The sequence below is a fragment of the Tsukamurella sp. TY48 genome (assembly GCF_019656655.1).
Classification (GTDB): Bacteria; Actinomycetota; Actinomycetes; order Mycobacteriales; family Mycobacteriaceae; genus Tsukamurella; species Tsukamurella strandjordii.
In genome coordinates this window covers 169800-400485 of record NZ_BPMV01000001.1, presented here as the reverse complement: position 1 = coordinate 400485, position 230686 = coordinate 169800, and the positions used below count along the sequence as shown (strand labels likewise).

Genomic DNA, 230686 nt, shown 5'->3' with positions numbered 1-230686 from the left:
CGTTGATGCCCTCGTGCAGGATCACGCCCTGCGGGTTCTCCTTGTACGCGAGCATGAGCTGCGCGTCGACCGAGGTGTAGCTCTGGCCGAGCCGGTTGTAGATCTTCAGCGTGGGGAACCAGCTGTCCATGCCGAAGGTGCGAGCCTCGTCGGGGATGATCGGCACGATCCGGTGGCCGATCTCGGGGTCACGCAGGAGCTCCTTGAAGATGCGCACCACGGCCTGCGTGGTGGCCACCTCCTGCTTGCCCGATCCCTTGCGCATCACGTTCAGCGCGGTGACGTCGGGCGTCTTCAGCGCCTGCGCCTGCGTGCGCCGCGAGGGCAGGAAGCCGCCCAGCTGCTTGCGTCGATCCAGCATGTACTGGATCTCCTTCGACTCCGGGCCGGGGTTGTAGTACGGCGGGAGGTACGGGTCCTTCTCGAGTTCCTCGTCGGTGATCGGGATGCGCAGCTCGTCGCGGAACTGCTTGAGATCGTCGAGCGTCAGCTTCTTCATCTGGTGGGTCGCGTTGCGGCCCTCGAAGTTGTGGCCCAGCCCGAAGCCCTTGATGGTGTGCGCCAGGATCACCGTGGGCTGGCCCTTGTGCTCCATCGCCGACTTGTAGGCCGCGTACACCTTGCGGTAATCGTGGCCGCCGCGGCGCAGGCCCCAGATCTGCTCGTCGGTCATGTCCTTGACCAGCTCCTTGGTCCGCGGATCGCGGCCGAAGAAGTGCTCACGGACGAACGCACCGTCGTTCGCCTTGAAGGTCTGGTAGTCGCCGTCCGGCGTGGTGTTCATGATGTTCACCAGCGCGCCGTCGCGGTCCTTGTGCAGGAGCTCGTCCCACTCTCGGCCCCAAATCACCTTGATCACGTTCCAGCCGGCGCCGCGGAAGAAGGACTCCAGCTCCTGGATGATCTTGCCGTTGCCGCGCACCGGGCCGTCGAGACGCTGCAGGTTGCAGTTCACCACGAAGGTCAGGTTGTCGAGGCCCTCGGTGGCCGCGATCTGGATCTGGCCGCGCGATTCGGGCTCGTCCATCTCGCCGTCGCCGAGGAACGCCCACACGTGCTGCTCGGAGGTGTCCTTGATGCCGCGGTCGTGCAGGTAGTGGTTGAACCGGGCCTGCTGGATGGCGTTCATCGGGCCCAGGCCCATCGAGACCGTGGGGAACTCCCAGAAGTTGGTCAGCAGCCGGGGATGCGGGTACGAGGGCAGGCCCTTGCCCTTGTCCTCGTGCGACTTCTCCTGGCGGAAGCCGTCCATCCGCTCCGCGGGGATGCGGCCCTCGAGGAAGGCGCGGGCGTAGATGCCGGGGGAGGCGTGGCCCTGGATGAACACCTGGTCGCCGCCGCCGGGATGCTCCTTGCCGCGGAAGAAGTGGTTGAAGCCCACCTCGTACAGCGCCGCCGACGAGGCGTAGGTCGAGATGTGGCCGCCCACGCCCACTCCGGGGCGCTGGGCGCGGTGCACCATGATCGCGGCGTTCCAGCGGATCCACGCGCGGTAGCGGCGTTCGATCTCCTCATCGCCGGGGAACCACGGCTCGAGATCGGTGGGGATGGTGTTGACGTAGTCCGTCGACGTGAGCGAGGGGATCGATACGCGGTTCTCGCTGGCGCGCTCCAACAGTCGGAGCATCAGGTACCGGGCGCGGGCGGGACCGTGGGTGGCGATCAGATCATCGAACGACTCGAGCCATTCGCCCGTCTCCTCCGGGTCGATGTCCGGCAGGTACGAGGCCACTCCCTCCCGGATCACGCGGACCCGGTCCGGGCGACCGTCGTTCGACGGTGCGGGTCCCTGTCCCTGTCCCGATGATGCGGGTGCCGGGGTGGAGGCGGTCGGGTCGGTCACGTGTGTGCTCCTCACGGGTCGCGAGCGCGTTCTTAGGGGGTGCGGTGTGTCGCACGTCCCATCCTGCCGCAATCGGAAGTTACTCAACAGTTGAAAACCGGTAACCGATTTCGCCGTACCACTTGCGCAAGATCGGCGGAGCGGGTCTGCTGTAGGGCAGCGATACCGTAAGTTCGGTATCGACGTAGTCGAGTACGCGCGGCATCCTGCCGCCGTCATCTGCCTGAAGGAGGCCCCCACCGGTGTCCACGAATGGGTCATATGCCCAGAAGATGGGCCTGCAGCCCGGCAACATCGTGCAGGAGATCGGTTGGGACGAAGACACCGACGACGATCTGCGTTTGTCCATCGAGGAGCTCACCGGCGCGGAGATGCTCGATGAGGACACCGACGACGTGGTCGACGTGGTGGTCCTGTGGTGGCGTGACGACGACGGTGACCTCGTCGACACGCTGATGGACGTGATCACTCCGCTGTCCGACGACGGCTACGTATGGGTCCTCAGCCCCAAGACCGGTCAGCCCGGACACGTGCAGCCCAGCGAGATCGCCGAGGCCGCGCCCACCGCGGGTCTCACGCAGACCTCGTCGACCAACCTCGGAACGTGGATCGGATCGAGGCTGGTGCAGCCCAAGTCCGGTCGCGCGGCGAAGCGTTGACGGACCTGCCCGACGGTCCGCTGCCGGTCGGCAGCATCGCGCCCGATTTCACGCTGCGCGACCAGAACAACCGCCCGGTCTCCCTCGCCTCCTACAAGGGTGAGAAGAACGTGCTCCTCGTCTTCTTCCCGCTGGCCTTCACCGGCACCTGCGAGAGCGAGCTGGGTGGGATCCGCGATTCGCTGCCCCTGTTCGAGAACGACGATGCCGCCGTGATCGCGATCTCGGTGGGGCCGCCGCCCACCCACAAGGTGTGGTCGGGTTCCCAGGGCTACCTGTTCCCGATCGTCTCCGATTTCTGGCCGCACGGCGCGGTGTCGCGCGAGTACGGCGTGCTCAACGAGAAGAACGGCTACCCCAACCGGGGCACCTTCGTGATCGATCGCGAGGGCGTGATCCGGTTCGCCGAGATGAACGAGCCCGGTGTCCCGCGCGATCAGTCGCTTTGGGAACAAGCACTGGCTGCGCTAGCCTCTACCGGTCGGCGCGTGTAGCTCAGTTGGTTAGAGTCCCGGTCTTACACACCGGTTGTCGGGGGTTCGAGTCCCTCCGCGCGCACTCCGGATCCTCGGATCGATGCAGGTGGGTGATGCGAGCATGACCGCGCAGGGCTACGACGCGATGGCCGACCTGTACGCCGAGATGTTCACCGATGCCTACCAGTACCCCATCGAGCGGCAGGCAGCCGCGGCGTTCGCGGAGCGGGTGACCGCCGGCGGCGCGAGTGGAGTGGTCCTCGATGTGGGTTGCGGCATCGGCCACGTGGCCGCCGATCTGACCCGGCGCGGACTCGACGTGATCGGTCTCGAACCCAGCGCGCCGATGCTCGCGCACGCCCGCCGCGCGCATCCGGATCTCACCTTCATCGACGGCGACGCGCTGCTCGCCGCGGTGCCCGTGGAGCACGAGATCGCGGCGATCCTCGCGCGCTTCAGCCTGATTCACGTGAGCCCGCCGGACGTCGCCGAGGCGCTGCGGGTGTGGGCACAGCGGCTACCGGCGGGTGCCCCCGTCCTCATCGCGGTCCAGGCGAGCGACGAACCCGGACCGCCGATCCCGTTCGACCACGCGGTCGCGCCCGCTTGGCGTTGGCACCCGGACGAGCTGGCGCGCGTGCTGGATGTGCACGGCTTCGCCGAGGAATGGCGGATCGTCTACCGCGATCCCGGATACCGGTTCCCGATGGTGCAGCTCCTCGCGCACTTGAGTTGAACCCGAGCATCCGCCGAGACTTGAACCGGAGCCACACACGCCTCAGCGTCTCCCTGAACCCTACCGTCGAGCTATATACAATGCGGGCCCTCTTAGATGTTGAGGTAGGCAGTATCCCACGCGCCAGCAATGTTACGGAGCAGTGTCAGGTGGGCATGGATCTCAAACTTCATCACATTCGCAACCTTCGCCACACCGCCTAGGGTGAGCGCAGGAACAAATCCGTAGACTTCGTTGAAATCCAACGCCCCATATTGCATAAGCGCCGGATCGAACAGGCCTGGATCGTCACGCTTCCCAGAAGTGTCGTTCGTCATCTATGCCAGGTCTTTCCGCTCATGCTTGCGGCCAGCCAATCCCAGCAAGGAGTGTCGTCTCCGGGTCGCTAGACGAAGGCAGTGGGCCAGTCCCCGACGGCGGCCTTCATGTTAGCGAGCCAAGTATGGATATCGGCAATTGTCGCGGTATCGATGTCGACGACGTCGGTGCTCCTAAACGTTGACGGCGTGAAATGGTAGACCTGATTGAACTCCAAGGGGCCGCACTGATCCAGCGTCGCCGCGAAGAGACCACCGGGGTAATTCACTGAGGTCGCGTCGTACGTCTGCTGATTGCTGGTGGCGAAGAAAGCCTGGAGGCTGAGGTCATCTTCGCCGCGGTGGACGCTGGTGATGGCAGTGGCGGACGTGGGGTGTAGAACGAGGGATTTGCCGAAGCCGGGGGTCCAGAACCAGGTGTCTCCGAAGGCGTTGCGGACGATGGGGATGTAGGTGACGTCGGCGCCTAAGGCGGCGTGTTCGATGCCTGCTGTGATCACGGTTGTGGTGTCGCGCCATTCGAGCGGGTCGACGAGCCAGACGATGCCGTCGCCGAATCCGGAGAATCCGTATTCCTGCCAGTAGGACAGCAGTGGATCGGGCAGCACTCCACGGTAGGTGTCGAGGTGCTCCTGCGTGCAGGCCGGGCCCGGGGTGGTCAGCGGGAGATCTTTGAGAAACAGGCGGAAGTATTCGTCAGTCATCGGTTTCGTCATCTGCCGGTGGGTCGAGGAGGGGGTATCCGGGGAAGTCTACGCGGACGATAGCATTGGGGTTCTTGGCCTTCTGGGCGTCGAGCCACTGTCGGTACGCCGCTGCTGCAGCCCTGTGTGTGGGACCGAGCGAGCTGTTGGTGCGCTTGTCGCCGAAGGTGATGAGCAGGTCCGCCGGCCCACCCGCCACCATATCCGGATTGTGGGTGATCACCAACCGCTTCATCAACCGCTCAACAATCGACGCCGACAACTTCTCAGCCTGCTCCGGCGTGTACCCCATCTCCACCAGCGATTTGAATGATCGGACCGTCCAGTCGTTCTGGAAGTCTTGTCGCGCTTTGGTGACGTCGCTGCTCGAGCGCTTCGGGTTGTCCATCTTGTCGGTGGTCTCTTCGAAGGTTTGACTGTTCATCCACTTCAGATGCTGCCTGAGCTCCCGCAGCCGTTCAAGTGGTGAGTGCTCTGCGTTGGTGGGGATCGCCGATATCGGGTACTGGTACACCTCGTCGCTGACTGCCAGCTGCTCGACTGGGACCCCGAGACGCTGAGCGATCTGCTCAAGATTCTTGTCGGCCATGTCCCAGGACTGCTGATCGCGTTCGGCGAGCAACGGCCCCAGCGCGGTGACTGTCGCGATAGTCGCGGGTCCCTCGTGGCCCTGCTTGATCAACCGGGTCTGCTGAAGGTTTCGTTGTCACTTCAGCTCAGTGATTGTTAGGCCGCGTTGGCGGCTGTGTAGATCATCTCAAATTCGATGGGTGTGAGCTTGCCGAGTGTGCGTTGTCGCCGGCGGCGGTGGTAGGTCCGTTCGATCCAGACGACGATTGCCGTCCGCAGTTCCTGGCGGGTGGTCCACTGCTGGCGGTCGAGGACGTTCTTCTGCAGCAGCGAGAAGAACGATTCCATCGCTGCGTTGTCCCCGGCGGAGCCGACCCCTGCCCATCGAACCGCTGAGCTGAAACCTGTTGAGCTGCTCGGTGAACCGGCGTGATCGGAACTGGCTACCTCGATCCGAGTGCACTACGCATCCGGCAACCGCGGCAGGGCCACCGCGCCGGGTCACGGCGCTGTTGATGGCGTTGACCGCGATGCGGGTCTTCATCCGTTCGTCGATCGAGTATCCGACGATCCGATTCGCATAGACGTCTTTGACCGCGCACAGATACAACTTGCCCTCGCGGGTGTGGTGCTCTGTGATATCAGTGAGCCACAAACGGTTCGGGGCCTCAGCGGAGAACTCGCGTTCTACCAGGTCGTCATGGACCGGCGGTCCGGGACGTTTGCCGCTGCCGCGCCGGCGGCTGTGCGCGGAGAACAGACCAGCTTGTGAGCACAGCCGCCACACTCGCCGCTCCGACACACTGTGACCGGCAGCGACGAGTTCGTCGGCGATGAACCGATACCCGAACTCCGGATCATCACGATGGACATCGACCGCAGCATTAGTCACCACCGCATCATCGACATCACGGTCACAGACTGGAACAGCGCTCCAGGCATAGAAGGCTTGGCGGGAGAACTTCAGAACCCGGCAGGTCACCGCGACGGCAATCCCGTCAGCGGCCAGCTCGCGGACCAGCGGGAACATCATTTTGGGGACGAACCGAGCTTCAGATTCGCCTGCGACAAATCACGCCGCCGCCCGCCGAAGGACTTCATTCTCCTGCTCCAACAGCCGGATCCGCCGCCGCGCTTCCCGCAGCTCCTTCGCCTCGTCCCGGCTCACACCGGGACGAACACCGTCATCGACATCGTCTTGCCGCAGCCACCGCCGCAAACACGACTCCGCGATCCCGAAATCCTCCGCTACCTGTTTGAGCGAGACCTGCCCCGACCTGGCCACGCGGACCACATCAGCACGGAACTCCTCTGGATACGCCTTCGGCATGGTCGATCATCCTTCCAGCAACAGTCCGCAGACCGCTACAGATCAGGTGACAACTAGACCTTCAGCAGACCCACCGTTGCTGGGCAGCTTCGAGCTCGGCCTTAGTCTGGGCCGCGGCTTCTTTCTGCAGAGCCCCAGCGGCAGTGGCGATCTCGTCGGAGTACACCTCAAGTGCCGCCGCCGTAGCGAGTTCCTTCTCAGAGAAGCTGGTGGCAGAGCCGCTGGGATCTCCGGATGTGCTCCCCGCCCTGTTGCCGCCCTTATCGGGGGTCTCTTTTCCTGGCGTTGTTGTTTCGGCGCCGCTACTGCCGTTGGTGCCGGTCGCGCTGTCGCTCTTAGTGCCGTCGGGCTTACCGCCTCCGCCTCCCGTTTCGGCGGTGTTGGTTCCGGTGCCGGGTGTGGTGCTGCCTGGCTGGGTGGGCGTCTGTGGTGTGCCGGTGGGTTCGGGTGTCTTCGGTTTGGGGAAGAAGAATCCGAGGATGTTTTCGGCTAGGCCCAGGAGGGGGTTTTTCGGGGTGGTGGGGGCGGGTGTGGTTTCGACCGGTTTGCTTTGGTCGGGGGTTTTGTTGGGGTCCGGTTTGCGGGGGTCGTCGGTGCTGGTGCCGGGGGCGGTCCCGGGCGGTGGGGTCGGGTCGAAGGTCGGCGGCTTGCCTGCCCCGGGTGTGGTGTTGGGAGTGGTTGGCAGGCCGGGGGTTTCGATGACCGCACCGCCGAGGCCGGCGCCGATGATCCCGCCTGCGGGGTAGGTCTGGCGGTCCTTGTCTTTGTCGGGATCGTCGTCGTCGTTGTTGGGGGCGTTGCCGCCGGGGACCGATGTGGTTGCCGGGTTGGCAGGGACCGCCGGAGCCTGGGTGCCGGCGCCGGGACGGGTGGGGGTGCCGATCACCGAACCTCCACCACCGGGGGTGGTGAACGGTGCCGTTGTTCCCGGATCGGACGGGAGCACCGTGGTGGGAGGTGTCCCCGCCGCTGGCGGCGTGAATGGCTGCACCGGTGTGGTCGGTGTGGCAGGAACCGCGGGATTGCCGGGAGTCGTCTTCGGCTTGGTGTTCGGGGTCGCGGGGCCGAGGATGCGGTCGCGGGCATTGTTGTACCAGCGGTTGAGCTCAATCGACAGTTCCCGAATCGCTGCCTGCTGCTGCGGCTTGGGCATCGCCAACCAGGCCGCGAGGCCGATCAAAGCGATTACCGCAGCGGCACCAGCAATTACCGGCGCGATGGGTTCCCCTGTGCCCGGAACCGTCGGGTTCCCAGCAGAGGGAGCCGTGGGGGTAGTCGGGGTCGGTTTCGGTTTGAGGATGTCGCCGATCCCGTCAACCGCTTTACCGACGCCCTTGGCGATGTCGCCGAGCCCTTTGGCGAGACCGCCGATGGTGTCCCAGGCGTTGAACTTGATCCCCATCAACGTGGTGTTGCCGGTGAACGGGTTGAACCCGAACAACGGTGCCCCGCCCGTCGTCGCAGGAGGTGTGGAGAAGTCCAGCTTCGGCACATCCCAATTCCCGGCACTGGGGGTCGACCGGGAGCCGGAGCCGTCGTCGATTTTCGCGCCACCGAAACCAGGGGTGCTGCCGCCGCCGGGCAGGCGGTTGAGGTCGTAGTCCCGTGAAAAGCCAGGGTCGGTGGAGGTTCCATCCCCCGGCGGTCCGCTACCACCGCCGCTACCACCGGTACCGGAGCCGCTACCGGACCCCGACGATGACCCACGACTGCCCGAACCACTGCCCGACCCGGATCCCGACAATGAACCGCTCCCAGCGCCCGAACCGGTGCTGGGCTGCGGACGATACGGCTGGTAGGGGGTGGGGTCGGGAGCGGGCGCAGGCGCGGTTCCTCCGGGGAGAATGGCTGTCGGGTCGGCGAGGATCGGATACGCAGCATCAGCGTCCGGGCGGATGTGCTGAGTCACATTCGTTGATGTCGGCCCTGCCTGCTCGATGCTGTACCAGGTGGCGTGCTTGCGGCCCTGGGCATCAATAGCCCACGGCACACCAATCGTCCCTACGACTGCACCGGTCAGGTCGACAACATCAACCGAGCCGTCCGAGCGGGAAACAAGCTTCTGCCCGATCTCATGGGTGATCGGGAACTGGTAGTCCGTCGGCGACGCAGCCGACGGCAAGAACATGAACGTATTCGAACCCACACCGGAACCGACACCAAGCCCCGCAGCCGCAGACGAACTACCCGTAGCAGCAGCAACCGTCGACCCCGGCAACCGGAACACGAAATAGCCGTCCACGCCCGGCTTGTATTCGAACTGCTCCTCCGGCGCGACCACTACCACCGGCCGCCGAACATCCTCAGCGCCGACAGCACCGGACGCCCCCGGGGCCGAACCCGACGCAGCGCCGGCCGCCGCGGCGGACGCACCCCCCACTGCAGTCGACGTTCGACCGCCCGGCGAAGCTGACCCCGACAAACTGCCTATCCCCGTGACCGGGTCCACCGCGACCACGCCGGTCAGCGGGGCCCCCGAAAGCGCGCCATCCCCGGCATTCGAAAGGACCGTAGAGCTGCCTGCCGCCCGCGACGACGACGGAACCTGTACAGCACCAGAAGCTTTCTCAGATATCCCGGTACCCGAACCTGCAGTGGAGGTGCTAGCGGATTGCGCGGAACTCGCGCCCGACGCAGCCGATCCCCAGGGTCCGCGTCCTGGCCCTCCCCGGACGGTCTCCGAACCGGACGGGGCCGCCGCACCGGCAGCCGACCCGGCGGGGGCCGAACCCCCCGGCGTCGATGCAGAAGTATGCGCCGTGCCGCCGGTCTCTGTCGTGCTGTCGCTCCTGCTGCTTTCGTCGGACGTCGCAGACGACCCCGCACTACCTGAACTGGTCGGCCCTGAGGGCTCTGGCGATCCCGAAGCCCCTTGCGATCCGGAGGAAGGCTCCGCGCCGCCAGGAGTCGACGCTTCACCAGGCGATGATGAGGAGGACGATGAGGTGTTGCCGGGGTCTGCGGTCGCTGTTGGGGCGTTGAACACGCCGAACATCGCAGCGCCGAACAAAGCCATACCCAACGCGGCGTGCCACCACACCACACCCGGCAACCCGACATGCCGCACAACGCCGGCAGCGGAGCCGCGCCGACCGGCGAACACCCGGCCTGCCGCAATACAGCACACCACGGCCAACACAACCGAATACAGCGCAGGATTGATCACCAGCGACAACCTTCACCAGAGCCCGACCAGGACAAGAGATCCTACGTAAGGGTCTGCTGAAGGTCTAGTTGTCACCTGATCTGTAGCGGTCTGCGGACTGTTGCTGGAAGGATGATCGACCATGCCGAAGGCGTATCCAGAGGAGTTCCGTGCTGATGTGGTCCGCGTGGCCAGGTCGGGGCAGGTCTCGCTCAAACAGGTAGCGGAGGATTTCGGGATCGCGGAGTCGTGTTTGCGGCGGTGGCTGCGGCAAGACGATGTCGATGACGGTGTTCGTCCCGGTGTGAGCCGGGACGAGGCGAAGGAGCTGCGGGAAGCGCGGCGGCGGATCCGGCTGTTGGAGCAGGAGAATGAAGTCCTTCGGCGGGCGGCGGCGTATTTGTCGCAGGCGAATCTGAAGCTCGGTTCGTCCCCAAAATGATGTTCCCGCTGGTCCGCGAGCTGGCCGCTGACGGGATTGCCGTCGCGGTGACCTGCCGGGTTCTGAAGTTCTCCCGCCAAGCCTTCTATGCCTGGAGCGCTGTTCCAGTCTGTGACCGTGATGTCGATGATGCGGTGGTGACTAATGCTGCGGTCGATGTCCATCGTGATGATCCGGAGTTCGGGTATCGGTTCATCGCCGACGAACTCGTCGCTGCCGGTCACAGTGTGTCGGAGCGGCGAGTGTGGCGGCTGTGCTCACAAGCTGGTCTGTTCTCCGCGCACAGCCGCCGGCGCGGCAGCGGCAAACGTCCCGGACCGCCGGTCCATGACGACCTGGTAGAACGCGAGTTCTCCGCTGAGGCCCCGAACCGTTTGTGGCTCACTGATATCACAGAGCACCACACCCGCGAGGGCAAGTTGTATCTGTGCGCGGTCAAAGACGTCTATGCGAATCGGATCGTCGGATACTCGATCGACGAACGGATGAAGACCCGCATCGCGGTCAACGCCATCAACAGCGCCGTGACCCGGCGCGGTGGCCCTGCCGCGGTTGCCGGATGCGTAGTGCACTCGGATCGAGGTAGCCAGTTCCGATCACGCCGGTTCACCGAGCAGCTCAACAGGTTTCAGCTCAGCGGTTCGATGGGCAGGGTCGGCTCCGCCGGGGACAACGCAGCGATGGAATCGTTCTTCTCGCTGCTGCAGAAGAACGTCCTCGACCGCCAGCAGTGGACCACCCGCCAGGAACTGCGGACGGCAATCGTCGTCTGGATCGAACGGACCTACCACCGCCGCCGGCGACAACGCACACTCGGCAAGCTCACACCCATCGAATTTGAGATGATCTACACAGCCGCCAACGCGGCCTAACAATCACTGAGCTGAAGTGACAACGAAACCTTCAGCAGACCCTAACGTAAAGGAGCAATCGTGACGGCGTCTATCCCTAGGGCCGGCAATTAATCCAGAGTTTGCATTCGCTAACCAGAATGCGTGGGGCGCGCTGGCGGATTTCAGTTTGCGTGCCATGCGAGACGCCTCGCGGGGCAGCTCGGGCAGTCATGGTGCTGCGCCGCCAGCAGTGGTGCCACCCGATGAGTTCGAAGATTCCGGTTGTCGCGGATGAGCGCGTTCGAGGGCATTGAGGCCAGCCGATGGGCAGGTCGGATGGCGACGGGTACGTGCGATTCCCTCGTTTGCGGTGGTAGCAGTCGCGTGATTGTGCGTTGCAGCGGATTGCCAGCATCTCTGACACATGTACCACTTGCAGAGCCGTCTGCTGCATCGGCGAAATCGTTGCTGCTACCTGGCTGCCGCGACAACGACAGTCGCCTCAGGGAGTTCCGGATGCTCGATGGCGCGGGCCATCCGACTCGCAGCTGAATGGCCCCGGCGACCGTGGGTTCGTCGGAGGCCCGGATAAATAGGTCAATAGGAGGGCCGGATCAACGGATCATGAGGTGGCTCGCGGTCACTCGTTCACGGCAACCGCAACAATTGGGCCGGTGCATGGGGTAACCCGGATTCAGGGCCATCGGGACTACCGGTCGCGGTAGGTCTCCAGCAGCCGGAGCCACACCTCGCTGATCGTCGGGTACGCCGGGACGGCGTGCCACAGACGGTCGAGCGGCACCTCCCCGACCACGGCGATCGTCGCGGCCTGCAACAGCTCCGCGACGGCGGAACCCACTAGGGTGGCGCCCACCAGCACGCCGCGATCGGTGTCGACGATCATCCGGGCGCGGCCGGTGTAGCCGTCCGCGTACAGGCTCGCACCTGCCACCCAGCCGAGGTCGTAATCGGCCACGGCCACAGCGTGACCCGCGGCGCGCGCTGCCGCCTCCGTGAGGCCCACGGAGGCCACCTCGGGATCGGTGAAGACCACCTGCGGCACGGCGGCATGGTCGGCGGTGGCGACGTGCGCTCCCCAGGGCTCGTCGGACACCGGTGCGCCCGTGGCGCGGGCGGCGATCACATCACCGGCGGCGCGGGCCTGGTACTTGCCCTGGTGGGTGAGCAGTGCCCGGTGGTTCACATCGCCCACGGCGTACAACCAGTCGAAGCCGGCCACGAGCATGGTGTCGTCCACGTCCAGCCACGAACCCGGTTCCAGGCCCACGGATTCCAGGCCGATGTCGCCGGTCCGCGGGCTGCGTCCGGTGGCCGCGAGAACCTCATCGGCCACGATCGTCCGGCCGTCGGTGGTCTCGACCGTCACCTCGTCGCCCGCCCGGGAAACTCGGCGGGGAGAGCTGCCGAGCAGCAACTCCACGCCCTGCTCCTGTAGCGCGGCACCCACCAGCTCGCCCACGAAGGGCTCCATGTTCCCGAGCAGGGTGCTCCGCACCAGCATGGTGACCGTCGACCCCAATGAGGCATAGGCCGTGGCCATTTCGGCGGCGACCACGCCGCCGCCGATCACCACGAGCCGCCCGGGGACCTGCTTCGCACTGGTGGCCTCCCGGCTCGTCCACGGGCGGGACTCGCGGAGCCCGTCGACGGGTGGGACCACGGCGTCTGTGCCGGTCGCCACGACCACCGCCTGCCGGGCGGTGAGTGTCGAGGCGGCGCCGTCGGCGGTGGTCACGGTCACCGTCTTCGGGCCGGACAGGCGCCCGTGTCCGCGGACCACGGTGATGCCCGCGCCCTCGGCCCAGCGCACCTGGCCGTCGTCGGACCAGTCGTGCACCACCGCGTTCCGGCGCGCGAGCACGGCGATCGGGTCGACGGTGCCGATCACGGCCTCCGCCGCGCCCCGCACGCGCCGCGCCTCAGCGACGGCCTGGCCGGGGCGCAGCAGCGCCTTCGACGGCATGCACGCCCAGTAGGAGCATTCGCCGCCCACCAGTTCGCTCTCGATCAGGACGGCGCTGAGGCCGCCCCGGACCGCGCGGTCGGCCACGTTCTCGCCGACCGGGCCGGCTCCGATCACGATGACGTCGTAGACGGATTCACTCATCAGGCACCTCCGTCGGTCACGCTACTCGCGCCGGCGGCCGTCCAGGTCAGACGGTGCGGGCAGGTGCGCCCGGCCGGACCGGCGGCACGTCCGGGCCCTCGGCGCCCACCACGAAGAACCGGTTGTTGCCATCGACGGTGATCCGGTAGATCAGGGGCGGCCGCTCGTCGTTGAACAGCACGGTGGAGTCGCCCGGTGGCGTGACCCAGACCTTGCACTCCACCAGGTAGATCCCGTCCCGCTCGCTGATGAGCCTCTCGCTCCGGCCGTTGCCGCTGGCGCCGGCCGCATGCTGGGCGACCGATGCCGCGTAGGCGCAGGCGATGGACTTCGCCAATGCGGCGTCGTCCTTCGGTGCGGCGCTGGCGATTCCGGGCAGCGCGAGGGTGGATGCCATGGCGGCCACGCCGAGAGAGCCGAGGACGCGGCGACTCGTTTTCGTGAAAGCAATCATGAGGGACGCTAACATGAAGTTGGTGATCGTGAACAGGTGTTAGGCTGATCCGGCGGCAATTCGGCCGCATCGCACCGGTCGCGCCACGTCACGGCGCCGCATATGAATCTCAACGAAAGGGCTTCGGCCCATCGCGGATGAACCCGCACCGCCCGCGCAAGCCGCGGCCGGAAGTCCCCGCCATCGCCCTCCTCGCCGAGTGGCGCGAGCACGTCGAACGTTCCGAACGCCGCGTCCTGCGCGGTGAGTTCTACGGCCTCGACCCTGCCTGCGACTGCTGCAACGGCGCGGTACTCACTGATGCCCGCGAGAGACTCGAGGGCATGATGCGCAACGGCGGTCGCCGAGCACGCAGGTTGCGGCTTGCGGTGGCCGAGCTCGACGAGCGCTATCGCGAGATCACGGTCGACTATTCGCTCGCGTGGCGGTCCGAACCGTGGTGGCGCCGCCGGGTTCCCCGGGTGTGACGCCGGGAACGGTCAGGAATCGAGAAGCGGCCGGTGGGCGGCCGTCGTAGCGTCATCGCCATGACAAGCTCACCGACCCCGATCCGATCCGTCACGCTGGAGGTGGCGGACACCGCCGCCGCGCAGGACTTCTACGCCACCGCCATCGGCCCCGACGAGCGCATCCGCTTCTCCGAGGCCACCCCGGACACCGCCGGGTTCCGCGGCTTCGTGCTCTCGCTCGTGGTCGCGGAACCCGCGGTCGTGGACTCCTTCTACGACGCCGCGATCGCCGCCGGTGCCCAGTCCACGAAGTCTGCGCAGAAGTCGCTGTGGGGCTACGGCGGGGCCTTCCGCGCGCCCGACGGGACCGTGTGGACCATTGCGAGTTCGTCGAAGAAGAACACCGGTGCCCCGCTGCGGGTGATCGACGATCTGGTGCTGCAACTCGGTGTGGACGATGTGGCGGCCACCAAGACGTTCTACACCCAGCACGGGCTCGCAGTGGCGAAGTCCTTCGGCCGCAAGTACGTCGAGTTCGAGTCCTCGCCCGGCTCGGTGAACCTCGCGCTCTCGGGCCGGAAGCTGGCGGCGAAGAACGCGGGCGTCGCCCAGGAGGGGAGCGGGGCCCACCGGCTGCGGATCGACGGTGCCCTCGGCCCGGTCACCGACCCCGACGGCTTCGTCTGGGCGTAGTACCGTCGACTCCCGTGAACCGGACCGCGGAACTCGCTCTCGGCGTGCTGGCCGACGAGGTCTTCGGCGATCCGCGCCGGTACCACCCCGTCGCCGGGTTCGGCTCGGTGGCAGCGGCGGTGGAGCGCGGGATCTACGCGCCCTCGAAGACCCGCGGAGCGGTCTACACGGCGATCCTCGTGGGCGGGGCCGCGGCGCTCGGCTACGCGCTTCGGAACGTTCCCGGTGCCACCGCGGTGGGCACCTGGGTGGTGGTCGGTGGGGCAGGCCTCCGCGGAGTCGGATCGGAGCTGGGCCGGAACCTGGAAGCCGGGAACGAGGACGGTGCCCGCGCGCTCCTGCCGTCGCTCTGCGGGCGCGACCCGTCGGTACTCGACGCCTTCGGAATGGCCCGGGCCGCCACCGAATCCGTCGCCGAGAACACCTCGGACGCCGCGGTGGCTCCGCTGTTCTGGGGCGCGCTGTTCGGGCTCCCCGGGCTCCTGGGGTACCGGGCGGCGAACACGCTGGACGCGATGGTCGGCTACCGCAACGACCGCTATGCGGACTTCGGCTGGGCCTCGGCCCGGCTCGACGACGTGCTCAACTACCTGCCCGCGCGGCTCACCGGCGCGGTCACGGTCGCCGTGGCGCCCGCGGTGGGTGGCGCACCGTCGGACGCGCTGCGGGCCTGGCGCGCCGATGCGGCGAAACACCCGAGCCCGAACGCGGGCGTGGCGGAGGCGAGTGCCGCAGGCGCGCTCGGCCTGCAACTGGGCGGACGCACGCAGTACGCGCACGGGGTGGAGATGCGGCCCACGCTCGGGCACGGCCGGGAGCCGCAGCCGCGCGATCTGGCGCGGGCGGCGCGCCTCTCGCGCGCCGTCGAATTCGGGGCGCTGGCCGCGACTATCCTCGCCGCCCGTACCGGTCGGCGATTCGGGCGGCGCGCGCGGCCTCGGGACTGACCTCCTCGCGCGGCGCCTGCGTCTCGGTGTCCGGGCCGCCCGGTTCCGTGGGCGCCGGGGCGGTGCCCGCGGCGATCACCTCGCGGTCCTCACGCCGGCGTCGCAGTTCGGCGTACACGAAGTAGCCCAGGGCGAGCGGTGCCATGATCCCGAACGCCAGCCACTGCAGGCCGTACGAGAGGTACGGACCGGCGTCGAGCATCGGCAGCGGGATCGGGCCGAGCCCGCCGGGCTGGCCCTCGGCGAGGTTGAGGTAGCCGGGCGCGAAGACGATGCCCTGGGCGGGGCCGATGGCGCGCGGATCGATCGCGTACACCTGCAGGTATCCACCCTCGGTGCGGGGACCGCGATCGGCGGAGGTGGTCTCCGGCGCGCGAATCCGCGCGATCAGGGTGACGGTGTCCGACGGCGCCGGGGCGATCTCGGGGATCACGCCGCCGGTGGGGGTGCGGACGAAGCCGCGATCCACCAGGTAGGTGGCGCCGTCGTCGGCCGCGAACGGGACGAGTACCTCGTACGCCGGGTTGCCGTCCTGATTGCGTAGGCGGGCGAGCGACTGCTTGTCGGACAGGTAGCGGCCGGTGATGGTCACCTTGCGCCATTCGGCGTCCTTGGGCACCTCGGTGCGCCCGCCCAGCAGTTGCGCCGCCGGCACCGGATCGGCGTTCACCGAGTCGCTGATCTGCTGGTTGCGGTGGCTGGTGGAGCTGTTCTTGTTCAGCTGCCACGGCGCCAGCACCGACCAGCACAGCGCGGTGAAGGCGAGCACGGCCACGGCCAGGGCGATCCACCGCGGCTGGAAGACGACGCGCACCCAGTTAGGCATTCTTCTCGGTCCATTCGATGAGCCCCGGCATCGCGGCCTCGACCTGGGCGAGCGTCGCGCGGAAGTCGTCGAGGTCGCCGTAGTACGGGTCGGGCACGCTCTCGCTGGACGCCTCGGGATCGAAGCTGCGGAGCAGTTCCAGCCGCTCGTCGGGCACGCCCAGTGACTGCAGCGGCTCGACGTGCGAGCGGTGGAGCGCGACCACGAGATCCGCGCCGAGGTGATCGGCCGTGACCTCCGCGGCGGCGTGCTCGGTGGGGTACCCGGCCTCGGCGAGCACGGCGCGGGCGCGGTGATCGGCGGGATCACCCTCGTGCCAGCCGCCGGTGCCGGCGCTGGTGACCCGCACCCTCCCGGCCAGCCCCGCATCCGCGACCGCCCGTTCGTAGACGATGCGGACGATCGGCGATCGGCAGATGTTGCCGGTGCACACGAAGGTGACATGCAGCGGGGTACTCACGCCTCCATCTTGCCCGAAGCTCCCGCGGGCACCGCGCCGCCTACGCTGAGACCATGCTGCTCGCAGACGTGATCCGGATCCTGGACGAGGCCTATCCGCCGCGACTCGCGGAGGGCTGGGACAGCGTGGGGCTGGTGTGCGGCGATCCCGCCGCAGAGGTCACCCGGGTGCTGGCGTGCGTGGACGTGACCGCCGACGTGGTCGATGCCGCCCTGGATCAGGGCGTGCAGCTCATCGTCGCGCATCACCCGCTGCTGCTCCGTGGCGTCGACACCGTGGCCGCGAGCACCCCGAAGGGCGCGCTCGTCCACCGGCTGATCACGGGCGGCTGCGCCCTGTTCACCGCGCACACCAATGCCGATCGCGCGCACGGCGGCGTCAACGACGCCCTCGCCGCCGCGCTCGGCCTCACCGTGACCGGGCCCGTCGAGTACCTGGACCAGGCCCGGCCGCTGGATCGGTGGGGTGTCATGGTGCCGTCCGAGCAGGCCGACGAGGTGCTGGCGGCGATGTTCGCGGCCGGCGCGGGCCGGGTGGGCGAGTACTCCGAGTGCGCCTGGCGCGTCGACGGCACCGGACAGTTCCTCCCCGGCACCGCCGCGAACCCCGCGGTCGGCGCGGTGGGCGAGCCCACGACGGTCCGCGAGACCCGGGTGGAGCTGGTGGCCGATCGCTCCGCCCGGGCGGAGATCGAGCGGGCGCTGCGGCGGGCGCACCCGTACGAGGAGCCCGCCTTCGACGTGCTGGAACTGGTCGGTGGCGAGCGGGAGTGGGGCCTCGGCCGCGTCGGCAGCCTCCCGGAGGCCGTGCCACTGCGGGAGTTCACCGAGCGCGCGGCGCGGGCTCTGGGCGTGGCGGTGCGCGCCGCGGGCGATCCCGACGCACCGGTCCGCACCGTCGCCGTGTGCGGCGGCGCCGGAGACTCACTGCTGGGCACCGTCTCCCGGCTCGGCGTGGACGCCTATGTGACGGGCGACCTGCGGCACCACCCGGTGGACGAGCATCTGCGTGCGGGCGGACCCGCCGTCCTCGACGCCGGCCACTGGGGCACCGAGTTCCCCTGGTGCGCAGCGGTCGCCGAGCTGCTCGGCTCCGTCCTCGACGCCCGCGTGTACGACCGGCCCACCGATCCGTTCACGGTTCGCGCCTGACCCGCGCCCGGGTGCGTAGAGTGGCGCAGATGAACGCTGATCCGGGCGCCCAACGCTCCCTGCTGGACCTCGCCGAGGTGGATGCGGAGATCTCGCGGCTCACGCACCGCGTCACGCATCTGCCGGAGGACGCCGAGATCGCCGAGCTCGAGAAGCAGGCGACCACCGAACGCGATGAGTCCGTGCGGGTGTCGATCCTGGTGGAAGACCTCGACCGCGATATCGCCAAGCTGGAGACCGAGGTCAACCAGACCCGGCTGCGCGAGGAGAAGGATCGCGAGCTGATGGCCTCCGGCACGATCGGCGCGAAGCAGCTCACCGAGCTCGAGCACGAGCTCAAGGGGCTCGAGCGCCGGCAGTCGGTGCTGGAGGACGAGCAGCTCGAACTCATGGAGCGCCGCGAGGCCGTCGAACTCGACCAGCAGCGCGCCGAGGCCACCGTGAACGCCACCACCGAGAAGATCGCCGGTGTGAACCGTCGCCGGGAGGAGTCGCTCAAGGACATCGAGGTGGCCCGCGCGCGCACCGCCGCCTCCCGCGAGGAACTCGTGGCCACGTTGCCCGAGGACCTGTACGCCGAGTACGAGCGGTGCCGGGCGGCGTCTGGCGTGGGCGCGGGGCTGCTGCAGGCCCGACGGTGCGGCGCGTGCCGCATCGAGCTCGACCGCGGCTTCATCGATACGGTCGCGCGGACCACCGCCGACGTGGTGGTGCACTGCGACGAGTGCGGCGCGATCCTGGTGCGGACGAACGAGTCCGGACTGTCGTGACGGCGCCTCAGCGCGGCGGGTGGACCACTTCGGTGGCCGAACCGACTCGGTTGATCCTGTTGCGGCACGGGCAGACCCGGGCCTCGGTGGGTCGCCTGTACTCGGGCCGAGGGAATCCGCGGCTCACCGAGGTGGGCCGTGCGCAAGCAGCGGGCGCGGCGGGCCTGCTGGCGTCGAGCGAGATCGATGCCATCGTGTGTTCGCCGCTGGACCGGGCGCGCGAGACCGCCGCCGAGGTGAACATCGGCCGCGATGTCCGGATCCGGATCGAAGACCGGTTCATCGAGACCGACTTCGGCGAGTGGGAGGGCCTGACCTTCGCGCAGGCGCGTGAGCGCGATCCCGGCCTGCACGGCCGCTGGCTGGGGGACACCTCGGTGGCCGCTCCCGGCGGCGAGAGCTTCGACCAGGTGCACAGCCGCGTGGAGTCCGCATTGCGCGACATCCTGGCCGAGCATCCCGGCGGCACCGTCCTGGTGGTCTCGCACGTGACGCCGATCAAGACCCTGCTGCGGATCGCGCTGGACGCGGGCCCGCAGCTCCTCTACCGGCTGCACCTGGACCTGGCGTCGATCTCGATCGCCGACTTCTATCCCGACGGCGGCGCTTCGGTGCGGCTGGTCAACCGCACCCCCCAGGTCTAGCGCGGGGTACCCTGTACGACGCGGACGAGCTGACCGGGCGGCCGCGGCGTCGGGGACGGCTGGAACCACCAGCAGGCCCGAGTCGAGGAAAGTCCGGACTCCACAGGGCAGGGTGGTTGCTAACGGCAACCCGGGGTGACCCGCGGGACAGTGCCACAGAGAAGAGACCGCCCGGGCTTCGGCCCGGGTAAGGGTGAAACGGTGCGGTAAGAGCGCACCAGCGCGGCGGGTGACCGTCGCGGCTCGGTAAACCCCACCCGGAGCAAGGTCGAAGGCGGAACCCCTAGGGTTCCGCTGCGCGCGTGTTCGAGGGCTGCTCGCCCGAGCGTGCGGGTAGACCGCTTGAGGCACCCGGCGACGGTGTGTCCAGATGGATGGCCGCCCCCGGCCCACGGCGACGTGGACCGGGACAGGATCCGGCTTACACGTCAGCTCGTCCGCCCCACGCGGATCCGCCGGATCGGCGCTAGCCTGGCCGGATGGATCTCTCCGTGCTGTGGTGCGGCGTGCGCGGTCACGTCACCTACGCGCCCGACGAGGCCGATCTCAGCGCGCGCATCCACGCGGAGACGGCGGAGGGTTCGGCGTGGCGGTGCCTGCGCTGCGACGACTACGTGGTGGGCGAGCCGCAGGGATCGGGACCCGCCGCCCACGCGCCGACGGTGCCGCGCGGGCGCGCCCTGCGGGACGAGTTGATCATGCGCTTCCTCGCGATCGAGCGACTGCTGCGCGGACTGGTGTTCGTGGCCGCAGGCGTCGCCGTGTGGCAGGTGCGCGGCTCGCGCACGCACCTGCGCCAGATCTTCGACTCCGAACTGCCGGTGCTCCGGACGCTGGGCGAACAGCTGGGTTGGAACCCCGACGACTCGCGCATCATCCGCGCGCTCGACGAGGCGCTCGACCTGTCCGGCACTACGCTGGCGTGGATCGCGGTGGCGCTCTTCGCCTACGCCCTCGTCGAGATGATCGAGGCGGTCGGGCTGTGGCGCGGCGCGCGCTGGGGCGAGTACTTCGCGGTGATCGCCACCTCGGCCTTCCTCCCGCTGGAGATCTACGAGATCAGCGAGAAGGTCACGGTGCTCCGGGCGGGCGCACTACTGGTCAACATCGCCGCCGTCGCCTGGCTACTGTGGAGCAAGCGGCTGTTCGGGCTCAACGGCGGTGCCGAGGCCTACTACGCCGAACGGGAATCGGAGAGCGTGCTCGCGGTGCGGCGCGCCGGACAGTAGGAGAGCCATGACCGACCGGAACCGCGTCCGCGAGGACGTGATCGCCGTCCTGGCGGCGCTGCCGGACACCACCGCGGACACCATCGCCCCAGGCGCGCTGGCCGCCGACGGGGTGACCCCGGTACCCGAGGTGGCCTGGGGCGACACCTTCGCCTATTTCACCCCGGGGGAGCGGCCCGCCGTGATGCCCTTCGCGACCATCGTCACCAAGGACTACCCCGGCGATGAGTCCTCCGACCTCGGCCGGCCGGGCGCTTTCCGGGTGAACGCCAACGTGGGGCGCGAGGCCTTCGCCGAGCTGATCGGATACCCGCCGGCCGAGCACGCGGCGCGCGCCGGGGAGTGGGACTACGCCGCCGACGGCGCCCTCATCCCGCATCCGCTCTACGCGGCGCAGGGCTGGGTGTCGGTGGTGAATCCGGCCGCCGCGCAGGACGTGGCCGCGCTGCTGCGGGCGGCGCACGAGCGCGAGGCGGGGCGCGCCCGCCGCAGTTAGAAGCCGACCTCGCCGGCCACGTCGAAGGTGAGCCAGATCGATTGCTGCGCGGCCCGCAGCTTCTTGACCAGCCGCCCGCTCCCGAGGCCGTGCACGCTCACCCGGAAGACCGCCGCATCGACCGCGCCGGAGGGCGCCACGTACACGCCCGTCGACCGCAACCAGGTGTGCCCGTCGCGGGCGAGCAATTCGGCGACCCGGGCCTCGTCGGCGATGCCGACGTAGACGGTCACCACGGATCCGGTTCGCAGCATCGGCATGGCTTCATCGTGGTCCCTTGCGGTCCGGTTCGTGCCGAAAACTCCTAGAACTCGTCAGTGGGGCGCACTACCGTCGACCCCATGACCGATACAGCCCCCGGCGACTGGGCCATCGAGGCGATCGACCTCGTCAAACGTTTCGACGACTTCACCGCGGTGGACGGAGTGAGCTTCCGGGTTCCGGCGGGCAAGGTGCTCGGCATGCTGGGGCCCAACGGTGCGGGGAAGACCACCACGGTCCGGATGATGACCACGCTCTCGCCGCCCACCTCGGGGACCGCGCGGATCGCGGGATTCGATGTGGTCGACGATCCGGCGCAGGTCCGCCGCAGTATGGGGCTGACGGGGCAGGCGGCCACGGTCGACGAGATCCTCACCGGTCGGGAGAACCTCAGGATGATCGGCGGGTTGTACGGCATCCCCAAGGCGGTCCTCAAGCGCCGCAGTGACGATCTGCTCGAACAGTTCTCGCTCACCGCGGCCGGGGACAAACAGGTCAAGGCGTACTCCGGTGGTATGCGGCGCCGGCTCGATCTGGCGGTCAGCCTGCTCACCGCGCCGCCGGTGCTCTTCCTGGACGAGCCCACCACCGGCCTCGATCCGCGGTCGCGTTCCGAGCTGTGGGACGTGTTGCGGTCGCTCGTGGCGCAGGGGACCACGCTGCTGCTCACCACGCAGTACCTGGAGGAGGCCGATCAGTTGGCGGACGACATCGTGGTGATCGACAAGGGCAAGGTGATCGCGCAGGGCACGCCGCTGCAGCTCAAGGAGCGGGCGGGTGCCGCCAGTCTGGTGCTCACCGTCTCGGACTCGGCCGATATCCCGCGCTCCCGCGACCTCCTGGCAGGGCTCGGCGGCGAGGTCTTCGTGGACGAGGGCGCACGGCGCATCAGCACCCCGGCCGACGGACTGTCCGACCTGAACCGCGTGGTCGCGCTGTTCGCGGACAGCGGGATCGAGGTCGACGATCTCGGTCTCGCCCGCCCCAGCCTCGACGACGTCTTCCTGTCCCTCACGGGCCAGCGCACCGAGCCCTCGGCGCCCGCCGAATCCGACGATGCCGAGGAGGCCTCCGCATGAGCACCCCCACGAGCACCGCCGCAGCGGTGGAGACGCACCAGACCAGCCTGTGGACCCAGTCGTGGATCATGGTCCGGCGCAGCCTCATCCATACCAAGCGGATGCCCGAGATGCTCTCGGACGTCACCATCCAGCCGATCATGTTCACGGTGCTGTTCGCCTTCGTCTTCGGCGCCGCCATCCCCACCGAGGGCGTCTCCTACCGCGAGTACCTGTTGCCCGGCATCCTGGGGCAGACGATGGTGTTCACCTGCTTCGTGGTGGCCAGCGGCCTCACCACCGACCTCGACAAGGGCATCATCGACCGGTTCCGTTCGTTGCCGATCAGCCGCGCCTCCGTGCTGATCGGGCGCAGCATCGCCAGCCTCCTGCACTCGTCGATCGGCATCGTGGTCATGTGCCTCACGGGCCTCGTGATCGGGTGGCGCATCCGCACCAATCCGATCGACGCGGTGCTCGGCTTCGCCGTCCTGCTCCTGTTCGGGTTCGCGATGATCTGGTTCGGCATCCTGGTCGGCTGCCTCATGCAGTCGGTCGAAGCGGTGAACGGATTCATGTTCGCAACAATGTTTCCCGTGACTTTCCTGTCGAACGCCTTCGTGCCCACCGCCGGAATGGCCCCCTGGCTGCGGGCGGTCGCGGAGTGGAATCCCGTCTCGTCACTGGTGCAGGCGATGCGGGAGCTGTGGGGCAACGGGCTACCGCTCCGGGAAGACGCGCCCTGGTCGCTGCAGCATCCGGTGCTGGCGACGATCGGCTGGGCCGTGCTGTTGACCGCGATCCTCGCCCCGCTCGCCGTGCGGGCGTTCAACAAGCGCACCGTCGACTGAGGGATCCGGTGGCCGCGCGGATTCCCGGCCCCGGGTGTGCAAGACTCCGGACGTGATCGGAGAACCCCTGCCCCCGCGCATCACCGACCCGGCCCGCCGCAGCGAACTGCTGGAAAGCGGCGCCATCTACACCGCCCAGCGCTCCGTGCGGGGCGACGCGGTGAGCCAGGACCGCCGCCTGAAGTTCGACGGCGTCGCCCGGTACCTGCAGGACACCGGCCAGGATCACCTGCGGCACGTGGACTACGAGGAGATCCACCCCTACTGGGTGGTGCGCCGCACGGTGATCGAGATCCTGGAGGGCGGCGAGCAGCCCGATGTGCTCACCGTGGAACGCTGGGGCTCGAAGATGGGTTCGCGCTGGTGCAACGTGCGGATCGGCATCGACGGGGTCAAGGGAACGCGGATCGAGACCGAGGCCTTCTGGATCAACTTCAACATCGACACGCTCACCCCGTCGGCGCTGAGCGAGACCTTCCTCGGCACCTTCGGCGCCGCGGCCGAGCCCGGCGTGCTGCGCTGGAAGTCCTGGCTCGATCCGAAGCCCCACCCGGACGCCTACGAGGTGCCCTTCCTGCTGCGCGCCGCGGACCTCGACATCATCCAGCACGTCAACAACGCCGTGTACTGGACGGCGCTGGAGGAGGTGCTCGCCACCCAGCCGGACCTGCGCGAGCGGCTGCCCCTGCGCGGCGTGGTCGAGCACAATTCCGCGCTCCAGATCGAGGACGCCCCGCGCCTGCTCGCCTACCGCGACGGCGATGTGCTCTACGCCTGGCTCGTGGCCGGCGATCGCACTGCTGCGGCGATGAGCGTCGAGGCGGTCGACGCGGAGTGACCGGCATTCCGATGCGCGGCGCCGTCCCGTCGAGCGACGTCGATTTCTCCACCGTCCGTGCCGAGTTCGAACTGGTCGAGCAGTTCCCCGACGAGGTGCAGGCGGAGGCCGATGCCGCCGCCGACCGCCACGCCGATGCCCGCGTCGACCGTCGCGACATCGAGTTCGTCACCATCGATCCGCCGGGTTCGAAGGATCTCGACCAGGCCGTGCACATCGCCGCCGACGGCGAGGGCTACCTGGTGCACTACGCGATCGCCGACGTCGGCGCCCTGGTCGCACCCGGCGGCGCGCTGGAGGCCGAGACCCGGCGGCGCGGCCAGACCATGTACCTGCCCGACGGGTCGGTGCCGCTGCACCCGCGGTCGCTGTCCGAGGGCGTCGGATCGCTGCTCCCGGAACAGGACCGGCCCGCCGTGCTGTGGGAGATCCGGCTGAACGCCTCCGGTGAGGTGACCGCCGCGACGGTGCGCCGCGCCACCGTCCGGTCGCGCGCGCAACTCGACTACGCGGGGGTGCAGGCCGACTTCGACGCTGGGCGCGTGCACCCCAGCGTCGCCCTGCTCCCGGAGGTCGGCCGGTTGCGCCAGGCCTGGGCCCGCGCGCACGGCGCCATCGAGTTGCGCCTCCCGGCCCAGGAGGCCTTCCGCGGCGCCGACGGGTGGGAGTTGCGGATCGAACCGCGCACCGATTTCGACGGCTACAACGCGCAGATCTCCCTGCTCACCGGCGTGTGCGCGGCCAAGATCATGCTCGACGCCGGGGTGGGCCTGCTCCGAACTCTGCCGGCCGCCCCCGACGATGCCGTCGCCGCGCTGGGGCGCACCGCCAAGGCCCTGGGACAGCAATGGCCGAAGGGCGCCACCGTCGGCGAATTCCTGGCCCAGGTCGATGTGAGCACCCCGCGCGGCCTCGCCGTCATGAGCGATGCCGCGCGGCTGCTCCGCGGGTCCGGCTACGCCGCCTTCGGACCCGGCCTCGCCGCGCTGCCGGAGGACGCCTCGCACGCCGGGGTCGGCGCGCCCTATGCGCACGTCACCGCGCCCCTGCGCCGCCTCGCGGACAGGTACGCCACCGAGGTCTGCCTCGCCGTCGTCGCGGGCACCGAGGTCCCCGCCTGGGCCCGGGACGCGCTCACCGACGTCGCCGAGACGATGCAGCGCACGAACGGCATCGCCAACAAGGTGGACCGCGCCTGCATCGACCTCACCGAGGCCGTGATCCTCGGCGATCGCGTCGGAGAGACCTTCGACGCGATCGCGATGCGCGAGGATCAGGTGCTCCTCGACGATCCCGCGGTGATCGCATTGTGCAACGGCAAGCCGCCGGAGGGGGAGCGGGTGCGCGTGCGCCTGGAATCCGCCGATGTTGCTACTCGAAAGGTGGCCTTCGGCTTCGATGGCACGCTAGTTTGAAAGCCATGAGCCGACGTCACGTCCTGGTCCCCGTCCTCGCCGCTCTTCTCGCTCCGGTCGCACCGCTGGCCGTCGCGAGTCCGGCCTCCGCCGCGCCGGGCTGCGCCGACTACACCTTCATCGGTGCCGCCGGCTCGGGTGAGGGCGGCGTCGGCGGCGGCATGGGCACGATGGTCAATTCCGCCGCGCAGGCCTTCGCGTCGAAGGTGCGGGCCGCCGGTAAGACGGTGGCGCTGCGCCCGATCTACTACCCCGCGGCGCCCGTCCCCAGCGGGCTCGACCAGGTCGGCGGCTTCCTGGCCAGCATCAACATCGGTGCGGGCAATACCCAGGGCGATGTCGACATCGTGATCAAGCAGTGTCCGTCCACCAAGATCGTCTTGGTCGGCTACTCCCAGGGCGCCTCGGCGGTGCACCGCGCACTGCAGCGCATGGGGCCGCGCCCGCAGGTGGTGGCCGCGGGACTCATCGCCGATCCCGATCGCATCCCGAACGACACCACGCGCTACCTCGGCTCCGCGCCCCGCACGCCGGGCATGGCGCAGGCGTCGGTTCCGATCAGCGGTGCCGATCCCGCGCCGCTGCCGCCCGCCGTCGGCGGCCGCACGATCAGCATCTGCAACACCGGGGATCCCGTGTGCCACTGGACCGGTGACCTGATGCAGACCGTGTCCAACTCGCACAACAACTACTCCGGCGCCGATATCGGCAACCGGGTCGCGGCGATCGCCGGCGTCTAGCCGGTCAGCGCAGCTTCCGCAGCAGCTCGGGCAGTGATGCCCGGGCTCGGGCGGCGCGGCGCTCCTCGACGGCGTCGAGCCTGCCCAGCCGGAAGGCGATCGCCGGATCGGTGGTCTCCGCCGCCAGATCGGCGATCGCGTCGCGGGCGATCGTCGCGTCCTGGAACTCGCCGAGCCGGGTCTGTACGGCCGCGAGCGCCTTCACCTGGGCGCGCAGCTCACCGCGCACCACCGGCTCGACGACCGCTGCGGCGTACCGCAGTCGCTTGGCGTGTTTGCGCACGGCGTGCACATCGTCGTCCGTCGCCGCCGGATCCGCCAGGAGGGCGGAGGACTCCTTGGCGAACGCCCGGATCCGCTTGTGCAGCAGGGGTGCCAGGCTCTTGACCGCGGGCTGCTCGGCGCGGTCCTTGAGCGGTGGATCCTCGATCAGCGCGTCCACGGCGTCGAGGAGCAGGTAGTAGCGATCGGAGTCGAGGGCGCTCGCAACCCGCACCCAGCCGCGGGCCTCCGCGGCCCGCTGCCGTTCCGCGAGTGCGGCACCCGCACCGCCCAGCTCGCCCTCGGCGTCGAAGGCGGCGAACCGGTCGGCGAGCACCTCCGCGTCGCGCACCGTGCCGAGCACCGAGGCCAGCAACTTGAGCTCGGAACTCAGGGCCGCCCGCGCGGGTCCGGAGAAGAACCCCGAGTACTCGGTGAGCACACTGCGCAGTTGCCGGGTCGCCACCCGCATCTGGTGCACGGAATCGTCGCCGTGCTGCCGTACCCGCGGGTCCTGCTGCACCAGTCGATCCCGGTACGCCGCCAGCGCCGCCACCAGGAGCTGCGCGGCGGTGGCGTGCGAAGCCTTCTTCGGCAGCTCGACGGTGCCCCGCCGGGGATCGGCGTCGATCGCACGCGCCAGCTTCGACGCCGAATCCGGGGTGTCGCCGCCGGCCGCACGCAGGGCCCGGTCGACGGCGATCGCCGCCTTGCGCCCGAGCGCGGTGTCGGGAACCTCGAACTCCCATTCGCGCCAGGTCTTCTCGGCGCCCTCGGGGAGCAGCGATACCGAGCTGACGTGGTCGTCGACGAACTCGCCGAGCAGCTCACCGTCGGCCGCATGGCAGTACGTGGTGTGCCGCTGGTTGTTGACGATGGCGATCGGGGCGAGAGGCCGGCCCCGGACGACGGCGCGGACCCGGTCGAGCAGCTCCGCCGGCACCTCGTCGTCGTCGCCCAGGGGCGCGGTCACCTCGCGGCGGTCGGCACCGTCGGGCAGCTTGAGGTGCCACCCGTCGTCCTTGCCGCCCGTGCGGCGGCGCAGCGTGATCCGATTCGCGGACAGGTCCAGCGCCTCGGTGTCGTAGTACACGGCGGACAGGTGGAAGACCTCGTCGGTCGACGTGTGGTCCACCCCCGGTACCGCGGCCAGGGCGGGCACCGCGGTGTCCGCGCCGACCTCGTACTTGGTCTCGATCTCACGCTGCTCGGCCATCGCTCAGCTCCCGAGGTTCGCGAATCGGTCGGTGGCCTCGATGAGCGCCGAACGGATACCGGGCTCGAACGCCGAGTGACCGGCATCGGGCACGATCGTGATGTCCGCGGCGGGCCACGCCCGGTGCAGGTCCCAGGCGCTGCGCGCCGGGCACACCACGTCGTAGCGGCCCTGCACGATCACGCCCGGAGTGCCGGCGATGCGGTCGATGTCCCGCAGCAACTGGCCCTCGTTCAGGAAGCCGCCGTTCACGAAGTAGTGATTCTCGATCTGCGCGAATGGGATCGCGAACCGCGGATCGTCGGCGTCGGCCGAGGACTCCGGGGTGTTGATCAGGTGGCTCGTGCTGCGTTCCCACTTCGACCACGCCTTCGCGGCCCGCAGGGCCACGTCGGTGTCGTCGGAGTGCAGCAGCCGGTGGTACGCCGCGATCTTGTCCGCCTCAGGGGAGCGGTCGGCCTCGTCGAGCGGGGCCAGGTACTCCTCCCAGTTGTCCGGGTACACGTGCGAGGCGCCCTCGTTGTAGTACCAGTCCAGCTCGCTGCGGCGTAGCAGGAAGATGCCGCGCAGCACCAACTCGGTGACCCGCTCGGGATGCGCCTGGGCGTACGCCAGTCCCAGCGTCGAGCCCCAGGAACCGCCGAACACCTGCCACCGGTCGATGCCGAGGTGCTCGCGGATCTTCTCGACATCGGCGATCAGGTGCGCCGTGGTGTTCACCGCGAGCCGGTCCGCGAGCGAATCACCGTCGCCCGCCGGCGGGTCGGCGATGTGCGGCTTGGACTGCCCGCAGCCGCGCTGGTCGAAGACCACGATGCGGTAGGCCGCGGGGTCGAAGAACCGCCGGCAGTCGGGGGAGGTGCCGCCGCCGGGGCCGCCGTGGATGAACACCACCGGCTTGCCCTCGGGGTTGCCGCTCTGCTCCACGTACAGCAACTGCCCGTCGCCCACGTCCAGCAGCTCGGTGCTGTAGGCCTCGATCTCGGGATAGAACTCTCGCATCAGAATCCGTGCTCCGGTCCGGGGAACTCGCCCGAGGCGACCTCCGCCACGTAGTCCTGGGCGCCGCGCAGCAGCTCGTCGCCGATGTTCGCGTACCGCTTGACGAACCGCGCCACCCGGCCGCGGTTGAGGCCGGACATGTCCTGCCACACCAGCACCTGGCCGTCGCAGTCCTTGCCCGCGCCGATCCCGATCGTGGGGATCGCGATCTCCTCGGTGACCTCGGCGGCCACCGCCGAGGGCACCATCTCCAGCACCACCGAGAACGCGCCCGCCGCGTCGACGGCCTTGGCATCGGCGCGGATCTTGTCCGCGGTCTCGTCGCTGCGGCCCTGAACCCGGTTGCCGCCCAGGGTGTTCACCGATTGCGGTGTGAAGCCGATGTGCGCCATCACCGGGATGCCGCGGCGCTGCAGGAATTCGATGGTGGGTGCCATGTGCACGCCGCCCTCCAGCTTCACCGCCTCGGCGCCGGCCTTCATCAGCTTCGATGCCGATTCGAAGGCCTGCTCGGGGGAGGCCTCGTAGGTGCCGAAGGGCATGTCCGCCACCACGAGCGCGTACTTCGTGCCGCGCCGCACGGCCGCCACCATCGCCGCCATCACGTCCAGCTCCATCGGCAGCGTGGAGTCGAACCCGTACACGGTGTTCGCTGCGCTGTCGCCGATCAGTAGGGCGGTGACGCCGGCCTCGTCGAAGATCGAGGCGGTCATGTAGTCGTAGCTGGTGAGCATCGCCCACTTCTCGCCCCGCTCCTTGAGCTCGGCGAGATGATGGATGCGCACCTTCTTGCGCGGTCGTTCCGAAACCGGTTCCGGGGTGGAACCGCTTCCGTAGAGAGGCGTTTCGCTCATTGAATCACTCCATTTTTCGTGTCCCAGCCGGTCTCTCCGGTCCGGGCAGTCCGTGGGTGCGGCCTCCTCAGGCCGGGTCGTGCCAGCGGTTCGTGATCGGCATCCTGCGGTCCCGGCCGAAGGCCTTCGGCGTGACCTTCGGTCCCAGCGGGTACTGGCGTCGCTTGTACTCGGCGCGGTCCACCAGCCGGGCGACCTTGCGGATGAGCTCGGGGTCGTACCCGGCGCCGTTGTTCCCGTTCTCGGCGATCTCGGCCACGCCCTGGTCCTGTTCGACGTAGCGGCGAAGGATGTCGTCGAGGATCTCGTAGTCGGGCAGCGAATCGCTGTCCTTCTGGCCCGGCCGCAACTCGGCAGAGGGCTCCTTGGTGATCGACGACTCCGGGATCGGCGGGGTCTCACCGCGCTCGACGGCGACCTTGTTGCGCCACCGCGCCAGATCCCACACCAGCGACTTCTCCACGTCGCGGATCGGGGCGAAGGCGCCCACGGCGTCGCCGTAGATGGTGGAGTAGCCCACCGCCAGCTCGCTCTTGTTGCCGGTGGCGAGTACCAGGTGGCCGTCCAGATTCGACAGCGACATCAGCGTCATACCGCGGCACCGGGCCTGGATGTTCTCCTCGGCGGGGCCGGTCAGGTGCAGCTGATCGACGAAGGTCGCCACCATGTGCTCGATCGGCTCGGTGCGGTAGTGGATACCGGTGCGTTCGGCGAGGTCCGCGGCGTCGCCCTTGGAGTGGTCCGAGCTGTACTTGGACGGCATGGAGACGGCGTACACGTTGTCCGCGCCCACGGCGTCGGCCGCGATGATCGCCACCACCGCGGAGTCGATCCCGCCGGACAGTCCGAGGGAGACCGTGCGGCCGCCCACCTTGTGCACGTAGTCGCGGGTGCCGGTGACCAGCGCCGCCCAGATCTGCGAGTACTCGTCGAGCTCGGACCAGCCGGTCACCTGCTGCGGGTACTGCGCATTCGGCCGCGCCGACAGCGAGACCGTCTCCACCTGCCAGCCGTCGACGGTGTCGGCGCGCTCCCGGCCCAGCGAGGGCACGTCGGCGAACTGCGTGTGCTCGACGAACTGCGGACCCGCCGCCGGCGCACCGTCGGCGGTGCAGACGAAGGAGTCACCGTCGAAGACGAGCTCGTCCTGCCCGCCCACCAGGTTCACGTAGATCACGGGCGCGCCGCCCTCGGCGACCCGCTGGGCCACCACCTCGCGCCGCTGCGCGGGCTTGCCCACCTCGAACGGGCTCGCGTTCAGGCACAGCACCGCGTCCACGCCGAGCTCGCCGAGGCCCGCGACGGGACCGTCCGGCCACCACGCGTCCTCACAGATCGCGAGGCCGAGCCGCACGCCGTCGACGTCGAGGACCACCAGCCTGTCGCCGGGGGTGAACCACCGCTTCTCGTCGAAGACGCCGTAGTTCGGCAGGAAGTGCTTGTCGTAGCGGGCCACCAGCTCGCCGCGGTGCAGCACGCCCGCGGCGTTGCGGGCGCCGCCGGTGGGATTGGTGCTGGTCTCGGGAGCGTCGGGATCGCGGTCGAGGAAGCCGACCACCACGATCAGATCGCCGCAACCTGCGGCGTCCAGGGCGCGCGCCAGATCGTGCACCGCCTCGCGGGAATCGACGGCGAAGGAACGCCGCAGCAGGAGGTCTTCCACGGGGTATCCGGTGAGGGCCATCTCGCCGAACACGGCGACCTGCGCCCCGCGCTCGGCGGCGTCCCGCGCAGCGGCGGTGATCCGGCTGACATTGGCGTCCAGATGGCCCACCACGGGGTTGATCTGGCATGCCGCGACACGAAGGGGCGTCATGGATCAACCCTATCGTCCCGGGTTCCGGCGGCGGCGCGTGGCAGGATCGAAACAATGATGGCCTCCAAGCGCGCAGCGGGCGCGACCGTGCTGCTCACCGTCGTCGCCCTGTCCGGCTGTTCCAGCACGATTCCGGGTAGCCCCGCGAGCTCCGCCCCCAAGGCCGAGCGCGGGCTCGAGAAGTTCTACAACCAGAAGATCGACTGGGGCTCGTGCACCGCCATCGCCAAGGCGGACGGTGTCGACGACTACGACCCGAGCATGCAGTGCGGCAAGGTGACGGTGCCCGTGGACTACAACGACATCGGCGCCGGCGAGGTGAAGCTGGCCGTGGCGCGCACCAAGGCCACGGGGGAGCGCAAGGGCTCGCTCCTGATGAACCCGGGCGGTCCCGGCGGCTCCGGCGTGCAGCTGGTGGCAAGCAAGTCCCGCGACCTCGGCAAGCTGGACCTGGCGCGCGATTTCGATCTGGTCGGCTGGGACCCCCGCGGCGTGGGCGCCTCGACGCCCGCCGTGAAGTGCCTGAGCGACCAGCAGCGTGACGACAACCGCATGCTCAACCTGACCAGCGACAACACCCCGGACGGTATCGCCAAGCAGGAGGACTTCAACAAGAACATCGCCAAGTCCTGCGAGGACAAGATGGGCAAGAAGTTCCTGCAGAACGTGGGGACGATCGACACCGTCCGCGATCTCGACGTGCTGCGGGCCGTCCTCGGCGACGAGAAGCTCACCTACCTCGGGTACAGCTACGGCACCTTCATCGGCGCGATCTACGCGGAGACCTTCCCGGACAAGGTCCGCGCCCTGGTGCTCGACGGTGCGGTCGACCCGTCGCAGGAGTCGGCGAAGTCCTCGGTGGAGCAGATGGCCGGGTTCCAGACCGTCTTCGACGATTTCGCCAAGGACTGCGCGACCCGCCCGGACTGCCCACTGGGTCCCGACCCCGCGCAGGCGACCGCGACCTACCAGCAGCTGGTCCGCCCGCTGATCGATGCGCCGGTGCGCGGCCAGGGCCGGCGAATGCTGAGCTACAGCGACGCCACCACCGCCACCATCCAGGGCATGTACGCCCAGCAGCTGTGGGAGCCGCTGCGCACGGGCCTGACGAACCTCAAGCGGGGCGACGGTGCCCTGCTGCAGCGGATGGCCGACCTGTACCTCAGCCGGGACCCGAGCGGGAAGTACTCCCCGATGATGGACGCCAACCGCGCGATCAACTGCGTCGACGGTCCGGCCGTCACCGATCCGGCGGAGCTCGGCAAGCTCGATACCGACCTGCGGCGGGTGGCGCCGTTCCTCGACGACGGCCGCGGCACCGGCCGGGCGGCCAAGGACTCCTGCGCCTTCTGGCCCGCCGCGCCCACGCTCAAGCCGCACGAGGTGAAGGCCCTCGGCGCGCCGAAGCTGGTGGTGGTCTCCACCACGCACGATCCGGCCACGCCGTACCAGAACGGGGTGAACCTGGCCAAGCAGCTGGACGCCTCGCTCATCAGCTACGAGGGCAGCCAGCACACGGTCTCGCTGGAGGGCAATCCGTGTGTCGACGGTGCCGTCACCGCGTACCTGCGCGATCTCACCGTCCCGCCGGCCGACCTGAAGTGCGCGCCGCAGAAGTAGCGGTCAGCTCGCGCCGAGCACCGTGATCGTGAAGATCAACGTGTCGCCGGGATCGATCTGCGCGGCCGGCTGCCCCTGCGGGTAGCCGTCCGCGCTGGTGATCGCCGCCGCGACCGTGGAGCCCACCTGCTGGCCCGCGATCGCCTTGCGGAACCCGGGGACCACGTCGGTGAGTGCGAACTCCGCCGAGGCCGAGCGGGCGAAGGAATCGTCGAAGACCGCGCCGGTGCGCCCGTTCACGCCCTGATAACAGACGGTGACGACGGCGTTCTCGGAGAGCGCGGGGCCGCTTCCGCCGTGCACGCGCAACACCTGGGTGCGGTCCACGCGGAACGGGGTGGTCACCGTGACCCGTGGCGCCGCGGCCTTCGTCGGCGGCACCACGTTCGCGCGGCCGCGGCCGCCGTCGCCCTCGAAGACGACGGTGGGCTTCGCGTCCGCCGCCGGTGCTTCCGAGGGGCACGTCGCGAGGGGGTCCCGGGCCGCCGCAGGCGCGGTGGACGTGGTGTCGGCGGGGGAGCCGCAGGAGACCAGCAGGAGCGGGACCGCCACTGCTACAGCGAATCGTGCGGAGCGCGCATTCACCATCCGGACCCTACTTGCTTCGGGACGGAATCGTTCCGGAACCGAAGTGCTCGGCCTGAACGGCGTACATGTAACACAGCGTTAACACCTTCTCGCCTAGGGTCGAGCTATGGATCGGCAGCAGGAGTTCGTCCTTCGTACCATCGAGGAACGGGACATCCGCTTCGTGCGGTTGTGGTTCACCGACGTACTCGGTTTCCTCAAGTCGGTGGCCATCGCCCCGGCCGAACTCGAGGGCGCGTTCAGCGAGGGCATCGGCTTCGACGGTTCGTCGATCGAGGGCTTCTCCCGGGTGTCCGAGGCCGACACGGTGGCCAAGCCCGATCCGTCGACCTTCCAGGTGCTGCCCTGGGTGGGCAACGACGGCGAGATGCACTCGGTGCGCATGTTCTGCGACATCGCGATGCCCGACGGTACGCCGTCGTGGGGCGACTCCCGGCACGTCCTGCGGCGCCAGCTCAACCGCGCCGCCGACCTCGGATTCTCCTGCTACGTGCACCCCGAGATCGAGTTCTATCTGATGAAGAAGGAACTCGACCCGCACGGCAATCCGATCCCCGCCGACAACGGCGGCTACTTCGATCAGGCCGTGCACGAGACCGCCCCCAACTTCCGGCGCGCCGCGATCGAGGCGCTCGAAGCCATGGGCATCTCTGTCGAATTCAGCCACCACGAGGCGGGCCCCGGCCAGCAGGAGATCGACCTGCGGTACGCGGACGCACTGTCCATGGCCGACAACGTGATGACCTTCCGCTATCTGGTCAAGGAAGTCGCGATGGCCGGCGGCGTGAAGGCCTCCTTCATGCCCAAGCCCTTCAGTGACCACCCCGGCTCGGGCATGCACACCCACATGAGCCTGTTCGAGGGCGATTCCAATGCCTTCCACGACCCCGACGACGAGCTGCAGCTGTCGGCCACCGGCAAGGCCTTCATCGCGGGCATCCTGCATCACGCCCCCGAGATCTCCGCCGTCACCAACCAGTGGGTGAACTCCTACAAGCGCCTGGTGACCGGCGATGAGGCGCCCACCGCGGCCACCTGGGGCGCCGCGAACCGGTCGGCGATGGTGCGGGTGCCGCTGTACACGCCCAACAAGTCCAGCAGCCGCCGCATCGAGGTGCGCTCGCCCGATTCGGCGTGCAACCCGTACCTCGCCTTCGCCGTGCTCTGCGCGGCCGGTCTTGAAGGCGTCAAGGGCGGGTACGAGCTGCCCGAGGCCGCCGAGGACGATGTGCGGCAGATGACGGCGCGCGAGCGCCGCTCCATGGGATTCCGCGACCTGCCCACCGCCCTCGATGACGCCCTGGTGCTCATGGAGAAGAGCGAGCTGGTCGCGGAGACCCTGGGGGAGCACGTTTTCGAGTACTTCCTGCGCAACAAGTGGTCGGAGTGGAACGACTACCGGTCGGTGGTCACCCCCTTCGAACTCAACCGCTACCTCTCGTTGTAGGCGGGGGCGACGGTGCCGCCGACCAATCGCGAGGTGCGCCGACCGAGTGCCGGTCGGCTGGGACTGCTCGACCCCAATGCGGAGGACAACCTCCGCCTGCTCGGGTGGGCGAACTCCGCCTGCAGTGACGTGCTGTGGGCACTGTCCCGCGCCGCCGATCCCGATTGGACCCTGCGTGCGCTGGTACGGCTGCGCGAGGCGGTCGGCGAGGAGTGGGAGGAGATCGCGGGACTCATCCTGTCCGACACCACCTTCCGCGGCCGGCTGTTCGGCCTCCTCGGTGCCTCCGATGCGCTCGGCGACCATCTGATCAGCAATCCGTCGTCCTGGCGGCTGCTGACCGATACCGCGCCGCTGAAGAGCCGCGACGAGGTGATCGACGCGATGCTGGCCTCGGTGGACGCAGTGAAGGTGCCCGGCCGCCCCGACGACGATCTGCTCTACCGCGCGGCGATCACCGGGGGAGAGGCGATCTCGAAGCTGCGCGACGCCTACCGCGACCTGATCATGGTGCTCGCCGCCCGGGACCTCGCGGAACTCGTGGAGAACGAGCCGACCCTGCCCTTCCCGCTCGTCGGTGCGCACCTGGCGGACCTGGCCGATGCGGCCCTGACGGCCGCGCTGTCCGTGGCGGTGGCCACCACCTTCCCCGACTCCGATCCCGAGGGCAGGCTCGCGGTGATCGCCATGGGCAAGTGCGGTGCGCGAGAACTGAACTACGTGTCCGATGTGGACGTGATCTTCGTGGCCGAGCCCGCCGATTCGGCGAGCGCGCGGTTGGCCGGCGAGATGATGCGGATCGGCTCGGCGGCCTTCTTCGACGTGGACGCGGGCCTGCGCCCCGAGGGCAAGAACGGCAGCCTCACCCGCACGCTGGATTCCCATGTGGCGTACTACAAGCGGTGGGCCAAGACCTGGGAGTTCCAGGCGCTGCTCAAAGCGCGCCCGCAGACGGGCGATCTGCGACTGGGCCACGACTACATCGCCGCGCTCAGCCCGATGGTGTGGGACGCCAGCCAGCGCGAGGACTTCGTGCCCGAGGTGCAGGAGATGCGCCGCCGGGTGGAGGAGAACATCGCCCCGGACCTGCGCGAGCGGGAACTGAAACTGGGACGCGGCGGCCTGCGGGACGTGGAGTTCGCCGTGCAGCTCCTGCAACTCGTGCACGGCCGCACCGATGAATCGCTGCGGGAACTGAGCACCGTCTCCGCGCTCTCCGCCCTCACCGCCGGCGGCTACGTGGGACGGGAGGACGGCGCCAACTTCACCGCCTCGTACGAGTTCCTGAGGCTGCTGGAACACCGCCTCCAGCTGCGGCGGATGGAGCGCACCCACCTGCTGCCGCCCGCCGATCACGAGGAGGCCTGGCGCTGGCTCGCGCGCGCCGCGCACATCCGTCCCGACGGTGACCGCGACGCCACCGGCGTGCTGCGTGCCGAACTCAAGCGGCAGTCCGCCCGGGTGCGGCGGCTGCACACCAAGCTGTTCTACCGGCCGCTGCTGGATTCGATCGCGCACCTCGACTCCGATGCCATGCGGCTGTCGGACGACGCGATCATCTCCCGGCTCGGCGCACTCGGCTTCCGCCAGGCCGGGAACGCCCTCGCGCACCTCAAGGCGATGGCGGATTCCTCCCGCCGCGGCAGGATCCAGACCATCCTGCTACCCACGCTTCTCGAATGGCTCAGCGAGACACCGAATCCCGACGCCGGCCTGCTGAACTACCGCAAGCTCTCGGAGGACCTGCGCGATGTGGAGTGGTACCTGCGGGTGCTGCGCGACGAATCGGTGGTGGCGCAGCGTTTGATGACGGTGCTGGGATCGTCGACCTTCGTCGCCGAACTCCTCGCCCGGTCGCCGGAAGTGATCCGGCTGTACGCCGACGGTGCCACCGGCCCGAAACTCACCGAGACCTCGCCGCAGGAGGTCTACAACGGGATGCTCGCCGCGGTCAGTCGTGCGCCGCACCGGGACCGGGCCATCGCCGTGGCCCGCGCCATGCGCCGCAGCGAGATCGCGCGCGTGGCCTCGGCCGATATCCTCGGCATGCTCACGGTGCCGGAGGTGTGCACCGCACTGTCGTCGGTGTGGGCCGCCGCCCTCGATGCGGCCCTGGTCTCCGAGATCGCCAGCACCATCGCCGAACGGGAATCCAGCGGCCGGGACGCGCCGCCCGGTGCGCCGGCGCGGATCGCGGTGATCGGCATGGGGCGCCTCGGCGGCCACGAGATCGGCTACGGCTCCGACGCCGACGTGCTGTTCGTGTGCGATCCGGTGTACGGCGCCGACGAGGCCGACGCCGTGCGCTGGGCGAACCAGGTGGCGGACGCCGTCCGTACTCGGCTCGGCGCACCGTCGGTGGACCCGGGGCTGGAGGTGGACACCGGGTTGCGCCCCGAGGGCCGCAACGGACCGGTGGTGCGCACCCTGGCCGCGTACCGCGCCTACTACGCGCAGTGGGCCCAGCACTGGGAGGTGCAGGCGCTGCTGCGGGCCACGCACGTGGCCGGCGACGAATCGCTGTCGCTCGAATTCCTGCACATGGTGGACGAGACCCGGTACCCGGCGGGAGGCGTCTCACCCGACACCGTCAAGGAACTGCGACGCATCAAGGCGCGGGTGGATTCGGAGCGGTTGCCCCGCGGCGCCGACCCCGCCACGCACACCAAACTCGGGCGCGGCGGCCTCTCGGACGTCGAGTGGACGGTGCAGCTCGAGCAGTTGCGCTACGCGAGTGACGTTCCGGCGCTGCAGAACACCTCGACGCTGGAATCGCTCGATGCGATCGGCTCGCACGAGCTGCTCCCCGAGGCCGATGTGGAACTGCTCCGCGATGCCTGGCTCACCGCGACCCGCGCCCGCAACGCCCTCTTCCTGGTGCGCGGCAAGCCCGTCGATCAGCTGCCGGGCCCGGGTGCCGTCCTGTCCAACGTCGCCTACGTGGCGGGCTGGCGGGGGAGTTCGCTCGACTTCCTCGAGGACTACCTGCGCACCACGCGCCGCGCCCGCGCCGTGGTCGACCGCGTGTTCTGGGGCGAATAGCCGCCACGACCTGCGGCTCCCGTCCGCTGCGCCGGCGCCGGGCACAATGGCCGCATGAGAATCGTCCTGCGCCCGGTGGCGAGCATCGTGGGCACCGCGGCCCTGATCGTCGCGATCGTGGCACTGGCGCTGCACTTCTGGCCGGGCTCGCGGGACGCGACGCTCGCCGCGACCGCCGTCTCACCGGTGCTGTTCGTGGCCACCGCGGTGCTGGCGCTGGTGTGCCTCATGGCGATCCGGGCGTGGCTGCGGCTGGTGCTCGTCTGCGCGGTGGTGGCGGCCGGCCTGTGGGTGCAGTCGCCGCTGTACCGGGCCGATGGTCCGCCCGTGGACCGGGTGATCACCGTGCTCACCTCGAACCTGCAGGTCGGCGCCGGTGATGTGGACGCCCTCGCGAAGTTGGTGCGGGACAAGCGGGTCGACGTGCTCGCCGTCGAGGAGCTCACGCCCGCGGCGGCGCAGCGGATCGCGGCGTCCACGATCGCGACCGATCTGCCGAACGGCTTCGTGCGGCCCGTCGAGATGGCCGGCGGTACGGGACTGTACAGCCGCTACCCCCTGACCAGCTCGGCGTCGATCCCGGGATTCACCCTGGAGGGGATCACCGCCGTGGCCACGGTCCCGGGGCGCGGCGAGGTGCAGCTGTTCGCCCTGCATCCCGTGCCGCCGCTGCAGCCCGAGACCTGGGACCGCGAACTGCGGCAGATCGGGTCGCTGTTGCAGGGCGTTCCCGCGGGCCGTCCCGTGATCGCGCTGGGCGATTACAACGCCACCTACGATCACGTGCAGTTCCGCCGACTGTTGACCGGCGGCTACCAGGATGCGGGGATCCTCGCGGGCGCCGGATGGCTGCCCACCTACCCCACGGACAAGCCCTACCCGCCGATGGTCGGGATCGATCACGTGCTCCTGCGCGGGCTCGGCGCCTCCGCGGTGACCAGGCACGAGATCCCGGGGGCCGATCACAAGGCGCTGCTCGCCACGGTGGGCTGAGTTCAGGCGACGCGCAGCTCCAGGCAGTTCTCCACGTTGAACAGCCGTAGGGTGCGGCGCAGTGAGGCGGGCAGCTCGTCCACCACCTCGGCGGTGGCCACCACGCGCGGCGCCGTCACCGTGAACTCGCGGCCCCGGCGCAGCACATCGGCACCACCCGCCGCGGTGATGTTGCGCACCCAGTCGGTGTCCGGGCCGTAGGGCAGCGCGACCAGCAGCGTGTCGCGGCCGGTGTCGAAGGCGTCGACCGGGGTCTCGTAGGCCTTGCCGCTCCTGCGGCCCACATGCCGGACCACGGTGCGCGTGGACTCCTCGTTCTCCGCGGAGCCGAGGGCACGCGGGTTGGTGACGGCGCGGTTGAACCGGCGCACGGCGTCGAGGATCGGGCGCACGTTGTAGCGCATGCCGAGCACGATGGTGGCGACCGCGGCGATCGGCAGGAGCGCGAGGGCTCCCAGGGTGATGAGCAGTGTGCGCACGAGGCCTCCTGGATTCGACGGTGCCTCCAGTGTGGCCGCGGGGCGCCGCCCGCACATCGGGACTATCCCCGAGATCGGGCTACTTCGCCGACAGGATCTTCAGCACGAAGACCAGGGTGTCGCCCGCCTGGATGCCGGCCGCCGGCTGGCCCTCCGGGTAGCCGTCCGCGGGGGCGACGGCCACGCCCACCGTCGAACCGACCTTCTGGCCCTCCAGGGCCTTCTTGAAGCCCGGGATCACGCCGTCGAGGGAGAACTCGGCGGGCGTGCCGCGGTCGTAGCTGCTGTCGAAGACCTTGCCGTCGCGGCCGTTGACGCCCATGTAGCAGACCGAGACGGTGGACTTCTCGCTCACCTCGGCGCCGTCGCCGCGCGGGGCGAAGGTCTGCACGTGCGTCTGCGCCACCTCGAACGGCGTGGTGACGGTGATGCGCGGGGCGTTGGCATCGGTAGGGCCGGTGACCTCGAGCGAGCCCTTGGCGCCCTGGTAGCGCCAGTCCGGGGCGGTCGACGTCCCGGGCGAGCCGGACGGGCAGGTGGCCTCCGACTTCGGACCCGAACCGCACGCCGTGAGGGTGGCGGCGGCGAGGGTGGCGACGGTGACGGTGGTCAGGAGGCGGGACGCATGCATGGGGCCAACCTACCGGGTCCAGGACAGCGTGTAGCGGAAGGGGATCCGGCGGTCGATCCGTGTTCCGGGGAGGATGCGGGCGGCGATCGGTGACCGTCGCGTGTTCACGCCCCGAGGCCGGCCACCGTTACGTTGGAGGAGTGATCATCTGGCTCAACGGCGGATTCGGGGCGGGGAAGACGACGCTGGCGGAGGAACTGCACCGCAGGCTGCCCGATGCGGTGGTCTACGACCCCGAGGACGTGGGCACGATGCTGTGGCGGTGGCTGCCCCGCAGTTCCGACTTCCAGGACCTGCCGAGTTGGCGTGAGCTCGTGGTGGCGACGGCGTTATCGCTGCGGCGGCACCACGCCGAGACTCTGATCGTGCCGATGTCGCTTCTGCGCGACGCCTATCGTGACGAGATCCTGGGCGGCCTCGCGGCCGCGGGGGAGCCGGTGCTGCACGTCTTCCTCGACACCGATCCCGAGGTGCTGCGCGAACGGCTACGGGCGCGCGCCGTGGACGCCGGATTCGGACCCGACGCCGCGAGCTGGGCGATCGAACGCCTCGATCCCGGGGCCGCGTCCCGTCAGTCCGGCGCGACGATGATCCTGCGGTCTGACCGGTCGAGCCCGGCCGCGCTCGCCGACCAGGTGCTCGCCGCCGTGGAATCAGGCAGCCGAAGCGAGTGAGCGACTCAGATCAGGACGGCTCCGGGCGCGTGCCGCCGGAGTCCTTGGGGTCGTCGTGCTGCCGACTCTTCTCGACGGTCGGGATGATGAGCTGCTGACCGTTGGGGAGCGTCGTACTCACCCGCGGCTTCGGCCGGTCACCCGAACCGATGCGGTCGATCACCTCGTCGCGCTTCAGCTTCGCCTCGAACATCGTGGCCTCCTTCGGTCCGTTCCGACGATACCGCCGGATCGCCGCGGGGCTCCGAAACGCAGGTCGGCCCCGCACCTGATGCCAGGTACGGGGCCGACCGGTCGTTCAGCTCGACGATTTACACGTCGTAGTACAGCTGGAACTCGTACGGGTGCGGGCGCAGGTTCACCGGAGCGATCTCCTGCTCACGCTTGTAGGCGATCCAGGTCTCGATCAGGTCCTCGGTGAACACGCCACCGGCGGTGAGGTACTCGTGGTCCTCCTCGAGACGATCGATCACGTCCGCGAGCTGCGTCGGGGCCTGCGGGATGCCCTTGGCCTCCTCGGGCGGCAGCTCGTAGAGGTCCTTGTCGACGGGGGCGTGCGGCTCGATCTTGTTCTTGATGCCGTCCAGGCCCGCCATCATCATGGCGGCGAAGGCCAGGTACGGGTTGCCCGACGAGTCGGGGCAACGGAACTCGATGCGCTTGGCCTTGGGGTTGTTGCCCGTGATCGGGATGCGGACACACGCCGAACGGTTGCGCTGGCTGTACACCAGGTTGATCGGGGCCTCGTAGCCCGGCACCAGGCGCTTGTACGAGTTGATCGTCGGGTTGGTGAACGCGAGCAGCGACGGGGCGTGGTGCAGGATGCCGCCGATGTACCACCGCGCCAGGTCCGACAGACCGCCGTAGCCGGCCTCGTCGTAGAACAGCGGCTTGCCGTCCTTCCACAGCGACTGGTGGGCGTGCATGCCCGAGCCGTTGTCACCGAACAGCGGCTTCGGCATGAACGTGACGGTCTTGCCCTCCTGCCACGCGGTGTTCTTCACGATGTACTTGAACAGCTGGACATCGTCGGCCGCGTGCAGCAGCGTGTCGAACTTGTAGTTGATCTCGGCCTGGCCGCCGGTGCCCACCTCGTGGTGGCCGCGCTCCAGCGTGAAGCCGGCGTTCTGCAGGTTCGTCGAGATCTTGTCGCGCAGGTCCACGTAGTGGTCGTACGGCGCCACGGGGAAGTAGCCGCCCTTGGTCTTGACCTTGTAGCCGAGGTTCGGCGAGCCGTCCTCCTCGACCGAGCGGCCGGTGTTCCACGAACCCGAGATCGAGTCGACCTCGTAGAACGAGCCGTTGATCGTCGAGTCGTACGAGACCGAGTCGAAGATGTAGAACTCGGCCTCGGCACCGAAGAAGCAGGTGTCGGCGATGCCGGTGCTCTTGAGGTACTCCTCCGCCTTCCGCGCGATGTTGCGCGGGTCGCGGCTGTAGGCCTCACGGGTGAACGGGTCGTGGACGAAGAACGAGATGTTCAGGGTCTTCGCCGCGCGGAAGGGATCGATGCGCGCCGTGGTGACGTCGGGGAGCAGCATCATGTCGGATTCATCGATCGACTGGAAGCCGCGGATCGACGAGCCGTCGAAGGCCAGACCGTCCTCGAAGACGCTCTCATCGAACGCCGAGGCGGGGATGCTGAAGTGCTGCATCGTGCCCGGCAGATCGCAGAAGCGGATGTCGACGTACTCGACGTTCTCCTTCTTCAGGTAGTCGAGAAGTTCCTCTTTGGTAGTGAACACCTGTTACTGGCTCCTTCGTCGTCCGATGGCGGAAGCGGGCCGGCTCACCGTCTCGCCCTGTCACCGAGGTTACGAGAATTGACGCTATGGACGCGGTGTTGCCCGCGAACTAACGGAATGTTTCATCGGTGTTACACATCTGTTGGGACCGCGAAATCGCCCATCACCTGCTTGGCCGTACCCTGGAGGCATGGGTCGAGAAACGGGATCATGGCTGTCCGGCGCCTCCGCGGCGCTGCCCGAGGGCGCACACGGCGAGTACCGGGGCGCGGGCCTCGGCCTCCCGCGCGACGGTGCCGGATCGCTCGCGCCCACCGGCCGCCGCGTGCTCGCGCTGATGCTCGACTGGGTGCCCTCGGCACTGATCGCGCTCGCGATCGCCGGACCGTCGAAGGTCTTCGGCGGCGAGCCCACCGCCTTCGACACGAGCGCGCTGGGCATCTGGTTCGTGGTGGGCGTGCTCGCGGTGACGCTGTTCGGCTTCACCCCGGGCCAGTACTTCGCCGGCCTGCGGGTGGCCCGGATCGAAGACCCGGCCATGCGGGTGGGGCTGCTGCGCGCGCTCGGCCGCAATGCGCTGATCGTCTTCCTGGTGCCGCCGCTGATCCAGGACGTGGACGGCCGCGGAATGCAGGACCGCGCCACCGGCACCGTCGTGGTGCGGACCCGGTAGCGCGGTCGCCGTCGTTCGCTAGTTCGAGCCGGTCTTGCGCCGGACGGTGCGCTGCACGCTGCGCATCTTGGCGCCCTGCGGCAGGGGACCGCGGGGCAGCTGCGCGCCGCCACTGCGGTTCGACAGTGCCGCGAGGCGGCCCTCCAGCTCGTCCATCTTCTTGCCGTTGATGTTCGAGGGCAGCTTGTTCAGCGTCTTCTGCAGCTTGCGCAGCGGGACCTGGCCCTCGTCGGGACCCACCACGAACTCGTAGATCGGGGTCTGGCCCACGACGCGCGCCGTCTTCTTCTTCTCCTGCGCCATCAGGCCGCGGACCCGACCCTCGTTGCCCTCGGCGATCAGGATGATGCCCGGCTTGCCGATCACGCGGTGCACGGCATCGGCGTGGGTGGTGCGGGCCACGGCCTGGTTCACGCGCCACGAGCCGCGCATGTTCTCCAGCGCCCAGCCGGCGGCGCCCACCTGTCCCTCGTTCTTGGCGTACACGCTGCGCTCGAGGCGGCGGGTGAAGGTGATGAACGCGCCCAGGGCACCGAACAGGATGCCCAGGATGAGGAACATCCACCAGTTGCCGAAGAAGTAGCCGATCACCACCGAGGCGACGATCGCTGCGAAGAAGATGCCGATCATGATCGGCAGGAGGGCCTTGTCCTCCTTGCGCTGCATCTGGAACGCCTGCCACATCTGCTTGCGGCGCTCCTTCGAGGCGGCCCGGCGGGCCTTCTTCGCCTCGGCCTTGGCTGCCTTGAGCTTGTCTGCGGCTGCGTTGTCCTTTGCCATGGGAGTCAGTTTACGGCGCGGCTACTTGGCGGCGGCCATACGGCTCAACACCGAGGTGGCCTCCTGGGCCGCATCGCCCTCCGCGGTCAGGTGCGCCATGTTCTCCGGGATGGGACGGCCGTGGTGCGCCATCGCCTTCGCGTACAGCTTTCCGGCGCGGTACGACGAGCGGACCAGCGGTCCGGCCATCACACCGGCGAAGCCCATCTCCTCGGCGGCCTGCGTGTGCTCGACGAACTCCTCGGGCTTGACCCACCGCTCCACGGGGTGGTGCCGCGGCGAGGGACGCAGGTACTGGGTGATGGTGATGATGTCGCAGCCCGCATCGTGCAGGTCCTGCATGGCCGAGGTGACCTCCTCGGGGGTCTCGCCCATGCCGAGGATCAGGTTCGACTTGGTGACCAGGCCGAAATCGCGGGCCTGACGGATCACGTCCAGCGAGCGCTCGTACCGGAAGGCGGGCCGGATGCGCTTGAAGATCCGGGGCACCGTCTCCAGGTTGTGCGCGAGCACCTCGGGACGCGATTCGAAGACCTCGGCCAACAGCTCGGGCTTGGCGTGGAAATCGGGGATCAGGTTCTCCACACCGGTGTTCGGGTTCAGCGCGTGGATCTGGCGCACCGTCTCGGCGTACAGCCACACGCCCTCGTCGGGCAGATCGTCGCGGGCGACGCCGGTGATCGTGGAGTAGCGCAGGCCCATCGCCTGCACCGACTCGGCGACGCGGCGCGGCTCATCGCGGTCGAGCTCGGCGGGCTTGCCGGTGTCGATCTGGCAGAAGTCGCAGCGGCGGGTGCACTGCTCGCCGCCGATCAGGAAGGTGGCCTCCCGGTCTTCCCAGCATTCGTAGATGTTGGGGCAGCCCGCCTCCTCGCACACCGTGTGCAGGCCCTCGCGTTTGACGAGGCCCTTCAGCTCGGTGAACTCGGGACCCATCTTGGCGCGGGTGCGGATCCAGTTCGGCTTCCGCTCGATCGGCGTCTGCGCGTTACGGACCTCAAGACGGAGTAGCTTGCGGGGGGTGTCCGGGGTACTCACCTCGTCCATGCTACGCCGCCCCGTCCGGCCCCACGGTGTCGCGGGTCACGCCTCGTCGCGCCGCCCGTTCAGGGTTTGCTCGGCCACCAGATCCGGTCGCCCAGGGCGGTGATCGCGGCGGGCACGAAGACGGTGCGCACCACCACGATGTCGAGCAGGAGCCCGATGCCGACGGTGGACCCGATCTGCAGCAGATTGATCACGCTGCCGCTCATGAGCGCGAACATGGTGATCGCGAAAACCAGTCCGGCGGTGGTGATCACGCTGCCCGTGGTGCCGAAGGCGCGGAGCACGCCGCGCACCGTGGAATTGCCCGCGGCCTCCTCCCGGATCCGGTCGGCGAACAACATGCTGTAGTCGGCGCCCACGGCGACCAGCGCCATGAACGAGATCGGGAGCACCGACCAGTCGACGGGGATGCCGAGCCCGTGCTGCCACAGCAGGACGGAGGCGCCGGCGGCCGCGCCGAAGGACAGGACGACGGTGCCCACCATGAGCAGGGGTGCGATCACCGAGCGCAGCAGCACCAGCAGGACCAGGAAGACGCCGATCACCGCCACGAGGCCGAACAACAGGAAGTCGCGCAGCACCTGATCGCGCATCTGTGAGGAGATGGAGGCGAGGCCGAAGCCGTCCATCGTGGACGCCTCCAGCACCGTGCCCTTCGCCGCGGCCTGTGCCGCGGCCGGGATCGACGCCGCGGTGTTGAGGGCCTCGTCGGAGTACGGGTTGATGCCCCACACCACGAGCATGCGGGCCGAGCGGCCGTCGGGCGACATCAGCACCCGCGAACCGTCCACGAAGCGATCCGACTGCAGGCCCTGCGCGGGCAGGTAGAAGCCGCGGCCGGGCCCCGCTGCGGTACCGGCGCTGAGCCCGCCGAGGTAGTCCGTCGCGGTGGACAGGCCGTCCTGCAGCCGGCCCGTCATCTCGACGACCTGATCGGTGCCCGTCTTCACCTGCCCCAGTCCGGTGCTCAGCTGCTGCAGGCCGGAGGCCAGCTGGTCGACGCCGGATGTGAGCTGTCCCAGCTGTGCTTTGAGCTGCTCCGGGCTGAGCCCTCCGAGCCCGCTGATCAGCCCCTGCAGCTTGGTCAGCGCGTCGTCGGCCTGGCTGAGGGCGGTGGCGGCGCGGTCGGTGGAACCGGCGGGGAGCGGCACGACGGCGGTCGCGGCGCGCACGGCGGTGGACGCGCCACCGGCGGTGGCGCGGTCGAGCTGGACGAAGGCGTCGTGTGCGGCGCGGCAGTTCGCGTCGGCGGAGCACGCCGGGCTGATCGGGCCGACCAGTGGGCCGAAGACGGTGGCGATTCCTGCTGTGGCGGAGGCGGTCTGCTGCTGGGCCGCGCGCACCGCATCGGTGGCGACGGTCAGCGTGTTCACGGCGGACCGCAGCAGCGCCGTCGCCTGCGCCACATCGACGGAGTTCCCCGTCGCGGTGGCCAGCGCGCGCTGGGCGGAGCTGAGCGCGTCGAGCACTCCGGTGGCGAGACCGGTCACGCGGCGGGTGCCGTCCACGAGCTCGGGCACCCGGCGGGAGGCCTCGCCGGCACCGGCGTTGAGTTGGTCGACTCCGGCAGCGAGCGCCTTGAGCTGCGGCGAAGCCTCCGTGAGCTGGCGGTTGGCATCGCCGAGTCCGTCGGCGACCACCTTGGTCTGGTATCCGACCGCGGATTCGGGGATGGGCTCACCGTCGGGCCGGGTGATGGACCGGACGTACGCCACCTGCGGCAGGTTCGACACCCCGATCGCGACCGCCTCCAGCGCCGCGAGGTCGTTGGTGTTGCGCATGTCGTGATCGGAGCGGATCAGCAGGAATTCCGGGACCGCCTCGTTCACACCCCAGTGCTCCATGACCGTCTCGTAGCCGTTGCGGGAGTCGGTGGCGCGCAGCTGCATCCGGTTCTCGTCGAAACCGATCACCATGGTGGGCAGCACGGCGGCGGCCGCCAGCAGCACCACCAGGGCGGCGGCCGACAGCGGCACGGCCCGGCGCATCACCCGGGCGCCGGTGCGGCGCCAGCGCTTCTCGGTGCTCGCTCGCGGCTCCACCCACCCCCAGGCGCCGAAGTAGCGCAGCAGCGCGGGCGGCAGGGTGAGGGCGATCAGGCAGGTGACGATGATCGAGATGGTGGTCGGCAGGCCCGCGGTGACGAAGATGCCCACCTTGCAGAAGATCATGGCGCCGCTGGCGACCGCGATGGTGAGCGCGGAGGCCACGATGATCCGGCCCACCCGGGTGGACGCCGCGACGGCGGCCTCGTCGGGCGGCAGGCCGGAGCGGCGGGCCTCGTGGAACCCGGCGACGGCGAAGATCGCGTAATCGGTGGCGGCGCCGAGCACCATCGCGGTCATGATCGCGATGGAGAAGTTGGACACCGGGATCACCTCGTGCTCGCCGAGCAGCGAGACGATCGGCCGGGCCACGGCGAGCGAGAGGCCGATGGTGAGCAGGGGCACGAGTGCTGCGCCCACCGAGCGGTAGGTGATCAGCAGCAGCGCCATGATCAGCACCACCGAGACCGCGGTGATCACCAGCAGGGACGAGTCGATCGCGGTGAACAGATCGGAGAGGGTGGGCGCGGTGCCGGTGAATTCGACGGTGGTGCCCGGCGGCGCGGGGATGGAGTCGATCGTGGTGCGGATCGCCTCGGTGCTCGATTGCGCTCGGGTGGAACCGATGTCGCCGACCTCGGCGACGAGCAGGTTGATCGCCTTGCCATCGGGGCTCAGCCCCACCTCGCGGGCGGCCGGTTTGCCGAAGGTGTCGATCACGTAGGCGACGTGCTCCTTGTCGGCCTCCAGCGCGGTCGTGAGCGCGCGGTAGTAGGCCTCCTGCGCCGGGCCGATCCTGTCCTGCGCCGCGACGATCACGTTGCCCTGCGCGGTGGACGAGGGTGTGCCGAACTCGTCGGCCATGGCGCGCAGTCCGTCGACTCCGGGCAGGTCGCCGGGGATGAACGGCGCCGAGTGCTTGTGGACGGTGACCTCCAGCTGGGGGATCGCCACGTTGAGCACCCCGGCGAGGCCCACCCAGAACAGCAGGACCCAGGCCGCGTGCCGTACGCACCACCGCCCGAGTCGCGTGGTGAACGAGGTTCTGCTCTGCTGATCGGTCACGCTGGCCTCCCGGCTGAGTCCTTCGAATATCGGACCCGGTGAGAGGAATGTCTCGGGACACGGCCCGGACTTGGTCCAAATTTCGAACTAGACTTGGTTGCTGAGGACGCTAGCCCAACCCTATTTGGGGTACAACAGGGTGTGGAGCGTGACGTTCGACCAATCCGACGAGGGGAGTGATATGGATCACAACGACGAGGTGATCGACGACGACGCCCTCGAACCGCTTCCCGGCCGCAGGGTCCGCGGATCGGAGACCGGCCGGCCGATGATGGCCGCGCTCGATCTGTTCGGCCGCCGCTACACGCTGCGCATCGTGTGGGAGCTGCGGTTCGGGCGCTCGCGGTTCTCGGATCTGCGCACCGCGATCGACGGCATCTCGTCGAGCACGCTGTCGCAGCGCCTCACCGAGTTGCTGGCCGCCCGCATCGTCACGCAGGTGCCCGGTGGTGCCTACCGGCTCACCAATCAGGGCCGCGCACTCCTGCTGGCGCTGGGACCGCTGGAACTGTGGGCGCACACCTGGGCCCGTACGGTGGCGGAGGACCGCCCCTCCGACCGGCGCTGATCAGGCCTGATCGGCCGTGGCGTGCAGGTTCTCGTCGGCGACGGCGAGGTCGCCGTTCAGGGCGCGGGTCACCGCGTCGACCACGGCGTCACGCACCTCGCCGACGCCGACATCGCGGCCGAGTTCGGCGCTGAGCGTGGTGACACCGGCATCGGGGATACCGCACGGGATGATCGCGTCGAAGCCGCCGAGGTTGTTGTTGCAGTTGAGGGCGAAGCCGTGCAGCGTGACACCGCGCGCCACGCGGATGCCGATGGCGCCCACCTTGCGCTCGGGTCGCGCACCGTCGGCCGGGAACCACACGCCCGAGCGTCCCTCGACCCGGCCCACCGTGAGCCCGAGGCCGCGACACACCTCGATCAACGCCTGCTCGATGCGCCGCACGTAGTCGACCACGTCGACGGGGGAGGCCAGCTTGATGATCGGGTAGCCCACCAGCTGCCCGGGACCGTGCCAGGTGATCTTGCCGCCGCGGTCCACATCGATCACCGTGCTGCCGTCGGTGGGACGGTCCTGCGGCTCCGTGCGGCGGCCCGCCGTGAACGTGGGCGGGTGCTCCAAGAGCAGCAGGCGGTCGCTGATCTCCTCGTCCGCCCGCTGGTTCGCGAGATCGTGCTGGAGGTCGAAGGCCTCCTGGTAGCCGATGGTGCCGAGGTCCTCGACGACGAGGTCGGTCCTGGCGGCGCGGGCGGAGCGGTGCGGCATGGCCTCGACGCTACGCCCCGTCGGCGAGCGCCACGGCGAGTGCCGCCGGAAGCGCAGTATGCGCGAATCGGAATCCGGTGTCGTGCAGCACTCGGGGCACCGCCCGCTGCGAGGCGAGCAGGCCCTCCTCGGCGAACTCACCGGCGGTGGCGCGCAGCGCGAACCGAGGGACCACCCAGCGGGCGGGCCGGCTGACCTCGCGCCCCAGGGCCTCGCTGAAGGCCTGCTGCCGGGAGGGGGCGGGCCCGGTGATGTTGACCGGGCCGCTGATCGTGCCGGCCAGCGCACCGTCTAGCACGTGCAGCGCGGCGCGGGTGGCGTCCTCGCGGACGATCCAGGAGATCCACTGGTGGCCGCTGCCGAGCCGTCCGCCCAGGCCCAGTCGGTACACGCGGCGCAGCGCGGCGAGCATGCCGCCCGCGTTGGAGAGCACCTGCCCGTACCGCAGGTGAGCCACGGCCGCACCCGCCGCACGGGCGGGCGCCGCGGCGGCCTCCCATTCGATGCACAGGTCGGCGAGGAAGCCGGTTCCGGGCGCGGTACCGCCGGGCGCGTCGATGCAGTCGGTCTCGCCCGCATCGCCGTAGATCCCCACGGCGCTCGCCGCCAGGTACGCGGGAACGCCGGCGGCGACCACGGCCTCGGCCAGCGTGGCTGCCGGCTCGATCCGCGAATCCCGCAGTTCCTGTTTGACCGCACCGGTCCAGCGCTTGCCCGACACGGACTCGCCGCACAGGTTGATCACCGCGTCGAAGCCGGACAGGTCGGGTGCCGGTCCGGCGGGCGACCAGGTGAGACCGCCTGGGCGCGACGGGGTCCCGTCACGCACCAGGGGGACGACGGTGTCGCCGCGCCGGGTCAGGGCGCCCGACAGCGCGCTGCCGATGAGCCCCGACGACCCGGCGATGGCGACCCTGGTCACAGCCCGAGATCGGCCTCGAAGGCGCCTTCCTCGAGGCGGTGCTTGACGGTGGTCAGGAAGCGACCGGCGTCGGCACCGTCGATGAGGCGGTGATCGTAGGTGAGCGGCAGGAAGGCCATCGGGTGGATGCCGATGGACTCGGTGCCCGCGGCGTCCTTCACCACGACGGGGCGCTTGACGATCGCACCGGTGCCCAGCATCGCCGCCTGCGGCGGCACCAGGATCGGGGTGTCGAAGAGCGCGCCCTCGCTACCGATGTTGGTGAGCGTGAAGGTGCCACCCGACAGCTCGTCCGGCTTGAGACCGCTGTTGCGGGTGCGCTCGGCGATGTCGGCGATCGCGCGGGCCAGGCCGGCCAGCGAGAGATCGTCGGCGTTCTTGATCACCGGCGACAGCAGGCCCTGCGGGGTATCGACGGCGATGCCCAGGTTCACCACACCGTGGTAGGTGATCTCCTTGAAATCGTCGCTGATCGACGCGTTGACGTTCGGGTGCACCTTGAGCGCCTCGATGACGGCCTTGGCGATGAACGGCAGGTACGTGAGGTTCACGCCCTCCTTCGCCGCGAAGCTGGCCTTCGCCTGGGTGCGCAGCGCCACGATCTTGCTGAAGTCCACCTCGAAGACCTGCGTGAGCTGAGCGGACTGCTGCAGCGAATCGCGAGTGACCTTCGCCGTGATCTGGCGGATCCGGTTGGTCTTCTGCGTGGTGCCGCGGAGCTCGGCCAGCTCGGGGCGCACGCCCTTCGGGGCCGACGGTGCCGCCGGCGCGGCGGCGGCCGGTGCGGACGAGGCGGCGGGCGCGGCCGGGGCCTTCGAGGCCTCGGCGGCGGCGAGCACGTCCTGCTTGCGGATGCGGCCACCGACGCCGGTGCCCTTGACCGCGTTGAGATCGACGCCGTTCTCCGCGGCGAGCTTGCGCACCAGCGGGGTGACGTACGGGGTCGAATCCGATGCGGCGGCGGGTGCCGCAGCAGCCGGAGCGGGGGCGGCGGGAGCAGCCGGTGCGGCAGCGGCCGGAGCAGGCGCCGCGGGTGCCGGTGCGGCGGGAGCCGGGGTGGGCTCGGGAGCCGGTGCCGGAGCGGCGGGCTCGGGAGCCGGTGCGGGCGCCGACGGTGCCGACGCCGCGGCGGGCGCACCCGAACCGACGATGGCGAGCACGCCGCCGACGGCGATCACGTCGTCCTCGTTGGCCTTGATCTCCAGCAGGGTGCCGGCGACGGGCGAGGGGATCTCGGTGTCGACCTTGTCGGTGGACACCTCGAGCAGCGGCTCGTCGACCGCGACCTCGTCGCCGATGCCCTTGAGCCAGCGGGTCACGGTGCCCTCGGTGACGGACTCGCCCAGTTCGGGCATGGTCACCTCGGTGCCGGACGCGGGGGCCGACGGTGCGGCGGGCGCGGCGGCCGGTGCCGCGGGAGCTGCGGCGGCGGGAGCCGGGGCGGGCTCGGGCTCGGCCGGTGCAGCGGGAGCCTCGGCAGCCGGAGCCGGATCCGCGGCGGGCGCGGAGGCCTGCTCGCCGGCCTCGCCGATCTGCGCGAGATCGCCGCCGACCTCGACGACGTCGTCCTCCTGCGCCAGGATCTTCAGCAGCACACCGGACGCCGGCGCGGGGATCTCGGTATCGACCTTGTCGGTCGAGACCTCGAGCAAGGGCTCGTCGACGGTGACGGTGTCGCCCTCCTGCTTGAGCCACCGGGTGACGGTGCCCTCGGTGACGCTCTCGCCGAGTGCCGGCATCTGGACGGAGAAGGCCATGTCCTCTGACTCCTCGAAGTTGTTATCTGCTGTGATCCGAGCAACTGAACGTGGGCTTCGGCTGGTGGCCTCCGCCGACTCCAAACCCTACCCTCAGCCGCATGTTCTGCGCGGCGGTTGGGGGCCTACTCGTCGGTAACCGAAGGACCGCGCCGGTCAGCCCCGCCGGTCAGCCTCGTTGTGCGATGTCACGCAGCACGGCGAGCATCGTGCGGACCGGTACGCCCGTGCCACCCTTGCCGATGTAGCCCCACGGAGCGCCGGTGTTGAACGCCGGGCCCGCCACGTCGATGTGCGCCCACTGCACGCCGTCGGCCACGAATTCCTTGAGGTAGACACCGGCGGTGAGCATTCCGCCCCACCGGTTGGGGCTGACGTTCGCCAGATCGGCGACGCGCGAGTTCAGATCGGCGCGCAGTTCCTCGGGGAAGGGCATGGCCCAGCCGTTCTCGCCCTCCGCCTGCGACAGCGCGGCCACGCGATCGCGGAAGTCGTCGGTGCCCATCACGCCCGGGGTGCGGGTGCCCAGCGCCACCATCTGCGCGCCGGTCAGGGTGGCGGTGTCGATCAGGTAATCGGGGCCGTCCTCGCAGGCCCGCACCATGGCGTCGGCCAGGATCAGGCGTCCCTCGGCGTCGGTGTTGATCACCTCCACGGTGATGCCGCCCTTCCCGGCGCCGGGGTACTGGGTGAGCACATCGCCGGGCCGCTGCGCGGTGTCCGAGGGCATGTTCTCGGCCATCGGCACGGTGGCGGTCACGTCCACTCCGAGGTTCAACTGCGCCGCCAGGATCACCGTGGCGATCACGGCCGCCGCGCCGCCCATGTCCGAGGTCATCTGTTCCATGCCCGCGGCGGGCTTGATCGAGATGCCGCCGGTGTCGAAGGTGATGCCCTTACCCACCAGCGCGACGTGCTTGGCACCGTCGACCCCGGAGACGTGACGCAGCCGCACCAGGCGCGGCGGGCGCGAGCTGCCCTGTCCCACACCGACGATGCCGCCGTAGCCGTTATCGGCCAGGTACTTCTCGTCGAAGACCTCCACCTGCAGGCCCGCCTCGGCGCCCAGCCGCTGCGCCCGGTCGGCGAACTCGACCGGCGAGAGCACGTTCGGCGGCGTGTTGACGAAATCGCGGGCCAGTGCCACCGCGGCGGCGGTGCGCCGGGCCTGCTCGACGGTGTCGCGGGCCTCCTCGGAGACGGCCTCCGACCCGGCCGTGGTGACCAGCGCAAGCGCGCCGAGCGGGGCCTCCTTCGGCGCCGACGTGTTCCGGAACTCGGCGAACCGGTAGGAGCCCAGGTAGGCGCCCTCGACCGTGGCCGCGAGATCCAGCGTGGACAGGGTGGTGACCGCGGTCGCGACACCGTCGAGGGCGCGGCCCGCCACGCCGGCGGCCCGCCGCACCGTCTCCGCGGTGACGCGGTCGCCGTCGGCGGGCGCCGCGCCCAGGCCGACGCCGAGGACCGTCGCCGCACCGAGTCCCGCGCCCGCCGGAGCGGGCACCCGCACCGCCTCGCCGGCCTTGCCCTTCGCACCCACCACGGCGAGCGCCGCGGCGATGGGGCCGCGCGCCGCCTCGGGCACACCGGCATCCACCGTGATCCCCGCGTCGCCGGAGAAGACGCCGACGACCAGTGCGTCGGCGGGAGCCGCCGGATCGTGGGTGACCGAGAACTCGGGGCCGGTGAAGGGGGTGCTCAAGGGGATTCCTCTCGTCGGGACGGCGGGGGTGTGTGCCGGTACGGATGCTACGCCTGGGACACGGGCGGTGGACGGCTCGCGGATGGTCGCGCCGGGCGCGCACCGGATGCCCCGCACGTACGATCGGTGCTCATGACAGCGAACGGCACGGGGGAGACCACGACCGGCGCGGCCGATCTGGACCTGGGCGCGCCGCCCTCGACCACCGAGCGGCCGTGGGAGACCGACCCCGCGGCCTACTGGGCCACCATCGACGCGGGCACGCAGGCGCTCGATGCCCCGATCCTGGCCGCCGACCTCGATGCCCTGCGGCACAACGTCGCCGATATGCGCCGCCGCGCGGGCGGCACCCCGATCCGGGTGGCCTCGAAGTCGGTGCGGTCGCGGCCGATCCTGGATGCCCTGCTTCGCGTGCCCGGCTATGCCGGTGTCCTCGCCTACGACGTGGCCGAGGCGCACTGGCTGGCGGCCGACGGCCTCGCGCACGACGGTGCCGACCGGCCGGGCTGCCCCGACGTGCTGGTCGGGTATCCGAGCGCCGACCTCGGAGCCATCGCCGCGCTCGCCGCCGATGAGCAGGCCGCCTCCCGCGTGACCCTCATGATCGACGATCCGGAGCAGCTCGACCTGGTGGACGCGGCCGTACCGCCGAGCCGTCGGCCCGATCTGCGGGTGTGCATCGACATCGACGCCTCGTTCCGCGCACCCGTGCTGGGCGTGATCGGCGCGCTGCGGTCCCCGGTCCGGACCCGCGCCGAGGCCTCCGCGCTCGCCGTCACGGTGTCCGGGCGCAAGGGCTTCCGGCTCGTGGGCGCGATGACCTACGACGCGCAGATCGCCGGCGTGGGCGATCTCAGCATCCGCCGGCCCGGGGCCGCCGCGCTGCTGCGCACCATGCAGCGCGCCTCCTGGGACGAACTGGTGGCGCGGCGCCTGGACATCCTCACCGACCTGCGTCGCATCGCCGACCTGGAGTTCGTCAACGGTGGCGGCACCGGCTCGCTCGAACTGAACGCGAGCGACCCCAACATCAGCGACATCGCCGCGGGAAGCGGCCTGTACGGGCCGCACCTGTTCGACGGTTACTCCCACTTCAGGCCCGCGCCCGCGATGGCCTTCGGTCTCGCCGTGGTGCGGCGCCCGGCACCGGACACCGTGACCTGCCACGGCGGCGGCTGGATCGCCTCCGGCGCTGCCGGAAGCGATCGCCTCCCCGTCCCGGTGTGGCCCGCCGGTCTCGAACTGACGGGGCGTGAGGGTGCCGGTGAGGTGCAGACGCCGGTGCAGGGGCCCCGTGCCCGGCGGATCTCCCTCGGCGACCGAGTATGGTTCCGCCACACCAAGGCCGGGGAACCGGCCGAACACGCGCAGCAGATCGCTGTGCTGTCCGACGGTGCCGTGGTCGCGCAGGTGCCGACCTATCGCGGCGAGGGAAGGTGCTTCCTGTGAACAACTGGATTCCGGGATTCGACGAGCTGACCGGCAAGCCGGGGGAGTGGCGGAACTGGGGGCGCACCGCCTCGGCGTACCCGTCCTACGTCTCGCGTCCGGGGACCATCGAGAACGTGGTCAAGACCATCGAGCGCGCCCGCGAGCGCGGGAACAAGGTCAAGGCCGTGGGCGCCGGACACTCGTTCACGGCGGTCGCCGCCCCGCGCGATGTGGCCCTGGCCCCCGACCATCAGGGCGGCCTGGAGACCGTGGACGTCGAGCGCAAGCGGGTGACGCTGCGCGCGGGCACCCGGCTCTACGACGTGCCGGCGCTGCTGGAGCCCTACGGGCTGGCCATGCCGAACCTCGGAGATATCGACAAGCAGACCATCGCCGGCGCCATCTCCACCGGAACCCACGGCACCGGACTGGAATTCGGCGGTATCGCCACCCAGGTGGTGGGGGCCACGCTGGTCAGCGGTACCGGCGCCGTCATCAAGATCGGCGAGGACGATCCGCGGCTCAAGGCGGTGGCGCTGGGCCTCGGCGCCCTCGGCGTGCTGGTGGAGGTGACCCTGCAGTGCGTCGACCGGTTCGTGCTGGAGTCGGTGGAGGGCAGCGCCCCGCTGGCCCAGACCACCGAGGGCTTCCTCGACACGGTGCGCACCGCCGACCATTTCGAGTTCTTCTGGTTCCCCGGTACCGAGGTCGCGGTGACCAAGACCACCACCCGGCACCCCGGTGACCACAAGCGCAAACCGCTCAACCCGGTGCGCCGCTTCGTGGACGACCGGCTGGTGGGTACCGGTGCGCTCCTGGGGATGTGCGAACTGGGGCGGGCGGTCCCGTCGTTGACGCCGCGGCTGGTGACCCTCGCCTCGGGGCTGATGGGCAACCGCACCGTGACCGACTACTCCACGAACGTCTTCGCCACCGATCGCTCGGTGCGGTTCCGCGAGACCGAGTGGGCGGTGCCGCTGGAGAACACCACGGCTGCATTCGAGGCGCTGAAATCGACCATCGCGCAGCGGGACTGGAATATCACCTTCCCCATCGAGGTGCGCGTGGCAGCGGCCGACGACCTGCTGCTGTCCACCGCGAGCGGCCGCGAATCCGGCTACATCGCCGCGCACCGCTACGTGCGCGACCCGCAGGACGACTACTTCGCCGAGGTCGAGCGAATCATGATCGACCACGGCGGCAGGCCGCACTGGGGCAAGATGCACACCCGCACCGCCGAGTTCTTCCGCGAGGCCTATCCGCACTTCGACGATTTCCTCGCCGTGCGTGAGGAACTCGACCCCGATCACGTCTTCGTCAACGACTACCTGGACGCGGTGCTCGGAGCCTGACCTGTCAGGATGCTGCGCATGACGATGCGCGAGCAGTTCAGGTGGACGCCGGTGGAGGGCTCCGATGTGGTGGGCCCCGGCGAACGCCTGAGCTGGCCGAAGACCCTCGGCATCGGCGTGCAGCACGTGGTGGCGATGTTCGGTTCCACCTTCCTGGTTCCGGTGCTCACGGGCTTCCCGCCCGCCACCACCCTGTTGTTCTCCGGCATCGGGACGCTGCTGTTCCTGGTGATCACCGGCAACCGACTGCCCAGCTACCTGGGATCGAGCTTCGCCGTGATCTCGCCGATCACCGCTGCCACCGCCTCCCAGGGCACCGGCAGCGCACTCGGCGGCATCGTGGCCGTGGGCGTCCTGCTCGTCCTGGTGGGCGGCGTGGTGCACTTCGTGGGAACCGCGTGGATCGAGAAGCTGATGCCGCCGGTGGTGACCGGCGCCATCGTCGCGCTGATCGGACTGAACCTGGCACCCGCGGCGAAGGCGAACTACGAGAAGGCCGCCATCACCGCCACCATCACACTGGTGTGCCTGATCCTCTCTCTCGCCCTGTTCAAGGGCATGCTCGGCCGGCTCGCGATCTTCACCTCCGTGCTGATCGGGTACCTGGTCGCGTGGTTCCGCGACGAGGTCGACTTCTCGAAGGTCTCCGCGGCGTCGTGGGTCGGCCTCCCGGAGTTCCACGCACCGTCGTTCCACTGGGCCGTGCTGCCCATGTTCCTGCCCGTGGTGCTCGTCCTGGTCGCCGAGAACGTGGGGCACGTGCGGTCGGTCGCCCAGATGACGGGCCAGGACTACGACCCGCTGATGGGGCGCGCGATTGCGTCCGACGGCCTGGCGACGGTGCTGGCCGGCGCGGGCGGAGGCTCGGCCACCACCACCTACGCGGAGAACATCGGGGTGATGGCCGCGACCCGCGTGTACTCGACCGCCGCCTACTGGATCGCGGGCACCGCCGCGGTCCTGCTGGGCCTGTCGCCGAAGGTGGGCGCGGTGATCGCGTCCATCCCGCCCGGCGTACTCGGCGGCATCACCACGGCGCTCTACGGCCTCGTCGGCATCCTCGGCGTGCGGATCTGGGTGCAGGCCCAGGTCGACTTCAGCCAACCCATCAACCAGCTCACCGCGGCGGTGCCGCTGATCATCGGCATCGCCGATTTCACCTGGTCGATCGGCGATGTCACCTTCACCGGCATCGCGCTCGGCTCGGTGGCCGCGATCGTGATCTATCAGGGAATGCGGCTGCTGGGCCGGTCCGGCAGCGCGGCTCTGGACTAGAGTGCCGGGCATGAGTGACGCGCTGATCGAAGGTCCCCTGAACGCGGTGCACGTGGAGCTGGGAGCGGCGTTCGCGCCGTTCGGCGGCTGGTCGATGCCGGTGAAGTACGCGGGCACCGTGGGCGAGCACACCGCCGTCCGTGAGGCCGTGGGCATCTTCGACGTGAGTCACCTCGGTAAGGCGACCGTCGCCGGCCCCGGCGCGGCGGAGTTCGTCAACCGCGTGCTGAGCGCCGACCTCGGCAAGATCCGCCCGGGCAAGGCCCAGTACACCCTGTGCACCAACGAGACCGGTGGTGTGATCGACGATCTCATCGTGTACTACGTCTCCGACGACGAGCTCTTCCTGGTGCCCAACGCCGCGAACACCGCGGCCGTGGTGGCGCACCTGCAGGCCCGCGCCCCCGAGGGCATCACGATCACCGATCAGCATCGCGACTACGCCGTGCTCGCCGTGCAGGGCCCGAAGTCGGCCGAGGTGCTGCAGGCCGTGGGCCTGCCCACCGAGATGGAGTACATGGCCTACGAGGACGCCTCCCTGGGGGGCACCCCCGTGCGCGTGTGCCGCACCGGCTACACCGGTGAGCACGGCTACGAGCTGATCCCCGCGTGGGGCGACGCCGAGACCGTCTTCCGTGCTCTGCTTCCCGAGATCACCGCCCGCGGCGGCCAGCCCGCCGGCCTGGGTGCCCGCGACACCCTGCGCACCGAGATGGGCTACCCGCTGCACGGGCACGAGCTCACCGTCGACATCACCCCGGTGCAGGCCCGCGCGGGCTGGGCCGTGGGCTGGAAGAAGCCCGAGTTCGTGGGCCGCGACGCACTGCTCGCCGAGAAGGAGGCGGGCCCGGCCCGCAAGCTCTGGGGCCTCAAGGCCACCGGCAAGGGCGTGCTGCGCGCCGACCTCACCGTGCTGGGGCCCGACGGTGCGCCGATCGGGACCACTACGTCGGGCACCTTCAGTCCCACGCTGAAGACCGGAATCGCCCTGGCGCTCATCGACTCCGACGCCGGTGTCGAGAAGGGCACCGTGGTGAGCGTGGACGTGCGCGGCCGCGCCATCGAGTGCGAGGTGACCCTGCCGCCCTTCGTGGAGGCGAACACCAAGTAGGCGCTCCGGGCAGTCGGAGGGCCGCCCCGGAAATACTTGGACGTCCTACCGACCGGTATCGCACTCGGCCGGCCGGAGCGGTCGTAGAATCTACTCCCATGACTACCGGCCTCGCCTTCGCTCTGACTCGCAACGACCACCCCCGTTCGGACGCGGAGCGCGCCGAGATCCTGGCGAACCCGGGATTCGGCAACCACTTCACTGACCACATGGTCTCGCTGCGCTGGAGCGAGAGCGAGGGCTGGCACGCCGCCGAGGTGATGCCCTACGGCCCCATCCCGATGGAGCCGTCGGCGTCGGTGCTGCACTACGCGCAGGAGATCTTCGAGGGGCTCAAGGCCTACCGGCAGCCCGACGGTTCGATCGCCACCTTCCGTCCGGAAGCGAACGCCGCCCGGTTCCAGCGCTCCGCCGAGCGCCTCGCGATCCCGCCGCTGCCCGAGGAGGTCTTCCTCGAGGCGCTGCGCCAGCTGGTGGCCGTCGACGGTGCCTGGGTCCCCGCCGCCGGTGGTGAGGAGTCGCTGTACTTCCGCCCCTTCATCTTCGCCGACGAGGAGGCGCTCGGTGTGCGCCCCTCGAACAGCTACCGCTTCCTGGTGATCGCCTCGCCCGCGGGCGCCTACTTCGCGGGCGGCGTGAAGCCGGTGTCGGTGTGGCTCTCGCGCGAGTACGTGCGTGCGGCGCCCGGCGGCACCGGGTTCGCCAAGTGCGGCGGCAACTACGCCGCCTCCCTCGTGGCGCAGGCGCAGGCCGCGCAGCAGGGCTGCGATCAGGTGGTGTGGCTCGACGCCATCGAGCACGAGGCGATCGAGGAGATGGGCGGCATGAACCTGTTCTTCGTGCTGGGCTCCGGTTCGGGCGCGAAGATCGTGACTCCTGAGCTCTCGGGTTCGCTGCTGCCCGGCGTCACCCGCAGCTCGCTGCTGCAGCTGGCCCGCGACGCCGGATTCGAGACCGAAGAGCGGCGGATCACCGTGGACGAGCTCAAGGAGGGCGCCGCCTCCGGCGCGATCACCGAGGTCTTCGCCTGCGGCACCGCCGCCGTGATCACCCCGGTCGGTCACGTCAAGGGCGCCACCGAGGACTTCCTCATCGGCGATGGTCAGCCCGGCGAGATCACCATGGCCCTGCGCGAGACCCTCACCGGGATCCAGCGCGGCACCGTCGAGGACAAGCACGGCTGGATGTCCACGCTGAGCTGATCGGCGTCAGTGTGCGACGTGCTGCGCCGAGTGACCGATCGCGGCTTTGTCGGGGATCATCGTGCGCATCAGGCGGGCCTGCCGTCGATCGCCCAGTTCGGCACCGCGGCGCCGTCCGCCCGGGAGTTGGAAGATGACCGACTCGATGAGATTGATCGGGATCTTCAGTGCCGGGTACCAGGGGGGTACGGCCGGCACGCCGAGCTTGCGCATGGCGTGCCGTCCCAGGTAGGCCGTCGAGATCGAGAGGTGCTGCGAGCGCGCGATGCGCCTGCGCAGCCCGCCGAGCACGGGGTAGTGCCACTGCAGCGGATCCTCTGCCATCGGTTGGGCGAGAACGCGACTGGTCTCGTCGGGGGTCGACAGCGCCCGGGAGGTCTGGAACAGGATGCGAAGGCTGTCGCGGAAGCTGTGCGGCAGGAAGTCGTCGTGCACGCCCATGAGCCGGCCCACGTAGCGGGTCAGATGCGCGGCCGCCTCGTACTCGCGCGGGTTGGCCAGCATGCCCAGGCCCGTGCCCGTGGCGACCGGTGCGATGAGGGCGCCCACGAGTGTGGCGGCCATATCCGTCTGGTTAATCGGCAGGCCGTACGCCGCGCAGTCCCAATCGTCCATCGCGATCACGTGCCGCCGCACCAGCGAGTGGATGAACCGCACGTGCAATGTCGATCGGTATCCGACGCCGCCGGGACGCAGCGCATCCTCGCCGATCACGTCCAGCGCCCACTGCGTGGTCTCAGCGAAGCGCCGGTTCGAGCCCTTCTCCAGAGCACCCGTCCGCAGGAGCGTCTGGTTGAAACCCGAGAACATGTATCCGCCCATCAGTGCCACATCCCGGGCCACCGCAAGCCCGTCGGCGCCGCCGCTGCGCATGAGCTGGCCGCCGGTGCGAATGGCGTTCCAATCCGCCCAGTCGGGAACGGTCTCCATCTCTTCGAAGAAGTCCCGGAGAATCGGCGGCGCCTCCGGCACCGAGTCGATGCCCTCGGCGAGGGCGCGGTTGAACATCGCCTTGCGGGTATCGGTGTCCTGCGCGTATATCCACGCCACCAGCTCGTCCATCGGGTCATCGCCGACGGTGAGCAGCTCGCCGAACCGCCGGAACTCCGCGTCGGTCGGTTCCGGTAGACGCAGTGCCCTGCTTACGAACGTGATCCCCGGTGGAACGCGGCGCGGACGCGCGGGATGGCGGGAGGGGATGGGCCTCGAGGTGGCTGCGGTCATGGTGCCTCGCAAATCTCGTACGACAACAGTTGTTGTCGAGTCTGTCGGCCATTCTTCCAGGCAGGCGTGAACTCTGGAAGGAGAATCGCGAATCCCTATCAATCGAACTGATGAGCTAAACGTGTCAGTGGGTGTGGGTAGCGTTGAGACATGGAAGAGATGGAGCTTCTCGATCGGGTAGATGCAGGTGGTATCCGTGTCGCCACGGATATCATCGACAGGTTGAGCGTGTTGGAGCGGCTTCGTTCCCGCTCCGCCGCAGAAATGTATGAACTGGTGTTCGATATTCTCGCGGTGCGGCGTCGGGAACGCGCCGCGGCCGGCCTGCCTCCGAGCCGTTGGGATGCGGGCGTCGCAGCCGAGGTCGCCCTGGCGATGTCGATCTCACCGAACCGGGCCACCGCCATCCTGTCGCGGGCCCGGGCACTCCATGAGTGCCTGCCCCACACGCTGGCGCGGCTGTGGGACGGCGATATCTCGCCGGAGCGGGTCGAGATCCTGATCGCGGGGGTGGCGCACCTCGACGCCGACCTCCGCCGCCGCGCCGATGCACTGCTCTGCGCTGATCCCACCGTTCTGGCGGGCCTCGGCACACGCCGCTTGCAGGACACGGTGTTCCAGATGGCGTACCAGCTCGATCGACAGGCGATGGTCGACAGGCTCGCCAAGGCGGAGGCGCACCGTCGCGTCACCATCCGCCCCGAACCCGATGCGATGGCGCGGGTTTCGATCCTCCTGCCGGTCGCGAAGGCCGTTGCCGTCTTCGCATCGCTCAAGCGGCGCGCGGACGGCATCGTGGGCGTCGGACCCGAGGTGCGTACCCGTGGACAGGTGATGGCCGACGCGGCATTCGAGCTCCTGGCCGGACGCACCGCCGCGGACGGTCAGCCCGTCTCGGTGAACATCACCGTCTCGGACCGGGTGCTCCTCGGCGGCGGGACGGGGACGGCGCATCTCGCTGGGGGAGGAGCGATCCCGGGCGAGGTGGCCCGGAACCTGGTCGCCCGCGCCGCCTCGCGGGGCGAGGCGTGGCTGCGACGGCTCTACGTGCAGCCCGAATCCGGTGCCGTGGTGGGCATGGATTCCCGATCGCGTGCCTTCCCCGACGGGCTGGGCGCGCTGATCGCCGCGCGTGACCGCACGTGCCGCACCCCGTACTGCGATGCGCCGATCGCCCACAACGACCACGTGATCCCGCATGCCGCGGGCGGTGAGACCAGCATCGACAACGGCCAGGGGCTGTGCGCCGCCTGCAACTACGCGAAGCAGGCCGCGGGCTGGGAGCAGCGAGTAGTCGACGATCCGTCGGGGCGGCACACCGTGGAGACCATCACGCCCACCGGGGCCGTGCACCGCTCGACCGCGCCCGATGCCGCCTGACGGACGGTCACCGCACGCAGAGGCCCACCAGCGCGACGGCCGTCGCCAGCTCGATGCCGAAGCCGAGAACGTCACCACTGACCCCGCCGAACCGGCGAACACAGTGCCGCATCGCGAGGGCGGCCACGAGCAGCGCCGCGACCACCGCGAGCGGACCCTGCCAGGGGACGCCCGGCACCGCCCAGATCGCGGCGACCGCGGCCACGATCACCCAGAAGGCCTGCGCCGCACCGCCCTGCGTACCCGCGGTCAGTGCACCGAAACCGTCCGGATTCGCGGCGGACCAGCCCCGTCGGCACCCGATCACCGCTGCCACCCGGGCCGCACCGATCGCGATACCGATCGCGAGCCACCGCCCGCGATCGGCCAGATCGCCGAGAGCGGCGGCGTCGATCACCACGACCAGCGCCAGCGCGGCCGCGCCGAACGGGCCGACGGTGCCCTGCCGCATGATCTCGCGCGCCCGCTCCGGCGGACCGTAGCTGCCGAGGCCGTCGACGCAGTCGGCGAAGCCGTCCACGTGCATGCCCCGCGTCACCAGAGCCGCCCCGCCGATCGCGAGGGCGCCGACCAGCATCCAGGTGAGCCCCGCGGCGGCCGCCGCCCAGGCGATCCCGGCGACGGTCGCACCCACCACGGCCCCGGCCACCGGGACGAAGAAGATCACCCGTCCGGCGCCCGAACGGTCCACTGGCGGTTGCAGGCGCTGCGGCACCGGCAGCACCGTCATCCAGGCGAGCGCCGTCGGCAGGAACCGCATCTCAGCCCCGCGAGACCCCGGCGGAATCGAACGTCGCCATCTCGCCGAGCACCGCCACCGCCGCCCGCACCACGGGCAGAGCCGTCGCGGCGCCGCTCCCCTCGCCGAGCCGCATCCCCAGGTCCAGCAGGGGCTCCAAGTCCAGACGGTGCAGCGCCAGCGAATGCGCCGGTTCCGGACTGCGGTGTCCCGCAACCCACCACGACGAGGCACCCGGTGCCAGCTCCTGCGCCACCAGCGCCGCGGCCGTCACCACGACACCGTCGAGGATCACCGGCGTGCGCCGCACCGCGGCCTGGGCCAAGAACCCCGCCATCGCGGCGAGATCGGCGCCGGCGGCGGTGCGCAACAGCGCCTTCGGATTCCCGACATGCGGTCGCGCGCGGTACATCGCATCGCGGATCGCCGCGGCCTTGCGCATCCACGCGTTGTCGTCGATCCCGGTGCCGCGACCCACCACGAGCACGGGCTCGGTATCGGTGATCGCACCGATCAGGACCGCCGCGGGGGTGGTGTTGCCGATGCCCATATCACCGAGGATCAGGAGGTCGGCGCCGGAATCGATCTCATCGTCGGCGATCCTTCGGCCGGCGGCGATCGCGGCGATCGTCTCCTCGTCGGTGAGGGCGTCCACCGTCGAGATGTCGCCCGACGACCGGCGGATCTTGTTGCGGCTCAGCGCCGGGCTGGTATCGGCCGAGACGGCGATGTCCTCCACCCGCACCGACGCCCCCGCCTGGGTCGCGAGCACGTTCACGGCCGCACCGTCGGCGGCGAAGTTCGCCACCATCTGCGCGGTGACCTCCGGCGGATACGCCGACACGCCGGTCGCGGCGACACCGTGATCGCCGGCCAGCACCACGATGCGCGCGCGTTCGAACTGCCGTGGGGGACAGGCACCCTGACACGCGGCGATCCACTCGCCGAGCTCCTCGAGCCGGCCCAGGGATCCCTTCGGCTTGGTGAGCTGCAGCTGCCGGTCCCGCGCCTGCTGCGCCACGAAGGCATCGGGCGGCGTGATCGACGGGAAGGACAGCGGATCGGCGTCGGGATCGAAGGGCGGGAGTTCGACCGGGGCCAGCGCGACGGCGGGCGCCGGGGCCTCCGTTGCCGGGGCGGCCGTCACCGGGGCGGGCGCTGCGGCCGCCACCGTGGACGGCGACGAGGCGACCACCGGTTGCCCGTCGAGCGCCACCGAGCGTCCGGCGACCACCAGCTCGACGCCATCGGCCACCGCCGCCAGGCGTGCGTTCAGATCACCCAGCAGATCCTGGAACAGGCGTCCAGCGTGCGTCGCCGGGACCACGGACAGGCCCACCTCGGGGCTGACGAAGACCAGTTCGCCCGGATACGCCGCCGCCGCGTCCACCAGCGCCGCGACCTCGTCGTCGACGCGCTCGGGCGTCTCCCAACCGGCGGCGTCCAGTCGCGCCGCGAGCCAGGCGCCGAGGTCATCGACCAGGGTCGCGACATCGCCCGTCGCGAGTACCGCCGCGAGGTCCTGCGTCTCGACCGTGGTCCACGAGTCGGGCCGGCGCGACCGGTGCGTGTCGATCCGGGCGGTCAGGTCGGGGTCACCGTCGGGCCGCGGCGCGGTGGCCACGTACCGCACCGGAGCGGAGCCGGCGGCGGTGGTGATCAGGTGTTCGGCGCGAGCCGACTTGCCCGAGCGGACACCGCCCAGGACGAGGCGCAGGGCCACGGCTTAGACCGCGTCGCCGGGCGAGACCCGGGGTCGGGGGATGCGCATGCGCCGCAGCTGCGTGGACCGCATGAACGCGTACCAGCCCAGCTTGAAACCGGTCTCGGTGGTCTCCGGGTACTTCTCCTGAACGCGCTTGTTCACACGGCGGCCGGTGAAGTAGCCCTCGATGCCCATCACGATGATCAGCACCATGAGGATCGGCATCGCCAGCGCGCTGAGCGTGGGGTTCTGCACGGTGATGAACATGTAGACCATCACGGCCACCGCGATCGGGATGAACATCGTGGCGATGTGCCGCTTCGAATCGACGAGATCGCGGGCCATCGCCTTCACCGGGCCCTGATCGCGCACCGGCAGGTAGCGCTCGTCGCCCTGCATCATCAGCTCGCGCCGCTCGTTCGCGGCAGCCCGGCGCTCGGCGGCGGCAGCCTTGCGCTCCTCCTTGCTCATGGAGCTCTTGAGCTCCTTGCGCCGCGCCCGGGCCTCCGCACGGGTCTGCGGCGCGGGGGCGACGGGGCCGCGCTTGCGGCCCTCCGCCTCGCGGCGGCTGGGGGTGGGGCGGCCCTTGCCCGGGGTCTGCGTGGGCTTGGCGGCGGTCGCAGCGGCGTCGTCGTCCGCGGTACCGGTGGCCGCGGTGTCGGCGGTCTCGGGAGCCGTGTCTTCGGCCTTCTGCCAGGGGAGTTTCACGGCGTCCAGCCTAGAAGATCGCGGCGAGTGCGCGCACCGTGCCTACACTCGCCGCATGTCGTCGCAGTTGGCGGGGGTCTCCGCCCGGGTACTGGTGGCACCGGACTCGTTCGGCGGCACCCTCACCGCGGCGCAGGCGGCGCACGCGATCGCCGCCGGTTGGCGCACCGCCAGGCCGTCCGACGAGGTGATTCTCGCGCCCCAGTCCGATGGCGGCCCCGGCTTCATCGACGTCCTCGCCGCCGCACTGGGCGTGGCCCCCGAGACCGTGACCGTGTCCGGACCGCTCGGCGAACCCACCCCCGCGCAGTTCCTCCTCGTGGACGAGACCGCCTACATCGAGTGCGCGCAGGCCTGCGGGCTCGACCTGCTGCCCGACGGGCCCACCGCACGGACGGCGCTCGCCGCGGGATCCCGCGGCGTCGGCGAACTGATCGTCGCGGCGATCGCGGCGGGCGCGACCACGGTGGTCGTGGGGCTCGGCGGTTCGGCGTGCACCGACGGCGGCGCGGGTCTCGCCGAGGTCTTCGGCGGCTACCCCGGCGCCGCGGGGACCCTCGCGGGCGTCCGCCTGATCGCCGCGACCGATGTCGAGAACCCACTGCTCGGCCCGTTCGGGGCCGCCGCCGTCTTCGGCCCGCAGAAGGGCGCACCGTCGTCTCTGATCCCGGAGCTGGAGGCCAGGCTGGTCCGGACCGCGCTCGCCTGGCGCGAGGCCACCGGTCGCGACGTGGCCGAGCTGCCCGGGGCGGGCGCCGCCGGCGGCCTCGGCGCCGCACTGCTCGCGCTGGGCGCGGAACGGACCTCCGGGGCGGCCGTGGTGGCCTCCGCGACGGGTCTCGACGAGGTGCTCGGCACCGTCGACCTGGTGCTCACCGGCGAGGGCAGATTCGATCGGCAGTCGCTGCGCGGCAAGGCCGCGATCGCCCTGGCCGAACGCGCGGCCGGGCGCGGCGTCGACACCGTGGTGCTCGCCGGACAGGTGGATCTCGACCCCGCCACGGTCCGCCGGCATCACGTTCGCGCGGCGTATTCGCTGGTCGACAGTGCCGGATCGGTCGAGGCCGCGATGCGCGACGCCGACGGTGCCCTCCGCGCTCTGGCGGCCGCCGTCGCCCGGGAACTCCGATGACGGGATATCGGGAATGACGGGCGGGGGAGTACCGTTGAACAGGACACCCTGCGTGTGAGGAGAACGTGAATGACTGCTGCTGAAGCACAGACCGACACCACCGGCGTGGTGCTGACCGAGCCTGCCGCCGCCAAGGCGAAGGCGCTGCTGGACCAGGAGGGCCGTGACGACCTGGCCCTGCGCATCGAGGTACAGCCCGGCGGCTGCGCCGGCCTGCGGTACCAGCTGTACTTCGACGATCGCTCGCTCGACGGCGACGTGGTCTCCGAGTTCGGCGGTGTGAAGCTGTCCGTCGACCGGATGAGCGCACCGTTTCTGATCGGCGCGAAGATCGACTTCGTCGATTCCATCGAGAAGCAGGGCTTCACCATCGATAACCCGAACGCCACCGGCTCCTGCGCCTGCGGCGATTCGTTCAACTGACGCCCGCTCTGCAGTAACGAACCCTCCCGCGACTAGGCTGGACCGATACGGTCCACCGAATCACGGGAGGGTTCTGCTGTGTCGATAGCCGTTTCGGGCTCGATCGCCACCGATCATCTGATGCGCTTCGAGGGGAAGTTCTCCGAGCAACTGCTCGCCGAGCACCTCGCGCACCTGTCCTTGAGCTTCCTCGTCGACGAACTGGTGATCCAGCGCGGCGGCGTGGGGGCGAACATCTCCTTCGGCATGGGCCGGCTCGGCCACAAGCCCGTGCTGGTGGGCGCCGTGGGCGCCGACTTCGACGAGGGCTACCGCGGCTGGCTGGAGAACGCCGGCGTGGACACCCGCGCCGTGCGCGTCTCGGAGACCGCGCACACCGCCCGCTTCATGTGCACCACCGACGTCGAGATGGCGCAGCTGGCGTCGTTCTATTCGGGCGCCATGGCCGAGTCCCGCGAGATCGCCATCGCGGACGTGACCGCCAAGGTCGGCCCGCTCGACCTCGTGGTCGTGGGCGCCAACGATCCCGCCGCCATGAGCCTGCACTCCGCGCAGTGCCGCGAGGCCGGCATCCCGTTCGCGGCCGACCCGTCGCAGCAGCTCGCCCGCCTCAACGGCGAGGAGGCACGCGAGCTGGTCGAGGGCGCCAAGTACCTGTTCACGAACGAGTACGAGTGGGGCCTGCTGCAGCAGAAGACGGGCATGAGCGCCGAGCGGCTGACCGCGCTGGTGCAGGTACGCGTGACCACCCTCGGTGCCCGGGGCGCCGAGATCGAGGTGACCGGCGCCGAGGCCGAGCGCATCCACGTGGACGTGGTGCCCGACCGCGGCCGGGTAGACCCGACCGGCGTCGGCGACGGCTTCCGCGCGGGCTTCCTCGTGGGCCTCGAATCCGGCCTGTCGCTGGAGCGATCCGCCCAGCTCGGCTCGTACGTGGCCGTCAAGGTGCTCGAGACCGTCGGCCCGCAGGCCTGGGACTACGACGAGGAGGACGCCGCCGAGCGGCTCGCCGAGGCGTACGGCACCGAGGTCGCGGCGGAGATCCTCGCAGCGCTCTAGGTCACAACACTGGTTACCGACGCGTAACCTACGGTACCGTAGGTTTTATGGCGGTCATCGGCGTACCCGAGATCAAGCCGCGGCTGCGCGGCGTGATCCATCAGTTCGGCGCGCTCGGGGCCATCGCCCTCGGCGTCCCACTCGTGATCGCCGGCTTCCGGCAGTCCACGGCGGCGGGCCTCGCCCTGCTCGTCTACGCCGTCACCGTGTTCGGGGTGTTCGGCGTGAGCGCCGCCTACCACCGCGGCCGCTGGACCGATGCGCAACGCATCTGGATGAAGCGTGCCGACCACTGCATGATCTTCCTGTTCATCGCCGGGAGCTACACGCCCATTGCGGTGCTCACCTTCCCCGCGTCGGTGGCCCGGTGGGTGCTCGCCGTGGTCTGGGGTGGAGCGCTCGCGGGCGTCGCCCTGAAACTGCTGTGGCCGCACGCCCCGCGCTGGGTGGGGGTGCCGCTGTACATCGCTCTCGGCTGGGTCGTCGTGGCGGTCGCGGGTGACCTGATCGACGGTGCCGGGTGGGTCGCCTCGATCCTGCTCGCGATCGGCGGCGTGCTCTACAGCGGCGGCGCCGTGCTCTACGCGACCCGGTGGCCGAACCCGTGGCCCGGCGTCTTCGGGCATCACGAGTTCTTTCATGCCGCCACGGTGATCGCCGCCCTCTGCCACTACGCCGCGATGTGGATAGCCTTGCTTCGATGAGTTCGATCCTGCTGCGCCACCTCGATTCCCGGCGGTTCCGGCTCGCCCTGCCGCGCGCCGTCGCGCTGCAGGTGCTGCATCCGTCGATCGCGGCGGCCTTCACCGAGCACGTCTCATCGAGCCTGTGGGGCCACAAGCAGCGCACCGTGGGACCGCTGGTCCGGATGGCCTACCGGGGCGAGAAGTCCGACTGGATCATCCGATTCGCGCACGAACACGTGAAAGGCGTCGACTCGACGGGGGAGCGGTACCACGCGCTCACCCCCGAGCTCTTCCACTTCCAGCACGCCACCTACGTGGACGCAGTCGTGGCCGGCATCGAGACCTACGCCGGACCGCTCACCGCCGCCGAACACGAACAGCTGTACCGCGAATGCTGCGACTGGTACCGCGTGTACGGCATCTCGACGCGCCCCATGCCCACCACCTGGCACGAGTTCACCGAGTACTTCGCCGATGCCTGCGCCGGACTGCGGCTCACTCCCGAAGGCCGGGTCCTGGGGCCGCAGGCGCTGAACCCGCCGCGCTGGGCGTTCGGCACCATCCCCGGCTTCGCCGCCCGCGGCATCCAGCACGAGCGTGCCCGCGAACTGCTCGACGTGCCTCTGAGCACCGTCGACCGGCTCGCCTTCGACGCCTTCGCCGCTGCGCAGCGCAGGGTGGCCTGACTACAGACGCACGGGGTAGTCCGGCTCCTCGATCGCGGGGTGGATGCGGTTCTCGACGAAGATGCCGTGCCAGACCATGAACATCAGCACGGTCCAGATCCGTCGCGAATGATCCGTGCCGCCCGGCCAGCCCTCGGGCGCCTTGGCCCTGTGCTCGTCGAGCATCGCCAGTACTGCCCGGCGGTCGATCCACTCATCGGTCTGCGAATCCTCGATGGTGGTCCGGGCCCAGTCGTACAGCTCCGGACCGGCCAGCCAATGCCGCAGCGGCACCGGGAATCCCAGCTTCTTCCGGTGCAGCACGTGCGGCGGGATGATCTCCTCCAGCGCACGGCGCAGCGCGTACTTCGACGTGCCGCCGGCCAGCTTGAGATCCGCCGGCAGCGTCTCCGCCACCCGGAAGACCTCCTTGTCCAGGAAGGGCACGCGCAGCTCTAGCGAGTTGGCCATCGTCATCTTGTCGGCCTTGACCAGGATGTCGCCGCGCAGCCAGGTGAACTGGTCCAGGTGCTGCATCCGCTCGACCGGGCCCCAGCCCCGGGTCTTCGCGTAGATGGGAGCCGTCACATCGGTGTGCGTCCACTCCGGGCGGAAGTCGCGGAGCACGTAGTCCAGCTGCGCGTCGTTGAACGAGCGCGCATTGCCGTAGTACCGGTCCTCCAGCGCCAGCGAGCCGCGCTGCAGCAGGCTCTTGCCGCGCTGCCCCTCGGGCATCCGGTCGCCGATCTTCCCGGCGGTGCGCCGCGCCCACGCGGGCAGCTTGTCGAAGGGCGCCAGCGACAGCGGCTCCTTGTAGATGGTGTAGCCGCCGAACAGCTCGTCGGCGCCCTCGCCGGAGAGCACCACCTTGACGTGCTTGCGGGCCTCGCGGGCCAGGTAGTACAGCGGCACCAACGACGGATCGGCCACCGGATCGTCGAGGTACCAGACGATCGCCGGGATCGCGTCGCGGAACTCCTCGGGGGAGACCACCTTCACCACGTGCCGCGCGCCGATCGCCTCGGCCGATTCGGCGGCCACGTCGATCTCGCTGTAGCCGTCCCGCTCGAAACCGGTGGTGATCGTGATCAGATCGGGGTTGTGCTGGATCGCCAGCGCCGCGACGGCCGTCGAATCGATGCCGCCGGAGAGGAACGAGCCCACGGTCACATCGGCGCGCATGTGCATCTTCACCGAATCGCGGAGCGCGTCGGCGATATCGCGGTACACCGCCTTCGCCTCGGCGGACTCCAGCCCGCCCGAGACCTGCTTCACCGGGAACTTCGGCTCGAAGTACCGCACGCCCTCCACCGAGCCGCCCGGCACCACGGTGGCGTAGCAGCCCGATTCCAGCCGGCGGATGCCGAGATGGAGGGACTCGGGCTCGGGGACGTACTGCAGCACGGTGTAGTGCTGCACGGCCCGCGGGTCGAGTCCGGGCTGCAGGCCCGCCTCGTCGGCGAGTTCGAGCACCGACTTCTTCTCACTGGAGAAGACGGTGCCCTTCGAGCCCGTGGCCACGTACAGCGGCTTGATGCCGAACGGATCGCGGGCCAGCGTCAGCTCGCGCTGCTCGGTGTCCCAGATCGCGAAGGCGAACATGCCGCGCAGCCGCGACAGCACACCGTCGATGCCCCAGTAGTGGAAGCCCGCGACGATCGACTCGCCGTCGCCCTCGGTGCGGAACTGCGCGCCGAACTCCTCGACCAGCTGGGTGCGCAGCTCGAGGTAGTTGTAGATCTCGCCGTTGAAGGTGAGCGCGTACCGCTCCGGATTCTCGGGCGGACCCCACCGCAGCGGCTGATGCGCGTGCTCGATGTCGATGAAGGCGAGCCGGTTGAACGACAGGGCCAGATCGTCGTCGTGCCACGCGCCGCCGAACTCGTCCGGGCCGCGGTGCCGCATGCACCGGCCGGCCGCGGTCACCGCGTCGACGACGTCGCCCGCGCGCTGGTCGGCGGACAGGAATCCCAGGAGGCCACACACGAGGATTCAGTATGCCGGAACCGTGGGCGCGCGCATCAACGCCGCAGGCCGACGGTGTGCGGCACGGCACGACTCGCCATTTCGTGACCCCGGAGCGTGCACGGGGCCTCGTTGGTCTACGCTGCGTAGTACAAGGGGAACGTGCAGCCCCGGCCCTGAGTTCCCGCTGGGAAATCGCACGGCCGGAACGAGCCCCGCAGCACTGACCGTGTTTCAGCAGGAAGGCGCGACATTGGCACCCGGAAGTAACGCCCACGGTGGGCCCGCGTCCTGGCGTAAGCGCCTGGTCGTGGCCGCCGGACTGGTCGTCGGCATGTTCGCTATGTCGGGCTGTTCCGCCGACGAGGTGATGCGTTTCGGTTGGCCCGAGGGTGTCACCCCCGAGGCCCGTGAGATGACGAATCTGTGGAGCTGGTCCGTGGTGGCCGCTCTCGCGATGGGCGTGCTCGTGTGGGCCCTCACGTTCTGGACGATCACCTTCCACCGTAAGAAGGCCGACTCGCCCGACTTCCCGCGGCAGACCGCGTACAACGTTCCCCTGGAGCTGCTGTACACCGCCGTCCCGTTCCTCATCATCGCGGTGCTCTTCTACTTCACCGTGATCGTGCAGACCAAGGTCGAGAAGCTCGAGGACAACCCGGCCGTCACCGTCGACGTGACCGCGTTCCAGTGGAACTGGCGCTTCGCGTACCGGGAGATCACCGAGAACGGCAAGGACGGCGGCACGCCGATCAAGCTGGAGCGTCCCAACCCGTACGGCCAGCAGCCCGACCTCAAGAAGCTCAACGAGGAGGCCGCCAAGGAGAAGGCCGAGACCGGTGAGATCGAGCATCAGCCGGAGCGCGGCCCCAACCACGGCCGATTCCAGGAGATCCGCGACTACCTGAAGTTCAGCACCGTCGAGGTGCAGGGCTCGTCCGCCGAGATCCCCGTCCTGGTCCTGCCCACCGGCGCGCGCATCGAGTTCGTGCTCGCCTCGGCCGACGTGGTGCACTCCTTCTACGTTCCGCAGTTCGCGTTCAAGCGCGACGTGATGCCGAACCCCAAGGAGAACCACTCGCAGAACCGGTTCCAGATCACCGAGATCGAGCGTGACGGCGACTTCGTCGGCCGCTGCGCCGAGATGTGCGGCGACTACCACTCGATGATGAACTTCGAGATCCGCGCCGTGTCGCCGGAGAAGTTCACGCAGTACATCAAGGCCCGCCAGGGCGGCAAGGACAACGCCTCCGCGCTGGAGTCGATCGGCGAGTCGCCGGTCTCCACCAGCACCGCGCCGTTCGATACCCGCCGCACCGGCCGTACCGCGTCGACGGTAGAAGGAGCGAACTGACCCATGAAGGTCGAAGCGAAACTCTTCGAGTGGCTCACCGTGTTCTTCTTCGCCGTGGGCATCCTCTACACCGTGGTCACCTACATCTGGGGCACCGGCCATGACGGCGGCGGCGTCGAGTGGGTCGGCACCACCGGCATGTTCCTCACCGGCGGCCTGACCCTGATCACCGGCACCTACTTCCGGTTCGTCGCCAACCGCGTCGACACCCGCCCGGAGGACTACGAGGACGCCGAGGTGTCCGACGGTGCCGGCGAGCTCGGCTTCTTCAGCCCCCACTCGTGGTGGCCGATCCTGCTGTCGGCGTCGGTGGCCGTCGTGGGCATCTCCGTCGCCCTCCAGCTGTACTGGCTGTGGGCCTTCGGCGGCTTCCTCGTGGTGGCCGCGGCCTGGGGCCTCGTCTTCGAGTACCACAAGGGTCCCGAGAAGCACTAAGAACAGATCCACCGTCCGGCGCCCGCCCCGAGTTCATCGGGGCGGGCGCCGCTCGTTCGGCTGCGTTCACCTCGGCGTCGCCGGCCTCTGGTTGCATGCAAGCCATGACGTCGGCCAAGTCCTCGCTGTCCGTCCGCAAGCTCACGGATGACGAGTTGCGGGGCAGGGGCCGCACCGTGGCCACCCCACCGCCGCCGAAGCTCGACTTCGCGGCCACCGAGGCCGAGGCGTACGGCGGGGAGCCCTTCGACGGCGTCGGCCACGTGGGAGTGGTGGTGGCGCCTGAGCGCTCGTATCTCGCCGTCACCACCTCGGGCAGCCCCCGCACCTCGGAGGACTACCGCGTGGCCGCAGAGGCGCTGTACGCCGCCGCCTACGGCGTGAAGGTGCGCAACAAGGCCCTCGCCCGCCGCGGCACCCCCGGCGCCGATGATGCGGTGCGCAGCGACTTCAGCGTGCCGCCCCTGGAGCGGCTCCGCGGCGACACCACCGCCCACACCACCGACGATGCGCAGTGGACGCTGCTGCTGCGCCGGCCCGCCTGGATCGACGATGCCGAGGTGGGGGACGTGCTGGAGCAACTGGAGGTGTCCAAGGGCCTCAAGCAGCTCAGTCGGGTGCGCTGCGTGGACCTCGCGGCGGCCTCGTACCTGCAGACCCGGGTGGACGGCCGCTGGTCCGCCGCGCTGACGCCCACCGCGAAGGCCTTCGACGTGCAGCTGCGCGAGCGCGGCCTCACCGCCGTCGACGGTGCCTGGCACGAGATCTGCCTCGGCGAGCCCGGCGCTCCCGTAGGGCAGAGCAGCTACTTGCTGCGCCGTCGCCTGGCCTGAATCAACGCGTCGACCGCAGTGATACGACTGCGGTCCAGTGATACGACTGCGGCCCCTCCCCGGGGTAGGGGAGGGGCCGCAGTGGTCGTGCGGGTGACGCGGGGTTACTCGACGTCGAGCTTGCCGCCGTTGTCCTGAACCTTCTTCAGGGCCTCGAGCGCCTTCATCTCGTTCGCGTGATCGCGCTCGGCGTTGGCCTGCTGCTCGTCGGCCGGGTCGGGGCGCAGGAACGAACCCGTTCCCGGCTGGCCGGCGGCACCGAGCTGGTTGGCCTTGGTCGGCACGACCGCACCCTCGTAGGGGAGCGGAACCGCGTGGCCGTGATCGTCGACCGGTCCGAGCGGCTGGTGCAGCTCGATGAACTCACCGTTCGGGCGACGCACGATGATGCCGGTCTCGATGCCGTGCTCCAGCACCGCGCGGTCGGCACGCTGCAGACCGATGCAGAAGCGGTAGGTCAGCCAGTACGCGACCGGCGGCAGGATGACCAGGCCGATGCGGCCGATCCAGGTCATCGCGTTCAGCGAGATGTGGAACTTGTACGCGATGACGTCGTTCACACAGGACAGCGTGAGCACGATGTAGAAGGACAGCGCCATGGCACCGATCGCGGTACGCACCGGCACGTCACGCGGACGCTGCAGGATGTTGTGATGCGCATCGTCGCCGGTGAACTTCTTCTCGATCCACGGGTAGGCGAACATGAGGCCGAAGATCACGCCGATGATCGCGGCCACGAAGGCGGCACCCGGAACCGTGTGGCCCCAGAAGTACAGCTCCCACGCGGGCCACAGACGGGCCATGCCGTCCGTCCACATCAGGTAGATATCGGGCTGCACACCCGCGGACACCTTGGCCGGATCGTACGGGCCGAGGTTCCACACCGGGTTGATCGTGAAGATGCCCGCCATCACGGCGATGATGCCGAAGGTGGCCGCGAAGTACGCACCCGTCTTCACCGCGAACACGGGGAGGATGCGCACACCCACCACGTTCTCCTCGGTGCGGCCGGGGCCGGCGAACTGCGTGTGCTTCTGGTACCAGACCAGTGCGAGGTGACCCGCGATGAGCGCCAGGATGATGCCGGGGAACAGCAGCACGTGCGCCACGTACAGGCGGCTGATGAAGATGTCGCCGGGGAAGTCACCGCCGAAGATCAGCCAGTGCATCCAGGTACCGATGATCGGCAGGCCGACCACGATGCCCGACATGGCGGCGCGAACGCCGGTGCCCGAGAGCAGATCGTCCGGGATCGAGTAGCCGAAGAAGCCCTCGAACATCGCGATGGCCAGCAGCGCGCAGCCGATCAGCCAGTTGGCCTCACGCGGGCGGCGGAAGGCGCCCGTGAAGAAGATGCGCGCCATGTGGATGATGATCGACGCCGCGAACATCAGGGCCGCCCAGTGGTGGATCTGGCGGACGAACAGGCCGCCGCGCACCTCGAACGAGATGTCCAGGGTGGTGGCGAAGGCGCGCGACATGGTCACGCCGTTGAGCGGCTCGTAGGCGCCGCTGTAGTGGACCTCCGCGAGCGACGGGTCGAAGAACAGGGTGAGGTACACGCCCGACAGCAGCAGGATCACGAAGCTGTACAGCGCGATCTCACCCAGCATGAACGACCAGTGCGTGGGGAAGACCTTGTTGATCTGGCGCCGGATACCGGCAGCCAGGTGGTATCGCGAATCGACCTCTTCGGCCTGCTGCGCGACACGATCTCCGATCGTCGTCATCAGTGCGTCGCCTCCCAGAAGGCCGGTCCGACCTGCTCGATGAAGTCGCCGTTGGCGACCATGTAACCCTGCTCATTGACCGAGATCGGCAGCTGTGCCAGCGCGCGGGCGGCGGGGCCGAAGACCGGCTTGCCGTACTCGAGCGCGTTGAACTGCGACTGGTGGCACGGGCAGAGGATGCGGTTGGTCTGCTGCTCGTACAGCGAGGTGGGGCAACCGAAGTGGCTGCACACCTTGGTGTAGGCCCAGTAATCGCCGTAGTTGAAGCTCTCCTGGCCCTTCCGCTTGATGGCGCGGGCGCCGTCGTCGGGGCGCAGGCGGATCAGCATGACGGGGTTACGGATGCCCTTGAGGCCGTGCAGCAGCTTCTTGCGCGACTCCTCGGTCTCGCCGAAGCCGTCCGAGACGCGCCACGGGAACACCGTCATCATGCCGCCGGCGTCCATGTCCTCCGGACGGACCAGCTTCACCTTGTACGGATCGCCGACGTCGTTGCGCAGGAACACGGTCTCGTCGTTCAGGTCGCTGCTGAAGTCGTTCTTGTACGAGTCCCAGTAGGGCGACCAGCCGGTGTGCCACAGCGGCGACGCGTCGCGCTTGGCCCACGGGTTCTTGATCAGGCCACCCAGGAAGCCCGCAGCGGCCGCGAGGCCCAGCACGCCCACGCCGAACCCGGCCGAGGCCAGGATCATCTTGCGGCGGGGGAGCGTGGAGGTGTCCAGCGCGTCCTTGAACAGGGCGCCGGTGGTCAGCTTGTCGACCTTGGCCGAGCCGCCGGCGTCGTGCCGCTGCTGGACCGCGATCTCCTCGGGGATGAACTTCTTCGTGAACAGCACGGCGCCCACGAAGACGGACAGCAGGGAGAGGCCGGCGGTCACGCCGAGCGCGGGGGTGTACAGCGTGTACCACCAGTAGCGCTCGTCATGGACGCCCTGGTACTCCCACGGCCAGAACAGGAAGACGCCCAGGAAGGCGAGGGCGAAGACTCCGGCGAGGAAGAACCACAGGGCGACGGTGCGCTCGGCGCGCTTCTCGGCGCGGGTGCCGGGCTCGGGCCAGCGGGGCTCGCGGTAGACCAGCTCGACACCGTCGAGGTTGGTACCGAGTTTCACCAGCTCGTCGTGCGAGAGGTTGTCCAGTTCGTCGTCCGACGGGACGTTGTTCAACGGCTTGGCGGTCAATTCCTGCTCCCAACCCACATCGCGGCGCCGACGACGGCGATCATCCCGGTGAACCACATCACCATGCCCTCGGAAGCGGTACCGAAACCGCCGAGGCCCGAACCGCCGGGGGACTGCGTCTCCTTGGCGTTCTTGATGAAGCCGATGATGTTCTTCTTCTCTTCCTGCGACAGCTGGCGGTCCGAGAACTTGGGCATGTTCTGCGGGCCGGTGAGCATCGCGGCGTAGATCTCCTGCTCGTTCGCCGGGTCGAGGACCGGGGCGAACTTACCGCCGGACAGGGCGCCGCCCCGGCCGGTGAAGTTGTGGCAGGACGCGCAGTTCAGGCGGAACAGCTCGGCGCCGGCGCCGAGGTTCGTACCGCGCAGCGACTCCATCGCCATGACGCGGTTGCCGTTCTCATCGCGCTTGATCGAGCCGTCCGGGTTGTACTCCCAGACGATCGACGGTCCGCCGCCGATGGACTGGATGTAGGCGCCCATGGCGTCGATCTGCTTGGTGTCGAACTTGGCCGGCTTACGCACGATCTGGGCCGAGTTGACGGTGGCCGGCATGCGGCCCGAGTGCACCTGGAAGTACACGGCCGAGTCACCCACACCCACGAGGGACGGACCGCGGTCCTTGACGCCCTCGAGCGCAGCGCCGTGGCAGCTGATGCACGAGGTCTTGTAGAGCTCCTTGCCCGCTTCGATCTGGGCCGCGTCGCCGCCCTCGGCGACCGCGACCTGCGGGGTGGGAGTGGCGACGGTGGCGATACCGCCGGCGGCCAGCAGGCCGCCGATCAGCAGCGCGGCACTGGCGAGCTTGCGGCGGAGCTTGCGCTGCTTGCGGGCCTTGCGCGCCTGCGCGACGGGGGCTTGCCCGGCACCGTCGGGCTCGCCTCCCTCGCGGGTTGGCTCAAAGTTGGCTGAACTCATCTGCTATCCCTCTGTGATGGCGACGTGAGAAGAAAGTCTTAGCGAATGATGTAGATGACGGCGAAGAGGCCGATCCACACCACGTCGACGAAGTGCCAGTAGTAGCTGACGACGATCGCCGAGGTCGCCTGGGCGGGCGTGAACTTGGAAGCGCGGCTACGGGCCAGGATGAAGATGAACGCCACCAAGCCGCCCATCACGTGCAGGCCGTGGAAGCCCGTGGCCATGTAGAAGACCGAGCCGTACACCGAGGAGCTGAGCGTGAGGCCCTCGCTGATCAGCGTCTTGTACTCGTTCAGCTGGCCGAGGATGAAGGCGAAGCCCATCAGGAACGACACGAAGTACCAGATGCGGAACTTGAAGACGTCACCGCGCTCGGCGGCGAAGACACCCAGCTGGCAGGTGACCGACGACAGGATCAGCACGATGGTCGGCGGGAGGGCCGCCATCAGGCTCACGTTGGTGTCGGCGGGCGGCCAGCCGTTCTCACCGGCGCCGGCTCGGGCCACGAAGTACATGGCGAAGAGCCCGGCGAAGAACATGAGCTCGCTCGACAGCCAGACGATGGTCCCGACGCTGACCATGTTGGGCCGGTTGAGTGAGTGCACGCGCTGGGTGATGGCTGTAGCTGAGGTGGGTGCGGCGCTAGTCACCTCGCAAGTATGACCGGTCGTAGTATCGAATGCCTACCCGGGTCGCAGATTGGGCGCGTCGAATATCGCGGGCAGGCCGGAGGCCTTCCGCACCCCGCAACGAAGTGCCACGTCAGCGCCGTGAACGCCGCGAGATGGAGCACCGATGCCCTACGACCTGAACGGCCGACCGGAGCATCAACCACGCCTGCGGCGCCTCTTGCGCCGTCCCACTGAAGAGATAACGCCCGACGACCCCGGTTTGGTTCCCGTGGCCGGATCGGCCGACGACACCGTGGCCTCGTCGGCTGTTCTGGACGCCGCCGAGGCCTTCGATCCGCAGGCCCAGAGCGTGCTGCGCCACCTCCTCGAACTGCCCGCCGGACAGGTCGACGAGGTGCTGCGGCTCGTGGGCCAGGACAACTACGTGCGGGTGCCCGATTCCGGGGTGCTCGGCCACGGTCCGGGGTGCGAGCTGGTCGCGGTGGCGCGGGTGCAGAAAGTGGACGCGCTGCACGTCTCGCAGGAGCGGTCGCGGATGGCGGGCGTGTGCGCCCGGCACGGCGGGCAGGCGCTCCACTGGCAGGTGCTCCAGATACCGGCTTGATCGAGCCGATTACGCTGATCGGCATGGATTGGCCGACGGTTCTCACCGAGCTCACCTCCCACCGCGATCTCAGCGCGGAGCAGGCGCGGTGGGCGATGTCCGAGATCATGAGCGACGGTGCCACCCCGTCGCAGATCTCCGCCTTCGGCGTCGCGATCAAGATGAAGGGCCCGTCGCCCGTCGAGGTGCGGGCGCTGGCCGACGTGATGCTCTCGCTCACCACCCCCGTGCCCTTCGCGGGGCGCGCCGTGGACGTGGTGGGCACCGGCGGCGACCGCAGCCACTCGGTGAACATCTCGACGATGACCTCCATCGTGGTGGCCGCGGCCGGTGTGCCCGTGCTCAAGCACGGCAATCGCGCCGCGTCGTCGAAGTCGGGCGGGGCCGACTGCCTGGAGGCGCTGGGCGTGGCGATCGCGCTCGACGCCGACGGGGTGGCGCGCACCGTCTCCGAGCTCGGCATCGGCTTCTGCCTCGCCTCGGTCTTCCACTCCGGCCTGCGGTTCGCCGGCGCCACCCGCAAGGAGATCGGGATTCCCACGGTGTTCAACGTGCTGGGCCCGCTCACCAACCCGGGACGTCCCTCGTCGGGCCTGATCGGCTGCGCCTTCGCCGATCTCGCGCCCGTGGTGGCCCAGGCCTTCGCCGACCGCGGCGGCGAGGACCACGTGATCGTGGTGCGCGGCGACGACGGCCTCGACGAGCTGACCACCACGTCGACCTCCACGGTGTGGCGGGTCCAGGAGGGCGGGGTGGGCGTCGAGTCCGTGGACCCCACCGCGCTCGGTCTGCCGCGGGTGACCCTGGACGAGCTGCGCGGCGGCGATGCCACGGTGAACGCCGCGATCGCGCGGGACTTCCTGGGCGGCAAGACCGGCCCCGTGCGCGATGCGGTGCTGCTCAACGCCGCCGGCGCGGTGGCCGCCTACGAGGGGCTCGTCGCGGGGGAGACGGTGCAGGACTCGATCGCGAGCCATCTGCCGCGGGTCGCCGAGGCCGTCGACTCCGGTGCTGCGGCCGAGCTGCTCGACAAGTGGGTGGCCCTCTCGCAGGAGATCGCGCGGGCATGACCGCGGGTCTGGACCGCATGCGGGCGGACGCTGCGGCGCGCGGCCTCGCGGTCACGGTGCGGGCCCGGCCCGCCGCCCGCTCGCTCGACGAGGCCGCCGCCCTCATGGAACTGCCGCCGTCCCGGCTGGTGAAGTCGCTCGTGGTGCGTCGCGGCGAGGGCGACTACCTGTTCGCGCTGGTCCCCGGCGACCGTTCGATCGCGTGGCCGAAGCTGCGCGCCGTGGTCGGGGTGAACCGGCTCGCCATGCCTCCCGCCGATGAGGCGCTGGCCGCCACGGGCTACGAGCGCGGCACGATCACCCCCGTCGGTGCCACCGGGGAGTGGCCGGTGTTCGTCGACGAGCGGATCGTGGGCCCGACGGTGGCGCTCGGCGCGGGGGAGCACGGCTACAGCGCGCTCCTGGATCCCGCAGATCTGGTGGCCGCCTACGGCGCCACGGTGGCCGACATCTCCGACTGACACCGCTCCGGATCGGCTCGGCCGCGGTGAGCACAACGAGCAGAAGTGGAAACTATGAACACAAGGTCCGATCGCCCGTGAGCCGCGTGCGGCGTCCCTAGACTCCGCTGCGTGACCGCCCGCAAAGTATCGCCGCAGATCGCCCGCTCCTGGCTGCTCGTGCCCGCCTCCCACCCCGAGTCCTTCGCCGTCGCGCAGGCCAGCGAGGCCGACGCCGTGATCATCGACCTCGAGGACGCGGTCGCCGCGAACGACAAGGAACAGGCTCGGGCGGACACTGTGGAATGGCTGAGCACCGGCCACCGCGCGTGGGTGCGCATCAACGATGCGGCGAGCGAGTACTGGAGCGCCGATTGCGCCGCGCTCAAGCAGTGCGCCGGGCTCGAGGGCGTGATGCTCGCGAAGTCCGAGGGATCGAGCCATCTCGACGACACCGCGGACCGGCTGCCCGACGGTACGCCGATCCTCGCGCTGGTCGAGACGGCCCGCGGGATGCAGAACGTCGCGCGGATCGCCGCCGCGCCGTCGACCTTCCGAATCGCCTTCGGCACCGGCGATTTCAAGCGCGACACCGCCGTCGGCGAGGACCCGATCGCACTCGCGTACGCGCGATCGCAACTGGTCATCGCCTCGCGCGCAGCGCGCCTGCCCGCGCCGATCGACGGTCCGACCCTCAACATCGCGCACCTGCCCACGGGGACCGCCCTGGCGAAGGAGATGGGCATGTCGGGGAAGCTGTGCCTCACGCCGGAGCACGCCGGTGTCATCAACAGCGGCCTCAGCCCGAGCGAGTCGGAGATCGCCTGGGCACACGGCTTCATCGCCGCCTTCGAGAAATCCGGCGGCAAGATCACCGACGGCTCCGACCTGCCGCGCCTGGCCCGCGCGCAGAAGATCGTCCAGCAGGCCCAGGACTTCGGGATCGAGGTCGACGCCGCCGAGGTCAGCCACAGCGGCTACTGACGGTCAGTTCCCGATGTCGAAGCCCGCGTCCACATCGGAATTGGCGTACTCGCGGAAGGCGATGTGCGTGGACGTGCTCACCACACCGTCGATCCGGTTGATCTTCTCGGTGACCACCTCCGCGATCTGATCGTGCTCGCGCACACGGACCTTCGCGATCAGGTCGATATCGCCCGCGCACGAGTACACCTCGGAGACACCGTCGATGTTCGCCACGGCCTGCGCGGTCTCGGGGATGCGATGCACGTTCGCGTTGATGAGGACGATCGCGGTGATCACTGCGGCTGCCTTTCGTCGCCGGGGCTCACGCGGCGTGCGTGGTCCCCTCACTGTATTGCCTGCCCCGCCGCTGCGGTTCCGATGCCGCCGCCCGGGCGTCGCGCCCGGCGGTACCGGCCCGGTCGGCCCACTCGCGCCACCGGCCGGCGCCGTGCAGCGGCTCGCCCCAGGTGCCCTGCACATCCACCACGCGGGTGCCCGGGCGCAGGGCCCACCGGCGTAGCAGCGCCGCCTCCTCGGGGCTGGCGCCGTGCAGGGCATCCGCGGGGAAGAGGGTCTCGGGCACGAACAGTCCCGGCGGGCCCTCCGGTTCGGCCGGCGCCTCGTAGACGGTCTCGGCGCCGGCGCGCAGCCGGTCGAAGACCGGCATCGGCGGCACCCCGCGCGGCGCGACCCCCGCGGCCGCGAGCCGCCCGTGCCGCACGATCGACAGTTCCCAGCCGCCGCTGCCGTCCGGGTGCGCCACCGACAGTTCGGGGACCTCGGCGAAGGCGGCGAGGGCGTGCGAGCGCACGGTGAGGTCCACGAGCTGCGCGGTCCGGTCCCGCAACCGCGCCGCCGATTCGAAGAACTCGCGCTCGGCCAGCGACGCCAGGCGGGACTCCAGGGCGTCGAAGACCTCGGACGATCGCCCGGTGAGCATCGCCGCCGCGCGCTCGGCCCGCGGACGGTACGCCGTGGCCGGCTCCGGTTGCGCCGCCGAGGCGTGGCAGCCGCCGAGGGGACGCGCACCGTCCGGCCCGAGCGCGCACGCGTGGACGCCGCCCGGCCGCAGCCGAGTGGTGCAGGTGCGCAGGCCGCACGCCTCCGCGATGAGATCGGCCAGATCGGCCGCATCGCCCCGCGCGCGGACGGGGCCGAGGCACGCCGATCCGGCCGGCGCGGAGCGCTTGACCGCCAGCCGCGGGAAGGGCTCGGTGGTGAGGCAGATCCACCATCCCCGCTTCGGGTACTTCGAGCGCCGGTTGTACGGCGGAGTGTGGGCCGCGATCAGCCGTAGCTCGCGCGCCGCGGCCTCCAGCGCGTGCGCGCACTCGACATGGTCGACCCGCTCCGCGAGCCCCACCATCTCCTTGATCCGGCCTCGGGTCTCACCCGAGGTGAAGTAGCTGCGCACCCGCCGCCGCAGGTTCCCCGACGTGCCCACGTAGAGCACCTCGTCTCCGGGACCGCGGAACAGGTAGACGCCGGGCCGTTCCGGGAGCGGATCCGCCAGGCCGCGTTTGGCACGCTGCTGCGGCGTGACCGAGGGGAGGTGGCCGCGCAGTTCGCCGAGCGTGCGGATGCCGAGGTTCCCCACACGGCCGATGAGCCCGTGCAGCACGTCGACGGTGGCGCGGGCATCGTCGAGCGCGCGGTGCGTGGGCGTGGTCTCGGCACGGAACAGCCGGGCCATCTCACTGAGCTTGACCGACGGTGCCTCGTCCCGCGTGAGCACGCGGCGGGCCAACTGCACGGTGCACAGCGTCTGCGGTGTCGGCCACGGTGTGCCGGTGGCCGCGGCGGCCGCCTTGAGGAAGCCGATGTCGAACCGCGCGTTGTGGGCCACCAGCACGGCGCCGTGGGCGAACTCCAGGAAGGACGGCAGCACGGAGGCGATCGTGGGGGCATCGGTGATCATCGCCGTGGTGATTCCGGTGAGGTGCGTGATGTGCGGCGGGATCCCGCGGCCGGGGTCGACGAGGGTGGCGAACTCACCGAGCACCTCCCCGCCGCGCACCTTCACCGCCCCGATCTCGGTGATCGCGTCGCCGCCCTTCGCCGAACCGCCCGTGGTCTCCAGGTCGACCACCACGAAGGTCACATCCCGGAGATCGGGATCTGTGGCCGCGGAATCGCAGTCGTCGAGGGTCAGCTGCATGCGCTGAACGTAGGACGGGGCACCGACAGGTTTCGGCCGCCGTCCCGCCCGGGCCCCCGTCCGCGGAAACTTGTCGGTGCCCCGACCTACCTTCCGGATCGACGAGAAGAACCCGATCACGAAGGGACGCCGCCATGGCGCTGCACATCGACTGCTCCACCTGCCCCGCCAAACCGCGCGCCTGCGGCGACTGCTCGGTGGGTTTCCTGCTCGGCCCGGTCGTCTCGGTAGCCCCCGAAGCCGCGCCGGCGCCTGAGGCGGGGCTCGAGGTCACGCCCGAGCCCGACCTGAATGTCGCGATCGCGCATTTCGCCGATGCGGGCATGCTGCCGCACCTGCGCGTGGTCTCCGACCAGGGAAAACGAGCCGGCTAGGTGGTGCGACACTGGAGTGTCGCGTGTCACATCGGCGCGTCCGGCTAGACAGGTGCGTTTCCGTTTCGTAATCTTTCCGAGACCTTAGGAGGACTCCGAGACGATTCCGTCTCGTCTCCGGAGGTCACCGCCTAAGGGGCCGCAAGGCCCCGCCGGGGACCCACACGCAGTATCTGGGGTGAATCGCCGGAGGTGCGCCGCTCTCGTGCGACGCACACCGCGTAGGGCATCTTCCTCGCCCGAACCCGTCAGCTAACTCGGTCGGCGGTCGGGAAGAAACATAGGAGAGACCCCTTCGTGGCGAAACATCGTCTTCAGCCGCAGCCCAGCAAGGGTGCCACCGCCGCGCGCGGTGCACTCGCCGCGGGCGCCGTGACCATCGGCACCCTCGCCGTACCCGCCGCCACCGCTTTCGCCGCTCCGGCACCCGCGCCCGTCGCCCCCGGCGCGCCCGCACCGGCCCCCGCCGTCAAGGCCAAGCCCGCCGTGGCGCCCAAGGCCAAGCCCGCGCCGAAGCCCGCCGCTCAGGTCGCCCCCGGTGCGCCGGGCGTTGCCAGCACGCACAACATCGCCGCCCGCCCGGGCGTCGTGGCCGGTGTCGAGACCGCGCCGAAGCCGGGCGTCACCACCGTCGCGGGCGTGCAGCCCGGCGCCGCCAAGGCCAAGGTCGTGCAGGCCGCGCTGTCGCGCACCGGCCTGCCCTACTCCTACGGCTCGGCCGGCCCCAACTCCTTCGACTGCTCCGGCCTCGTCTACTGGTCGATGAAGCAGGCCGGTATGAGCGTGCCCCGTGACAGCTACGGCCAGCTCGGCGGCGGTCGACCGGTGCCGGTCGCGGACCTGCAGCCCGGTGACGTCGTGATCTACAACGGCGGCAGCCACGCCGCGCTGTACATCGGCTCCGGTAAAGTGGTGCATTCGGTGAACTACGGCACCCCGGTCAAGGTCAGCCCGCTCAACGAGATGTCGGTATACGCTGTCCGTCGCTACTGACGTATTCTGGGCGCTGTTGCAACCGCAACTGCTCGCCGTGTGACCTGCGGCATCCCTGGAAGGATCCTCTCGCTCGTGCCCTCGATTCCGCCCGCCCTCCGCGCCCCGTCCCGGCGCGGCGTCGCCGTGTCGTCGGCGCTGCTCCTGCTGCTCGGTGCCGCCGTCGGCGGTGGCGCGGGTGCCGATCCCACCGATGCGGATGCGGCGCTCAAGCAGTACGAGAAGCTGTCCGAGCAGGCGTCCGGCACCAACGAGGCCGCTAAGGGCGCGCAGGAGGACGTCGAGAAGGCCACCGCGGCCAAGCGCGCAGCGGATTCCACGCTCGTCGCGGCCAAGCGCGAGGTGGCCGCCGTGCAGGCCCGCCGCGATTCGCTGCAGCCCACGGTCGATTCCATCGTCCGCGCCAACTACAAGGGCGCCCGCACCAACCGCACCTTCGCGCTCCTGGTCAGCGATTCGCCGCAGACGATGCTCGACCAGATGTCCACGCTGGACTTCATCAACCGCGACGTGCTGAACACGATCGACGGCTTCAAGAAGGCCAAGGCCGCGGCCGTGTCCGCGGAGCAGCGCGCCGCTGATGCCTCGAAGTCCGCGGATACCGCGAAGACCGACGCCGAGCGCAAGCGCGACGATCTGAACAAGAAGAAGGCGCAGCTGGCGTCCGAGATCGCCCGGATCAAGGCCCTCTACGACCGGCTCACCGGCGCCCAGCGCGGTGCCCTGATCGGCCCCAACGTTCCCGTCGACCCGGGCAAGCTGCCGCCCGGCGGCGCGTCCGAGGCCGTCGCGGTGCGGGCCGCGCTCACCCGCGTGGGCATGCCCTACGCGTGGGGCGGTTCGGGCCCCGGCCAGTTCGACTGCTCCGGCCTGATGCTCTGGGCCTACAAGCAGGCCGGCAAGTCGCTCCCGCGGACCTCGCAGGCGCAGCTCGCGGGCGGACAGCCCGTCTCGCGGTCGAGCCTGCAGCCGGGCGACATCATCGTGTACTACCCGGGTGCCACCCACGTCGGCATGTACATCGGTGATGGGAAAGTGGTGCACGCCTCCACCTTCGGCGTTCCCGTTCAGGTGGTGCCGATCGACAAGGCCGGCCCGTTCAACTCGGCGGTGCGTTTCTAGAACACGCCGGGCGCGCGGGTTCGTCCGCGCGGTACCGTGAGGCATGCCTCGCCTCCTGATGAACCCGCTCACCACCGACTACGCGCACTTCGATCCCGAGACGCGCCGGCTCCTGCTCGCGACCGTCGAATTCTTCGAGTCGTACGGCAAGGAGCGGCTGCTGCAGGCCGATCTCGACGCGGAGTGGGTCTCGGACTTCCTGGAGTTCGAGAAGCGGGAGAAGCTGTTCGCCACCTTCCTCACGCCCGCGGCGTACGCGGACGGCGATCCGAACCGTCGCTGGGACGGCGCGCGCAACGCCGCCCTGAGCGAGATCTTCGGTTTCTACGGCCTGTCGTACTGGTACGCCGAGCAGGTCACCATCCTCGGCCTCGGCCCGATCTGGATGAGCGACAACGAGGGCGCGAAACGCACAGCGGCGCAGCAGCTCACCGACGGCGGGGTGATGGCCTTCGGGCTCTCGGAGCGCGCGCACGGCGCTGATGTCTACGACACCGACATGATCCTCACGCCCACCGCCGACGGCGGCTTCACCGCATCCGGCACCAAGTACTACATCGGCAACGGCAACGTGGCCGGGATGGTCTCGGTGTTCGGGCGCCGCGCCGATATGGAGGGCCCGGAGGCCTACGTCTTCTTCACCGTCGACAGCCAGCACCCGAACTACCGGCTCATCGACAACGTGGTTCACGCCCAGATGTACGTCTCCACCTTCGAGCTGGTCGATTACCCGGTGACCGCCGCCGATGTGCTGCACACCGGACCCGAGGCCTTCGCCGCGGCGCTCAACACCGTCAACATCGGCAAGTTCAACCTCTGCCACGGGTCGATCGGCATCTGCGAGCACGCCTTCTACGAGGCGATCACCCACTCCAACAACCGGATCCTGTACGGCCACCCGGTCACCGATTTCAGCCACGTGCGCGGCAACTTCGTCGACGCCTACGCGCGCCTGGTGGCCATGAAGCTGTTCAGCGACCGTGCGGTGGACTACTTCCGCAGCGCCAGCCTCGACGATCGCCGCTACCTGCTGTTCAACCCGGTCACCAAGTCGAAGGTCACGGCCGAGGGCGAGAAGGTGGTCACGCTGCTGCTCGACGTGATCGCCGCCAAGGGATACGAGAAGACCACCTACTTCCACCAGGCGAACCGGTTCATCGGCTGGCTGCCCCGGCTCGAGGGCACCGTGCACGTGAACGTGGCCCAGATCCTCAAGTTCATGCCGAACTACCTCCTGAACCCCGCCGAGTACCCGGAGATCGGCACCCGGCGCGATGCCACCGACGATGCCTTCTTCTTCGCGCAGGGGCCGCTCGGCGGCGCGGGCAAGGTGCGCTTCGCCGACTGGACCAAGCCCTACGAGGCCCGCCTCGACATCCCCAACGTGGCGACCTTCTACGAGCAGGCCCAGGCCCTGCGCACCTTCCTGCAGACCGCGGCGCCCGATGGCGAGCAGAGCAAGGACCTCGACTTCGTCCTCGACATCGGCCACCTGTTCTCGCTGGTGGTGTACGGACAGCTGGTGTTGGAGCAGGCCGCGCTCACCGGCCTCGACGCCGATGTCCTCAGCCGCATCTTCGACGTGCTGATCCGCGACTTCTCGGGCTACGCCGTCGGCCTGTACGGCAAGGCCTCGGCCACCGCCGCGCAGCAGGAGTGGGCGCTGGGCGCCGTGCGCCGCCCCGCCGTGGATCCGGAGTCCTTCGACCGGGTGTGGCAGCAGGTGGCGTCGTACGACGGTGCCTACGCCATGCGGCCCTGATCCGACCCGCACGTGGGGGCGTGCCCCGGTCCGGGGCACGCCGCCAGTACGGTTGAGCCATGCCGCGCACGCTGCTGGTCACCAACGACTTCCCGCCCCGCCCCGGCGGCATCCAGACGTATCTGCAGGCCTTCGTCTCGCAGCTGCCCGCCGACGAGCTGGTGGTGTACGCCTCGCGGTGGCGCGGCAGCGAGGAGTACGACGCGGCGCAGGACTTCGAGGTGGTGCGCCACCCCACGTCGCTGCTGATCCCCAGCCCCGATGCGCTCAGTCGCGCGCGGGAGCTGGTGCGCGCCCACGACATCGAGACGGTGTGGTTCGGCGCCGCAGCCCCACTCGCGCTGCTCGCGGCGCCGCTGGAAGCGGCCGGGGCGCAGCGCACCGTCGCGTCCACGCACGGTCACGAGGTGGGCTGGTCGATGCTGCCGCCCTCGCGGGCGTGCCTGCGCCGCATCGGCGACACCACCGACGTGATCACCTACGTCAGCAAGTACACCCGCGGCCGGTTCGCCTCGGCGTTCGGTCCGCAGGCCGCGCTGGAGCACCTCCCGCCCGGCGTCGACACCGAGGTCTTCAAGCCCGACGATGCCGCCCGCTCGGAACTGCGCCGCCGGTACGGCCTGGCCGACGACGAGCCTGTGGTGCTGTGCCTGTCGCGGCTGGTGCCGCGCAAGGGGCAGGACATGCTGATTCGGGCCCTGCCGAAGATCCGGGCCCGGGTGCCCGGAGCGAAGCTGGTGATCGTGGGTGGTGGGCCGTACGCGGAGACCCTGCACAAGCTCGCCGCCGGCAGCGGTGTCGAGGACGCGGTGATCTTCACCGGCGGTGTCGCCGCCGATGAGCTCGCGGGGCATCACAACCTCGGTGACGTCTTCGCGATGCCCTGCCGCACCCGCGGCGCCGGGCTCGACGTGGAGGGCCTCGGCATCGTCTTCCTCGAGGCGTCGGCGACCGGGAAGCCGGTCGTGGCAGGCGATTCCGGGGGTGCGCCGGAGACGGTGTGGGAGGGCGAGTCCGGTCATGTGGTGCCGGGACGCGATGTGGACGCGATCGCCGATGCCGTGGCCGGGCTGCTCGCCGATCCCGATCGTGCCGCCGCCATGGGGGCCCGTGGCCGCGAGCTGGTGGGCGAGCACTTCAACTGGCGCCGCCTCGGCCACCGCCTGCAGACCCTGCTCAGCCCGTACTGACCGCGAACGAAGAAGTGCCCCACCGGAATCCGGTGGGGCACTCCTCGTACCAGCTACCTACTTCGCGTAGATCTCGGCGATGTCGTCGGCGTACTTCTGGGCGACCACGTTGCGCTTGACCTTCATGGTCGGCGTCATCTCACCGGTCTCCTCGGAGAAGTCCTCGGGGAGGATGCGCACCTTCTTGATGGCCTCGGCCTTGGAGACGGTGTCGTTGGCCACGGCCACGGCGCGGTCGATCTCGGCGTTGAGATCGGGATCGTCGCGCAGATCGGCGACGGTGGCCGACTCCGGCTTGCCGTTCGCGGTCTTCCACTGCGGGAAGGCCTCCGGGTCGATCGTGATCAGCGCCGCGATGAAGGGCTGCGCATCACCGATCACCATGGCCTGCGAGATCAGCGGGTTGCCGCGCAGCGCGTCCTCGAGGCCGGCGGGCGAGACGTTCTTGCCGCCCGCGGTCACGATGAGTTCCTTCTTGCGGCCCGTGATCGAGAGGAAACCGTCCTCGTCGATGGAGCCCAGATCGCCCGTGTGGAACCAGCCGTCCTCGAGCGCGGCCTTCGTCGCCTCGTCGTTCTGCCAGTACCCGCGGAAGACCACCGAGCCCTGCAGCAGGATCTCGCCGTCCTCGGCGATCTTCGCGGCCTGACCCGCGAGCGGACGCCCGACGGTGCCGATCTTCTGTGCGCCTTCGACGTTCACGGTGATCGCGGCGGTCGATTCGGTGAGGCCGTAGCCCTCCATCACGGTGACGCCGACGCCGCGGAAGAAGTGGCCCAGGCGCGCACCGAGCGGGGCGCCGCCGGAGATCGCGACCTTGCAGTTCCCGCCGAGGGCGGCCTTGAGCTTGCCGTAGACCAGCTTGTCGAAGACGGCGTGCTTGACCTTGAGCACCAGCCCGGGGCCGCCGTTGTCGAGCGACTCGCTGTACTCGATCGCGGTCTGCGCGGCGGCGTCGAAGATCTTGCCCTTGCCGCCGTCCACGGCGCTCTGCTGCGCGGAGGCGTAGACCTTCTCGAAGACACGCGGCACCGACAGGATCAGCGTGGGCTTGAAGATGGCGAACTGCGGCACCAGGTTCTTGGTGTCGTTGAAGTGGCCCACCAGTGCTCCGCCCTTGAAGCAGGCGATGTTCACGGCGCGGGCGAGCACGTGCGCGAGCGGCAGGAACATCACGTTCGAACCGCCGCGGATGGCGTCGCCGAAGGGGGAGGTGAGGATCGCCTCGGCCTCGCTCATGAGGTTCGAGTGCGTCAGCTCGCAGCCCTTGGGCCGACCGGTGGTGCCTGAGGTGTAGATCAGCGTGGCCAGGTCGGCGGCCTTCACGCCGGCGCGGCCCGCGTGCACCTGATCCTCGGTGACCTCGGCCCCCTCGGCGGTGAGCGCCGCGACGGCTCCCTGCTCGCCCTCGGGCGCGTCGATCTGCAGGACCCGCTTGACGTTGTGCAGCTTGCCGTTGAGCTCGGCCACCTCGGCGGCCTGCTTCGGGCCCTCGATCACCATGAGCACCGCATCGGAATCCTGCAGGATCCAGTCGATCTGGCCCGAGCTGCTGGTCTCGTACACGGGAACCGTCACTGCGCCCACCGCCCAGATGGCGAAGTCGATCAGCGGCCACTCGTAGCGGGTGGAGGAGACGAGTGCGACGCGGTCGCCCGGCCGCACGCCCTGCGCGATGAGTCCCTTGGCCACACCCAGGATCTCCTCGGCGTACTGCTTCGAGGTGACGGGCACCCAGTCCTGCCCCACCAGGCGCTTGATCCGCACGCTCTGCGGATCGGTGCGGGCCACGTCGAAGACGACGTCCACCGTGGACGCATCCGGGTCGATGGTGAAGTTGGCGGGGACAGATATCTCGCGCACGAATCCTCCGGGTCGCAAACGGTGGGTATGTGGTGAACCTTACACCGGTGGAAAACGGCGACGGAGGGCCCTCGCACCGCCGTGACCGTCGGTGAACGAGGGGCTTCGCACGATTAAGCGGACCCGGCACCGTCCGCCCGGACGCCGGATGTGTGAAGCTTGTGTGGTGAGCACCATCCAAGTGGCCGACGTCGCCTTCATCGCCGCACATCCGAGCGCCGTGGCAGCCGCTATGGCGGGGTCGCAGCGGTGGCGCGGCTGGTTCCCGGATCTGCGACTGACGCTCACCGAGGACCGGGGCGCGCTGGGCCTGCGCTGGCAGGTGGCCGGCCCCGTGGTGGGCACCTCGGAGATCTGGATCGAGCCGCACCTGGACGGCAGCCTCGTGCACTACTTCCTGCACGCCGAGCCGGCCGCGCCGATGACGCCGGAGCAGATCGTCGCCGAGGTGGCCGCCCGCCGCGTCCGCGGGCACGAGGTGATGTTCGACCTGAAGTTCACCGCCGAGGACGGCCGCGTCCTGGGTGGCCCCGCGGTGCCGGAGGTGAGCGGTGTCTGACGCCGACCGGACCCGCGAGTCCATCGTCATCGATGCGCCGCCCGAGCCGATCATGGCGGCGATCTCGGCCTTCGACCGCTACCCCGAATGGGTCTCGGCCGCACGGGAGGTCACGGTTCTCGAGACCACCGCCGACGGTAAGCCCAAGCGCGTCAAGTTCGTACTGGAGGAGGGATTCCTCCGGGACACCTACGAGCTCGAGTACACCTGGGCGCCCGGCGGCCGGTCGGTGGAGTGGGATCTCGCGGCCAGCACCCTGCAGCGCACCCAGCACGGACGGTACGACCTGACGCCCACCGCGGACGGCGGCACCACGGTCACCTACACGCTCGAGGTGACGCTGCAGATCCCGATGCTGGGAATGCTGCGGCGCAAGGCCGAGAAGGCCATCACCGATACCGCGCTCAAGGAGCTCAAGCGTCACGTCGAGGGCGACCGGGCGGCCGGTTCCTGATGTCCGGGGACGCCGCCCGCGTACTGCTGGTGGCCGGCGCCGGGGGGACGGGAAGGACCACGCTGGCGACGGCGTTGGCGGCACGCGCCGCACTGTCGGGCCGCACCCTCCTGGTCACGCTGGGGCGCGTGGTCGATCCGCTCGTGGCGGACGGCTCCGGCGCCTTCGATCACGTGCACCTCAACCCCGTCGAACTGCTCGGGCAGTGGTGGGAGACGTTGTCGTCCACGGTGCGGGCCGGACGCAGCGGCGAGGACGAGGCCCCGTCAGGTTTCGACCCGTTCGTGCTGGAGGCGCCCGAGCTCACCGGCCTCGCGGATGCGGAGCACCTGCTGACGCTGCGGGCGATCCGGGGCCACGCGCAGTCCGGGGAGTACCGCACCGTGGTGGTCGACGGCCCCGCGTTCGACGCGATGGTCTCGCTGCTCACGGCACCGTCGTCGATGGCCGCGCACCTGGAGCGCGTGTGGCCGCGCCACGTGCGGCTCTCCGGCCCGACGGGGCGGGCCACCGGCTCGCTCGCGGGGCTGCTGCTGGTGGAACCGCTCGCGGGCCTCGCCGAGCAGCTCGCGGCGTTCGTGGGCGATCGGTCGCGCCTGGAACTCGTCTACGCGCTCACCGGAGACGGTGGCCGGCCCGCGCGGACGCGCCAGGAGATCGCGGCCCTGGAGGTGCTGGGCCTGCGTCCGGCCGCGCTGGTGCTCAACCGGCTGCTGGAGGTGGATGACCGCTTCGCGCTGGACCTTCCGCATCCGGCCGTGCAGTTGGTGGCCGCCGCGGTGGCATCCCAGGACGATGCGCGTGAGGCCGCCGCCGACCTCGGCGAGGCGATCGCGCGGCCGGTTCTGGAGGTCACCGAGGCGGAGGGACCCGTCCGGGATGCGGCGGACGCCGCCGCGCTCGACTGGGACGCCGCGCGCATCCTGTCCGGGCCCGCCGGTCCGCCCGGCCCCGTCCCCGAGGTCCGCCGGAGCGGCGGCGAGGGCCTGGACGTCCGATACGAATGGGCGCTGGAGATGCCCCTGGTCGACCCCGCGACGATCGGCCTCGGGCGGGTCGAGGAGGACCTCCTCGTCGATGCGCAGGGTGTGCGGCGGCGAATGCGGCTACCGTCTGTGTTGCGCCGTTGCGTCGTTGCAGGCGCTACCTACACGGAAGGGGAGTTGCGCGTGACCTTCGCCCCCGATCCGGAGGTGTGGCCTCGTGCCTGATGAGACCTCCGGCGCCGGCCCGGACTTCTCCTCGTTCTCGTCCGAGGAATTCGCAGCGGCCGCCACGCGCCTGTTCGAGACCGCGCGGCCGTGGCTCTCGGCCGCGCTCGCCGAGCACGCGGCGCACCCCGAGGGCGAGCCCGGCGGCTGCCGTCTGTGCGCCCTGGGCGGTGCGGTTGCCCGGAACGTGGAGCCCTTCGCCGAGGAGGCCGCGCGCTCGCTGGGCGCCTTCGCCGACGAGGTGCTCGCCGACCTGATGAAGCTCGCGGAGGAACTGATGGGCAGCGCCCGGACCACCGCGGCGGCCGTCGCGGCCGACTACCTGGCCACGGTGCGCGGCGACGCGCCCGACGGCCCGGTCACCCCGGCCGACGGTCCGGTCGCGGCACCGTCGCCCTCGTCCCAGCACACCGGTTACGAACGGATCGACGTGCAGTTGCCCGGCGAACCGCCCACGCCCGCATCCCCGAACGGTGAGGACGAATGACGCAGACCATCGGCATCGACATCGGGGGGACGTCGGTGCGGGCCGGCGTGGTCACGGAGGACGGCACCGTGGTCGACACGGCGCGGGCGCAGACCCCGCGCAGCGCCCGCGCGCTCGAGGAGTGCCTGGACCGGCTGGTGCAGGAGTTGTGCGTGGAGCACGAGGTGGGCGCGGTGGGTCTCGCTGTGGCGGGCTTCCTCGACCCCGCCCGGCAGAAGGTCTCCTTCGCGCCCCACCTGCCGTGGCGCAACGCGGCCGTCCCGGCGGAGATGACCGAGCGGATCGGCATGCCCGTGGTGATGGAGCACGACGCGAACTCGGCGGCCTGGGCGGAGTACGTCTTCGGCCCGGCGCGGCGCAGCACGGTGACCTGCGTGGTGGCGCTGGGGACCGGCATCGGGTGCGGGCTGCTGATCGACGGGCAGCTCTACCGGGGCGCCTTCGGTGTGGCCCCGGAGCTCGGTCACCTGCAGGTGGTGCCGGACGGAAGGCCCTGCGACTGCGGCAAATCCGGTTGCTGGGAGCGCTACTGCAGCGGCACGGCGCTGGTGGAGACCGCGATCGACCTGATGGGGCCGCAGGGCTCGCAGAGCGTGCTCATGGCGCGGGAGCTGGCCGACGATCCGGGATCCCTCACCGGGCGCAAGGTGGCCGCGGCGGCCGAGGCGGGCGATCCCGTGGCCCAGGAGGCGGTGGCCGACCTCGCCAAGTGGCTCGGCGTGGGCCTGGCGATGGTGAGCGATGTCTTCGATCCCGACCTGATCATCGTCTCGGGCGGCGTCGGCGCCTCCTCGCGGCTGTTCCTCGACGATGCGCGGGATCACTACTCCGCGCTCCTCACCGGCGCCAAGTACCGGCGCAAGGCCCGGATCCGGGCCACCGAGCTGGGGGAGCGCGCCGGCATGCTCGGCGCCGCGGCGCTCGCCCGGGACGCGTTGTCGCCGCTGGTGGAGCACTGATTCGCGCGTCTGCAAATCCGACGTTCCCCGGGTTGGGGTGCGCGAACACCGGTAGAGTGGGCGAGAACACGATCGACCGCGAACGGGAGCTGCGCGACATGTGGTGGATGGTCTTCAAATGGGTCCTCATCGGACCACTGCTGCGTCTGTTCGGGCGCCCCCGCGTGGTGGGCCTGGAGAACCTGCCGAAGGACGGCGCGGCGATTCTCGCGAGCAACCATCTGGCGGTGATGGATTCGTTCTTCCTGCCGCTCATGGTGCCGCGCAAGATCAAGTTCCTGGCCAAGAGCGAGTACTTCACGGGCAAGGGCCTCAAGGGCGCGTTCAAGAAGTGGTTCTTCTCGTCCGTCGGCAGCATTCCGATCGTCCGCGGCAGCGCCAGCGCGGCGCAGGACGCCCTCGATGCGGGCGTCGGCGCCCTGGAGCAGGGGCACCTCCTGGGGCTGTACCCGGAGGGCACGCGCAGTCCCGACGGCCGCCTGTACAAGGGCAAGACGGGCATGGCCCGCATGGCGTTGGAGACCGGGGTGCCGATCATCCCCGTCGCGATGGTCGACACCGAGAAGTTCAACCCGCCCGGCACCACGCTGCCGCGCCCCACCAGGGTGCAGATCCGCATCGGTAAGCCGCTCGACTTCTCCCGGTTCGAGGGGATGGCGGGTAATCGCTTCATCGAGCGCGCCGTGACCGACGAGGTGATGTACGAGCTGATGAAGCTCTCCGGCCAGGCCTACGTGGACGTGTACGCCCAGGACGTCAAAGACGGTGTCGTGGTGCCGGGCGAGGAGCGCGTGGCCGGCGCCGCGTAGCGTCCACCCTCATGCGCTTCTTCTACGATTCGGAATTCATCGAGGACGGAAAGACCATCGAGCTGGTCTCGATCGGCATCGTCGGTGAAGACGGCCGGGAGTTCTACGCGTGTTCCACCGAGTTCGATCCCGAGTCGGCGGGCCCCTGGGTGCGGGCGAACGTCCTGCCCAAGCTGCCGCCGCCCGCCAGCAAGTCCTGGGGCTCGCGTGCCGCGATCCGTGACGGGGTCTTCGACTTCCTGTCCGCGGCGCCGGGCGATATCGAGCTGTGGGCCTGGGTGGCCGCGTACGACCACGTGGCGCTGTGCCAGCTCTGGGGCCCGATGACGGCGCTGCCGCGGTCGATGCCGCGGTTCACCCGCGAACTCAAGCAGCTGTGGGACGAGCGCGGCCGGCCCGCCCTGCCCCCGGCGCCGGCCGATGCCCACGATGCGCTCGCGGACGCCCGCCACAACCTGGCGAAGTACCGGGCGATCATGGGCGGATGAGCGGCGCGTAATCTTTCTCACGTGGCTGTGAACTGGACCGTCGACGTCCCCATCGATACCCTCCCCAAGCTCCCGGCGCTTCCGGGTGACCTGCGTGAGCGCCTCGACGATGCGCTGGCCAAGCCGGCGCTGCAGCAGCCGAGCTGGCCGCGCGAGCAGGCCGACGCGATGCGCACCGTGCTCGAATCGGTGCCGCCGATCTGCGTGGCACCGGAGATCCAGTCGCTGCAGGACCAGCTGGCCGAGGTCGCCCTGGGGCGCGCCTTCCTGCTGCAGGGCGGCGATTGCGCCGAGACCTTCGTCGACAACACCGAGCCGCACATCTCGGCGAACATCCGCACCCTGCTGCAGATGGCCGTCGCGCTGACCTACGGCGCCTCGATGCCGGTGGTGAAGGTGGCCCGGATCGCCGGCCAGTACGCCAAGCCGCGTTCCTCGGACACCGATTCCCTGGGCCTGAAGAGCTACCGCGGCGACATGGTCAACGGCTTCCCGCCGGAGGAGGCCGTCCGCAAGCACGACCCCTCGCGTCTGATCCGCGCGTACGCGAACGCCTCCGCCGCGATGAACCTGGTGCGCGCCACCACCAACTCCGGCATGGCCGATCTGCACAAGGTGCACGAGTGGAACCGCGAGTTCGTCGCGAACTCGCCCGCCGGCGCCCGGTACGAGGCGCTCGCCGCCGAGATCGACGGCGGCCTGCGGTTCATGGCCGCCTGCGGCGTGGAGGACCGGAACCTCAAGACCGCCACCATTTTCAGCAGCCACGAGGCGCTGGTGCTCGACTACGAGCGCGGGCTGCTGCGCCTGGCCGACAACCCGGAGGACCCCGAGGCCCAGCAGGTGCTCTACGACCTGTCGGCGCACTTCCTGTGGATCGGCGAGCGCACCCGCCAGTTGGACGGCGCGCACATCGCCTTCATGGAGCTGATCAACAACCCGATCGGCGTCAAGATCGGCCCCACCACCACGCCCGAGCAGGCCGTGGAGTACGTCGAGCGGCTCGACCCGCACAACAAGCCCGGCCGCCTCACGCTGATCTCGCGGATGGGCAACGGCAACGTGCGCACCGCCCTGCCCCCGATCGTCGAGGCCGTGGAGGCCACCGGCCACAAGGTGATCTGGCAGTGCGATCCGATGCACGGCAACACCCACGAGTCGTCCACCGGGTACAAGACCCGCCACTTCGATCGCATCGTCGACGAGGTGCAGGGCTTCTTCGAGGTGCACCGGGCCATCGGCTCGCACCCGGGTGGCGTGCACGTGGAGCTGACCGGCGAGAACGTCACCGAGTGCCTCGGCGGCGCGCAGGACATCTCCGACGCCGATCTCGCCGGCCGCTACGAGACCGCGTGCGACCCGCGCCTGAACACGCAGCAGAGCCTGGAGCTGGCCTTCCTGGTCGCGGAGATGCTCCGCGGATAGCCCGCGCGCCCGCACCCGCGGGTAATAGGGTCGCGGTATGGGTTCCTACGCCGACGAGTACCGCCGCAGCATGACCGACCCGTCCGGGTTCTGGGCGGAGCAGGCGCGCCGGATCGAGTGGATCACGCCGCCGACGGAGGTCCTGGACGCCTCGGATGCGCCGCTGTACCGGTGGTTTCCGGGTGCGGAGCTGAACACCTGCGTGAACGCGGTGGACCGGCACGTCGCGGCGGGACGGGGCGATCAGGTCGCGGTGATCCATGACTCCGCGATCACCGGCGAGGTGCACACGCTCACCTACACGGAGCTGCTGGGGCGTGTCTCGAAGTTCGCGGGTGTACTCGCGGATCTCGGTGTGGGCAAGGGTGATCGGGTGGTGATCTACCTGCCGATGATCACCGAGGCCGTGGTCGCGATGCTCGCCTGCGCCCGGATCGGGGCGGTGCACTCGGTGGTCTTCGGCGGCTTCGCCGCGCCCGAACTGGCGGCGCGGCTCGACGATGCGCAGCCGAAGGTCATCGTCACCGCGTCCTGTGGCCTGGAGGGCAGCAAGGTGCTGCCGTACCTGCCCATCGTGCACGCGGCGATCGACGCGGCCGCCGCGAAGCCGGACGCGGTGGTGGTGTGGCAGCGGCCGCAGCTGACCGCGGAACTGGGCCCACGCGATCACGATTGGGCTGCGGCGGCGCAGCCCGCGGAACCGGTGGCCGTGAAGGCCACCGACCCCCTGTACATCCTGTACACCTCCGGGACCACCGGCAAGCCCAAGGGCGTGGTCCGCGACAACGGCGGACACGCTGTGGCGCTGTCCTATTCGATGGGCGCGATCTACGACGCGCATCCCGGGCAGGTGTGGTGGACCGCCTCCGATGTGGGCTGGGTGGTGGGCCACAGCTACATCGTGTACGCGCCGCTGCTGATCGGCGCCACCACCGTGGTCTACGAGGGCAAGCCCGTGGGCACGCCGGACGCCGGCGCGTTCTGGCGGGTGATCGAGCGGCACGGCGTGAGCAACCTGTTCACCGCTCCCACTGCGCTGCGGGCCATCCGCAAGGAGGACCCGGACGCCGAGTTCGTGGCGACGTCCGATCTGTCGAGCCTGCGCACGCTGTTCATGGCGGGGGAGCGGCTCGATCCCGATACCTACGAGTGGGCGTCGGACAAGCTGGGCGTGCCGGTGATCGATCACTGGTGGCAGACCGAGACCGGCTGGCCGATCGCGGCGAACCTGCGCGGCGTGGAGCCGATGCCGGTCAAACCCGGCAGCGCCACGGTCCCGGTGCCCGGCTACGGCGTGCGCATCGTCGACGATGCCGGCAACGACGTGCCCGCGGGCGCCGAGGGCGCCGTGGTGATCTCGTTGCCGCTGCCGCCGGGCACGCTGCCCACGCTGTGGGGTGCGGACGAGCGGTACATCGACTCGTACCTCACGGCCTTCCCGGGGAACTACCTCACGGGCGACGGCGGCTATCTCGACGAGGACGGCTACCTGTTCGTTATGGGCCGCACCGACGATGTGATCAACGTTGCGGGGCACCGGCTCTCGACCGGTGCGCTGGAGGCGGCGATCGCCGGACATCCCGCGGTCGCCGAGTGCGCCGTGATCGGTGTGGCCGATCAGCTCAAGGGGCAGCTGCCGCGGGCGCTGGTGGCGCTCAAGGCCGGCGCCGACTGGGACCACGAGACGGTGCGCGCCGAGATCGTGCAGCGGGTCCGCGAGACCATCGGCGCCGTCGCGGCGCTGCGCGAGGTCGCGATCGTCACCGCGCTGCCCAAGACCCGATCGGGAAAGATCCTGCGGCGCAGCATGCGTGCCATCGCCGAGGGTCGCGACGAGGCCGTCCCGTCGACCATCGAGAACCCTGCCGTCCTCGAGGATCTGCGCGGGATCCTGCGTGGCTAGCGCTGCAGCAGGGCGCAGGATCGGAGGAATCCGATCGGACGTTCACCGGTCCGTCGGCGCCCGTTCGGCCAGCGTGAGCAGGCGGCGCAGCAACTCGTTCCCGGCCAGCTCCGTCGCCGCGTCGTCGTCCTCGGTGCCGCGCTCGGTGCCGGTGCCCCCGTGCACCTGTGTGTGCAACTGCTCCATCCGCTTGTCCAACTGCTCTGCGATCGCCGCGGCGGCGGACAGCTCGTCGACCAGGCGCGGCGGCACGGCGCGGTCGTACTTGTAGTAGATCTTGTGCTCCAGGCTGGCCCAGAAGTCCATCGCGATGGTGCGGATCTGCAGCTCCACGGGAACGTGCACCGGCCCCGTCGAGAGGAACACCGGGATCTCGATGATCGCGTGAAGGCTCTTGTAGCCGTTCGGCTTCGGGTTCGCGATGTAGTCCTTGACCACGATCAGCCGCACATCGTCCTGCGCGGTGATGGTCTCCAGCACGCGGTAGGTGTCGGCGATGAAGCTGCACGTGATCCGGATGCCGGCGATATCGGTGATCGCCTCCCGGATCAGCGACAGATCGGCCGCGATCCCGCGGCGCCCCACCTTCTTGACGATGCTCTCGGGCTTCTTGATCCGCGAGGTCACGTGCTCGATCGGGTTGTATCGATGCAACTGCACGAACTCCTCGCGCAGGATCGACACCTTCGTCAGCACCTCGTCCACCGCGAACTGGTACTCCATCAGGAACCGCGTCAACTGGTCCCGCATGCGGCGGGCGGTGGCCAACATCTCCGGATCGGGGACGAATCCGAGCCCGAACGGGTCCGACGGTGCGGGTTCGGCGTTCATCGCGTCACCCTCACGGGATCGCCGTCACGGTCACGGTGGAGCCCGCCTTCACGCGGGTGCCGCCGCCCGGATCCTGCCAGATCACCTGCGAGTTGTCGGAGGCGAAGATGCCGTTGACCTTCACCTGCAGACCGGCGTCCTGAAGCACGGATCGCGCCTGGCCCACCTTCATCCCGGTCACCGATGGCACCACGACGCGCGCCGCCAGGGTCACCGTGACGCGGTTGTTCGCCGGGTCCACCCGCGCCCCGGCGGCCGGGCTCACCGATGTCACCACGGCGCCGGAACCGCTCTCGCCGGTCAGCTCGCCCACCAGGCCGGCGCGCTGCAGCATGCTCTGCGCCTCCGCGGCCGATTTGCCGGTCACATCGGGCACGGTGAGCGCGTTCGAGACCAGCAGCGTGACGCTGCCGCCCTTGTTCACCTGACCCGAGGGGTCCGTACCGAAGACCCGGCCGAGCTCCGTCGACGCGTCGAACTGCTGCTTGGTCTCCTTCACCGTGAGACCGGAAGACCGCAGGATCGACGTGGCCTCATCGGCGGTCCTGCCGCGGACGTCGGGGATGGAGACGGGCTGATTGCCCGCCGACGCCACCACGGTCACCGCGGAACCCACGCCCACCCGGGTACCGGGAGTGGGGCTGAGCCCGATCACGCCGCCCTGGGGCACGTCCCGGCTGAACTGCGACGGCCCCCGCTTGGGCACCAGCCCGTTATCGCGCAATTGCTGCTCGACGGATTCGATACTGGCGCCGGAGGTGAACTGCGGCACCGTCGGGCGGCCGCGCGAGTACTCCACCGTGACGCTGCCGAACCGGCTCACCCGGCTGCCCGACGGCGGCTTGAGCGCGGTCACGGTGTCCTCGGTGAGATCGTTGCTGTAGGTGCCCGCCAACTCGACGTCGAGCCCGGCGTCCTTGATCGCGCGCTCGGCCGCCGGCCGGTCCATCCCGGACACGTTCGGCACCGTCGTGTACTGCCCCGAGGCGAACCACCAGCCACCGAAGGCCAGCAGGATCGCGACCGCGGCGATGATCGCGACGATCGCCCAGGACTTCGCGCGGCTCTTGGCGGGCGGCTGCCCGGCCCACTGGGGACGCGCCGGGGGAACCTCGGCGGGCAGCGATTCGTGCATCGTCTCGGCGCGGGTGTACTGCACCGGTGTGCCCGGCGGGGGCACCTGCGGCACCGCCGCGGCCACCGTGTTCGGCGGTGCGGGCGCCTGCGCCCCGGCGGGCAACGCCGAGGTGGGATCGGCCGCGGCCGGGATCAGCGGCTGATTGCGCTGCGCGTCGTACATCGCGGCGGCCGCGCGCTGCTCGGCGCTGGACTGCGGCGCGGGCACCGTGAACGAGGGCAGTTCCAGGTTGTCCGCGATCGCCGCCAGCGCCTCCGCCATGGCGAAACCGTCGGTGTACCGGCGCGACGGATCGCGGTCGGTGGCGCGCGCCACGAACTCGTCGAACTCGGGCGGCACGCCCGCGATCGACGCGCTGGGCGCGGGCACGTCGTTGTGCAGCCGCTGGTAGGCCAGCGAGATCGCGGTGTCGCCGGTGAAGGGGACTGCGCCGGTGAGCAGCTCGTAGACCAGGACGCCGCTGGAGTAGACATCGGAGCGCGCGTCGGCGTTCCCCGACTCGACCTGCTCCGGGGAGAGGTACGCGGCCGTGCCGAGGATCACCGAGGAACTGGTGACCGACGCCGCGGCGATCGCGCGGACCAGTCCGAAGTCGGCGACCTTGACCTCGCCGCTGTCGGAGATGAGTACGTTCTCGGGCTTCACATCGCGGTGCACGAGCCCCGCGCGGTGCGCCGTGCCCAGTGCCGTGAGCACCGGCTCCATCACGGCCGCCACCGCGTGCGGGGGCATGGGGCCGCGCTCGTTGAGCAACTCGCGCAGGGTGCCGCCGGTCACCAGCTCCATCACGAGGAAGGCGAGGTCGCCGTCGACGCCCTGGTCGTACACGGCCACCAGGCCGGGGTCCTTGAGCTTGGCGACGGCGCGGGCTTCGAACTCGAACCGGGAGACGAACTGCGCGTCCTCCGCGTACTTCGGGTCCATCACCTTGATCGCGATCGGCCGGTCGAGACGCAGGTCGAGGCCCATGTAGACGGTGGACATGCCGCCGCGCGCGATCACCGCATCGATGCGGTAGCGGCCCTCGATGCGGGCACCGAGGAGCCGGTCGCGGGGAGTGTTCACCTTCTTCGATCCTCTCTCAAGTCACTCGGCGGACGCGCCTGCCACGGCAGGTGTCGACAGTTCAGCCTAGCGACCCCGGGGTGGGAGGGGGTGGACCTCGAGCCTCGGTACAGTGTGACGGTGAGCTCGATCCCTTATGTCAGTGACGACCTGCTGCCCGATGGCACCGCCACCTTCTCCGCCTCCGCGGTCGCGAAGGGCCTCGGCGTGTCGTCGTCCAAGGTGCTGCAGTTGGTGCGTGATCGCCAACTGATCGCGGTGCGGCGCGGGGGAGACTTCCACATCCCGCAGCTCTTCTTCGGAGAGACCGACGGTCGCTTCGCGATCGCCAAACACCTCACCGGGCTGCTCCAGGTGCTGCGCGACGGCGGCTTCCAGGACGACGAGATCATGCAGTGGCTGTTCGCGCCGCTCGACGACCTCGACGGTGCCCCCGCCGAACTGCTGCACACCGATTCGGCGCGCGAAGTGATCCGGCGCGCCCAGTCGATGGCCTTCTGACCCCGCTCAGGCCGGAACGGGCTGCAGCCCCAGCTTGGGGCGCAGTTTCAGTGGATCCGGGTGCGCCAGCGAGTACCCGGCGAGCGCGCCGAGCGCGATGGCGAGCAGCACGTTCCACCACGAATACAGGCCGATCGAGCCGGTGGGCATGAACACGGCCATCAGCCACACCGAGATGCCGACGATGATCGCCAGCGTGCGGCGCGACCACGTGAACGCGCCGGCCACCGCCAGCGGCCAGGTGTAGTACCAGGGCAGCGACGCGGGCGAGAGCACGCACACCGCGAGCAGTCCCAGCAGGATGCCCATCACGTTCCGGCGCTCGTTCTGCCGGTACCGCCACCACAGCACCACCAGGGTGATCGCCAGGAGGGCGATGCCCAGGGCGCGGGTGACCACCAGGATCGGCGCCAGGTGCAGGTCGGTGAACGGAGCCGCGAGGAAGGCGGTGATCTGTGCCACGGCCGTCGGCAGGGTGATGTAGTTGATGATCTTGATCGACCCGGCCAGCGCGGTCACCCAGCCCAGCCCCACGCCCGCGATCGCGGTGAAGGCCGCGAACAGCGCCGCGAAGATCGCGACCGAGGCCGCGCCCACCGAGACGAAGGCGCGGGTGCCCGATTCCGACGGATCGTCCTCCCGGCGGTGGTGGTACCAGATCCACACCACGAAGGGCAGGGCGATCGCGGCGGTGCCCTTGACCGCCACCGCCGTCACGATCACGGCCACACCGAACCAGTGCTTGCGCCGCAGTACCAGCACGATGCCGGTCACCATGAGCCCCACCATGAGTGCCTCGTTGTGCACGCCGCCCACGAGGTGCACGATCACCAAGGGGTTGAGCACCGCGAACCACAGCGAGACGGCCGGCCGCGCGCCGAAGTGCTGCGCCAGCCGGGAGACGCCCCACACCGACAGCGCGATGCCGGGCAGCATCACCAGTCGCAGCGCGATCGTGCCGGTGAGCGCGTTATCGCCGCAGATCACCGTGACCCACTTCGCGATCAGGATGAACAGTGGACCGTACGGGGCGGTGGTGGTGGTCCAGATCCCGCTCACATCGTCGAGCAGGCCGTTCGGGTTGACCACGGGGCCCACCTCGTACGGGTCGAAGCCGTCGCGCAGCAGCGCGCCCTGCGCCAGGTAGCTGTAGGCGTCGCGGGAGTACAGGGGCACCGCCACGATCAGCGGCGCCGCCCACAGCGCGATGGTGCCCGCGATCTGCCGGGCGGAGACCTCGTCGCGGAGGGCGCTGCGCCCCAGCCGGACCCAGGCCAGCATGAGCAGCGCGATCCCCGTCCAGAACAGCACCGAGCTGAGCACCAGGCCGTGGCCGTAGCGCAGCCACGACAGGTGCGCGGATTCGAGCGTCACATCGTGCACGCGGATCGCTCCGGCGCCGAAGCTGCCGAGTGTGGTGAGGACGGCGCCCGCACAGCCGAGCAGGGCGGGGCGGCCCGTGGCGGACCGCAGGAAGGCGGCGTAGCCGCGCACGGCGTCGCCGACGGCCGCGCGGGCGGCCCCGGCGTCGCGCTCGGTGCGGACGGGATCGTGTGAACCGGACATCCCCGCCAGTCTAGGCGCAGCCGTGCGCGCCCCGGCTCACCGTCGATCCATCCCCGCGTAGACCGCGACGCGCAGCCCCTCCACGGCGTGCACCGCGACGGGGGTCTCGAAGATCTCGGTGAGCAGATCGGAATCCATGATCTCGGCCGGTGTCCCGGCCGCGGCGATCGCGCCGTTCTTGAGGGCGACGATCCGATCCGCGTACGCGGCGGCGAAATTCAGGTCGTGCACCACCAGGATGATCGTCTTGCCCAGCTCGTCGGCCGCGCGTCGGAGCTGCCCCATCATGCCCACCTGATGCCGCAGGTCGAGATTGTTGAGCGGCTCGTCGAGCAGGATCACCTCGGTGTCCTGGGCGAGTGTCATCGCCACGTAGGCCCGCTGCCGCTGCCCGCCCGAGAGCTCGTCGAGGAACCGATCCGACAGCTCGGTGAGGCCGAGGAAGCCGAGCGCGTCGTCGATGTGCCGTACATCCTCGGCGGTGAGCCGGCCCCGGCTGTGCGGGAAGCGCCCGAACCCCACCAGATCACGCACCGTGAGCCGGGCGTTGACGCCGTTCTCCTGTCGCAGGATCGCCAGCTTGCGGGCGATCTGCGTGGGCTTCATCGATCCCACCTCGACGCCGTCGAGTTTCGCCGTCCCGGAGTCGGGTGTGAGCAGCCGGCCCAGGATGGTGAGGAGCGTCGATTTTCCGGCGCCGTTGGGTCCGACGAGGGCGGTGACGCCCCCGCGCTCGAAGGAGCCCGAGACGGGGCCGAGGACCACGGTCTCGGCGTACGACTTGGTGAGGTCCGCGAATTCGATCGCGGGTGTCGAGGCTCCGGTCGCTGCGTTGGTCACATCGTCCCCCTTCGGCGGAACAGGATGGCGAGGAACAGGATCCCGCCGGCGAACTCGATGATCACGGTGAGCATGCCCGCGGCGTAGAAGACGTTCTGCAGGATGAACTGTCCGGCGGCCAGGGTGATCACACCCAGGAGGAAGGCCATCGGCAGCGTAGCGCGGTGGTGCCAATCGCCGGCCAGCTCGTAGGCGAGCGTGGCGATGATGAACCCGAAGAAGACCATCGGACCCACCAGTGCCGTGCTCACCGAGATCAGCAGCGCGATCAGCATGAGCGCCTTGGTCAGTTCGCGGCGGTGATCGACGCCCAGCGCGATCGCCGGGTCGCGGCCCAGCAGCAGCACGTCGTAGACGTTGCGCCGGCGCCACGCGTACACCGCCACGAGCACGCACACCACCGCGGCGATCGGCAGCAGGTCGGCGTTCACCGAGCCGAGGCGCCCGAACAGCTTGATCGAGAGCGCGTCGAACTCGGTGGGGGAGAGCAATCGCTGCAGGAACTCGGCGACCGCACGGAAGGCCAGGCCCAGCACCACCCCCACCAGTAGGAGCAGGAACAGGCTGGCGAACCGGCCGGAGAACAACCAGCGGTACAGGATCGACGCGAACAGCACCATCGCGCCGGTCTGCGCGAGGAACTGGGGCACGCTGTCGGAGTTCTCCACGAAGCTGCCGCCCACCAGGAACACGCCCACGGTCTGGATCAGCACGTACAGGCTGTCCAGGCCGATGATCGAGGGCGTGAGGATGCGGTTGTGCGTCACCGTGTGGAACAGCACCGTGGCCACGCCCTGGCAGAACGCGGCGATGATCATCGCGCACACGGTGCGCACCCGCCGGTCGAAGGACAGACCGAAGGTGAAGTCCCAGCGCAGCACGTCGTCGGCGCCCGTGCGCATGAGCAGGAACAGTGCCACCGTCAGGGTGGCCACCGCTGCGGCGATGCCCAGGCGGGCGCGCCAGCCCACCCGGCCGGTGGACGATCCGGCCAGTGACGGTGCGCCCGTGGCGGTATCAGAGGGCGACACGATTACTCCTGGTGAGGATGAGCGCGAGGAAGGTGACGGCGCCGATCACACCCATGATCACCGCGACGGGGATCTCCATGGGGCGCACGATGATCCGGCCGATCAGATCGCACCCGGTGATCAAAGCGATGGACAGTGCCGCGACCCAGGGCAGGCCGGACCGCACATCGTCGCCGCGCAGTGCGCTGATGATGTTGGGCACCACCAGCCCGAGGAAGGGCAGGAAGCCCACCACGACGCTGGTCACGCCCGTCGCGAGCGCCACCATCGTGACGCCCAGGCCCACGGTGAGCCCGTAGCGCAGCCCGAGGGACGTGGCCACATCGCGGCCGAGGCCGGCGATGGTGAAGTAATTGGCGAGCGCGAACGTGGCGACGGCGATGATCGCCACGGCCCACAGCGGCTCGTAGAAACCGCGCACGATGTGCGCGAACCCGCCCGAGCGCCAGGCGACCACCGATTGCAGCAGGTTCCGGTCGACGGCGAGGTAGGTGGTGATCGCGCTGACCACGGCGCCCATCATGAGGCCCACCAGCGGCACGATCGCGGAGCGCCGGGCGCGGATCCGCGAGAGGAACCCGAGGAACAGCAGCGTGCCGACGAAGGCGGTCGCGGTCGCGAAGCCCATCTTCACCAGGGGCGGTGCACCGGGTACGAGGATAAGGCAGAGCAGCACGCCCAGGCCCGCCCACTCGGCGGTGCCGGCGGTGGTGGGCTCGACGAACCGGTTCTGGGTGAGCCGCTGCATGATCACGCCGGAGAAGCTCATGGCGAGTGCGGCGAAGATCAGTGCCAGCGTGCGCGGTACCCGGGAGATGAAGAACATCCGCCACATGTCACCGTCGCCGGACAGCAGCCCGGCGACGGTGATGTGGTACTCGCCCGTCATCAGGGACAGCACCACCAGCACCGCGCACGCCGCCGCGATCAGCGGCAGCGCGGCGCGGCGGGTCACTTCTTGGCGGCGAGCGCCTCCGCGAGGCGCTGGTAGTTCTCGCCGTAATCCTGGATGCCCTCGCGGACGTAGAAGAAGTCGTCCAGGTAGAAGATGCGGTCCTGCTCGAAGAAGCCCTTACCCTTGAAGGCCTCCTGCGCCTTGAACACCGAGGCGGCGGGCTGCGGGGTGGTGCCCGGCTTCGGGGTCACGGCGGCGTCGCGGTCCATGACGATGACCCACTGCGGGTCGGCCTGCGCGATCGCCTCGGGGGTCAGGCCCGAATCCTGGTGGATGTTGCCGCCCTGGCCGCCGAAGACGTCCTTGAGGTTGAGCTGCTCGATGAAGGGCTTCATGCGCGCGGCGCCGTTGTCGATCTTGCCGCCGTTGACATTCGCCAGGAACACGGTCTGACCGGTGGCCTGCGCCTTCGCGGCGTCGAGCCGCTTGTCGAAGTCGGCCACGATCTGCTTGGCCTGATCCTGCTTGCCGAAGATCTCACCGAGGGTGGTGGTCTGGCTGCGCATGGTGTCCACGCGGCCCTTCGGGGCGTCGTCCTCCGCGGCGATGTCGATGAACGCGGCGCCGGTCTGGTCGGCGATCTTCTTCAGATCGCCCTCCTTCTTCTGGAACCGGTAGCCGCCGATGATCAGGTCGGGCTTGACGTCCTCGATCACGTCGAGCTTCGGCTCGGCGTGCGTGCCGACGTCCTTGATCTCGGGGTCGTTGATCCACTCGCCCAGCACGTTCTTCGCGAACAGCGGCTTCGGGATGGCCACCGGGGTCACGCCGAAGGCCTTGAGGGTCTCCGCGCTCGTGTTGTCGAGGGCGACCACGCGCTTCGGGTTCTTCGGCACCTGGACATCGCCCTTGTTGGTGCTGATCGTGATCTTCTCGCCGGCGGCGGGCTTCTCGTCGTCGGAGCTCGTGGTCGAGCATCCGGCGAAGACGAGGCTCGCGGCCACCAGCGCGGCGGCCACGGGGGCGCCCTTGCGGAAGCGGGTGAACATGCGGGGACTCCTTCTGAGCAATAGTGACGCGATACCGTAAGGCCTTGGTAAAGGCCTTAGGCAACCGAAACCATACCCAGAGATGGCAAGGATTACCTAACTCAGCAGGAAGGCGTCAGGCGGCGCGGTCCACCAGGACCGCCGCCAGCCCGGCCAGCACCGGGCGGGCCTGATCATCGATCGGCGCGTCGTCGATGGCCGTGGTGGCGCGGGAGGTGAGCTCCTCGACCCGGGACTGCATCGCCGACGGTGCGCCCGTCGCCCGCAGCGCCGCCCGGGCCCGCTCGACACCCTCGTCGTCGAGGTCGGTGCCCACCAGCGAGCGCAGCTCGTCCGCCGCATCGCCGCCGGTGGCGAGCGCGTGGGCGAGCATCGGCGTGTGCTTGCCGGAGCGCAGATCGTCGCCCGAGGGCTTGCCGGTCACCGCGGGATCGCCGAACGCGCCCAGCAGGTCGTCGCGCAGCTGGAAGGCCACGCCCAGGTCGACGCCGATCTCCCGCAGCGCGGCGATCGCCGCGTCGGAGGCGCCGGCCAGCGCGGCGCCCACGTGCAGCGGACGTTCCACGGTGTAGCCCGCGGTCTTGAACCGCACCACGCGCTCCGCGGCGTCCTCCGATTCGTCCCGCGAGGCCTCGCTCACGATGTCGAGCAGCTGTCCGCCGAGCACCTCGGTGCGCATCGCCGCCCACGCGCGCGCGGCGCGCAGGTAGCGCTCGGGCTCGAGACCGGCGCCGAGGAACATGTCGTCGGCCCAGGCCAGGGCGAGGTCGCCCAGCAGGATCGCGGTGGCCTCGCCGAACTTCTCCGACGAGCCCGACCAGCCGCGCTGCGCGTGCAGCTCGGCGAACTCGCGGTGCGTGGTGGGGTAGCCGCGGCGGGTGAGCGAGGCGTCGATGATGTCGTCGTGGATCAGTGCGCACGCCTGGACGAACTCCAGCGAGGAACAGGCCCGCAGGGCGGCCCGCGCCACCTCGCCCTCGGCCGGCCCGCCGCCCGCCAGCCACCCCGTCCAGGCGAACGCGGGGCGAATACGCTTACCGCCGCGCAAAACGAAGCGCTCCAGTCCGGCGGTCGCCTCCGAGAACACCGGACCGACGGGTTCGACCAGGTCACGGCGCTCTTCGAGGAAGGATTCGAGCTGTGGCCGCACGGCCTCCGCGATGTCGGCCAGGGTGGTCTGGGGCGGGGCGACCGGCAGCGTCATACCTGGAAATCTATTCTCAATGGTGTGACCGAACCAAGCCGGACCGTACTCGACCGTCTCGACGCCGTGCGCGCGAGCGGGCGAATGCCGTTCTCGGTGGAATTCATGCCCCCGCGCGACGAGGCGGGGGAGGCCCGGCTGTGGCGCGCGGTGCGCACCTTCGAGCGGATGGATCCGGCCTTCGTCTCGATGACCTACGGTGCCGGCGGGTCCACCCGCGACCGCACCGTCCGCGTCACCGGCGAGATCGCCGCGTCGACCACCCTGCTGCCGGTGGCGCACCTGACCGCCGTGGACCACAGCATCGAGGAGCTGCGCGCGCTGATGGGCGCCTACGCCGATCAGGACGTGCGCAACGTGCTGGTGCTGCGCGGCGACCCGCCCGGTGATCCGCTGGGCAAGTGGGTGCGGCACCCCAAGGGGCTCAAGTACGCCAGCGAGGTCGTCGAGCTCGTGCGCGAGCTGGGTGATTTCCACGTGGGCGTGGCCGCGTTCCCGGAGGGACACCACCGTTCGCCCGATCTCGACAGTGACGTGCGGTACTTCGCGAACAAGCTGCGCTCCGGTGCCGACTACTCGATCACGCAGATGTTCTTCGACGTCGACGACTACCTGCGGCTGCGCGACGCCGTGGCGGCGCTCGATCCGGAGCAGGGCGCCAAGCCGCTGATCCCGGGCATCATGCCGATCACCTCGCTCAAATCGGTCTCGCGCATGGCCGAGCTGTCGAATGCGAAGATCCCCGATGCCATGCGTGCCGAGCTCTCGGCGGCCGCGGGCGACGGGCCCGAGGAGGATCGCGCCGCGGTCCGCGCCGTGGGCATCGAGATCGCCACCCGGATGGGTGAGCGGCTGATCGCCGAGGGCGCACCGGCGCTGCACTTCTGCACGTTGAACTTCGCGAAGGCCACCAGCGAGGTGCTGGAGAACCTGTCGATGCTGCCGGAGCCCGCGGGCACTACTTCTTGAGCTTCTCCCGCAGCCACTGCGGAAGCTCGACGAGCGATTCCGTCTCGCCGGAGTCCTGGCCCACCTTGGCGCTGCGGTCTCGGTTGACGTAGGCGACCGCGGCCACGACCGCGGCGGCGAGGAAGGACACGATCGCGGTGATCCACGACCACAGGGTGAACGAGGCGATCGACGGATCGGCGTAATCGGCCTCGGCGGTGAGCGCGGCGGAGGTGCCCGCGTTCAGCGTCCAGGTCACCAGATCGTCGTTCTCCTGCTGCCCGTTGGTGGCGGTCACCGGGCCGGGGAACTGCACCGAGACCACGATCACCGCCGAGTTCGGCGCCAGCGACGCCATATCGGCGGTACCCGACAGGATCACCGTGCCGCCGTTGCGCTGCACCCGCATCTTCATCGACGTCGCGGAGTTGTCGAAGGCCTGCGAGACCACCTCGCCGAGCTGGTTGAACTGCCCGAAGGTGATGGTCTCGAACAGCATCTGGGTGCCGATCTTGCCGTTCGAGTCGTACGCCTGCACCTGGGCCTGACCGGTCAGTTCCCCCGGCACCGACAGCTGCGGGCCCTTCGGGTCGGAGTTCGGCGTCTGCGCCGCCACGATCTTGCCGGACATGCGGTCGCCGGGGCCGGGGTTCGCGCACGCGGCGGGCACCGCCGCCAGGAACAGCAGCATGACCGCGGCGAGCAGCCGGGCCGGGCGGAACCGGGGCCGGGGCGTGTCGACTTGGCGGGATCGGGAGCTCACGACCGCCATCGTGCCAGGCCCCGCAGGTCGCGGGCGAGTAGCCGCGCCGCGATCCGGCCACTGGAACCGTTCACGCCCCCGCCCGGGTGCATCGACGCGCCCGCGAGGGCCAGGCCCGGCGCTCCCGGTACACGGGCGCCGGCCAGGTCCGGGACCGGCCGGAACAACAGCATGTTGTGCAGCGCCATCTCGACGTGCATCACGTTCCCGCCGAGCAGGCCGAGCTCGGATTCGAGAGTCGCCGGTGTCTGCACGTACCGGTGTTCGACCGTGTCGGCGAAGCCCGGCGCCCAGCGCTCGGTCTCGCCGACGATGCGATCGGCCTCCGCCTCGGCCAGGGCGGCCCAGTCGCCGCGGGCGAGCGCGTACGGGTACCACTGGGCCCACAGCGTGGTGTTGTGCCGGCCCGCGGGCGCGATCGACGGGTCCAGGCCCGAGAAGGTCATCGCCAGCACGGCGGGCCGACGGGGCGGATCGCCCGCCAGCATGTCGCCGCGGGCGCGGGCGAGGTGACCGCGGTCGGCGGTGAGCAGGCCCAGCCCCGATTGCTCCTGCAGCGGAACGCCGTCGAAGGCGGGTGGCGCCGTGGTGCCCAGGCGCAGCACCATGCCCACGCCCGGACCCACCTGGATCTGCCTGCGCCAGCGCTGGATCCGGTCGCCGTCGTAGCCGCCGGCGGCGAGCAGGTCGAGGGTCGTCAGTATGTGACACCCGGCCAGCACGGTGCGGGCGTGCACGGTGCGCGGACCGTCGGGCCCGGCGACGGTGACGCGCCAGCCCCGTCCGGCCCGGCGCAGCTCGGTGACGGGCGTGCCGAGTTCGACGGTGCCGCCGTCGGATTCGAGACGGCTGATCAGGGCTGCGGTCAGTGCCCCGCTACCGCCGACGGCGCGCCCCGGGGGCAGGGTGTGCATGAGTGCGGCGAAGCCGACCATCGGTGCGGTGCCGGGTTCGCTCATCGCGGGACCGGACTGCGCGCCGAACCAGGCCAGCGCGGCCTTGAGGCGTTCGTCGTCGAAGTACTCGTCGAGCAGGGCGTCGCCCGACGCGAGGTAGGCGCGGGACATGCCGACCACCGAGTCCCGCCCCTTGGTGGGCCAGAACGCCCGCCCCAGCCGGGCGGCCGTCGGACCGGCGCCGAAGGCGTTCATGGTGGCCCGGGCGCGCGGCGCCCAGTCGGCCACGAAGCGGCGGTACGCGGCGGCGTCCCGCGCCCCGCACGCCGCGGCCACCGAATCCACGGTGGCATCGAGGTCGGTGCGGAATACGATGGGCGGCAGCGAGGTTCCCGGGGGCACGGGTGCGAAGGCCCACGGATCGCAATCGATGTACTGCAGCCCGTGCGCGGCGAGACCGAGCTCCTCGGCGATGCCGGTGTGCCGGAACATCAGGTGGGCCGACGAGCCGCGGTCCACGCGGTACCCCGGGAACCGCTCCACGGTGCTCACCGCGCCGCCGGGCACCGCATCGGCCTCGAAGACGGAGACGCGCCGGCCGCGGGCGGCGAGGAGGGCGGCGCCCACCAGTGCGTTGTGGCCGGAACCGACCACCGCGACGTCGAGCTCGGCGGCGGTCACCGGGAGTAGGGGAGGTCGCGGCCCAGGACGGCGAAGGGGCGCGGATCGCCCGCGAACCGGAAATCACGGAGCACGTCGATGAATCCGGTGCGCCGGTACAGGCGCCAGGCGCGGTTCGCCTCGCCGGCGACCTCCGGGGTGGACAACAGGACGCGGACCTCCGGCCGCCCCGCGAGCAGGGCCGCGAGTAGGCCGCCGCCGACGCCGTGCCCCTGCGCCGTGGGGTGCACGTGCAGCTCGGTGAGTTCGAAGTAGTCGCCGGCGATCGCCTCGATCGCGGTGGGCGCCGTACCGCGGCGGGTGAGGCCGAGGCGGAGCTGCCGGTTCCACCACTGGTCACCGCCGCCGCTGTAGCCGTAGGCGATGCCCACGAGGTGGTCGACGAGCGTCCCGTCGGGTGTGGGGAGGGCCTGCACGGCGCCGAAGGCCGAATACCCGGGCCGCGCCAGATGCTCGCGCCAGGTGGGGAAGCGGTGCGCCTCGGTGCCCGCGGGATAGGCCATGGCCGCCACGTAGATCTGCAGGGCGGCGGGCATCCAGAGCGTGGCGTCCTGCGGGGAGAGCTCGAGGATCCGGGGCGCGGGCGGAGTCACTGCGGTCACGGTTCCTCCTCTCCCTTGACGTGTCGGTCCCTCACGCTATATTAGAAGTGATCGAATGGTTGTTCGATCACGGGCCATCGGATTGGCGCGCATGTTCTGGCGCCGGAGCGGAACGCCGATCCAGCGGTCGCCGGCGGGTCTGGCGCGAAACGAGGGAAGCGTTCCGTGTCAGTCCCGTCCGGTACAACGAGGTCAACGAGAACACGAATTCGCTTCGCCGAGATTCGAAGCGTCAGCAAGGAGAGGAGCCGTCATGGTCGACAACGTCACTCGGATCGATCGCGTCGGGTCGCGTCGGGTCGTCGGTCAGTCGGGTGCGGCCCGCATCCTGGACCGCGCCGATCAGTTCCTCGCCCGGGCCGGCGGCTCGCCTGCGCTCGCCGATCAGTACCGGGAGATCTACCACGCCGCGCTGCGTGGGGCCGCTGCGTTGCTGGCGGAGCGGGAGAAGGGAGTGCGCCGCCCAACACGTAATGCGTGGCTGCGCCTGGCGAAGGCGGCACCGGGCTACGCCGAGTGGGTGGCCTATTTCACATCGGTGTCCGGCGTCGTCGCGGCGCTCGAGACCACCGCGCGATCGGTCACCGCCGACGAGGTCGCCACGCTGCACGAACGGGTCCAAACCTTCCTGAATCTCGTCGAGTCCGACCTCGCGCCCGCGGCCTGAACCGATTCCGCACGGTATTTGTTCATCGGTTAGTGGTCGTGCGGTCGCAAGGCTCGTATCATGAGGGGAGGAGTTGGACCCCATGAGTGCTGAAGGAGGGGAACGTGCCACTCTCCGAGCACGAGCAGCGCATGCTCGATCAGATCGAGAGCGCGCTTTACGCTGAGGACCCGAAGTTCGCGTCGAATGTGCGCGGCGGCCGCCTCGGCGGCGCAGTCGGTAAGCGCCGCGTCGTCGCGGCGATCGGCTTCGCTGTCGGGTTGATGCTGCTCATCGCGGGAATGTTGCTCTCGCAGGTGCAGTACACGGTGATCGTGGGCATCGCAGGTTTCCTGCTGATGTTCGGCTCCGTGGTCTATCTGTTCTGGGCCGGGCCCAGCACGTCGGGCCCGCGCGGCACCGTCGCGGACGACGGTTCGGTCCGCGCACCGTCCGGCCGGGGCAAGGTGAACAAGGGCTCCGGCCCGTCGTTCGTCGCACGGATGGAAGACCGCTTCCGCCGTCGTTTCCCGTGATCCACTAACGCTTCATCGTCGCGCCGAGGGCCGCTGATCCACTGGATCGGCGGCCCTCGGCGTCTGTCGGGGCGAAATTCTGCCCTCGGTTGATCCGCTCGTAGCGAACGCAGTCGTCGTCCGAGCTTCCGCTGCCGGCCGATGCGAGCCGGTCGTCGCCGCGCCGCGCTGTCGCCCCGCTGCGCCCGTCGATACGCGGGCCGCGCGGTTTCGTCCCCCGCGCCGCGACCGTCCCCCCACTGTCCCGCGTCTGCGCTTGTTCCCGCTCCCGTTCCTTTGCCCCGCTCCCGTCGCATGGGGAGCGGGAAGGGGAAACGGGAGCGGGAGGCGCGACGGTGCGGCACCGCCGGCCCGGCACGCGTCCGGCCGCGGCGTAGGCGGCGCCACATCCTGGCAGGTCAGGGCGTTTCCCCACTTCTCCCCACCGGAGTTCCCCACATCTCCCCACGGACTCCATCTCAGACGTAACTCCTTTCTCTGACATCACAAGAATCTCGGCATTCACGGCCGCGCGACGAGGTGTGAGCAAGTCCGCCACGCCGGGCAGGTTCGCGTCCCCCACTTCACGCCACACATCTGACCTGCAGTAATCCTGAGAATTCCGTGCGAAACGCGTCGCGAGGTGGTTGAAAGTGGAGATTGGTGGGGTAATGTGGGGCGCACTGGAGAGAGACGCGCTACGCTGAAGGCTCGATCCAGTGACAGCCCCATCGGGGGAGGCGGGAGGTTGCCGTGATGTTCACGGGTACCTACACGCCGAAGCTCGATGACAAGGGACGGCTCACGCTTCCCGCCAAGTACCGCGAGGAACTGGCGGGAGGACTGACGATCACGAAAGGACAGGATCGAAGCCTCACGGTGTACCCGAAGGCGGAATTCGAGCGCATCGCCGAACGTGCGGACGCGATCGAATGGACCGACCCCGCGGGACGCGCCTTCTACCGCAACTTCTTCGCCAGCTCGGACGATCAGCGGCCCGATTCACAGGGACGCATCACGCTCTCGTCCGATCACCGCCGCTACGCAGGCCTCACCAAGGAATGCGTCGTCGTCGGATCGCGGAGATTCCTGGAGATCTGGGACGCGGAGGCGTGGGACGCCTACCAGGCACAGCACGAAGACGACTACGCACAGCCGCAGTCCGAATCGCTCAAGGCGATCTTCTAGCAGCACGCGGCCATCGCCGCGCTGCGGACGAGGTGGACCGAGGCCTGCGCCCGAAACGGCCCTGACGTACTTCCCCAACGCCAGGTACGGGTCGGGCGGGGACCCCGATTCACCGGTCCTCAACCACCGCACCACGACCGCCCACGTATCCGCATGTCCGCACGTGCCCTGGAGGAGCCATGCCCGAATCCGGTGAGGACTACGGTCACGTCCCGGTTCTGGCGACCCGGGTCCGCGAACTGCTCGCCCCGGCCCTCGCCCACGACGGTGCCGTCTACGTCGACGCCACCCTCGGTGCCGGCGGACACTCCGAGCTCATCCTCGACAGCTTTCCCGCCGCGCGCGTGATCGGCCTCGACCGCGATACCGATGCGCACGAGATCGCCGGCGAGCGACTGGCCCGCTTCGGCGACCGGTTCACCGCGGTGCACACCCGCTACGACGGAATCGCCGACGCGCTCGACGATCTCGGCATCGCCGCCGTGGACGCGGTGCTGTTCGATCTCGGCGTCTCCTCGATGCAGCTCGACCGCGCCGAACGCGGCTTCGCGTACTCGGTGGACGCACCGCTGGACATGCGGATGAACGCCGACGATCCGCTCACCGCCGCCGATGTGCTCAACACCTACAGCCACGGCGACCTCGCCCGGATCCTGCAGCGCTACGGCGACGAGCGGTTCGCCGGGAAGATCGCCTCCGCCGTGCTCAAGGAGCGCGAGAAGGAGCCCTTCACCACCAGCGGGCGCCTCGTCGAGCTGCTGTACGCCACCATCCCCGCGCCGGCCCGCCGCACCGGCGGACACCCCGCCAAGCGCACCTTCCAGGCCCTGCGCATCGAGGTCAACGCCGAACTCGCCTCGCTGGAATCGGCGGTGCCGCAGGCGCTCGACGCACTCGCGCCCGACGGGCGCATCGTCTTCCTCAGCTACCAGTCGCTCGAGGACAAGATCGTCAAGGCCGAGCTCGCCGCGCGCACCCGGTCGACCACGCCCGCCGGCCTACCGATGGATCTGCCCGGCACCGGCGCCACCTTCGAACTGCTCACCCGCGGTGCCGAACGCGCCACCGAAGAGGAGATCGCCGAGAACCAGCGTGCCGCCCCCGTCCGCATGCGGGCCGCGCGCCGACTGACCACCGACCCCCAGACGCACCGTCGAACCAGGAGCGCGCGATGACCGCACCGAACGCCACCACCGCACCCGGCACCGGTACCCGCGCACGGCGCGCACCCGGGCGCCGCGACGATCGCGACACCTCCCGTCCCCGTTCGAGTTCCGCGCAGCGGGCCCTGGCCCGGCGGCAGAAGCGCCTCGAAGCCGAACAGGCCGTGGTCGCCGCCGGCGGCCACGTCCGCGAGACCTCCGCCGAGCGTGCCCTGCGCCGGCACCGTGAGGGACCCGCGCCCGCTCTGCTGACCCGGCTGCCCAAGGCCCCGGCCGCTCTCGCGCGCCGGGTTCCGTTCGTGCTAGCCGTGATCGGCCTCGTCGGCGCCGGCCTGGTGCTGACCCTGTGGCTGTCCACCGGCAGCGCCGAGAACTCGTACGAGCTCAGCAGTCGCGAGCGGGTCAACGACACCCTCGCTGAGAAGCGGGCGGCACTCGAGCGTGATGTGAAGGCGGGGGAGAGCGCTCCCGGCCTCGCCCAGCGCGCCACCGAGCTCGGCATGGTCCCCGCCGGAACCCTGCCCGTCCTGGTCGCCGCACCCGACGGCAAGGTGACCGTGGTCGGAAAGCCCGCCCCCGCCACGGGATCTCCGAAGCCGGCGCTGAACCCGCCCGCGCCCACCACCGGGCAGGACTCCCAGACCGGCACCGCCGGATCCGGCGCGCCGAGCACCGCGAATCCCGGGGCCGGCCAGGGTGGCGGTGAACAATTGGTGACCATGAACTCCGGCACCCCGGCGGTCGCGAACACCGCACCGACGCAGGGCGCGACGCCGAGTCCGGCGCCGCCCGCCGCGACCCCGGCTCCCGCACCCGCCGCTGGAGCCGCGCGATGACCCGCGCACAGCGCCCGCCGACCTCCTCGCGGCCCACTCGGCGCCCCGGACCCCGCACGGCCGCACCGCGTTCGGCGTCGAGCGCCCCGCGATCCGCGCGCGCCCGGGTCAAGGGTGGCCAGCAGCCCGAGGTGGCCACCTCCTTCCTGCACCGCAGCCGCTTCTCGGGCTGGGTGATCGTGGCGATCTTCTCGGTGATCGCCGTCTGGCTCGGCGTGGTCCAGTTCGTGCAGGCCCCCGATCTGTCCGCGAAGGCGGCCAGCCAGCGGCAGGTCAAGGAGACGCTGCCCGCCACCCGCGGCGCCGTGGTCGATCGTTCCGGTCAGCCCATCGCCTTCACCATGGAGGCGAAGTCGCTCACCTTCCAGCCGGTGATCGTGCGCAAGCAGATCCAGGAGAAGTACGACAAGGACGTCGAGGCCCAGAAGTCGGGCGGCCAGGGGAACACCCCGGTCACCGTCGACGACCGCCTCCAGCAGATCGCCAAGAAGATCGTCTCGGTCCTCGGCGACGCCGTCTCCGAGCAGAAGCTGCTCGAGCAGCTGCGTGGCAACGAGACCTTCGTCTACCTCGCCCGCGGCGTCGACCCGGCGAAGGCCTCGGCCATCACCGACGAGTTCACCGAGGTGGGCGCCGAGCGCCAGTCCATCCGGCACTACCCGGGCGGCTCCCTCGCCGCGAACCTGGTGGGCTCCACCGGCTGGGACAACCGCGGCCTGATGGGCATGGAGTTCTCCCTCGACTCCATCCTCGCCGGCACCGACGGCAGCCAGACCTACGACCGTGGCTCCGACAACGCCGTGATCCCCGGCAGCACCCGCGAGGTGCACCCGGCCGTCAACGGGGCGAAGGTCACGCTGACGATCGACAACGACGTGCAGTTCTTCGTCCAGCAGGCGGTACAGGACGCCAAGCAGCGCTCCGGCGCGAAGAACGTGCAGGCCGTGGTCCTCGACGCGAAGACCGGCCAGGTGGTCGCGATGGCCAACGACACCACCTTCAACCCCGGCATCGGCGTGGCCAACAACCCGAAGTCGGCGCGCACCGGCAACCTGCCGGTCAGCAGCCCGTTCGAGCCCGGTTCGGTGAACAAGCTGATCACCGCCGTGGCCGCGATCGAGAACGGCAAGACCAAGCCCGACGAGGTGCTCCAGGTGCCCGGCACCATCCGGATGTCCGGCGTCACCGTCAAGGACGCCTGGGCGCACGGCACCGAGCCGTACACCACCACCGGCGTCTTCGGTAAGTCCTCCAACGTGGGCACCCTGATGCTGGCCCAGCGGGTCGGCGAGGACGCCTTCGCCGACTACGTCGACAAGTTCGGACTCGGCAAGGCCACCGGCGTGGGGCTCCCCGGCGAGTCCGGCGGCGAGGTCCCGGCCCGCAACCAGTGGTCCGGCGGCACCTTCGCCAACCTGCCCATCGGTCAGGGCCTGTCGATGACCCTGCTGCAGATGACCAGCATGTACCAGGCACTCGCCAACGACGGGGTCCGCGTGCCGCCGCGCATCATCAAGTCGGTCGACGGTGCCGCCGACCCGGCGCCCGCCGGTGAGCCGGTGCGGGTGATGAGCCCGGAGACCTCGCGCACCGTGCTCGACATGTTCCGCGCCGCCCTGCAGCGCGACCCCATGGGCTACCAGCAGGGCACGGGCCCCGGCGGCGCCGTGGACGGCTGGCAGATCAGCGGCAAGACCGGTACCGCGCAGCAGGTCGATCCGGCCACCAAGGCCTACTCGAACTCGATGTACAACATCACCTTCGCGGGGGTCGCCCCGTCGAACGATCCGCGGTTCGTGATCGGTCTCATGATGGACGCGCCGGCCCGCAGTTCCGACGGCACGGGCGGCCAGTCGGCCGCGCCGCTGTTCCACGACATCGCCGCGTTCATGCTGCAGAAGTACGGCGTGCCGCTCTCGCCGCCGGCACCCAAGCTGACGCTCGTGGCCGGGAAGTAGTTAACCGACCGGTAGGATTCATCGGTGCCCCAAACGACTCTCACGCGACCCGCCCACCCCCGCGGAGCCACGCTGACGGAGATCGCCGCGCAGGTACCGGGCGTCAGCAGCGCCCCGACCGCGGCGGCCGGCGTCGATGCCGATTCGGTCCGCTGCAGCGGCGCCACCATCCGCGCCCAGGACGCCCTCCCCGGCGACCTGTTCTGCGGCGTACCCGGCAACACCACCCACGGGGCCCGGTTCGCGCCCGAGGCCGTGGCCGCGGGCGCCGTGGCCGTGCTCACCGACGCCGCGGGCGCCCAGGTGCTCGCCGAGGCCGGCGTCGACGTCCCCGTGCTGCTGCACGACGATCCCCGCTCCGTACTCGGCCCCGCCGCGGCCGTGATCTACGGCGCACCGTCGAGCCGGATGACCCTCGTCGGCATCACCGGCACGTCCGGCAAGACCACCACCAGCTTCCTGGTGGAGGCCGCGCTCGGCTCCACCCAGGCCACCACCGGCCTGATCGGCACCGTCGGCACCCGGATCGCCGGGGTCGACGTACCCACCTCGCTCACCACCCCCGAGGGCACCGCCCTGCAGGGCCTGTTCGCCTCCATGGTCGAGCGCGGCGTCACCTCGGCCGTGATGGAGGTGAGCTCGCACGCGCTGTCCCAGAACCGCGTGGGCGGCACCCGCTTCGCCGTGGGCGCCTTCACCAACCTCAGCCAGGACCACCTCGACTACCACCCCACGATGGAGGACTACTTCGCCGCGAAGGCCCTCCTCTTCGTGCCCGACGAGTCCGGCGACGGTCCGGTGTGCGAGCAGGCCGTGATCTGCGTCGACGACGAGTGGGGCAACCGCATGGCCGATCTGCGCCGCGCCGCGGGGCTGCCGCTGGTCACCGTCGCCACCACCGGCCCCGCCGACTGGACCGCGGGTGCGGTCTCCGCGCACGCCGATGGCACCCAGCGGTTCACCCTCACCGGCCCCGGCGGCCAGACCTACGCCGCCACCGTCGGGCTGCCCGGTGCCTACAACGTGGCCAACGCCGCGCTGGCCCTGGTGATCGCCCACGAGGCCGGCGTGCCGCTCGCGGACGCGGTCCGCGGCATCGGCGCCGTCGCCGTGCCGGGCCGGGTGCAGCGCATCGACCGCGGCCAGGACTTCCTCGCGGTGGTCGACTACGCCCACAAGCCCGCCGCGCTCGACGCTGTGATCGCCACGCTCCGCGGCCAGACCGCCGGCCGGATCGCCGTGGTGGTCGGCGCCGGCGGCGACCGCGACCGCGGCAAGCGCCCGCTCATGGGTGAGGCCGCCGCCCGCGCCGCCGAACTGGTGATCGTCACCGACGACAACCCGCGCACCGAGGACCCCGCCGCGATCCGGGCCGCCGTCCGCGAGGGCGCCGAGGCCGTGCCCGGCGGCGGCGAGGTCCGCGAGGTCGGCGACCGACGTGCCGCGATCATCGAGGCCGTGAACTGGGCCCGCACCGGCGATGTCGTGCTCATCGCAGGCAAGGGACACGAGGCCGGCCAGGAGATCCACGGCGTCAAGCACCCCTTCGACGACCGCGACGAGCTGGCCGCCGCGCTGGACGCGCGAGGGGAGCAGGCATGATCGAGCTGACCCTGGCCCAGATCGCCGAGATCGTCGGCGGCACCCTGCACGATGTGCCCGATCCGGACGCGAAGGTCACCGGGACCGTCGAATTCGACTCCCGCGAGATCGGCCCCGGTGGCCTCTTCCTCGCCCTGCCCGGTGCCCGGGTCGATGGCCACGATTTCGCCGCCACCGCCATCGACAAGGGCGCGGTCGCCGTGCTCGGCGCCCGGCCAGTGGGCGTGCCCGCGATCGTCGTGCCCGTCTCCGGCGAGACCGACAACCGCGTCATGGCGCTGGAGAGCGACACCGACGGCGCCGGCGCCGCCGTGCTGGGCGCACTCGGCGCCCTCGCGGCGTACTGCACCAAGACGCTCGCCGCCGACGGCCTCACGGTGGTCGGCGTCACCGGCTCCGCCGGTAAGACCTCCACCAAGGACCTCATCGCCGCGGTGCTCCGCCCGCTCGGCGAGACCGTCGCACCGCCCGGCTCCTTCAACAACGAGATCGGCCACCCCTGGACCGCGCTGCGGGCCACCGCGTCCACCAAGTACCTCGTGCTGGAGATGTCCGCCCGCGGCGAGGGGCACATCGCCGCGCTGGCGAAGGTCGCGCCGCCGCGCATCGGCGTCGAGCTCAATGTGGGCACCGCGCACCTCGGCGAGTTCGGCTCCCGCGAGGCCATCGCCCGCGCCAAGGGCGAGCTCGTCGAGGCACTCCCGGCCGACGGTGTCGCGGTCCTCAACGCCGACGATGCCGCGGTCGCCGCCATGGCCTCCCGGACCGGCGCACGGGTCGTCTTCTACGGGACCGCCGACGCGGACGTCCGCGCGTCCGACGTGGTCCTCGACGCGCAGGCCCGCGCCTCCTTCACCCTGCACACCGCCGCCGGCACCGCGCCCGTCGCGCTCAAGGTGCACGGCGAGCACCAGGTGCACAACGCGCTCGCCGCGGCCGCCGTCGGCCTCGAGTGCGGCGCCACCCCCGCGCAGGTGGCCGAGGCGCTCTCCGCCGCCGGTGCCGCGTCCCCGCGCCGGATGGACGTCTTCACCACCGCCGACGGCGTCACGGTGGTCAACGACACCTACAACGCCAACCCCGACGCGATGCGCGCCGCACTGCGCAGCCTCGTGCTCATGTCCGAGCACGACGCCGACGGTGCCCGCCTGCCCGGCCGGGAGCGGCGCCGCACCTTCGCCGTGCTCGGCGAGATGGGGGAGCTGGGCGAGGAGTCGATCCTCGAACACGACCGCCTCGGCCGGTTCCTGGTGCGCCTCGACATCACCTCGACCATCTGCGTCGGCGGCTCGCGTGCGGTGCACGCGCTGTGGCAGGGCGCCGTGATGGAGGGTTCCTGGGGCAGCGAAGCCGTGCGCGTGGACACCCGCGAGGAGGCAGTGGAACGGCTGCGCGCGGAGCTGCAACCCGGCGACCTGGTTTTGGTCAAGGCCTCCAAGTCCGAGAAGATGTGGGAGGTCGCCGAGAGCCTCGGGCCGGCCGCGCACACCTCGCAGAACGAAGAGAACACGCAAGGGGAGTCACCGAAGTGATCCAGATCCTGTTCGCGGGCGGCATCTCGCTGGCCGTCGCGATCCTGCTCACGCCTGTGCTGATCAGGGTGTTCTCCCGGCAGGGATTCGGTCAGGAGATCCGTGTCGAAGGCCCCGAGAGCCACCAGACCAAGCGCGGCACCCCGTCCATGGGCGGCGTCGCGATCGTCGTGGCCCTGTGGGCCGGCTACCTCGGCGCGCACCTGCTGGGCTGGAACTCCGGTCCCGGACCGAGCGCCTCGGGCCTGCTCGTGCTCGGCCTGGCCACCACGCTGGCCTTCGTCGGCTTCCTCGACGACTTCATCAAGATCCGCAAGCAGCGCAACCTCGGCCTGAACAAGACCGCCAAGACCGTGGGCCAGACCATCGCCGCCCTGATCTTCGGTGTGCTCGCGCTGCAGTTCCCCAACGCGCAGGGCATCACGCCCGCCAGCGAGCACCTCAGCTACACCCGCGACATCAACGCCATCTCCATGGGCGCCATCGTCTTCGTGCTGTTCTGCTGGTTCGTGGTGTCCGCGTGGTCGAACGCCGTGAACTTCACCGACGGGCTCGACGGCCTGGCCGCGGGCTCGATGGCCATGGTGCTCGGCAGCTACGTGCTCATCACGTTCTGGCAGTACCGGTACGCCTGCACGGGCCCCCGCGGACCGTCGGCCGGCTGCTACGACGTGCGCGACCCGCTGGACCTGGCGCTGATCGCCGTCGCCGCGGGCGGCGCCTGCCTCGGCTTCCTGTGGTGGAACGCCGCGCCCGCGAAGATCTTCATGGGTGACACCGGCTCGCTCATGCTGGGCGGCCTGCTCGCCGGACTGTCGATCACCACTCGCACCGAGCTGCTGGCCGTGGTCCTCGGCGCCCTGTTCGTGGCCGAGATGGTCTCCGTGGTCACCCAGATCGCGGTCTTCCGCACCACCGGCCGCAGGGTGTTCCGGATGGCGCCCTTCCACCACCACTTCGAGCTGGCGGGCTGGGCCGAGACCACCGTGATCATCCGGTTCTGGCTGCTCACCGCGATCTCGTGCGGCCTGGGTCTGGTGCTGTTCTACGCCGAGTTCCTCGGCTCCGGCGCGGGCGGATAGCGATGGCGACGCTTCCCGGGCCCGGCGCGCACGTCCTCGTCGCGGGCGGGGGCGTCACCGGTCCGGCCGTGGCCCGGGCACTGCTCCGGCTCGGCGCCGAGGTCACCGTGGCCGACGGTAAGCCCACTGCGCGCGCGAAGATCGCCGCCGACGTACCCGGGATCACCGTGACCGATCTCGACGGGCTCGATCCGTCGGGGTTCGACCTCGTCGTGGTGGCGCCGGGCTTCCGCCCCGACGCCCCCGTGGTGCGGGCCGCGGAGCGCGCCGGTGTCCCCGTGATCGGCGACGTGGAGCTGGCCTGGTGGATCGACCGCGCGGGTGCCTTCGGGGCCCCGCGGCAGTGGCTCGTGGTCACCGGCACCAACGGCAAGACCACCACCACCCAGATGCTCGAGGCCATCCTGCTCGGTGCGGGGGTCCCGGCGGTGGCGTGCGGCAACATCGGCCGCCCGGTGATCGACGCGATCGCCGACGACGCCGATCCGCGAGTGCTCGCCGTGGAGCTGTCGTCCTTCCAACTGCACTGGGCGCCCTCGGTGCGGCCGCGCGCCGGGGTGGTGCTCAACATCGCCGAGGACCACCTGGACTGGCACGGCTCGATGGCGGCGTACACGGCCGATAAGGCACGCGCACTGTCCGGCGAGATCGCCGTGGTGGGGCTCGACGATCCGGTGGCCGGCGGGCTGCCCGCCACCGTCGGGTTCACCGTCGGGGAGCCGCAGCCGGGGCAGTACGGCGTGCGCGACGGTGTCCTGGTCGACGGTGCCGGAGCGCCCGTCGTCGCGGCGGACCGGATCTCGCCGCCCGGTCCCGCCGGCATCGCCGACGCGCTGGCGGCGACCGCGCTGGCGCAGGCCGTCGGTGTCACCGCCGAGCAGGCGGGCGAGGCGCTGGCCGCGTTCCGGGTGGGCGCGCACCGCGCCGAGCCGGTCGCGACGGTGCGCGGCGTCACCTACATCGACGATTCCAAGGCCACCAACCCGCATGCCGCCCAGAACTCCATCGAGGCGCACGAGCGCGTGGTGTGGGTGGCGGGCGGCCAGCTCAAGGGCGCCGATATCGATCCGCTCGTCGCCCGCGTGGCGCCCCGTCTCGTGGGTGCGGTGCTCCTGGGCCTGGACGCCGGGTTGATCGCGGCGGCAATGGCGCGACACGCGCCGGATGTACCGGTGGTTCGGGTGACTTCAGGCGACGATAGTCCTGTGTCTCCTGTGACTAATGATGCGAACCGTTCTGTAGGGACGTTTGTGGCTGGCGATGTGCGAGTGTCCGGCGATGCGGATGCGGTCATGTCCGCGGCCGTCGACGCCGCCGCTCGACTCGCCGATGTCGCAGGTCAGACTGGCCCCGCCCCGGTGGTCCTGCTGGCGCCGGCCGCGGCCTCGCTCGACATGTTCACCTCGTACGGCCACCGCGGCGACGCCTTCGCCGCCTCGGCCCGCGCGCTCGGAGCGGCGTCGTGAGCCGCGCCCGCGACACCGAGGCCCTGCCCGAGGACCTCGAGCCCGGCGCCGTCAACGCACCCGAGAGCACCGAGTTCGAGGTGCAGCCGGGGCAGACCGTGCCCGATCTCGACGACGCGGCGCCCCGCCGCGGCGGCGCCGATATCGCCCGCACCGGCGCGAGCATGCTCCGCGATACGGCCGTCAACATGGCCACCGCGCTGCGCCGCCCGCTGGCCTCGTACCACCTCGTGCTCGGCCTCACGGCCGTGCTCACGGTGCTCGGCCTGGTGATGGTGCTCTCGGCCTCCTCGGTGGAGGACATCAGCGCCACCGGCTCGCCGTACAGCAAGTTCACCAGCCAGCTGATCTACGTCGCCCTCGGTGTGGTGGCCTTCTTCGGCGCGCTGTACCTGCGCCCCACCCTGCTGCGCCGGGTGGCCCTCGGCGGCGTGCTGGTGTCGATCGTCCTGCTCATCGCCGTGCTGGTCCCCGGCATCGGCACCAAGGTGGGCGGCGCCCGCCGCTGGATCGATGTGGGCGGCTTCACGCTGCAGCCCTCCGAGATCGCCAAGGTCGCGCTCATCGTGTGGGGCGCGCACCTGCTGGCGGACCGCAGCCGCACCGGCGGACTCAAGGAACTGCTGCTGCCGCTCGGCCCGGTCGCGGTTCTCATGGCCGCGCTGGTGGTGGCCGAGCCGAACCAGTCGACCGCCATGATCATCGCCGTCACCGCCGGCATGCTGCTGTTCTACGCCGGACTCTCCTCGCGACTGTTCCTGTCCATCGGCATCGCCGGTATCTGCGCCGCGGTCTTCCTGGCCCTGATGGAGGGCTACCGCTCGGCCCGCCTGTCCGCGTGGCTCGGCCGCACCAACGACACCCTCGGCGTGAGCTACCAGTCGAACCAGGCGCGGTACTCGCTCGCCGACGGCGGCTTCTTCGGCGTGGGCCTGGGCAACTCCACGGCCAAGTGGAGCTACCTGCCCAACGCGCACAACGACTTCATCTTCGCCATCATCGGCGAGGAGCTCGGTTACCTCGGCGCCGGTGTGGTGATCCTCATGTTCGGCCTGCTCACCTGGGTCGGCCTGCGGATCGCATGCCGGGTGGCCGATCCCTTCCTGCAGCTCATGTCGGCCACGATCACCACGCTGATCGCCCTGCAGGCCATCATCAACATGGGCTACGTGGTGGGCCTGCTCCCCGTGACGGGCATCCAGCTGCCGCTGCTGTCCGCGGGTGGCAACTCGGTGATCCTCGTGCTGTTCATGCTGGGACTGCTGGCCGGTGCCGCGCGGCACGAGCCCGAGGCCATCGCCGCGCTCGCCGGTGGCGGTGCCGGGCGGGCCGGGCGCCTGTTCCGCCTGCCCAAGCCGCACCCGTACGTGCCGCCGCGGCCCACCCGCGCCGCCGCCCCGCGGGCGGGGGAGCGTCGTGCGCCTGCGCGCCCCGTGGCGCCGTCGCCGTACGATCGACTTCCGTACGGAGACGCGCGCCTCGCGCGGCCCCGTCGGGACGTTCCGCCCGCCCGGCCCCAGCGCCGGTCCGGCGAGCCCTGGCGCGGCGAGCGGGCCCGCGTTCAGGATCGGCCCGCCTCCGGATCGCGGCGCCGTGGAGAGGAAAAGGGTAGACGGGCGTGGTGAGTTCTTCGGTCTCGGTGGTGGTGGCCGGCGGTGGCACCGCAGGACACATCGAGCCAGCGCTGGCGGTGGCCGACGCGGTTCGTGCGGCCGACCCCGGGGCCCGGGTCACGGCGCTCGGTACACCCAAGGGACTCGAGGGCACCCTGGTGCCCGCCCGCGGGTACGACCTGCGGATGATCCCGCCGGTGCCGCTGCCCCGTAAGCCCAACGCCGATCTCGCGAAACTGACCTTCCGGCTGGCGAGTACGGTGCGCCGCACCCGCGCGGTGCTCCGCGATGTCGGCGCCGATGTGGTGGTCGGCTTCGGTGGCTACGTGGCACTGCCCGCCTACCTCGCCGCGCGCAGCATGGGCGTGCCGATCGTGATCCATGAGGCGAACGCGAGCGCCGGCATCGCCAACAAGGTGGGTGCGCGCCTGGCCACCAAGGTCTTCGCCGCCGTGCCCGGCTCCGGCATCCACGCCGAGGTCGTCGGCATTCCGGTGCGCAGCTCCATCACCGGGCTCGATCGCACCGCCCTGCGCGCGCAGGCCCGCGCCCACTTCGGGCTCCCCGCCGACGGCCCGGTGGTTCTGGTCTTCGGCGGCAGCCAGGGCGCGGTCCGGCTCAACGACGGTGTGGTCGGTGCGGCACGGGATTTCGCGGACGCCGGTATCGCCGTGCTGCACGCCTACGGGCCCAAGAACGCCGTCGATGTCGATGTGCCCGGCTATGTGGCCGTGCCCTACCTCTCACGCATGGATCTGGCCTACGCGGCCGCCGATCTCGCGGTCTGCCGCTCCGGCGCGATGACGGTGGCCGAGGTGGCCGCGGTGGGCCTGCCCGCGGTGTACGTGCCGCTGGCGCACGGCAACGGGGAGCAGGCGCTCAACGCCAAGCCGGTGGTGTCCGCCGGCGGCGGACTCCTGGTCGACGATGCCGCGTTCACCCCGGACCTGGTGCGCGAGACGGTGATCCCGCTCGCCGCCGATGCGGATCGGCTCGCGGCCATGGGTGCCGCCGCCGCCGGGACCGGTCACCGCGACGCCGCGGGCACCGTCGCCGCGACTGCCCTGGACCTGGGAGGCCGGCGATGAGCGATCTGCCCGAGAAGCTGCAGCGTGTGCACATGGTGGGCATCGGGGGCGCCGGTATGTCCGGCATCGCCCGCATCCTGCTCTCCCGCGGCGGCGAGGTGTCCGGCTCCGATGCGAAGGAGTCGCGCAGCGTGATCGCGCTGCGCGCGCGCGGCGCGCAGGTGCAGATCGGGCACAGCGCCGAGGCCCTCGATCTGCTGCCCGGCGGCCCCACCGTGGTGGTCACCACGCACGCGGCGATCCCCAAGGACAATCCCGAGCTGGTGGAGGCCCGGCGGCGCGGCATTCCCGTGATCCTGCGCCCCGAGGTACTGGCCGACCTCATGGAGGGGTACCGCACGCTGCTGGTGAGCGGCACCCACGGCAAGACCTCGACCACCTCGATGGCCGTCGTCGGCCTGCAGCACTGCGGCGGCAATCCGTCGTTCGCCGTGGGCGGCGAGCTCAACGAGTCCGGGACCAATGCCTTCCACGGCACGGGCGACGTCTTCGTCGCCGAGGCCGATGAGTCCGACGGCTCGCTGCTCCAGTACAGCCCCGACGTGGTGGTCGTCACCAATGTCGAGGCCGATCACCTGGACTTCTTCGGCTCGGAGGAGAAGTACGTCGCGGTCTTCGACGCCTTCACCGAGCGGATCCGTCCCGGCGGCACGCTGGTGGTGTGCCTGGACGATCCGGGCTCGGCGGCCCTGGCCCAGCGCACGCACGCCGCGCTCCGGGCCCGCGGCGTGCGGGTCTTCGGCTACGGCGAGGGCACGCACCGCGACCTCGCTCCCGATGTCACGCTCATCGCGGAACTGCTCGAGTACAAGCCGCGCGCCGAGGGCGGCATGCTCAAGGTGCGCTTCTCCGACGAGAACCGCAAGGTCACCGAGCGCGCGATCATGCTCTCCGTGCCGGGACGGCACATGGCGCTCAACGCCATTGCAGCCACCATCGCGGTGGTCAACCTGGGCTACCCGACGGCCAAGGTGATCGCCGGTATCGAATCCTTCGGCGGCGTGCACCGCCGGTTCCAGTTGCGCGGCACCGAGGACGGGGTGCGGGTCTTCGACGATTACGCGCACCATCCGACCGAGGTGCGCGCGGTGCTCACCGCGGCCGCCGAGATGGTGGCCAAGCAGGCGATCCCGGGACGGGTCGTCGTGGCCTTCCAGCCGCACCTGTACTCGCGCACCGAGCAGTTCGCGGGCGAGTTCGCCGAGGCGCTCAGTCTCGCCGATCACGTGGTGGTGCTCGATGTGTACGGGGCGCGTGAGGCGCCGCTGCCCGGCATCACGGGGGAGCGGATCGCCGAGAAGGTGACCTCCGCGGTGACCTACGTGCCCAGCCAGGCCGATGTGGCGACCACCGTCGCCGACGTGGCGCGTCCGGGTGACGTTGTGATCACCATGGGCGCGGGCGATGTCACGATGCAGGGGCCCACGATCCTGGCCGCGCTGGCGCACCGCGGCGGAGGGGCCGCTCGGTGACTGCGCCCGCACCGCGCCGGCAGGTGCCGGGGCTGCGCCGGCTGCTGGTGCTCGTCCTGGTGCTCATCGTCGCGGGCGGCCTGTTCGCCATCGCCTACTTCACCCCGCTCATGTCGGCTCGCAACGTCTCCGTCACGGGTGCTGCGCACGCGCCCACCGAGGAGATCGAGAAGGTCGTCGAGCCGCTCAAGGGCAAGCCGCTGCTGCAGATCACGAAGTCGCGCACCGCGGAGTACGCGGCCGCGGTGGTGCGGGTGAGCCCGTGGATCGACTCGGCGACGATCACCGTCTCGTATCCGTCGACCCTCGTCGTCGAGGTCACCGAGCGCGAGGCGGTGGCGTACGCCGATCGTTCCGGCGTCACCCTGGTCGACGCCAAGGGGGTGCCCTTCATCAAGGTGGGCGAGCCCCCGATCCTGACGCCGAAGCTCACCGTCGAGAACCCGGGTGCCGACGATCCGAACACCAAGGCGGCGATCAGCGTGCTGCAGTCGCTGCCGCAGGACATCCGCGGCCAGGTCGTCGAGATCGGCGCCGATTCGCCGGCGAACGTGCGATTCGTGCTGCGGGACAAGCGCGTCGTCTACTGGGGCGACGCCTCCCGCGCGGATGCGAAGGTGGCCGCGCTCAAGGTGGTGCTCACCCGCCCGGGCCGCGAGTTCACCGTGATCGACCCCGACGTGCCCACCACGCGCTGAGCCGGATCGGCCCGATCGCGGCGATGTGACACGGTTTTTCGCCGACACGCCCACGCGCCTGCGGGCATCGGGCCCCATGGGCCTCTACCTTGGTTTCAGAGCAGCTACTTGACATAACTTTAAGCCTGTGGTTGAGGTTTAGGGTTCTGGAGGGTCGCGAGACCAACCCGCACATCCAAGGAAGGCGAAACATGACCGCCGCGCACAACTACCTCGCCGTAATCAAGGTCGTCGGCATCGGCGGTGGCGGCGTCAACGCCGTGAACCGGATGATCGAACAGGGCCTCAAGGGTGTCGAGTTCATCGCCATCAACACCGACGCCCAGGCGCTCATCATGAGCGACGCCGACGTCAAGTTGGACGTCGGCCGCGAGTCCACTCGCGGCCTCGGCGCCGGCGCCGATCCCGAGGTGGGCCGCAAGGCCGCCGAGGACGCCAAGGACGAGATCGAGGAGCTCCTCAAAGGCGCCGACATGGTCTTCGTGACCGCGGGCGAGGGCGGCGGTACCGGCACCGGTGGCGCACCCGTCGTCGCGAGCATCGCCCGCAAGCTGGGCGCGCTCACCGTGGGTGTCGTGACCCGTCCGTTCACCTTCGAGGGTGCGCGCCGCGGCAAGCAGGCCGACGCCGGCATCACCGCGCTGCGCGAGTCCTGCGACACGCTGATCGTGATCCCCAACGATCGCCTGCTGCAGCTCGGCGATGTGAATCTCTCGGCGCTGGACGCCTTCAAGAGCGCCGACGAGGTGCTCCTCAACGGTGTGCAGGGCATCACCGACCTGATCACCACGCCGGGTCTGATCAACGTCGACTTCGCCGACGTCAAGAGCGTCATGTCCGGTGCGGGCAGCGCCCTCATGGGCATCGGCTCGGCGCGCGGTGAGGGCCGCGCCCTCAAGGCCGCCGAGCAGGCCGTGAACTCGCCGCTGCTGGAGACCTCGATGGAGGGTGCGCACGGCGTGCTCATGTCCATCGCCGGCGGCAGCGACCTGGGCCTGTTCGAGATCAACGAGGCCGCTTCGCTGGTGCAGGAGGCCTCGCACGAGGACGCCAACATCATCTTCGGCACCGTGATCGACGACAACCTCGGCGACGAGGTGCGGATCACCGTGATCGCCGCCGGTTTCGACGGCGCGGCACCCGTGCGCCGCACGGTCGCGGCACGCACCATCGGCCAGCACACCGCCCCCGACGCCGCCGAGGCGCCGGATGCGGGGCGCGGCAACGTCTTCGCGCGTCCCCCGCGCACCGACGATCCGTTCCCGGCCCGCACCTCCATCCGTGAGTCGGGCGACGAGGACGATCTCGACGTCCCGTCGTTCCTGCAGGGCCGTCGCTGACGACCCCGCCGGGCGGGCATCGGTAGCCTCGAAGGCATGACTGATCCGGCGAGCACACCTGTCGTCTCCGCGCGCGTGCGGCGGGTGACCACCACCCGTGCGGGCGGCGTCTCCGCGGCGCCCTACGACACCTTCAATCTCGGCGACCACGTCGGCGACGATCCGGCGGCGGTGGCGGCCAATCGGCTCCGGCTGGAGCGTGAGATCGGCGTCGCCCCAGGGCATGTGGTGTGGATGGAACAGATCCACAGCCGCACCGTGACCGTGGTCGACGGTCCGCGCGAGCAGCCCGTCGAGGCCACCGACGCGCTGGTGACCACCGTGCCCGGGCTGGCGCTGGCGGTGCTCACCGCCGATTGTGTTCCCATCCTGCTCTCGGACGACGAAGCGGGCGTCCTGGCCGCGGTGCACGCGGGCCGCGTCGGTGCGCGGATCGGCATCGTGCCCACGGTGATCGAGGCGATGCGCGATCTCGGCGCCCGCCCCGAACGCATCGGTGCCTTCCTCGGCCCCGCCGCCAGTGGCGGCAAGTACGAGGTTCCCGCCTCCATGGCCGCCGATGTCGAGGAGCACCTGCCCGGCAGTCGCTGCCGCACCGAGAAGGGCACCGACGGACTCGATCTGCGCGCCGGGATCCGGCGCCAGCTGCAGAGTCTCGGCGTGACCGCGGTCGCCGAGGACCCGCGCTGCACCATCAGCGACCCCACCCTGTTCTCGCACCGCCGGGGCGCCCCCACCGGTCGCATCGCCTCGGTGATCTGGATCGACCCCGGCACCGGGGACGCGAGCGCACGGTGAGCCGCCGCGAGGAGCTGGCGGCGGGCCTCGCCGCCACCCGCGCTCGACTCGACACCGCCTGTCGCGACGCCGGCCGCGCCCCCGCCGAGGTGACGCTGCTGCCGGTCACGAAGTTCTTCCCCGCGTCGGATGTCGCGCTGCTGCAGGAGTTGGGCTGCACCGACTTCGGCGAGAACCGGGAACAGGAGGCCGCGGCGAAGGCGGCCGAGCTGAGCGATGCCCGGTTCCACATGCTGGGGCACATCCAGCGCAACAAGGCCAAGTCCGTCGCGCGGTGGGCGGCGATGGTCCACTCGGTCGACAGCATCCGGCTCACCGACGCGCTGGAGCGCGGGGCCGCCGCCGCGCTCGACCGGGGCGACCGCAGCGCCCCGCTCGACGTGCTCGTCCAGATCAGTCTCGACGGTGACCCGGCGCGTGGGGGAGTACCGCGCGCCGATCTCGAAGCCCTGGTGACCACGATCGCCGCCGCGCCCTCGCTGCGGCTGCGCGGCGTGATGGGAGTGCCTCCGCTGGAAGCGGATCCGGAGCGCGCCTTCGACGAACTGGCCGGTCTGTGGCGGGGCCTGCGCGCCGATCACCCGGCGGCCGACGTCTTCTCCGCGGGAATGTCGGGTGACCTGGAGCTCGCCGTGAAACTCGGATCCACGTGTGTGCGTGTCGGAACCGCGATTCTGGGGCAGCGCCCACTAATCTCACATCCATAACGACAGTCACAACCGTCACACCAGCCCATGCAGGCGCCGAGGAAGGGCAAAGATGAGCACTCTGCACAAGGTCAAGGCGTACTTCGGCATGGTTCCGCTGGACGCGTACGACGACCGCTATATCGACGAGGCGACTCCCGAGCCCCGGGGCCGCCGCAGCCTCGACGACGAGTTCGGCGCCGACTACCGCGGTGAGCGCGGCTACGCCTACGACGGCCGCCGCGCCGAGGAGTACGACTCCTACGACGCCGGCTACGGCCGCGAGTCCTACGACGACGGCTACTACCGCGACGGCGGCTACGAGGGTCGCTACCGCGAGCCCGCCCGCGCCGAGGCCCCGCGCCTGCCGCGCCTGGAGCCGCTGCGGGACGCCTCGCGTTCCGTCGCCCCCTCGACCCGTGGCGCCCTCGCCATGGACACCCGCGCCGATGTGCTGAGCCAGGAGAACCCGATGTCGCGCATCACCACGCTGCGTCCCACCTCGTACGAGGAGGCGCGCACGATCGGTGAGCGGTTCCGCGAGGGCATCCCGGTGATCATGGACCTGACCGCGATGGACAACGCCGATGCCAAGCGCCTCGTCGACTTCGCCGCCGGCCTGACCTTCGCGCTGCACGGCTCCTTCGACCGGATCACCACCAAGGTTTTCATGCTGGCCACCTCCGATGTCGACGTGACCGCCGAGGATCGCGCGCGGATCGCGGAGACCGGCTTCTACAACCGCTGACGGATTCGGGCAGACTGTATTCGTGCAAGCTATCTGGCTGACCCTGTACGCCCTGCTGGGCGTCTACACCTTCCTTCTGATCGTCCGCTTGGTGATCGAAGTGGTGAAGTCGTTCGCGCGGGACTGGAACCCGACCGGCATCGTCGCGGTGCTGCTCGAGGCGATCTTCTCCGTGACGGATCCGCCGCTGAAACTGCTGCGCAAGTTCATACCGCCGCTGAAGCTCGGTCAGATCCAATTGGACCTGTCGTACCTGGTGTTGTTCATCCTGCTCGCCGTCCTGCGATACCTGATTCAGCTTGCAGCTGCATCGTCATCGTGAATGACCTGGCCCTACGTCCCCGGAATTCAGTCATTTCCTCGCCGAATTCCGGGTGATGAGGAACAAACGGGTCTGGTGTGACAGGATGTGCACCAGTTACAGTGTTGGCCCAAGTGACTTGGGATCTGTCGAGCAGCCGATTTGAGGGGAAACGACCTATGAAGCTGACACCCGCCGATGTGCGCAACGTTGCGTTCAGTAAGCCGCCGATTGGCAAGCGCGGCTACAACGAGGACGAGGTGGATCAGTTCCTCGATCTGGTCGAGACCGAGCTGGCTCGGCTGACCGAGGAGAACAACGACCTGCAGCAGCGCAACGCCGAGCTCGAGCGCGAGCTGGCCGATGCGCGTGCCGGTGGCGGCCAGCCGTCGGCCGGCAGCACCGTCGCGTTCGCATCGCCGAACGCTCCCGCCGTCCAGGAAGCGGCGCCCGCGAACGACGAGGAGGCCAACCTCCGCGCCGCCCGCGTGCTCGCCCTGGCGCAGGACACCGCTGATCGTCTGACCAACAACTCGCGCTCCGAGGCCGAGAAGCTCGTCTCGGACGCGCGTTCGCAGTCCGAGGCGATGGTCACCGACGCCCGGCAGAAGTCGGAGTCGATGGTCTCCGACGCCCGCCAGCGGTCGGATGCGCTGCTCGCGGATGCGCAGACCCGCTCGGAGAACCAGCTGCGCCAGGCGCAGGAGCGTTCGGATGCCCTGCAGGCCGAGGCCGAGCAGAAGCACACCGACATCATGACCACCATCAACCAGCAGCGCACGGTGCTGGAGGGTCGGATCGAGCAGCTCAAGACCTACGAGCGCGAGTACCGCACCCGCCTCAAGACCTACCTCGAGGGCCAGCTGGAGGAGCTGCAGTCGCTGCGCTCCGCTGCGCCGGTCGACCACGCTCAGGGCCGCGGTGGCGATTTCAACGATCCGGGCAACAGCTCGGGCGGCAACCCCTCGTTCAAGTAGTCGCACCGACCCGAGGGGCGATAACGGATGCTGTTAGCCGCGCTGGGGGCGACGATCGTCGGGTTCGTCCTGCTGATCGTCGCCCTGGTCACGGCCAATCTCTGGCTCGCCATCGCGTGTGTGGTCGTCTCGGTCATCGGCGTCGTCCTGCTGCTCGTCGACGTCCTGACCTACCGCCGCGCCGATCGCGATAAGAACGTCGCGAAGAAGCTCGGCGACGAGGACGAGCCCGGGTGGTCGCCGGGCGACGAGCCGAAGGACGATTCCGCCGGGGAGCCGGACGATCGGCCCTCCGGTCTCGCCGCGAAACCCGCCGTCGAACCGCAGGGCGGGCTCATCGGCGGCGAGAGCGATGCCGAGATCACCCAGCACGTCCCCCGGATCACCGACGGTGATGCCGACGCCGTCCGCGAGGCGGGCACCGTCGGCCACGAGGAGTTCGGGCATCACGACGACGCTCCGGCCACCGACGCCGACGACACCGCGACCGGACAGTTCGCCGTCGGAGGCGGTGCCGCGGACCAGTGGTCGCACGAATCGGCCGCCGACACCGACGACGATTCCACCCGCGGCCTGTTCGCGCCCGGCCGCTACGACCCCGACATGACCGATCAGATCCCCCAGATCGAGGATGAGCGGGCGTGGGGCGCCGAGTGGGAGCCGCCGGAAGAACCCGGCAAGAAGTAGCGTTATCCTGATAGTGCGTTGATCCGGCCATCACCGGGGAGCATCCGGAAGAACGGGCGCACGCCCCAGTAGAACCGGACGGGCGGGCCCGTCACAGCCCACGTGAAGTGGCGCCGCCCCGAGACATCGGGAGGGCGCAAGCGGGGTGGTACCGCGGTTGCCGACCACAGGTCGGCGTCGTCCCCGTGCTGGTAGTACACGGCACGAGGAGCCTGCAGTGAGCAACAGCCGCCCGTATCCCCAGGTCGACATGACGGTCGACGATGGCGCCCCCGCCCGATCCGGCGCACCGTCGTTCCCCGATCTCGAGGAGCGCGTGCTCGCCTACTGGGCGGCGAACGACACCTTCCGCAAGAGCATCGCCAACCGCGAGAACGACGAGGAATTCGTCTTCTACGACGGTCCGCCCTTCGCCAACGGCCTGCCGCACTACGGCCACCTGCTCACCGGCTACGTCAAGGACCTCGTCCCGCGCTACCAGACCATGCGCGGCAAGAAGGTGGACCGCCGCTTCGGCTGGGACACCCACGGCCTGCCCGCCGAGCTCGAGGCCGAGCGCCAGCTGGGGATCAAGGACAAGTCCGAGATCGAGACCATGGGCGTGGAGAAGTTCAACGACTACTGCCGCACCTCGGTGCTGCGGTACACGGAGGAGTGGCGCCAGTACGTCACCCGCCAGGCCCGCTGGGTGGACTTCGACAACGACTACAAGACGCTCGACCTGGACTTCATGGAGTCCGTCATGTGGGCGTTCAAGACGTTGCACGACAAGGGCCTGATCTACCAGGGCTACCGCGTGCTGCCGTACTCCTGGTACGAGCAGACTCCGCTCTCCAACCAGGAGAGCAAGCTGGACGACGCCTACAAGATGCGCCAGGACCCGGCGGTCACCGTCGGCATGCCCTTGCGCACCAAGGGCACCTCGCTGGAGGCGCTCGACGGTGTCGAGGCCCTGATCTGGACCACCACGCCCTGGACGCTGCCGTCGAACCTCGCCATCGCCGTGCATCCGGACCTGGACTACGTGCACGTGACGGCTCAGGAAGGCTCTGCTTTCGAAGGGCACGACTACCTGCTGGCCGAGGCCCGGCTGGGCCACTACGCCCGCGAGCTGGGGGAGACGCCGGAGGTCAAGGGGAGCTACAAGGGGCGCGAGCTGGAGTTCGCCGCCTACGAGCCGCCCTTCGACTTCTTCGCCGGCCACCCCAAGGCGCACGTCACGCTGCTCGCCGACTACGTGACCACCGACTCCGGTACCGGCGTGGTGCACCTCGCGCCCGCCTTCGGCGAGGAGGACATGGAGCTGGCCACCGGCAAGTACGGCATCGAGGTCGTGCAGCCGCTGGACCCGGGCGGCAAGTTCACCGCCGCCGTGCCGCCGTACGAGGGCCTGCAGGTTTTCGAGGCGAACCCGGTGATCAGCAAGGACCTCAAGGCCAAGGGCCGGCTGCTGCGCCACGAGACCATCGAGCACAGCTACCCGCACTCCTGGCGCTCCGGGCAGCCGCTGATCTACATGGCCGTGCCCTCGTGGTTCGTCGAGGTCACCAAGATCATCCCGCGCATGCTGGAGCTGAACCAGGACATCACCTGGAACCCCGCCCACATCCGCGACGGCCAGTTCGGCAAGTGGGTGGAGGGCGCCCGCGACTGGAACATCAGCCGCAACCGCTACTGGGGTGCGCCCATCCCGGTGTGGGTGTCCGACGATCCGCAGTACCCGCGGGTCGACGTCTACGGTTCGCTGGACGAGCTGGAGCGCGACTTCGGCGTGCGCCCGACCAACCTGCACCGCCCGTACATCGACGAGCTGACCCGGCCGAACCCCGACGACCCGAGCGGGAACTCGACCATGCGCCGCGTCCCCGAGGTCCTGGACTGCTGGTTCGAGTCCGGCTCGATGCCCTTCGCGCAGGTGCACTACCCGTTCGAGAACCAGGAGTGGTTCGACAGTCACTTCCCTGGCGACTTCATCGTCGAGTACAACGGGCAGACCAAGGGCTGGTTCTACAACCTGCACGTGCTGGCGACGGCCCTGTTCGACAGCGCCGCCTTCCGCACGGTCGCGGCGCACGGCATCGTGCTCGGCCACGACGGCCTCAAGATGTCCAAGTCCAAGCGGAACTACCCGGACGTCAACGAGGTCTTCAACCGCGACGGCTCCGACGCCATGCGCTGGTTCCTCATGGCCTCGCCCATCCTGCGCGGCGGCAACCTGGTGGTCACCGAGCAGGGCATCCGCGACGGCGTGCGGCAGACGCTGCTGCCGCTGTGGAACGCCTACTCGTTCCTGCAGCTGTACGCGGAGAAGCCGGCCACCTGGCGCACCGATTCGCAGGACGTGCTGGACCGGTACATCCTCGCCAAGCTGGCGCAGACCCGCGACGCCATGACCGAGGCGCTCGACACCTGCAACATCGCCGACGCCTGCGAGGAACTGCGGCTGTTCGTGGACGCGCTCACCAACTGGTACGTGCGTCGCTCGCGGGCACGGTTCTGGGACGGCTCGGACGACGGTGCCTTCGACACCCTGTACACGGTGCTGGAGACCACGTGCCGGCTCGCGGCGCCGCTGCTCCCCATGGCCACCGAGGCCATGTGGCGCGGTCTCACGGGCGGCGAGTCGGTGCACCTGACCGACTGGCCGTCGGCGTCCGAGCTGCCCGCCGATCCCGCCCTCGTCGCGGCGATGGACGAGGTCCGGGACGTGTGCTCGGTCGCCTCCTCGGTGCGCAAGGCGAACAAGCTGCGCGTGCGGCTGCCGCTGCACTCGCTCACCGTCGCCGGCCGCGACGCCGAGAAGCTGGCCCCGTTCGCGTCGATCATCGCCGACGAGGTGAACGTGCGGGACGTGCAGATCTCCAGTGATGCCGATGCTTTCGGCAAGGTCGAGATCGCGGTGAACGCACGCGCCGCCGGGCCGCGTCTGGGCAAGGACGTGCAGACGGTGATCAAGGCGGTGAAGTCGGGCGACTACACCGTGTCCGACGGGGTGGTGACTGCGGCCGGGATCGAGCTCCAGGACGGCGAGTACACGCGCAAGCTCGTGGCCGCCGCGCCCGATTCGACCGCCGAGCTGCCCGACGGCGCAGGCCTCGTGGTGCTCGACCTCACGGTCGACGCCGAGCTGGAGGCCGAGGGCTGGGCCAAGGACCGCATCCGCGAGCTGCAGGAGGCGCGCCGCGCCGCCGGGCTCGACGTGAGTGATCGCATCGCGCTCGTGCTCGACGTGCCCGAGGAGCATCTGGCCGCCGCGCAGGCGCACCGCGAGCTGATTGCGGGCGAGGTGCTCGCGACGTCGCTCGAGTTCGGTCCGGTGACCGACGGAGTGGATCTGGGCGATGGCGTCCGGGGCCGACTCACCAAGGCCTGACGCCGGAGCGTCCTCGGACAGCAGCGCCCGCTGGGTGCTGCACTTCGATATGGACGCCTTCTTCGCGTCCTGTGAGCAGCTGACCCGCCCCACCCTGCGCGGCCGCCCCGTGCTGGTGGGCGGGATCGGCGGCCGCGGTGTGGTGGCGGGATGCTCCTACGAGGCGCGTGTTTTCGGCGCGCGGTCGGCGATGCCGATGCATCAGGCGCGGCGGCTGGTGGGGGCGAGCGCGGTGGTGCTGCCGCCGCGCGGAGCCCTGTACGGGGTGGTGAGCCGCCGCGTCTTCGCGACGGTGCGCGAGCTGATCCCGGTGGTCGAGACGCTGTCCTTCGACGAGGCCTTCGGCGAACCGGCCGAGCTGGTGGGGGCCTCGTCGACCGAGGTGGTGGCCTTCGCGGAGGAGCTGCGGGCGCGGATCCGTGGCGCGACGGGGCTGGTGGCATCGGTCGGCGCGGGCGCGGGCAAACAGGCCGCCAAGATCGCCTCCGGCCTCGCCAAGCCCGACGGGGTTTCGGTGATTCCGCCCGCCGCGCAGGAGGCGATGCTGTATCCGTTGCCCGTGCGCAAGCTGTGGGGCATCGGCCCGGTGGCGGGGGAGCGGCTGTCGCGCTTGGGGATTGAGACCATCGGCCAGTTCGCCGCGATGAGCGAGGTGGAGGTGGTCTCGGTGCTGGGTGCCACGCTGGGACCGGCGTTGCACCGGTTGGCGCGGGGCGAGGACAACCGCCCGATCGAGACGCGGACCGAGGCGAAGTCGATCAGCGCGGAGCACACGCTGGAGGTGGACGTGACCACGATGGCGGCGTTGCGTCGCGAGATCGACCGGAGCGCCGAGCATGCGGTGCGCCGGCTGCGCCGCGATGGACGCGGGGCGCGCACGGTGGTGCTGAAACTGAAGCGGTCCGATATGTCGATCCTGACGCGGTCCGCCACGCTGCCCTCGGCCACGACCGATGCGGCCGTGTTGACCGCCACCGCGCAGCGCCTCGCGCTCGATCCCGTGGAGATCGGCGGTCTGCGCCTGGTAGGGGTGGGCTTCTCCGGGCTGAGCAGCATCGAGCAGTTCACCCTGTTCGGCGACGAGCCGGCCGCAGCGGGGGAGGCCGACGAAGCCGCTGCGGAGGCGGCCGAGGTGCTCGACGGTGCCGCGGTTCCGGCGGCCGTCGTGGGCTGGCGCACCGGTATGGATGTGCGGCACCCCGAGTTCGGGCACGGCTGGGTGCAGGGGGCGGGGCACGGCGTGCTCAGCGTCCGCTTCGAGACCCGTGGTTCCGGACCCGGCCGCATGCGCAGCTTCCGTGCCGACGATCCCGATCTCCGCGAGGCCGATCCTCTCGACTCGTTGGACTGGTCCGCCGAACACCTGCACGTCGACGAGGACGACTGATCGGCACCCGCGCTCAGGCCGCGACCGCGGATTGAGCGGGCTCGCCGAGTCGCCAGGCATTGTCGGCATCGTGTTCGGCGAGAAGGGCTTCGAGCACGGGCGGGCCGTGCGGGCCGTCGAGCATCGCGGCGATGTCGTCGTGGATCGTGCCGACGAAGTGGAGGTGCTGCACGCGGAGATCTTCCCGCCGCCACACGTTCTGATACCGCTCGCGGCTGCGGCGCCAGTGCGCGAGGGCCTGCCGGAAAAGCTCCTCGGGACGGTGCGTGTGGTTCACGCGGTGTTGCTGGGACGGATCGGTGGTGCGCCGCCAGCCGGTCCGTCCCGCGAACTCACCGCCGGGCACGGTGATCGTCTCCCATCCGCGCGGGAAATCGGCGGTATCCGGTGTGACTTTCCCGTGGTGGGCGTCGCACGCGAGGGTCAGCGTGGTGATGTCGGTGGCGCCGCCGTCGGCCCATTCGTTGATGTGATGCACCTGGCAGCGTGTCGCGGGTGCGTCGCATCCCGGTGCGGTGCACCCCTGGTCCGATCCGTACAGCGCGATCCGCTGATCGGTGGAAGCCAGGCGCTTCTCGCGGCCCAGGAACAGCGGCCGGGAGGCGAGATCCAAGACCAGAACGTACTTCGGATTCGCGCCCATCATGCGCAGCGCATCGGCCACGGGCAGGCGGCCTCCGGTGGCGGTGGTCGCGATCCCGGTCGCGGATTCGAGCTGGTCGATCCCGAGCGTGATGATCGGTACGCAGGGAACGCCGCGGTGCTGCCCCAGCGCGCCCGATCCGATCGCGATGTTCAGGGCATGCACGAGCGCATCGTGATTGCGCTGCGACACATTGCGGTGATCACGCCTCGCGGCTGCACGCACCGCATCGGCGTCTCCGATGTCCACCGGATTCGCCGCATCCGCCGGGTTGTTCACTCCGGGGCGGCCGAACTTCGCGAAGACCGTGTCGAGCAGTGCCCGGCACTCCGGGGTCAGCGCGCCCTCGATCCCGGACATCAGATCGTCGTCCTGCCGCCCCAGATGGAAGCTGCGGGCGCGGGCGATCACCTCGTCCTTGGGCTCGGCACCGTCGGGATCGATGAGGTCGATGGCGTGCCTGCCCACCTTGGCGACGTCCTCCGGGGTGGTGTCCTGCGCGGCCGCAACCAGAATGCCCTCGAGGATCTCGGCGTTCTCCGGGGTCATGGTCTTCCGGCAGACGCGAACACCCGCTCGATCGCGAGCGCATGCCGCTCCGAGATCGTTCCGGCGCGCTGCGCATCCGAAACCAGTGCGTATCTCGGTTCGGGCGGAACGGATCTCGAGTGCTGGGGGACACGATCGCGTGCCCCGTGGATTCTGTTCCGTGCCTCTGGACCGGCCAGATGGAGCTGGTCGACGAGCAGTTCCTTCAATCCCGTGTAGCCCAGTTGCCCGGGCAGGTCCTGCTCCGCTCCGACCTGAGCGAGTAGGTGCTGGCTGTACGGCACCGTGCGCGCCGCCGCTTCGAGCCGGCCGAGCGCGCCCAGGACCGCTCGGGAGTCGAGCATCACCGGATCCGCCTGAGCCAGGCGGAATGCGGCCTGTTCGAAGAGGGTGAGCGCGTCGAGATATTCGGCTGCAGTGCAGGTCTCGTTCGACATGGCCCCTCCTCTCACTGACTCCAATCTACCGGCCGGTTCGAGAATCTGCCGCACAGTCGAATGTGCGTTCTATCGCGATGGAACTGATCTAGAGCAGGAGGCCTCGCAGGCGCTCGAGATCCGATCGCACTGTGCCGCAATCGCGGTCGAAGTCCGTATCGCTCGCACCGAGACGCCGCACGGTGAACAGCACCTCGGCCCCGTCGGGGTGCCGCAGTACCCGGAGCGGATTGTTGACCACCGTGCCGTCGGGGAGCGTCACGTCGTGGTCGAGTACGCCGTACTCGTTGTCGTTCGCGAACCGCACGCGCACCTCGCCCATCGGGGAGTCGGTGATGAGGTCGTCTCCGTCGTGCCGCACGCCCGTCGCGAGGCCCGCCGCCCACAGCGGCAGGTTCTCGGGATCCCGGGCGAAGGCGTACACCTCCAGCGCGGGACGCTCGATCACGATGCTGATGTGGCGCGACTGCTCGGGCATACCGGCCACGCTACCCACGGTGCTCGACCCCGCACGTCGGGATCGGGCGGACCGCGGTGGCGATCCGAAAGTGCCAATACCGTGTCCGTTATCGTGCATGCATGGCGAATCGCTTCGCGCAGCAGAACCAGGTCGTGCCCGAGATGTTGCGCTTCGGAACGCTGGTGCGGATCCTGCCGGAGGACCGTCTCCGCGCGGCGTCGATGCTCGTCTACCCCGGCTATCTCACCGCCGAGCACGCCGCCGGGGTGATGGAGGCCGCGGGGATGGAGCCGCAGGACGCGCGTGACATCGTGCAGACCGCACGGGAGAAGTATCAGGCCCATCTCGACAGGTCGGACGGTCCCGGCGATTGGGTGCGGTTCGACGCGGCCTGCGAGGCGATCGCGGCGCACGGCCTCGTCGTCCGGCAGAACTTCACCTGCTGCCGGACCTGCGCCGATGAGGAGATCGGCGACGAGCGCACCGGTGACGAGTGGGGTTACGTCTACTTCACCCAGCAGGACGCGGTCGAACTCGCCTACGGCAAGGCCGGCGTCTACCTCGGCTACGGATCCTTCGGTCCGTCACCGTCGATCGATCCCGATGAGCTCGAACGGTCCCGGGGCGACGCCCGGAAGATGTCCGCGTACTACGAGCGGACCTTCGACGACCTCGCCGCCGCGATCACCTCCGCGCTGGAAGCGCAGGGCCTGCGCTACGACTGGGACGGTGATACCGGCAATCGGATCAAGGTCATCGACATGGACTGGCGGCGACCGCTTCCCGAGGACGGTCCGGTGTTCGAGGGCGTTCCGCCACCCGAGACCGACGCCGCGAACGAGCCGGAGTCGGAGCCAGAACCGAAGCCGGAACCTGAGCCGGAACCGAAGCGGCCCCGTCGATTCGGTTTCCGGTTCTGACGGTCAGCGGCCGAGGTACGCCGCGATCCACCGGGGCCCGACGCCCGCGGCGAGCAGCGCCAGCAGCACGATCCGGGCCTGCCCCGGCCGCAACCGCCGCGACATGACGGCCCCGGCGGCCACGAGATCGGCTGCACCGCCGCCCCCGCCGTAGCCCGCGTCGACTTCGCCGGTGCACACGCGCGTCGACACCGCGACCACCACCCCTGCGGCGATCGCGCGCCGCACCGCATCGGCCAGCGCCACCGTCGTGTTGCCGCTTCCCGTGCCCACCAACACGATGCCGTCCGCGCCGGCCGCCACCGCGGCATCCACGAGCGCACCGTCGGCGCCCGGGTACGAGGCGACGATGTCCACCCGCACCCCGGCGACCGGCATCGGCTTGGTGAGGAGACGGTTCGGTGCGGTGCCCCCGAGCTCGGCCACGGGGAGGCCGCCCTCGAAGGGCTGCGGCGCCACGGTCGAGACCTTGGCCAGACCGCGGACCGTCTGCACGTGGCCCGCGAACGACAGCAGCACCCCGAGCCCGCGGTACTCCGGGGCGGCGGCCACGGTGATCGCCTCGGCCAGATTCGCCGGACCGTCGGCCTGCGGTGAGTCGGCGGCGTGCTGCGCCCCGGTGAAGACCACGGGCCGCGGATCGCCGTGCGAGAGGTCCACCAGCAGCGAGGTCTCCTCCATGGTGTCGGTGCCGTGCGTCACCACCACACCCGCCACGTCCGGCGATTCCAGCGCCTGCGCGACCGCCGCACGGATCGCGTCCAACTGATCGAGCGTGAGCGCCGACGAATCGACGGTCACCACATCGCGCACCGTCACCTCGACACCCGCCGGCGCGCCCGGCAGCGAGGACACCAGATCGGCCCCGGTATCGGCCGCCACTGCGGTCCCCGTGCCGTCGTCGCGACTCGCGATGGTGCCGCCTGCGGCGATCACGACCACTTCCACCATGGGAGCAGCTTCGCGGGTGCGCGGCTGCTGCGTCAAACTTCGCTCAGGTGTCGCAGGCCCCGTCGACGGCTCCGCGCCCCCTTGGCATAGTGGAGGCCGCCGGAACGAGCGGGCGGGAGAACGAGCAGGAGGTGGGAACGATGACGGGCTTGAGCCGTGCGCTGGCACCGACCGTGGCCCTCGCCGCCCTGCTGGCGGGCTGCGCGAGCCAGAACTCCGCGTCGCCTCCGAGCCCGATGGGGACCACGGCCACCGTCGCCGCCCAGGCGGAGAATCCGTCCACGAGTCCCGATCGGGCGCCGTCCGCCGCGCAGCTCGAAGCCATGCTCGAACGTGCCGTGGACCCGAGCGTGCCCTCCGCAGCGAAGGTCGATCTCGTCCAGGGGGCGACGCCCGCCGATGCGCCGCTGTTCGACGAGCTGGTCCGGCTGCGGCAGAACAACCCGCAGTTCACGTGGCACATCGGTAAGCCCGTGCTCGAGGAGTTCGGCGTGTCGAGGGCGCCGGTGTCCGGGCTCGTCGGCGGCGCCAACCAGACCGCGTACGCGACCTTCGTCTTCGAGGGCGGTTGGAAGCTGCAGCGCGATTACGCGTGCGACATCGTCGCCCAGTTGGGACGCAGCGCCCCGTCCTGCGGCTGAGCGGCTACCGCGCCGTCCAGCGGTACACCGAACCCGTCTTCTGGGTCAGCTTGCGCGCCGGATCGTCGCCCACCAGGGTGCGGCCGCCCTCCAGCTGGACCCCGCCGTCCACGGGGACGGCGAGCGCGGGGTCGAGGGTCGCCGATCCGTTGCCCGCGCTGGTGTAGCTCTCGATGGTGAGCGTGGTGTTGCTGCCGGGCACCCGGAACACCGAGCCGTCGGGTTCCTCGTCGATCACGGCGGTGACGGCCGGCCGCTCGACGGTGCCGCCGAGGCTCACCTTCATGGTCTGGGTCAGGTCGCTGTCGGCGCGGATCTTGCGGATCGCCGTCCAGGTCGCGCCCGCTCCCACCGGCTCGGCGGGCAGCGGGATCGCGCGCAGGAAGGTCTGCAGCAGCGCCTGCTCGAAGGCCGCCTGCGCCTCGGTGGCGATCCCCGGGGGCGCCGCGATCGTGAACGAGCGCACCTCGCCGCCCGGGGTGAGCTTCATCCGCGCGATCTGCCCGTCCTGTGGGGCCAGCGCCTTGGTCATCCCGGCGTCGGTGGAGGTGGGAGCGCCGAAGTACAGGGTGGACTCCAGCGGATCGGCGCAGCTCGGCTGGGCCACGATCGGCAGCGTCACATCGCGGTTACCGCCCGACGGCGGATCGTTCGCCACCATCGACACCTGCAAGGAGTTGGTGAACAGGGTCGATGCGGAGGTGCGGGTGGGGTTGACCGCCACGGTGCGCCGGTCGCCGGAGCCCGGCGCGTCGACGGTGACCGTGGCCTGCGGTACGTCGATGGTGGTCGCGTTCGCGGGAAGCGCGGGCGGATTCGCCGCACATCCCGCCGCGGCGGCCGGTGCCGCGTGCGACGCCGCTGCGGGCGGGGACGACGATGCCGGCGCGCCGCCCTCCGAGGATCCGCACGCCGCGGAACCCACCGCGACCGCTGTGAGTGCCGCCACCACTTGTAACCGCCTGCCATGCACACCGCCACCGTAGTGGATGATGGAAGTCATGGATTCGAGCCCAACCGAGAGACCGCGCTGGTACCGCGACCCGCGCGTCCTGCTCGCCGTCGTGGCGGTCACGGCGTGGCTGATCGACCTCGCCGCCAAGACCTACGCCGTGCGGAACATGGAATACGGCGAGCGGATCCACGTGCTCGGCCCGTTCAGCCTGATCTTCATCAAGAACCCGGGCGCGGCGTTCTCGATGGCCACGGGCTACACCTGGGTGCTCACGATCGTGGCGGTGTGCGTGGTCGCCTGGATCGTGCACATGGGCTCGAAGCTCACCTCGCTCCCGTGGGCAGTGGGCCTCGGGCTCGTGCTCGGCGGCGCGCTGGGCAACCTCACCGACCGCATCTTCCGTGCCCCGGGCGTGTTCCGGGGCCACGTCATCGACTTCTTCTCGGTGGGCGACTGGTTCCCGGTGTTCAACACCGCCGACTGCGCGATCACCACCGGAGCCGCGCTGCTGGTGGTGCTCACCCTGTTCGGTAAGGACCCGTACGAGGGCTTCGGCGAGAAGAAGGTCGCCACCACCAACGAGGAGTCCGCCGATGCGTGAATCACGCACCATGCCGGTGCCCGACGGCCTCGACGGCCTCCGCGTCGACGCGGGCGTCGCCCGCCTCCTCGGCCTCTCGCGCACCGTGGTCTCGGAGCTCGCGGCTGAGGGATCGGTGACCCTCGACGGTGCGGCGGTCGGCAAGTCCGACAAGCTGCGCGCCGGTGCCCTGCTCGATGTGACCCTGCCCGAGCCCGCGCGGCCGCTGGAGATCGTCGCCGAACCCGTGCCCGGGATGAACATCATCTACTCCGACGACGACATCGTGGTGGTGGACAAGCCCGTGGGGGTCGCCGCGCACGCCTCCGTCGGCTGGACCGGCCCGACAGTGATCGGCGGCCTGGCCGCCGCAGGCTTCCGTATCTCCACCTCGGGTGCGCCCGAGCGCCAGGGCATCGTGCACCGCCTCGACGTCGGGACCTCCGGCGTCATGGCCGTCGCCGTCTCCGAACACGCCTACACCGTGCTCAAGCGGGCGTTCAAGCAGCGCACCGTCGACAAGCGGTACCACGCGCTAGTGCAGGGGCACCCCGATCCGATGTCCGGCACCATCGACGCGCCGATCGGCCGGCACCGCAGCTCGGACTGGAAGTTCGCGGTCACCAAGGACGGTAAACCGTCGATCACGCACTACGACACGATCGAGGCCTTCCAGGCCGCCACGCTGTTGGACGTGCACCTGGAAACCGGTCGCACGCACCAGATCCGCGTGCACTTCGCGGCGCTGCATCACCCTTGTTGCGGCGATCAGACCTACGGCTGCGATCCGGTACTGGCCAAGCGGCTCGGCCTGGAGCGGCAGTGGCTGCACGCCCGCACCCTCGGCTTCACGCACCCCACCAAGGGGGAGTACGTGGAGTTCACCTCGCCCTACCCGGACGATCTGCAGCACGCCCTGGACGTCCTGCGCGACGCGTGATCCGCACCTGGGCGCCCGTCGCCGCGGTGCTCGCCGTGGCGCTCGGGCTCGCCTACTGGCTGGGTTCGGTGACGCCGCAGCCCGCCCCGCGGTTCAGCGACGACCGGCTGGGGCCCGACGCGGGCCAGCCGATCGAGAAGTACCTCGGAGTCGCCGCGCGGAGCCTCGCCGCGGCCCCCGCCGGTGAGCGGCGCTGGGCGCTGATCTCGCCCACAGCCGAGTGGTCGCCGGGCGAGGTGTGGCAGCGGTTCGGCGAGGCCCCCGGTCTGGACCGGATCGGCCGGGTGCTGGTGCGCGTGCCGATCCCCGGCGTCCAGACCCCGATGACGACGGTGCCGCCCGGCCAGAGCGCGGCGGGGCTGGCCGCCGTGAACGAACTCGCGTCCTACGCCGTTCCCTCGCTCGTTCTCCCGGGTGATCGCGGCGAGGCGATCGCGCGCGTGTCGGTGTCACGCCTACGTGCCGGTGTGCCCGCCGTGGTCGGCGTGGTGGTGCACGGCACCGGCGATGCCCTGCGCACCGCCGCGTCCGGACCGGGTGTCCGTGCGGTGCAGGTGCTGCCCGACGGCGGCGGCGTCTTCGCCGTGGCGCCCCTGCTCCCGTCGTTCACCGAGCGCGCCGAACCGGGCGCGGACGACGCTCCCGTGCCACCGGCCTGAGGCGCACGCTGAAGAAGCAAAGTATCAATTATATTGGATCAATGGTTCTCGATCAGCTGACTCGGAAGTGGGTATGCGCCGCTACGTTGGTGCTCATGGCCCTGTCGGCCACCGGGTGCGATCTGCTGTCGACTGAGACTTCGCTGGATGAGGATGCGGTGCGGAAGTATGTGAAGGATCAAACCGGAGCCTCGATGCCTCAGGGGGTAGCCGTGATTGAGGCGCGCGCCGGTAGCGCATCCATGGACCCGTACTTGAACGCCGTCTTCAAGGCCTCGTCCGCAGAGGTCGATGAGTTCGTCGCGCAACTCGGTGAACGTCGCGTGCGTGAGTTTCGTGCCGATTGCCGCGATCTCGCCGGACCGGTGACCTTCAGTGAGGTTCCGGGTTCAGAGCGGGTATTCGATCGAGGGCCGCGTGCGAGTACGTCTGGATATCAAGGGGGCCTGGAGAGCGACTACGGTCTCGCTGGGGCTGTCGAATCAGGAAAGCTGGAGCGATGTCGCGACGTCGTCACCGTTTTCGCGTGGCCTAAGAAGCCTCTGGTCGACATGGCGATCCAGGTGGGGGATAGCGGAGTGCGCAGGGTCGTTCTCCGTGTAACTGACCTCTGACCGTGCGTGCTCTGACGCGTGCAATCTCACGATGTGAGAATGATCTCCGCTGAAGCGCAGTGATTCCCCGCGATCGCGAACTAGCGTCGATGGCATGGGGACTCAACATCGAATGAGGAGATTCATCGCACTTGCGCCCGAGGCGATCTGGGGGACGATCGCCGACCTCGGGCGGTTGCCGCACTGGCAACCCTTCGTCGCATCGATCGTCGCACCGGAGAATGTCGCGGTCGGCGCCGAAGTCGACTGGGTGCCCGCGATGCCGGGCGACTGGGTGCACCGCAGGCTCGCGCCGCCCGCCCGCATCACCGTGCTCGACCCGCACCGCGCACTGGCCATCACCCAGGACCAGCCCGGCGCGTCCACCACGGTCCGCTGGGACCTCGCGCCCGCCCCCGGCGGCACCGAGGTCACGCAGACCGTCACCGTCAACGGCCCGTCCGCACCGCTCTACGACCGGCTCGTCGGACGACGGTTCGCCACCGGCGCCGACGCGAGTCTCGCCCGCTTGGCCGGTCTCGCTGGACCGCCGCGGGCGGCACGCCCACTCAACGTGGTGATCGCGGGCGGCACCGGCACCCTCGGACAGCGCATCGCCGCGGATCTCACCTGCCGCGGCCACGACGTCACCATCCTCACCCGCGCCCTCCGCGCCGACATCCCGTATCCCCAGGTCGCCTGGGACGGGCGCACCGTCGGATCGTGGTCGGCAGTGCTCGAACGCCCGGACACGGCGGTGATCAACCTCGCCGGAAAACTGGTCGACTGCCGGCCCACCGCGCAGAACATCGCCGCGCTCACGGCCAGCCGCGTGGACGCCACCCGAGCACTGGTCGAGGCCGCTGCCGACCGGCCGGTCGCCCGGTGGGTGCAGGCGAGCACCACCGCGATCTGGAGCGACGCGGGGGAGTCGCGGTGCACCGAGGAGACGCCGCTGCCCGACCCGGGGCTGCCCCAGATGACGGGCGTCGCCCGGCCCTGGGAGGAGGCCGTCGCGGGCGCGAACACCCAGCGGCTCAGCGTGATCCGCACGTCCATCGTGCTCGACACCGAATCGCCGGCGATGGCGAAGATGGTCGGGGTCACCCGGGCCCTCCTCGGCGGCAGCCTCGGTGACGGTAGGCAGTGGTTCAGCTGGATCCACATCGACGACTGGCTCGCGCTCGTACGCGCGGGGCTCGGCATCGAGGCCGGAGTGGACCTGCCCGACGGGGTGGTGGTGGCAGCTGCGCCGCACCCGGTGCGCAACGCCGACCTCATGCGCGCGCTGCGCCGCACCCTGCACCGGCCGCCCGCACCCGCGACGCCGGCGCCCGTGCTGGCCCTGGGTGCCCTGGCGATGCGCAGCGATCCCGCGCTCGGGCTCACGGGACGGCACGCCACCTCGACGGTGCTGCCCGCCGCCGGATTCGAATTCCGCCATCCGTCCATCGACGAGGCGCTGGCGGACCTGCTCGGCTGAATCGGCCGGCGCGAGCGATTCCGCAGGGCCGCAGCGCGAACCGGACATTCGGGGCGCCGGTTCGCGCTCGGCGTAATCCAGTTGTGAGTGCTCACTCATTTAGATACCCTCGGCATCGTGCCCGCCGCCGAAGACACCCGTCCCCGCGCGCCGCATCTGCCGCCCGACGAGCGGCGTGCGGCGCTGATCGCCGCCACTCGCGACGCCCTGCTCGAATACGGCACCGTGCCCACCACCAAGCAGATCGCGCAGCACGCCGGGGTGGCGGAGGGCACGATCTTCCGTGTCTTCGAGTCCAAGGACGCACTGCTCGACGCCGTGATGGCCGAGAGCTTCGCCCCCGACGACCTGCTCGACGCGATCGACGCCATCGACCCCACCCTTCCGCTGCGCGCACGGCTGTACCGGTTCACCGAGCTCATCCAGCAACGGTTCCAGCGCATCTTCGGGCTCATGGACGCGCTGGGACTCGTCTCGCCGCCGCACACCCGGACCGACGACGCGCGGCGCAAGGCCCGCGAGGGCGGTCCCGCCCTCCTGCGGCGCCTGCGTGGGGTGATCGGCGACGACGCCGATCAGCTGGCGGTCGATCCGGAAGAGGCCATCCACCTGCTCCGGTTGCTCACCTTCTCCGGCAGCCATCCGCACATCAGTGAGGGTGCCGTCCTCACCCCGCAGCGCATCGTCGACGTTCTCCTCGACGGAATCTCAGCCCGCCCAGCCCTCTCAGTCGACAGGACCGCCCCGTGACCCTCATCCGACTCATCGCCGGCCACCTACGGCCGTACAAACCGTGGTTGTGGGCCGTGGCCGCCTTCCAGCTCGTCAGCGTCATCGCCAACCTCGCACTGCCCTCGATCAATGCCAAGATCGTGGACCTCGGCGTCACTCCGGGAGACACCGGCTACATCTGGCGGATGGGCGGCATCATGCTGGCGGTCACCCTGCTCCAGGTGATCGCGGCCGCCGGAGCCACGTATTTCGGCGCCCGCACCTCGATGGCCTTCGGCCGGGACACCCGCGGGGCACTGTTCGACACCGTCGGCGGCTTCTCCGGCCGCGAGGTGTCGAAATTCGGTGCGGCGTCGCTGATCACCCGGACCACCAACGACGTCCAACAGGTGCAGCTGCTGGTCCTGATGACCCTGTCGATGATGATTCAGGCTCCGTTCATGGCCGTCGGCGGCGTCATCATGGCGGTGCGGGAGAACGCGCAACTGTCCTGGCTCATGGTGGTCGCGGTGCCGCTCCTGGTGGCGGTGCTCGGCGTGGTGATCGCGCAGATGATCCCCGGCTTCCGCCAGGTGCAGACCCGGCTCGACGCGGTGAATCGCGTGCTGCGCGAACAGCTCGCCGGTGTGCGCGTGATCCGCGCCTTCGTCCGCGAGCCCGTCGAGCGGGAGCGGTTCGAGAAGGCCAACGGCGAACTCACCGAGTCCAGCATCCGGGTGATGCGGCTCATGGCCGTGATGTTCCCCTGGGTGATGCTGGTGCTCAACCTGTCCACTGTGGCCGTGTGGTGGTTCGGCTCGCACCTCATCTCGGACGGGAGCGCCCAGATCGGCGAGGTCACCGCCTACATGCAGTACATGATGCAGATCCTCATGTCGGTCATGATGGCCACGTTCATGGTGATGATGGTGCCGCGCGCCTCCGTCGCCGCCGACCGCATCACCGAGGTCCTCGACACGGTCCCCACCGTCGCGCCGCCCGCGGACCCCGCTCCGCTGCAACGGATCACCGGCAACATCGAGCTCGATCGGGTCTCGCTGACCTACCCGGGCGCGCAGGAACCGGTGCTCCGCGAGATCGACCTCACCGCGGCGCCGGGGGAGACGATCGCGATCATCGGCTCCACCGGAGCGGGAAAGACCACGCTGATCAACCTGCTGGCCCGGCTCTTCGACGTGACCGGCGGTGCCGTCCGCTACGACGGGGTGAACATCACCGACATCCGGCCCGACGCCCTCTGGGGCCACATCGGTCTGGTGCCGCAGCGTCCGTACCTGTTCACGGGCACCGTCGCCACCAATCTGCGGTACGGCGACCCCGACGCCACCGACGAACAGCTGCACGAGGCGCTGGCGATCGCGCAGGCATCGGACTTCGTCGCCGAGATGGGCGGCCTCGACGCGCCCATCGCGCAGGGCGGCACCAACGTCTCCGGCGGACAACGGCAACGGCTCGCCATCGCCCGCGCGCTGGTCGCCAAGCCCGCGGTGTACCTGTTCGACGACAGCTTCTCCGCGCTCGACCTCGCGACCGATGCGAAGCTCCGAGCGGCGCTCGCGCCGCACACCCGTGAGTCCACCGTCTTCGTCGTGGCGCAACGCATCTCGACCATCGCCGGCGCCGACAAGATCGTCGTCCTCGACGACGGTGCGGTGGTCGGCCTCGGCACCCACGACGAACTCCTCGAAACCTGCCCGACCTATCAGGAGATAGCCGGCAGCCAAGCCACCGAATCGAGTGCAGCATGACCGGCCCCGGAAGCCGCGCGGCCACCGCAGGCGCCCCCGGCCAGAAGCCGATGACCTTCTGGCCCTCCCTCAAACGTCTCCTGAGCATGCTCGAATCCCAGCGGTCCGCCGTGGTCGCCGCCGTGCTGCTCGCCGTGGGTTCCGTGGTGGCGGCCGTCCTGGCGCCGAAGGTGATCGGCTCGGCCGTCGACGCGATCTACGACGGTTTCCTCGCGTCCCGCCAGGGCGGACCCGGTATCGATTTCGATCGAGTGGGCAGCATCCTGATCTGGGTGGTCGCGCTGTACGTCGGCAGCTCGCTGCTGCAGTACATCGAGGGCTACCTGCTCAACGGCGCGGTGCAGAAGGTGATGTACGAACTGCGTCGCGAGGTCGAGGAGAAGCTGAACCGGCTGCCGCTGAGCTACTTCGACAAGCAGCCCCGCGGCGAGCTGCTCTCCCGCGTCACCAACGACATCGACAACCTCGGCCAGTCGCTCACACAGGCGCTGGGGCAGCTCATCATCTCCGCCCTCACCGTGATCGGCGTGCTCGTGATGATGCTCGTCGTGTCCCCGGTGCTCACGCTGGTCGCGATCCTGGTGATCCCGCTCGTGGTGATCCTCACCGGCCAGATCATGAAGCGCAGCCAGAAGCACTTCGTGGGGCAGTGGCAGCACACCGGCGCGCTCAACGGCCAGGTGGAGGAGGCCTTCTCGGGTCACGATCTGGTGACGGTGTTCGGCCGCCGCGATGCGGTCAAGCAGCGCTTCGACGTCGAGAACGACGCGCTGATGACGGCGAGTTACAAGGCGCAGTTCCTGTCCGGGCTCGTGATGCCGATCTCGATGTTCGTCGGCAACCTGCAGTACGTCGCCATCTGTGTGGTCGGCGGCCTGCGTGTGGCCTCGGGCTCGATGTCACTCGGCGATGTGATCGCCTTCATCCAGTACTCGCGGCAGTTCACCCAGCCGCTCACCCAGATGGCGTCGATGGTCAACCTGCTCCAGTCGGGCGTCGCCTCGGCCGAGCGCGTCTTCAAGGTGCTCGACGCCGAGGACGAGGTGGCGGATCTGCCGGGCACCCTGCCCACGCCGACCCGCGGCCGGGTCGCCTTCGAGGACGTCGCCTTCGGGTACACACCCGACGAGCCGCTCATCGAGCACCTCGACCTGGTGGCCGAGCCGGGCCGCACCGTCGCCATCGTGGGCCACACCGGCGCAGGCAAGACCACCCTGGTCAACCTCATCCTCAGGTTCTACGAGCTCAGCGGCGGCCGGATCACCATCGACGGCACCGATATCGCGGAGGTGAGTCGCGCCGACCTGCGGCAGCGGATCGGCATGGTGCTGCAGGACACCTGGCTGTTCGAGGGCACCATCGCCGACAACATCCGTTACGGCCGCCTCGACGCCACCGACGAGGAGGTGCACGCCGCCGCGCGCGCCACCTTCGTCGACCGGTTCGTGCGCTCGCTGCCCGACGGCTACGACACCGTGCTCGACGACGAGTCGGGGAGCGTCTCCGCCGGTGAGCGGCAGCTGATCACGATCGCTCGTGCCTTCCTGGCGGAGCCCGCGATCCTCATCCTCGACGAGGCCACCAGCTCCGTGGACACGCGCACCGAGGTGCTGCTGCAGCAGGCCATGCACGCGCTGCGGGCCGATCGCACCAGCTTCGTGATCGCACACCGTCTCTCGACCATCCGCGACGCGGATGTGATCGTGGTCATGGACCACGGGCGGATCGCGGAGCAGGGCTCGCACGACGAGCTGCTGGCCGCGGGTGGTGCCTACGCGCGGCTGTACCGGGCGCAGTTCGAGGGGGTCGAGATCTGACCGCAGGTCGTTGCCAAGGAAGCGGCAAGGGTGCACGCTAGGCTTGGCCGCAGAGAAACGGACGATGTGGGGCAGAAGCGGCGACGATGAAGGATCAACTCGCACCCGGAACGGTGGTCGGCGGTTATCGGATCGAGCGACCGCTGGGTTCCGGCGGCATGGGATCCGTGTACCTCGCCAAGCACCCCGAGCTGCCGAGGCACGACGCTCTCAAGGTGCTCAGCTCCGGCTACGTGGGCGACGAGGGCTTCCGCAAGCGCTTCCTGCGGGAGGCGGAACTCGCAGCGCGGCTCGATCATCCGAGCATCGTCACCATCTACAACCGCGGTAGCCAGGGCGCGATGCTGTGGATCGCCATGCAGTACGTGCAGGGCGACGATTGCTCGGTCCTGCTCAAGCGCACGCCGGCCGGACTCGAACCGGCCACCGCCGTGCACATCGTCGGGCAGGTGGCGCGCGGCCTCGACCACGCGCACAAGGCCGGGTTGTTGCACCGCGACATCAAACCCGCCAACATCCTGGTCTCCACCGACGACGGGGACGACGGCGACGGGCAGCGCGTGCTGCTCACCGATTTCGGCGTCGCCAAGGGCGGTGACGAGGCCTCGCAGCTCACCGCCGTCGGCACGGTGCTCGCCACCCTCGCGTACGCCTCACCGGAGCAGCTGTGCGGCGAGGACCTCGACGCCCGGTCCGATCAGTACTCGCTCGCGGCCACCTTCTTCCACCTCGTCACCGGCAAGGTGCCGTACTCGGGTGCCAGCACGGACGCCGTGATCGACGCGCACTTCAACGCGCCGCCGCCGCGGATCTCGCAGATCCGCGACGGGGTGCCGCCCGCGGTCGACGCGGTGGTGGCGCGCGGCCTGGCGAAGACCCCGGCGGAGCGGTTCGCCACCTGCAAAGAATTCACCACGGCCTTGCGGTCCGCGATGGCGGCCCCGCAGAACCGGCGGATGCCGCCCGCCCGTCCGGCGCCCCGGCCGGGCTATGTGCCCGGTCCCGGCCACCCCTCGGGTCCGCAGCCGCCCGTCGCGAGCCGTCCGTCGTCCCCGGTTCCCAGGTCGGTGGCGCCCGGCATCCGCGGCCAGGCCAACCGCGCGGGCGTGCCCGCCGCGCGGCCCGCACCACCGCAGGCCGCGCCCCAGCCGATGCACCGGCCGGGCGTCCCGTCGGGGGGCGATGCCGCGCCCGTCCGCACCCGCGCCGCAGCGCGCCCCCGGCGCCGCAGGCCCGCCCCCGCGGCGCAGCGTCCGCCCGGGCCGAACGGCTCGGTGTCCCCGGGCGTCCTCGCACTGGTCGGCGTGGCCGTGCTCGCGTTGATGATCCTGGTGCTGATCATCGCCTTCGGCTGAGCCCGCGGGCCATCGGCGTGGCCCCTGGGGCGGGTGTGAACCGAGGTGCCGGACGGGCCGGCACGGCCGGGCCCGTCGCGCCGAACCTGTCGGTGCGAGCGCCTACACTCGAATCGCAGCGATGAGATTTCCAACCGAAGATGGGTCGAGGTGACCGAGCGTGCCCGCGCAAGATTCATTCGTGCATCTGCACAACCACACCGAGTACTCGATGCTGGACGGTGCGGCCAAGGTCGATCCGCTGTTCGCCGAGGCGAAGCGGTTGGGAATGACCGCGGTCGGCATGTCCGACCACGGCAACATGTTCGGCGCGTCCGACTTCTACAACACCGCGGTCAAGTACGACATCAAGCCCATCATCGGGATCGAGGCGTACATCGCGCCGGAATCGCGCTTCAACACCAAGCGCGTGCGCTGGGGCGATCCCTCGCAGAAGGGTGACGACGTCTCGGGTTCGGGCGCGTACACCCACATGACGATGGTGGCCGAGAACGCCACCGGCCTGCGCAACCTGTTCAAACTCAGCTCGCTCGCGTCGATCGAGGGCCAGCTCGGCAAGTGGTCGCGTATGGACGCCGAGATCATCGCCGAGCACGCCGAGGGCATCATCGCCACCACGGGCTGCCCGTCGGGCGAGGTGCAGACGCGGCTGCGGCTCGGGCACGAGCGGGAGGCCCTCGAGGCCGCCGCGAAGTGGCAGGAGATCTTCGGCAAGGAGAACTTCTACCTCGAACTGATGGACCACGGCATCGACATCGAGCGCCGCGTCCGCGAGGGCCTGCTGGAGATCGGCCGCCAGCTGGGTATCAAGCCGCTGGCCACCAACGACTGCCATTACGTCACCAAGGACAAGGCCGAATCGCACGGCGCGCTGCTGTGCATCCAGACCGGCAAGACCCTGTCCGACCCCACCCGGTTCCAGTTCGACGGCGACGGCTACTACCTCAAGTCCGCGCAGGAGATGCGAGACCTGTGGGACTCGCAGGTGCCCGGTGCCTGCGATTCCACGGTCGAGATCGGCGAGCGGGTCCAGTCCTACAAGGAGGTCTGGGAGCACAAGGACCGCATGCCGCGGTTCCCCGTGCCCGAGAACCACACCCAGGAGTCCTTCCTCGAGTCCGAGGTCATCGACGGCCTGAACCGGCGCTTCCCCGACGGCCCGCCGGCGGACTACGTCGAGCGCGCCAAGTACGAGCTCTCGGTGATCAACGAGATGGGCTTCCCCGCGTACTTCCTCGTGGTCGGCGATCTCATCGCCCACGCCCACGAGGTGGGCATCCGGGTGGGCCCGGGCCGTGGTTCGGCGGCCGGCTCCCTGGTCGCCTGGGCGCTGGGCATCACGAACATCGACCCCATCCCGCACGGCCTGCTGTTCGAGCGGTTCCTCAACCCCGAGCGCGTCTCGATGCCCGATATCGATATCGACTTCGACGATCGTCGCCGCGGCGAGATGATCACGTACGCCTCGGAGAAGTGGGGCTCGGACAAGGTGGCTCAGGTCATCACGTTCGGCACCATCAAGACGAAGGCCGCCATCAAGGACTCGGCCCGCGTCATCTACGGCCAGCCCGGCTACTCCATCGCCGACCGCATCACCAAGGCGCTGCCGCCGCCCATCATGGCCAAGGACATCTCGGTCAAGGGCATCACGGACCCGGCGCACGAGCGGTACAAGGAGGCCGTCGAGGTCCGCCAGCTCATCGAGACCGATCCCGATGTCAAGAAGATCTACGACATGGCGCTCGGGCTCGAGGGCCTGATCCGCAACGCTGGCGTCCACGCCTGCGCGGTGATCATGTCCTGTGATCCGCTCACCGATGCCATTCCGGTGTGGAAGCGCGCGCAGGACGGCGCCATCATCACCGGCTGGGACTACCCGTCGTGCGAGGCCATCGGCCTGCTGAAGATGGACTTCCTGGGCCTGCGCAACCTCACCGTGATCGGTGACGCGCTGGCGAACATCAAGCACAACCGCGGCATCGAGCTGGACATGGACCAGCTCCCGCTGGACGACGAGACCACCTACCAGCTGCTGCAGAAGGGCAACACCCTCGGCGTCTTCCAGCTGGACGGTGGCCCGATGCGAGACCTGCTGCGCCGCATGCAGCCCACAAAGTTCGAGGACATCGTGGCGGTGGGCGCCCTGTACCGCCCCGGTCCGATGGGCATGAACGCGCACAACGACTACGCGGATCGCAAGAACGGGCGGCAGCAGGTCAAGCCGATCCACCCGGAGCTCGAAGAGCCGCTCAAGGAGATCCTGGCGGACACGTTCGGTCTGATCGTGTACCAGGAGCAGATCATGCACATCGCGCAGAAGGTCGCCGGGTACAGCCTCGGCCAGGCCGACATCCTGCGCCGCGCGATGGGTAAGAAGAAGAAGGAAGTCCTCGACGAGGCCTACGGCGGTTTCCAGCAGGGCATGCTCGACAACGGTTTCTCCCAGCCCGCGGTCACCGCGCTGTGGGAGACGGTGCTCCCGTTCGCCGGCTACGCGTTCAACAAGTCGCACGCCGCCGCCTACGGCCTGGTCTCCTACTGGACCGCGTACCTCAAGGCGAACTACCCGGCCGAGTACATGGCCGCGCTGCTCACCTCCGTCGGAGACGATAAAGACAAGGCCGCCATCTACCTCGGCGACTGCCGCCGTCTCGGCATCACCGTGCTCCCGCCGGACGTCAACGAGTCCTTCCACGCCTTCACGTCGGTCGGCGAGGACATCCGGTTCGGCATGGGTTCGGTGCGCAACGTGGGCGAGGGCGTGGTCAACTCCATAGTCAACACGCGCAAGGAGAAGGGGAACTTCACCTCCTTCTCCGACTACCTCGCGAAGATCGAGGTGGCGGCCTGTTCCAAGAAGGTCACCGAATCCCTCATCAAGGCAGGCGGTTTCGATTCGCTGGACCACCCGCGCAAGGGACTGTTCCTGGTGCACAGCGACGCGATCGAGTCCGTCCTGTCCACCAAGAAGGCCGAGGCCGTGGGCCAGTTCGACCTCTTCGGTTCCATGGGCGACGAGGACGGCGGCACCGAGCCGATCGACGACGTCTTCACCATCAAGGTGCCCGAGGAGGAGTGGGACGGCAAGCACAAGCTCGCGCTCGAACGCGAGATGTTGGGCCTGTACGTCTCCGCGCATCCGCTCGACGGCGTGGAGCACGTGATCGCCGCCCAGACCGATACGCCGATCCCGGCCATCGTCGAGGGCGATGTGAAGGACGGCACCCAGGTCACCGTGGGCGGCATCCTGCAGTCGGTGAACCGGCGCGTGAACAAGAACGGTGCCCCGTTCGCCTCCGCGCAGATCGAGGACCTCTCCGGTGGTATCGAGGTCTTCTTCTTCCCGCAGGCCTACGCCGCGTACGGCGCCGAGGTGGTGGAAGACGCGGTGGTGTTGATCAAGGCGCGGGTGAACTTCCGCGACGACAAGGTGACGCTGATCGCGAACGACATCGCGCCGATCGATCTCTCGCAGATCGGTGTGGCCAAGCCCCTCTCGCTCACGATGCCCACCCGGATCTGCACGCAGGACAAGGTCTCCGCGCTCAAGCAGGTGCTGCAGCGCCACCCCGGCGTCTCGGATGTGCACGTCAAGCTGGTCAGTGGAGACAAGGCCACCACCCTGCGGCTGGACGACACGCTCCGCGTGAACCAGTCGTCATCGCTGATGGGAGACCTGAAGGCCCTGCTCGGCCCGAACTGCCTCAGCTGAGGTGGTTCGGGGGCTGACCGGACCCGAAACGACGAACGCCGCTGAGGAGCTCCTCAGCGGCGTTTCTCGTCAGTGCGGTCAGGCGCGCGCGTGCACCGCGCGGGCGGCCCACCAGACCGCCACGCCGGCGCCGGCGGCGACCAGCACCGCGGGGGCGAAGTTCGCGCCGCCGGTGGCCGCGATGAGCACCACGCCGAGTGCCAGCACGACCATCGCCACGAGCACGGCCTCGGCCTTGTAGAGGGGCCAGCGCACACCGAAGACGTCGACGGTGCGCCGGTCCGCGGGGGAGCGGCGGGCGGAAGTCGAGGATGCGGCGATCACGGTCATGATGTTGATGGTAGCCGGTGACTGAGGTTTCGGCTACCCGAACTCACGCTCGGGCGGGTCCATCTGGGAAGATGAATCCCGTGTTGCGCTGGATCACCGCAGGAGAATCGCACGGCCCCGCCCTCGTGGCCCTCGTGGAGGGCATGGTCGCGGGCGTCGAGGTCACGTCGTCGGACATCGGCGCGCAGTTGGCGCGCCGCCGTCTCGGCTACGGCCGGGGTGCGCGCATGAAGTTCGAGGCCGACAAGGTCACGATCCTCGGCGGCGTCCGTCACGGGCTCACCCTGGCGGGTCCGATCGCCATCGAGATCGGGAACACCGAGTGGCCGAAGTGGGAGCAGGTCATGTCGGCCGACCCGGTCGATCCGGCCGAGCTCGACGGTGTCGCTCGCAATGCGCCGCTGACCAGGCCACGTCCCGGGCACGCGGACTACTCGGGAATGCTCAAGTACGGCTTCGAGGACGCCCGCCCCGTGCTGGAGCGCGCGAGCGCCCGCGAGACCGCGGCGCGGGTGGCCGCGGGCACCGTGGCCCGGAACTTCCTGCGCCAGGCCCTCGGCGCCGAGGTGATCAGCCACGTCATCTCCATCGGGGCGTCCGAGCCCTACGTGGGCCCCACCCCGTCGGCCGCCGATCTGGACCGGATCGACGCCTCGCCCGTGCGGGCCTTCGACGAGGCCGCGGAGCAGTCGATGATCGCGGAGATCGAAGCCGCGAAGAAGGACGGCGACACGCTGGGCGGGGTCGTCGAGGTGGTCGTCACCGGACTGCCCGTGGGCATCGGATCCGTGACCTCAGGCGATACCCGGCTCGATGCGCGGCTCGCCGGCGCACTCATGGGTATCCAGGCGATCAAGGGCGTCGAGGTGGGCGACGGTTTCGAGACCGCCCGGCGCCGCGGTAGCGCCGCGCACGACGAGATGCTGCCCGATCGGGGCGGCGTGCTCCGCTCGACCAACCGTGCCGGCGGCATCGAGGGTGGCATGACCAACGGCGAGGAACTGCGCGTCCGCGTCGCGATGAAGCCGATCTCCACCGTTCCCCGCGCCCTGCGCACCATCGACATGCAGACCGGTGCCGAGGCCGTCGCGATCCACCAGCGCAGCGATGTCTGCGCGGTGCCGGCCGCGGGCGTCGTCGCCGAGGCGATGGTCGCCCTGGTCGTGGCCCAGGCAGCCCTGGAGAAGTTCGGCGGCGACAGCCTGGGCGAGACCCGCAGCAACATCGAGCGGTACTCCGAGCAGGTGGCGGCGCGGTTGCAGCGGGTGACGCCCGAGGCGATCTGATGGGCACCGCGCCCCAGCGAGCGCCGCAGGGGCCGGCCGCGATCCTGATCGGCCCGCCCGGGGCGGGTAAGACCACCATCGGGCGGCGCCTGGCCAAGGTGCTGCGCGTGGAGTTCCTCGACATCGACGAGGAGATCGAGCGCCGGGAGGGCCGCACGATCCCGCAGATCTTCGCGGGCGACGGAGAACCCGCCTTCCGGGCCATCGAGGAGCGCGTCGTGGCCGATGTGGTGGCCGCACACAACGGTGTGGTCTCCCTCGGCGGTGGGGCCGTGCTGGCCGAGGGCACGCGTGAGCTGCTCCGCTCCCACCAGGTGGTCTACCTCGAACTCACCGAGGAGGAGGGCATCCGGCGCACCGTCGGGACGGCCCGCCCGCTCCTCAAGGGCGACGATCCGGCCGCCGCCTACCGCGCGCTCATGGCGCGCCGCACGCCCATCTACCGCGAACTGGCCACCATCCGCGTGTCCACCGTCGGGCGCGCGCCCGGTTCGGTGGTCCGGCAGGTGCAGCGCCGCCTCAAAGACACCGCGCCCGCGCGGGTGCGCCGCAGCCCGTGGCCGCTGCTGCCCGCCGTGCTGCGCACGTCCACCAAGAATCGATCGGAGTAGCAGAAGATGTCGCAAGATTCCCCCGTCAAGGTCCGCGTGGATGCCGGTAGCCCGTACGACGTGATCATCGGCCGCGGCCTGCTGGACGAGACCGTGGCGGCCGCGGGCGAAGCCGCCAAGGCGGCGATCTTCTACCAGCCCACGCTGGCCGAGACCGCCGAGGCGCTGCGCAAGGCGCTGGCCGACAAGGGGATCGACGCGCATCGCGTGGAGATCCCGGACGCCGAGGCCGGGAAGGACCTGCAGGTCGCCGGTTTCTGTTGGGAGGTGCTGGGCCGCATCGGCCTCAGCCGCCAGGACGTGATCTACAGCCTCGGCGGCGGCGCGGCCACCGATCTCACCGGCTTCGTGGCCGCCACCTGGATGCGGGGCGTGCCCGTGGTGCACATCCCCACCACGCTGCTGGCGATGGTCGATGCGGCGGTGGGCGGCAAGACCGGCATCAACACCGATGCGGGCAAGAACCTGGTGGGCTCGTTCCACGAACCGCGCACCGTGATCGTCGATCTCGCGACGCTGGAGACTGTGCCGCGCAACGAGATCGTCGCGGGCATGGCCGAGGTCATCAAGACCGGATTCATCGCCGATCCGGTGATCCTGGACCTGATCGAGAAGGACCCGCAGGCCGCGCTCGATCCCACCGGCGAGGTGTTGCCCGAGCTGGTGCGCCGCTCCATCGAGGTCAAGGCGAAGGTGGTCTCCGCCGATCTCAAGGAGTCCTCGCTGCGCGAGATCCTCAACTACGGCCACACTCTCGGGCACGCGGTGGAGCGGCGCGAGCGGTACCGCTGGCGCCACGGCGCCGCCGTCTCCGTGGGCCTGATCTACGCGGCCGAGCTCGGCCGTCTCGCGGGCCGGCTCGACGATGCGACCGCCGACCGGCACCGGACGGTGCTCGAATCCGTGGGTCTGCCCACCGGTTACGACGCCGACGCCTTCGGTCAGCTGCTCGAGTACATGGGCAAGGACAAGAAGAGCCGCGCGGGCATGCTGCGATTCGTGGTGCTCGACGGCCTGGCCCGGCCCGGCCGGCTGGAGGCACCGGATCCGTCGCTGCTGGTGGCGGCTTATTCCGCCGTCGCCAAGGAGGACTCCGCACCCGGCGGCGCCATCCTGCTCTAGCTGCCGATCAGCGCAGGCCCAGCTGGTCCGCGGCGCGGTCGAGGGAGTACTGGAAGAGCTCGTCGGCGGGTTCGAGGGTGTTCGCGAACTGGCCGAACAGCTCGAAGCTGACGATCCCGAAGAGCTGGGTCCAGGCGAGTATCCCGAGGGCGAGCTGGGCCCGGTCGGATTCGGGGGCGACGGCCTCGGCCACATCGTCGAGCTGCGCCCGCAGTCGGGCCGGCGGCTCGGGTGCCTCGGCCGTCCCCTCCGCGGCGATCCGCGCGAGTGTGCCCGAGGTGCGCACCGCCGCGTCCACGGTGTCGCGGGGTGCCGCGTAGCCGGGCACGGGTGAGCCGAAGATCAGCGCGTACTCGTGCGGATGCTCTCGGGCCCAGTCGCGCACCGCGTGTCCGCATGCCCGCCAGCGCTCGCGTGGGCTTCCACCCCGCGAGTCCGCCTGTTGCACAGCGTCTCCGAGTGCGTTGTAGGCATCCGTGATCAGCGCGGTGAGGAGCGCGTCCCGGCTGGGGAAATACCGGTACACGGCCGAGGAGGCCAGCCCCAGATCGCGCGCGACGGCCCGCAGCGACAGCCCCGCCGCCCCCACCTCGCTCAGCTGGGTGCGGGCGCTCGCGGTGATCTCGGCGGTGAGTTCGGCGCGGGCGCGTTCGCGTGCCGTCAGGGAGGCGTTCACCTCCCCAGTATGCACTGAACCGAAACGAGAGCACTGCTCTTGACAATCGTAGAGCCTGAGCGGAGCATGGGAATGAATCGAGAGCAGTGCTCACACTTTGGAGGATTCCATGTCCGCTCAGCCCGCCACCGTCGGCCGCGTCCGCCCCGGCCGGATCGCCACCGCCTTCAACGACACCGTCGCCTGGCTCGCGCGCCGCGGGATCTCCGTCTACGGCGCCCGCGAGCTCGCCGTTCGCGGCCGGACGTCGGGGGAGTGGCGCACCGTCCCCGTCAACGTCCTGCGCGTGGACGCGGGTGAGTACCTGCTGGCCCCGCGCGGCGAGACGCAGTGGGTGAAGAACCTGCGCGTTGCCGGCACAGGGGAGCTGCGGCTCGGGAGCCGCGCGGAGGCGTTCGCCGCCACCGAGATCACCGACGAGGCGCTCGCCATCACGGTACTGCGCGCCTACCTGCGCAAGTGGGCGTGGGAGATCGGCGCGTTCTTCCCCGGGCTCTCCGCCGACAGCACCGATGCCGAGCTCACCGCGGCCACCGGGCGCTACCCGATGTTCGTGCTCTCGCGGTCGTGATCGGCGCCGGCGCAGCCTCTTTCAGCCCACCGCGCACCGCAGATGGCCGGCTCCGTCGGCCTGCTCGACGGTGAGCCGCGCCCCCACGCTGCGCGAGGTGTCGGCCATCCGCTCGGCGCGATGGGCGATTACCGCGTTCGCGACCAGTGGCCACACCTCGTGCCGGATAGCCCGACGCACCGACCGGGCGCCGTACACCGGGTCGAAGCCGTGCTGCACCAGGTGCGGCGCCACGGCGTCGTCGACCGAGAGCTCGACCCCGCGCTTGGCGGACCGGGCGGCGAACAACTCCAGCTCGTGCCGGGCGACGGTCACCGCGACGTCGTCGGTGAGCTCCTCGAACAGGGTGACCTCGTCGATCCGGTTGAGGAACTCCGGATCGAAGAACCGCGCGATCGCGCCCTCCGAGATCCGGTCCAGCCGCCCTTCCAGAAGGCCGTCGAGTCGCGCGCCCACCGGGGCCGGCGCGAGCCGGGCGATCGACCGGCCGGCCCGGTGCCACGGCCGTTCCTGCTCGATCCGCAGGTCCCGGCTGCCGAGGTTGGAGGTCATGAACACCAGGCAGTTGCGGAAGTCGTACCGCTCCTGCCCGTTCGCCAGTGTCAGCAGGCCACGGTCCAGAACGTGCAACAGCGACCGCAGCACCGTGGTGTGCGCCTTCTCCACCTCATCGAACAGCACGATGCCCGGCATCGAGACCGTGCCCTCGACGCGGGACCGATCGAAGACGCTCAGGCCCTCCTTCGATCCCGCGTAACCCGGTGGCGCGCCGGCGAACGACGCCGCGTAGTGCTCCTGCGCCATGGCTGACATGTCCACCTGGCAGAAGTCGTCGGGTCCCGTGCGCAGCGCCGACGCGAGCTGACGAACGATTTCGGTCTTGCCGGTGCCGGTCGGGCCCACGAGCAGGTGACTCGCCAGCGGGCGGGTGCGGTCGTTCAGCCCCGCTTGCACCACTGACAGGGTCCGGAAGATCGACTCGATCGCGTGATCCTGGCCGAAGATGTTGGCGCGCAACCGCGCCTCGATCCGGGCGGCGTCGATGTTGCCCACCGCGGCCTTCGCGAACTCGGCGTCGGATGGGCGGGTCTCTCCGCCCTCGGACGGGCGATCGCGTCCGTTGTTGTCACCCGGTGTGCGGCCCTCCGCCGCCATGCGGTCGGTGATGTACGGCACGCGCTCAGGCCTCGCGCGTCTGCTCGTTCGGCAGCGTTCCCACCGGGCATTCGGCGACGCCGATGGTCTCGCGCGTGAACGATTCCACCTGCTCGCGGGCGGCCTCGGCGTCGGTCACCCACAGCTTGTAGAAGTCGAACGGGCAATCGGCGACGCCCTTGTCGCCCTCACCGGCGGCGTGGATGCCGGTGTAACCGCGATGGAGCAGCTTGAACAGGTGGTTCTGTGACTGGTCGTATTTGCGCGCATCGCGGATCGTCGACACCGAGAGCTGCGCGTACTGGATGCCGTACTCCTCCTCGCCGGTCTCGCCGAGCGTGCGGCCGTCGAAGCCGATGATCGAGGAGTGGCCGAAATACGAGTACACGCCGTCGAATCCGGCCGCGTTCGCCACCGCGACGTAGCAGTTGTTCGCCCACGCCATCGCCTTGGCGATGAGTACCTGCTGGTCCTTCGCGGGGTACATGTAGCCCTGGCAGCGGACGATCAGCTCGGCCCCCTTCATCGCGCAATCGCGCCAGATCTCGGGGTAGTTGCCGTCGTCGCACACGATGAGTGAAACCTTCAGGCCCTTGGGACCGTCCACCACGTAGGTCGAGCTGCCGGGGTACCAGCCCTCGATGGGGGCCCAGGGGATGATCTTGCGGTACTTCTGCACGATCTCGCCCTGATCGTTGATCAGGATCAGGGTGTTGTACGGCGGCTTGTTCGGGTGGTCCTCGTGCTGCTCGCCCGTGATCGAGAAGACGCCCCAGGTACCGGCTTTGCGGCAGGCCTCCGAGAAGATCTGCGTCTCCTCGCCGGGAATGGCCGCGGCGGTGGCGTACATCTCGTCGGGGTCGTACATGATGCCCTGGGTCGAGTATTCCGGGAACACCACGAGATCCATGCCGGGCAGGCCTGCCTTCATGCCCACCACCATCTCGGCGATCTTGTGGCAGTTGGCGATCACTTCCTCGCGGTTGTGCAGGCGGGGCATCTTGTAGTTGACGACGGCGACGCCGACGGTATCGGGGCTGGACGAGATGTCTCCGTGACGCATGATGTGCTCCTGTGCTGGATAGTGTTGGACGGGTATACGTTTCGCAAATCACGTGGCGGGAATGGCGGGCCGCGGCGTGGGTAGCGTCGGCGAGACCCGGGCGGCGAAGGCGCTCACCGCGATCAGCGCGATCGCCGCGGCGGCGGCCCAGCCGCCCGCGGCGGCGGTGGTGGGCCAGTGGCCGCGCCAGGTGAGCAGCGCCGGAACGGTGCACGTGGGGATGGATCCGAGCAGGATGAGCCAGCCGGTGAACGGTGTCAGCGAGGTGATTCCGAGCGCGAGGATCAGGAAGAACAGGGTCCACATCACCGCCCAGGTGAACCAGATGACGGCGAACACCGGGTCGGAACCCAGCGACAGCGATCCGTAGACGAGGGCCATCCCGGCCACGAAGGCGGAGTACCAGCCGAGGCCGCGGCCGTCGTTGCCGGTGAGGTTGTTCACGCCCACGTAGAGGTAGGTGAAGCCGAAGAGGTAACTGGCGCCCGCCTGGAAGATGGTGTCCAGGGCGCCGCCCGCGGCGATGATCGCGAAGGTCGGCAGGACCACCTGCATGGTCCCGACGAACAGGTTGAAGACGCCCGCCTCGCGCGCCGAGACGGCGCCGAGGAACCACGCGCCGTTCACGAAGAGAACGGCTCCGACGAACAGGAGGCCCATGGTTGTCATCGTCGTTCCCCTTTGTTACCGATCCGGGACTATCTCTTATCGGTAGTGTTACGCGGCCAGTGCGATGCCGTACGCGGTTTCGGGGAAAAGCGTGGTGGGACGGTATTTTTCGACGTGACCGAGGTCAGTCGAGGGCGTCGACAACGGACGCCCAGGTGGCCCGACCGGTGTCGGACATGGTGAGCAGCACGCTGCGACGGTCCGTCGGCGCGGTGCGCCGGTAGGCCAGACCGCGCTCGACGAGTCGGTCCACGAGGCGGGTGGTGGACGACGGCGTGGTGCCGGTCCGAGCGGCGATCTCGCCGACGGTGGCCCCGTCGACCTCGGCCAGCAGGCGCAGGGCACGGAAGTGCTCGATCGTGAGATCGTGCTCGGCGAGCACGGGGGTCAGCGTCGACAGGATCAGATCGTCGGCCGCGGCGATCGCGGCGAGGGTCCCGCGGACCGTCGTATCGCTGTCCATGTCGTCCCCCTCCGGCTCTCTTTGCAGCTGCGCGCAGGTACTACCGTATCGCGAACATGCCGTCCCGTGGGGTCGACTCGGCGTAGTGTGCGTGCTGTCGCCGACCTCGACCAGCGTTTGGACCCTACCGCCGATGAGTGGACACAGATGAGCGAGTTCACCGTGGGGCTGCTGTACCCCCAACGGGGTTCCGCCGGCCTGTTCGGCCCGTCCTGCCTGGCCTGTTCCACGCTGGCTGCGGACGAGATCAACGACCGCGGCGGTGTCCTCGGCCGCGAACTGAAGCTCCGCCCCATCGACTCCGCAGCGGGAGTCCGGCGCGTCTCGGGCGAGGTGGACCAGTTGATCGCCACGGGGGAGATCGACGCGATCGTCGGCTGGCACACCTCCGATGTCCGACAAGCGATCTCATCGCGCCTCGATCTCCGGGTGCCGTACGTCTACACCGCCCTGTACGAAGGTGGCGAGGCCACCGACGGGGTATTCCTCACCGGCGAGACACCCGATCAGCAGATCGAGCCGGCCCTGCACTGGCTGCGCCGCGAGCGCGGCGTCACCGACTGGTACGTGATCGGCAGCGACTACCTCTGGGCCCGCAACAGCGCCCACGAATGCCTGCGGTTCGCGGCCGAGCAGCGGCTGCGCGTGCGCCGTACGCGGTTCGTCCCCGTGGGCACGGAGGACTTCGCGGACGTCATGACCGACATCGCCCGGTCCGGCGCCAATGGGGTGTTGATGCTGCTGCTGGGGCAGGACGCGGTCGCCTTCAACCGTGCCTTCGCCGAGACCGGACTGTCCGCGGTCGCGACTCGGTTCTCGCCGCTGATGGACGAGCACATGCTGATGGCCTCCGGCGCCGAGGCCACCGACGACCTGTTCGCCTCCGCAGGCTACTTCGGCTCGATGGTCACCCCCGCTTCCATGGACTTCGGAGCGCACTACTTCAGCCGATTCGGCGCCGATGCGTGCGCGCCGACGTCGATGGGGGAATCCTGCTTCGAGGGCATGATGCTGCTCGAATCGCTCCTGCGGAGCGCCGGCTCCGCCGATGTCCGCGCGGTGCTGAGCGGGGCGCCGCAGGTCCGTTACGACGGTGCCCGCGGCAACATCGCCCTCAGTAATCGGCACGCCGAACAGACCATGTACCTCGCCCGCGCCGAGGGCTGCGATTTCGACGTGATTGACCAGCTCTGATCGGCCCCGGCGCGAGGGTCCGCACCGAGCTACCGTGGACGGCGTGAGCGAAACCCGGAACTACGACCAGAACTCCGGCACCCTGCAGGTGCGCACCGGCGTCGCCGGACGATCGGCCCGGCTCGGCCACAAACTGCTACTCGAACCCGGCAGCTGGAGCGCGGTGGCGCAGGTGGACGACGGCGAGCCCACCTCGCTCACCGTCACCGTCGACGCCACCTCGCTCGATGTCACCGGCGGCGACGGCGGCCTCACCCCGCTCGCCGCACCCGAGCGCGCCGTCGCCCGGAGCAATGCGCAGAAGTCGCTCCAGACCAAGACCTACCCCACGATCGAGTTCCGGTCGACCGCCATCGACCGGACCGACGACGGATTCCACGTCGAGGGCGAGCTCACCCTCTGCGGCACCACCCGGCCGTGCCACTTCGCGCTGAACTACGACGACGGCGCGCCCGCGCCCGCGCTCACCGCCGTTGTCCCGGTCCGGCAGACCGACTTCGGCATCAAACCCTTCTCGCTGATGATGGGCACGCTGTCGGTCGCCGACGAGGTGACCGTCTTCGCGCAGGCGATCCCGTGAATCCGGGGCGCCCCGCGCTACCGTGGCGGGCATGCCCCACGCACAGCTGGACTACGCCCGCCGGCGCGACACCCTGCGCGCCCTGCTCCCGGACCACGATCCGAGCCTCGATGCGCTCCTGGTGACCAACCTCGACAACGTCCGCTACCTCTCCGGCTTCACCGGCTCCAACGCCGGGCTGCTGATCACCGCCGACCCCGCGGGCGACGCCATCGCCACCGACGGCAGGTACCTCACCCAGGTGGCAGAGCAGTCGGGCGATCTGCGCGCCGTCATCGAACGCGATGTGGCCGCGGCGCTGGTGGCCGAGGTGCCGGGCATCGTCGGCTTCGAGGCGACGGCCATGAGCTACGCCGATCACGCCCGGCTCGCGGCGCAGGGAGCGCGTCTGGCGCCCACCACCCGGCTCGTCGGGCGGCTCCGTGAGGTCAAGGACGAGGGCGAGATCGAGCTACTGCGGACGGCCTGCGCGATCAGCGACCGGGCCCTGGCCGCCCTCGTCGAGGAGGGCGCGATCCGGCCCGGGGCCACCGAATCGCAGGTGGCGCGGCGGCTGGAGAACCTGATGTACGACTTCGGCGCGGAGGCCGTCGCCTTCGAGACCATCGTGGCCGCCGGAGCGAACTCCGCGATCCCGCACCACCGGCCCACCGGCGCCGTGCTCGCCGCGGGCGATTTCGTGAAGATCGACTTCGGCGCGCGCTACGCGGGCTACCACGCCGACGAGACGCGCACCTTCGTCCTCGGCGAGCCCGCGGACTGGCAGCGCGAGATCTACGACCTGGTCCGCGCCGCCCAGGCCGCCGGACGGGAGGCCCTCGTGCCCGGCACCGACGTCCGGGAGATCGACGGTGCCGCCCGCTCCGTGATCGAGGCCGCGGGCTACGGCGAGCAGTTCCTGCACGGCCTCGGGCACGGCGTCGGCGTGGAGATCCATGAAGCGCCGACGCTGGGCAAACTGGGCAGCGGTACACTGTCCGACGGTGCTGTGGTCACCGTGGAGCCGGGTGTGTACCTCCCGGGCCGTGGTGGAGTCCGCATCGAGGACACCCTCGTGGTCCGCGGCGACGGACCGGAACTGCTGACCCGCACCACCAAAGACTTGATCGCACTCTAGGAGAATCGACACACCGTGGCATCGACTGCTGACTTCAAGAACGGACTGGTCCTCAACCAGGAGGGCCAGCTCTGGCAGATCATCGAGTTCCAGCACGTCAAGCCGGGCAAGGGCCCCGCCTTCGTGCGGACCAAGCTGAAGAACGTGGTCTCCGGCAAGACGGTCGACAAGACCTTCAACGCCGGCGTGAAGGTGGAGGTCGCCACCGTCGACCGCCGCGACTTCGACTACCTGTACCACGACGGCTCGGACTACGTCTTCATGGACGCCGAGACCTACGACCAGATCAACCTGGACGACGCCAAGGTCGGCGACGGTGCGAAGTTCCTGCTCGAGAGCATGCGCGTGCAGATCTCGATGCACGACGGTGAGGCCCTGTTCGTCGAACTGCCGCTGTCGGCCGAGTACGTGGTGCAGCACACCGATCCGGGCCTGCAGGGCGACCGCTCCACCGGCGGCACCAAGCCCGCCACCCTGGAGACCGGCGCCGAGATCAACGTCCCGCTGTTCATCAACACCGGCGACAAGCTCAAGGTCGACACCCGCGACGGCAGCTACCTGGGGCGCGTGAACTCCTAAGTGCCCGAGCAGTCTGAGAACAAGCGCCCCAAGAAGTCGGGCGCCCGGCATCGCGCCCGCAAGCGCGCCGTCGACCTGCTCTTCGAGGCCGAGGCCCGTGGCGTCACCGACGTCGACGGCCTGCTCGCGGAGCGCCGCACCCTGGCGGCCGACGACGCGTCGGTCGCGCCGGTGTCCGATTACACCGCTCAGCTGGTGACCGGTGTCGACGTCGATCGCGAGCAGCTCGATTCGGTGATCACCTCGCACCTGACCGGGTGGACGCTCACGCGCCTGCCGGCGGTGGACCGGGCGATCCTGCGGGTCGCCGTCTGGGAGCTCTTCAACGCCCCCGACGTGCCGCCCGCGGTCGTGGTCGACGAGGCCGTCGAGCTCGCCAAGGAGCTCTCGACCGACGAGTCGCCCGCGTACCTCAACGGGGTGCTGGGCAAGGTCGCGACGCTGGCTCCGCAGGTGCGCTCCGCGGCCGCGGCGCAGCCGGTCGACCGCTCCGAGTAGGCCGGGCGCGGCTCAGGTGAGCCGCGCCGCCAGGGCCCGCGCATTGCGCAGGGCCAGCGCCTGGATCACTCCGGTGGGGTGGACCCCGCTCGCGGTGGGCAGCATCGAGGCATCCGCGACGACCACATTGGGCACGTCCCACAGCTGGCCCTCCGGATTCGTGGCGCCGCGCTTGGACGACGAGGCCATCCGGAGCGTGCTCATCGCCTCGAACGAGGCCAGCGCGATCTCGCCGACGCCGTAGCCCGCCGCGTGCGACCGCCCGAGGAATCCCTCCAGCGGCTGATCGCCGGGCACGTAGTCGCCGCCCCGCTGTTGGCCGGTGAAGATCCGCCGCGCACCGGAGGCCTCGAGGATCCGCACCGCGGTGTCCAGTCCCGTGCGCAGGTGGGCCCGGTCGGCCTCGGCGAGGTCGTAGCGCACCGACGGCTCGCCCGAGGAGTCCATCATCACCTCGCCCGCCCCGCGGTCGCGGATCACCACCCGCAGCACGGACAGGTGCGGCAGCTGGCGCATCACGTTGAGATGCTCACCGGCGTTGCGCCAGGGCACGTAGCTCGATGCAACCGCCGGGGTCAGCGGCGCGGTCTCGTAGATCACCCCGAAGCCGTTGCCGTCGAGATCGGCGTGCGCGTCGCTGTACCGCGCCGAGGTGGTGCCGTACCAGGGCGCCACCACATCGCTGAACACTCCGAGCGCGGTGGCCGTCGGGTGCAGGTGCAGATGCTTGCCCACATGCTGGCCGCCGAGGCCCGAACGCGCCAGAAGAGCGGGGGATTCGAAGGCACCGGCGGCGAGCACCACGGCGCTGCACCGCACCGTCAGCCACGACCCGCCGGAGGTGCGGGCCACCACGCTGCGCGCCCGATCGCCCTGCACCTCGATGGACCGCGCCTGCGCACCGGTCACGATCCGGGCACCGCGCTTCTCCGCATCCCGCAACCAGGTGCGCCCGGCATCGTGTTTGGCGCCGATCCGGCATCCCAGGCCGCACCGGCCGCATTCGACGCCCTGATCGCAGTTGTTGTCCACGGCGCGCTGCACGGTGTGCACGGGCAACCCCAGATCGAGGCAGCCCTTCTCCAGCAGTTCGTCGCGCGGCGACGGTGCGCTCATCGAGGATGTGACGCCCACCCGCTGCCACACCGCGTCCAGCGCGGCGCCCAGGTCGGGACCGGTGTCCACACCGCGAGCCGCCCAATCGGCCAGCACCTTCTCCGAGGGCCGGTAGTAGCCGCCGTGCGAGGCGACGGTGCCGCCGCCCAGACAGTTGCCGGACAGGATGAAGGACTGCGCGTTCTCGGTCCAGAACGGGCTCGGCGCGAAGAGGTTGGACAGCCCGTCGAGGTCGCTCCCGCCCATATCGGACGGGGCCACGTACTCGCCCCGCTCCAGCACGATCACATCGAGGCCCGCCTCGGCCAGTTGGGCCGCCGCCACCGAGCCGCCGGCGCCCGATCCGATCACCACCACATCGCAGTTGGTGGTGGCGTCGATCTCGTAGCGGGTGGGGGTCAGCGGGCGCAGCGCGCGCATCGCCCGGCCGCGTGGTTTCTTGTGCGGCGTCTGCGGCGGGTAGCCGATCGCGGCCATCAGCTCCGCCCCCGGACCGTGGCCGTCGTCGGCGCCGCCCGCGGCGTAATAGGCCAGGAGCGCGATGTTGCGCAGCCGCTTGAACAGCATCCGCTTCTGTCCGAACCGCGACCGCGAGAGGTCGATCAGGATCCGCTCGCGCTCCGCGAACGGCAGGTCGGCGAACTTCTGCCCCCGCGTGCCCAGCACGGTGGCGCAGAACACCCGGTTGTCGAACAGTGACAGCGACTGCGAGAGCGACATCCCATCGCTGTCGCGCGGGCTGCGAGCGGCATAGGAAACCGCGAGGTCGTCGACGTGCAGGTCGCTCGCCGAGGGGATCGCCACACCGTCACCCGGGGCGAACGTGTCGACGATCGCCGAGAGCGTCTCGCGCTGCCTGGTGGACAGATCCATGACTCGAACGTACTGGTATGCTTCTCACTGCATCAAGGCATCCTTTAAGTCCGTCCCGTGAGGCGGAGCGAGCCGTCCCGCGAGGCGGAGAAGGAGGTCACATGGCTCGGGAACTCATGTCCGCGGCGGACGTCACCCGCACGGTGGCGCGGATCGCGCATCAGATCATCGAGAAGACCGCCCTGGACGCCGGTGGCGAAGAAGCGCCCCGCGTCGTCATCTTCGGCATTCCCACCCGCGGTGCGGTTCTCGCCGCGCGGCTGGCCGCCGATATCGAGGAGTTCTCCGGCGTGGCGGTGCCCGTCGGCCACCTCGACATCACCCTCTACCGCGACGATCTGCGGCACAAACCGCACCGTCCCCTGGAACGCACCACGGTGCCGCCGCAGGGGGTCGACGGTGCGCTCGTCATCCTCGTCGACGACGTGCTGTTCTCCGGTCGCACGGTGCGCGCCGCGCTCGACTCGCTGCGCGACCTCGGCCGCCCGGCCGCCGTGCAGCTCGCGGTGCTCGTCGACCGCGGCCACCGGCAGCTGCCGATCCGCGCCGACTACGTGGGCAAGAACATCCCCACCTCGCGGCACGAGGACGTGCAGGTGCGCCTGCAGGAGAAAGACGGTGAAGACGCCGTGGTGATCTCCGATGTGGCCGGTGACGAGGGCGCGGAGGCGGACCGGTGATCCGACACCTGCTCTCCGCCGCCGACCTGAACCGCGACGACGCCGAGGCCATCCTCGACGAGGCGGACCGGCTGCAGCAGGCGCTGCTCGGCCGCGAGGTCAAGAAGCTCCCCACGCTGCGCGGCCGCACCGTGATGACGGTCTTCTACGAGAACTCCACCCGCACGCGCGTCTCCTTCGAGGTGGCCGGGAAATGGATGAGCGCCGACGTGATCAACGTCTCCGCCTCCGGTAGCTCGGTGGCCAAGGGGGAGTCGCTGCGCGACACCGCCCTCACCCTGCACGCCGCCGGTGCCGATGCGCTCATCGTCCGGCACCCGGCCTCCGGTGCGGCGCAGCAGATCGCGGCGTGGACCAACTCGGCTGCGGCGCACGACGGCCTGCCCGGTCCGGTGGTGATCAACGCGGGCGACGGGATGCACGAGCACCCCACCCAGGCCCTGCTGGACGCACTGACCCTGCGGCAGCGCCTCGGCGGCATTGAAGGACGCCGCGTGGTGATCGTGGGCGATGTGCTGCACAGCCGGGTCGCCCGGTCGAATGCCCTGCTGCTCTCGACGCTGGGCGCCGAGGTGGTCCTGGTCGCGCCCCGCACTCTGCTGCCGGTGGGCATCGAGACCTGGCCGGTCACGGTCGGCGAGTCCCTGGAGGCCGAGCTGCCCGGCGCCGACGCGGTGATGATGCTGCGGGTGCAGGCCGAACGCATGAACGGCGGATTCTTCCCCAGCGAACGCGAGTACTCGGTGCGCTACGGGCTCAACGCCCAGCGCGCTGCCCTGCTCCCCGAGCACGCCGTGGTGCTGCATCCCGGACCGATGCTGCGCGGCATGGAGATCGGCTACTCGGTGGCCGATTCCGCCCAGGCCGCCATCCTGCAGCAGGTCAACAATGGTGTGCACGTGCGCATGGCGGTGCTGTTCCATCTGCTCGCCAAGGACGGGGGCACGGAATGATCGCCGCGTGCCACGGCGCCACACCACCTCCTCGGAAAGACGGGAGTCCCGAATGAGCCTGCTGCTCACATCCGTCCGCCCCTACGGCGAGGGCGATCCGGTGGACGTCGCGATCGACGGCGGCGAGATCACCGCGATCGGCGCCGGTCTCCCGGTCCCCGAGGGGGCCGAGGTGATCGACGGCGCCGGCGCAGTGCTGCTGCCCGGTTTCGTCGATCTGCACACGCACCTGCGTGAACCCGGCCGCGAGGACACGGAGACCATCGAATCCGGTTCCGCCGCCGCGGCACTCGGCGGCTACACCGCCGTCTTCGCGATGGCCAACACCAGCCCGGTCGCCGACTCCGCCGTGATCACCGATCACGTGTACCGCCGCGGCCGCGAGGTCGGCCTGGTCGACGTGCACCCGGTGGGCGCCGTCACCGTGGGGCTGAAGGGCGAGAAGCTCGCCGAGATGGGAATGATGGCCGCCGGCCCCGGCCGGGTCCGCGTCTTCTCCGACGACGGCGTGTGCGTCTCCGATCCGCTGCTCATGCGCCGCGCCCTCGAGTACGCGTCATCGCTCGGCGCCGTGATCGCCCAGCACGCCGAGGAGCCCAGGCTCACTGAGGGCGCCGTCGCCCACGAGGGACCCGAGGCCGCCCGCCTCGGCCTCACCGGCTGGCCCCGCGCGGCCGAGGAGGCGATCGTGGCCCGCGACGCTCTGCTCGCCCGCGATGCCGGCGCGCGCGTGCACATCTGCCACGCCTCCACGGCGGGAACCGTGGAGCTGCTGAAGTGGGCCAAGGAACAGGGCGTGTCGATCACGGCCGAGGTCACCCCGCACCATCTGCTGCTCGACGATTCGCGGTTGGCCACCTACGACGCGGTGAACCGGGTGAACCCTCCGCTGCGCGAGGCCTCGGATGTGGCCGCGCTGCGGAAGGCCCTGCGGGACGGCGTGATCGACTGCGTGGCCACCGACCACGCACCGCACGCCGACCAGGACAAGTGCTGCGAGTTCGCCGCCGCCCGTCCCGGCATGCTGGGCCTGGAGACGGCACTGGCGATCGTGGCGCAGGTCGCGGTGGAGCCGGGCGATATCACCTGGCGTGATGTGGCCCGCGTGATGAGCGAGAAGCCGGCCGAGATCGCTCGGCTCGATGACCACGGTCGGCCGATCGAGGTGGGCGAGCCCGCGAACCTCACGCTGGTCGACCCCGACCTCGGGTGGACGGTGCACGCCGACGATCTGGCCAGCCGCTCGCGCAACACCCCGTTCGCCGATCTGGACTTCCGCGCCAAGCCGGTGCTCACCGTGCTGCGCGGCCGGATCACCGCACGCGACGGCGTCGCGGCCGCACCGGGAACGGGGGAGCGGGCGTGAGCTTCAGCGATTTCGCCACGCTGCTCCTGGTGCTGGTGGTCCTCGCCGGACTGTTCTCGCTGATGGCACTGGGCTGGCGCCGCCGCGGGCGGCGGCAGGCCGCCGCGGTGGGCGAGATCCCGAGCACCCCCGAGCAGCTCACCGACCTGGTCTTCGGCCCGGTCTCCGGTGTCTACGTGGGCTCGACCATCGCGCCGCACTGGCAGGACCGGGTGGCGGTGGGCGACTGGGGCTACCGGGCCACGGTGAACCTGAGCCGCTACGAGGACGGCTACCTGATGGAGCGTGGCCGCGGCAACCCGATGTGGATCGCCGACGGCGCGATCGTCGAGGTGCGCCGCGCGGCGAAACTGGCCGGCAAGGTGATGCCCGGCGACGGCTTGCTGGTGATCCGCTGGGAGCTGCCCACCGGCACCGTGATCGACTCCGGCTTCCGGGCCGACGACAAGACGACGTATCGAAAACTGATGGACGTGAGGGAAAGCTAGATGGCTGCACAGGAATTCGGGAACGGACCCGCACTGCTGGTCCTCGAGGACGGCACGGTGCACCGCGGCGTCGAATTCGGCGCCGTCGGCCAGACCCTCGGCGAGGCGGTCTTCTGCACCGCGATGACCGGCTACCAGGAGACCCTCACCGACCCGTCCTACGACCGGCAGATCGTGGTGGCCACGGCCCCGCAGATCGGCAACACCGGCTGGAACGACGAGGACGACGAGAGCCGCGGCGACAAGATCTGGGTGGCCGGGTACGCCGTGCGCAACCCCACCCGCCGGGTGAGCAACTGGCGCGCCAGCGGCACGCTGGAGGGCGAGCTGGTGGACCAGGGCGTCGTCGGCATCGGCGGCATCGATACCCGCGCGGTGGTCCGCCGCCTGCGCGATCACGGCTCGATGCGTGCCGGCGTCTTCTCCGGCGAGGCGCTCGCGCCCGAGGTCGAACTGCTGGACCGGGTGCGCGCGCAGCCGTCGATGAAGGGGCTCAACCTGATCGGCGAGGTCTCCACGAAGGAGACCTACACAGTGGAGCCGGTGAATTCGGGCGGGGCCGAGCCCCGGTTCACCGTGGTCGCCGTCGACCTCGGCATCAAGACGAACACCCCGCGGATGTTCGCCGAGCGCGGCATGCGGGTGCACGTGGTGCCCTCCACCATCACGCTCGACGAGGTGAAGTCGCTGAACCCGGACGGCTTCTTCCTCTCCAACGGCCCCGGCGATCCGTCGACCGCGGAGCACGAGGTGGAACTCACCCGCGGTGTTCTCGACGCGGGCCTGCCGCTGTTCGGCATCTGCCTGGGCAACCAGCTGCTCGGTCGCGCCTTCGGACTGCAGACCTACAAGATGAAGTTCGGCCACCGCGGCATCAACATCCCGGTGGTCGAGCACACCACCGGCCGCATCTCGATCACCGCGCAGAACCACGGCTTCGCCCTGGAGGGCGAGCGGGGCGCCGAGTTCGACACCCCCTTCGGCCGGGCCCGCGTGAGCCACGTGTGCGCCAACGACGAGACCGTGGAGGGCGTCGAGCTGCTCGACGGCCGCGCCTTCTCGGTGCAGTACCACCCGGAGGCCGCGGCCGGCCCGCACGACGCCGCCTACCTCTTCGACCGCTTCGCAACCATCATGGGAGACAAGTAATGCCACGGCGCACCGATATCCAGCACGTCCTGGTGATCGGCTCGGGCCCGATCGTGATCGGCCAGGCCTGCGAGTTCGACTACTCCGGCACCCAGGCCTGCCGTGTGCTGCGCGCCGAGGGGCTGCGCGTCTCGCTGGTGAACTCGAACCCCGCCACGATCATGACCGATCCGGAATTCGCCGACTCGACCTACATCGAGCCGATCAACCCGGAGTACATCGAGAAGGTCATCATCGCCGAGCGCGACAAGGGCTTCCCGATCGACGCGGTGCTCGCCACCCTGGGCGGCCAGACCGCGCTCAACGCGGCTGTCGGCCTGCATGAACAGGGCATCCTGGAGAAGTACGGCATCCGACTGATCGGCGCCGATTTCGACGCCATCCAGCGCGGTGAGGACCGGCAGAAGTTCAAGGACATCGTCGCCAAGATCGGCGGCGAATCCGCGCGCTCCAAGGTCTGTTTCACCCTGGACGAGTGCAAGGAGACCGTCGCCGACCTCGGCTACCCGGTCGTCGTGCGGCCCTCGTTCACCATGGGCGGCCTCGGCTCGGGCATGGCCTACGACGAGGCCGACCTGATCCGCATCGCCGGCGCGGGCCTCGCCGCCTCGCCCACGGCGAACGTGCTCATCGAGGAGTCGATCCTCGGCTGGAAGGAGTACGAGCTCGAGCTCATGCGCGACGGCCGCGACAACGTGGTGGTCGTCTGCTCCATCGAGAACGTCGACCCCGTCGGCGTGCACACCGGCGACTCGGTCACCGTGGCGCCCGCGATGACGCTCACCGACCGCGAGTACCAGATCATGCGCGACCAGTCGATCGCCATCCTCCGCGAGGTGGGCGTCGACACGGGTGGCTGCAACATCCAGTTCGCGCAGGACCCGCGCGACGGCCGCCTGGTGACCATCGAGATGAACCCGCGCGTCTCGCGCAGCTCCGCGCTGGCGTCCAAGGCCACGGGCTTCCCGATCGCCAAGATCGCCGCCAAGCTGGCCGTGGGCTACACGCTCGACGAGATCCTCAACGACATCACCGGTGAGACCCCCGCGTGCTTCGAGCCGACCCTCGACTACGTGGTGGTCAAGGCGCCGCGGTTCGCCTTCGAGAAGTTCCCCGGCGCCGACGACACGCTGACCACCACCATGAAGTCCGTCGGCGAGGCGATGAGCCTGGGCCGTAGCTTCGCCGAGGCCTTCGGCAAGGTGATGCGCTCGCTGGAGACCAAGCGGCACGGCTTCTGGACGGGGGCGCCCGTCGAGGGCACGCTGGAGGAGCTGCTCGAGGAGATCAAGGTCCCGCGCGACGGCCGCTACTACCTGATCGGCCGCGCCTTCGAGCTGGGTGCCACCGTGGAGCAGGTCTTCGAGTCCACCGCGGTCGACCCGTGGTTCCTCGAGGAGATCAAGGCCACCGTCGACCTGGGTGAGCACGTGCGCACCGCCGACCTCACGCCGGACCTGGTGCGGCTGGCCAAGACCCACGGCTTCTCCGATCTGCAGATCGCGAACCTGCGCGGCATCACCGAGGACGAGGTGCGTGCCTACCGGCACGAGAACGGTGTGCGCCCGGTGTACAAGACCGTGGACACCTGCGCCGCCGAGTTCGAGGCGAAGACGCCGTACCACTACAGCAGCTACGAGCTCGATCCCGCGGCCACCAGCGAGGTGGCCCCGCAGACGGAGCGGCCGAAGGTGCTGATCCTCGGCTCGGGTCCGAACCGCATCGGTCAGGGCATCGAGTTCGACTACTCGTGCGTCCACGCCGCGCTCACGCTGAGTGAGGCGGGCTACGAGACCGTGATGATCAACTGCAACCCGGAGACGGTCTCCACCGACTACGACACCGCCGACCGGCTGTACTTCGAGCCGCTCACCTTCGAGGACGTGCTGGAGGTCTACCACTCGGAGCAGGCCTCCGGCGCGGGCGGCCCGGGCGTGGTGGGCGTGATCGTGCAGCTCGGCGGGCAGACGCCGCTCGGTCTGGCGGCGCGGCTCAAGGCCGCGGGCCTGCCCATCGTGGGCACCTCGCCCGAGGCGATCGACCTGGCCGAGGACCGCGGCGAGTTCGGCCGCGTGCTCACCGAGGCGGGACTGCCGGCGCCGAAGTTCGGCACCGCCACCACCGCCGAGGGTGCGCGCGAGGTGGCCGCGGGTATCGGCTACCCGGTGCTGGTGCGTCCCTCCTACGTGCTCGGCGGGCGTGGCATGGAGATCGTCTACGACGAGGGCGCGCTGCTCGACTACATCTCCCGGGCCACCGAGCTGACCCCCGACCGGCCCGTGCTGGTGGACCGGTTCCTCGAGGACGCCGTGGAGATCGACGTGGACGCCCTGTGCGACTCCACGGGTGCGGTGTTCATCGGCGGCATCATGGAGCACATCGAGGAGGCCGGTATCCACTCCGGTGACTCGGCGTGCACCCTGCCGCCCACCACTTTGGGCCGCGCCGACATCGACGCCGTGCGCGTCGCGACCGAGGCACTCGCCCGCGGTATCGGCGTGCACGGCCTGATGAACGTGCAGTACGCGCTCAAGGACGACACCCTCTACGTGCTCGAGGCCAACCCCCGGGCCTCGCGCACCGTCCCGTTCGTGTCCAAGGCCACCGCTGTGCCGCTCGCCAAGGCCTGTGCCCGGGTGATGCTGGGCCAGACCATCGCCGAGCTGCGCGACCAGGGCATCCTGCCGCGCGAGGGCGACGGCTCGCGGATGCCGATCGAGGCGCCGGTCTCGGTGAAGGAAGCGGTGCTGCCCTTCAACCGGTTCCGCCGCGCCGACGGCACCGGTGTCGACTCGCTGCTCTCGCCGGAGATGAAGTCCACCGGCGAGGTGATGGGTGTGGACCGTGACTTCGGTACCGCCTTCGCCAAATCGCAGACCGCCGTCAGCGGCTCCCTGCCGGCCACCGGCAACGTCTTCGTCTCCGTGGCGAACAAGGACAAGCGCGCCCTGATCTTCCCGGTCAAGCGGCTCGCCGATCTCGGGTTCACCATCCTGGCCACCGAGGGCACCGCGGATGTGCTGCGCCGCAACGGGGTCCAGGTGCAGCAGGTGCACAAGCACTCGGACGTGATCGCCGAGGGTGAGCGGACCATCGTCGATCAGATCAAGGCCGGCGAGGTGGGCCTGATCATCAACACCCCGTACGGCAACGCGGGGCCGCGCGTGGACGGCTACGAGATCCGCACCGCTGCGGTGCAGGCCTCCGTGCCGTGCGTGACCACGGTGCAGGGCGCCTCGGCGGCGGTGCAGGGCATCGAGGCCGCGCTGCGGGGCGGTATCGGGGTCAAGAGCCTGCAGGACATGCACGCCGCGCTGGTGAACAAGTGACCTTCGCGCAGCGGGTCGCGCAGGCCTGCGCGGCGCGCGGGCACCTGGTGGTGGGGATCGACCCGCATCCGCCGCTGCTCGCGGCCTGGGGCCTGAGCGATGACGCCGAGGGCGTGCGCGCCTTCGGCCTGCGCTGCGCCGAGGCCTTCGCGGGTGAGGTGGGCTTCATCAAGCCGCAGGTGGCCTTCTTCGAGCAGTTCGGCGCGGCCGGGCTCGCCGCCTTGGAGGAGGTGACCGCCGCGTGCCGGGAGGCCGGCGCCGTGGTGATCGCCGACGCCAAGCGCGGCGACATCGGCTCCACCATGGCCGGCTACGCCCGCGCCTGGCTGGGCGATTCGCCGCTCGCGGCCGATGCCGTCACGCTCTCGCCCTACCTCGGCTACGGCTCGCTGAAGCCCGCCATCGACGCCGCGCGGGCGGCGGGCAGGGGAGTGTTCGTCCTGGCCCGCACCTCCAACCCGGAGGGGGCGCAGGTGCAGGCCGACGGCGTGGCGCAGCGGATCGTCGACGATGCCCGCGCCGATAACGCCGACGGTGCCGGCACCGTCGGGCTGGTGGTCGGGGCGACCCGGGAACACGGCCTCGACCTCGCTGGGCTCGGCGGCCCTATCCTCGCGCCCGGCCTTGGTGCGCAGGGCGCGACTCCGGCCGATCTGGCGGCGATCTTCGGCCCGGAGGCCACGGTCCTGCCCAATTCGTCGCGCCAGGTGCTCTCCGCCGGCCCCGATGCGGGCGCGTTGCGGGACGCGGCGCTCTCGGTGCGCGACGAGGTCGAACAGGCCCTGAGCGGCCGCTGACCGGGGTCGATCGGCCCGAACGGGCCTCGACACGCCCGCGACACGCGCGGAGCGTTCCACGACTTTGAGGCATCTGCGCAGGTCACATGTGTTTCACGTGTCACAGGCGGAACGTCGTGATCGGCGCCGCGCGTTCGGCTGAATCCGTTGTCCGTCAAGGGTTTTCGATTGCAATGCGACGCTCGGCCGGCCGGATCCGTGCGGTTCGCTCACGAGCTTCTACAGCACCGTCAAACCGCAGGTCGGAGGGGGGTGGGGTTCCCACCCGCGGGCAAACCTCGGTACCGTCGCAGGAGTCGCAGTACGCGGCACGACTAAGTACATCGAAGACGGAGGAATCGTGGCCCTTCCCCAGTTGACCGACGAGCAGCGCGCCGCTGCTCTGGAGAAGGCAGCTGCCGCTCGCCGAGCCCGCGCAGAGCTGAAGAACCGGCTCAAGGGTGGCACCACCACCCTGCAGCAGGTGCTGAAGGACGCGGAGGCCGACGAGGTCATCGGCAAGATGAAGGTCTCGGCGCTGCTCGAGGCTCTGCCCAAGGTTGGCAAGGTCAAGGCTCAGGAGCTGATGACCGAGCTGGAGATCGCCCCCACCCGCCGCGTGCGTGGTCTGGGCGAGCGGCAGCGCAAGGCGCTGCTCGAGAAGTTCTCCGCCTGACACGTAGTGTCCGGAGACATCTCTGCAGGCCGGAGGGGCCGACTGGTGGTACTGGTCGGCCCCTCCGCCGTTGGCAAGTCATCCGTCGTCGGCCGGCTCCGTCAGGAAGTGCCCGACATGTTCTTCTCGGTGTCCGCCACCACGCGCGATCCGCGCCCCGGTGAGGTGGACGGCCGGGACTACCACTTCGTGGGCGATCACGGCTTCGACCGGCTCATCGCCGACGGCGACCTGCTCGAATGGGCCGAGATCCACGGCGGGCTGCAGCGCTCGGGAACCCCGGCCAAGCCGGTCTTCCAGGCGCTCGACGCCGGACGTCCCGTGCTCATCGAGGTCGATCTCGCCGGTTGCGCCAGCGTGAAGGCGGCCCTTCCCGAGGCGATCACGGTGTTCCTGAGCCCGCCCAGCTGGGCCGAGCTCGAACGCCGGCTGCGCGGCCGCGGCACCGAGAGCCCCGAGGTGATCGATCGCCGCCTGGAGACCGCGCGGGCGGAAATGGCCACCCGCGACGACTACGACGCGGTGGTCGTCAACGACGACCTGGACCGAGCCGTGGCCGAGTTGGTATCCTTACTGGTCGGCCCGTCCGCGCGCGACGCGTAGACTCGGTTGTACTTGAGAACTTTTTTCGCCACTTGACGTAGGAGACGCGTGAGCACCACCCGCACCGAGGCCGTGTACGACCAGCCGCTCGGCATCACCAACCCGCCGATCGACGAGCTGCTCGACCGCACCTCGTCGAAGTACGCGCTCGTGATCTACGCGGCCAAGCGCGCCCGGCAGATCAACGACTACTACAACAGCCTCTCGGACGGCATCCTCGAGTACGTCGGCCCGCTCGTCGAGCCCGGCCTGCACGAGAAGCCGCTGTCGATCGCGATGCGCGAGATCCATGAGGACCTCCTGGAGCACACCGAGGGTGCGCCCGAGTAAGCCCCCAGCATGATCATCGTCGGGGTCGGCGGGGGAATCGCCGCGTACAAGGCGTGTGCCCTGATCCGCCACTTCACCGAGGCGGGGCACGAGGTGCGGGTGATCCCCACCGAATCGGCGCTGAAGTTCGTCGGTGCCGCCACCTTCGAGGCGCTCTCCGGGCACCCGGTGCAGACCGGGGTCTTCGAGTCGATCCCCGAGGTGCCGCACGTGCGGCTCGGCCAGGAGGCCGAGCTCGTCGTGATCGCGCCGGCCACCGCCGATCTCATGGCCCGTGCCGCCCAGGGCCGCGCCGACGATCTGCTCACCGCGACGCTGCTCACCGCCCGCTGTCCCGTGGTCTTCGCGCCCGCGATGCACACGGAGATGTGGGAGCACGCCGCCACCCGCGCCAACGTCGCCACGCTGCGCGAGCGCGGCGCCACCGTGATCGAGCCGGCCTCCGGCCGCCTCACGGGTAAGGACACCGGTGCCGGGCGCCTACCCGAGCCCGACCAGATCGGCGCGCTCGCCGATCTGCTGCTCGAGCATCCCGCCGGCTTGCAGCGCGACCTCGAGGGGCGCCGCGTGGTGATCTCCGCGGGCGGCACCAAGGAGGCGCTCGATCCCGTCCGCTACCTCACCAACCGCAGCTCCGGGAAGCAGGGATACGCGCTCGCCCGGATCGCGGCGCAGCGGGGCGCTCGGGTGACCCTGGTGGCGGGCAACACCATCGGCCTCGCCGATCCGCCCGCGGTCGACGTGGTGCGGATCGCCTCCGCCCTGGATCTGCAGGCCGCGATGACCGCCCACGCCGCCGATGCGGATCTGGTCATCATGGCCGCCGCCGTGGCGGACTACCGGCCCGCGCAGGTCGCCGATACCAAACTCAAGAAGGGCGCCGACGGCCGCAGCGACGCCCTCGAGACGATCACGATGATCGAAAATCCCGACGTCCTCGCCGGCCTGGTGCAGGCGCGCCGGGACGGCGGGCTCCGCCCCGGAACCGTGATCGTCGGGTTCGCGGCCGAGACCGGCGACGCCCAGGGCAGCGTCCTGGATTACGGCCGGGCCAAGTTGCAACGCAAGGGCTGTGACCTGCTCGTCCTCAATGCGGTCGGCGATGGCCGAGCCTTCGAGGTGGACGAGAACTCGGGGTGGCTGCTGGGCGCGGACGGCAACGAGACCGCGCTCCCGCTCGGCTCGAAGATGGCCATGGCCGCCCGCATACTGGACGCGGCCGTGGCCCGCGTCGGCTCCGCCCGCTAGGTTGGAAAGTCGCACACCAAGTCGAGAGGACATAGCGCCGTGGTTTCTGGGTTCGCCAATTCCGCCCATCGTCTGTTCACCAGCGAGTCGGTCACCGAGGGGCACCCGGACAAGATCTGTGATGCCATCTCGGATTCGGTGCTCGACGCGCTGCTGACCGAGGATCCCTCCTCCCGCGTGGCCGTGGAGACGCTCGTCACCACCGGTCAGGTGCACGTCGCGGGCGAGGTGACCACGAGCGCGTGGGCCGACATCCCGAAGATCGTGCGCGAGAAGGTCCTGGAGATCGGCTACGACAGCTCCGCGAAGGGCTTCGACGGCAACTCCTGTGGTGTGAACATCGCCATCGGCGCGCAGAGCCCCGAGATCGCGCAGGGCGTGGACCACGCCTACGAGCACCGCGTCGACGGTGCGCAGGACGAGATCGACGCGCAGGGCGCGGGCGATCAGGGCCTGATGTTCGGCTACGCCTGCTCGGACACCCCGGAGCTGATGCCGCTGCCGATCTCGCTGGCGCACCGGCTCTCGCGCCGCCTGACCGAGGTGCGTAAGAACGGCACCCTGCCCTACCTGCGTCCGGACGGTAAGACCCAGGTCACCATCGAGTACGCCGGCGAGCAGCCGGTGCGCCTGGACACCGTGGTCATCTCCAGCCAGCACGCCGCCGATATCGACATCGACGGCATGCTCACCCCCGATCTGCGCGAGCACGTGCTCGGCTCGGTGATCGCCGATCTGAACCTGCCCAGCCTGGACACCTCGAACGTGCGGCTGCTGGTGAACCCCACCGGCAAGTTCGTGCTCGGCGGCCCGATGGGCGATGCGGGCCTCACCGGTCGCAAGATCATCGTGGACACCTACGGCGGCATGGCCCGCCACGGCGGCGGCGCCTTCTCGGGCAAGGACCCGTCGAAGGTGGACCGCTCGGCCGCCTACGCGATGCGCTGGGTCGCCAAGAACGCCGTGGCCGCCGGTCTCGCCGAGCGGATCGAGGTGCAGGTCGCGTACGCCATCGGTAAGGCGGCGCCGGTCGGCCTGTTCGTGGAGACCTTCGGCACCGAGCAGGTGGATCCCTCGAAGATCCAGCAGGCCATCACCGAGGTCTTCGACCTGCGGCCGCGCGCGATCATCAACGATCTCGACCTGCTGCGCCCGATCTACGCTCCCACCGCCGCGTACGGCCACTTCGGTCGTACCGACATCGACCTGCCCTGGGAGCACACCGGCCGCGCGGACGCGCTGCGCTCCGCGGCGGGCTTCTGACCGACACCTCCACGGCGGTGGACGCTGCGTCGAACCCCGGCGAGCTCCCCATCGCGCGGGTGCTGCCGCTGCTCCAGGTGAGCCACCTGGACCGCGAGTTCGACTACCTGGTTCCGCCGGAGCTCGACGCCGATGCGCAGCCGGGGGTCCGGGTGCGCGTGCGGTTCTCGGGTCGGCTGGTGGACGGGTACCTGCTCGAGCGGCTGCCGCGGTCCGATCACGAGGGCAAGCTCGCCAAGCTCGACCGGGTGGTGTCGCCGCTGCCGGTGCTGACACCGCAGGTCCTGCGCCTGATCACCGAGGTGGCGGCGCGCTACGCGGGCACCCGGGCGGATGTACTGCGGCTGGCGATCCCGCCGCGGCACGCGCGTGTAGAGAAGGATCTGCTCAAGGCCGATCCGCCCGAGCCCGGCGCTCCGCCCGCGGTGGTCGACCCGCTGGCCGAGTACACCCACGGGGAACAGTTCGCGGCCGCCGCCGTGGCCGGCCGCGCGCCGCACGCGGTCTGGCAGGCACTGCCCGGCGAGGACTGGGCGGCGCGACTGGCCGAACTGGCCGCCGCGGTGATCGCCTCCGGGCGCTCGGTGCTGATGGTGGTTCCCGATCAGGCCGACCTCGACCGACTGGCCGCGGCCTGCGCGGAGCTGTCCCCGACGGTGCTGGCCGCGGGTCTCGGTCCCTCCGCTCGGTATCGGCGATGGCTCACCGCACTGCTCGGCCGCACCCGGCTCGTGATCGGAACCCGCAGCGCCGCCTTCGTGCCCCTGGCCGATCTCGGCCTCCTGGTGCAGTGGGACGACGGTGACGAATCCTTCGTCGAGCCCCGCGCGCCGTATCCGCACACCCGCGAGGTACTCGCGCTGCGCGCCCACCAGGAGGGCGCGGCGTTGCTGATCGGGGGGTTCGCCCGCACCCCCGAGGCGCAGGCCCTCCTCGACGCGGGCTGGGCCGCGGAGGTGGCCGCACCCCGCGAGCGGGTGCGCGAGCGCTCGCCGCGGATCATCGGCGTGGCCGACTCCGATTTCGAACTCGCCCGCGATCCGCTGGCCCGGTCGGCGCGGCTGCCGGCGGCGGCTTTCGCCGCGGCGCGCACCGCGCTCGATGCGGATCGTCCTGTGCTGGTGCAGGTTCCGCGGCGCGGCTACGCCCCGGCGATGTCCTGTGAGCGGTGCCGCACGCCGGCGCGGTGCCGGCGGTGTCACGGACCGCTCGAACAGGCCGCCGGTGGTGTGCTCCGGTGCCGGTGGTGCGATCGGACCGATCCCGGATACCGCTGCCCGGCGTGTGGCGGCACCACGATGCGGGCCGTGATCATCGGCGCCTCGCGCACCGCGGAGGAGCTCGGGCGCGCCTTCCCCGGCGCGGCGGTCACCATGTCGGGCGGTGAGAACGTGCTCGCACAGGCCCAGGGCGGCCGCCGCCTCGTGGTGGCCACCCCCGGTGCCGAACCGGTGGTGGAGGGCGGCTACGGCGCGGCGCTCCTGCTCGACGGCTGGCTGATGCTGGGCCGGGCCGATCTGCGTGCGGGTGAGGAGACGCTGCGGCGGTGGATGAACGCCGCGGCGCTCGTGGCGGCCGACGGCACGGTGGTCTGCGGTGCGGATGCCTCGGTTCCGGTGGTGCAGGCGCTGATCCGCTGGGATGCCGCGGGCTTCGCCGCCACCGAGCTCGCGGAGCGCGCCGTGGTCGGATTCCCGCCCGCCGCCCACCTCGCCGCGCTCGATGGTGCGGAGGCCGATGTCGTCGCGGTCGCCGAGGCCGCGGAGCTACCGCCCGGCGCCGAGATCCTGGGACCCGTGGATCTGCCGCCCGGGGTGCGGGTGCCGGGTGCCCCGGACGACGGTCCGCCGCCGATGCGGATGCTGGTGCGCGTCCCGCGCCGCGACGGACGTGCCTTGGCGCAGGCCGTGTTTCGCGCGCAGGTCGGACGGAGTCTGCGTCGGGAGGGCGCACCGGTGCGAATCCAGATGGACCCCTTGCGAATCGGCTGACGCGCCACTCACGCCATTCATCTCGACCAACTAGATGTGCAAAAGTTTGGTAAGGTGAATGGCGGAGCGCCGGGAAGTCTGGTCGGCATGTCAATCGTCGCCGACCTGATCAAGGATCGTTCAACCATGCCCCGACCGATCGCGCCTCGGCGTGCCTCCGCTCTGTTCCGCCGTGGATCACCCACGGAGACTTCCCGTATCACCGCCATCCTCCGCAAAGAGGCGGTCGGCGGATTCCTGCTCGTCGGTGCCGCGATCGCGGCGCTCATCGCCGCGAACAGCGGCCTCGCCCCCGCGTACGAATCACTGCGCGGCACGGTCGTCGGATACGCGCCGTTCAAGCTCGATCTCACTCTGGGGCAGTGGGCCTCGGACGGCCTGCTCGCGGTCTTCTTCTTCCTCGTCGGCCTCGAACTCAAACGCGAGATCGTCGCCGGGGAGCTCCGCTCGCCCCGGACGGCGGCCGTCCCCGTGGTCGCGGCGATCGGCGGTGCCCTCGTGCCCGCCTTGATCTATCTGGTGCTCAACGCGGGCGGCCCGGGAAGTGCCGGGTGGGCGATTCCGACCGCCACCGACATCGCCTTCGCGGTCGCCGTCCTCGCCGTGGTCGGCTCGCACCTGCCCGCTGCGCTGCGTCTGTTCCTGCTCACCCTGGCCGTGGTCGACGATCTCCTGGCCATCGCGATCATCGCCATCGCGTACACCGAACAGGTCAATTGGACGCCGTTGGCGTGGAGCACCATCCCGCTCGCGCTCTTCGGTTTCCTGGCGCATCGCTACGCCGGCGCGTTCTCGCGCCATCATCTGGCGGCGTGGCTCGTACTGCTGCCCGTGGGCTTCCTCTTCTGGGTCCTCGTGCACGCCTCCGGAATCCACGCCACCATCGCCGGCGTCCTGCTCGGGTTCGCGGTGCCGGTTCTGCGGGGCGGCCCCGACGGGGGACTGGCCGAGGAGTTCGAGCACCGGTTCCGCCCGCTCTCGGCCGGATTCGCGGTCCCCGTGTTCGCCTTCCTGGCGGCCGGCGTCACGCTCACCGGCAGCGGCGCGGTCGCGGTCGCGGACCCGATCTTCATCGGCATCGTCGCGGGACTGGTGCTCGGCAAGCCGATCGGCATCGTGGCGGCCACCTGGCTGGTGACCCGGCTCACCCGGAGCACGCTCGATCCCGCGGTCCGCTGGATCGATCTGCTGGCCGTATCGCTGCTCGCGGGTATCGGATTCACCGTTTCGCTGTTGATCGCCGAACTCAGCTTCACCGACTCCGCCGAACAACTCGCGTTCGCCAAGCTGGCGGTCCTGTGCGCATCGGTGGCCGCCGCGGTGGGGGCAGGGGTGATCCTGGGCGTGCGGAATCGCACCTACCGCAGGCTCGAAGAGGCGGACGCGGAGCTCGACGCCACCGACGTGGCGGGCGCCGACGACGAGCGCACGGCGCTGTTGATCGCCACCCCCTTCCGGCCGCGCGCGACCCGCTGGATCCCCGGGGTCCGGGGCCGGCCGATCCGGCTCGCCGTCGACGGGCGGGTGATCCGCATCGACGGCGACGGCGGGGTCCGGATACCGGTGCGTCCCGGTGCGCACGACGTGGTCGCCGTGATCGGCGGCTCCGCCGCCGATGTCGTGGCCGGTAGTACGCCGCGCCGAGCGGTCACCCGGCGCGTCGAGGTGGAGGAGGGATGCGCCGTGATCCTCGTGGTCCGGGTCTCCGCCGCGGCCCGGCGGATCGACTCCATCGTCCGGTTCCCGGGCGACGGGCCGCGCGTCACGCGCGTCGGGCGACGATGAGGTCGACCACCGCGTCGATCATGTAGTCGAACTCCGCCTCCGCATCGAAGCGGGCGAGCTGCGGTGCCACGGCGCGGATCGACGGCAGCCCGGCCTCCGTGAGATCGGCGGCGCGGGCGGCGATGCCGGCGGTGTCCGTGGTGCCGTAGGTGGGGCCCGCGTTCACCTCGCGCAGCAGGGTGCCGATGAGAGCGGCGAGCATGGTGCGGAGCATGTTCACGGCCTCGTCGGCATCGAAGCCCGCGGTCAACAGGATGTGCAGCACACCCTCGACGGGAGCGAGCGAGCGCACGGACTTGAGCTGGCGCGTGAGTACCAGCGTCGCGGCCTGGGGATGGGAGAGGGCCTGGACGCGGAAGGCGTGCGCCGCAGCACGCAGGTCGGTGCGCAGATCGCCCGTGGGCAGCGGCACCTCGATCGATGCGAGGATCGACTCCGCGACCGCGTCGAGCAACTGTTCCTTACCCGCCACGTGGTGGTACAGGCTCTTCGCATCCACGCCGAGCCGGCGTCCTACGGTGCGCATGCTGACCGCACCGACGCCCTCGCTGTCGATCAGTGCCAGCGCGGCGGTGACGATCGTGGAACGAGACAGGTGCGCCTCGTTCTTCGTCGGGCGCCCGCGGCGTGGTGCGGTGGAGGACATGCCGGACATTGTGCCGCATACTCGATATTTCCACGCCGTGGATATATCCTGGTGTGATGCCGTCCTCCGCATCGCGATTCGTCCTACCCCCCGAACCCGTACTGCGCGCCCGGGAGAAACTGGTACTCGACCACTTCCACGACGAGGTCCGGCAGGACTGGGACGCCACCCTCGCCACCTTCCCGCACCCGCACTACGAGCTCATCGCGCAGATGACGGTGCACGACGGTGATCGGGAGGTGCGCGACTACTACGCCGACACCCGCACCGCCTTCCCGGACCAGGATCACGAGATCATCGCCCTGCGGCACAGCATCGACGCCGTCATCGTCGAGTTCTGGCTGCTCGGCACCCACCGGGGACCGCTCGGCGCCATTCCGCCCACGGGGTCGCGGCACCGCACCCGGATGACCGCCTACTTCGTCTTCGACGAGGCGGAGAACCTCGTGACCGAGCGGATCTACTTCGACCAGCTGACCATCCTGCGGCAGCTCATCGGCGGTCTGAATCCCCGCAGTCCGCGCGGACTTCTGAAGCTGGGCCGGGTGCTGCTCGGCGCCGTGCGGGTGAGCGGGGGAGCGCCCGATCCGCGACTGTCGCGGACCGTCCCGCCGGCGCTCGACGACTGAGTACGCTCGGGCGCGTGGATCGAACGGAGTTCCGGGCCGGGTGGTCGAAGATCGATGTCACGGGGGAACCGTGGGGCGTCGGCATGATGGGCTACGGCATGCCCGGGCAGCGCAGTCGCGGCCTGCTCACCCGGCAGTGGGCGCGGGCCTTCGTCTTCGCGGCCCCCGGGCCCGACGGTGCTGAGCGGCGCGTCGCGTACGTGGTGGCGGATATCGGCATGTTCTTCCAAGCCGCGGTCGACGAGATCGCCGACCGGCTCGCCGCCGCCACATCCGGGCGGCTCACCGCCGCCAACACCGTGCTCACGGCGACCCATACCCATTGCGGCCCTGGCGGGCACGGCCGTCACGCGCTGTACAACGTGACTACGCTGGGACAGCACCGCCGGACCTTCGCGAGGCTCGTCGACGGCGTGGTGCGCGCGGTGCTCGACGCCGAGGCGGCTCTGGCGCCGGTCGCGGTCTCGCTCTCCCGCGGCGAACTCCGCAACGCCTCCGTCAATCGCAGCCCCACCTCGTTCGACCGCAATCCCGATCGCGCGGCGCTGCCCGGCCGGATCGACCCGGCGGTCACGCTCCTGCGCCTCGAACGGGACGGTGAGCTCGCGGCGGCGGTCGACTGGTTCGCGGTGCACTGCACCTCGATGACCAACGGGAACCGCTTGATCAGCTCGGACAACAAGGGCTGGGCCGCCGCCGAATGGGAGCGCCGCTCGCCTGTGCCGGGATTCGTCGCGGCGTTCGCGCAGAGCAACTCCGGCGACATCTCGCCCAATCTCGACGGTGCCGCCGGACAGGGTCCCACCGACGACGAGCGCAGCAACACCGCGGAGATCGGTCGCCGCCAGTTGTTCGCCGCGCAGGCACTCGCCGACGGTCCCGGGGAGCCGCAGCCCGCAGTACTCGACCACCGGCTCGCCTACGTCGATTTCGGAGCGGCGATCACGGCAGACGGTCCCACGGGGCGTGCCGTGCTCGGTGCCGCCTTCGCCGCGGGCACCACGGACGGCATCGGGTCGACCGCCTTCCGGCAGGGTCTGGGCAACCGGGTGGGCGTGATCAGTCGGGCGCTGTATCGGCGGCTGCCCGGCCTGGCCGCGAGCCAATCGCCGAAGGAGATGCTGCTTCCGGTCGGGGCGATGGGATGGGTGCAGGAACGGCTTCCGGTGCAACTCATCCGGATCGGAGACCTGTACCTGGTGTGCCTGCCCGTGGAGGTCACGGTGACCGCCGGTGCGCGACTGCGGGCCGCGGTTGCGGCGGAGCTCGGCGTCGCCGAGACCGCGGTGCTGATACAGGGATACGCCAACGGTTACGCGCACTACCTCACCACGCCCGAGGAGTACGACGCGCAGCGGTACGAGGCGGGCAGCACCATCTTCGGCCGGAATCAATTGGCGGCGTTCACCGAGGCCGCGGTTCGGCTCGCGAGCGACCTGGTCGCCGGCCGCGTCGGCGCTCCCGGTACGCCGCCCGCCCGGCGCGCTGCGGCGCGGCTGGGCTCGCCCGCCGGGAGCACCCTGCTGAGCCGGCCGCGCCCGGTCCGGGTGACCGCGGTACGGAGCCCGGCACCGTCGGACCCGGTGCTGACCGTCGAGTTCGCCTGCGGTCACCCGAACCGCACGATCCCGGCCGACTACGCCCGGGTGGAGCGGCGCGTGCGCGAGACATGGGAGCACATCGCCGGCGATGATTCGCCGCAGACCGAGATCGACTGGACGCGAGGACGGTCCGGATTCCGGGCGACGGTGCGCGTCCGCGATCTCGACGACGGGGTCTACCGCGTGGGGTACACGCACCACCGGCCCGGCCACTACGTGTGGTCCGGGCCGGTGACGGTGCGCGGAGCGGGCTAGATGACGCCCTGCGCGAGCATGGCGTTGGCGACGCGGATGAAGCCGGCGATGTTCGCGCCGGTCACGTAGTCGCCGGGGCTGCCGTACTCGTCGGCCGTCTCGAGGCAGCGATCGTGGATGCCCCGCATGATGGAGGCGAGCCGGTCCTCGGTGTACTCGAAGGACCAGGAATCGCGGGAGGCGTTCTGCTGCATCTCCAGGGCGCTGGTGGCCACGCCACCGGCGTTGGCCGCCTTACCGGGCGCGAAGGCCACCCCGGCCTCCGCGAACAGGCGCACGGCCTCGGGGGTGCACGGCATGTTCGCGCCCTCCGCCACGTAGGCCGTCCCGTTCTTGATCAGCCGATCGGCGGCGTCACCGTCGAGCTCGTTCTGCGTGGCGCACGGCAGCGCGATATCGCACGGCACGTCCCACACCGATCCGCCCGGCACGAAGAGGGCGCCGCGCTCCTGCGCGTACACCGAGATCCGTTCGCGGCGAACCTCCTTGACATCCTTGAGCAGGTCCAGGTCGATGCCCTTCTCGTCGACCACGTAACCGGAGGAGTCGGAGCAGGCGACCACGACGCCGCCGAGCTGCTCGACCTTCTCGGCGGCGTACACGGCCACGTTGCCCGAGCCCGACACCACCACGCGCTTGCCCTCGAAGGACTGGCCGCGGGCGGTGAGCATCTCGTTCAGGAAGAAGACCGCGCCGTAGCCGGTGGCTTCGGTGCGCACCCGGGAACCGCCCCAGGTGAGTCCCTTACCCGTGAGCACGCCGGACTCGTAGCGGTTGGTGATGCGCTTGTACTGCCCGAACAGGTACCCGATTTCGCGCCCGCCCACACCGATGTCGCCGGCCGGGACGTCGGTGTACTCGCCGATGTGCCGGTACAGCTCGGTCATGAAGGACTGGCAGAAGCGCATGATCTCGTTGTCGGAGAGCCCCTTCGGATCGAAATCGGAGCCGCCCTTGCCGCCACCGATGGGCATGCCGGTGAGCGAGTTCTTGAAGATCTGCTCGAAGCCCAGGAACTTCACGATGCCCAGGTACACCGAGGGATGGAAACGCAGACCGCCCTTGTACGGGCCGAGCGCCGAGTTGAACTCCACCCGGAAGCCGCGATTGAGTCGCACCGTGCCCGAATCGTCCTGCCACGGAACACGGAAGATGATCTGTCGCTCGGGCTCGCAGATGCGGTGGATCACCGCGGCGTCGGCGTACTCCGGGTGCTTGACCACCACCGGGGCGAGACTCTCGAGCACCTCCCGCACGGCCTGGTGGAATTCGGCCTCACCCGGATTGCGTCGCAGTACCTCCTCGTACAGCAACCCCAGACGACCCTCGACATGCGCCATGGCGCACTCCCTTCCGCGAGCCGGTCACCGGCTCGCCATCACGTCGCGCCGGTCGACCCGCTCGCCGGGTCACCGCTGCGCGGTCACCGCCCCCCGCGCGGACGGAACTCGTCGGTGTACCCGAGAATCGCCTGCTGGACCACGGGCCAGTAGCGGTTCTGGGACTGCGAGGGGAGGTAGACGTTGTGTCCGGCGCCCGGGAGGAGGACTGCCTCGCCACGGCCGTTCTTCGCGCGCAGGGCCGAGATGAAGGCCTCGCAGCCCTCGGGGCGCACGATCCGGTCGGCGGTGCCGTTGTAGCAGGTGACCGGCACCTTCGGGTTGATGTTCTGGATCGGATCGGCCACCGCGAACTGCTGCGGGAACTCATCGGGCAGGCCGAGGAACAGTCGGGTGTTCACGTTGCCGTCCGCCACGGCGCGGCGCATGTCGAGGACGCCGCCCATGGACACCACGGCGGCGGGCGTCACCGCCGGCACGCTGCCCATGGCACCGGGTGTGAGCATCGATCGCGCGGATGCCCACACGGCGAGCTGACCGCCCGCGGAATGTCCGGCGACGACCACGTTCTTCAGGTCGAGATTCGGCGCGTACTGGGACTTCACCGTCTGCAGGTAGTCGATCGCCGCCGCGGTGTCGGTGAGGGTGATCGGGTAACCGCCGCCCGCTCCGATCCGGCGGTACTCCACGTTCCAGACCGCGACGCCGTGGGTGACCAGCGACCGGGCCATCTCCGACATCGATGCGGCCACCGACGGGGTGCGCCAGCCGCCGCCGTGCAGCAGGACGACCACCGGGATCTGCTCCGGCAACGCCGGGGACGATCCGCGTGCGCCCAGGGGGCCGCCCGAGGGATTCGGTGCGACCGCGGGGGCCACGGGCAGGTACAGCTCGCCGTAGTTCTGCACCGGATCGGACCAACCGTCGGGAACGGTGTAGACGATGCGCTGCGGCTGCGTGACCGGGTACTTGCCGACGATCGCCGCCGGGCTGACCGGCGGGTACGAGACGGGAGCGGCGGACGGGGACGACGAAGGCGCACCGCGACCCGTCTCATCGGTCGTGGTGCAACCCGCGCTCAACAGCACGGCAATGCAGGCGGCGGCACCGATCATCGGCCGCCGGGCGCGCGCGAAATGCACGTCGTCCCTCTCTCGCCCGGCGGGGCGGTCTCATGGCGCTTCGTCCGAATTCTAAGGCAACCCTGTGTGGAAGTCACAAGCCCTGTGACGCACGGCGCGGCACGGCGTCGCGGACCGGGGGCGGGGCGCGGCGTCGAGGCTGGATAATGGAGGAATGAGCGTTCTACCCATCCGCATCTATCCCGACCCGGTGCTGCGCACCCGCGCGGACGAGGTGACGGTCTTCGACGACGACCTCGCGCGCTTCGTCGAGGACATGATCGACACCATGCACCATCACAACGGAGCGGGCCTGGCGGCGCCCCAGGTGGGCGTGAGCAAGCGCGTCTTCGTGTTCGGTTGCGGCGGCCGCGAGGGCCACATCATCAACCCGGTGTGGCGGGCCGTCGGCGAGGAGACGCAGACCGGCCCCGAGGGCTGCCTGTCGATCCCGGAGATCCTCGAGCCCTGTACGCGGCACCTGAACGTGATCGCCGAGGGCGTCGACGTGCACGGCGAGCCGATCACGATCGAGGGCACCGAGATCCTGGCCCGGTGCATCCAGCACGAGACAGACCACCTCGACGGGGTGCTCTTCCTGTCCCGGCTCGAGCCGGAGGACCGCAAGCGCGCGATGAAGGCGATCCGCACCGCGCCCTGGTTCACCGACCCCGCCACCACGCTCGGCGAGGGCGCCGCCATCGGCGGACGCTCCTGATGCGGCTGCTGTTCGCGGGAACCCCCGAGCCGGCGGTCCCGGCACTGCGTGCGCTCCTCGACTCCGAGCACGAGGTCGTGGGTGTGCTCACCCGTCCCGATGCGCGATCGGGCCGCGGGCGCGGCGTCCGTCGTTCCCCGGTGGGGCAGGTCGCCGACGAGGCGGGGATCCCCGTCCTCACGCCCGCCACCCTGCGCGCCCCCGAGGCGAGGGACGCCATCGTCGCTCTGGCACCGGACTGCTGCCCGGTGGTGGCCTACGGCGGCATGATCCCGCCCGACCTGCTGGACGTGCCCGTCCACGGCTGGATCAACCTGCACTTCTCGCTGCTCCCGGCGTGGCGCGGAGCCGCGCCCGTCCAGGCCTCCCTCGAGGCCGGGGACGAGCTCACCGGCGCATCCACCTTCCGCATCGAGGAGGGGCTCGACACCGGTCCGGTGTTCGGTGTCCTCACCGAGCGCATCCGGCCCGACGACACGGCGACGGTGCTGCTCGCCCGCCTCGCCGAGCACGGCGCCGAGCTGCTGCGCCGCACCGTCGACGGGGTCGAGGCCGGAGCGGTGTCCGCGGTCCCGCAGGCGACCGACGGCGTCACGCACGCCCCCAAGGTCACCGTCGAGGGCGCCCGGGTCCGATTCGACCTGCCCGCCGGCGCCGTGGACCGGCACATCCGTGCCATGACCGACGCCCCGGGGGCGTGGGTCCAGCACGGCGATGCGCGGCTCAAGCTGGGGCCGGTCACCGTCGAGGTCGACGGTGAGCCGCTCGCCCCCGGCGAGCTCCGCGTCACCAAGCGGGAGGTGTTCGCGGGCACCGCGACCGCACCGGTCCGGCTGGGCACCGTGCAGCCGCCCGGCAAGAAGCCCATGCCCGCAGCCGACTGGGCGCGCGGCGCCCGCCTGGAGAGCGGCCTCGTGATCGGAGTGGACCAGTGACGGACCCCGCGCGCAAAGCCGCGCTCGAGACCTTGGCCGCCGTCCGGGAGCGCGGTGCCTACGCGAACCTGGTGCTGCCCGGATTGTTGCGTTCCGCGCGCCTGAAGGGGCGCGATGCCGCGTTCGCGACGGAGCTCACGTACGGCGCGTGCCGCGCGCAGGGGCTCCTGGACGCGGTGATCGAGGACGCCTCGGGCCGGACCGTCGACGAGATCGACGGTCCGGTCCTGGATGCGCTGCGCCTCGGCGTCTATCAGCTGCTGCGGACCCGCGTGGGTGCCCACGCGGCCGTCGACGAGACCGTCGAAGCCGTGAAGGCCTCGTCCGGTCGCGGCGCCGGCGGATTCGCGAACGCGGTGCTGCGCAAGGTGTCCAAGGCCGACGAGGACGCCTGGGTCGCCAAGCTCGCGCCGTCGGCCGCCGAGGATCTCGTCGGGCACCTCGCGGTGCAGTACGCCCATCCCCGGTGGATCGCGGATGCGTTCTGGGACTCACTTCGCGCCAACGGTATCCGTTCGATGGGGCAGCTCCAGGCCCTGCTCGCCGACGACGACGCCCGCCCACCGGTGCATCTAGTGGCACGGCCGGGGGAGATCTCGGCCGAGGAGCTCGCGCTCATCGTGGGCGGCGAGACGGGTCGGCTCTCGCCCTACGCGGTGTATCTGCCCGGCGGCGATCCCGGTGCGCTGGAACCGGTCCGGGACGGGCTGGCCGGTGTGCAGGACGAGGGCAGCCAGCTGATCGCACGGGCGCTCGCGGTGGCGCCGCTCGAGGGCGAGGACGGCGGACGGTGGCTCGACCTGTGCGCGGGGCCGGGCGGCAAGGCCGCACTGCTCGGCTCGCTCGCCTCGATCGACGGGGCGCGGGTCGATGCGATCGAGCCCGCGGAGCACCGGGCGGAGCTGGTCCGCAAGACGACCAAGGGGCTTCCGGTGGACGTCCACGTGACCGATGGGCGCGCGTCCGGGCTGGAGCCGGGATACGACCGCGTGCTCGTGGACGCGCCCTGTTCCGGGCTGGGGGCGCTGCGCCGGCGACCCGAGGCCCGGTGGCGCAAGCAACCGGACGATGTCGCGCAGCTGACCGTGCTGCAACGCGAACTGCTCACCGCCGCGGCCGAACTCACGCGCCCGGGTGGCGTGGTGCTGTACGCGACGTGTTCGCCGCACGTCGCGGAGACCCTCGACGTGGTCACCGACGAGAAGCTGCTGGCCGCAGCCGGGCTGGAACCGATCGACACCCGCCCGCTCGTCCCTGAGACCGACCTGCCGCTGGGCGACGGGCCGCACGTGCAGCTGTGGCCGCACCTGCACGGCACCGATGCGATGTTCTTCCAGGCCTTCCGCAAGTCCTGAATCGATTGAACACCGTTACGGAGGAAGCCGACCTGCGGTTTCGTTCTCCGTAACGGTGTTCAATCGGCAGATGGGGCGGGGTCAGGCCTTGAGGACGCCGCCCTTGGTGAACTCCTGGGTCAGCGCGCCGCCGGCACCGGGCTTGGCCGGGCCCTTCGGGTAGCCGACGCCGAAGGCGCCGCCGCCCTTGACCCACTGCTCCTTGATCTTCCCGGAGACCACCTGGGCACCGCCCTCGGGCGACCAGACGATCGAGCCCTTCTCGAAATCGTTGTACGCACCGGCGATCGACCCCGGCGTCGCGCCACCCACACTGAGCTCACTCATCAGGGGGTAGCCCAGCTTGCCGGCGGGGCCGCCCTCCTTGATGTAGGCGTCGCGGATCGCGCCGACCACGCCGGCGGCCTTGCCGTTGGCGACCTTCGGGTTCCAGTAGATGGCGCCGTTGGCGAACTCCTGGACCTTGCCGCCGCCGGGGACGTCCTTCTCGACGCCGAGCGGCTGACCGTACTTCTTCTGGCCGCCGTCCTTGGTGAAGGCCTCGTTGATCGCGCCGGTCACCGGGAACTTCAGCGGCTCGTCGGGCGTGCTCGGGGTGGTCGCGGTGGCGGTCTGTCCGGCGAGGACCTGCGCGATCAGCTTCTGCGCGTTGGGATCACTGCCGAACATCTTCACCAGCGTCGCCACGTCGGTGGTCGGGAGCTGTCCGGTGGCCAGGATCTGCTGCACCCCGGGGATCTTGGTGAGCTCGGCCAGCGCCGGCTGCGCGCTCGCCGGGATCGCATTCGCGGTCGACACCAGACCCGGGGCGGTGCCGGGTGCGGCGGCCGCGGGAACGGCGGGTGCGGCGGGAGCGGCAGCGGGGGCCGCAGGTGCGGCGGGGGCCGCGGCGACGGGGACCGCCGGGACCGGCGGGGCGGTGGGCTCGGCGAGGGCGGGGCCCGCGGCGATGACCGTGGCCGCCGCCATCGCGGTGATGGTGGCGAAGGTGCGTGCGATCCGCATGACGACCTCTCAACAATCGACGGCACGGGCGTTACCCGTGTGACTAATGTTGCTGATGTTACTAAAGTGGCGTTGTTAGATCAATGTGTCGCCCATCGCGCGTCGGACGGGCGGGAGTCCGGCCGCCCGCGGGCCATAGAATGCGACGCATGTCTTCGCCGATGATCGCGCCGTCCATCCTGTCCGCCGACTTCGCCCGATTGGGCGCCGAGGTGGACGCCGTCGGCGGCCCCGAGGGTGCGGACTGGGTGCACGTGGACGTCATGGACAACCACTTCGTGCCGAACCTGACCCTCGGACTCCCGGTGGTGCAGAGCCTGCTCAAGGCCACCACCATCCCGATGGACTGCCACCTGATGATCGACGATCCGGGTCGCTGGGCGCCGCCCTACGCCGAGGCGGGCGCGTACAACGTGACCTTCCACGCCGAGGCCACCGACGATCCGATCGCCGTGGCCAAGGACATTCGCGCCGCCGGCGCCAAGGCGGGCCTCGCGATCAAGCCGGGGACCGACTTCGATCCCTACATCGAGATCCTCAAGGAGTTCGACACACTGCTCGTCATGAGCGTGGAGCCGGGATTCGGCGGCCAGTCCTTCATCGCCGACGTGCTCGACAAGGCGCGCGCCGCCCGCCGGCTCGTCGATTCCGGCGAGCTGAAGCTCCTGGTCGAGATCGATGGCGGCATCAACGCCGACACCATCGAGCAGGCCGCCGCGGCCGGTGTCGACTGCTTCGTGGCCGGTTCCGCCGTCTACAACGCGGCCGACCCCGCTGAGGCCGTGCGCAAGCTGCGCGCGCAGGCCGCGGCGACACCGCGGGCGTAGCGGCGCCCCGTGACTCCGGTCGACCTGGACACCGCGCTCGCGCTCGCCGTCGAGGAATCGGTGGCCTCGCGCGGCGTGAGCACGCCGAACCCGCCGGTCGGTGCCGTGATCCTGGCGGCGGACGGCGCCGTCGCCGGACGGGGCCGCACCGCCCCTGCGGGTGGGCCGCACGCCGAGGTGGTCGCCCTTGCGGAGGCGGGGGACGCCGCGCGCGGCGGCACCGCCGTGGTCACCCTCGAACCCTGCGATCACACCGGCCGGACCGGCCCGTGCACGCAGGCCCTGCTCGCCGCGGGCGTCGCCCGCGTGGCCTACGCCGCCGCCGACCCCAACCCGGACGCTGCCGGGGGAGCGCAGACCCTCCGCGCCGCCGGTGTCGAGGTGATCCACCTCGACACGGAGCCCTGGCCGCTCACCGAATGGCTGTTCCGCCAGCGCCACGGGCGACCGATGGTCACCGTCAAGCTCGCCGCCACCGTCGACGGCCGGATCGCGGCTCCGGACGGCACGAGTCGGTGGATCACCGGCCCGCTCGCGCGCGAGCGCGTGCACGCCGAACGCGCCGGATTGGACGCGATCATCGTGGGTACCGGCACAGTGCTCGCCGACGATCCCGCGCTCACCGCGCGCCGCCCCGACGGCTCGCTGTATCCGCATCAGCCCGCCCGCATCGTCGTCGGCGATCGTGAAATCCCTTCCGGAGCACGCATCTTCGACGCGCCCGGCGACGTGGTTCACGTGCACGGTCACGATCCGCACGCGGCGCTGGATGCGGTGGCCGACGCCGCGCACGTCCAGGTGGAGGGCGGCTCCACCGTGATCGGCGCCTTCCTCGCCGCGGGTCTCGTGGACCGAGTGCAGGCCTACATCGCCCCGGTCCTGCTCGGCGCCGGACTGTCCGCGCTCACCGTCCCCGCCATCGGCACCCTCGACGACGCGCTGCGGCTGCGGCTGCACGCCGTCGAGCGCATCGGCGACGACGTCCTGCTCACACTGCTGCGCTGACCTGGGACCCTTCCCTTTCGTGCGCCGTGAACCCAACACTTGGGGTGGCGATGAACGAGTGCTACCGTCGAAAGCGGAAGTTCTCAGGGCGGGGTGCAATTCCCCACCGGCGGTAATCGCGACCGGACAGTTCCGGTCGCCGAGCCCGCGAGCGCCCCACCGTGAGGTGGGGGTCAGCAGATTCCGGTGCGATTCCGGAGCCGACGGTCATAGTCCGGATGAAAGAGAACTACGCGGGCCGTTCCCGCGTTTTTCGTGCCGCCCTGGGCCGAAGTGGCAGGAGCGGCGGATGTTCACCGGCATCGTCGAAGAACTGGGCGTGATCACCGCCCGCGACGACCTCCCCGACGCAGCCCGATTCACGGTGCGTGGCGACCTCGTGACCTCCGACGCCAAACACGGCGATTCGATCGCCGTCAACGGCGTGTGCCTCACCGTGGTCACGGTGGCCGACGGTGCGTTCACCGCCGATGTCATGGAGGAATCGCTGCGCCGCAGCTCGCTGAGCAAGCTGGGCCCCGGCGACCGGGTAAACCTCGAACGCGCCGCCGCCGTGAACTCGCGGCTCGGCGGCCACATCGTGCAGGGCCACGTCGACGGCACCGGCCACGTGATCAGCCTCTCCCCGTCCGAGCACTGGACCGTGGTGCGCCTCGCGCTGCCCACGTCCCTGGCGCGGTACGTGGTCGAGAAGGGCTCCATCACCATCGACGGCGTCTCGCTCACCGTCTCCGCGCTCGGCCGGGGCGTGCCCGGCGACGACGCGCAGCACTGGTTCGAGGTCTCCCTGATCCCCACCACGCTGGACCTCACCAACCTCGGCGGGGCCGAACCGGGCACCGTCGTCAACCTCGAAGTGGACATCGTCGCGAAGTACGTCGAGCGTCTCGTGACGCTCAAGGAGGAGAAGTAACCATGGCCAGGTTGGATTCCATCGAACGCGCCATCGCCGACATCGCCGCGGGCAAGGCGGTCGTCGTGGTCGACGACGAGGACCGCGAGAACGAGGGCGACCTCATCTTCGCCGCTGAGAAGGCGACGCCCGAGCTGGTGGCCTTCATGGTGCGCTACACCTCGGGCTACCTCTGCGTGCCGCTCGACGGCGCCACCTGCGACAAGCTCGGCCTGCCGCCGATGTACGCCACCAACCAGGACAAGCACGGCACCGCCTACACCGTGACCGTGGACGCCAAGGCGGGCGTGGGCACCGGCATCTCGGCGGCCGATCGCGCCACCACCATGCTCAAGCTGGCCGACCCGAGCTCCACGGTCGACGACTTCACCCGCCCCGGCCACGTGGTGCCCTTGCGCGCCAAGGAGGGCGGCGTGCTGCGCCGCCCCGGCCACACCGAGGCCGCCGTCGACCTGGCCACGATGGCCGGGCTCGCCCCCGCCGGCGTCATCTGCGAGATCGTCTCGGAGAAGGACCCGGGCGGCATGGCGCAGACCGACGAGCTGCGGGTGTTCGCCGACGAGCACGACCTCGCCCTGATCTCGATCGCCGATCTCATCGCGTGGCGGCGCAAGCACGAGAAGCACGTCGTGCAGGTGGCGTCCGCCCGGATCCCGACGGCGCACGGCGACTTCCAGGCCGTTGGCTACACCTCGATCCACGACGACGTCGAGCACGTCGCGCTGGTCAAGGGCGACATCACCTCCGACGGCGGCGCCGATGTGCTGGTGCGCGTGCACAGCGAGTGCCTGACCGGCGACGTCTTCGGCTCGCTGCGCTGCGACTGCGGACCGCAGCTGGACGCCGCGATGGAGATGGTGGCGCAGGAGGGTCGCGGCGTGGTGCTGTACATGCGCGGCCACGAGGGCCGCGGCATCGGCCTGATGCACAAGCTGCAGGCCTACCAGCTGCAGGACGGCGGCGCCGACACCGTGGACGCGAACCTGCAGCTCGGGCTGCCCGCGGACGCTCGCGACTACGGGCTGGGCGCACAGATCCTCGTGGATCTCGGCATCACCTCGATGCGGCTGCTGACCAACAACCCGGCCAAGCGGGTGGGGCTGGACGGCTACGGCCTGCAGATCACCGAGCGGGTCCCCATGCCGTTGCGGGCGAACGCGGAGAACATCCACTACCTGCGCACCAAGCGTGACCGGATGGGTCACGACATGCGCGACCTCGACCACTTCGATCACCAGGGAGGTACCGCGTGAGCGGCGCTGGCATCCCGGACATCACCCTCGACGGTGCGCAGGACCTCAAGCTCGCGATCGTCGCCTCGCGCTGGCACGACACCGTGTGCGAGGCCCTGCTCGCCGGTGCCCGGCGCACCGCCGAGGCCGCGGGCGTCCGGCAGATCACCGTGGAGCGGGTGGCCGGGGCCGTCGAGCTGCCCGTCGTGGCGCAGGAGCTGACCAAGACCCACGACGCCGTGGTGGCGCTCGGCGTGGTCATCAGGGGCGGTACCCCGCACTTCGAGTACGTCTGCGACGCGCTCACCGCGGGCCTGCTGCGGGTCTCGCTCGACGCCGGCGTGCCCGTGGGCAACGGCGTGCTCACCACGAACACCGAGGCCGAGGCCCTCGACCGCGCGGGCCTGCCCGATTCGGCCGAGGACAAGGGCGAACAGGCCGCCTCCGCGGCCCTCGACACCGCCCTCACCCTGCGCAGGCTGCGGTCCGCGTAGCCCGATTCCGTAGAATCGGACGCGTGATGACCGACGCGACCACGCAGCCCACGTTCGAGGCGCGCCCCCGCAAGATCAAGGTGTACGCCTGGACGATCGCGATCGTGCTGATCATCGGGCACGGCACCGTCGGTCTGCTGCTCACCACGGGCGGGGACACGGGGCCGCTGTTCCGGCCCGACGACAAGGTGGGCATGGCGCTGATCGGCCTCATCCTGGCCGGAGGCGCGTTGCTGTTCACGCGGCCGCGGCTGCGGATCGGTCCCGACGGGGTGTCCGTGCGGAACCTGCTCAACGACAACACCTACCCGTGGGACGTGGTGCAGGGCATCAGCTTCCCGCCGGGGTCGGCGTTCGCCCGCGTCGAGCTGCCGCAGGACGAGTTCGTCGCCATCTGGGCGATCCAGGCCCGTGACGGCGAGTACGCGGTGCAGTCGAGCGCCCGCGCCCGCGAACTCGTCGATCACTACAAGGGCCGCTGACCTACTTCTTCTCGATCGTGCCCTGCCGGCCGTGCAGCAGCGTCACGATCTGCGCGAGCTGCCCCTCCTGCGCCTTCGTGCGCGCGAAGCTGGTCAGGTTGAGCAGAGGCGTGAAGCGCTTGCGCGCGATGCCCTTGGCGTAGCTGAACTCGCGGAGGCCGTCGGCGCCGTGGATGCGGCCGAACCCCGAGTCGCCGACGCCGCCGAAGGGCAGGTTCGGCACGCCGGCGAAGGTGATGATGCCGTTCACCGACGCCATGCCCGAGCGGATCCTGTCGGCCAACTCCATGCCGCGGGCCTTGGAGAAGACCGTCGCGGCCAGGCCGTAGCGGGTGGCGTTCGCCTTCTCGACGGCCTCGTCCATGGTGTCGACCTTGGCGACCGTCACCGTGGGGCCGAAGGTCTCCTCGGTCACGGCGAGGGAATCCTCCGGGACGTCCACGAGCACCGTCGGCTGCACGAACCGCTCGCCGACCGCGTCCGCGCCACCGACGAGCGCGCGGCCACCGCGGGCCAGAGCGTCGTCGATGTGCGATTTGATGATCGGCAGCTGGCTCGGCATCGTGATCGGGCCGATCTTGGAGTCCTCCGAGGCGTTCGCCGTGACCTCGCGGGCCTTCGCGACCAGCTTCTCCAGGAACGGGTCGTAGACGTCCTTGTGCACGTAGACGCGTTCGACACCCACGCAGGTCTGGCCGGCGTTGGCGAAGGCGCCCCACGCCGCGGCGTCGGCCGCGGCGTCGAGATCGGCGTCCCGGTCCACCAGGAAGGCGTCCTTGCCGCCGGCCTCGATGACCACGGGCGTGAGGGTCTCGGCGCACGCGGCCATGACCTTCTTGCCGGTGTTCGTGGAACCGGTGAAGGCCAGCTTGTTCACGCCCGAGGTGCACAGCGCGTTGCCGGTCTCGCCGAAGCCGGTCACGGTCTGCAGGACCGGACGGCCCACGGCCTCCTCGAAGGTGCGGGCGAGCCACACCCCGACACCGGGGGTGTACTCGGAGGGCTTGAAGACGACGGCGTTGCCCGCGGCCAGCGCGTAGGCGATCGAGCCCATCGGGGTGAAGACGGGGTAGTTCCACGGTCCGATCACGCCGACCACACCGAGCGGGTGGTAGCGCACCGTCGCCGCTTGGTTCGCCATCACCAGGCCCGACGACACCCGCTTGGGGCCGAGGACCTTCTTGGCGTGCGAGGCGGCGTAGCCCAGGTGATCGATGCCGAGGGCGGCCTCCAGCAGCGCGTCGCCGTGCGGCTTACCGGTCTCGTCGTGGACGATCTGGGCGAGCTGGTTGATCCGGCGGGTGATCACGCCCTTCCACTTGTTGAGCTGGTGCTTGCGGCCCTCGAAACCCAGCTCCTGCCACCAGTCGGCCTGTTCCCGGGCGCGGGCGACCACCGCATGCACGTGATCGGGGGAGTGGACGGGGTAACTCGCCACCACGTCGCCGGTGCGTGGGTTGAGGGAATCGAAGGTCTTGGTCTCTGCTGCGGTCATGCTGACTTCCTGATCTCGTCGGCCGCCTTCTCGGCGATCATGATGGTGGGGGCGTTCGTATTGCCGCGGGTGATCATCGGCATCACCGAGGCATCGACCACACGCAGTCCCTCGGTGCCGCGCACCCGCAGCTGCGGGTCGACCACGGAGTCCTCGCCGGAGCCCATGGCGCAGGTGCCGACGGGGTGGAACAGCGTCTGCGCGTACTGCCTGATGTGTGCGAGATAGTCGTCCTCGGTGGGGGATTCGGGGAGGTGCCAGGGCTTGCCGAGGTGCCGGGCGAGTGGTCCCTGCCGGCACAGTTCGAAGGCGGAGCGCGTGCCCACGAGCATCGCCTCCAGATCTTCCGGGGCCTCGAAGTAGTTCGGCTCGATCGACGGGTGCCAGTCCGGATTCTTCGACCGCAGCCGCAGCCGCCCGCGGCTGGCCACGTTCACCAGCGTCGGACCGCAGACGAATCCGCGCTCGGTGGGTTCGTGCAGCATGTTGTCGTAGAAGCCCGATGCCATCACGTGGTACTGCAGATCGGGCAGGTCCAGATCGTCGCGGGAGCGGAAGAATCCGCCCGCCTCACCCGCGTTGGACGCAAGCGGTCCCGTGCCGCGCACCTTCCAGCGCACCAGGTTTCCGAGCGTCTGCGCCTCCATCAGGTCGGTGCTGCCGTGGGTATCGAAGATCACCGGGACGATCGGGTGATCGTGCAGGTTATCGCCCACGCCGGGGGATGCGACCCGCACGTCGATGCCGTGTTCGGCGAGGTGCTCGGCCGGGCCGATACCCGAGAGCATCAGCAGCTGCGGCGTATTCACCGCACCGCCCGACAGGATGACCTCCTTGCGGGCCCGCGCGGAATGCTCGCCGCCCCCCTGGGCGAAGGTGATCCCGGTGGCCCGGTCACCGTCGAAGTCGATGCGCCGCGCCGTGGCACCCAGCGCCACAGTGAGATTCGGCCGCGTCCGGGCGGGCTCGATGTAGGCCTTATCGGTGGACCAGCGCCGCCCGCCCTTGCAGGTGACCTGGTACAGGCCGGCGCCGTCCTGGCCGGCACCGTTGAAGTCGCCGTTGCGCTCCATGCCGAAGGCCGCCGCGCTGTCCACCCAGTCGTGCACCAGCGGATGGGTGTACACCCGGTCCTCGACGTTGAGCGGCCCCGTCGTCCCGTGGTATCGATCGCCGAGGCTGGTGTTGCCCTCGGCCTTGGTGAAGTACGGCAGCACCTCGTCGTACGACCATCCGGTGGCGCCGTACTCGTTCGCCCAGGCGTCGTAATCGCCGTGGTTGCCCCGGATGTAGATCATCGCGTTCATGGACGAGCACCCACCGAGCGCCTTCATCCGGGGCCAGTAGGTCGTCCGGTCGTCGAGGTGCTTCTGCGGGGTGGTGGTGTAGTTCCAGTCCCACTTCGTCTTGAACAGCGAGGCGAAGGCCAGCGGGATCTGGATCTCGTCCGCATCCGCCTCCCCGCCGGCCTCCAGGAGTAGCACGCTCGTACCGGGATCCTCGGTGAGCCGCGCGGCCATCACGGCCCCCGCGCTGCCCGCTCCCACCACGATGTAGTCGTATTCGTCCGAAGGCACCTGCGCTCCTCGCCTCGTTCAGGTCGTCTGACCCGAACGTACCCGCCCGGACGGGGTCGGTCCGGGCGAATCGGCGAGGTTCTCAGCGCCCCGACGGTGCGGTCAGGCCACGGCGGGCGCGAGGCGCTTGATCAGCGGCGTCAGGGCCACCACGCCCAGGCCGATGGCGATCGCGACGCCGCCCAGGACGATGAAGTAGGGCGCCTCGTTGGTCTCGTCGTAGAACGTGGCCAGCCGGCCGGCGAGGGCGGAGCCGAGGCTGATCGACAGGAAGTTCAGCGCCACCATCTGGGCGGGGAAGGCGTGCGGCGCCAGCTTGGTGGACACGCTCAATCCCACCGGTGAGATGCACAGCTCGGACAGCGCGAAGATCAGCATGATGCCGAGCAGCCCGATCAGCGGCACGGTGTTCGCACCGGGCGGCATCAGCAGGAAGGCCAGGAAGGCGACGCCGATCCCGACGGTGCCGATCGCGAACTTGATCGGCGTGCTGGGCTGGTTCGAACCGAGCTTGGTCCACAGCGCTGCGAAGACCGGCGCGAAGAGCAGCACGTACACCGGGTCGACGGACTGGATCCACGAGGCGGGGAACTCCCAGCCCAGGATGTTCCGGTTCAGGCGGTCGTCGGCGTACACCGCGACGAAGGAGAACAGCTGCTGGAACAGCGCCCAGAACGCCACCTGGGACAGGAACAGCGGGATGAAGGCGAGCACCCCGTTGCGCTCGTCCGGGGTGACCCGGCTGCTGCGGAGCAGGAAGGCGAAGTAGCCGATCGAGATGACGGCAACGGCGATGATCACCGCGTCGACGAGGTTGTCGGCCCGGATCACACCGGTGGCGATGAGGACCGCGACCAGGACGATCGCGGCGACGAGGACACCCGCCACCAACTGGATGTCCCTGGTGGAAGCGGGGTTCGGCACGATGCGGCTGATCCGGGGGAGCATCGTGCGGGTGAGCGCGTACTGCCCGAGGCCGAGCGCCATACCGACCGCGGCCAGGCCGAAGCCCCAGTGGAAGCCCGCCGTGTCCTGCAGATAGCCGGTGAGCAGCGGCCCGATGAAGGCACCCAGGTTGACGCCCATGTAATAGACGGAGAAGCCGGCGTCGCGGCGGGTGTCGCCGGGCTCGTAGAGGTCGCCGACCACCTTGGTGGCATTGCCCTTCACGCCACCGGAGCCGATGGCCACGCACACCAGGCCGACGATCACACCGGACGAGCCGGGGAGCACCGCCAGCGCGATGTGGCCGGCCATCACCAGGATCGCCGAGTAGAACAGCGTGCGCTCGGCGCCGAGCAGGCGATCCGAGACCCACGCGCCGGCGATCGTGGAGAGGTAGACGAAACCGCTGTAGGCACCCACGATGCCGAGCGCGGTGCCCTGGTCGTAGCCGAGGCCGCCGTCGCCGGCCGAGTAGTAGAGGTAGTACGCCAGGATCGCCTGCATCCCGTAGAACGAGAAGCGCTCCCACATCTCGACGCTGAACAGGTTCACCAGGGGCCAGGGGTGCCCGAAGAACCTGGTGTCGTGTTTGTAACCGGGGGTCGTGGTCATCGGAAGATGAAATCACGAACCGGCGGTCGGCGTGTGCTCAGCGGAGCAGGTTGGTGCGTGCGACCTGTTCCCGGAGGAAGTGGAACTGGGTGTCCAGGCTCGCCTGCAGATCGCGGAGTTCGTTGGCGTGCTGCTGGAATCGGCGCGCATCGGCCTCGTTGCCGACGGCATCGCGGTACAGCTGATCGAGCAGCTCGCGGTGCGCGCTGGTGTTGGTCCGGTCGAGCAGCTGCAGATCGTGCAGGAGCCGTTCGACGGGGCGCAGCTCACCCAGGTACTCGGCGAGCGCGGCCACGTGGTCGCGCAACGCGTTCTCGGCCATCCGGGCGGCGGTCGTGTACTCGTCGAGGTGTTCCGCGAGGACCGGGGTCACGGTGGATTCGCCCGACGGTCGCGGTGTGTCGGTGCGCAGCTTCCACACCCGGTAGGCGCGGTGGCTGATGTCCTGCAGCGTGGCGTCGAGATTGATGCGCACCCGGTGCTGGTCGAGGATCGGGTTGTTCCACGCGGGGGAGCGACGGATCTCCTCGGTGAGCAGCACCGCCAGCCCCAGCAGCCGGGTCTCGACCCGGGTGTTCCCCGGTTCCGCTCCCGGGTTGTACGCCGGCACGCGGTCGGCCTGGAAGGGCCACGGGTTCGCCGCCAGACGGGCCCGTTCGCGCTCCTCGAGCCGATGCTTTTGCTGCGCACTGCGCCAGATGTTGAATCCGACCACACCCGCGCAGGCCAGCAGCAGGAAGAGGAAGGCACCGGCCGCCGACGCGGTGACGACACCACCCATGATGAAGACGGCGACGATCAGGGTGACCCAGAGTCCGGTCCGGCGGTTCGGCGGATTCATCGCGCTGCGCTGGAACGATGCCAGGTAGGCCGGGTTGTTGGTGGCGGTGTAGCGCCGGTAGGCGTCGTCGACCGCTGCGGGGCGGATGCCGTCGAGGTAGGACGATGCATCGCGCGCCGCGACCTGTGCCAGCTCGCGACCGACCATCACCGCGTCCGCCGCCGACGTGACGCGGGCGGCGATTTCCTGTGGAACCGTCTCCGCCATCGCAACCCCCTCCTTGTACCTACTGCAAATGTACCGAGACTTCGGCCCGCAGCGCCGCCGGTCCCGTGGCTGAGGTGATTCTGAGACCACACGGCACTTCGAGGGAGCCGCACGGCTGTGATGACGATGTCGGTCAGTGTATGGAGGACCAGTTGGCGCGAACGACTGAGGCCCCGCTACTAAGGTGAGTCGCGTGATTACGGGTGAGCTGAAGAGCAAGATCGACCGCGTCTGGGACGCCTTCTGGTCCGGGGGGATCAGTAATCCAATCGAGGTGATCGAGCAGATCACGTATCTCCTGTTCATCCGCAGGCTCGACGAGATCCAGAAGTCCAAGGAGTTCCAGGCAGAGACCCTGAAGACGGGGATCGTGGAACCGATCTTCATGCCGGAGCAGCAGCATCTGCGTTGGTCCTACTTCCGCAAGCTCGGGTCGCCGGCCGAGATGTATGCGGTCGTCAGCCAGGAGGTGTTCCCCTTCCTGCAGGCCATGGGCGGCGATGGTTCCACCTACTCCGAGCATATGAAGGACGCACGCTTCACCATTCCGACGCCAGCGCTGCTGGCGAGGGTCGTCGATATGCTTGACGACATTCCGATGGAGAAGCGGGACACCAACGGTGACCTGTACGAATACATGCTCTCAAAGATCGCCACCGCTGGTACGAACGGCCAGTTCCGTACGCCTCGTCACATCATCGAGCTGATGGTGGATCTCATGGCGCCGAAGCCGGGTGACGCGATCTGTGATCCTGCGTGTGGCACGGCAGGCTTCCTCGTTTCTGCGAGTGAGTATATCCGCGCGACCCACCCTGAGGCGCTGAAGGATTCGGAACAGCGAAAACTGTTCCACCGCTCGATGTTCCACGGTTACGACTTCGACAGCACGATGCTTCGGATCGGTTCGATGAACATGCTGCTGCATGGCGTCGAGGAGCCGGACATCCGCTACCGCGATTCCCTCTCCGAGGGGGCGAGCGGTGACGCCGAGAAGTACACCCTGATTCTCGCGAACCCGCCGTTCGCGGGTTCACTCGACTACGAGGCGACATCCAAAGACCTCCAGCGGACGGTGAAGACGAAGAAGACGGAGCTGCTGTTCCTCGCGCTCTTCCTCAAGCTACTCAAGACCGGCGGCCGGGCGGCGGTCATCGTGCCCGACGGTGTGCTGTTCGGTTCGACGAAGGCGCACAAGGAGTTGCGCAGGGTACTTGTCGAGGACCAGAAGCTCGATGGTGTGGTCAAACTCCCGTCGGGAGTGTTCAAACCCTACGCCGGCGTGTCGACGGCGATCCTGCTGTTCACGAAGACCGAGTCGGGCGGTACCGACGAGGTCTGGTTCTACGACGTCCAGTCCGACGGCTTCTCGCTCGATGACAAGCGAAACCCTGTGGACGCCAACGACCTCCCCGACGTCCGCGAGCGCTGGAAGGAGCGCGGCGGCGCGGAGCGTCAGCGGGCGCGCACCGAAAAGTCGTTCACTGTGCCGAAGGACGAGATCGTCGCCCAGGGGTATGACCTGTCGATCAACCGCTACAAGGAGATCGAGTACGAAGAGGTCGAGTATCGACCGCCGCTGGAGATTATCGCCGAAATCGAGCAGTTAGAAGGCGAGATCGTGGGCGGGCTGGCCGACCTGAAGGTGATGCTCTCGTGAATCGGCTCGGTGACATCCTTGAGTTTGCAGGCATCCCCGAGCGAATACACCACCCTGAGCGCGAGAAATTCGTGACGGTAAGGATGAACTGCGGTGGCGCGATAGAACGCGTGATAAAAGACGGCAAGACGCCCGTCGTATTCACTGGATACCGCGTATCAGCGGGGCAGTTCGTCTACTCCCGTATTGACGCGCGGAATGGTGCGTTCGCTGTTGTGCCTGAACGACTGGATGGCGCCGTGGTAAGTAAGGATTTTCCGGTGTTCAATATCCGCGAACAGAAGGTCGATCCGCGTTACTTAGAGTTCTTCTTTCAGTCGGGTCAGCTTGAGGCGCAAATCCGGGCGCGTAGCAGGGGGGCAACTAACCGTCAGCGAATCGGGGAGGATGAGTTTCTCGATTTTCCTGTGCTGTTGCCGGTGCTCGATGAGCAGCGCCGCATCGCCGCAATCCTCGACCACGCAACCGCGATTCTTACTCAGATGCGTCGACTCCGCGGCACTATTGACCTAGTTGAAGGATCGATGTATCGCGCGGCTGTCGTTGGTGTCGAGGCATCAGCATCGCTGTCAGAACTGGTGGATGATGAGGATCGAATCAACTATGGAATAGTTCAGCCGGGCGAGGACGTCGCGGGTGGTGTTCCTATGATTCGGGTTGCTGATCTTAGCGGTGGAGTGGTCAGGCGTGACAAATTGAAGCGCGTATCTGGAGCGATCGAGGCTTCGCACAAGAGATCGAGGCTTCGCGGACACGAGATCCTCGTTAGCTGTGTTGGTAGTATTGGGCAAGTGGCGCTTGTTGAGGCGGCAGATGTTGGTAGCAATGTGGCTCGTGCGATTAGCAGGGTACCAATAGCAGATTCGAATCTGCGGAGTTTTGTGGCGGCGGCACTTCGGTCTCAAGACGTGCAGCGGTATTGGAAGTCTGAACTCAGAACTGTTGCGCAGCCGACGTTGAATGTTAAACAACTCGCTGCCACTCGAATTCCGCTCGTCGCTCGCCGAGACCTGGAGGATTTTTCGAGTCGAATGCACGCTGTGAACGAACTGCGCAAGTCTGCTGAATTGCGTGAAGGTTTGGCCCAGTCGCTGGTCGCATCGCTTCGGGCGCGCGCGTTTCGGGGTGAACTCTGATGGCGATGCCGACGTGATATGGATCATGGCGCCGGTGCTGGCGTATTCATCACCACCGGGCGGTTCTCGCGAGGGGCTGTGGAGTACGCCGAGGTGGTTCCGACGCGCATCATCCTCATTGACGGTTCTAGGCTCTCGGACCTGATGATTCGCTACGGCGTAGGCGTGCAGATCAAGCAGACGTTGCACGTCGTGGAGGTTGACGAGGACTTCTTCGAGTAGTCGCCAGACACCCGGAACTTGTCAGTGGCCACACCTACTATCGAAAGTATGAGCGATAGTGTCGCAGGGGTTGAGTCGAAACCCTCTGGAGAATCGGCTGATGTGATCGAGCGGCTACGTGCCGCGGAGGTGGCTCGATGCCGTTTGGTGTACGAGCAGTACGCGCTGGCGGCGGAGTTGCTGCGAATCAGGGTGTGTGAGCGGATCGCGAAGGGGCTCACGCAGGATCGGTGGGAACTCGGTATCGCGAGCGAACTCGGTTTGGCTCTCCGGATGTCGCCGAACCGGGCGGCGGGGGTCTTGTCGAGAGCGAGAGAGCTTCATAGAAACATGCCTCACGCACTATCCCGGCTTCAGGCCGGAGAGATCTCGCCGGAGGCAGTGGAGATCCTGGTATGCGAACTTGCGCACCTGGATCCGACGCTCCGACAACAGGCGGATGGCCAGCTGTGCGCCTCCCCGGCCACGCTGTCGGGGCTAGGACTCAATCGTGTCCGAGACGCGGTGAAGCAGGCCGCGTATCAGCTCGACCCGCGGGCCACAGTCGAGCGGATCGCGAAGGCGGAGAAGGATCGCCGCGTCACTGTTCGGCCGGCTCCGGACGCGATGGGGCGGTTGTCGCTGTTTATGCCGGTCGCGAAGGCTGTCGGTGCGTACGCGGCGGTGAAGAGGGCCGCGGACGCACTGGTCGGCATTGCCGGCGAAGTGCGCACGCACGCGCAGATCATGGCCGACCTGGCGTTCGAACGCCTCACCGGCCGAAGCGCTGCGGATGGACCGGCGGTCACCGTCCGGCTGACGATGCCGGCTTCGGTGCTGCTCCGTGGCGCGCCGGGAACGGTACATCTCGACGGCGGCGGCATCATCCCAGCTGAGACTGCTAGGACGATTGTCGGCAAAGCTACCGGCGCTGGAGCGGCTTGGGTGAAGCGCCTCTTTGTTGCGCCCGAGACAGGTGCGGTCGTAGGGATGGACTCGAAAAGCCGGGCCTTCCCGGCGGGGCTGGCAGACGTGATTGCTGCGCGCGACCGGTACTGCCGCACCCCGTACTGCGACGCACCGATCGCCCACATCGACCACATTCGCCCCCACGCGGCAGGCGGGGAGACGAACCTCGACAACGGTCAAGGCCTGTGTGCGGCCTGCAATTACGCCAAGGAGGCCGACGGCTGGTCGGCCACAACTGTCCCGGACACGAGCGGTCGGCACGCCGTCGAGACTCGCACGCCGGGTGGGCGCACGTACCGGTCGACTGCTCCGGATCAGGCGGCCTGACTGCGAGTTGGCGGCGTCCATCGGACATCGTTGGTAAGTTCCCTCACAAGTCTGGATGGAGGCCAGGATGGGGAACTTCGACTTCGTGCACACGACGCTGCCGTCTGTGCATCGTGACTGCGCCAAAGCGGAGTCGTATCTGACATCAGATCCGAGGGCGGCCTGCTTCTACGGGCGACGAGCAGTCGAGGAGCTCGTCCACTATCTCTACGACCTGCTCGACCTACCGGCGCCCTATAAGTCTGACCTGGCGGCGCACACCAACAGCGCAGGCTTCAAGGCCGTGGTTCCGCCACCCATCGTCCAGAAGATGAATCTCATTAGGCAACTCGGCAACAAGGCCGTCCACGAGACGCGACCCGTGCGGCCAGATGATTCGCTCACCGTGCTGCGCGAACTGTTCCATGTCGTCGTGTGGGCCAGCTTCCACAATTCGCGCCACCCCGAGGCAACGCCACTCAACCGGCAGTTCGACCCAGCGCTCGCAGCGAAGGCCGCGCCTATTTCACACGCTGAGATTGAGGCGCTCGCCAAGAAATTTGAGGCGCAAGACGCAGCCCTGGCGAAAGCGCGGGAGCAGAACGAGGCGTTGGAAGCCGAACTCGTCCAGTTCCGTCAGCAGGTCGCGGCCGCGCAGGCGGCCAACGCAGCCAAGGACGATCACGACTACGACGAAGCCGAAACCCGTGACCGACTCATCGACCTCATGCTCCGCGAAGCGGGATGGACGATAGCCGAAGCGCCAGGTCCCGCAGCGGTCACACTTGAGCGCGCGGTTACGGGAATGCCCAACGAATCCGGAAACGGATTCGTCGACTACGTCCTCTGGGGTGACGACGGACGGCCGCTCGGACTGATCGAGGCTAAACGTACGAAGAAGTCGGCGGAGATCGGCCAGCAACAGGCCAAGCTGTACGCAGACTCACTCGAAGCCGAGTTCGGTACGCGGCCGGTGATGTTCTATTCCAACGGCTACGACCACTGGATCTGGGACGACGCGGCCGGATACCCGCCACGCGAGATCCAGGGCTTCTACACCGCGGAGGAACTCGCTCTCCTCGTGCATCGTCGCGCGAGCCGCAAGGCATTGAGTACTGTTGATATTGACGGCGACATTGTCAATCGGTACTACCAGAAACGCGCGATTCGCGCCGTCGACGACGCCTTCACGCGAAAGAATCGCGACGCGCTCCTCGTGATGGCCACCGGATCCGGCAAGACCCGTACCGTGATCGCGCTCGTGGATCAACTGATGCGCGCCAACTGGGTGCGAAGGGTTCTGTTTCTCGCTGACCGCACGGCGCTGGTCAAGCAGGCGGCGGATGCCTTCAAGGAACACCTGCCGGATGCGACAACGGTGAATCTAGTGACCGAGCGGTCGGCGGACGGTCGGGTGTACGTGTCGACGTACCCCACGATGATGAATCTGATCAACAACGTCGACGAAGCGACCGGCCGGCGTTTCGGTCCGGGATTTTTCGACCTGATCGTGATCGACGAGGCGCACCGCTCGGTCTATGCCAAATACGGAGCGATATTCGATTGGTTCGACGGCCTCCTGGTCGGGTTGACCGCCACACCCAAGGGCGAGGTGGACCACAACACCTACCGGCTGTTCCACCTTGAGGATGGCGTCCCCACTGATGCCTATTCGCTCGAGCAAGCGGTGAAAGACACGTACCTCGTCCCGCCGATCGGTGTATCTGTCGGCACCAAATTTCTACGCCACGGGATCCGGTACGACGACCTCACGGACGAGGAGAAGGAGCAGTGGGATGCCCTGGACTGGGGTGACGACGAATCACCCGACGAGGTAGACGCTGAAGCGATCAACCGCTTCCTGTTCAATGAGGACACCGTCGACAAGGTGCTGGCTACGCTCATGACGGACGGCTACAAGGTGGCTGGCGGTGACCGAATTGGTAAAACTATCATCTTCGCCAAGAACCAGGCTCACGCGGACTTCATTCAACGTCGGTTCGATCTCCAATGGCCGCACTATGCAGGGCATTTCGCTCGCGTGATCACTCACGGTTCGCCCTATGCGCAATCTTTGATCGACGATTTCTCAATACCGAACAAGGTGCCGCACATCGCGATCTCCGTCGATATGCTCGACACCGGCATCGATGTGCCGGAAGTCCTGAACCTGGTGTTCTTCAAGTCGGTTCGCTCAAAGACGAAATTCTGGCAGATGATCGGCCGCGGCACCCGCCTGCGTCCCGACCTCTTCGCGCCTGGCGATCACAAGAAGAACTTCTTCGTGTTCGACTTCTGCGGCAACCTCGAATACTTCAGCGAAGACCTTCCTGGTAGCGAGGGCTCGACACAGAAGGGGTTGTCCCAGAGGTTGTTCGAGGCGCGGGTTGGACTGGCGGTCGCGCTCAAAGATCGTGCCCCCGAGGTCAAGCGTGCGACCGTGGATGCTGTCCACGAGTTCGTGGCGGGAATGAGTGACGCGAACTTCCTGGTGCGCCCCCACAGAAGGAGCGTGGAGAAGTACGGGTCTGCTGAAGGTCTAGTTGTCACCTGATCTGTAGCGGTCTGCGGACTGTTGCTGGAAGGATGATCGACCATGCCGAAGGCGTATCCAGAGGAGTTCCGTGCTGATGTGGTCCGCGTGGCCAGGTCGGGGCAGGTCTCGCTCAAACAGGTAGCGGAGGATTTCGGGATCGCGGAGTCGTGTTTGCGGCGGTGGCTGCGGCAAGACGATGTCGATGACGGTGTTCGTCCCGGTGTGAGCCGGGACGAGGCGAAGGAGCTGCGGGAAGCGCGGCGGCGGATCCGGCTGTTGGAGCAGGAGAATGAAGTCCTTCGGCGGGCGGCGGCGTGATTTGTCGCAGGCGAATCTGAAGCTCGGTTCGTCCCCAAAATGATGTTCCCGCTGGTCCGCGAGCTGGCCGCTGACGGGATTGCCGTCGCGGTGACCTGCCGGGTTCTGAAGTTCTCCCGCCAAGCCTTCTATGCCTGGAGCGCTGTTCCAGTCTGTGACCGTGATGTCGATGATGCGGTGGTGACTAATGCTGCGGTCGATGTCCATCGTGATGATCCGGAGTTCGGGTATCGGTTCATCGCCGACGAACTCGTCGCTGCCGGTCACAGTGTGTCGGAGCGGCGAGTGTGGCGGCTGTGCTCACAAGCTGGTCTGTTCTCCGCGCACAGCCGCCGGCGCGGCAGCGGCAAACGTCCCGGACCGCCGGTCCATGACGACCTGGTAGAACGCGAGTTCTCCGCTGAGGCCCCGAACCGTTTGTGGCTCACTGATATCACAGAGCACCACACCCGCGAGGGCAAGTTGTATCTGTGCGCGGTCAAAGACGTCTATGCGAATCGGATCGTCGGATACTCGATCGACGAACGGATGAAGACCCGCATCGCGGTCAACGCCATCAACAGCGCCGTGACCCGGCGCGGTGGCCCTGCCGCGGTTGCCGGATGCGTAGTGCACTCGGATCGAGGTAGCCAGTTCCGATCACGCCGGTTCACCGAGCAGCTCAACAGGTTTCAGCTCAGCGGTTCGATGGGCAGGGTCGGCTCCGCCGGGGACAACGCAGCGATGGAATCGTTCTTCTCGCTGCTGCAGAAGAACGTCCTCGACCGCCAGCAGTGGACCACCCGCCAGGAACTGCGGACGGCAATCGTCGTCTGGATCGAACGGACCTACCACCGCCGCCGGCGACAACGCACACTCGGCAAGCTCACACCCATCGAATTTGAGATGATCTACACAGCCGCCAACGCGGCCTAACAATCACTGAGCTGAAGTGACAACGAAACCTTCAGCAGACCCTACTCCGACAGGCAATCGTGGAACGAACTCACGCCGCAGGTCGTCGAAGACGTGCTTCAACTCGCCGGGCTGCCCTCTTCCGCCATCGACACGGACGAGAAGGCCAAGCGCTTCGACCTGCTCATGTTGCGTGGCCAGCTCGCACAACTCGAACACGATGCGACGAAGGCAGACCGTGTGCGCGAGGCGGTGCAATCGATCGCGGCGACTCTGCTCAGCAAACTGAACATTCCGGTGGTGCAGGAGCAGGCAGAACTCATCGAAGCGGTCGCGGGCGACGAATGGTGGGTCGATGTGACCGTCGCAATGCTGGAGCACGCGAGGGTTCGACTCCGCTCGCTCGCTCGACTGATCGAGCCGTCCAAGCACGACCCGATGTACACGTCCTTTCAAGACGAGGGCGTCGTTGGCAAGATCATCGACCTTCCCGGCACCACCCCCGGAACCGACTTCGAGCGGTTCAAAGCCAAGACTTCCGCGTATCTCCGCGAGCACGCGGACAATGTCGCGTTGCAGCGGCTGCGCCGCAACAAGCAACTGACCCCGGCAGACCTCGACGCCCTCGAATCCATGTTGATCGAGTCCGGGAGCAGCGATGACGACCTCGCGTGGATCAAGGACCGCACTGGCGGCCTCGCCTTATTCATCCGATCCCTGGTCGGCTTGGATCGTGGCGCCGCCATCGAGGCATTCGGGGAATTCCTCGACGAAACCGCCTTCTCGGTGGAACAGGTTCGATTCGTCAACATGATCATCGACGAGCTGTCCGCGAACGGCATCGTCGAACCTGAGCGGTTATGGGAAGATCCCTACAGCGATGGTCCCACTTCCGGACCTGACCTGACATTCCCGGAGCAAGGCCAGGTTGCCGGCATCGTCGACATCCTCGAACACATCAAGCAAACCGTCACGCCGACGACAGACGAGACCTCCGATCCGGGGGCGCATTCGGCGAGCTGAGCGAAACCGGGCCGCGGACCGTCGGGCATGCGGTACGCATGTCGCATGGCCGAGCGGATCCTGCCCCTGATGTCCACCATGCAAGACGAGCAGCTGTCGCTGGCGACGCTGCTCAGACACGCCACCACCTGGTACGCGGACACCTCCGAGGTGGCCACCTGGACCCCGGAGAAGACCACCCGGATGAGCTTCGGCGAGCTCGGCCGGGAGGCGGCGCGGCTCGCGAACGCGCTGGCCGCCCTCGGCGTGCGGCCGGGCGACCGGGTGGGCACCTTCCAATGGAACAACAACGAGCACATGACCGCCTACGTCGCGATCCCCGCCATGGGCGCGGTGCTGCACACCGTGAACATCCGGTTGTTCCCGAATCAGATCACCTACATCGCCAACCACGCGGAAGACCGGGTGATCATCACCGACGGCAGCCTGATCCCGCAGCTCAACACCGCACTCGGCGGTATGGCCACGATCGAGCACATCATCGTGGTCGACGGAGACACCGGCGCGATCGAGGCTCCGGCGGGTGTCCAGGTGCACGCCTACCGCGACCTGCTCGCCGCCCAGGCCGATAGCTACGACTGGCCGGACATCGACGAACGCGCCGCCGCCGCAGCCTGTTACACCTCCGGCACCACCGGGGACCCCAAGGGCGTCATGTACAGCCACCGCAGCATCTGGCTGCACTCCACCACGGTGTGCGCCACCTACGGACTCGGTATGGGTGCCACCGACACCGTGCTGCCCATCGTGCCGATGTTCCACGCCATGAGCTGGGGAACGCCCTTCGGTGCGCTCATGTCCGGCGCCTCGCTGATCCTGCCCGACCGGTACCTGCAACCCGAGCCGATGGCGCGCCTACTCGCCGAGGAGAAGCCCACCATCTCCGCGGCGGTGCCCGCGGTGTGGATCGGCATCGTCAACCACCTCGCCTCGCACCCGCAGGACATTAGCCACCTTCGCCACATCGCCTGCGGCGGTTCCGCGGTGCCGCTCAGCCTGGCGAAGGAACTCCAGGACACCTACGGCGTGCAGATGGTGCAGGCGTGGGGCATGACCGAGACCTCGCCGCTCGCCTCGATCGCCTGGCCGCCCGTGGGCGTCACCGGCGACGACGCCTGGAAGTACCGGAACACGCAGGGCCGCTTCCTTCCCGGTGTCGAGGGCCGCCTCGTCGACGAGCTCGGCGAACCGGTCCCGAACGACGGTGAGTCGCTCGGCGAGGTCCAGGTGCGCGGCCCCTGGGTCACGGGCCGGTACTACAGCCCCGAGGGCGCCGATCCCGTGGGACCCGAGAAGTTCGAGAACGGCTGGCTCCGCACCGGCGACATCGGCAAGCTCTCCGCCGACGGCTACGTGACCCTGGTGGACCGCTCGAAGGACGTGATCAAGTCCGGCGGCGAATGGATCAGCTCCGTCGAGCTGGAGAACGAGGTGATGGCGCACCCGTCCGTGCTCGAGGCCGTCGCGATCGGTGTGCCCGACCCCAAGTGGGACGAACGTCCCCTCGTGGCCGTCGTCCTCCAACCGGGCGCGACGGTGACGGTGGCCGAGCTCCGCGAGCACCTCGCCGGCAAGTTCGCCAAGTGGCAGATCCCGGACAACTGGTCGTTCATCACGGAAGTTCCCAAGACCTCGGTGGGCAAGTTCGACAAGAAGGTGCTGCGCGCCCAGCACGCCGACGGCGACCTCGACGTGCTCACCGACTGACGCGTCCAGCCGATCCTCAGGTCGCCCGGGGCCTGTGTCCAGCAGCGCCGGACAGGCTGAGTCCCATGACCACGATGAAGAAGATGATCGGTTCCACCCTCCTCGGCGTCACGGTGATCGGCGGCGCCGGCTCCGTCGCCGCTGGCATGGCATCCGCCGCGCCCAGTCAACCGGGCGTGGGCGTCACCCAACCCGGTAAGCCCGCAGCGAACGCCGCGGCCCAGCCGAGGCCCGGCCAGGTCCCGGCGCGGGCTATGCCGCAGAACAACGGCGGCAACCCGAACTGGCGGCCCGGCCCCGTCTTCCACCAGAGCGCCTGGCGCACGCCGATCTGGGATGCGAAGAAGAACCACTGGGGATTCTGGCTCGGACCGGCCTGGATTCCCGTCGGCTGACCCGCCCGCGACCGAAACTGTCGGCCACCCGTCCTACGCTGGACGGGTGGCCGACCCGCAGAGTTACCGTCCCGCACCGGGGACGATCCCCACCCAGCCCGGTGTGTACAAGTTCCGGGACAAGCACGGCCGCGTGATCTACGTGGGCAAGGCCAAGTCCTTGCGCAGCCGCCTCAACTCGTACTTCGCCGATGTCTACGGCCTGCACCCGCGCACCTATCAGATGGTGACCACCGCGGCCTCGGTCGAGTGGACCGTGGTGAGCACCGAGGTCGAGGCCCTCCAACTCGAATACAACTGGATCAAGGAGTTCGACCCCCAGTTCAACGTCCGCTACCGGGACGACAAGACCTACCCGATGCTCGCGGTCACCCTCAACGAGGAATACCCGCGCCTGTCCGTCTACCGCGGTCCGCGGAAGAAGGGCGTGCGCTACTTCGGGCCGTACAGCCACGCCTGGGCCATCCGCGAGACCCTCGACCTGTTGTTGCGGGTCTTCCCGGCCCGCACCTGCTCGGCGGGGGTCTTCAGGCGGCACAATCAGATGGGCCGCCCCTGCCTCCTCGGCTACATCGACAAGTGCTCCGCGCCGTGCGTCGGCCGCGTCACCGCCGCCGAGCACCGGCAGATCGTCGAGGACTTCTGCGACTTCCTCGCCGGGAAGACCGACAACCTCATCAAACAGCTCGAGAACGACATGTTGGCCGCCTCGGAGGACCTCGACTTCGAGCGCGCCGCCCGCCTTCGTGACGACGTCTCCGCGCTCCGCAAGGCCGTCGAGAAGCAGGCCGTGGTGCTCGGCGACGGTACCGACGCCGATGTCATCGCCTTCGCCACCGACGATCTCGAAGCCGCCGTGCAGATCTTCCACGTGCGCGGCGGGCGCGTGCGCGGCCAGCGCGGCTGGGTGGTCGAGAAGCCGGGCGATGCGGAGGGCAACGAGAACGCCGAACTCGTCGAACAGTTCCTGGCCCAGTTCTACGGCGAGGAGGCCGACCGGGCGAAGCAATCGGGCGACGGTGCGGTCAACCCCGTCCCGCGCGAGGTCCTGGTGCCGGTCCTGCCGGACGACGCCGACGAGGTGCAGGAGCTCCTCACCGAGCTGCGCGGATCGCGTGTCTCCCTGCGCATCCCGCAGCGCGGCGATAAGCGCACCCTGATGGAGACGGTGGAGCGCAACGCCGCCGAGGCACTGCACCAGCACAAGCTCAAGCGGTCCGGCGATCTGACCGCGCGGTCCGCGGCGCTGCAGGGCCTGCAGGACGCGCTCGATCTGGACGAGGCACCGCTGCGCATCGAGTGTGTGGACATCAGCCACATCCAGGGCTCCGATGTGGTCGCTTCGCTCGTGGTCTTCGAGGACGGCCTGGCGAAGAAGTCCGACTACCGGCACTACTCGATCAAGGAGGCCGCGGGCGACGGTCACAGCGACGACGTGGCCTCGATCGCCGAGGTCACCCGCCGCCGGTTCCTCCGGCACCGCGCCGACGTGCACCAGCACGCAGCCGATGTCGCCGCCTCCGACACGGGCAGCGATCTCGCCGCCGGTGGCAACGAAGGCGGCCTCGCTGCAGACAGCGGGGGCGGTACTGCCGCCGCGGACAACGGTGGCGACCTGGCTCCGGAAGCCGCGATCGACCCGCAGACCGGCCGCCCGCGGCGCTTCGCGTATCCGCCGAACCTCTACGTGGTCGACGGTGGGCCGCCGCAGGCCGCCGCCGCCCAGGCCGTTCTCGACGAACTGGGCGTGACCGATGTCGCCGTGGTCGGTCTCGCGAAGCGGCTCGAAGAGGTGTGGGTACCCGGCGACGACGATCCGGTGATCCTGCCCCGCAGCTCCGACGCGCTGTTCCTGCTGCAGCGGGTGCGCGACGAGGCCCACCGATTCGCGATCTCCTTCCATCGCAGCAAGCGGTCGAAGCGGATGACCAGCAGCGCACTGGATTCGATCCCCGGGCTGGGCGACACCCGCAAGACGGCGCTGATCCGGCACTTCGGTTCCGTGGCCAAGCTCCGGACCGCGAGCCTGGAGGAGATCACCGAGGTTCCCGGGATCGGGCTCACCACGGCCCGCACGGTGCTCGACGCGCTGCGCGTCGACGACGGCGCGTGAACGTCTCCGACGTCGTGGCGCAGGTCGCGCCCGTCCTGGTGTTCCTGCTGGCGATCACCGTGGTCGCCGAGATCGCCGAGACCGCAGGTGTCTTCGAGGCCGCGGGAACGCTGGCCGCCCGGCTGGGGCGGGGGAGGGTCGCGCTGATGTGGCTGTGGGTGGTCGCTGCGGCGTGCCTGGCCACCATCACCCTCAGCCTCGACACCACGGCGGTGCTCCTGACCCCTGTGGCGCTCGCGATGGCGAAGCGACTGGACATCGCGCCGCTGCCCTTCGCGATGACCACCGTGTGGCTGGCGAACACGGCGTCTCTACTGCTCCCGGTGTCGAACCTCACCAACCTGCTCGCCGTCTACCACCTGCCCGGAGGAGTGCACGCCTATCTGGCGCTGTCCTGGCGTCCCGCGCTCGCGGCGATCGCCGTGACCGTGGCGGTCCTCTGGCTGCTGCATCGGCGGGATCTGCGGGGCCGGTACGCGATCCCCGAGTTCGCTGCTCCCGCGGACCCGGTCCTGTTCCGGACCGCGGCGCTCGTCTGCCTCGCGCTCGGCCCGGCCTTCGCGCTCGGCGTGCCACCGGCCTACGCCGCCGTGGCCGCAGCCGTGATCCTCCTGGTAGCCCTCGCGGTGCGGGCGCCGGATCGCCTCCGCCGCATCGAAGTGCCCTGGCGCATGGTGGTGATCCTGGCCGCGGTGTTCGCCGCGGTGCAGCTCGCCCTCGCTGTCGGCCTGGAGGACGTGCTGCGCCACGTTGCGGGCACGGGCACCGCACCGTCGGACCTGCTGCGGCTCGCCGGAACGGGCGCCCTCGGCGCCAACACCGTCAACAACCTGCCCGCGTACCTGGCGCTGGAGCCGGCAGCGACAGGGGAGCCGGTGCGGCTGATGGCGCTCCTGATCGGCGTGGGTGTCGCTCCGATCGTCACACTGTGGGCATCGCTGGCCACGCTCCTGTGGCGGCAGCGCTGCGCACGGGCGGGTGTGCACGTCTCCGCCCGCAGGTTCGCCGCCGAGGGCCTCGTCCTCGCGGTCCCGGCCACCGTGGTCGCGGTACTCGTCCTGTGATCGTCAGCGGTACACCAGCAGCGGCACGGTCGCGGGATCGATCGCGTCAGGGGTGCGCGGTCCCTCGTAGCAGTAGCCCAGGCGATCGAGGATCGCGAGCTCGGTGACCCACTCGAAGGTGTCGTCCTCGACCACGTGCTGTTCGAAGGGCAGCCGCGCACCGTCGTCGACGATCACCTCCTGTTCGGCCCCACCGAAGGACCGGATCACCTCCCGATTGCGCCAGAACGTGAACACCCCCATGTCCACGACCGAGTGCAGGATGAAGACATCCACATCGCCGCGCTCGAGCAGGGGCGCGCCCCATGCCGGCACCGCCGAGGAGACCCAGTCGGCGGCGTCTTCATAGGCGACGATCGTCACGTCGCCGTAGACGCCGACGGCGACCTCGTCGAACCGCGGGTACACATCGTTGGCCAGATCACCCGAACGGTGCGCCCGGCGGGAACGACCCCAGGAACGCTTGCCCAGGATCTTCGTGGCCAAGGCGTCCGAGGCCGCGATGTCCAGCTGCGGTAGTGCCTTGAGCTGGGCCGCGGGATCGGATGTCGACGCGACGAGGAAGCTGCACTTCATACCCATGCCCCGAAGGTAGGAGTCGATGCTTATGAGTCACTTGGTGTCGGCCAGGCACCGACGCGGAGAGCGCTAGCCCCCGCCGAGCACGATGCCCTCGCGCCGCGGGTCCACCCCGCCCGCATACACACCGTCCTGTTTGACGATGGCCGACAGTCCGGAGACCTGCGGCACCATGTTGAGCTGATGTCCGAGCCCGCGCAGCTCGTCCGCGACCTTCGCGCCCGCCGGACCGGATACGGCCGGGTGCTCGGTGCCCAGATTCGTCTTCGGCGAGTTCGCGGCACCGAAATTGGCCATGGACACCGCCTGCTGCGGGTTCAGCTTCCAGTCGGTGATGCCGATGATCGACTTGATCACGTACTGGATGATCACCGCTCCGCCGGGGGAGCCGAGCGCGCCCATCACCTCGCCGCGGCCGCCGTCGGCGCCGCGGGCGAAGAGCAGCGTGGGCGACATCGAGCTGCGCGGCCGCTTGTTCGCCTCCACTCGGTTCGCCACCGGAGCGCCCGCGGAATCGACGGGCTCCGTGGAGAAGTCGGTGAGCTGGTTGTTGAGCAGGAAGCCGTTGGTCATGTGGTACGAGCCGAAGGCGGACTCGATGGTGGTGGTCATCGATGCCACGTTGCCGTACTTGTCGAGCACCGTGATGTGGCTGGTGCCGTGCTCCGGTGTGGTGGTCACTCCCGGGGTCGCGGTGGGCAGATCGCCGGCCTTCGCCGTCCCCATCGACTTGTTCGGGTCGATGAGCTTCGCGCGGCCCTGCAGGTACGCGGGATCGACCATCGCGGCGGGTGATCCGCCGGGCAACGGGATGAACGCGGGATCGGCGATGTACTTGTCGCGGTCGGCGTACGCGAGGCGCTCGGCCTCCGAGATCAGGTGGATCGCCTTCGCCGTCGGCAGGCCCCCGTCGGGTCCGGGATCGGAGCCCTGCTGCGCCGCCGGGCCCAGCCCCGCCAGGTCGAAGGAGTTGAGGATGCCGAGCGCCTGCGCCACGGTGATGCCGCCCGACGACGGTGCGGGCATACCGCACAGCTCGCGGTCCCGGTACGGCGTGCACACGGGCTCGCGGACCTGAACCTTGTAGTTCGCGAGGTCCTCCAGGGTCATCGTGCCGGCGGTGCGACCGTTCGTCGTGTCGTTGACGGACTCGACGATCGATTCGGCGATCGCGCCGGTGTAGAAGGCCTTGGCGCCCTCGGAGGCGATGGCGCCCAGGGTCTTCGCGTACGCGGGATTGACGAGCTTGGTGCCGGCCTTCTTCGGCGCACCGTCGGGTTCGAGGAGGTACCCCTTGAGATCGGCGTCGTTGGCGAAGTTCTTCGCCTCGTCGGCGATCGCGCCGGCCAGGCGGTCGCTGATGTCGAATCCGTCGTCGGCGATCCGCACCGCCGGATCGAACAGCTCCCGCCACGACTTCTGGCCGTGCTCACCCTGGACCGCCTCGAGCAGTCGCAGGGCGCCGGGAACACCGATCGCGCGGCCCGACGAGCGTGCGTCGGGCTTGGGTGCGGTCGGATCCTCGGGGGACACCCATCGCAGGTAGTTCTCGGTGGCGCTGGCCGGTGCGGTCTCGCGACCGTCGTAGGCCTGCACCTTCTTCGACTTGGCGTCGTAGTACAGCAGGAAGGCACCGCCCGCGATGCCGGAGGACTGCGGCTCCACCAGGCCGAGCACCGTCTGCGCGGTGACGAGGGCATCCGCCGCGGTGCCGCCCGCCGCGAGAACATCGCAGGCGGCGCGGGTGGCGATCGGATTCGCCGTCGCCACGGAGTAATCCTTGGTGTACGTCACCGGGAGGCCGGAGCGGTACCCCGATGCGCCCTCCGGCGTGGTGCTGATGTCCTTCGGGCCGGTGGGCGAGGCCGTGGCCGATGGGGTGAACATCGTGCCCTGGGCTCCGGTGGCGGCGCAGCCCTCGGCAGCCACGGCGACCGACGACGAGGCGGATCCGCCCGAGCCGGACGAGCCGCAGCCGGCGATCACCAGTGGCACCGCGAAGACGGCCGCCGCAGCGGACTTCAGACGGGGACGCGGACCGGTCATGGATGCCTCCAGGCGCTCGACGATGCTGGTCAACGTAGCACCGCCGTAAGTCCCGCGAAGGGTTTCCGATCAGCGCAGCGAGGCGTCCGGCACCGTGGGCGGGCACGGGGCGCCCGGAGACGTGGCGACCTCGAAGTGCCACCACTCGTTGTCGAAGGTGCGGCACAGACCCCAGCGATACCCGTTGGCCTGCAACCAGGCTGCGCCCGCGACGGGGCCCACGTCGATCGCTCGGCCGGTCACGTGCGTCGACTCATCGGGCGGCAGGACCCAGCGTCGCGCCGCCGCGGGCGATCCGTACCGCGCGAGGCCGTCGCGCCAGAGCCACTCCTGTTGGGCCCACGTCCGCTTCCCGGAGGTGATGGACAGTGTGACGCCCTCGGCGGACGCCTGCGCGGCGGCGGCGGTGTAGGCGTCCGCGAGGTCCGGCGCGAGGCCGCTGGTCCCGGGGAGCGTCTCCGCGGTGACCACGGGCGCCGGTGCCAGCGCCGCCACGATCCCCAGAGTGAGGGAGGCGACGACGCGACGAGGGGTGGGCACCCGACGACTCTAACCGCCGCTCGTCGACGGTGCCGGGCCCCGGACCTCGGACACCTCCCGTCCGCGCGCCGCGATCGCTAGTCTTGGATCCGACAGCTTCCGCCGCGCGACGAGAGGGATCGACCGTGCGCCCAACCGGGCACCAGGACACCGACGCCGGAGAGCGGACGGTGGGGGAACACCGCAGCGACGGACCGATGGACGTGCTGCTCGTGACCGGCCTGTCCGGCGCAGGGCGCGGTACCGCCGCGAAGGTGCTCGAGGACCTCGGGTGGTACGTCGCCGACAACCTGCCGCCCGCGTTGATCGGGAAGATGGTCGACATCTCGCTCGCCGACGAATCCCGCATCCACCGGCTCTGCATCGTGACCGATGTGCGCAGTCGCACCTTCACGGGCGACTTCGCCGATCTGCGGCGTGAACTCGCGGAGAAGGAGATCGAGCCGCGCGTGCTGTTCCTGGACGCATCGGATCAGACGCTGATCCGGCGCTTCGAGCAGGTGCGCCGCAAGCATCCGTTGCAGGGCAGTGGAACCCTCGCCGAGGGGATCGCCGCGGAACGGCACATCCTGCAGCCGATCCGGTCGACCGCGGATCTGGTCGTCGACACCTCGAACCTGTCGGTGGCGCGGCTGCGGGAGAACATCGAGAGCGCCTTCCGCACGCTGCGTTCGGGCACCATCACTGTGACCGTCGAATCGTTCGGCTTCAAGAACGGCATCCTGCTCGACGCCGACATGGTGATGGACGTGCGATTCCTGCCCAATCCCTTCTGGATTCCCGAACTGCGCCCGCTGAACGGGCTCACCGATGATGTCTCCGGTTACGTTCTGGGGCAGCCGGGCGCTTCGGACTTTCTCGACACCTACATCGACCTGATCCAGCCCGTTCTCGACGGTTACCGCCGCGAGGGGAAGACCTACCTCACGATCGGTGTCGGCTGCACCGGCGGCAAGCATCGCAGCGTGGCGATGACCGAGGAGCTGGTGCGTCGGCTCGCGGGTAGTCCGGGCATCGAAGTGCGTGCCGCACACCGGGATCTGGGGCTCGAATGAGTGGTTTGAAGGTCGCCGCGCTCGGCGGCGGGCACGGACTGTTCGCCACGTTGCGGGCCATGCGGGCGCTGGATGCCGATATCACCGCCATCGTCACCGTGGCCGACGACGGCGGATCGTCGGGACGGCTGCGGACCGAGCTCGGCATCATCCCGCCGGGCGATCTGCGGATGGCGCTCGCCGCCCTCATGCCCGACGACGAGCGCGGCGAGTTCTGGGCCGGAATCCTGCAGCACCGCTTCGGTGGCGGCGGTGCGATGGCCGGTCACCCCGTGGGGAACCTCCTGCTCGCCGGGCTGTGCGAGGTGCTCGGGGATCCGGTCGATGCGCTCGACGCTCTCGCCGATCGATTCGGCATCGAGGGACGCGTGCTGCCGATGGTGCCGGGACCCCTGCGGATCGAGGCGGATGTCACAGGGCTGGAAGAAGATCCGCGGCTCTCGCGCGTGATCCGAGGGCAGGTCGCCGTTGCGGTCACACCCGGCCAGGTGCGCCGGGTACGGCTGCTGCCCGCGCACCCGGAGGCGTGCGTCGAGGCGGTCGAGGCGATCCTCGGCGCCGATGTGGTGACCCTCGGCCCAGGATCGTGGTTCAGCTCGGTGATTCCGCACGTGCTGGTTCCCGAGCAGCTGGACGCGCTGAAGCGGACCTCGGCCAGGCGGGTGTTGATCCTGAACCTGGCGCCCGAGCCGGGGGAGACGGTCGGCTATTCGCCCGAGCGGCATCTGCACGTGCTCGCCGCGCATGCCGAGGGACTGCGATTCGACGACGTGATCGTGGACGCCGAGACCGTGCCCCCGGGCCCGGAGCGCGAGCATCTCGTGCGGGCCACCGCGCACCTCGGGGCACGGCCCCATTTCGTCACCGTCGGCGTTCCCGGTACGCATCAGCACGACCCCACGGCTCTGGCAGCCGCGATCGGTGATGTGGCCTACAGTGAATCCCCAGGCACTCA

Annotated in this window: 209 protein-coding genes, 1 tRNA gene, 1 other RNA gene, 4 pseudogenes and 2 riboswitches (2 of these 217 only partly in view); of the genes and pseudogenes, 142 read left to right on the top strand and 73 right to left on the bottom strand. The window is 69.8% G+C overall.

The features are described 5' to 3' along the window. A protein-coding gene (aceE, locus tag TTY48_RS01915; protein WP_255585708.1) for a pyruvate dehydrogenase (acetyl-transferring), homodimeric type crosses the window boundary here: on the bottom strand, positions 1-1747 show its 5' portion. The gene continues 977 nt to the left of window position 1, outside the view; only the first 1747 of its 2724 coding nucleotides appear in the window; its start codon is at positions 1745-1747; its stop codon lies beyond the left edge, outside the window. 368 nt (positions 1748-2115) lie between these two features. Between aceE and TTY48_RS01910 the strand changes: the two genes are divergently transcribed. The 4 genes from TTY48_RS01910 (at position 2116) to TTY48_RS01895 (ending at position 3714) form a co-directional block, all read left to right on the top strand. Further along, positions 2116-2502, top strand: coding sequence for a DUF3052 domain-containing protein (locus tag TTY48_RS01910; RefSeq protein ID WP_220655902.1), 387 nt, complete (start codon positions 2116-2118; stop codon positions 2500-2502). Further along, complete coding sequence (locus TTY48_RS01905; protein WP_220655901.1) at positions 2499-2996, top strand: peroxiredoxin; 498 nt, start codon at positions 2499-2501, stop codon at positions 2994-2996. The genes TTY48_RS01910 and TTY48_RS01905 overlap by 4 nt, the downstream gene beginning before the upstream one ends. Continuing rightward, positions 2987-3060 (top strand) — tRNA-Val (locus TTY48_RS01900). The genes TTY48_RS01905 and TTY48_RS01900 overlap by 10 nt, the downstream gene beginning before the upstream one ends. Before the next feature lie 18 nt (positions 3061-3078). After that, positions 3079-3714: a class I SAM-dependent methyltransferase gene (locus TTY48_RS01895; protein WP_374758673.1), complete on the top strand. Its 636-nt coding sequence runs from the start codon at positions 3079-3081 to the stop codon at positions 3712-3714. A gap of 92 nt (positions 3715-3806) precedes the next feature. Here the strand turns inward: TTY48_RS01895 and TTY48_RS01890 are convergent, their stop codons facing one another. The 5 genes and pseudogenes from TTY48_RS01890 to TTY48_RS01870 all read right to left on the bottom strand — a co-directional run bounded on the left by TTY48_RS01890 (position 3807) and on the right by TTY48_RS01870 (position 8922). Then, positions 3807-4031, bottom strand: coding sequence for a T6SS immunity protein Tdi1 domain-containing protein (locus tag TTY48_RS01890; protein WP_220655900.1), 225 nt, complete (start codon positions 4029-4031; stop codon positions 3807-3809). A gap of 68 nt (positions 4032-4099) precedes the next feature. Next, positions 4100-4735: a GAD-like domain-containing protein gene (locus tag TTY48_RS01885; protein WP_220655899.1), complete on the bottom strand. Its 636-nt coding sequence runs from the start codon at positions 4733-4735 to the stop codon at positions 4100-4102. Continuing rightward, entirely contained in the window at positions 4728-5417 is a 690-nt protein-coding gene (locus tag TTY48_RS01880) for a polymorphic toxin type 15 domain-containing protein (RefSeq protein WP_220655898.1), read from the bottom strand. The genes TTY48_RS01885 and TTY48_RS01880 overlap by 8 nt, the downstream gene beginning before the upstream one ends. Positions 5418-5461: 44 nt before the next feature. Continuing rightward, a pseudogene (locus TTY48_RS01875) lies at positions 5462-6635 on the bottom strand (IS3 family transposase). A gap of 61 nt (positions 6636-6696) precedes the next feature. Then, complete coding sequence (locus TTY48_RS01870) at positions 6697-8922, bottom strand: hypothetical protein (protein ID WP_220655897.1); 2226 nt, start codon at positions 8920-8922, stop codon at positions 6697-6699. 1000 nt (positions 8923-9922) lie between these two features. Here TTY48_RS01870 and TTY48_RS01865 point away from each other — a divergent pair. Further along, a protein-coding gene (locus tag TTY48_RS01865) for an IS3 family transposase (protein ID WP_374758672.1) occupies positions 9923-11094 on the top strand; the annotation gives its coding sequence in 2 pieces (ribosomal slippage) (positions 9923-10183 and positions 10186-11094; 1170 coding nt in all). A 670-nt stretch (positions 11095-11764) separates the two neighbouring features. Here the strand turns inward: TTY48_RS01865 and TTY48_RS01860 are convergent. Then, on the bottom strand, positions 11765-13183 hold the full coding sequence (locus tag TTY48_RS01860; RefSeq protein WP_220655896.1) for an NAD(P)/FAD-dependent oxidoreductase: 1419 nt from the start codon (positions 13181-13183) through the stop codon (positions 11765-11767). Between the two features lie 46 nt (positions 13184-13229). Further along, positions 13230-13580: a hypothetical protein gene (locus tag TTY48_RS01855; RefSeq protein ID WP_220655895.1), complete on the bottom strand. Its 351-nt coding sequence runs from the start codon at positions 13578-13580 to the stop codon at positions 13230-13232. A 194-nt stretch (positions 13581-13774) separates the two neighbouring features. Here TTY48_RS01855 and TTY48_RS01850 point away from each other — a divergent pair, with 194 nt between their 5' ends. From TTY48_RS01850 to TTY48_RS01840, 3 genes are read left to right on the top strand one after another with little or no spacing between them, the layout of a single operon-like run. Continuing rightward, a complete protein-coding gene (locus TTY48_RS01850; RefSeq protein ID WP_220655894.1) occupies positions 13775-14104 on the top strand; it encodes a hypothetical protein in 330 nt (109 codons plus the stop codon). A 60-nt stretch (positions 14105-14164) separates the two neighbouring features. Next, positions 14165-14779 carry a glyoxalase gene (locus TTY48_RS01845; protein WP_220655893.1) on the top strand — a complete coding sequence of 205 codons (615 nt, stop codon included), beginning with the start codon at positions 14165-14167 and terminating at the stop codon, positions 14777-14779. Positions 14780-14793: 14 nt separating this feature from the next. Then, positions 14794-15726, top strand: a complete 933-nt coding sequence (locus TTY48_RS01840) for a cobalamin biosynthesis protein (protein WP_220655892.1) — start codon at positions 14794-14796, stop codon at positions 15724-15726. Here the strand turns inward: TTY48_RS01840 and TTY48_RS01835 are convergent. Both TTY48_RS01835 and TTY48_RS01830 read right to left on the bottom strand, forming a co-directional pair. After that, positions 15668-16552: an SURF1 family protein gene (locus TTY48_RS01835; RefSeq protein WP_220655891.1), complete on the bottom strand. Its 885-nt coding sequence runs from the start codon at positions 16550-16552 to the stop codon at positions 15668-15670. The genes TTY48_RS01840 and TTY48_RS01835 overlap by 59 nt on opposite strands. Continuing rightward, entirely contained in the window at positions 16545-17012 is a 468-nt protein-coding gene (locus tag TTY48_RS01830; protein WP_220655890.1) for a low molecular weight protein-tyrosine-phosphatase, read from the bottom strand. Before TTY48_RS01830 ends, TTY48_RS01835 begins: the two co-directional genes overlap by 8 nt. A 53-nt stretch (positions 17013-17065) precedes the next feature. Between TTY48_RS01830 and TTY48_RS01825 the strand changes: the two genes are divergently transcribed. From TTY48_RS01825 to TTY48_RS01800, 6 genes and pseudogenes are all read left to right on the top strand, one after another. Next, positions 17066-18163, top strand: a complete 1098-nt coding sequence (locus tag TTY48_RS01825; RefSeq protein WP_220655889.1) for a Nif3-like dinuclear metal center hexameric protein — start codon at positions 17066-17068, stop codon at positions 18161-18163. Between the two features lie 29 nt (positions 18164-18192). Continuing rightward, a complete protein-coding gene (locus TTY48_RS01820; protein WP_220655888.1) occupies positions 18193-18933 on the top strand; it encodes a zinc ribbon domain-containing protein in 741 nt (246 codons plus the stop codon). After that, a pseudogene (locus TTY48_RS01815) lies at positions 18930-19577 on the top strand (histidine phosphatase family protein); the annotation flags it as partial. The gene TTY48_RS01820 and the pseudogene TTY48_RS01815, both read left to right, overlap by 4 nt. Positions 19578-19602: 25 nt before the next feature. After that, positions 19603-20017, top strand: an RNA gene (rnpB, locus tag TTY48_RS01810) — RNase P RNA component class A. A gap of 39 nt (positions 20018-20056) precedes the next feature. Continuing rightward, a complete protein-coding gene (locus TTY48_RS01805) occupies positions 20057-20806 on the top strand; it encodes a DUF2127 domain-containing protein (RefSeq protein WP_220655886.1) in 750 nt (249 codons plus the stop codon). Between the two features lie 7 nt (positions 20807-20813). Continuing rightward, on the top strand, positions 20814-21302 hold the full coding sequence (locus tag TTY48_RS01800) for a DUF6194 family protein (protein ID WP_220655885.1): 489 nt from the start codon (positions 20814-20816) through the stop codon (positions 21300-21302). On the opposite strand, the gene TTY48_RS01795 is transcribed toward TTY48_RS01800, so the two are convergent. After that, positions 21299-21562 (bottom strand): hypothetical protein, encoded by a 264-nt coding sequence (locus TTY48_RS01795; RefSeq protein WP_220655884.1) that lies wholly within the window; start codon positions 21560-21562, stop codon positions 21299-21301. The two genes, TTY48_RS01800 and TTY48_RS01795, sit on opposite strands and share 4 nt — an antisense overlap. An 81-nt stretch (positions 21563-21643) precedes the next feature. Between TTY48_RS01795 and TTY48_RS01790 the strand changes: the two genes are divergently transcribed. Genes TTY48_RS01790 through TTY48_RS01770 form a run of 5 tightly spaced genes read left to right on the top strand, consistent with a single transcriptional unit; the run spans position 21644 to position 26465 of the window. Then, positions 21644-22642 (top strand): ATP-binding cassette domain-containing protein, encoded by a 999-nt coding sequence (locus TTY48_RS01790; protein ID WP_220655883.1) that lies wholly within the window; start codon positions 21644-21646, stop codon positions 22640-22642. Continuing rightward, the gene (locus TTY48_RS01785; protein WP_220655882.1) at positions 22639-23472 is read left to right on the top strand and encodes an ABC transporter permease; all 834 of its coding nucleotides are present in this window, start codon (positions 22639-22641) and stop codon (positions 23470-23472) included. The genes TTY48_RS01790 and TTY48_RS01785 overlap by 4 nt, the downstream gene beginning before the upstream one ends. 52 nt (positions 23473-23524) lie before the next feature. Then, positions 23525-24310 carry an acyl-[acyl-carrier-protein] thioesterase gene (locus TTY48_RS01780; RefSeq protein WP_255585461.1) on the top strand — a complete coding sequence of 262 codons (786 nt, stop codon included), beginning with the start codon at positions 23525-23527 and terminating at the stop codon, positions 24308-24310. Positions 24311-24321: 11 nt separating this feature from the next. Further along, positions 24322-25725 (top strand): RNB domain-containing ribonuclease, encoded by a 1404-nt coding sequence (locus TTY48_RS01775; protein WP_220658406.1) that lies wholly within the window; start codon positions 24322-24324, stop codon positions 25723-25725. Positions 25726-25730: 5 nt separating this feature from the next. Then, a complete protein-coding gene (locus tag TTY48_RS01770; protein WP_220655881.1) occupies positions 25731-26465 on the top strand; it encodes a cutinase family protein in 735 nt (244 codons plus the stop codon). A 4-nt stretch (positions 26466-26469) separates the two neighbouring features. On the opposite strand, the gene TTY48_RS01765 is transcribed toward TTY48_RS01770, so the two are convergent. From TTY48_RS01765 to TTY48_RS01750, 4 genes are all read right to left on the bottom strand, one after another. Then, on the bottom strand, positions 26470-27942 hold the full coding sequence (locus TTY48_RS01765; RefSeq protein ID WP_220655880.1) for a CYTH and CHAD domain-containing protein: 1473 nt from the start codon (positions 27940-27942) through the stop codon (positions 26470-26472). 3 nt (positions 27943-27945) lie between these two features. Beyond that, entirely contained in the window at positions 27946-28944 is a 999-nt protein-coding gene (pip, locus tag TTY48_RS01760; RefSeq protein ID WP_220655879.1) for a prolyl aminopeptidase, read from the bottom strand. Next, positions 28944-29798: a 3-methyl-2-oxobutanoate hydroxymethyltransferase gene (gene panB / locus TTY48_RS01755; RefSeq protein ID WP_220655878.1), complete on the bottom strand. Its 855-nt coding sequence runs from the start codon at positions 29796-29798 to the stop codon at positions 28944-28946. Before panB ends, pip begins: the two co-directional genes overlap by 1 nt. A 67-nt stretch (positions 29799-29865) precedes the next feature. Beyond that, on the bottom strand, positions 29866-31614 hold the full coding sequence (locus tag TTY48_RS01750; protein ID WP_220655877.1) for an NAD+ synthase: 1749 nt from the start codon (positions 31612-31614) through the stop codon (positions 29866-29868). Positions 31615-31668: 54 nt separating this feature from the next. Here TTY48_RS01750 and TTY48_RS01745 point away from each other — a divergent pair, with 54 nt between their 5' ends. Then, positions 31669-33234: an alpha/beta hydrolase gene (locus TTY48_RS01745; RefSeq protein WP_220655876.1), complete on the top strand. Its 1566-nt coding sequence runs from the start codon at positions 31669-31671 to the stop codon at positions 33232-33234. A gap of 3 nt (positions 33235-33237) precedes the next feature. On the opposite strand, the gene TTY48_RS01740 is transcribed toward TTY48_RS01745, so the two are convergent. After that, a complete protein-coding gene (locus tag TTY48_RS01740) occupies positions 33238-33822 on the bottom strand; it encodes an FKBP-type peptidyl-prolyl cis-trans isomerase (RefSeq protein WP_220655875.1) in 585 nt (194 codons plus the stop codon). Positions 33823-33928: 106 nt separating this feature from the next. Between TTY48_RS01740 and glnA (TTY48_RS01735) the strand changes: the two genes are divergently transcribed. From glnA (TTY48_RS01735) to TTY48_RS01725, 3 genes are read left to right on the top strand one after another with little or no spacing between them, the layout of a single operon-like run. After that, positions 33929-35269 (top strand): type I glutamate--ammonia ligase, encoded by a 1341-nt coding sequence (gene glnA, locus TTY48_RS01735; protein WP_220655874.1) that lies wholly within the window; start codon positions 33929-33931, stop codon positions 35267-35269. A 12-nt stretch (positions 35270-35281) separates the two neighbouring features. Further along, the gene (locus TTY48_RS01730) at positions 35282-38311 is read left to right on the top strand and encodes a bifunctional [glutamine synthetase] adenylyltransferase/[glutamine synthetase]-adenylyl-L-tyrosine phosphorylase (protein WP_220655873.1); all 3030 of its coding nucleotides are present in this window, start codon (positions 35282-35284) and stop codon (positions 38309-38311) included. A gap of 54 nt (positions 38312-38365) precedes the next feature. After that, positions 38366-39304 (top strand): endonuclease/exonuclease/phosphatase family protein, encoded by a 939-nt coding sequence (locus tag TTY48_RS01725; protein ID WP_220655872.1) that lies wholly within the window; start codon positions 38366-38368, stop codon positions 39302-39304. Between the two features lie 2 nt (positions 39305-39306). Here the strand turns inward: TTY48_RS01725 and TTY48_RS01720 are convergent, their stop codons facing one another. Next, entirely contained in the window at positions 39307-39783 is a 477-nt protein-coding gene (locus TTY48_RS01720) for a nitroreductase family deazaflavin-dependent oxidoreductase (RefSeq protein WP_220655871.1), read from the bottom strand. 79 nt (positions 39784-39862) lie between these two features. After that, on the bottom strand, positions 39863-40414 hold the full coding sequence (locus TTY48_RS01715) for an FKBP-type peptidyl-prolyl cis-trans isomerase (RefSeq protein WP_220655870.1): 552 nt from the start codon (positions 40412-40414) through the stop codon (positions 39863-39865). 140 nt (positions 40415-40554) lie between these two features. Between TTY48_RS01715 and TTY48_RS01710 the strand changes: the two genes are divergently transcribed. Further along, positions 40555-41088: an AAA family ATPase gene (locus tag TTY48_RS01710; protein ID WP_220655869.1), complete on the top strand. Its 534-nt coding sequence runs from the start codon at positions 40555-40557 to the stop codon at positions 41086-41088. Positions 41089-41098: 10 nt separating this feature from the next. Here the strand turns inward: TTY48_RS01710 and TTY48_RS01705 are convergent, their stop codons facing one another. Together TTY48_RS01705 and glnA (TTY48_RS01700) are read right to left on the bottom strand one after the other, a co-directional pair. After that, positions 41099-41281 carry a hypothetical protein gene (locus TTY48_RS01705; protein ID WP_220655868.1) on the bottom strand — a complete coding sequence of 61 codons (183 nt, stop codon included), beginning with the start codon at positions 41279-41281 and terminating at the stop codon, positions 41099-41101. A 118-nt stretch (positions 41282-41399) separates the two neighbouring features. Then, the gene (gene glnA, locus TTY48_RS01700; protein WP_220655867.1) at positions 41400-42833 is read right to left on the bottom strand and encodes a type I glutamate--ammonia ligase; all 1434 of its coding nucleotides are present in this window, start codon (positions 42831-42833) and stop codon (positions 41400-41402) included. A gap of 190 nt (positions 42834-43023) precedes the next feature. Here glnA (TTY48_RS01700) and TTY48_RS01695 point away from each other — a divergent pair, with 190 nt between their 5' ends. After that, positions 43024-43506 (top strand): RDD family protein, encoded by a 483-nt coding sequence (locus TTY48_RS01695; protein ID WP_220655866.1) that lies wholly within the window; start codon positions 43024-43026, stop codon positions 43504-43506. An 18-nt stretch (positions 43507-43524) separates the two neighbouring features. On the opposite strand, the gene TTY48_RS01690 is transcribed toward TTY48_RS01695, so the two are convergent. From TTY48_RS01690 to TTY48_RS01680, 3 genes are read right to left on the bottom strand one after another with little or no spacing between them, the layout of a single operon-like run. Continuing rightward, positions 43525-44286, bottom strand: coding sequence for a DUF4191 domain-containing protein (locus tag TTY48_RS01690; RefSeq protein WP_220655865.1), 762 nt, complete (start codon positions 44284-44286; stop codon positions 43525-43527). Positions 44287-44307: 21 nt separating this feature from the next. Further along, entirely contained in the window at positions 44308-45333 is a 1026-nt protein-coding gene (lipA, locus tag TTY48_RS01685; RefSeq protein ID WP_220655864.1) for a lipoyl synthase, read from the bottom strand. 59 nt (positions 45334-45392) lie between these two features. Beyond that, complete coding sequence (locus TTY48_RS01680; RefSeq protein WP_220655863.1) at positions 45393-48443, bottom strand: MMPL family transporter; 3051 nt, start codon at positions 48441-48443, stop codon at positions 45393-45395. Positions 48444-48591: 148 nt separating this feature from the next. Between TTY48_RS01680 and TTY48_RS01675 the strand changes: the two genes are divergently transcribed. Beyond that, the gene (locus TTY48_RS01675; RefSeq protein WP_255585460.1) at positions 48592-49011 is read left to right on the top strand and encodes a helix-turn-helix domain-containing protein; all 420 of its coding nucleotides are present in this window, start codon (positions 48592-48594) and stop codon (positions 49009-49011) included. Here the strand turns inward: TTY48_RS01675 and lipB are convergent, their stop codons facing one another. From lipB to TTY48_RS01655, 4 genes are all read right to left on the bottom strand, one after another. Continuing rightward, entirely contained in the window at positions 49012-49716 is a 705-nt protein-coding gene (gene lipB, locus TTY48_RS01670; RefSeq protein ID WP_220655862.1) for a lipoyl(octanoyl) transferase LipB, read from the bottom strand. Between the two features lie 10 nt (positions 49717-49726). After that, entirely contained in the window at positions 49727-50638 is a 912-nt protein-coding gene (locus TTY48_RS01665) for a TIGR01777 family oxidoreductase (RefSeq protein WP_220655861.1), read from the bottom strand. Then, positions 50635-52395, bottom strand: coding sequence for a 2-oxoglutarate dehydrogenase, E2 component, dihydrolipoamide succinyltransferase (sucB, locus tag TTY48_RS01660; RefSeq protein ID WP_220655860.1), 1761 nt, complete (start codon positions 52393-52395; stop codon positions 50635-50637). Before sucB ends, TTY48_RS01665 begins: the two co-directional genes overlap by 4 nt. A 169-nt stretch (positions 52396-52564) precedes the next feature. Further along, the gene (locus tag TTY48_RS01655) at positions 52565-54097 is read right to left on the bottom strand and encodes a leucyl aminopeptidase (protein ID WP_220655859.1); all 1533 of its coding nucleotides are present in this window, start codon (positions 54095-54097) and stop codon (positions 52565-52567) included. Between the two features lie 132 nt (positions 54098-54229). On the opposite strand from TTY48_RS01655, the gene TTY48_RS01650 reads away from it, so the two are divergent. From TTY48_RS01650 to TTY48_RS01630, 5 genes are all read left to right on the top strand, one after another. Next, entirely contained in the window at positions 54230-55546 is a 1317-nt protein-coding gene (locus TTY48_RS01650; RefSeq protein ID WP_220655858.1) for an alanine racemase, read from the top strand. Next, positions 55543-56880 (top strand): D-arabinono-1,4-lactone oxidase, encoded by a 1338-nt coding sequence (locus TTY48_RS01645; RefSeq protein ID WP_220658612.1) that lies wholly within the window; start codon positions 55543-55545, stop codon positions 56878-56880. The genes TTY48_RS01650 and TTY48_RS01645 overlap by 4 nt, the downstream gene beginning before the upstream one ends. Before the next feature lie 18 nt (positions 56881-56898). After that, positions 56899-58155, top strand: coding sequence for a uracil-xanthine permease family protein (locus TTY48_RS01640; RefSeq protein ID WP_374758671.1), 1257 nt, complete (start codon positions 56899-56901; stop codon positions 58153-58155). A gap of 10 nt (positions 58156-58165) precedes the next feature. Next, on the top strand, positions 58166-59266 hold the full coding sequence (gene gcvT, locus TTY48_RS01635) for a glycine cleavage system aminomethyltransferase GcvT (protein ID WP_220655857.1): 1101 nt from the start codon (positions 58166-58168) through the stop codon (positions 59264-59266). A gap of 98 nt (positions 59267-59364) precedes the next feature. Beyond that, positions 59365-60468 carry a branched-chain amino acid aminotransferase gene (locus tag TTY48_RS01630; protein ID WP_220655856.1) on the top strand — a complete coding sequence of 368 codons (1104 nt, stop codon included), beginning with the start codon at positions 59365-59367 and terminating at the stop codon, positions 60466-60468. 6 nt (positions 60469-60474) lie between these two features. On the opposite strand, the gene TTY48_RS01625 is transcribed toward TTY48_RS01630, so the two are convergent. Then, on the bottom strand, positions 60475-61692 hold the full coding sequence (locus TTY48_RS01625) for an oxygenase MpaB family protein (RefSeq protein ID WP_220655855.1): 1218 nt from the start codon (positions 61690-61692) through the stop codon (positions 60475-60477). 150 nt (positions 61693-61842) lie between these two features. On the opposite strand from TTY48_RS01625, the gene TTY48_RS01620 reads away from it, so the two are divergent. After that, a complete protein-coding gene (locus TTY48_RS01620) occupies positions 61843-63072 on the top strand; it encodes an HNH endonuclease signature motif containing protein (RefSeq protein ID WP_220655854.1) in 1230 nt (409 codons plus the stop codon). Positions 63073-63079: 7 nt separating this feature from the next. On the opposite strand, the gene TTY48_RS01615 is transcribed toward TTY48_RS01620, so the two are convergent. From TTY48_RS01615 to TTY48_RS01605, 3 genes are read right to left on the bottom strand one after another with little or no spacing between them, the layout of a single operon-like run. Beyond that, positions 63080-63832, bottom strand: a complete 753-nt coding sequence (locus TTY48_RS01615; RefSeq protein ID WP_220655853.1) for an adenosylcobinamide-GDP ribazoletransferase — start codon at positions 63830-63832, stop codon at positions 63080-63082. Between the two features lies 1 nt (position 63833). Beyond that, positions 63834-65534: a nicotinate-nucleotide--dimethylbenzimidazole phosphoribosyltransferase gene (gene cobT / locus TTY48_RS01610; RefSeq protein ID WP_220655852.1), complete on the bottom strand. Its 1701-nt coding sequence runs from the start codon at positions 65532-65534 to the stop codon at positions 63834-63836. A 3-nt stretch (positions 65535-65537) separates the two neighbouring features. Next, positions 65538-66224: a DUF3043 domain-containing protein gene (locus TTY48_RS01605; RefSeq protein WP_220655851.1), complete on the bottom strand. Its 687-nt coding sequence runs from the start codon at positions 66222-66224 to the stop codon at positions 65538-65540. A gap of 55 nt (positions 66225-66279) precedes the next feature. On the opposite strand from TTY48_RS01605, the gene TTY48_RS01600 reads away from it, so the two are divergent. From TTY48_RS01600 to TTY48_RS01580, 5 genes are all read left to right on the top strand, one after another. Continuing rightward, positions 66280-67356 carry a glycerate kinase gene (locus TTY48_RS01600; protein WP_220655850.1) on the top strand — a complete coding sequence of 359 codons (1077 nt, stop codon included), beginning with the start codon at positions 66280-66282 and terminating at the stop codon, positions 67354-67356. Between the two features lie 69 nt (positions 67357-67425). After that, on the top strand, positions 67426-67779 hold the full coding sequence (locus TTY48_RS01595; RefSeq protein ID WP_220655849.1) for an iron-sulfur cluster assembly accessory protein: 354 nt from the start codon (positions 67426-67428) through the stop codon (positions 67777-67779). 78 nt (positions 67780-67857) lie between these two features. Then, positions 67858-68838, top strand: coding sequence for a carbohydrate kinase family protein (locus tag TTY48_RS01590; protein WP_220655848.1), 981 nt, complete (start codon positions 67858-67860; stop codon positions 68836-68838). Positions 68839-68885: 47 nt separating this feature from the next. Beyond that, complete coding sequence (locus TTY48_RS01585; RefSeq protein ID WP_220655847.1) at positions 68886-69542, top strand: hemolysin III family protein; 657 nt, start codon at positions 68886-68888, stop codon at positions 69540-69542. Beyond that, positions 69539-70210, top strand: a complete 672-nt coding sequence (locus tag TTY48_RS01580) for an oxygenase MpaB family protein (protein ID WP_220655846.1) — start codon at positions 69539-69541, stop codon at positions 70208-70210. The genes TTY48_RS01585 and TTY48_RS01580 overlap by 4 nt, the downstream gene beginning before the upstream one ends. Here the strand turns inward: TTY48_RS01580 and asnB are convergent, their stop codons facing one another. Next, positions 70211-72175, bottom strand: a complete 1965-nt coding sequence (gene asnB / locus TTY48_RS01575) for an asparagine synthase (glutamine-hydrolyzing) (protein WP_220655845.1) — start codon at positions 72173-72175, stop codon at positions 70211-70213. A 232-nt stretch (positions 72176-72407) separates the two neighbouring features. Here asnB and TTY48_RS01570 point away from each other — a divergent pair, with 232 nt between their 5' ends. The 3 genes from TTY48_RS01570 (at position 72408) to TTY48_RS01560 (ending at position 74776) form a co-directional block, all read left to right on the top strand. After that, positions 72408-73508, top strand: a complete 1101-nt coding sequence (locus tag TTY48_RS01570) for a cytochrome c oxidase subunit II (protein ID WP_220655844.1) — start codon at positions 72408-72410, stop codon at positions 73506-73508. A gap of 3 nt (positions 73509-73511) precedes the next feature. Then, the gene (locus tag TTY48_RS01565; protein WP_220655843.1) at positions 73512-73943 is read left to right on the top strand and encodes a cytochrome c oxidase subunit 4; all 432 of its coding nucleotides are present in this window, start codon (positions 73512-73514) and stop codon (positions 73941-73943) included. A gap of 104 nt (positions 73944-74047) precedes the next feature. After that, positions 74048-74776 carry a hypothetical protein gene (locus TTY48_RS01560; RefSeq protein WP_220655842.1) on the top strand — a complete coding sequence of 243 codons (729 nt, stop codon included), beginning with the start codon at positions 74048-74050 and terminating at the stop codon, positions 74774-74776. Positions 74777-74880: 104 nt separating this feature from the next. Here the strand turns inward: TTY48_RS01560 and TTY48_RS01555 are convergent, their stop codons facing one another. The 4 genes from TTY48_RS01555 to TTY48_RS01540 are packed head-to-tail and all read right to left on the bottom strand — an operon-like array spanning position 74881 to position 79257. Further along, positions 74881-76506 (bottom strand): cytochrome bc complex cytochrome b subunit, encoded by a 1626-nt coding sequence (locus tag TTY48_RS01555; RefSeq protein WP_220655841.1) that lies wholly within the window; start codon positions 76504-76506, stop codon positions 74881-74883. After that, entirely contained in the window at positions 76506-77687 is a 1182-nt protein-coding gene (locus tag TTY48_RS01550; RefSeq protein ID WP_255585458.1) for a ubiquinol-cytochrome c reductase iron-sulfur subunit, read from the bottom strand. Before TTY48_RS01550 ends, TTY48_RS01555 begins: the two co-directional genes overlap by 1 nt. Then, positions 77684-78604: a cytochrome c gene (locus tag TTY48_RS01545; RefSeq protein ID WP_220655839.1), complete on the bottom strand. Its 921-nt coding sequence runs from the start codon at positions 78602-78604 to the stop codon at positions 77684-77686. Before TTY48_RS01545 ends, TTY48_RS01550 begins: the two co-directional genes overlap by 4 nt. A 38-nt stretch (positions 78605-78642) precedes the next feature. Continuing rightward, a complete protein-coding gene (locus tag TTY48_RS01540; RefSeq protein WP_220655838.1) occupies positions 78643-79257 on the bottom strand; it encodes a heme-copper oxidase subunit III in 615 nt (204 codons plus the stop codon). A 145-nt stretch (positions 79258-79402) separates the two neighbouring features. Between TTY48_RS01540 and TTY48_RS01535 the strand changes: the two genes are divergently transcribed. From TTY48_RS01535 to TTY48_RS01520, 4 genes are all read left to right on the top strand, one after another. Then, positions 79403-79843, top strand: a complete 441-nt coding sequence (locus tag TTY48_RS01535) for a hypothetical protein (RefSeq protein WP_220655837.1) — start codon at positions 79403-79405, stop codon at positions 79841-79843. Positions 79844-79866: 23 nt separating this feature from the next. Continuing rightward, positions 79867-80913: an anthranilate phosphoribosyltransferase gene (trpD, locus tag TTY48_RS01530; RefSeq protein ID WP_220655836.1), complete on the top strand. Its 1047-nt coding sequence runs from the start codon at positions 79867-79869 to the stop codon at positions 80911-80913. Continuing rightward, the gene (locus TTY48_RS01525) at positions 80910-81374 is read left to right on the top strand and encodes an aminoacyl-tRNA deacylase (RefSeq protein WP_220655835.1); all 465 of its coding nucleotides are present in this window, start codon (positions 80910-80912) and stop codon (positions 81372-81374) included. Before trpD ends, TTY48_RS01525 begins: the two co-directional genes overlap by 4 nt. 111 nt (positions 81375-81485) lie before the next feature. Next, the gene (locus tag TTY48_RS01520; protein WP_220655834.1) at positions 81486-82337 is read left to right on the top strand and encodes a CoA ester lyase; all 852 of its coding nucleotides are present in this window, start codon (positions 81486-81488) and stop codon (positions 82335-82337) included. A gap of 3 nt (positions 82338-82340) precedes the next feature. On the opposite strand, the gene TTY48_RS01515 is transcribed toward TTY48_RS01520, so the two are convergent. Then, positions 82341-82616 (bottom strand): Lrp/AsnC family transcriptional regulator, encoded by a 276-nt coding sequence (locus TTY48_RS01515; RefSeq protein WP_220655833.1) that lies wholly within the window; start codon positions 82614-82616, stop codon positions 82341-82343. Positions 82617-82641: 25 nt separating this feature from the next. Then, entirely contained in the window at positions 82642-84477 is a 1836-nt protein-coding gene (locus TTY48_RS01510) for a DEDD exonuclease domain-containing protein (protein WP_220655832.1), read from the bottom strand. Positions 84478-84611: 134 nt separating this feature from the next. Between TTY48_RS01510 and TTY48_RS01505 the strand changes: the two genes are divergently transcribed. From TTY48_RS01505 to TTY48_RS01485, 5 genes are all read left to right on the top strand, one after another. Beyond that, positions 84612-84851 (top strand): hypothetical protein, encoded by a 240-nt coding sequence (locus TTY48_RS01505; RefSeq protein WP_220655831.1) that lies wholly within the window; start codon positions 84612-84614, stop codon positions 84849-84851. 118 nt (positions 84852-84969) lie between these two features. Next, a riboswitch (cyclic di-AMP (ydaO/yuaA leader) is annotated at positions 84970-85133 on the top strand. Positions 85134-85148: 15 nt separating this feature from the next. Continuing rightward, a complete protein-coding gene (locus TTY48_RS01500) occupies positions 85149-85844 on the top strand; it encodes a C40 family peptidase (RefSeq protein WP_220655830.1) in 696 nt (231 codons plus the stop codon). 75 nt (positions 85845-85919) lie between these two features. Then, entirely contained in the window at positions 85920-86966 is a 1047-nt protein-coding gene (locus tag TTY48_RS01495; protein ID WP_220655829.1) for an NlpC/P60 family protein, read from the top strand. 43 nt (positions 86967-87009) lie between these two features. Beyond that, positions 87010-88728 carry an acyl-CoA dehydrogenase family protein gene (locus TTY48_RS01490; RefSeq protein WP_220655828.1) on the top strand — a complete coding sequence of 573 codons (1719 nt, stop codon included), beginning with the start codon at positions 87010-87012 and terminating at the stop codon, positions 88726-88728. A gap of 59 nt (positions 88729-88787) precedes the next feature. Beyond that, entirely contained in the window at positions 88788-89918 is a 1131-nt protein-coding gene (locus TTY48_RS01485) for a glycosyltransferase family 4 protein (RefSeq protein ID WP_220655827.1), read from the top strand. Positions 89919-89975: 57 nt separating this feature from the next. Here TTY48_RS01485 and TTY48_RS01480 read toward each other — a convergent pair whose 3' ends face one another. After that, positions 89976-91781: a long-chain fatty acid--CoA ligase gene (locus tag TTY48_RS01480; protein WP_220655826.1), complete on the bottom strand. Its 1806-nt coding sequence runs from the start codon at positions 91779-91781 to the stop codon at positions 89976-89978. A gap of 148 nt (positions 91782-91929) precedes the next feature. On the opposite strand from TTY48_RS01480, the gene TTY48_RS01475 reads away from it, so the two are divergent. The 9 genes from TTY48_RS01475 to TTY48_RS01435 all read left to right on the top strand — a co-directional run bounded on the left by TTY48_RS01475 (position 91930) and on the right by TTY48_RS01435 (position 100076). Continuing rightward, positions 91930-92340, top strand: a complete 411-nt coding sequence (locus tag TTY48_RS01475; RefSeq protein ID WP_220655825.1) for a hypothetical protein — start codon at positions 91930-91932, stop codon at positions 92338-92340. Then, a complete protein-coding gene (locus tag TTY48_RS01470) occupies positions 92333-92794 on the top strand; it encodes an SRPBCC family protein (protein WP_220655824.1) in 462 nt (153 codons plus the stop codon). Before TTY48_RS01475 ends, TTY48_RS01470 begins: the two co-directional genes overlap by 8 nt. Further along, positions 92794-94005: a hypothetical protein gene (locus TTY48_RS01465; RefSeq protein ID WP_220655823.1), complete on the top strand. Its 1212-nt coding sequence runs from the start codon at positions 92794-92796 to the stop codon at positions 94003-94005. Before TTY48_RS01470 ends, TTY48_RS01465 begins: the two co-directional genes overlap by 1 nt. After that, complete coding sequence (locus TTY48_RS01460; RefSeq protein WP_220655822.1) at positions 93998-94492, top strand: hypothetical protein; 495 nt, start codon at positions 93998-94000, stop codon at positions 94490-94492. The genes TTY48_RS01465 and TTY48_RS01460 overlap by 8 nt, the downstream gene beginning before the upstream one ends. Continuing rightward, positions 94489-95451, top strand: coding sequence for an ROK family protein (locus TTY48_RS01455; protein ID WP_220655821.1), 963 nt, complete (start codon positions 94489-94491; stop codon positions 95449-95451). The genes TTY48_RS01460 and TTY48_RS01455 overlap by 4 nt, the downstream gene beginning before the upstream one ends. 98 nt (positions 95452-95549) lie before the next feature. Further along, positions 95550-96260, top strand: a complete 711-nt coding sequence (locus TTY48_RS01450; RefSeq protein ID WP_220658403.1) for a 1-acyl-sn-glycerol-3-phosphate acyltransferase — start codon at positions 95550-95552, stop codon at positions 96258-96260. Between the two features lie 11 nt (positions 96261-96271). Next, positions 96272-96748 carry a polyadenylate-specific 3'-exoribonuclease AS gene (locus TTY48_RS01445; RefSeq protein ID WP_220655820.1) on the top strand — a complete coding sequence of 159 codons (477 nt, stop codon included), beginning with the start codon at positions 96272-96274 and terminating at the stop codon, positions 96746-96748. Between the two features lie 27 nt (positions 96749-96775). Then, complete coding sequence (locus tag TTY48_RS01440) at positions 96776-98173, top strand: class II 3-deoxy-7-phosphoheptulonate synthase (protein WP_220658402.1); 1398 nt, start codon at positions 96776-96778, stop codon at positions 98171-98173. A gap of 37 nt (positions 98174-98210) precedes the next feature. Further along, entirely contained in the window at positions 98211-100076 is a 1866-nt protein-coding gene (locus TTY48_RS01435) for an acetate--CoA ligase (RefSeq protein WP_220655819.1), read from the top strand. A gap of 42 nt (positions 100077-100118) precedes the next feature. On the opposite strand, the gene TTY48_RS01430 is transcribed toward TTY48_RS01435, so the two are convergent. Next, entirely contained in the window at positions 100119-100907 is a 789-nt protein-coding gene (locus tag TTY48_RS01430; RefSeq protein WP_220655818.1) for a GTP pyrophosphokinase family protein, read from the bottom strand. Between the two features lie 10 nt (positions 100908-100917). Beyond that, positions 100918-103110 carry a Stk1 family PASTA domain-containing Ser/Thr kinase gene (pknB, locus tag TTY48_RS01425; protein ID WP_220655817.1) on the bottom strand — a complete coding sequence of 731 codons (2193 nt, stop codon included), beginning with the start codon at positions 103108-103110 and terminating at the stop codon, positions 100918-100920. Positions 103111-103230: 120 nt separating this feature from the next. Here pknB and TTY48_RS01420 point away from each other — a divergent pair, with 120 nt between their 5' ends. Further along, entirely contained in the window at positions 103231-103611 is a 381-nt protein-coding gene (locus tag TTY48_RS01420) for an Rv2175c family DNA-binding protein (protein ID WP_220655816.1), read from the top strand. A 6-nt stretch (positions 103612-103617) separates the two neighbouring features. On the opposite strand, the gene TTY48_RS01415 is transcribed toward TTY48_RS01420, so the two are convergent. The 6 genes from TTY48_RS01415 to TTY48_RS01390 form a co-directional block, all read right to left on the bottom strand. Then, positions 103618-105177, bottom strand: a complete 1560-nt coding sequence (locus TTY48_RS01415; protein WP_220655815.1) for an alpha-(1->6)-mannopyranosyltransferase A — start codon at positions 105175-105177, stop codon at positions 103618-103620. A gap of 36 nt (positions 105178-105213) precedes the next feature. Further along, positions 105214-106017 carry an ABC transporter ATP-binding protein gene (locus TTY48_RS01410; RefSeq protein WP_255585457.1) on the bottom strand — a complete coding sequence of 268 codons (804 nt, stop codon included), beginning with the start codon at positions 106015-106017 and terminating at the stop codon, positions 105214-105216. Next, positions 106014-107048, bottom strand: coding sequence for an iron chelate uptake ABC transporter family permease subunit (locus tag TTY48_RS01405; RefSeq protein WP_220655814.1), 1035 nt, complete (start codon positions 107046-107048; stop codon positions 106014-106016). Before TTY48_RS01405 ends, TTY48_RS01410 begins: the two co-directional genes overlap by 4 nt. Further along, positions 107035-108003 carry an ABC transporter permease gene (locus TTY48_RS01400; RefSeq protein ID WP_255585455.1) on the bottom strand — a complete coding sequence of 323 codons (969 nt, stop codon included), beginning with the start codon at positions 108001-108003 and terminating at the stop codon, positions 107035-107037. Before TTY48_RS01400 ends, TTY48_RS01405 begins: the two co-directional genes overlap by 14 nt. Continuing rightward, a complete protein-coding gene (locus TTY48_RS01395) occupies positions 108000-108992 on the bottom strand; it encodes an ABC transporter substrate-binding protein (protein WP_220655813.1) in 993 nt (330 codons plus the stop codon). The genes TTY48_RS01400 and TTY48_RS01395 overlap by 4 nt, the downstream gene beginning before the upstream one ends. A gap of 115 nt (positions 108993-109107) precedes the next feature. Continuing rightward, positions 109108-110196, bottom strand: a complete 1089-nt coding sequence (locus tag TTY48_RS01390; RefSeq protein ID WP_220655812.1) for a polyprenyl synthetase family protein — start codon at positions 110194-110196, stop codon at positions 109108-109110. Between the two features lie 24 nt (positions 110197-110220). On the opposite strand from TTY48_RS01390, the gene metF reads away from it, so the two are divergent. Next, positions 110221-111165: a methylenetetrahydrofolate reductase [NAD(P)H] gene (metF, locus tag TTY48_RS01385; RefSeq protein WP_220655811.1), complete on the top strand. Its 945-nt coding sequence runs from the start codon at positions 110221-110223 to the stop codon at positions 111163-111165. On the opposite strand, the gene TTY48_RS01380 is transcribed toward metF, so the two are convergent. From TTY48_RS01380 to TTY48_RS01370, 3 genes are read right to left on the bottom strand one after another with little or no spacing between them, the layout of a single operon-like run. Further along, positions 111155-111907: an LppM family (lipo)protein gene (locus TTY48_RS01380; RefSeq protein WP_220655810.1), complete on the bottom strand. Its 753-nt coding sequence runs from the start codon at positions 111905-111907 to the stop codon at positions 111155-111157. The two genes, metF and TTY48_RS01380, sit on opposite strands and share 11 nt — an antisense overlap. Continuing rightward, on the bottom strand, positions 111904-113484 hold the full coding sequence (locus tag TTY48_RS01375) for an NAD(P)/FAD-dependent oxidoreductase (RefSeq protein WP_220655809.1): 1581 nt from the start codon (positions 113482-113484) through the stop codon (positions 111904-111906). The genes TTY48_RS01380 and TTY48_RS01375 overlap by 4 nt, the downstream gene beginning before the upstream one ends. After that, the gene (locus TTY48_RS01370) at positions 113481-114086 is read right to left on the bottom strand and encodes a GNAT family N-acetyltransferase (RefSeq protein ID WP_255585454.1); all 606 of its coding nucleotides are present in this window, start codon (positions 114084-114086) and stop codon (positions 113481-113483) included. Before TTY48_RS01370 ends, TTY48_RS01375 begins: the two co-directional genes overlap by 4 nt. Before the next feature lie 253 nt (positions 114087-114339). On the opposite strand from TTY48_RS01370, the gene TTY48_RS01365 reads away from it, so the two are divergent. From TTY48_RS01365 to TTY48_RS01255, 23 genes are all read left to right on the top strand, one after another. Next, positions 114340-114753 carry an SAV_6107 family HEPN domain-containing protein gene (locus TTY48_RS01365; RefSeq protein ID WP_220655808.1) on the top strand — a complete coding sequence of 138 codons (414 nt, stop codon included), beginning with the start codon at positions 114340-114342 and terminating at the stop codon, positions 114751-114753. 104 nt (positions 114754-114857) lie between these two features. After that, positions 114858-115268 (top strand): DUF3040 domain-containing protein, encoded by a 411-nt coding sequence (locus TTY48_RS01360; RefSeq protein WP_220655807.1) that lies wholly within the window; start codon positions 114858-114860, stop codon positions 115266-115268. 735 nt (positions 115269-116003) lie between these two features. Continuing rightward, entirely contained in the window at positions 116004-116435 is a 432-nt protein-coding gene (gene mraZ, locus TTY48_RS01355) for a division/cell wall cluster transcriptional repressor MraZ (RefSeq protein WP_220655806.1), read from the top strand. Between the two features lie 179 nt (positions 116436-116614). Beyond that, positions 116615-117610, top strand: coding sequence for a 16S rRNA (cytosine(1402)-N(4))-methyltransferase RsmH (rsmH, locus tag TTY48_RS01350; protein WP_220655805.1), 996 nt, complete (start codon positions 116615-116617; stop codon positions 117608-117610). After that, positions 117607-118434 carry a hypothetical protein gene (locus TTY48_RS01345; RefSeq protein ID WP_220655804.1) on the top strand — a complete coding sequence of 276 codons (828 nt, stop codon included), beginning with the start codon at positions 117607-117609 and terminating at the stop codon, positions 118432-118434. The genes rsmH and TTY48_RS01345 overlap by 4 nt, the downstream gene beginning before the upstream one ends. After that, the gene (locus TTY48_RS01340) at positions 118431-120392 is read left to right on the top strand and encodes a penicillin-binding protein 2 (protein WP_220655803.1); all 1962 of its coding nucleotides are present in this window, start codon (positions 118431-118433) and stop codon (positions 120390-120392) included. Before TTY48_RS01345 ends, TTY48_RS01340 begins: the two co-directional genes overlap by 4 nt. A 24-nt stretch (positions 120393-120416) precedes the next feature. Continuing rightward, positions 120417-121994: a UDP-N-acetylmuramoyl-L-alanyl-D-glutamate--2,6-diaminopimelate ligase gene (locus TTY48_RS01335; protein WP_220655802.1), complete on the top strand. Its 1578-nt coding sequence runs from the start codon at positions 120417-120419 to the stop codon at positions 121992-121994. Further along, a complete protein-coding gene (gene murF, locus TTY48_RS01330; protein WP_220655801.1) occupies positions 121991-123526 on the top strand; it encodes a UDP-N-acetylmuramoyl-tripeptide--D-alanyl-D-alanine ligase in 1536 nt (511 codons plus the stop codon). The genes TTY48_RS01335 and murF overlap by 4 nt, the downstream gene beginning before the upstream one ends. Then, positions 123523-124608: a phospho-N-acetylmuramoyl-pentapeptide-transferase gene (gene mraY, locus TTY48_RS01325; protein ID WP_220655800.1), complete on the top strand. Its 1086-nt coding sequence runs from the start codon at positions 123523-123525 to the stop codon at positions 124606-124608. The genes murF and mraY overlap by 4 nt, the downstream gene beginning before the upstream one ends. Positions 124609-124610: 2 nt before the next feature. Further along, the gene (gene murD, locus TTY48_RS01320) at positions 124611-126074 is read left to right on the top strand and encodes a UDP-N-acetylmuramoyl-L-alanine--D-glutamate ligase (RefSeq protein ID WP_220655799.1); all 1464 of its coding nucleotides are present in this window, start codon (positions 124611-124613) and stop codon (positions 126072-126074) included. Then, the gene (gene ftsW / locus TTY48_RS01315; RefSeq protein ID WP_220655798.1) at positions 126071-127699 is read left to right on the top strand and encodes a putative lipid II flippase FtsW; all 1629 of its coding nucleotides are present in this window, start codon (positions 126071-126073) and stop codon (positions 127697-127699) included. The genes murD and ftsW overlap by 4 nt, the downstream gene beginning before the upstream one ends. After that, positions 127693-128775, top strand: a complete 1083-nt coding sequence (gene murG / locus TTY48_RS01310; protein ID WP_220655797.1) for an undecaprenyldiphospho-muramoylpentapeptide beta-N-acetylglucosaminyltransferase — start codon at positions 127693-127695, stop codon at positions 128773-128775. Before ftsW ends, murG begins: the two co-directional genes overlap by 7 nt. Further along, positions 128772-130247: a UDP-N-acetylmuramate--L-alanine ligase gene (gene murC, locus TTY48_RS01305; protein WP_220655796.1), complete on the top strand. Its 1476-nt coding sequence runs from the start codon at positions 128772-128774 to the stop codon at positions 130245-130247. Before murG ends, murC begins: the two co-directional genes overlap by 4 nt. Continuing rightward, a complete protein-coding gene (locus TTY48_RS01300) occupies positions 130244-130945 on the top strand; it encodes a cell division protein FtsQ/DivIB (RefSeq protein WP_220655795.1) in 702 nt (233 codons plus the stop codon). The genes murC and TTY48_RS01300 overlap by 4 nt, the downstream gene beginning before the upstream one ends. Before the next feature lie 191 nt (positions 130946-131136). Then, entirely contained in the window at positions 131137-132285 is a 1149-nt protein-coding gene (gene ftsZ / locus TTY48_RS01295) for a cell division protein FtsZ (RefSeq protein ID WP_220655794.1), read from the top strand. 36 nt (positions 132286-132321) lie between these two features. After that, positions 132322-133083 (top strand): peptidoglycan editing factor PgeF, encoded by a 762-nt coding sequence (gene pgeF, locus TTY48_RS01290; protein WP_220655793.1) that lies wholly within the window; start codon positions 132322-132324, stop codon positions 133081-133083. Continuing rightward, on the top strand, positions 133080-133790 hold the full coding sequence (locus TTY48_RS01285; RefSeq protein ID WP_220655792.1) for a YggS family pyridoxal phosphate-dependent enzyme: 711 nt from the start codon (positions 133080-133082) through the stop codon (positions 133788-133790). Before pgeF ends, TTY48_RS01285 begins: the two co-directional genes overlap by 4 nt. A gap of 52 nt (positions 133791-133842) precedes the next feature. Then, positions 133843-134517, top strand: coding sequence for a cell division protein SepF (locus TTY48_RS01280; protein WP_220655791.1), 675 nt, complete (start codon positions 133843-133845; stop codon positions 134515-134517). A 22-nt stretch (positions 134518-134539) separates the two neighbouring features. Further along, on the top strand, positions 134540-134839 hold the full coding sequence (locus TTY48_RS01275) for a YggT family protein (protein WP_220655790.1): 300 nt from the start codon (positions 134540-134542) through the stop codon (positions 134837-134839). A gap of 158 nt (positions 134840-134997) precedes the next feature. Further along, entirely contained in the window at positions 134998-135795 is a 798-nt protein-coding gene (locus TTY48_RS01270) for a DivIVA domain-containing protein (protein WP_220655789.1), read from the top strand. A 27-nt stretch (positions 135796-135822) separates the two neighbouring features. Beyond that, complete coding sequence (locus tag TTY48_RS01265) at positions 135823-136482, top strand: hypothetical protein (RefSeq protein WP_220655788.1); 660 nt, start codon at positions 135823-135825, stop codon at positions 136480-136482. 250 nt (positions 136483-136732) lie between these two features. Further along, positions 136733-139855: an isoleucine--tRNA ligase gene (ileS, locus tag TTY48_RS01260; protein WP_255585707.1), complete on the top strand. Its 3123-nt coding sequence runs from the start codon at positions 136733-136735 to the stop codon at positions 139853-139855. Continuing rightward, complete coding sequence (locus tag TTY48_RS01255; protein WP_220655786.1) at positions 139824-141242, top strand: DNA polymerase IV; 1419 nt, start codon at positions 139824-139826, stop codon at positions 141240-141242. Before ileS ends, TTY48_RS01255 begins: the two co-directional genes overlap by 32 nt. 13 nt (positions 141243-141255) lie before the next feature. Here the strand turns inward: TTY48_RS01255 and TTY48_RS01250 are convergent, their stop codons facing one another. From TTY48_RS01250 to TTY48_RS01245, 3 genes are all read right to left on the bottom strand, one after another. Then, entirely contained in the window at positions 141256-142434 is a 1179-nt protein-coding gene (locus TTY48_RS01250; RefSeq protein ID WP_255585453.1) for an HNH endonuclease signature motif containing protein, read from the bottom strand. Continuing rightward, positions 142431-142871: a DUF222 domain-containing protein gene (locus tag TTY48_RS21215; RefSeq protein WP_255585452.1), complete on the bottom strand. Its 441-nt coding sequence runs from the start codon at positions 142869-142871 to the stop codon at positions 142431-142433. The genes TTY48_RS01250 and TTY48_RS21215 overlap by 4 nt, the downstream gene beginning before the upstream one ends. Positions 142872-142959: 88 nt before the next feature. Beyond that, on the bottom strand, positions 142960-143349 hold the full coding sequence (locus TTY48_RS01245; protein ID WP_220655785.1) for an SRPBCC family protein: 390 nt from the start codon (positions 143347-143349) through the stop codon (positions 142960-142962). A 101-nt stretch (positions 143350-143450) separates the two neighbouring features. Between TTY48_RS01245 and TTY48_RS01240 the strand changes: the two genes are divergently transcribed. Continuing rightward, positions 143451-144251, top strand: coding sequence for a DUF6891 domain-containing protein (locus TTY48_RS01240; RefSeq protein WP_220655784.1), 801 nt, complete (start codon positions 143451-143453; stop codon positions 144249-144251). 3 nt (positions 144252-144254) lie between these two features. Here the strand turns inward: TTY48_RS01240 and TTY48_RS01235 are convergent, their stop codons facing one another. Further along, positions 144255-145202, bottom strand: coding sequence for an asparaginase domain-containing protein (locus tag TTY48_RS01235; protein ID WP_220655783.1), 948 nt, complete (start codon positions 145200-145202; stop codon positions 144255-144257). Positions 145203-145342: 140 nt separating this feature from the next. Here TTY48_RS01235 and TTY48_RS01230 point away from each other — a divergent pair, with 140 nt between their 5' ends. Further along, positions 145343-145843, top strand: a complete 501-nt coding sequence (locus TTY48_RS01230; RefSeq protein WP_220655782.1) for a hypothetical protein — start codon at positions 145343-145345, stop codon at positions 145841-145843. A 4-nt stretch (positions 145844-145847) separates the two neighbouring features. On the opposite strand, the gene TTY48_RS01225 is transcribed toward TTY48_RS01230, so the two are convergent. Further along, positions 145848-146846: a hypothetical protein gene (locus TTY48_RS01225; protein WP_220655781.1), complete on the bottom strand. Its 999-nt coding sequence runs from the start codon at positions 146844-146846 to the stop codon at positions 145848-145850. On the opposite strand from TTY48_RS01225, the gene lspA reads away from it, so the two are divergent. The 10 genes from lspA (at position 146845) to dnaE (ending at position 160417) form a co-directional block, all read left to right on the top strand. Next, positions 146845-147399, top strand: coding sequence for a signal peptidase II (lspA, locus tag TTY48_RS01220; RefSeq protein ID WP_220655780.1), 555 nt, complete (start codon positions 146845-146847; stop codon positions 147397-147399). The two genes, TTY48_RS01225 and lspA, sit on opposite strands and share 2 nt — an antisense overlap. Continuing rightward, the gene (locus tag TTY48_RS01215) at positions 147392-148318 is read left to right on the top strand and encodes an RluA family pseudouridine synthase (RefSeq protein WP_220655779.1); all 927 of its coding nucleotides are present in this window, start codon (positions 147392-147394) and stop codon (positions 148316-148318) included. Before lspA ends, TTY48_RS01215 begins: the two co-directional genes overlap by 8 nt. Next, the gene (locus TTY48_RS01210; protein WP_220655778.1) at positions 148315-148977 is read left to right on the top strand and encodes a hypothetical protein; all 663 of its coding nucleotides are present in this window, start codon (positions 148315-148317) and stop codon (positions 148975-148977) included. Before TTY48_RS01215 ends, TTY48_RS01210 begins: the two co-directional genes overlap by 4 nt. Positions 148978-149072: 95 nt before the next feature. Then, positions 149073-149591, top strand: a complete 519-nt coding sequence (locus TTY48_RS01205; protein ID WP_220655777.1) for a hypothetical protein — start codon at positions 149073-149075, stop codon at positions 149589-149591. 112 nt (positions 149592-149703) lie between these two features. Further along, positions 149704-151053 (top strand): DUF1731 domain-containing protein, encoded by a 1350-nt coding sequence (locus tag TTY48_RS01200; protein ID WP_220655776.1) that lies wholly within the window; start codon positions 149704-149706, stop codon positions 151051-151053. A 117-nt stretch (positions 151054-151170) separates the two neighbouring features. Next, on the top strand, positions 151171-151803 hold the full coding sequence (locus TTY48_RS01195) for a TetR/AcrR family transcriptional regulator (RefSeq protein WP_220655775.1): 633 nt from the start codon (positions 151171-151173) through the stop codon (positions 151801-151803). Then, positions 151800-153533: an ABC transporter ATP-binding protein gene (locus TTY48_RS01190; RefSeq protein WP_220655774.1), complete on the top strand. Its 1734-nt coding sequence runs from the start codon at positions 151800-151802 to the stop codon at positions 153531-153533. The genes TTY48_RS01195 and TTY48_RS01190 overlap by 4 nt, the downstream gene beginning before the upstream one ends. Further along, a complete protein-coding gene (locus tag TTY48_RS01185; RefSeq protein ID WP_220655773.1) occupies positions 153530-155350 on the top strand; it encodes an ABC transporter ATP-binding protein in 1821 nt (606 codons plus the stop codon). Before TTY48_RS01190 ends, TTY48_RS01185 begins: the two co-directional genes overlap by 4 nt. A gap of 86 nt (positions 155351-155436) precedes the next feature. Next, a complete protein-coding gene (locus TTY48_RS01180) occupies positions 155437-156705 on the top strand; it encodes a serine/threonine-protein kinase (protein WP_220655772.1) in 1269 nt (422 codons plus the stop codon). Positions 156706-156865: 160 nt separating this feature from the next. Beyond that, complete coding sequence (gene dnaE / locus TTY48_RS01175; RefSeq protein ID WP_220655771.1) at positions 156866-160417, top strand: DNA polymerase III subunit alpha; 3552 nt, start codon at positions 156866-156868, stop codon at positions 160415-160417. A 78-nt stretch (positions 160418-160495) separates the two neighbouring features. Here the strand turns inward: dnaE and TTY48_RS01170 are convergent, their stop codons facing one another. Further along, positions 160496-160747, bottom strand: coding sequence for a hypothetical protein (locus tag TTY48_RS01170; protein WP_220655770.1), 252 nt, complete (start codon positions 160745-160747; stop codon positions 160496-160498). A 71-nt stretch (positions 160748-160818) separates the two neighbouring features. Here TTY48_RS01170 and aroC point away from each other — a divergent pair, with 71 nt between their 5' ends. The 3 genes from aroC to aroB are packed head-to-tail and all read left to right on the top strand — an operon-like array spanning position 160819 to position 163766. Beyond that, positions 160819-162033, top strand: coding sequence for a chorismate synthase (gene aroC / locus TTY48_RS01165; RefSeq protein ID WP_220655769.1), 1215 nt, complete (start codon positions 160819-160821; stop codon positions 162031-162033). After that, positions 162033-162644: a shikimate kinase gene (locus tag TTY48_RS01160; RefSeq protein ID WP_220655768.1), complete on the top strand. Its 612-nt coding sequence runs from the start codon at positions 162033-162035 to the stop codon at positions 162642-162644. The genes aroC and TTY48_RS01160 overlap by 1 nt, the downstream gene beginning before the upstream one ends. Before the next feature lie 6 nt (positions 162645-162650). Beyond that, positions 162651-163766 carry a 3-dehydroquinate synthase gene (aroB, locus tag TTY48_RS01155; protein ID WP_220655767.1) on the top strand — a complete coding sequence of 372 codons (1116 nt, stop codon included), beginning with the start codon at positions 162651-162653 and terminating at the stop codon, positions 163764-163766. A gap of 7 nt (positions 163767-163773) precedes the next feature. On the opposite strand, the gene TTY48_RS01150 is transcribed toward aroB, so the two are convergent. Then, positions 163774-164442 (bottom strand): TetR/AcrR family transcriptional regulator, encoded by a 669-nt coding sequence (locus tag TTY48_RS01150; protein WP_220655766.1) that lies wholly within the window; start codon positions 164440-164442, stop codon positions 163774-163776. A 109-nt stretch (positions 164443-164551) separates the two neighbouring features. Here TTY48_RS01150 and TTY48_RS01145 point away from each other — a divergent pair, with 109 nt between their 5' ends. Further along, positions 164552-165013: a nitroreductase/quinone reductase family protein gene (locus TTY48_RS01145; protein ID WP_220655765.1), complete on the top strand. Its 462-nt coding sequence runs from the start codon at positions 164552-164554 to the stop codon at positions 165011-165013. A gap of 21 nt (positions 165014-165034) precedes the next feature. Here the strand turns inward: TTY48_RS01145 and TTY48_RS01140 are convergent, their stop codons facing one another. The 4 genes from TTY48_RS01140 to TTY48_RS01125 form a co-directional block, all read right to left on the bottom strand. Next, positions 165035-166189: an AAA family ATPase gene (locus TTY48_RS01140; protein WP_255585451.1), complete on the bottom strand. Its 1155-nt coding sequence runs from the start codon at positions 166187-166189 to the stop codon at positions 165035-165037. 4 nt (positions 166190-166193) lie between these two features. Further along, on the bottom strand, positions 166194-167231 hold the full coding sequence (locus TTY48_RS01135; RefSeq protein WP_220655764.1) for an aliphatic amidase: 1038 nt from the start codon (positions 167229-167231) through the stop codon (positions 166194-166196). Between the two features lie 48 nt (positions 167232-167279). Continuing rightward, positions 167280-167900, bottom strand: a complete 621-nt coding sequence (locus TTY48_RS01130; RefSeq protein ID WP_220655763.1) for an AmiS/UreI family transporter — start codon at positions 167898-167900, stop codon at positions 167280-167282. Between the two features lie 124 nt (positions 167901-168024). Then, positions 168025-168363, bottom strand: a complete 339-nt coding sequence (locus TTY48_RS01125) for a MarR family transcriptional regulator (RefSeq protein WP_220655762.1) — start codon at positions 168361-168363, stop codon at positions 168025-168027. A 147-nt stretch (positions 168364-168510) separates the two neighbouring features. On the opposite strand from TTY48_RS01125, the gene TTY48_RS01120 reads away from it, so the two are divergent. From TTY48_RS01120 to nusB, 5 genes are read left to right on the top strand one after another with little or no spacing between them, the layout of a single operon-like run. Then, on the top strand, positions 168511-169557 hold the full coding sequence (locus TTY48_RS01120) for a substrate-binding domain-containing protein (protein ID WP_220655761.1): 1047 nt from the start codon (positions 168511-168513) through the stop codon (positions 169555-169557). A 43-nt stretch (positions 169558-169600) separates the two neighbouring features. Continuing rightward, positions 169601-170137 carry a YceI family protein gene (locus TTY48_RS01115; protein WP_220655760.1) on the top strand — a complete coding sequence of 179 codons (537 nt, stop codon included), beginning with the start codon at positions 169601-169603 and terminating at the stop codon, positions 170135-170137. 31 nt (positions 170138-170168) lie between these two features. Beyond that, positions 170169-171254: a Xaa-Pro peptidase family protein gene (locus tag TTY48_RS01110; protein WP_220655759.1), complete on the top strand. Its 1086-nt coding sequence runs from the start codon at positions 170169-170171 to the stop codon at positions 171252-171254. 15 nt (positions 171255-171269) lie between these two features. Continuing rightward, entirely contained in the window at positions 171270-171833 is a 564-nt protein-coding gene (gene efp / locus TTY48_RS01105; protein ID WP_220655758.1) for an elongation factor P, read from the top strand. Further along, positions 171834-172331, top strand: coding sequence for a transcription antitermination factor NusB (gene nusB, locus TTY48_RS01100; RefSeq protein WP_220655757.1), 498 nt, complete (start codon positions 171834-171836; stop codon positions 172329-172331). Between the two features lie 12 nt (positions 172332-172343). Here nusB and TTY48_RS01095 read toward each other — a convergent pair whose 3' ends face one another. Next, complete coding sequence (locus TTY48_RS01095; protein ID WP_220655756.1) at positions 172344-174320, bottom strand: FAD-dependent oxidoreductase; 1977 nt, start codon at positions 174318-174320, stop codon at positions 172344-172346. Positions 174321-174421: 101 nt separating this feature from the next. Here TTY48_RS01095 and pyrR point away from each other — a divergent pair, with 101 nt between their 5' ends. The 14 genes and pseudogenes from pyrR to nhaA all read left to right on the top strand — a co-directional run. Next, the gene (pyrR, locus tag TTY48_RS01090; protein ID WP_220655755.1) at positions 174422-175000 is read left to right on the top strand and encodes a bifunctional pyr operon transcriptional regulator/uracil phosphoribosyltransferase PyrR; all 579 of its coding nucleotides are present in this window, start codon (positions 174422-174424) and stop codon (positions 174998-175000) included. Continuing rightward, on the top strand, positions 174997-175953 hold the full coding sequence (locus TTY48_RS01085; RefSeq protein WP_220655754.1) for an aspartate carbamoyltransferase catalytic subunit: 957 nt from the start codon (positions 174997-174999) through the stop codon (positions 175951-175953). The genes pyrR and TTY48_RS01085 overlap by 4 nt, the downstream gene beginning before the upstream one ends. A 52-nt stretch (positions 175954-176005) precedes the next feature. Further along, on the top strand, positions 176006-177319 hold the full coding sequence (locus TTY48_RS01080) for a dihydroorotase (RefSeq protein ID WP_220655753.1): 1314 nt from the start codon (positions 176006-176008) through the stop codon (positions 177317-177319). Continuing rightward, positions 177316-177807, top strand: a complete 492-nt coding sequence (locus tag TTY48_RS01075; protein ID WP_220655752.1) for a transporter — start codon at positions 177316-177318, stop codon at positions 177805-177807. The genes TTY48_RS01080 and TTY48_RS01075 overlap by 4 nt, the downstream gene beginning before the upstream one ends. Further along, positions 177808-178956, top strand: coding sequence for a glutamine-hydrolyzing carbamoyl-phosphate synthase small subunit (carA, locus tag TTY48_RS01070; protein ID WP_220655751.1), 1149 nt, complete (start codon positions 177808-177810; stop codon positions 178954-178956). Further along, the gene (gene carB, locus TTY48_RS01065; protein ID WP_220655750.1) at positions 178956-182285 is read left to right on the top strand and encodes a carbamoyl-phosphate synthase large subunit; all 3330 of its coding nucleotides are present in this window, start codon (positions 178956-178958) and stop codon (positions 182283-182285) included. Before carA ends, carB begins: the two co-directional genes overlap by 1 nt. Beyond that, positions 182282-183082 carry an orotidine-5'-phosphate decarboxylase gene (gene pyrF / locus TTY48_RS01060; protein ID WP_220655749.1) on the top strand — a complete coding sequence of 267 codons (801 nt, stop codon included), beginning with the start codon at positions 182282-182284 and terminating at the stop codon, positions 183080-183082. The genes carB and pyrF overlap by 4 nt, the downstream gene beginning before the upstream one ends. 340 nt (positions 183083-183422) lie before the next feature. Beyond that, positions 183423-183737 (top strand): integration host factor, actinobacterial type, encoded by a 315-nt coding sequence (mihF, locus tag TTY48_RS01055; RefSeq protein WP_220655748.1) that lies wholly within the window; start codon positions 183423-183425, stop codon positions 183735-183737. A gap of 6 nt (positions 183738-183743) precedes the next feature. Next, entirely contained in the window at positions 183744-184340 is a 597-nt protein-coding gene (gene gmk, locus TTY48_RS01050; protein WP_220655747.1) for a guanylate kinase, read from the top strand. Positions 184341-184388: 48 nt separating this feature from the next. After that, positions 184389-184670, top strand: coding sequence for a DNA-directed RNA polymerase subunit omega (gene rpoZ / locus TTY48_RS01045; protein ID WP_220655746.1), 282 nt, complete (start codon positions 184389-184391; stop codon positions 184668-184670). Positions 184671-184679: 9 nt separating this feature from the next. Beyond that, complete coding sequence (coaBC, locus tag TTY48_RS01040; RefSeq protein ID WP_220655745.1) at positions 184680-185918, top strand: bifunctional phosphopantothenoylcysteine decarboxylase/phosphopantothenate--cysteine ligase CoaBC; 1239 nt, start codon at positions 184680-184682, stop codon at positions 185916-185918. 39 nt (positions 185919-185957) lie between these two features. Next, complete coding sequence (metK, locus tag TTY48_RS01035) at positions 185958-187181, top strand: methionine adenosyltransferase (protein WP_220655744.1); 1224 nt, start codon at positions 185958-185960, stop codon at positions 187179-187181. Positions 187182-187198: 17 nt separating this feature from the next. Continuing rightward, positions 187199-189172, top strand: coding sequence for a primosomal protein N' (locus TTY48_RS01030; protein WP_220655743.1), 1974 nt, complete (start codon positions 187199-187201; stop codon positions 189170-189172). A gap of 126 nt (positions 189173-189298) precedes the next feature. Beyond that, positions 189299-190567, top strand: a pseudogene (gene nhaA, locus TTY48_RS01025) (Na+/H+ antiporter NhaA); the annotation flags it as partial. Between the two features lie 367 nt (positions 190568-190934). On the opposite strand, the gene TTY48_RS01020 reads toward nhaA, so the two are convergent. Further along, a complete protein-coding gene (locus tag TTY48_RS01020; RefSeq protein WP_255585450.1) occupies positions 190935-191603 on the bottom strand; it encodes a TetR family transcriptional regulator in 669 nt (222 codons plus the stop codon). A 56-nt stretch (positions 191604-191659) separates the two neighbouring features. Between TTY48_RS01020 and TTY48_RS01015 the strand changes: the two genes are divergently transcribed. After that, positions 191660-192232, top strand: a complete 573-nt coding sequence (locus TTY48_RS01015) for an ester cyclase (RefSeq protein WP_220655740.1) — start codon at positions 191660-191662, stop codon at positions 192230-192232. 14 nt (positions 192233-192246) lie between these two features. Then, positions 192247-194088 carry a neutral/alkaline non-lysosomal ceramidase N-terminal domain-containing protein gene (locus tag TTY48_RS01010; protein WP_220655739.1) on the top strand — a complete coding sequence of 614 codons (1842 nt, stop codon included), beginning with the start codon at positions 192247-192249 and terminating at the stop codon, positions 194086-194088. On the opposite strand, the gene gdhA is transcribed toward TTY48_RS01010, so the two are convergent. Then, entirely contained in the window at positions 194085-195428 is a 1344-nt protein-coding gene (gene gdhA / locus TTY48_RS01005; RefSeq protein ID WP_220655738.1) for an NADP-specific glutamate dehydrogenase, read from the bottom strand. The two genes, TTY48_RS01010 and gdhA, sit on opposite strands and share 4 nt — an antisense overlap. 83 nt (positions 195429-195511) lie before the next feature. Next, positions 195512-196570, bottom strand: coding sequence for a S9 family peptidase (locus TTY48_RS01000; RefSeq protein WP_220655737.1), 1059 nt, complete (start codon positions 196568-196570; stop codon positions 195512-195514). A gap of 154 nt (positions 196571-196724) precedes the next feature. Here TTY48_RS01000 and def point away from each other — a divergent pair, with 154 nt between their 5' ends. Genes def through TTY48_RS00985 form a run of 3 tightly spaced genes read left to right on the top strand, consistent with a single transcriptional unit; the run spans position 196725 to position 199557 of the window. Then, positions 196725-197267: a peptide deformylase gene (gene def, locus TTY48_RS00995; protein ID WP_220655736.1), complete on the top strand. Its 543-nt coding sequence runs from the start codon at positions 196725-196727 to the stop codon at positions 197265-197267. Next, positions 197267-198202 (top strand): methionyl-tRNA formyltransferase, encoded by a 936-nt coding sequence (locus TTY48_RS00990; protein ID WP_220655735.1) that lies wholly within the window; start codon positions 197267-197269, stop codon positions 198200-198202. Before def ends, TTY48_RS00990 begins: the two co-directional genes overlap by 1 nt. Next, complete coding sequence (locus tag TTY48_RS00985; protein ID WP_374758697.1) at positions 198148-199557, top strand: RsmB/NOP family class I SAM-dependent RNA methyltransferase; 1410 nt, start codon at positions 198148-198150, stop codon at positions 199555-199557. Before TTY48_RS00990 ends, TTY48_RS00985 begins: the two co-directional genes overlap by 55 nt. 81 nt (positions 199558-199638) lie before the next feature. On the opposite strand, the gene TTY48_RS00980 is transcribed toward TTY48_RS00985, so the two are convergent. Further along, positions 199639-200562 carry an LGFP repeat-containing protein gene (locus TTY48_RS00980; RefSeq protein WP_220655733.1) on the bottom strand — a complete coding sequence of 308 codons (924 nt, stop codon included), beginning with the start codon at positions 200560-200562 and terminating at the stop codon, positions 199639-199641. A 149-nt stretch (positions 200563-200711) separates the two neighbouring features. Between TTY48_RS00980 and rpe the strand changes: the two genes are divergently transcribed. From rpe to TTY48_RS00950, 6 genes are all read left to right on the top strand, one after another. Next, positions 200712-201389: a ribulose-phosphate 3-epimerase gene (gene rpe, locus TTY48_RS00975; RefSeq protein ID WP_220655732.1), complete on the top strand. Its 678-nt coding sequence runs from the start codon at positions 200712-200714 to the stop codon at positions 201387-201389. Positions 201390-201398: 9 nt separating this feature from the next. Continuing rightward, complete coding sequence (gene ribD / locus TTY48_RS00970; RefSeq protein WP_220655731.1) at positions 201399-202394, top strand: bifunctional diaminohydroxyphosphoribosylaminopyrimidine deaminase/5-amino-6-(5-phosphoribosylamino)uracil reductase RibD; 996 nt, start codon at positions 201399-201401, stop codon at positions 202392-202394. A 75-nt stretch (positions 202395-202469) separates the two neighbouring features. After that, positions 202470-202628: riboswitch (FMN riboswitch) on the top strand. Between the two features lie 55 nt (positions 202629-202683). Continuing rightward, positions 202684-203307 (top strand): riboflavin synthase, encoded by a 624-nt coding sequence (locus TTY48_RS00965; RefSeq protein ID WP_220655730.1) that lies wholly within the window; start codon positions 202684-202686, stop codon positions 203305-203307. A 2-nt stretch (positions 203308-203309) separates the two neighbouring features. Continuing rightward, positions 203310-204560 (top strand): bifunctional 3,4-dihydroxy-2-butanone-4-phosphate synthase/GTP cyclohydrolase II, encoded by a 1251-nt coding sequence (locus TTY48_RS00960; RefSeq protein WP_220655729.1) that lies wholly within the window; start codon positions 203310-203312, stop codon positions 204558-204560. Next, positions 204557-205033, top strand: a complete 477-nt coding sequence (gene ribH, locus TTY48_RS00955; protein ID WP_220655728.1) for a 6,7-dimethyl-8-ribityllumazine synthase — start codon at positions 204557-204559, stop codon at positions 205031-205033. Before TTY48_RS00960 ends, ribH begins: the two co-directional genes overlap by 4 nt. A 26-nt stretch (positions 205034-205059) precedes the next feature. Then, positions 205060-205515, top strand: a complete 456-nt coding sequence (locus tag TTY48_RS00950; protein ID WP_220655727.1) for a PH domain-containing protein — start codon at positions 205060-205062, stop codon at positions 205513-205515. A gap of 1 nt (position 205516) precedes the next feature. Here the strand turns inward: TTY48_RS00950 and TTY48_RS00945 are convergent, their stop codons facing one another. The 4 genes from TTY48_RS00945 to TTY48_RS00930 all read right to left on the bottom strand — a co-directional run bounded on the left by TTY48_RS00945 (position 205517) and on the right by TTY48_RS00930 (position 211192). Continuing rightward, the gene (locus TTY48_RS00945; RefSeq protein ID WP_220655726.1) at positions 205517-207010 is read right to left on the bottom strand and encodes an aldehyde dehydrogenase family protein; all 1494 of its coding nucleotides are present in this window, start codon (positions 207008-207010) and stop codon (positions 205517-205519) included. Beyond that, complete coding sequence (locus TTY48_RS00940; protein WP_220655725.1) at positions 207007-208587, bottom strand: GMC family oxidoreductase; 1581 nt, start codon at positions 208585-208587, stop codon at positions 207007-207009. The genes TTY48_RS00945 and TTY48_RS00940 overlap by 4 nt, the downstream gene beginning before the upstream one ends. A gap of 102 nt (positions 208588-208689) precedes the next feature. Continuing rightward, positions 208690-210144 (bottom strand): peptide MFS transporter, encoded by a 1455-nt coding sequence (locus TTY48_RS00935; protein ID WP_220655724.1) that lies wholly within the window; start codon positions 210142-210144, stop codon positions 208690-208692. Between the two features lie 37 nt (positions 210145-210181). After that, positions 210182-211192 carry a hypothetical protein gene (locus TTY48_RS00930; RefSeq protein WP_220655723.1) on the bottom strand — a complete coding sequence of 337 codons (1011 nt, stop codon included), beginning with the start codon at positions 211190-211192 and terminating at the stop codon, positions 210182-210184. Between the two features lie 193 nt (positions 211193-211385). Here TTY48_RS00930 and TTY48_RS00925 point away from each other — a divergent pair, with 193 nt between their 5' ends. The 11 genes and pseudogenes from TTY48_RS00925 to TTY48_RS00875 all read left to right on the top strand — a co-directional run bounded on the left by TTY48_RS00925 (position 211386) and on the right by TTY48_RS00875 (position 225511). After that, positions 211386-212849 (top strand): class I SAM-dependent DNA methyltransferase, encoded by a 1464-nt coding sequence (locus TTY48_RS00925; RefSeq protein WP_220655722.1) that lies wholly within the window; start codon positions 211386-211388, stop codon positions 212847-212849. Then, positions 212846-213985: a restriction endonuclease subunit S gene (locus tag TTY48_RS00920; protein WP_220655721.1), complete on the top strand. Its 1140-nt coding sequence runs from the start codon at positions 212846-212848 to the stop codon at positions 213983-213985. Before TTY48_RS00925 ends, TTY48_RS00920 begins: the two co-directional genes overlap by 4 nt. A gap of 18 nt (positions 213986-214003) precedes the next feature. Beyond that, on the top strand, positions 214004-214207 hold the full coding sequence (locus TTY48_RS00915) for a restriction endonuclease (RefSeq protein ID WP_220655720.1): 204 nt from the start codon (positions 214004-214006) through the stop codon (positions 214205-214207). A gap of 48 nt (positions 214208-214255) precedes the next feature. Further along, entirely contained in the window at positions 214256-215482 is a 1227-nt protein-coding gene (locus tag TTY48_RS00910; protein ID WP_220655719.1) for an HNH endonuclease signature motif containing protein, read from the top strand. Between the two features lie 67 nt (positions 215483-215549). Continuing rightward, positions 215550-218015 (top strand): DEAD/DEAH box helicase family protein, encoded by a 2466-nt coding sequence (locus TTY48_RS00905; protein WP_220655718.1) that lies wholly within the window; start codon positions 215550-215552, stop codon positions 218013-218015. A 42-nt stretch (positions 218016-218057) separates the two neighbouring features. After that, positions 218058-219230, top strand: a pseudogene (locus TTY48_RS00900) (IS3 family transposase). A gap of 93 nt (positions 219231-219323) precedes the next feature. After that, the gene (locus TTY48_RS00895) at positions 219324-220232 is read left to right on the top strand and encodes a type I restriction-modification enzyme R subunit C-terminal domain-containing protein (protein ID WP_220655717.1); all 909 of its coding nucleotides are present in this window, start codon (positions 219324-219326) and stop codon (positions 220230-220232) included. Positions 220233-220298: 66 nt separating this feature from the next. Further along, positions 220299-221939, top strand: a complete 1641-nt coding sequence (locus TTY48_RS00890; RefSeq protein WP_220658397.1) for a long-chain fatty acid--CoA ligase — start codon at positions 220299-220301, stop codon at positions 221937-221939. Between the two features lie 65 nt (positions 221940-222004). Then, on the top strand, positions 222005-222334 hold the full coding sequence (locus tag TTY48_RS00885) for a hypothetical protein (protein WP_220655716.1): 330 nt from the start codon (positions 222005-222007) through the stop codon (positions 222332-222334). Between the two features lie 46 nt (positions 222335-222380). Continuing rightward, positions 222381-224447, top strand: a complete 2067-nt coding sequence (gene uvrC, locus TTY48_RS00880; protein ID WP_220655715.1) for an excinuclease ABC subunit UvrC — start codon at positions 222381-222383, stop codon at positions 224445-224447. After that, positions 224444-225511: an SLC13 family permease gene (locus TTY48_RS00875; protein ID WP_220655714.1), complete on the top strand. Its 1068-nt coding sequence runs from the start codon at positions 224444-224446 to the stop codon at positions 225509-225511. Before uvrC ends, TTY48_RS00875 begins: the two co-directional genes overlap by 4 nt. A gap of 3 nt (positions 225512-225514) precedes the next feature. Here the strand turns inward: TTY48_RS00875 and TTY48_RS00870 are convergent, their stop codons facing one another. From TTY48_RS00870 to TTY48_RS00860, 3 genes are all read right to left on the bottom strand, one after another. Next, positions 225515-226093, bottom strand: a complete 579-nt coding sequence (locus TTY48_RS00870; RefSeq protein ID WP_220655713.1) for a DUF6928 family protein — start codon at positions 226091-226093, stop codon at positions 225515-225517. 66 nt (positions 226094-226159) lie between these two features. After that, the gene (gene ggt, locus TTY48_RS00865; protein WP_220658396.1) at positions 226160-228136 is read right to left on the bottom strand and encodes a gamma-glutamyltransferase; all 1977 of its coding nucleotides are present in this window, start codon (positions 228134-228136) and stop codon (positions 226160-226162) included. A 69-nt stretch (positions 228137-228205) separates the two neighbouring features. Continuing rightward, positions 228206-228676 (bottom strand): M15 family metallopeptidase, encoded by a 471-nt coding sequence (locus TTY48_RS00860; protein WP_220655712.1) that lies wholly within the window; start codon positions 228674-228676, stop codon positions 228206-228208. A gap of 197 nt (positions 228677-228873) precedes the next feature. On the opposite strand from TTY48_RS00860, the gene rapZ reads away from it, so the two are divergent. Beyond that, a complete protein-coding gene (rapZ, locus tag TTY48_RS00855) occupies positions 228874-229731 on the top strand; it encodes an RNase adapter RapZ (RefSeq protein ID WP_220658395.1) in 858 nt (285 codons plus the stop codon). After that, positions 229728-230686, top strand: the 5' portion of a protein-coding gene (gene yvcK / locus TTY48_RS00850; RefSeq protein WP_220655711.1) for a uridine diphosphate-N-acetylglucosamine-binding protein YvcK. 4 nt of this gene lie beyond the right edge of the window; only the first 959 of its 963 coding nucleotides appear in the window; its start codon is at positions 229728-229730; the stop codon falls past the right edge of the window. Before rapZ ends, yvcK begins: the two co-directional genes overlap by 4 nt.

Bases quoted from the DNA above. Each gene is read 5' to 3' on its own strand.
- TTY48_RS01910 (WP_220655902.1), top strand. From the start codon at position 2,116: ATGGGCCTGCAGCCCGGCAACATCGTGCAGGAGATCGGTTGGGACGAA.
- TTY48_RS01895 (WP_374758673.1), top strand. From the start codon at position 3,079: ATGCAGGTGGGTGATGCGAGCATGACCGCGCAGGGCTACGACGCGATG.
- TTY48_RS01890 (WP_220655900.1), bottom strand. From the start codon at position 4,031: ATGACGAACGACACTTCTGGGAAGCGTGACGATCCAGGCCTGTTCGAT.
- TTY48_RS01885 (WP_220655899.1), bottom strand. From the start codon at position 4,735: ATGACTGACGAATACTTCCGCCTGTTTCTCAAAGATCTCCCGCTGACC.
- TTY48_RS01860 (WP_220655896.1), bottom strand. From the start codon at position 13,183: ATGAGTGAATCCGTCTACGACGTCATCGTGATCGGAGCCGGCCCGGTC.
- TTY48_RS01855 (WP_220655895.1), bottom strand. From the start codon at position 13,580: ATGGCATCCACCCTCGCGCTGCCCGGAATCGCCAGCGCCGCACCGAAG.
- TTY48_RS01850 (WP_220655894.1), top strand. From the start codon at position 13,775: ATGAACCCGCACCGCCCGCGCAAGCCGCGGCCGGAAGTCCCCGCCATC.
- TTY48_RS01845 (WP_220655893.1), top strand. From the start codon at position 14,165: ATGACAAGCTCACCGACCCCGATCCGATCCGTCACGCTGGAGGTGGCG.
- TTY48_RS01835 (WP_220655891.1), bottom strand. From the start codon at position 16,552: ATGCCTAACTGGGTGCGCGTCGTCTTCCAGCCGCGGTGGATCGCCCTG.
- TTY48_RS01825 (WP_220655889.1), top strand. From the start codon at position 17,066: ATGCTGCTCGCAGACGTGATCCGGATCCTGGACGAGGCCTATCCGCCG.
- TTY48_RS01820 (WP_220655888.1), top strand. From the start codon at position 18,193: ATGAACGCTGATCCGGGCGCCCAACGCTCCCTGCTGGACCTCGCCGAG.
- TTY48_RS01805 (WP_220655886.1), top strand. From the start codon at position 20,057: ATGGATCTCTCCGTGCTGTGGTGCGGCGTGCGCGGTCACGTCACCTAC.
- TTY48_RS01800 (WP_220655885.1), top strand. From the start codon at position 20,814: ATGACCGACCGGAACCGCGTCCGCGAGGACGTGATCGCCGTCCTGGCG.
- TTY48_RS01795 (WP_220655884.1), bottom strand. From the start codon at position 21,562: ATGCCGATGCTGCGAACCGGATCCGTGGTGACCGTCTACGTCGGCATC.
- TTY48_RS01790 (WP_220655883.1), top strand. From the start codon at position 21,644: ATGACCGATACAGCCCCCGGCGACTGGGCCATCGAGGCGATCGACCTC.
- TTY48_RS01785 (WP_220655882.1), top strand. From the start codon at position 22,639: ATGAGCACCCCCACGAGCACCGCCGCAGCGGTGGAGACGCACCAGACC.
- TTY48_RS01775 (WP_220658406.1), top strand. From the start codon at position 24,322: ATGCGCGGCGCCGTCCCGTCGAGCGACGTCGATTTCTCCACCGTCCGT.
- TTY48_RS01770 (WP_220655881.1), top strand. From the start codon at position 25,731: ATGAGCCGACGTCACGTCCTGGTCCCCGTCCTCGCCGCTCTTCTCGCT.
- TTY48_RS01765 (WP_220655880.1), bottom strand. From the start codon at position 27,942: ATGGCCGAGCAGCGTGAGATCGAGACCAAGTACGAGGTCGGCGCGGAC.
- pip (WP_220655879.1), bottom strand. From the start codon at position 28,944: ATGCGAGAGTTCTATCCCGAGATCGAGGCCTACAGCACCGAGCTGCTG.
- panB (WP_220655878.1), bottom strand. From the start codon at position 29,798: ATGAGCGAAACGCCTCTCTACGGAAGCGGTTCCACCCCGGAACCGGTT.
- TTY48_RS01750 (WP_220655877.1), bottom strand. From the start codon at position 31,614: ATGACGCCCCTTCGTGTCGCGGCATGCCAGATCAACCCCGTGGTGGGC.
- TTY48_RS01745 (WP_220655876.1), top strand. From the start codon at position 31,669: ATGATGGCCTCCAAGCGCGCAGCGGGCGCGACCGTGCTGCTCACCGTC.
- TTY48_RS01740 (WP_220655875.1), bottom strand. From the start codon at position 33,822: ATGGTGAATGCGCGCTCCGCACGATTCGCTGTAGCAGTGGCGGTCCCG.
- glnA (WP_220655874.1), top strand. From the start codon at position 33,929: ATGGATCGGCAGCAGGAGTTCGTCCTTCGTACCATCGAGGAACGGGAC.
- TTY48_RS01725 (WP_220655872.1), top strand. From the start codon at position 38,366: ATGAGAATCGTCCTGCGCCCGGTGGCGAGCATCGTGGGCACCGCGGCC.
- TTY48_RS01715 (WP_220655870.1), bottom strand. From the start codon at position 40,414: ATGCATGCGTCCCGCCTCCTGACCACCGTCACCGTCGCCACCCTCGCC.
- TTY48_RS01705 (WP_220655868.1), bottom strand. From the start codon at position 41,281: ATGTTCGAGGCGAAGCTGAAGCGCGACGAGGTGATCGACCGCATCGGT.
- TTY48_RS01695 (WP_220655866.1), top strand. From the start codon at position 43,024: ATGGGTCGAGAAACGGGATCATGGCTGTCCGGCGCCTCCGCGGCGCTG.
- TTY48_RS01690 (WP_220655865.1), bottom strand. From the start codon at position 44,286: ATGGCAAAGGACAACGCAGCCGCAGACAAGCTCAAGGCAGCCAAGGCC.
- lipA (WP_220655864.1), bottom strand. From the start codon at position 45,333: ATGGACGAGGTGAGTACCCCGGACACCCCCCGCAAGCTACTCCGTCTT.
- lipB (WP_220655862.1), bottom strand. From the start codon at position 49,716: ATGCCGCACCGCTCCGCCCGCGCCGCCAGGACCGACCTCGTCGTCGAG.
- sucB (WP_220655860.1), bottom strand. From the start codon at position 52,395: ATGGCCTTCTCCGTCCAGATGCCGGCACTCGGCGAGAGCGTCACCGAG.
- TTY48_RS01650 (WP_220655858.1), top strand. From the start codon at position 54,230: ATGACAGCGAACGGCACGGGGGAGACCACGACCGGCGCGGCCGATCTG.
- TTY48_RS01640 (WP_374758671.1), top strand. From the start codon at position 56,899: ATGACGATGCGCGAGCAGTTCAGGTGGACGCCGGTGGAGGGCTCCGAT.
- gcvT (WP_220655857.1), top strand. From the start codon at position 58,166: ATGAGTGACGCGCTGATCGAAGGTCCCCTGAACGCGGTGCACGTGGAG.
- TTY48_RS01630 (WP_220655856.1), top strand. From the start codon at position 59,365: ATGACTACCGGCCTCGCCTTCGCTCTGACTCGCAACGACCACCCCCGT.
- TTY48_RS01625 (WP_220655855.1), bottom strand. From the start codon at position 61,692: ATGACCGCAGCCACCTCGAGGCCCATCCCCTCCCGCCATCCCGCGCGT.
- TTY48_RS01620 (WP_220655854.1), top strand. From the start codon at position 61,843: ATGGAAGAGATGGAGCTTCTCGATCGGGTAGATGCAGGTGGTATCCGT.
- TTY48_RS01615 (WP_220655853.1), bottom strand. From the start codon at position 63,832: ATGCGGTTCCTGCCGACGGCGCTCGCCTGGATGACGGTGCTGCCGGTG.
- TTY48_RS01600 (WP_220655850.1), top strand. From the start codon at position 66,280: ATGTCGTCGCAGTTGGCGGGGGTCTCCGCCCGGGTACTGGTGGCACCG.
- TTY48_RS01595 (WP_220655849.1), top strand. From the start codon at position 67,426: ATGACTGCTGCTGAAGCACAGACCGACACCACCGGCGTGGTGCTGACC.
- TTY48_RS01585 (WP_220655847.1), top strand. From the start codon at position 68,886: ATGGCGGTCATCGGCGTACCCGAGATCAAGCCGCGGCTGCGCGGCGTG.
- TTY48_RS01580 (WP_220655846.1), top strand. From the start codon at position 69,539: ATGAGTTCGATCCTGCTGCGCCACCTCGATTCCCGGCGGTTCCGGCTC.
- TTY48_RS01565 (WP_220655843.1), top strand. From the start codon at position 73,512: ATGAAGGTCGAAGCGAAACTCTTCGAGTGGCTCACCGTGTTCTTCTTC.
- TTY48_RS01560 (WP_220655842.1), top strand. From the start codon at position 74,048: ATGACGTCGGCCAAGTCCTCGCTGTCCGTCCGCAAGCTCACGGATGAC.
- TTY48_RS01555 (WP_220655841.1), bottom strand. From the start codon at position 76,506: ATGACGACGATCGGAGATCGTGTCGCGCAGCAGGCCGAAGAGGTCGAT.
- TTY48_RS01545 (WP_220655839.1), bottom strand. From the start codon at position 78,604: ATGAGTTCAGCCAACTTTGAGCCAACCCGCGAGGGAGGCGAGCCCGAC.
- TTY48_RS01535 (WP_220655837.1), top strand. From the start codon at position 79,403: ATGCCCTACGACCTGAACGGCCGACCGGAGCATCAACCACGCCTGCGG.
- trpD (WP_220655836.1), top strand. From the start codon at position 79,867: ATGGATTGGCCGACGGTTCTCACCGAGCTCACCTCCCACCGCGATCTC.
- TTY48_RS01525 (WP_220655835.1), top strand. From the start codon at position 80,910: ATGACCGCGGGTCTGGACCGCATGCGGGCGGACGCTGCGGCGCGCGGC.
- TTY48_RS01510 (WP_220655832.1), bottom strand. From the start codon at position 84,477: ATGCAGCTGACCCTCGACGACTGCGATTCCGCGGCCACAGATCCCGAT.
- TTY48_RS01505 (WP_220655831.1), top strand. From the start codon at position 84,612: ATGGCGCTGCACATCGACTGCTCCACCTGCCCCGCCAAACCGCGCGCC.
- TTY48_RS01490 (WP_220655828.1), top strand. From the start codon at position 87,010: ATGCCTCGCCTCCTGATGAACCCGCTCACCACCGACTACGCGCACTTC.
- TTY48_RS01485 (WP_220655827.1), top strand. From the start codon at position 88,788: ATGCCGCGCACGCTGCTGGTCACCAACGACTTCCCGCCCCGCCCCGGC.
- TTY48_RS01475 (WP_220655825.1), top strand. From the start codon at position 91,930: ATGTGTGAAGCTTGTGTGGTGAGCACCATCCAAGTGGCCGACGTCGCC.
- TTY48_RS01465 (WP_220655823.1), top strand. From the start codon at position 92,794: ATGTCCGGGGACGCCGCCCGCGTACTGCTGGTGGCCGGCGCCGGGGGG.
- TTY48_RS01455 (WP_220655821.1), top strand. From the start codon at position 94,489: ATGACGCAGACCATCGGCATCGACATCGGGGGGACGTCGGTGCGGGCC.
- TTY48_RS01450 (WP_220658403.1), top strand. From the start codon at position 95,550: ATGTGGTGGATGGTCTTCAAATGGGTCCTCATCGGACCACTGCTGCGT.
- TTY48_RS01445 (WP_220655820.1), top strand. From the start codon at position 96,272: ATGCGCTTCTTCTACGATTCGGAATTCATCGAGGACGGAAAGACCATC.
- TTY48_RS01435 (WP_220655819.1), top strand. From the start codon at position 98,211: ATGGGTTCCTACGCCGACGAGTACCGCCGCAGCATGACCGACCCGTCC.
- TTY48_RS01430 (WP_220655818.1), bottom strand. From the start codon at position 100,907: ATGAACGCCGAACCCGCACCGTCGGACCCGTTCGGGCTCGGATTCGTC.
- TTY48_RS01415 (WP_220655815.1), bottom strand. From the start codon at position 105,177: ATGTCCGGTTCACACGATCCCGTCCGCACCGAGCGCGACGCCGGGGCC.
- TTY48_RS01395 (WP_220655813.1), bottom strand. From the start codon at position 108,992: ATGTTCACCCGCTTCCGCAAGGGCGCCCCCGTGGCCGCCGCGCTGGTG.
- TTY48_RS01390 (WP_220655812.1), bottom strand. From the start codon at position 110,196: ATGACGCTGCCGGTCGCCCCGCCCCAGACCACCCTGGCCGACATCGCG.
- TTY48_RS01365 (WP_220655808.1), top strand. From the start codon at position 114,340: ATGGTCGACAACGTCACTCGGATCGATCGCGTCGGGTCGCGTCGGGTC.
- mraZ (WP_220655806.1), top strand. From the start codon at position 116,004: ATGTTCACGGGTACCTACACGCCGAAGCTCGATGACAAGGGACGGCTC.
- rsmH (WP_220655805.1), top strand. From the start codon at position 116,615: ATGCCCGAATCCGGTGAGGACTACGGTCACGTCCCGGTTCTGGCGACC.
- TTY48_RS01345 (WP_220655804.1), top strand. From the start codon at position 117,607: ATGACCGCACCGAACGCCACCACCGCACCCGGCACCGGTACCCGCGCA.
- TTY48_RS01340 (WP_220655803.1), top strand. From the start codon at position 118,431: ATGACCCGCGCACAGCGCCCGCCGACCTCCTCGCGGCCCACTCGGCGC.
- murF (WP_220655801.1), top strand. From the start codon at position 121,991: ATGATCGAGCTGACCCTGGCCCAGATCGCCGAGATCGTCGGCGGCACC.
- murD (WP_220655799.1), top strand. From the start codon at position 124,611: ATGGCGACGCTTCCCGGGCCCGGCGCGCACGTCCTCGTCGCGGGCGGG.
- murC (WP_220655796.1), top strand. From the start codon at position 128,772: ATGAGCGATCTGCCCGAGAAGCTGCAGCGTGTGCACATGGTGGGCATC.
- ftsZ (WP_220655794.1), top strand. From the start codon at position 131,137: ATGACCGCCGCGCACAACTACCTCGCCGTAATCAAGGTCGTCGGCATC.
- pgeF (WP_220655793.1), top strand. From the start codon at position 132,322: ATGACTGATCCGGCGAGCACACCTGTCGTCTCCGCGCGCGTGCGGCGG.
- TTY48_RS01280 (WP_220655791.1), top strand. From the start codon at position 133,843: ATGAGCACTCTGCACAAGGTCAAGGCGTACTTCGGCATGGTTCCGCTG.
- TTY48_RS01270 (WP_220655789.1), top strand. From the start codon at position 134,998: ATGAAGCTGACACCCGCCGATGTGCGCAACGTTGCGTTCAGTAAGCCG.
- TTY48_RS01265 (WP_220655788.1), top strand. From the start codon at position 135,823: ATGCTGTTAGCCGCGCTGGGGGCGACGATCGTCGGGTTCGTCCTGCTG.
- ileS (WP_255585707.1), top strand. From the start codon at position 136,733: ATGACGGTCGACGATGGCGCCCCCGCCCGATCCGGCGCACCGTCGTTC.
- TTY48_RS01255 (WP_220655786.1), top strand. From the start codon at position 139,824: ATGGCGTCCGGGGCCGACTCACCAAGGCCTGACGCCGGAGCGTCCTCG.
- TTY48_RS01250 (WP_255585453.1), bottom strand. From the start codon at position 142,434: ATGACCCCGGAGAACGCCGAGATCCTCGAGGGCATTCTGGTTGCGGCC.
- TTY48_RS21215 (WP_255585452.1), bottom strand. From the start codon at position 142,871: ATGTCGAACGAGACCTGCACTGCAGCCGAATATCTCGACGCGCTCACC.
- TTY48_RS01245 (WP_220655785.1), bottom strand. From the start codon at position 143,349: ATGCCCGAGCAGTCGCGCCACATCAGCATCGTGATCGAGCGTCCCGCG.
- TTY48_RS01240 (WP_220655784.1), top strand. From the start codon at position 143,451: ATGGCGAATCGCTTCGCGCAGCAGAACCAGGTCGTGCCCGAGATGTTG.
- TTY48_RS01235 (WP_220655783.1), bottom strand. From the start codon at position 145,202: ATGGTGGAAGTGGTCGTGATCGCCGCAGGCGGCACCATCGCGAGTCGC.
- TTY48_RS01230 (WP_220655782.1), top strand. From the start codon at position 145,343: ATGACGGGCTTGAGCCGTGCGCTGGCACCGACCGTGGCCCTCGCCGCC.
- lspA (WP_220655780.1), top strand. From the start codon at position 146,845: ATGGATTCGAGCCCAACCGAGAGACCGCGCTGGTACCGCGACCCGCGC.
- TTY48_RS01225 (WP_220655781.1), bottom strand. From the start codon at position 146,846: ATGACTTCCATCATCCACTACGGTGGCGGTGTGCATGGCAGGCGGTTA.
- TTY48_RS01215 (WP_220655779.1), top strand. From the start codon at position 147,392: ATGCGTGAATCACGCACCATGCCGGTGCCCGACGGCCTCGACGGCCTC.
- TTY48_RS01205 (WP_220655777.1), top strand. From the start codon at position 149,073: ATGGCCCTGTCGGCCACCGGGTGCGATCTGCTGTCGACTGAGACTTCG.
- TTY48_RS01200 (WP_220655776.1), top strand. From the start codon at position 149,704: ATGAGGAGATTCATCGCACTTGCGCCCGAGGCGATCTGGGGGACGATC.
- TTY48_RS01185 (WP_220655773.1), top strand. From the start codon at position 153,530: ATGACCGGCCCCGGAAGCCGCGCGGCCACCGCAGGCGCCCCCGGCCAG.
- TTY48_RS01180 (WP_220655772.1), top strand. From the start codon at position 155,437: ATGAAGGATCAACTCGCACCCGGAACGGTGGTCGGCGGTTATCGGATC.
- TTY48_RS01170 (WP_220655770.1), bottom strand. From the start codon at position 160,747: ATGACCGTGATCGCCGCATCCTCGACTTCCGCCCGCCGCTCCCCCGCG.
- aroC (WP_220655769.1), top strand. From the start codon at position 160,819: ATGAATCCCGTGTTGCGCTGGATCACCGCAGGAGAATCGCACGGCCCC.
- TTY48_RS01160 (WP_220655768.1), top strand. From the start codon at position 162,033: ATGGGCACCGCGCCCCAGCGAGCGCCGCAGGGGCCGGCCGCGATCCTG.
- aroB (WP_220655767.1), top strand. From the start codon at position 162,651: ATGTCGCAAGATTCCCCCGTCAAGGTCCGCGTGGATGCCGGTAGCCCG.
- TTY48_RS01145 (WP_220655765.1), top strand. From the start codon at position 164,552: ATGTCCGCTCAGCCCGCCACCGTCGGCCGCGTCCGCCCCGGCCGGATC.
- TTY48_RS01135 (WP_220655764.1), bottom strand. From the start codon at position 167,231: ATGCGTCACGGAGACATCTCGTCCAGCCCCGATACCGTCGGCGTCGCC.
- TTY48_RS01130 (WP_220655763.1), bottom strand. From the start codon at position 167,900: ATGACAACCATGGGCCTCCTGTTCGTCGGAGCCGTTCTCTTCGTGAAC.
- TTY48_RS01125 (WP_220655762.1), bottom strand. From the start codon at position 168,363: ATGGACAGCGATACGACGGTCCGCGGGACCCTCGCCGCGATCGCCGCG.
- TTY48_RS01120 (WP_220655761.1), top strand. From the start codon at position 168,511: ATGAGCGAGTTCACCGTGGGGCTGCTGTACCCCCAACGGGGTTCCGCC.
- TTY48_RS01110 (WP_220655759.1), top strand. From the start codon at position 170,169: ATGCCCCACGCACAGCTGGACTACGCCCGCCGGCGCGACACCCTGCGC.
- TTY48_RS01095 (WP_220655756.1), bottom strand. From the start codon at position 174,320: ATGGATCTGTCCACCAGGCAGCGCGAGACGCTCTCGGCGATCGTCGAC.
- pyrR (WP_220655755.1), top strand. From the start codon at position 174,422: ATGGCTCGGGAACTCATGTCCGCGGCGGACGTCACCCGCACGGTGGCG.
- TTY48_RS01080 (WP_220655753.1), top strand. From the start codon at position 176,006: ATGAGCCTGCTGCTCACATCCGTCCGCCCCTACGGCGAGGGCGATCCG.
- carA (WP_220655751.1), top strand. From the start codon at position 177,808: ATGGCTGCACAGGAATTCGGGAACGGACCCGCACTGCTGGTCCTCGAG.
- carB (WP_220655750.1), top strand. From the start codon at position 178,956: ATGCCACGGCGCACCGATATCCAGCACGTCCTGGTGATCGGCTCGGGC.
- coaBC (WP_220655745.1), top strand. From the start codon at position 184,680: ATGATCATCGTCGGGGTCGGCGGGGGAATCGCCGCGTACAAGGCGTGT.
- TTY48_RS01020 (WP_255585450.1), bottom strand. From the start codon at position 191,603: ATGTCCTCCACCGCACCACGCCGCGGGCGCCCGACGAAGAACGAGGCG.
- TTY48_RS01015 (WP_220655740.1), top strand. From the start codon at position 191,660: ATGCCGTCCTCCGCATCGCGATTCGTCCTACCCCCCGAACCCGTACTG.
- gdhA (WP_220655738.1), bottom strand. From the start codon at position 195,428: ATGGCGCATGTCGAGGGTCGTCTGGGGTTGCTGTACGAGGAGGTACTG.
- def (WP_220655736.1), top strand. From the start codon at position 196,725: ATGAGCGTTCTACCCATCCGCATCTATCCCGACCCGGTGCTGCGCACC.
- TTY48_RS00990 (WP_220655735.1), top strand. From the start codon at position 197,267: ATGCGGCTGCTGTTCGCGGGAACCCCCGAGCCGGCGGTCCCGGCACTG.
- TTY48_RS00980 (WP_220655733.1), bottom strand. From the start codon at position 200,562: ATGCGGATCGCACGCACCTTCGCCACCATCACCGCGATGGCGGCGGCC.
- rpe (WP_220655732.1), top strand. From the start codon at position 200,712: ATGTCTTCGCCGATGATCGCGCCGTCCATCCTGTCCGCCGACTTCGCC.
- TTY48_RS00965 (WP_220655730.1), top strand. From the start codon at position 202,684: ATGTTCACCGGCATCGTCGAAGAACTGGGCGTGATCACCGCCCGCGAC.
- TTY48_RS00960 (WP_220655729.1), top strand. From the start codon at position 203,310: ATGGCCAGGTTGGATTCCATCGAACGCGCCATCGCCGACATCGCCGCG.
- TTY48_RS00950 (WP_220655727.1), top strand. From the start codon at position 205,060: ATGACCGACGCGACCACGCAGCCCACGTTCGAGGCGCGCCCCCGCAAG.
- TTY48_RS00945 (WP_220655726.1), bottom strand. From the start codon at position 207,010: ATGACCGCAGCAGAGACCAAGACCTTCGATTCCCTCAACCCACGCACC.
- TTY48_RS00935 (WP_220655724.1), bottom strand. From the start codon at position 210,144: ATGACCACGACCCCCGGTTACAAACACGACACCAGGTTCTTCGGGCAC.
- TTY48_RS00930 (WP_220655723.1), bottom strand. From the start codon at position 211,192: ATGGCGGAGACGGTTCCACAGGAAATCGCCGCCCGCGTCACGTCGGCG.
- TTY48_RS00915 (WP_220655720.1), top strand. From the start codon at position 214,004: ATGGATCATGGCGCCGGTGCTGGCGTATTCATCACCACCGGGCGGTTC.
- TTY48_RS00910 (WP_220655719.1), top strand. From the start codon at position 214,256: ATGAGCGATAGTGTCGCAGGGGTTGAGTCGAAACCCTCTGGAGAATCG.
- TTY48_RS00905 (WP_220655718.1), top strand. From the start codon at position 215,550: ATGGGGAACTTCGACTTCGTGCACACGACGCTGCCGTCTGTGCATCGT.
- TTY48_RS00885 (WP_220655716.1), top strand. From the start codon at position 222,005: ATGACCACGATGAAGAAGATGATCGGTTCCACCCTCCTCGGCGTCACG.
- TTY48_RS00870 (WP_220655713.1), bottom strand. From the start codon at position 226,093: ATGGGTATGAAGTGCAGCTTCCTCGTCGCGTCGACATCCGATCCCGCG.
- ggt (WP_220658396.1), bottom strand. From the start codon at position 228,136: ATGACCGGTCCGCGTCCCCGTCTGAAGTCCGCTGCGGCGGCCGTCTTC.
- rapZ (WP_220658395.1), top strand. From the start codon at position 228,874: ATGGACGTGCTGCTCGTGACCGGCCTGTCCGGCGCAGGGCGCGGTACC.